General features: G+C 70.8%; 158 protein-coding genes and 1 pseudogene. 92 read left to right on the forward strand and 67 right to left on the reverse strand.

Going from position 1 to position 192,893, the window contains the following annotated elements; all coding sequences use genetic code 11:
• The 10 genes from ACTWQO_RS14710 to ACTWQO_RS14755 form a co-directional block, all read left to right on the forward strand.
• On the forward strand, positions 1-698 hold a 698-nt coding region (locus tag ACTWQO_RS14710; RefSeq protein ID WP_443237745.1), incomplete at its 5' end, for a copper chaperone PCu(A)C.
• Positions 699-848: 150 nt separating this feature from the next.
• Complete coding sequence (locus ACTWQO_RS14715) at positions 849-1,505, forward strand: hypothetical protein (protein WP_443237746.1); 657 nt, start codon at positions 849-851, stop codon at positions 1,503-1,505.
• Positions 1,506-1,658: 153 nt separating this feature from the next.
• Positions 1,659-2,327, forward strand: coding sequence for a sigma-70 family RNA polymerase sigma factor (locus ACTWQO_RS14720; protein ID WP_443237747.1), 669 nt, complete (start codon positions 1,659-1,661; stop codon positions 2,325-2,327).
• Positions 2,328-2,472: 145 nt separating this feature from the next.
• A complete protein-coding gene (locus tag ACTWQO_RS14725; protein WP_443237748.1) occupies positions 2,473-3,528 on the forward strand; it encodes an ABC transporter substrate-binding protein in 1,056 nt (351 codons plus the stop codon).
• A gap of 2 nt (positions 3,529-3,530) precedes the next feature.
• Positions 3,531-4,601, forward strand: coding sequence for a FecCD family ABC transporter permease (locus tag ACTWQO_RS14730; RefSeq protein WP_443237749.1), 1,071 nt, complete (start codon positions 3,531-3,533; stop codon positions 4,599-4,601).
• 37 nt (positions 4,602-4,638) lie between these two features.
• On the forward strand, positions 4,639-5,448 hold the full coding sequence (locus tag ACTWQO_RS14735; RefSeq protein ID WP_443237750.1) for an ABC transporter ATP-binding protein: 810 nt from the start codon (positions 4,639-4,641) through the stop codon (positions 5,446-5,448).
• Positions 5,449-5,526: 78 nt separating this feature from the next.
• The gene (locus tag ACTWQO_RS14740; RefSeq protein WP_443237751.1) at positions 5,527-6,879 is read left to right on the forward strand and encodes an MFS transporter; all 1,353 of its coding nucleotides are present in this window, start codon (positions 5,527-5,529) and stop codon (positions 6,877-6,879) included.
• A gap of 5 nt (positions 6,880-6,884) precedes the next feature.
• A complete protein-coding gene (gene asnB, locus ACTWQO_RS14745) occupies positions 6,885-8,705 on the forward strand; it encodes an asparagine synthase (glutamine-hydrolyzing) (RefSeq protein WP_443237752.1) in 1,821 nt (606 codons plus the stop codon).
• Positions 8,706-8,725: 20 nt separating this feature from the next.
• Positions 8,726-9,964: a cytochrome P450 family protein gene (locus ACTWQO_RS14750; RefSeq protein ID WP_443237753.1), complete on the forward strand. Its 1,239-nt coding sequence runs from the start codon at positions 8,726-8,728 to the stop codon at positions 9,962-9,964.
• 26 nt (positions 9,965-9,990) lie between these two features.
• The gene (locus tag ACTWQO_RS14755; RefSeq protein WP_443237754.1) at positions 9,991-10,923 is read left to right on the forward strand and encodes an L-tyrosine/L-tryptophan isonitrile synthase family protein; all 933 of its coding nucleotides are present in this window, start codon (positions 9,991-9,993) and stop codon (positions 10,921-10,923) included.
• A 26-nt stretch (positions 10,924-10,949) separates the two neighbouring features.
• Here the strand turns inward: ACTWQO_RS14755 and ACTWQO_RS14760 are convergent, their stop codons facing one another.
• Positions 10,950-13,925, reverse strand: coding sequence for an FAD-binding and (Fe-S)-binding domain-containing protein (locus ACTWQO_RS14760; protein ID WP_443237755.1), 2,976 nt, complete (start codon positions 13,923-13,925; stop codon positions 10,950-10,952).
• Positions 13,926-13,988: 63 nt separating this feature from the next.
• On the reverse strand, positions 13,989-14,492 hold the full coding sequence (locus tag ACTWQO_RS14765; RefSeq protein WP_443237756.1) for a MarR family winged helix-turn-helix transcriptional regulator: 504 nt from the start codon (positions 14,490-14,492) through the stop codon (positions 13,989-13,991).
• A gap of 124 nt (positions 14,493-14,616) precedes the next feature.
• Here ACTWQO_RS14765 and ACTWQO_RS14770 point away from each other — a divergent pair, with 124 nt between their 5' ends.
• On the forward strand, positions 14,617-15,132 hold the full coding sequence (locus tag ACTWQO_RS14770; protein ID WP_443237757.1) for a YceI family protein: 516 nt from the start codon (positions 14,617-14,619) through the stop codon (positions 15,130-15,132).
• Positions 15,133-15,139: 7 nt separating this feature from the next.
• Here ACTWQO_RS14770 and ACTWQO_RS14775 read toward each other — a convergent pair whose 3' ends face one another.
• On the reverse strand, positions 15,140-16,834 hold the full coding sequence (locus tag ACTWQO_RS14775; RefSeq protein ID WP_443237894.1) for a hypothetical protein: 1,695 nt from the start codon (positions 16,832-16,834) through the stop codon (positions 15,140-15,142).
• A 211-nt stretch (positions 16,835-17,045) separates the two neighbouring features.
• On the opposite strand from ACTWQO_RS14775, the gene ACTWQO_RS14780 reads away from it, so the two are divergent.
• From ACTWQO_RS14780 to ACTWQO_RS14800, 5 genes are all read left to right on the forward strand, one after another.
• On the forward strand, positions 17,046-17,429 hold the full coding sequence (locus ACTWQO_RS14780; protein ID WP_443237758.1) for a cell division protein SepF: 384 nt from the start codon (positions 17,046-17,048) through the stop codon (positions 17,427-17,429).
• Positions 17,430-17,507: 78 nt separating this feature from the next.
• A complete protein-coding gene (locus ACTWQO_RS14785) occupies positions 17,508-18,713 on the forward strand; it encodes an ATP-binding protein (RefSeq protein ID WP_443237759.1) in 1,206 nt (401 codons plus the stop codon).
• A complete protein-coding gene (locus ACTWQO_RS14790) occupies positions 18,710-19,051 on the forward strand; it encodes a nucleotide pyrophosphohydrolase (protein ID WP_443237760.1) in 342 nt (113 codons plus the stop codon). The genes ACTWQO_RS14785 and ACTWQO_RS14790 overlap by 4 nt, the downstream gene beginning before the upstream one ends.
• 189 nt (positions 19,052-19,240) lie before the next feature.
• Positions 19,241-19,717 (forward strand): DUF6099 family protein, encoded by a 477-nt coding sequence (locus ACTWQO_RS14795; RefSeq protein WP_443237761.1) that lies wholly within the window; start codon positions 19,241-19,243, stop codon positions 19,715-19,717.
• Positions 19,718-19,798: 81 nt separating this feature from the next.
• Positions 19,799-20,722 (forward strand): LLM class F420-dependent oxidoreductase, encoded by a 924-nt coding sequence (locus ACTWQO_RS14800; RefSeq protein WP_443237762.1) that lies wholly within the window; start codon positions 19,799-19,801, stop codon positions 20,720-20,722.
• A gap of 156 nt (positions 20,723-20,878) precedes the next feature.
• On the opposite strand, the gene ACTWQO_RS14805 is transcribed toward ACTWQO_RS14800, so the two are convergent.
• Positions 20,879-21,457, reverse strand: coding sequence for a TetR/AcrR family transcriptional regulator (locus ACTWQO_RS14805; protein WP_443237763.1), 579 nt, complete (start codon positions 21,455-21,457; stop codon positions 20,879-20,881).
• Between the two features lie 91 nt (positions 21,458-21,548).
• Between ACTWQO_RS14805 and ACTWQO_RS14810 the strand changes: the two genes are divergently transcribed.
• From ACTWQO_RS14810 to ACTWQO_RS14820, 3 genes are all read left to right on the forward strand, one after another.
• Positions 21,549-21,995 (forward strand): anthrone oxygenase family protein, encoded by a 447-nt coding sequence (locus tag ACTWQO_RS14810; RefSeq protein ID WP_443237764.1) that lies wholly within the window; start codon positions 21,549-21,551, stop codon positions 21,993-21,995.
• Between the two features lie 102 nt (positions 21,996-22,097).
• The gene (locus ACTWQO_RS14815; protein ID WP_443237765.1) at positions 22,098-23,579 is read left to right on the forward strand and encodes a 3' terminal RNA ribose 2'-O-methyltransferase Hen1; all 1,482 of its coding nucleotides are present in this window, start codon (positions 22,098-22,100) and stop codon (positions 23,577-23,579) included.
• Positions 23,576-26,116: a polynucleotide kinase-phosphatase gene (locus ACTWQO_RS14820; protein ID WP_443237766.1), complete on the forward strand. Its 2,541-nt coding sequence runs from the start codon at positions 23,576-23,578 to the stop codon at positions 26,114-26,116. The genes ACTWQO_RS14815 and ACTWQO_RS14820 overlap by 4 nt, the downstream gene beginning before the upstream one ends.
• 11 nt (positions 26,117-26,127) lie before the next feature.
• On the opposite strand, the gene ACTWQO_RS14825 is transcribed toward ACTWQO_RS14820, so the two are convergent.
• Together ACTWQO_RS14825 and ACTWQO_RS14830 are read right to left on the reverse strand one after the other, a co-directional pair.
• On the reverse strand, positions 26,128-27,021 hold the full coding sequence (locus tag ACTWQO_RS14825) for a hypothetical protein (RefSeq protein WP_443237767.1): 894 nt from the start codon (positions 27,019-27,021) through the stop codon (positions 26,128-26,130).
• Positions 27,018-28,055, reverse strand: a complete 1,038-nt coding sequence (locus tag ACTWQO_RS14830) for an SPFH domain-containing protein (RefSeq protein ID WP_443237768.1) — start codon at positions 28,053-28,055, stop codon at positions 27,018-27,020. The genes ACTWQO_RS14825 and ACTWQO_RS14830 overlap by 4 nt, the downstream gene beginning before the upstream one ends.
• Before the next feature lie 120 nt (positions 28,056-28,175).
• Here ACTWQO_RS14830 and ACTWQO_RS14835 point away from each other — a divergent pair, with 120 nt between their 5' ends.
• A complete protein-coding gene (locus ACTWQO_RS14835) occupies positions 28,176-29,399 on the forward strand; it encodes an arginine deiminase (protein WP_443237769.1) in 1,224 nt (407 codons plus the stop codon).
• Between the two features lie 60 nt (positions 29,400-29,459).
• Positions 29,460-30,467 (forward strand): ornithine carbamoyltransferase, encoded by a 1,008-nt coding sequence (gene argF / locus ACTWQO_RS14840; RefSeq protein ID WP_443237770.1) that lies wholly within the window; start codon positions 29,460-29,462, stop codon positions 30,465-30,467.
• Between the two features lie 8 nt (positions 30,468-30,475).
• Here argF and ACTWQO_RS14845 read toward each other — a convergent pair whose 3' ends face one another.
• On the reverse strand, positions 30,476-30,928 hold the full coding sequence (locus tag ACTWQO_RS14845; protein ID WP_443237771.1) for an ATP-binding protein: 453 nt from the start codon (positions 30,926-30,928) through the stop codon (positions 30,476-30,478).
• A gap of 321 nt (positions 30,929-31,249) precedes the next feature.
• Between ACTWQO_RS14845 and ACTWQO_RS14850 the strand changes: the two genes are divergently transcribed.
• Positions 31,250-32,077, forward strand: coding sequence for an enoyl-CoA hydratase family protein (locus ACTWQO_RS14850; protein WP_443237772.1), 828 nt, complete (start codon positions 31,250-31,252; stop codon positions 32,075-32,077).
• Positions 32,078-32,079: 2 nt separating this feature from the next.
• Positions 32,080-34,473 (forward strand): bifunctional salicylyl-CoA 5-hydroxylase/oxidoreductase, encoded by a 2,394-nt coding sequence (locus tag ACTWQO_RS14855; RefSeq protein ID WP_443237773.1) that lies wholly within the window; start codon positions 32,080-32,082, stop codon positions 34,471-34,473.
• 21 nt (positions 34,474-34,494) lie between these two features.
• On the opposite strand, the gene ACTWQO_RS14860 is transcribed toward ACTWQO_RS14855, so the two are convergent.
• The 5 genes from ACTWQO_RS14860 to ACTWQO_RS14880 all read right to left on the reverse strand — a co-directional run bounded on the left by ACTWQO_RS14860 (position 34,495) and on the right by ACTWQO_RS14880 (position 39,773).
• Positions 34,495-35,700: a sulfate adenylyltransferase subunit 1 gene (locus ACTWQO_RS14860; RefSeq protein ID WP_443237774.1), complete on the reverse strand. Its 1,206-nt coding sequence runs from the start codon at positions 35,698-35,700 to the stop codon at positions 34,495-34,497.
• Positions 35,701-35,702: 2 nt separating this feature from the next.
• Positions 35,703-36,605: a sulfate adenylyltransferase subunit CysD gene (cysD, locus tag ACTWQO_RS14865; RefSeq protein ID WP_443237775.1), complete on the reverse strand. Its 903-nt coding sequence runs from the start codon at positions 36,603-36,605 to the stop codon at positions 35,703-35,705.
• Positions 36,602-37,153 (reverse strand): adenylyl-sulfate kinase, encoded by a 552-nt coding sequence (cysC, locus tag ACTWQO_RS14870; protein ID WP_443237776.1) that lies wholly within the window; start codon positions 37,151-37,153, stop codon positions 36,602-36,604. The genes cysD and cysC overlap by 4 nt, the downstream gene beginning before the upstream one ends.
• Before the next feature lie 136 nt (positions 37,154-37,289).
• On the reverse strand, positions 37,290-38,102 hold the full coding sequence (locus ACTWQO_RS14875; protein ID WP_443237777.1) for a PaaX family transcriptional regulator: 813 nt from the start codon (positions 38,100-38,102) through the stop codon (positions 37,290-37,292).
• 15 nt (positions 38,103-38,117) lie between these two features.
• Complete coding sequence (locus tag ACTWQO_RS14880) at positions 38,118-39,773, reverse strand: AMP-binding protein (protein ID WP_443237778.1); 1,656 nt, start codon at positions 39,771-39,773, stop codon at positions 38,118-38,120.
• A 136-nt stretch (positions 39,774-39,909) separates the two neighbouring features.
• On the opposite strand from ACTWQO_RS14880, the gene ACTWQO_RS14885 reads away from it, so the two are divergent.
• Positions 39,910-41,055, forward strand: a complete 1,146-nt coding sequence (locus ACTWQO_RS14885) for an acyl-CoA dehydrogenase family protein (protein ID WP_443237779.1) — start codon at positions 39,910-39,912, stop codon at positions 41,053-41,055.
• Positions 41,052-41,450 (forward strand): RidA family protein, encoded by a 399-nt coding sequence (locus tag ACTWQO_RS14890; protein WP_443237780.1) that lies wholly within the window; start codon positions 41,052-41,054, stop codon positions 41,448-41,450. Before ACTWQO_RS14885 ends, ACTWQO_RS14890 begins: the two co-directional genes overlap by 4 nt.
• 7 nt (positions 41,451-41,457) lie before the next feature.
• On the opposite strand, the gene ACTWQO_RS14895 is transcribed toward ACTWQO_RS14890, so the two are convergent.
• Complete coding sequence (locus ACTWQO_RS14895; protein WP_443237781.1) at positions 41,458-41,652, reverse strand: DUF5999 family protein; 195 nt, start codon at positions 41,650-41,652, stop codon at positions 41,458-41,460.
• 237 nt (positions 41,653-41,889) lie between these two features.
• Between ACTWQO_RS14895 and ACTWQO_RS14900 the strand changes: the two genes are divergently transcribed.
• The 4 genes from ACTWQO_RS14900 to ACTWQO_RS14915 all read left to right on the forward strand — a co-directional run bounded on the left by ACTWQO_RS14900 (position 41,890) and on the right by ACTWQO_RS14915 (position 46,683).
• Positions 41,890-42,366, forward strand: a complete 477-nt coding sequence (locus ACTWQO_RS14900; RefSeq protein ID WP_443237782.1) for a DUF6299 family protein — start codon at positions 41,890-41,892, stop codon at positions 42,364-42,366.
• A 138-nt stretch (positions 42,367-42,504) separates the two neighbouring features.
• Positions 42,505-44,025, forward strand: a complete 1,521-nt coding sequence (locus ACTWQO_RS14905; RefSeq protein ID WP_443237783.1) for an ABC transporter substrate-binding protein — start codon at positions 42,505-42,507, stop codon at positions 44,023-44,025.
• Between the two features lie 6 nt (positions 44,026-44,031).
• On the forward strand, positions 44,032-45,795 hold the full coding sequence (locus tag ACTWQO_RS14910) for an ABC transporter permease subunit (protein WP_443237784.1): 1,764 nt from the start codon (positions 44,032-44,034) through the stop codon (positions 45,793-45,795).
• 87 nt (positions 45,796-45,882) lie between these two features.
• Positions 45,883-46,683, forward strand: coding sequence for a VOC family protein (locus ACTWQO_RS14915; protein ID WP_443237785.1), 801 nt, complete (start codon positions 45,883-45,885; stop codon positions 46,681-46,683).
• A gap of 81 nt (positions 46,684-46,764) precedes the next feature.
• Here ACTWQO_RS14915 and ACTWQO_RS14920 read toward each other — a convergent pair whose 3' ends face one another.
• Positions 46,765-47,499: a TioE family transcriptional regulator gene (locus ACTWQO_RS14920; RefSeq protein ID WP_443237786.1), complete on the reverse strand. Its 735-nt coding sequence runs from the start codon at positions 47,497-47,499 to the stop codon at positions 46,765-46,767.
• A gap of 79 nt (positions 47,500-47,578) precedes the next feature.
• On the opposite strand from ACTWQO_RS14920, the gene ACTWQO_RS14925 reads away from it, so the two are divergent.
• Complete coding sequence (locus tag ACTWQO_RS14925) at positions 47,579-49,960, forward strand: ATP-binding cassette domain-containing protein (RefSeq protein WP_443237787.1); 2,382 nt, start codon at positions 47,579-47,581, stop codon at positions 49,958-49,960.
• A 125-nt stretch (positions 49,961-50,085) separates the two neighbouring features.
• Here the strand turns inward: ACTWQO_RS14925 and ACTWQO_RS14930 are convergent, their stop codons facing one another.
• The 3 genes from ACTWQO_RS14930 to ACTWQO_RS14940 form a co-directional block, all read right to left on the reverse strand.
• Entirely contained in the window at positions 50,086-51,279 is a 1,194-nt protein-coding gene (locus ACTWQO_RS14930; protein WP_443237788.1) for a cytochrome P450, read from the reverse strand.
• Positions 51,276-51,989 (reverse strand): tRNA-dependent cyclodipeptide synthase, encoded by a 714-nt coding sequence (locus tag ACTWQO_RS14935; RefSeq protein ID WP_443237789.1) that lies wholly within the window; start codon positions 51,987-51,989, stop codon positions 51,276-51,278. Before ACTWQO_RS14935 ends, ACTWQO_RS14930 begins: the two co-directional genes overlap by 4 nt.
• Positions 51,990-52,172: 183 nt before the next feature.
• Complete coding sequence (locus ACTWQO_RS14940; RefSeq protein ID WP_443237790.1) at positions 52,173-53,882, reverse strand: PucR family transcriptional regulator; 1,710 nt, start codon at positions 53,880-53,882, stop codon at positions 52,173-52,175.
• A gap of 256 nt (positions 53,883-54,138) precedes the next feature.
• Between ACTWQO_RS14940 and ACTWQO_RS14945 the strand changes: the two genes are divergently transcribed.
• The 3 genes from ACTWQO_RS14945 to ACTWQO_RS14955 are packed head-to-tail and all read left to right on the forward strand — an operon-like array spanning position 54,139 to position 59,716.
• Positions 54,139-55,407 carry an aspartate aminotransferase family protein gene (locus ACTWQO_RS14945; RefSeq protein ID WP_443237791.1) on the forward strand — a complete coding sequence of 423 codons (1,269 nt, stop codon included), beginning with the start codon at positions 54,139-54,141 and terminating at the stop codon, positions 55,405-55,407.
• Positions 55,404-58,280 carry an FAD-binding and (Fe-S)-binding domain-containing protein gene (locus tag ACTWQO_RS14950; RefSeq protein WP_443237792.1) on the forward strand — a complete coding sequence of 959 codons (2,877 nt, stop codon included), beginning with the start codon at positions 55,404-55,406 and terminating at the stop codon, positions 58,278-58,280. The genes ACTWQO_RS14945 and ACTWQO_RS14950 overlap by 4 nt, the downstream gene beginning before the upstream one ends.
• Positions 58,277-59,716, forward strand: coding sequence for an NAD-dependent succinate-semialdehyde dehydrogenase (locus tag ACTWQO_RS14955; protein WP_443237793.1), 1,440 nt, complete (start codon positions 58,277-58,279; stop codon positions 59,714-59,716). Before ACTWQO_RS14950 ends, ACTWQO_RS14955 begins: the two co-directional genes overlap by 4 nt.
• A gap of 18 nt (positions 59,717-59,734) precedes the next feature.
• On the opposite strand, the gene ACTWQO_RS14960 is transcribed toward ACTWQO_RS14955, so the two are convergent.
• Together ACTWQO_RS14960 and ACTWQO_RS14965 are read right to left on the reverse strand one after the other, a co-directional pair.
• Positions 59,735-60,478, reverse strand: a complete 744-nt coding sequence (locus ACTWQO_RS14960; RefSeq protein WP_443237794.1) for an IclR family transcriptional regulator — start codon at positions 60,476-60,478, stop codon at positions 59,735-59,737.
• A gap of 220 nt (positions 60,479-60,698) precedes the next feature.
• Positions 60,699-61,445 carry an IclR family transcriptional regulator gene (locus ACTWQO_RS14965; RefSeq protein ID WP_443237795.1) on the reverse strand — a complete coding sequence of 249 codons (747 nt, stop codon included), beginning with the start codon at positions 61,443-61,445 and terminating at the stop codon, positions 60,699-60,701.
• Positions 61,446-61,728: 283 nt separating this feature from the next.
• Between ACTWQO_RS14965 and solA the strand changes: the two genes are divergently transcribed.
• The 12 genes from solA to ACTWQO_RS15025 all read left to right on the forward strand — a co-directional run bounded on the left by solA (position 61,729) and on the right by ACTWQO_RS15025 (position 74,909).
• Positions 61,729-62,868 carry an N-methyl-L-tryptophan oxidase gene (gene solA / locus ACTWQO_RS14970; RefSeq protein WP_443237796.1) on the forward strand — a complete coding sequence of 380 codons (1,140 nt, stop codon included), beginning with the start codon at positions 61,729-61,731 and terminating at the stop codon, positions 62,866-62,868.
• A 2-nt stretch (positions 62,869-62,870) separates the two neighbouring features.
• Positions 62,871-63,932, forward strand: a complete 1,062-nt coding sequence (locus ACTWQO_RS14975) for a succinylglutamate desuccinylase/aspartoacylase family protein (RefSeq protein WP_443237797.1) — start codon at positions 62,871-62,873, stop codon at positions 63,930-63,932.
• 103 nt (positions 63,933-64,035) lie between these two features.
• Complete coding sequence (locus ACTWQO_RS14980) at positions 64,036-65,166, forward strand: extracellular solute-binding protein (RefSeq protein WP_443237798.1); 1,131 nt, start codon at positions 64,036-64,038, stop codon at positions 65,164-65,166.
• A complete protein-coding gene (locus ACTWQO_RS14985; RefSeq protein WP_443237799.1) occupies positions 65,159-66,316 on the forward strand; it encodes an ABC transporter ATP-binding protein in 1,158 nt (385 codons plus the stop codon). The genes ACTWQO_RS14980 and ACTWQO_RS14985 overlap by 8 nt, the downstream gene beginning before the upstream one ends.
• Before the next feature lie 2 nt (positions 66,317-66,318).
• A complete protein-coding gene (locus ACTWQO_RS14990) occupies positions 66,319-67,251 on the forward strand; it encodes an ABC transporter permease (protein WP_443237800.1) in 933 nt (310 codons plus the stop codon).
• Entirely contained in the window at positions 67,248-68,114 is an 867-nt protein-coding gene (locus tag ACTWQO_RS14995) for an ABC transporter permease (protein WP_443237801.1), read from the forward strand. The genes ACTWQO_RS14990 and ACTWQO_RS14995 overlap by 4 nt, the downstream gene beginning before the upstream one ends.
• Positions 68,111-69,502, forward strand: coding sequence for an aminotransferase class III-fold pyridoxal phosphate-dependent enzyme (locus tag ACTWQO_RS15000; protein ID WP_443237802.1), 1,392 nt, complete (start codon positions 68,111-68,113; stop codon positions 69,500-69,502). The genes ACTWQO_RS14995 and ACTWQO_RS15000 overlap by 4 nt, the downstream gene beginning before the upstream one ends.
• A 23-nt stretch (positions 69,503-69,525) precedes the next feature.
• The gene (locus ACTWQO_RS15005) at positions 69,526-70,479 is read left to right on the forward strand and encodes a succinylglutamate desuccinylase/aspartoacylase family protein (RefSeq protein WP_443237803.1); all 954 of its coding nucleotides are present in this window, start codon (positions 69,526-69,528) and stop codon (positions 70,477-70,479) included.
• On the forward strand, positions 70,476-71,936 hold the full coding sequence (locus ACTWQO_RS15010) for an aldehyde dehydrogenase family protein (protein ID WP_443237804.1): 1,461 nt from the start codon (positions 70,476-70,478) through the stop codon (positions 71,934-71,936). The genes ACTWQO_RS15005 and ACTWQO_RS15010 overlap by 4 nt, the downstream gene beginning before the upstream one ends.
• Positions 71,933-72,871: an aldo/keto reductase gene (locus ACTWQO_RS15015; protein WP_443237805.1), complete on the forward strand. Its 939-nt coding sequence runs from the start codon at positions 71,933-71,935 to the stop codon at positions 72,869-72,871. The genes ACTWQO_RS15010 and ACTWQO_RS15015 overlap by 4 nt, the downstream gene beginning before the upstream one ends.
• Positions 72,872-72,930: 59 nt before the next feature.
• Positions 72,931-73,596 (forward strand): haloacid dehalogenase type II, encoded by a 666-nt coding sequence (locus ACTWQO_RS15020; RefSeq protein WP_443237806.1) that lies wholly within the window; start codon positions 72,931-72,933, stop codon positions 73,594-73,596.
• Between the two features lie 29 nt (positions 73,597-73,625).
• Positions 73,626-74,909 carry an NAD(P)/FAD-dependent oxidoreductase gene (locus tag ACTWQO_RS15025; RefSeq protein ID WP_443237807.1) on the forward strand — a complete coding sequence of 428 codons (1,284 nt, stop codon included), beginning with the start codon at positions 73,626-73,628 and terminating at the stop codon, positions 74,907-74,909.
• Between the two features lie 9 nt (positions 74,910-74,918).
• Here the strand turns inward: ACTWQO_RS15025 and ACTWQO_RS15030 are convergent, their stop codons facing one another.
• Together ACTWQO_RS15030 and ACTWQO_RS15035 are read right to left on the reverse strand one after the other, a co-directional pair.
• Positions 74,919-76,448: a helix-turn-helix domain-containing protein gene (locus ACTWQO_RS15030; RefSeq protein WP_210580948.1), complete on the reverse strand. Its 1,530-nt coding sequence runs from the start codon at positions 76,446-76,448 to the stop codon at positions 74,919-74,921.
• A gap of 64 nt (positions 76,449-76,512) precedes the next feature.
• Positions 76,513-76,710, reverse strand: coding sequence for a DUF4236 domain-containing protein (locus tag ACTWQO_RS15035; protein WP_443237808.1), 198 nt, complete (start codon positions 76,708-76,710; stop codon positions 76,513-76,515).
• A 260-nt stretch (positions 76,711-76,970) separates the two neighbouring features.
• On the opposite strand from ACTWQO_RS15035, the gene acnA reads away from it, so the two are divergent.
• On the forward strand, positions 76,971-79,688 hold the full coding sequence (acnA, locus tag ACTWQO_RS15040) for an aconitate hydratase AcnA (RefSeq protein WP_443237809.1): 2,718 nt from the start codon (positions 76,971-76,973) through the stop codon (positions 79,686-79,688).
• Between the two features lie 70 nt (positions 79,689-79,758).
• On the opposite strand, the gene ACTWQO_RS15045 is transcribed toward acnA, so the two are convergent.
• The 5 genes from ACTWQO_RS15045 to ACTWQO_RS15065 form a co-directional block, all read right to left on the reverse strand.
• Positions 79,759-80,778 carry a helix-turn-helix transcriptional regulator gene (locus tag ACTWQO_RS15045; protein ID WP_443237810.1) on the reverse strand — a complete coding sequence of 340 codons (1,020 nt, stop codon included), beginning with the start codon at positions 80,776-80,778 and terminating at the stop codon, positions 79,759-79,761.
• A 57-nt stretch (positions 80,779-80,835) separates the two neighbouring features.
• Positions 80,836-84,534, reverse strand: coding sequence for a S8 family peptidase (locus ACTWQO_RS15050; RefSeq protein ID WP_443237811.1), 3,699 nt, complete (start codon positions 84,532-84,534; stop codon positions 80,836-80,838).
• Between the two features lie 177 nt (positions 84,535-84,711).
• Positions 84,712-85,629 (reverse strand): NAD-dependent epimerase/dehydratase family protein, encoded by a 918-nt coding sequence (locus tag ACTWQO_RS15055; RefSeq protein WP_443237812.1) that lies wholly within the window; start codon positions 85,627-85,629, stop codon positions 84,712-84,714.
• A gap of 142 nt (positions 85,630-85,771) precedes the next feature.
• Entirely contained in the window at positions 85,772-86,866 is a 1,095-nt protein-coding gene (locus ACTWQO_RS15060) for a lytic polysaccharide monooxygenase auxiliary activity family 9 protein (protein ID WP_443237813.1), read from the reverse strand.
• Positions 86,867-87,038: 172 nt separating this feature from the next.
• Positions 87,039-88,025: an acetylxylan esterase gene (locus ACTWQO_RS15065; RefSeq protein ID WP_443237814.1), complete on the reverse strand. Its 987-nt coding sequence runs from the start codon at positions 88,023-88,025 to the stop codon at positions 87,039-87,041.
• Positions 88,026-88,253: 228 nt separating this feature from the next.
• Between ACTWQO_RS15065 and ACTWQO_RS15070 the strand changes: the two genes are divergently transcribed.
• The 6 genes and pseudogenes from ACTWQO_RS15070 to ACTWQO_RS15095 form a co-directional block, all read left to right on the forward strand.
• Entirely contained in the window at positions 88,254-89,246 is a 993-nt protein-coding gene (locus tag ACTWQO_RS15070) for an ABC transporter permease (RefSeq protein WP_443237815.1), read from the forward strand.
• Positions 89,240-90,112, forward strand: coding sequence for a carbohydrate ABC transporter permease (locus ACTWQO_RS15075; RefSeq protein WP_443237816.1), 873 nt, complete (start codon positions 89,240-89,242; stop codon positions 90,110-90,112). The genes ACTWQO_RS15070 and ACTWQO_RS15075 overlap by 7 nt, the downstream gene beginning before the upstream one ends.
• Positions 90,113-90,134: 22 nt before the next feature.
• Positions 90,135-91,790: an ABC transporter substrate-binding protein gene (locus ACTWQO_RS15080; RefSeq protein ID WP_443237895.1), complete on the forward strand. Its 1,656-nt coding sequence runs from the start codon at positions 90,135-90,137 to the stop codon at positions 91,788-91,790.
• Complete coding sequence (locus tag ACTWQO_RS15085) at positions 91,787-92,476, forward strand: hypothetical protein (RefSeq protein ID WP_443237817.1); 690 nt, start codon at positions 91,787-91,789, stop codon at positions 92,474-92,476. Before ACTWQO_RS15080 ends, ACTWQO_RS15085 begins: the two co-directional genes overlap by 4 nt.
• Positions 92,473-92,667: a hypothetical protein gene (locus ACTWQO_RS15090; protein WP_443237818.1), complete on the forward strand. Its 195-nt coding sequence runs from the start codon at positions 92,473-92,475 to the stop codon at positions 92,665-92,667. Before ACTWQO_RS15085 ends, ACTWQO_RS15090 begins: the two co-directional genes overlap by 4 nt.
• A gap of 67 nt (positions 92,668-92,734) precedes the next feature.
• A pseudogene (locus ACTWQO_RS15095) lies at positions 92,735-93,394 on the forward strand (transposase); the annotation flags it as partial.
• Here the strand turns inward: ACTWQO_RS15095 and ACTWQO_RS15100 are convergent.
• Together ACTWQO_RS15100 and ACTWQO_RS15105 are read right to left on the reverse strand one after the other, a co-directional pair.
• Positions 93,395-95,383, reverse strand: coding sequence for an alpha-glucuronidase (locus tag ACTWQO_RS15100; RefSeq protein WP_443237819.1), 1,989 nt, complete (start codon positions 95,381-95,383; stop codon positions 93,395-93,397).
• Positions 95,384-95,402: 19 nt separating this feature from the next.
• Positions 95,403-99,209, reverse strand: coding sequence for a GH92 family glycosyl hydrolase (locus ACTWQO_RS15105; RefSeq protein WP_443237820.1), 3,807 nt, complete (start codon positions 99,207-99,209; stop codon positions 95,403-95,405).
• A gap of 392 nt (positions 99,210-99,601) precedes the next feature.
• Here ACTWQO_RS15105 and ngcE point away from each other — a divergent pair, with 392 nt between their 5' ends.
• The 10 genes from ngcE (at position 99,602) to ACTWQO_RS15155 (ending at position 112,180) form a co-directional block, all read left to right on the forward strand.
• Positions 99,602-101,074 (forward strand): N-acetylglucosamine/diacetylchitobiose ABC transporter substrate-binding protein, encoded by a 1,473-nt coding sequence (ngcE, locus tag ACTWQO_RS15110; protein ID WP_443237821.1) that lies wholly within the window; start codon positions 99,602-99,604, stop codon positions 101,072-101,074.
• Positions 101,075-101,144: 70 nt separating this feature from the next.
• Positions 101,145-102,074 carry a carbohydrate ABC transporter permease gene (locus tag ACTWQO_RS15115; protein WP_443237822.1) on the forward strand — a complete coding sequence of 310 codons (930 nt, stop codon included), beginning with the start codon at positions 101,145-101,147 and terminating at the stop codon, positions 102,072-102,074.
• A 15-nt stretch (positions 102,075-102,089) separates the two neighbouring features.
• A complete protein-coding gene (locus tag ACTWQO_RS15120; protein WP_443237823.1) occupies positions 102,090-103,025 on the forward strand; it encodes a carbohydrate ABC transporter permease in 936 nt (311 codons plus the stop codon).
• Positions 103,026-103,207: 182 nt separating this feature from the next.
• Positions 103,208-104,407, forward strand: a complete 1,200-nt coding sequence (locus ACTWQO_RS15125) for an ROK family transcriptional regulator (protein WP_443237824.1) — start codon at positions 103,208-103,210, stop codon at positions 104,405-104,407.
• Between the two features lie 133 nt (positions 104,408-104,540).
• Entirely contained in the window at positions 104,541-105,638 is a 1,098-nt protein-coding gene (locus tag ACTWQO_RS15130; RefSeq protein WP_443237896.1) for a sugar ABC transporter substrate-binding protein, read from the forward strand.
• A gap of 193 nt (positions 105,639-105,831) precedes the next feature.
• Positions 105,832-106,617 (forward strand): ATP-binding cassette domain-containing protein, encoded by a 786-nt coding sequence (locus ACTWQO_RS15135; RefSeq protein ID WP_443237825.1) that lies wholly within the window; start codon positions 105,832-105,834, stop codon positions 106,615-106,617.
• A 2-nt stretch (positions 106,618-106,619) separates the two neighbouring features.
• On the forward strand, positions 106,620-107,915 hold the full coding sequence (locus tag ACTWQO_RS15140) for a sugar ABC transporter permease (protein ID WP_443237826.1): 1,296 nt from the start codon (positions 106,620-106,622) through the stop codon (positions 107,913-107,915).
• Between the two features lie 263 nt (positions 107,916-108,178).
• A complete protein-coding gene (gene dxs / locus ACTWQO_RS15145) occupies positions 108,179-110,098 on the forward strand; it encodes a 1-deoxy-D-xylulose-5-phosphate synthase (RefSeq protein WP_443237827.1) in 1,920 nt (639 codons plus the stop codon).
• A 148-nt stretch (positions 110,099-110,246) separates the two neighbouring features.
• Positions 110,247-111,773 carry an amino acid permease gene (locus ACTWQO_RS15150; RefSeq protein ID WP_443237828.1) on the forward strand — a complete coding sequence of 509 codons (1,527 nt, stop codon included), beginning with the start codon at positions 110,247-110,249 and terminating at the stop codon, positions 111,771-111,773.
• A 122-nt stretch (positions 111,774-111,895) separates the two neighbouring features.
• Positions 111,896-112,180 carry a hypothetical protein gene (locus ACTWQO_RS15155; protein ID WP_443237829.1) on the forward strand — a complete coding sequence of 95 codons (285 nt, stop codon included), beginning with the start codon at positions 111,896-111,898 and terminating at the stop codon, positions 112,178-112,180.
• On the opposite strand, the gene ACTWQO_RS15160 is transcribed toward ACTWQO_RS15155, so the two are convergent.
• Both ACTWQO_RS15160 and ACTWQO_RS15165 read right to left on the reverse strand, forming a co-directional pair.
• Positions 112,149-112,523 (reverse strand): NTP pyrophosphohydrolase, encoded by a 375-nt coding sequence (locus ACTWQO_RS15160; RefSeq protein WP_443237830.1) that lies wholly within the window; start codon positions 112,521-112,523, stop codon positions 112,149-112,151. The two genes, ACTWQO_RS15155 and ACTWQO_RS15160, sit on opposite strands and share 32 nt — an antisense overlap.
• Before the next feature lie 311 nt (positions 112,524-112,834).
• Positions 112,835-113,725, reverse strand: a complete 891-nt coding sequence (locus ACTWQO_RS15165; RefSeq protein WP_443237831.1) for an NAD(P)-dependent oxidoreductase — start codon at positions 113,723-113,725, stop codon at positions 112,835-112,837.
• Positions 113,726-113,921: 196 nt separating this feature from the next.
• Between ACTWQO_RS15165 and ACTWQO_RS15170 the strand changes: the two genes are divergently transcribed.
• Complete coding sequence (locus ACTWQO_RS15170) at positions 113,922-114,938, forward strand: hypothetical protein (RefSeq protein ID WP_443237832.1); 1,017 nt, start codon at positions 113,922-113,924, stop codon at positions 114,936-114,938.
• A 66-nt stretch (positions 114,939-115,004) separates the two neighbouring features.
• Here the strand turns inward: ACTWQO_RS15170 and ACTWQO_RS15175 are convergent, their stop codons facing one another.
• From ACTWQO_RS15175 to ACTWQO_RS15195, 5 genes are all read right to left on the reverse strand, one after another.
• The gene (locus tag ACTWQO_RS15175; RefSeq protein ID WP_443237833.1) at positions 115,005-117,131 is read right to left on the reverse strand and encodes a 3-hydroxyacyl-CoA dehydrogenase NAD-binding domain-containing protein; all 2,127 of its coding nucleotides are present in this window, start codon (positions 117,129-117,131) and stop codon (positions 115,005-115,007) included.
• Positions 117,128-118,354, reverse strand: coding sequence for a thiolase family protein (locus ACTWQO_RS15180; protein ID WP_443237834.1), 1,227 nt, complete (start codon positions 118,352-118,354; stop codon positions 117,128-117,130). Before ACTWQO_RS15180 ends, ACTWQO_RS15175 begins: the two co-directional genes overlap by 4 nt.
• Positions 118,355-118,600: 246 nt before the next feature.
• Positions 118,601-119,902, reverse strand: a complete 1,302-nt coding sequence (locus ACTWQO_RS15185; RefSeq protein ID WP_443237835.1) for a ribonuclease D — start codon at positions 119,900-119,902, stop codon at positions 118,601-118,603.
• A 187-nt stretch (positions 119,903-120,089) separates the two neighbouring features.
• A complete protein-coding gene (locus tag ACTWQO_RS15190; protein WP_155059374.1) occupies positions 120,090-120,752 on the reverse strand; it encodes a response regulator transcription factor in 663 nt (220 codons plus the stop codon).
• A 224-nt stretch (positions 120,753-120,976) separates the two neighbouring features.
• Positions 120,977-121,642 carry a DUF3000 domain-containing protein gene (locus tag ACTWQO_RS15195; RefSeq protein WP_443237836.1) on the reverse strand — a complete coding sequence of 222 codons (666 nt, stop codon included), beginning with the start codon at positions 121,640-121,642 and terminating at the stop codon, positions 120,977-120,979.
• Between the two features lie 198 nt (positions 121,643-121,840).
• Between ACTWQO_RS15195 and hemE the strand changes: the two genes are divergently transcribed.
• Positions 121,841-122,908 (forward strand): uroporphyrinogen decarboxylase, encoded by a 1,068-nt coding sequence (hemE, locus tag ACTWQO_RS15200; RefSeq protein WP_443237837.1) that lies wholly within the window; start codon positions 121,841-121,843, stop codon positions 122,906-122,908.
• 1 nt (position 122,909) lies between these two features.
• On the opposite strand, the gene ACTWQO_RS15205 is transcribed toward hemE, so the two are convergent.
• Positions 122,910-123,734: a rhomboid family intramembrane serine protease gene (locus tag ACTWQO_RS15205; protein ID WP_443237838.1), complete on the reverse strand. Its 825-nt coding sequence runs from the start codon at positions 123,732-123,734 to the stop codon at positions 122,910-122,912.
• A gap of 119 nt (positions 123,735-123,853) precedes the next feature.
• On the opposite strand from ACTWQO_RS15205, the gene ACTWQO_RS15210 reads away from it, so the two are divergent.
• Positions 123,854-124,171 carry a hypothetical protein gene (locus ACTWQO_RS15210; protein WP_362952240.1) on the forward strand — a complete coding sequence of 106 codons (318 nt, stop codon included), beginning with the start codon at positions 123,854-123,856 and terminating at the stop codon, positions 124,169-124,171.
• Positions 124,172-124,253: 82 nt separating this feature from the next.
• Here ACTWQO_RS15210 and ACTWQO_RS15215 read toward each other — a convergent pair whose 3' ends face one another.
• Positions 124,254-125,651 carry an FAD-dependent oxidoreductase gene (locus ACTWQO_RS15215; RefSeq protein WP_443237839.1) on the reverse strand — a complete coding sequence of 466 codons (1,398 nt, stop codon included), beginning with the start codon at positions 125,649-125,651 and terminating at the stop codon, positions 124,254-124,256.
• Positions 125,652-125,692: 41 nt separating this feature from the next.
• Complete coding sequence (locus tag ACTWQO_RS15220; protein ID WP_443237840.1) at positions 125,693-126,664, reverse strand: DUF4349 domain-containing protein; 972 nt, start codon at positions 126,662-126,664, stop codon at positions 125,693-125,695.
• Between the two features lie 162 nt (positions 126,665-126,826).
• Here ACTWQO_RS15220 and hemG point away from each other — a divergent pair, with 162 nt between their 5' ends.
• Both hemG and hemQ read left to right on the forward strand, forming a co-directional pair.
• Entirely contained in the window at positions 126,827-128,287 is a 1,461-nt protein-coding gene (gene hemG, locus ACTWQO_RS15225) for a protoporphyrinogen oxidase (protein WP_443237841.1), read from the forward strand.
• Positions 128,288-128,292: 5 nt separating this feature from the next.
• Positions 128,293-129,024, forward strand: coding sequence for a hydrogen peroxide-dependent heme synthase (gene hemQ / locus ACTWQO_RS15230; protein WP_443237842.1), 732 nt, complete (start codon positions 128,293-128,295; stop codon positions 129,022-129,024).
• 37 nt (positions 129,025-129,061) lie between these two features.
• Here hemQ and ACTWQO_RS15235 read toward each other — a convergent pair whose 3' ends face one another.
• From ACTWQO_RS15235 to ACTWQO_RS15265, 7 genes are all read right to left on the reverse strand, one after another.
• Positions 129,062-130,714 (reverse strand): alpha/beta hydrolase, encoded by a 1,653-nt coding sequence (locus tag ACTWQO_RS15235; protein ID WP_443237843.1) that lies wholly within the window; start codon positions 130,712-130,714, stop codon positions 129,062-129,064.
• A 116-nt stretch (positions 130,715-130,830) separates the two neighbouring features.
• On the reverse strand, positions 130,831-131,610 hold the full coding sequence (locus tag ACTWQO_RS15240) for a TIGR04222 domain-containing membrane protein (protein WP_443237844.1): 780 nt from the start codon (positions 131,608-131,610) through the stop codon (positions 130,831-130,833).
• 9 nt (positions 131,611-131,619) lie between these two features.
• Positions 131,620-132,483 (reverse strand): DUF4142 domain-containing protein, encoded by an 864-nt coding sequence (locus ACTWQO_RS15245; protein ID WP_443237845.1) that lies wholly within the window; start codon positions 132,481-132,483, stop codon positions 131,620-131,622.
• A 390-nt stretch (positions 132,484-132,873) separates the two neighbouring features.
• Positions 132,874-134,250 carry a DUF692 domain-containing protein gene (locus tag ACTWQO_RS15250; RefSeq protein WP_443237846.1) on the reverse strand — a complete coding sequence of 459 codons (1,377 nt, stop codon included), beginning with the start codon at positions 134,248-134,250 and terminating at the stop codon, positions 132,874-132,876.
• A 241-nt stretch (positions 134,251-134,491) separates the two neighbouring features.
• Entirely contained in the window at positions 134,492-135,286 is a 795-nt protein-coding gene (locus tag ACTWQO_RS15255; RefSeq protein WP_443237847.1) for an SAM-dependent methyltransferase, read from the reverse strand.
• A gap of 100 nt (positions 135,287-135,386) precedes the next feature.
• Positions 135,387-136,478: a fatty acid desaturase family protein gene (locus tag ACTWQO_RS15260; RefSeq protein WP_443237848.1), complete on the reverse strand. Its 1,092-nt coding sequence runs from the start codon at positions 136,476-136,478 to the stop codon at positions 135,387-135,389.
• Between the two features lie 337 nt (positions 136,479-136,815).
• Complete coding sequence (locus ACTWQO_RS15265) at positions 136,816-137,553, reverse strand: peptidyl-tRNA hydrolase (protein WP_443237897.1); 738 nt, start codon at positions 137,551-137,553, stop codon at positions 136,816-136,818.
• 92 nt (positions 137,554-137,645) lie between these two features.
• Between ACTWQO_RS15265 and ACTWQO_RS15270 the strand changes: the two genes are divergently transcribed.
• Together ACTWQO_RS15270 and ACTWQO_RS15275 are read left to right on the forward strand one after the other, a co-directional pair.
• On the forward strand, positions 137,646-138,500 hold the full coding sequence (locus ACTWQO_RS15270; RefSeq protein WP_443237849.1) for an ABC transporter ATP-binding protein: 855 nt from the start codon (positions 137,646-137,648) through the stop codon (positions 138,498-138,500).
• Complete coding sequence (locus ACTWQO_RS15275; RefSeq protein WP_443237850.1) at positions 138,497-139,168, forward strand: ABC transporter; 672 nt, start codon at positions 138,497-138,499, stop codon at positions 139,166-139,168. The genes ACTWQO_RS15270 and ACTWQO_RS15275 overlap by 4 nt, the downstream gene beginning before the upstream one ends.
• Here the strand turns inward: ACTWQO_RS15275 and ACTWQO_RS15280 are convergent.
• The 3 genes from ACTWQO_RS15280 to ACTWQO_RS15290 form a co-directional block, all read right to left on the reverse strand.
• Complete coding sequence (locus ACTWQO_RS15280; protein WP_443237851.1) at positions 139,160-139,339, reverse strand: hypothetical protein; 180 nt, start codon at positions 139,337-139,339, stop codon at positions 139,160-139,162. The genes ACTWQO_RS15275 and ACTWQO_RS15280 overlap by 9 nt on opposite strands.
• 18 nt (positions 139,340-139,357) lie before the next feature.
• A complete protein-coding gene (locus ACTWQO_RS15285) occupies positions 139,358-140,218 on the reverse strand; it encodes a polysaccharide deacetylase family protein (RefSeq protein ID WP_443237852.1) in 861 nt (286 codons plus the stop codon).
• A gap of 90 nt (positions 140,219-140,308) precedes the next feature.
• The gene (locus ACTWQO_RS15290) at positions 140,309-140,917 is read right to left on the reverse strand and encodes a hypothetical protein (RefSeq protein WP_443237853.1); all 609 of its coding nucleotides are present in this window, start codon (positions 140,915-140,917) and stop codon (positions 140,309-140,311) included.
• A 186-nt stretch (positions 140,918-141,103) separates the two neighbouring features.
• On the opposite strand from ACTWQO_RS15290, the gene ACTWQO_RS15295 reads away from it, so the two are divergent.
• Both ACTWQO_RS15295 and ACTWQO_RS15300 read left to right on the forward strand, forming a co-directional pair.
• Positions 141,104-142,300 (forward strand): sensor histidine kinase, encoded by a 1,197-nt coding sequence (locus ACTWQO_RS15295; RefSeq protein ID WP_443237854.1) that lies wholly within the window; start codon positions 141,104-141,106, stop codon positions 142,298-142,300.
• Positions 142,297-142,899: a response regulator transcription factor gene (locus tag ACTWQO_RS15300; RefSeq protein WP_443237855.1), complete on the forward strand. Its 603-nt coding sequence runs from the start codon at positions 142,297-142,299 to the stop codon at positions 142,897-142,899. Before ACTWQO_RS15295 ends, ACTWQO_RS15300 begins: the two co-directional genes overlap by 4 nt.
• A gap of 97 nt (positions 142,900-142,996) precedes the next feature.
• Here the strand turns inward: ACTWQO_RS15300 and ACTWQO_RS15305 are convergent, their stop codons facing one another.
• The 5 genes from ACTWQO_RS15305 to zapE form a co-directional block, all read right to left on the reverse strand.
• On the reverse strand, positions 142,997-144,370 hold the full coding sequence (locus ACTWQO_RS15305) for an alkaline phosphatase PhoX (protein WP_443237856.1): 1,374 nt from the start codon (positions 144,368-144,370) through the stop codon (positions 142,997-142,999).
• A gap of 89 nt (positions 144,371-144,459) precedes the next feature.
• Positions 144,460-145,422 (reverse strand): slipin family protein, encoded by a 963-nt coding sequence (locus ACTWQO_RS15310; protein WP_443237857.1) that lies wholly within the window; start codon positions 145,420-145,422, stop codon positions 144,460-144,462.
• Between the two features lie 145 nt (positions 145,423-145,567).
• Positions 145,568-147,061: a SulP family inorganic anion transporter gene (locus ACTWQO_RS15315; RefSeq protein ID WP_443237858.1), complete on the reverse strand. Its 1,494-nt coding sequence runs from the start codon at positions 147,059-147,061 to the stop codon at positions 145,568-145,570.
• Positions 147,062-147,069: 8 nt separating this feature from the next.
• The gene (locus ACTWQO_RS15320; RefSeq protein ID WP_443237859.1) at positions 147,070-147,648 is read right to left on the reverse strand and encodes a carbonic anhydrase; all 579 of its coding nucleotides are present in this window, start codon (positions 147,646-147,648) and stop codon (positions 147,070-147,072) included.
• A gap of 656 nt (positions 147,649-148,304) precedes the next feature.
• The gene (gene zapE / locus ACTWQO_RS15325) at positions 148,305-149,411 is read right to left on the reverse strand and encodes a cell division protein ZapE (RefSeq protein WP_443237860.1); all 1,107 of its coding nucleotides are present in this window, start codon (positions 149,409-149,411) and stop codon (positions 148,305-148,307) included.
• Positions 149,412-149,552: 141 nt separating this feature from the next.
• Here zapE and ACTWQO_RS15330 point away from each other — a divergent pair, with 141 nt between their 5' ends.
• The 10 genes from ACTWQO_RS15330 to ACTWQO_RS15375 all read left to right on the forward strand — a co-directional run bounded on the left by ACTWQO_RS15330 (position 149,553) and on the right by ACTWQO_RS15375 (position 168,403).
• Positions 149,553-150,326 carry a pyrimidine reductase family protein gene (locus tag ACTWQO_RS15330; RefSeq protein ID WP_443237861.1) on the forward strand — a complete coding sequence of 258 codons (774 nt, stop codon included), beginning with the start codon at positions 149,553-149,555 and terminating at the stop codon, positions 150,324-150,326.
• 146 nt (positions 150,327-150,472) lie between these two features.
• Positions 150,473-150,946, forward strand: a complete 474-nt coding sequence (locus tag ACTWQO_RS15335; RefSeq protein ID WP_443237862.1) for an indole-3-glycerol phosphate synthase — start codon at positions 150,473-150,475, stop codon at positions 150,944-150,946.
• Positions 150,947-150,990: 44 nt separating this feature from the next.
• Positions 150,991-152,376, forward strand: coding sequence for a UDP-N-acetylmuramate--L-alanine ligase (gene murC, locus ACTWQO_RS15340; protein ID WP_443237863.1), 1,386 nt, complete (start codon positions 150,991-150,993; stop codon positions 152,374-152,376).
• A 13-nt stretch (positions 152,377-152,389) separates the two neighbouring features.
• The gene (gene msrB / locus ACTWQO_RS15345; protein ID WP_443237864.1) at positions 152,390-152,797 is read left to right on the forward strand and encodes a peptide-methionine (R)-S-oxide reductase MsrB; all 408 of its coding nucleotides are present in this window, start codon (positions 152,390-152,392) and stop codon (positions 152,795-152,797) included.
• A 465-nt stretch (positions 152,798-153,262) separates the two neighbouring features.
• Positions 153,263-160,216 (forward strand): SDR family NAD(P)-dependent oxidoreductase, encoded by a 6,954-nt coding sequence (locus ACTWQO_RS15350; protein WP_443237865.1) that lies wholly within the window; start codon positions 153,263-153,265, stop codon positions 160,214-160,216.
• A 1-nt stretch (position 160,217) separates the two neighbouring features.
• The gene (locus tag ACTWQO_RS15355; RefSeq protein ID WP_443237866.1) at positions 160,218-164,969 is read left to right on the forward strand and encodes a beta-ketoacyl synthase N-terminal-like domain-containing protein; all 4,752 of its coding nucleotides are present in this window, start codon (positions 160,218-160,220) and stop codon (positions 164,967-164,969) included.
• A complete protein-coding gene (locus ACTWQO_RS15360) occupies positions 164,969-165,304 on the forward strand; it encodes an acyl carrier protein (protein WP_443237867.1) in 336 nt (111 codons plus the stop codon). Before ACTWQO_RS15355 ends, ACTWQO_RS15360 begins: the two co-directional genes overlap by 1 nt.
• Before the next feature lie 2 nt (positions 165,305-165,306).
• A complete protein-coding gene (locus tag ACTWQO_RS15365) occupies positions 165,307-166,113 on the forward strand; it encodes an alpha/beta fold hydrolase (RefSeq protein WP_443237868.1) in 807 nt (268 codons plus the stop codon).
• 5 nt (positions 166,114-166,118) lie between these two features.
• Positions 166,119-167,309 (forward strand): glycosyltransferase, encoded by a 1,191-nt coding sequence (locus ACTWQO_RS15370; protein WP_443237869.1) that lies wholly within the window; start codon positions 166,119-166,121, stop codon positions 167,307-167,309.
• Positions 167,306-168,403: a class I SAM-dependent methyltransferase gene (locus ACTWQO_RS15375; protein WP_443237870.1), complete on the forward strand. Its 1,098-nt coding sequence runs from the start codon at positions 167,306-167,308 to the stop codon at positions 168,401-168,403. The genes ACTWQO_RS15370 and ACTWQO_RS15375 overlap by 4 nt, the downstream gene beginning before the upstream one ends.
• Positions 168,404-168,582: 179 nt before the next feature.
• Here the strand turns inward: ACTWQO_RS15375 and ACTWQO_RS15380 are convergent, their stop codons facing one another.
• Complete coding sequence (locus ACTWQO_RS15380) at positions 168,583-169,629, reverse strand: lysylphosphatidylglycerol synthase transmembrane domain-containing protein (RefSeq protein ID WP_443237871.1); 1,047 nt, start codon at positions 169,627-169,629, stop codon at positions 168,583-168,585.
• A gap of 169 nt (positions 169,630-169,798) precedes the next feature.
• Positions 169,799-171,163, reverse strand: coding sequence for a hypothetical protein (locus ACTWQO_RS15385; RefSeq protein ID WP_443237872.1), 1,365 nt, complete (start codon positions 171,161-171,163; stop codon positions 169,799-169,801).
• Positions 171,164-171,276: 113 nt separating this feature from the next.
• On the opposite strand from ACTWQO_RS15385, the gene ACTWQO_RS15390 reads away from it, so the two are divergent.
• Both ACTWQO_RS15390 and ACTWQO_RS15395 read left to right on the forward strand, forming a co-directional pair.
• Positions 171,277-172,506: a molybdopterin-dependent oxidoreductase gene (locus ACTWQO_RS15390; RefSeq protein WP_443237873.1), complete on the forward strand. Its 1,230-nt coding sequence runs from the start codon at positions 171,277-171,279 to the stop codon at positions 172,504-172,506.
• Positions 172,506-172,964, forward strand: coding sequence for a hypothetical protein (locus tag ACTWQO_RS15395; RefSeq protein WP_443237874.1), 459 nt, complete (start codon positions 172,506-172,508; stop codon positions 172,962-172,964). The genes ACTWQO_RS15390 and ACTWQO_RS15395 overlap by 1 nt, the downstream gene beginning before the upstream one ends.
• Here the strand turns inward: ACTWQO_RS15395 and ACTWQO_RS15400 are convergent.
• Genes ACTWQO_RS15400 through ACTWQO_RS15410 form a run of 3 tightly spaced genes read right to left on the reverse strand, consistent with a single transcriptional unit; the run spans position 172,853 to position 174,935 of the window.
• Positions 172,853-173,575, reverse strand: a complete 723-nt coding sequence (locus ACTWQO_RS15400) for a class I SAM-dependent methyltransferase (protein WP_443237875.1) — start codon at positions 173,573-173,575, stop codon at positions 172,853-172,855. The two genes, ACTWQO_RS15395 and ACTWQO_RS15400, sit on opposite strands and share 112 nt — an antisense overlap.
• A 32-nt stretch (positions 173,576-173,607) precedes the next feature.
• Positions 173,608-174,216 (reverse strand): TIGR04282 family arsenosugar biosynthesis glycosyltransferase, encoded by a 609-nt coding sequence (locus ACTWQO_RS15405; protein ID WP_443237876.1) that lies wholly within the window; start codon positions 174,214-174,216, stop codon positions 173,608-173,610.
• Positions 174,213-174,935, reverse strand: coding sequence for a glycosyltransferase family 2 protein (locus ACTWQO_RS15410; protein WP_443237877.1), 723 nt, complete (start codon positions 174,933-174,935; stop codon positions 174,213-174,215). Before ACTWQO_RS15410 ends, ACTWQO_RS15405 begins: the two co-directional genes overlap by 4 nt.
• A 103-nt stretch (positions 174,936-175,038) precedes the next feature.
• Between ACTWQO_RS15410 and ACTWQO_RS15415 the strand changes: the two genes are divergently transcribed.
• Together ACTWQO_RS15415 and ACTWQO_RS15420 are read left to right on the forward strand one after the other, a co-directional pair.
• On the forward strand, positions 175,039-175,758 hold the full coding sequence (locus ACTWQO_RS15415) for a response regulator transcription factor (protein ID WP_443237878.1): 720 nt from the start codon (positions 175,039-175,041) through the stop codon (positions 175,756-175,758).
• A 2-nt stretch (positions 175,759-175,760) separates the two neighbouring features.
• Positions 175,761-176,873, forward strand: coding sequence for a sensor histidine kinase (locus tag ACTWQO_RS15420; RefSeq protein WP_443237879.1), 1,113 nt, complete (start codon positions 175,761-175,763; stop codon positions 176,871-176,873).
• An 83-nt stretch (positions 176,874-176,956) separates the two neighbouring features.
• Here the strand turns inward: ACTWQO_RS15420 and ACTWQO_RS15425 are convergent, their stop codons facing one another.
• From ACTWQO_RS15425 to ACTWQO_RS15435, 3 genes are read right to left on the reverse strand one after another with little or no spacing between them, the layout of a single operon-like run.
• On the reverse strand, positions 176,957-177,940 hold the full coding sequence (locus ACTWQO_RS15425; RefSeq protein WP_443237880.1) for an NAD-dependent epimerase/dehydratase family protein: 984 nt from the start codon (positions 177,938-177,940) through the stop codon (positions 176,957-176,959).
• A 53-nt stretch (positions 177,941-177,993) separates the two neighbouring features.
• Positions 177,994-179,445 (reverse strand): ATP-binding protein, encoded by a 1,452-nt coding sequence (locus tag ACTWQO_RS15430; protein ID WP_443237881.1) that lies wholly within the window; start codon positions 179,443-179,445, stop codon positions 177,994-177,996.
• A complete protein-coding gene (locus tag ACTWQO_RS15435) occupies positions 179,442-180,140 on the reverse strand; it encodes a response regulator transcription factor (protein ID WP_443237882.1) in 699 nt (232 codons plus the stop codon). Before ACTWQO_RS15435 ends, ACTWQO_RS15430 begins: the two co-directional genes overlap by 4 nt.
• Positions 180,141-180,306: 166 nt before the next feature.
• On the opposite strand from ACTWQO_RS15435, the gene ACTWQO_RS15440 reads away from it, so the two are divergent.
• The 6 genes from ACTWQO_RS15440 (at position 180,307) to ACTWQO_RS15465 (ending at position 185,377) form a co-directional block, all read left to right on the forward strand.
• A complete protein-coding gene (locus ACTWQO_RS15440) occupies positions 180,307-181,644 on the forward strand; it encodes a ferredoxin reductase family protein (protein ID WP_443237883.1) in 1,338 nt (445 codons plus the stop codon).
• A 10-nt stretch (positions 181,645-181,654) separates the two neighbouring features.
• Complete coding sequence (locus ACTWQO_RS15445; protein WP_443237884.1) at positions 181,655-182,050, forward strand: FMN-binding protein; 396 nt, start codon at positions 181,655-181,657, stop codon at positions 182,048-182,050.
• Position 182,051: 1 nt separating this feature from the next.
• A complete protein-coding gene (locus ACTWQO_RS15450; RefSeq protein WP_443237885.1) occupies positions 182,052-182,771 on the forward strand; it encodes an FAD:protein FMN transferase in 720 nt (239 codons plus the stop codon).
• A gap of 100 nt (positions 182,772-182,871) precedes the next feature.
• Positions 182,872-184,035, forward strand: coding sequence for an ABC transporter ATP-binding protein (locus tag ACTWQO_RS15455; protein WP_443237886.1), 1,164 nt, complete (start codon positions 182,872-182,874; stop codon positions 184,033-184,035).
• Complete coding sequence (locus ACTWQO_RS15460; protein ID WP_443237887.1) at positions 184,032-184,715, forward strand: ABC transporter permease; 684 nt, start codon at positions 184,032-184,034, stop codon at positions 184,713-184,715. Before ACTWQO_RS15455 ends, ACTWQO_RS15460 begins: the two co-directional genes overlap by 4 nt.
• Positions 184,712-185,377, forward strand: coding sequence for an ABC transporter permease (locus ACTWQO_RS15465; protein WP_443237888.1), 666 nt, complete (start codon positions 184,712-184,714; stop codon positions 185,375-185,377). The genes ACTWQO_RS15460 and ACTWQO_RS15465 overlap by 4 nt, the downstream gene beginning before the upstream one ends.
• Before the next feature lie 128 nt (positions 185,378-185,505).
• Here the strand turns inward: ACTWQO_RS15465 and ACTWQO_RS15470 are convergent, their stop codons facing one another.
• From ACTWQO_RS15470 to ACTWQO_RS15485, 4 genes are read right to left on the reverse strand one after another with little or no spacing between them, the layout of a single operon-like run.
• On the reverse strand, positions 185,506-186,105 hold the full coding sequence (locus tag ACTWQO_RS15470) for a GTP-binding protein (protein WP_443237889.1): 600 nt from the start codon (positions 186,103-186,105) through the stop codon (positions 185,506-185,508).
• Entirely contained in the window at positions 186,092-186,526 is a 435-nt protein-coding gene (locus ACTWQO_RS15475) for a DUF742 domain-containing protein (RefSeq protein ID WP_128376930.1), read from the reverse strand. The genes ACTWQO_RS15470 and ACTWQO_RS15475 overlap by 14 nt, the downstream gene beginning before the upstream one ends.
• A 40-nt stretch (positions 186,527-186,566) precedes the next feature.
• A complete protein-coding gene (locus tag ACTWQO_RS15480; RefSeq protein WP_362937133.1) occupies positions 186,567-187,043 on the reverse strand; it encodes a roadblock/LC7 domain-containing protein in 477 nt (158 codons plus the stop codon).
• Entirely contained in the window at positions 187,040-189,397 is a 2,358-nt protein-coding gene (locus ACTWQO_RS15485) for an ATP-binding protein (protein WP_443237890.1), read from the reverse strand. The genes ACTWQO_RS15480 and ACTWQO_RS15485 overlap by 4 nt, the downstream gene beginning before the upstream one ends.
• Positions 189,398-189,768: 371 nt before the next feature.
• On the opposite strand from ACTWQO_RS15485, the gene ACTWQO_RS15490 reads away from it, so the two are divergent.
• On the forward strand, positions 189,769-190,695 hold the full coding sequence (locus ACTWQO_RS15490; protein WP_443237891.1) for an ABC transporter substrate-binding protein: 927 nt from the start codon (positions 189,769-189,771) through the stop codon (positions 190,693-190,695).
• Positions 190,696-190,754: 59 nt separating this feature from the next.
• Here the strand turns inward: ACTWQO_RS15490 and ACTWQO_RS15495 are convergent, their stop codons facing one another.
• Entirely contained in the window at positions 190,755-191,660 is a 906-nt protein-coding gene (locus ACTWQO_RS15495) for an ROK family protein (protein ID WP_443237892.1), read from the reverse strand.
• Positions 191,657-192,893, reverse strand: a 1,237-nt coding sequence (locus tag ACTWQO_RS15500) for an ATP-binding cassette domain-containing protein (RefSeq protein ID WP_443237893.1), incomplete at its 5' end; no start/stop codon positions are given. The genes ACTWQO_RS15500 and ACTWQO_RS15495, both read right to left, overlap by 4 nt.

A 192,893-nucleotide genomic window follows, 5' to 3' on the forward strand; every position in this document is an offset into this window, starting at 1 on the left:
TCGCCGCGTGCAGCGTCGCGCTGGCCGGCCTGACGGCCTGGGTGAGTGCCGGAAAGGCGGGGGCCCCGCCCCGCGTCAGCGTCTCGAACGCGCGCGTGTTCCTGCCGTACGGCGACACCACGGACACTGGGGAACAGCCTGCGGCTGCGGGCCTGGCAGCCGACGCGAGCGGGGGGCCGTACGCGATGACGACTACCCATGTCTGGCGCCCCACCCGCCGCCGCCTCACCGACACCCTGCTCGCCGCCCTCGTCCCGGTCGCCGCGTGCAGCGTCGCGCTGGCCGGCCTGACGGCCTGGGTGAGTGCCGGAAAGGCGGGGGCCCCGCCCCGCGTCAGCGTCTCGAACGCGCGCGTGTTCCTGCCGTACGGCGACACCACGGACACCGCGGCCTTCTTCGACATCGCCAACTCCGGCGGCGCCGACGACCGGCTGGTCCGGATCACCTCGACCGACGTCCGCGGTGAGATCACGCTCAGCCGCCACCGTATGACCGGCAGCGGGGCCGCCTACGCCGAGGAGGTGGAGTCCGCCGCCGTGCCCGCGGGCGGCGAGCTGTCCATGTCGCCGCAGAGCGTCGACGCGACCCTGCGAGCGGGCGCCGACTGGCGGACCGGCGACCTCGTGGCGTTCACACTGCACTTCCGGCACAGCGATCCGGTGCACGTCCCCGCGGTCGTGGTACGGCCAGGTTCGTGACCTGCCCGCCCTGCAGACGTCGGCCCCGAAACCCGGTAGGTTCCCGAGAGTTGTCGTGGCGTGGATCACACGCCTCGGGGCGAGTGGGGGAACGGGTCATATCCGTACCCAGGCGTGACGGTGGACGTCAGGATGCGAGGATGAGACGCCATGACAGCAGGGTGGTGTTCTCGCACAGTACGGGCCGCGGTGTTCGCGGCCGTCTGTGTGCTGCTCGCCGCCCTGGGCCACGTCCTGATGTCCGGCGCCCACGTGCCCGCCTGGACGCTGGCCGCGGGCGTGGCCGGGACCGGCGTCGTCGGCTGGGGCCTGGCGGGCCGTGAACGCGGGCTCGCCCTCGTCGTGACCGTCGTGGTCGTCGCCCAGACCGCGCTGCACCAGGCGTTCTCGTACGCGCAGTCGGTGAGCGGCTCGACCTCCATGAACTCGGACATGGATATGGGCATGGCCCATATGGATATGAGCCACATGGATCACATGGGGCATACGGCTTCGCACTCCATGTCCTCCATGTCGTCCCTGTTCATGGGTGGCTCGTCGTCCATCGGCATGCTCGCCGCCCACCTGCTCGCCGCGCTGCTCAGCGGCCTGTGGCTGGCATACGGCGAACAGGCCGCCTTCCGCATCCTGCGCGCCGTCGCCGGATGGCTGGCCGCGCCCCTGCGGCTGCTGCTCGCGCTGCCGACCCCGCCGCACCGCCCACGCCTCGTCGTGCGCCGTCGGCGCTCCGAGCGGGCGCCGCGGCTTCTCCTCCTCGTCCACGCGATCACCTCTCGGGGTCCGCCCCTGGGGACCGCTGTCATCTGAAGACAGCCGGTAACCCGAGGCCGCCCGTGTGCGCCTCGGGCCTCGGTCGTACGTCCGCGAAGGCGTCGTACGGCCGTATCCCCACTGACCGGACCGCCGCACCCACATACGTGCGCCGTCGGTCCGATTCTGGATGACCGAGAAGGACACCAGGTGATCACTCCTGCCCTGCCTCCCTCGTGCGACAAGAACGGCAGAAGGGAAGTAATTGGCCAGACGGAAGTCATTGACCAGGCAACCCTCGACGACTCGATAACCGCCTGGGCGCTCGCCGCCCGCGGCGGAGACCCCGACGCCGTCGAGCAGTTCGTCCGCGCGCTGCACCGCGACGTCCTGCGGTACGTCGCCCATCTCTGCGCCGATCCCCAGGCGGTCGACGACCTGGCGCAGGACACGTTCCTGCGGGCGCTCGGCAGCCTGCACCGCTTCGAGGGCCGTTCCTCGGCCCGCTCCTGGCTGCTGTCCATCGCCCGGCGCGCGGTGATCGACCGCTACCGGTACGCCGCCGCCCGGCCCCGCCTGTCCGACGTACCGGACTGGCAGCTGGCGATCGAGCTGGCCCAGCCGCTGGACCTGCCCGGGTTCGACGACGGCATCGCGCTGCTCGACCTGCTGGCGGGGCTGCCGGACGAGCGCCGGGAGGCGTTCGTCCTCACCCAGCTGCTCGGACTGCCGTACGCGGAGGCGGCCGAGGTGAGCGACTGTCCCGTGGGGACGGTGCGCTCGCGGGTCGCTCGCGCGCGGGCGACGCTGATGGATCTGCTGGCGGAGGCGGAGGAGCCGTTGCCGCGGGCGGAGCACGCCGCGTTGGTGGCGGCGTAGGCCCCGGGAACGGGGCGGCACGGGGGCCGGTGGCGAGGTCTCGCCGTCGGCCCCCGGGAACTCATCCGCCCCCGACCCCGACTACTGCACCGGGTGACGGACAGTCGCCCGCGTATCAAGTGGATCGTGGATCGGGAGAAGTTCGATGCGTTCTCGTGTGAAGTGCGGTACGGCCGCCGCCGTGCTCGGCGGTCTGCTCCTGGCAGGCTGCGGTGATACGGAGACGGACTCGGCCGGCGGGAGCGCGGCGGGTGCCGAGCCCGTGACCGTCACCGACTGCATGGGCGCGAAGACCACGTTCTCCGCCGCCCCGGAGAAGATCGTCACCAGCAACGCCTCCAGCCTGGAACTGCTGCTCCGGCTCGGCGCCGGCGACAAAGTGATCGGAACCGGTTTCCCGCCCGGCAAGGGCACGCTGCCCGCCGCGCTCGACACGCAGGCGCAGAAGGTGCCGGTGCTCAGCGACACCGTCATCCCGAAGGAGAAGCTGCTCGGCTCCGGCGCGGACGTCTACCTCGACACCTTCGCGTCCATGGACGCCATGGGCGGCGGTATGGGCGACGCGCCGACGGAGGAGGAGTTCAAGGCGGCCGGGATCCAGCACATCTACCTCAAGTCCACCGCCTGCGCCGCGATGGGCAAGAAGCCGGTCACCGACCTCACCGCCGTCGAGGACGACATCACCACGCTGGGCGAGGTCACCGGCACGAGCGCCGAGGCGAAGAAACTCGTCGCCGGGATGCGGGAGAAGGTGGACGCCGTTCAGCAGGCGGTCGGTGACACGCCCGGGGGTGAGCGTCCGACGTACTTCTTCTTCGACTACGACGCCGGTACCAAGCAGCCCGTCGTCGTGTGCAACCGCCAGGTCGCCAACGCGGTGATCACGCTCGCCGGTGCCCGCAACGCCTTCGGCGACTGCGACGGCGACTTCAAGCAGGTCGGCTGGGAGGACGTCATCGCGAAGAACCCGGACTGGATCCAGCTGGGGGTCCGCGACCGGGGCAGCGCCGACGCCAACGAGAACGCTTTCGACGAGGCCGAGAAGTGGCTCAAGGGAAACTCGGCCACCAAGGGCCTGACAGCCGTCAAGGAAGACCACTTCCTGCGCATCGGCTCCGAGCGGACCACCATCGCCGGGGTGGACAACGCCGACACGGTGGAGCGGATCGCCAAGGCCGTCCACCCCGGCAAGGTCGACTAGCCGTGTCGTCCGTGCTGTCGCGCCGGACCGCGGAACCCGGGACACGGGGCCGCGTTCCGGCCGGACCGCTGGCCGCCGCGCTGGGTGTCACCCTGCTCCTCGCGCTCACGGTGGCCGTGTCCTGGGGCTCGACCTCCATCCCGCCCGCCGAAGTGTGGGCGGTCGTGGGGCGGCGGCTGTCCGGTGAGGCACCCCGCCCGGGCACCGACGACCTGATCGTGTGGCAACTGCGCGTTCCGCGCGCCCTGTTGGCCGCGCTCGTCGGTGCCGGGCTCGGCATCGTCGGTACGGCGGTCCAGGCGCTCGTACGCAATCCACTGGCCGACCCCTATCTGCTGGGCATCTCCAACGGAGCCTCGCTCGGAGCCGTCGCCGCGATCGTGCTCGGCGTCAGCGCCGGCGGAGCGCTCGGACTCGGGCTGTCCGGCGCGGCCTTCGTCGGCGCCCTTGCCACCTTCGCCCTGGTGTGGACGGTGGCCCGGCGCGGCGGGGGATTCGCGCCGCTGCGGCTGGTGCTGGCCGGGGTGGCGATCGGGCAGTTCCTGTCCGGCTTCACCAGCTACCTCGTCCTCCAGGCCGGGGACGAGCAGCAGACCCACAGCGTGCTGTTCTGGCTCATGGGCAGCCTCGGCGGGGCGAGTTGGCAACTGCTCGCGGTGCCCGCCGTCGCGGTACCGGTGGCGCTGGTGTGCCTTCAGGGGCGAGCCCGTGGCCTGAACGCGCTGCTGATGGGCGACGAGACGGCGGCCGGACTCGGCGTCGACGTCACTCGCCTGCGCCGCGAGCTGTTCACCGTGACCAGCGTCCTGACCGGTGTCCTCGTCGCCGTCTCCGGCGCGATCGCCTTCGTCGCCCTGATGGTGCCGCACGCCTGCCGCCTCCTCGTCGGCGGCGACCACCGCCGGCTCCTCCCGGTCTCCGCGCTGTTCGGCGCGCTGCTCCTCGTGGTGGTCGACCTCGTGTGCCGGGTCGCGATGGACACACAGGAGCTGCCGGTCGGCGTGGTCACGTCGCTGCTCGGCGCGCCGGCCCTCTTGTACCTGCTCGACCGACGGCTGGGGAGCGGAAGTTGAGGACGAACATGATGGAACGGCAGCGGGGGAGCGGCAGTTGAGGATCGACATCGAAGACCTGCACGTCGCCTACGCCGGCCGAACGGTCGTCTCCGGCGCCCATCTCGTCGCCGCCGAGGGCGAGATCACCGGCCTCGTCGGCCCGAACGGCAGCGGCAAGTCCACGCTCCTGCGCACCGTCTACCGCCATCTGAAGCCCACCGCCGGCCGGGTCCTGCTCGACGGCACCGACCTGCGCACACTCTCCCCGATCCGGTCGGCCCAGCATGTCGCCGCCCTCCCGCAGGAACGCGGCGGCGACTTCGAGCTGACAGTCCGCGAGGTCGTCGCCATGGGCCGCACCCCCTACAAGCGGGCGTTCGCGGGCGAGGACGCCACTGACCGGGACATCGTGGCGCAGGCGCTGTCCGACGTCGGCATGGCGGACGCGGACGAGCGCCGGTTCACCGCTCTCTCCGGCGGCGAACGCCAACGCGTCCTGCTCGCCCGCGCGTTCGCGCAGAACCCTGACGTCCTGGTCCTGGACGAGCCGACCAACCATCTCGACATCCGTCACCAGGTCGAACTCCTCACCCTGCTGCGCGAGCGCCGCCGTACGACCCTGGTGTCCCTGCACGACCTCAACGCCGCCGCCTCCGTCTGCGACCGCCTGCACGTCCTGCACGCCGGGGAAGTGGTCGCCTCCGGCCCGCCCCGTGACGTTCTCACGCCCGCCCTCATGGCGGAGGTGTTCGGCGTACGGGCGGCCGTGGTCGACCACCCCCTCACCGGCGACCCGCTGATCGCCTTCGACCATCGGGCGTCGGAGGACAGCACGGCGAGAGTTTTGGACATGTACGGGAACTAACCGCCGTTTCCTCCCGACTTGTGGGACGAGGGTGCCGAACCGAACGGCAGCCCGCCCACGAGAAGAGGGACGGAAACGGTGTCTGACCCACAGCCCGGTCGCATACGCGAGGACCGGTGGCCCCTGGTCGCCGTCGCGGGCCTGTTGTCCTTCGTGGCGATGCTCGACATGAACATCGTCAACGTGGCACTGGCGGACATCGCCGACGGTCTGCACGTGTCGGCGGCGACCGCGCAGTGGGCGGTACTGGGTTATCAACTCCCCGTGGTGGCATTGCTGTTGCCGGTCGGACGGTGGCTGGACGGCATGGGCCTCAGGCCCGCCCTGCTCACCGCGACCACCGGCTTCGCCCTGTGCAGCGCCTTCTCGGCCGCCGCGCCCTCCGCGGGCTGGCTCATCGCCGCCCGGCTCGTCCAAGGCGCGTGCGCGGCGGTGTTGTTCGTGCTGATGCCGGTGCTGGCGATCCGTTCCGTACGGCCGCACCTGCGCGGCCGGGCGATGAGCGTGCCCGCGACCCTCGGCCCCCTCGGGGCGGTGACGGGTCCGGCGGTGGGCGGACTGCTCCTCGATCACTGGGGCTGGCAGGCGATCTTTCTGGTCAAGATCCCGTTCTGCGTACTGGCGTTGGCGGTGGCGTGGGGTGCGATGCCACGGGACGGCGGGCTCACGAAACCCGACCGGCGGTCCCTTGCGGACGCCGGGCTGGTGGCGAGCGGCGTAACGCTTCTGCTGCTGTCGCTGACCCTGGGCGCCTGGTGGCTCGCGCTCGCCGCCGTACCACCCTTGTGGCGGTGGCTGCGAGGACCGGGCGCCCGTCCACTCACCGGCCTACTGCACGTCCCGGGACTGCTCCGGGCACACAGCGCGGTGCTCGCGCTCGCCGCCGGATTCGCCGCCATGCACTACGTCGTCGCCCTGCACCTCCAACGCGAGGACGGCGTCAGCGCCACGACGACCGGCCTGACCGTACTCGCCTTCCCACTCGGTATGGGTCTGGCCGGACCCGTGGGCGGACGCCTCGCCGACCGGTATGGCGCACGCCCGGTCGCCGCCGGCGGCGCCGCGCTCACCGCCGCCGGTCTCCTGCTGCTCATCCCGCTCGGCGACGGCTGGTCGCCGCCCGACGTCGCCTGGCGGCTGGCGCTCGCGGGGATCGGCATGGGCCTGAACGGCGGCCCGACCCAGGCCCTCGTCATGGGCGCCGCCCCGCCGGACCGCGCGGCCACCGCCGGTTCCGCCGTTCAACTCGCCCGCAGCCTCGGCTTCACGCTCGGCCCGGCACTGGCCACGGCGGCCTGGGGACTTGCGGGTCCCGGAGGCGACGGCGCCCGGGCGGGCCTCGCGCTCGCCGCGACCGCCGCCTGTCTCGCCGTACCCCTGCTCGCGCGACCGCCGCAGCGGACCGCCGCCACACCCCTCACCCAGGAGTAGCCCCCATGTGCGGAATCACCGGATGGGCGTCCTTCCACACCGACGCCCGCACCCAGGCCCCGGTCATCGAGGCCATGACCGCCACCCTCGCCCCGCGCGGCCCGGACGCGGGCGGCGTCTGGCTCGGTGAGCGCGCCGCGGTCGGCCACCGTCGGCTCGCCGTCATCGACATCGAAGGCGGCCGCCAGCCGATGCCCGACCGTGCCAACGAGCCAACAGCCGTGCTCAGTTACAGCGGCGAGGTCTACAACCACCACGAACTCCGGGACCAGCTCCGGACGTTGGGCCACGAGTTCCGCACCCGCAGCGACACCGAGGTCGTCCTGCGTGCCTACGCCGAGTGGGGCGAGGGCGTCGCCGAGCACCTGGACGGCATGTTCGCCTTCGCCGTCTGGGACGAACGGGCGCAGCGGCTGCTGCTGGTGCGTGACCGACTCGGCGTCAAACCGCTGTTCTGGGCGCGCATAGAGGGCGGACTGGCGTTCGCCTCCGAGCCCAAGGCACTGTTCGCGCACCCGGAGATCCGCCCGAGGGTGGACACGGACGGGCTGCGGGAGGCGTACAGCCTGCTGTTCACCACGGGGCCGACCATCTGGTCCGGCGTCCGGGAGGTCGAGCCCGGCGGGGTGCTGGTCCTGGACCGGGACGGCGTACGGGAGCGCCGCTACTGGCAGTTGGCGGCCGGGTACCACGACGACGGCCGGGACGAGACCGTCGCCCGCGTCCACGACCTGGTGAGCACCGCGGCGCGCGCCCAGCTCGAAGCCGACGTCCCCCTGTGCTCGCTCCTCTCCGGCGGTATCGACTCCACCGTCCTGACCGCCCTGCTCGCCGACGAACTCCGGCTGCGCGAAGGCCCGGACGCCCGGATCCGGTCGTACGCCGTCGACTACAGCGACCAGGCCGAGCAGTTCACGGGCGATGTGCTCAGAACCGGTTACGACACCCCGTACGCCACCGAGGCGGGCGCCTTCATCGGCACCGACCACTCCACCGTCGTGCTGGACCCGCACGCCCTGCTCGATCCCGAGCACCGGAAGGCGGTCGTCGTGGCCCGTGACTCGCCCATCGGGGTGGGCGACATGGACACCTCGCTGTATCTGCTGTTCGGGGAGATACGGCGGCACTCGACCGTCGCACTGTCCGGCGAGGCGGCGGACGAGGTGTTCGGCGGCTACCCCTGGTTCCACAACCCCAAGGCGCTGGCCGCGCCCACCTTCCCCTGGCTGCTGGTCACCGGCGACGACGCCGCCATGCCGCTCAACCCCGAACTCGGCTTGAACATGGGCGAGTTCCGCGCCGACACCTACCGCGACGCGCTCGCCGCCGTACCGCACATCGAGGGCGAGACGGAGACCGAGCACCGGCAGCGCGAGATGCAGCATCTGTCCCTGACCCGCTGGCTGCGCCAACTCCTGCACCGCAAGGACCGGTTGAGCATGGCGCAGGGGCTGGAGGTGCGGGTGCCCTACTGCGATCACCGGCTCGTCGAGTACGCCTACTCCGTCCCGTGGGCGCTGAAGAGCTTCGACGGCCGGGAGAAGAGCCTGCTGCGAGCCGCGGGGGCGGGCCTGGCGCCCGACTCCGTACTCCTCCGGCCCAAGAACCACTACCCGGCCACCCACCACCCCGACTACAACCGCGGCCTCCAGGACATGGCCCGCGAGGTCCTGCCGTCGGTCCGCGAGCTGGCCGACGAGACCCGCATCAAGCCCTGCCTCGACACCCCGCCCGACCGCCTGGAGTGGGGCCACCGCCTCCGTCTCGAACGCGTCGTCGACCTGGCCCTGTGGCTGGACCACTACCGCCCCGAACTCGCCCTCTGAGGACCTTGAGGAACCCCCTGATGACAGTCCAGGAACCGCTGTCCGAGCCCGTCCCGCTCATGGGCTGCCCCTACAAGAGCAACCCGTATCCGCTCTACGAGCGTCTGCGCGAGGACGGCCCGGTGCACCCGGTGCTCTTCCCCAGCGGCGTCCAGGCCTGGCTCGTCACCGGTTACGACGCCGCACACGCCGCCCTCAACGACGACCGGCTCGGCAAGAACCACGACCGCGGCAACGACCGCTGGCGGGCCCGCGCCTCGATCATGCCGGAGCCGCAGCACTCCCAGCTCCAGGTGCACCTCCTGCACCAGGACCCGCCGAAGCACACCCGGATGCGGCGCCATGTCACGGAAGCGTTCACCCCGCGCCGCGTCGATCAACTGCGCCCGCGCTTCCAGGAGTTGGCGGACGCTCTGATCGACCGCCTGCCGGAGACCGGCCCCGCCGACCTCGTCACCGGATTCGCCGCCCACCTCCCCTTCCAGGTCCTCGCCGAGGTCATCGGCCTCCCCGCGGAGCTGGCGGAACGCTTCGACCGGGACTGGGGCAAGGTCGTCCAGCCGGTCGGTCCGGCCGATCCGGGGCGGGCGGTGTACGAGGCCCGGCTGCACGGGCTGCAGAGCTATATCGCCGAGATCGTCGCCCACAAGCGCGCACACGGGAACGACGATCTGCTCAGCCGTCTGGTCGTGGCCCGCGACCGCCGCGAGCTGTCCCAGGAAGAGCTGGACTCCATGATCTTCCAGCTGTTGGTGGCGGGGCAGGAACCGGTCACGAACCAGATCACCACCGCCCTGATCGCCCTGTGCCGCCACCCCGCTCAACTCGCCCGCCTCCGCGACGACCCGGCCCTGCTCCCGCGCGCCGTCGAGGAACTTCTGCGGTACGACAGCGCTTTCGAGCTGACCACCTGGCGTTTCTTCGCCGAGGACAGCGATCTGCACGGCACCCGCATCCCGGCCGGCGACTCCGTGATCGTCTCCCTGTGCGCCGCCAACCGCGACCCGCGCCGCTTCGAGGCCCCCGACACCCTCGACCTGGACCGCTCGCCCAACCCGCATCTGGCCTTCGGCCACGGCATCCACTTCTGCCCCGGCGCGGCCCTCGCCCGCACCGAACTCCAGGTCGCCCTGGGCACCTTGCTCGCCCGGCTGCCGGGTCTGCACCTCGCCGTCCCGGACGACGAGATCGAGTGGATCCCGGCGGTCCTCGGTCGCGGCGCCAACCACCTGCCCGTGGGCTACGACCGACGTGTCTGACGACCTCCCGAGGAGACCCCACCCCCATGCCGTCGACGACCGCGCCGGACACGCTCACCACGAGCGCGTCGATCCTGCGCCTGCTGCTCCCGCACCACCGCACGACGGACGCCACCGGCGCCGCCTCCGCCGAGGCGTTCCCCCACCAACTGCGTGGGATCGCCGCCTTCGTACGAGCCGGCACACCCGTCCGCTTCACCCTCCCCGGCTTCCCCTGCAAATCCCCCAACCCCGCCAAGGTCCTCGGCCACCTCCCCGACCAGGGCGAACGCCTCTCCCTCCGCTTCCTGGACGCCCTCTGCGAGGAGGTGGAGCGCGTCTACCCGCCCGGCGCCCGCGTCACCATCTGCTCCGACGGCCATGTCTTCGGCGACCTGATCCGCGTCCCGGACGAGCACATCGACGCGTACGCTGACGAACTCCGGCTCCTCATAGACCAGTTGGGCCTGGAGAGACTGTCGGTGTTCGACCTCCGCGATGTCCTCGGCGACCGGCCGAACGACACGAAGCGCGCCCACGTCCACGAGCGCTACGCCCCCACGGTGGACGCCCTGCGCGCCGAGGTCCGTTCCGACGACCACGCCCTGTCCCTGTACCGGGGCATCACCCGGTTCCTCGTCGAGGACACGGCCGACTTCTCCGGCACCCGTTCCGCCCTCCAGCGTGAATGCCGACGGCGTGCCTACGGCGTCATCCAGCGCAGCCGCGCCTGGGGCGACCTGATCGCCGAGCACCACCCCGGCGCCGTACGCCTGTCCATCCACCCCCAGCCGACCGGCGCCGCCAAGTTCGGCATCCGGCTGCTCGACGCGCCGGATGCCTGGACGACGCCCTGGCACTCGGCCGCGCTGCTCCGGGCCGACGGCACGTGGACTCTTGTGCCGCGCGCTCGCGCCGCGCGGGAGGGGCGCCTTGTGCAGTGGGATGGCCGGCCGAGCCACTTCGAGCAGAGCCTCTGAGGTGGTGCTATGTCACATGTCACGCGTCACATATGAGGCAGCCCCGACGCCAGCAACTCCGCCAAGTGCACCCCCTCATGCCCCCCACTGTCCAGCTCATGAATCTGCGTACGGCAACTGAACCCATCCGCCAGAACAGCCACACCCGCATCCGTCTCCCGCAACCGCGGCAACAACACCCGCTCCGCGCACGCCTTGCTCACCTCCAAGTGCCCCCGCTCGAACCCGAAGTTGCCGGCCAGTCCGCAGCACCCGGACTCCAGCCGCTCGGCTTCGACCCCTGCCCGGCCGAGCAACTCCCGGTCGGCGTCCCACCCCAGCACCGCGTGCTGATGGCAGTGCACCTGGACCAGCGCCTCCCGGCCGGGCAGTCGCGGGGGCTCGTAGCCGGGGGAGTGCTCGGTGAGCAGTTCGGCCAGGGTCACGGTCTGCTCGCGCAACCTCCGTACGTCCCGGTCACCGGGGAACAGCTCTGCCGCGTCCGACCGGAACACAGCCGTACAACTCGGTTCCAGACCGACGACGAGACCGCCGTCGCGGACGTGCCCGGCGAGGCGGCGGACGGTCCGCCCGAGGACGCGTTCGGCGACGCCGAGTTGCCCGGTGGAGATCCATGTCAGCCCGCAGCACATGGGCTCGCCGGGCAGCTCGACCCGCCAGCCCGCGTGCTCCAGCAGCCGGACGGCGGCCTGACCGACGTGCGGGTGGAAGAAGTTGGTGAAGGTGTCCGGCCACAGCAGGACCGTCCCGCGCGCCCCGTGGCCGTACGCCCCGCGCCGCCGGGCGAACCACTGCTGCAGTGTGCGACCGGCGAACCGTGGCAGCTCCCGCTCCTCGACCCCCGCGAGCGCCACGGCCGCCTTCGACAGCGGTGGCAGGTGCGTGAAGGCGTTGACCACCGGCCCCAGCCGCGCGCGGCCCACCGCCTGCGCGACGACCGGCAGCCAGCCCATGGTCAGGTCGGAGCGTGGCCTGCGCCATGGCCGGCGTGCGTAGTGGTGGGCGAGGAACTCCGCCTTGTACGTGGCCATGTCGACGTCGGCGGGACAGTCACTCTTGCATCCCTTGCACGCCAGACACAGATCGAGGGCGTCCCTCACCGCCTCCGACCGCCAGCCGTCCCGGATCGCGCCGTCCCCGTGCCCGTCGAGCATCTCGAACAGCAGCCGGGCCCGTCCGCGCGTGGAGTGCTCCTCCTCCAGGGTGACTTGGTAGGAGGGGCACATCACCGCGCCGCCCTTGTTGGTGAGTTGGCGGCACTTGCCGACGCCCACGCACCGATTCGCGGCCTCGGCGAACGACCCGCCGTCGTCCGGGAAACGGAAGTGCAGATCGCGCGGGTCGTACGGCGCCCAGTCGCCGCCCAGCCGCAGATTCTCGTCGAGCCCGTACGGCGCCACGACCTTGCCGGGGTTCATCCGGTCCCGCGGATCGAACACGGCCTTGAGCCGGCCGAACGCCTCGACCAGCTCCTCCCCGAACATCCGCGCCAGCAGCTCGCCCCGGCTCTGCCCGTCCCCGTGCTCACCGGAGAAGGACCCGCCGAACTCGGCGACCAGATCGGCCGCCCGTTCCATGAAGCGCCGGTAGGCGGCCACACCGTCGGCGGTGTACAGGTCGAAGGAGATCCGGGTGTGCACACAGCCCTGCCCGAAGTGGCCGTAGAGGCTGGGGCCGGTGTCGCTGCGGTAGCCGAACTCCTCGAACAGGTCCTGCAGCCGGCGCAGATAGTCACCGAGGCGTTCGGGCGGTACGGCGGAGTCCTCCCAGCCCTCGAAGGTGTCGGGCCGGTGCGGGACGTGCGCGGTGGCGCCGAGCCCGGCCTCGCGGACCTGCCACAGCTCCTCCTCGCGGTCCGGGTCGTCCACGAACGCGACCTCGGGGTCGTGCTCGCTCTCGTCCAGCGCTTCCAGCATGCGATGCGCCCGCCGGTCCGACTCCTTGAGCGTCTCGCCGCCGAACTCGACCATCAAGTAGGCCTTGCCTTGGGGCAGTTCGGAGATCGCCTGCGGATTGAGGTGCTTGAGCTGCTCGTCGCGGATGAGCTTGGAGTCGACGCCCTCCAGTGCCATCGGCTCGTACGGCAGGATATCCGGCACCGAGTCGGCGGCGCGCTCGACGCTCGTGAACCCGAGCACGACCAGCGTCCGTTCCTTCACCACGGGTACCAGCTTCAACTCCGCACGCACCACGGTGACGAGCGTGGACTCGCTGCCGACCAGCAGTCCGGCGACGTCGAAACCGTGTTCCGGCAGCAGTGAGTCGAGGTTGTAGCCGGAGACGCGGCGGGGGATGTCGGGGAAACGGTGCCGGATCTCGTCGGCGTAGGTGTCGCGCAGGGCGCGCAACCGCCGGTAGACCGCCGAGCGGAGGTCACCGTGCCGCTCGATCTCGGCGTACTCCTCGTCGTCGGTCGGGCCGCACCAGAAGCGCGTGCCGTCGTAGAGGAGCACTTCCAGGCGGGCGACGTTGTCGACCACCTTGCCGGTGGCCTGGGCGGTGGCGCCGCAGGAGTTGTTGCCGATCATGCCGCCGATCGTGCAGTTCATGTGGGTGGCGGGTTCGGGTCCGAAGCGCAGCCCGGTGCCCGCGAGTTGCCGGTTGAGGTCGTCCAGCACGATGCCGGGCTGGACGACGCAGGTGCGGGCGTCGGTGTCCACGGACTCCAGCCGGTTGCAGTACTTCGACCAGTCGATCACCACCGCCGTGTTGGTGCACTGTCCGGCCAGGCTCGTCCCGCCGCCCCGGGACAGCACGGGTGCGTCGTACTCGCGCGCGACGGCAACGGCTTCCACGGCCGCTTCGGGGGTACGGGGGACGACCACACCGATCGGGGTCTGCCGGAAGTTGGAGGCGTCGGTCGAGTACGCGGCCCGGCTCCCGGCGTCGAACCGCACCTCGCCGTCGACGCGTGCGCGCAGCGCCTCCTGAAGGCCACCGCCGTCGAGCGGCGGCGCGGTCCCTCGGCGGGTGACGGGTGCGGGCAGGTCGGACACGGCCATGGAGCGCTCCTTCGGCTGCGGTCGGCAGCCGGGTACCCCGGGCTCCTCGGGACAACCGGGGCGTCAGTGGCCTTCAGGCTCCTGGGCGAGGTCGGGCACCAGGCCGCACATGGCTTCCCGCTGGTCGGCCCCCATGAACTGGGCGAGGGCCTCCTTGACCGTGTCGGCGAGGCCGCCGGAGGCCTCCGACAGCAGGCGGCGGGCCTTGTCCGTGAGGGTCACCTCGATGCCGCGCTTGTCGCCGCAGACCGACCTGCGGGAGACCAGGCCGGCGTGCTGGAGGCAGGCGATCTGGTAGGTGAGCCGGGTCTTGGGGCGGCCCAGGAGTTCGGCGATCCGGGTCATGCGCAGACCCGTCTCGGGCTGCTCGGCCAGCAGGCACAGGACCAGGAACTCGTCGTGCGAGACGTCCAGGCGCTCCTTGACCACGGCCCGCAGTCGCTGCTCGACGGCGCCTGTCGCCGCCAGCAGCACCATCCAGGCGCGCAGCTCCGCGGGCAGCAGTCCGCCACCCTGCGCGGAAGGGCATTCGGGCAGGTCGGCGGGGTGTGCGTCGGAGTCGGCCATGAATTCGAGTCTACCTGTTGTCCATTTTTGGACCGACGGGGTTGTTCAGATTTGGATAGTCGGCTAGCGTGAGGTCATCCAAATTTGAATCACCAGGCAGTTGTCAGGAAAGCAGGGAACGATCATGACCGTCGCCGTGGAAACCGGACTGTGGCAGCTCGACACCACCGCGTCCACCGTCGCCCTCCGGCACAAGACGATGTGGGGCATGGTCACGGTGAAGGGCACCTTCGGCGCCGTCACCGGCCAGGGCGAGGTGCGGTCCGACGGGTCCGCCGTCGGCACCGTGACCCTGGACGCCACCACCCTGGACACCGGCAACGCCAAGCGCGACACGCACCTGCGGTCCGCCGACTTCTTCGACGCCGACCACCACCCCGAGATCACCTTCGCGGTCCGCAGCGCCGAACTCCGCGACGGCGACCAGGTCCACGTCGTCGGTCAGCTGACCGCACGCGGCATCAGCCGCCCCCAGTCCTTCACCGCCCGCCTGATCGGCTCGGACGCCGACTCACTCACCCTGGACGCGGAGTTCTCCGTGAACCGCGACCAGTTCGGCATGGGCTGGAACCAGCTGGGCATGATCCGTGGCCTCACGACGGTCGCCGCCACCCTCCGCTTCGTCCGCACCGCCGCCTGACGGTACGTCAACCCTCCGCCCGCAGACGCACATCCGTACTCGACAGCGTCTGCGGTACGGCGGTGAAGGCACGCAGCCGGATCCGTACCCGCGGCCCGGGGAGCGGGAACTCCCCTCCGGGAGGCTGGAGTTCGTACGACGCGGTGGCATGGGCGGGCAGGGTCGCCGGGCCCCGCACGATCGACCAGTACGGGTGCGTGCCCTGACCTGTGGTGAGCATGAAGTGCGGCGACAGTGCGCTGCCGCCCGCGTTGGTGACGCGGAGGGCAAGCAGGGAGACCGTGTCGGCCGAGGCCCGCCGCACCGAGGTCACCTGCATCCGCAGCGGCGGCGTCCCCGTCGCCGCCCAGACCGCGCTCCCGAACGCCGGGGCGAGCAGCAGCACCGTCGCCGCGATCCGCGCCGAACGGCGTCCGGCACCGGACAGCGCACGCGGCTGCCACGCCCCGGCGAACTCCGGCGCCGGTGCGGTCACCGCCGCCGCCAGCCACAGCGGCGTCATCATCAGGTAGTAGCCGTCCTGCGAACGCGTCGCCAGATAGAAGGCACACCACGGCAGCACGGCCGCCGCCGGACCCAACCGCCGTACGAACAGCACGAACAGCGCCAGCTGTCCCGCCGCCAGCAGCAGGCTCGCGTGGGAGTACCAGTCGAGCCGGTCGCTGCCGTCCGTGAAGTACAGGGAGACGTCCACCAGCCCCTGCCCGTGCAGCACCGCCCCCTGCGTCAACGGCAGCGCGATGCCCCGGACCCAGTCACCCGGCTCGCTCACCACGAAGTACGTGTTGATCAGCAGCCATACGGTGACGGCGACCCCGACGACCTTGAGCAGCATCAGCGTCGCCGCCCGCGACCCCAGCTCCCCGCGTCGTACGGCATATATCCCTGCCAGCAGGAACGGCGCCAGGAACCACGGCAGTTGCTGCGCCGCGCACGCCGCCCCCAGACACGCGGCCCGCGCCACCCCGGCCGCCCCGAGCCGCCCGCCCCGCCCGATCCGCGGCCAGCGCACCACCACCGGGATCAGCAGGGCCAGCGCCACGATCGCCGGGTAGCCGAGCCGGCCGTACGACGGCAGCAGCCCGAAACCGAGGCACACCATGGTCGCCGCCGACCGCCACGGCACGGGCAGCATCCACCACAGCACCACGGCGCCGACGATCAGCGCGCCGGTGCTCACGAGGGTGGCCGCGAGGGCGCCGTGCCCGACCCACAGCAGGGGCGCGGTCAGCAGCGGGGCCAGTGGGGGATAGCCGTACGTGAGGTCGTAGCCACCGGTGACGGTCGGGGTGAGGGCGACGCCGTGGCGGAAGAGCCATGGCCAGGGCTGCCCGTAGACGGGGTGTCCCGCGACAAGGTCCTTCGCGGCCTGGGTGGTCAGGAGCGCCTCGTCCGAGCCGCCGTGCGCCACGGCATACGCGCTCAGCGTCAGCGTCACGGCCGTGACCAGCACACACGCGTCCACCCGGGCGAGGGACCGGGCCCGCCGGACCACCAGTGCCAGCACTCCACAGGCGAGGATCGAGACGTAGCAGACGGAGATCACCGCCGCCACGAGCAGCCGGTGATCGGCCGCCGTCGTCCAAACGGCGCGCGTCCCGATGAGCAGGCTGATGTCGGCCAGCAGGGTCAGGACGCGGTGCCACTGGGCCGGGGACTCGGACACGGACACCGTGGACGGTGCCTGCCGAGGGGGAGCCATACGTTCTGCCACGTACACGGCACCGGACTGTAGGCGGGCCCGGTGAGTGGGGTGCTGATGGTGATGAAGAGTCGGGTGTGAGCGCTGTAAGAGAGGGGTGACGCTCGTCATGTGCGGGGCGCGGGACCGTGTCGCGTTGGGCCGAACGGGTGGTGTGGCGTAAGAATTGGCTGGTGCAGGCATTGAAGGCGAGTCAGTTCGGGGGGAACCGGTGAACGGTCATGACGTCACCGATGAACAGTGGGAAGGGCTCGCCCAGGTCGTACCGCTGCGTGGTCGCGATGCCTGGCCGTCCGCGGTGGGCCACCGTGCGCTTCCGGACGCGGACACCGAACCGCGGCGCCGGTTCGTCGTCCTGAGGGTGAGTGTCTTCGGCGACGCCCGCGAGGTCGCCGAGACGCTGATGGCGGGCGTCCCGGTGCTGCTCGACCTGACCGGAGCGGAGACCGAAGTCGCCAAGCGCGTCCTGGACTTCAGCACCGGCGTCGTCTTCGGCCTGGCGAGCGGGATGCATCGCGTCGACCGCAATGTGTTCCTGCTGACGCCGCCGGGCACCGAGGTGAGCGGGCTGATGGAAGGCGTGGCCGGACCGTGAGGCCGCCGGTCCCCCGATCGTAGGAAGCCGGACGGGGCGGAACGGTTCGGCTGACGGACGGAGCCCTACGGTCCGGATATGCCCGCGTCATCCGTGTCGCCGGGGACTCCCAGGTCTTCGGCGTCCTCTTCGTCCTCGTCTTCTTGCGCGCCCGCGTCCGTCGGGAACCGACCCGACCGGCCCTGTGTCACGGAGTTGCGGCTGTCGGCGTTCGCCGGGCACCGGCGGGCCGGGTTTCCGCTCGGGCCGCTCACCCTGTTCGCAGGTCGGAGCGGCTGCGGGAAGACAAGTGCGCTCAGGGCGTACGAGGCGCTGGCGCGGCTCGGGGGAGGGGCCGAGCTCGGTGAGGTGTTCCCGGATCCGGTCGCCTGCGTTCCCGAACGGGCCCGGCCCGACGCGCAGCGCCGCCGCGGCTTCCGGATCGGCTGCACGGTAGACGGTCCCCAGGGCCCGGTCCGGCTCGATGTCGCCGTCCAGGCCGAGCCCGAACTGCGCATCGTGGGCGAGCGGTTGAGCGCCGAGGGGCTGGTCCTCCTGGAGACCGCCCTGCGCGACCCCGGGCGCCGTGCCGTACAGGCCGCCTGGCACACGGCCGGATCGGCGCCCGTCACCCGCGCCCCGCTGCCGGACGACCGGCTCGGCACCGCGCTGCTGCCGCTGCGGGTGGCCGGCAAGACGGACGGGCAGCGGCGCGTCCTCGCCGCCGCCGAGCAGATGGTCGTCGCCCTGCGCTCCGTCTTCGCCTGCGACCCACGGCCCGACCGTATGCGCAGGCCCGTGCCGCTCGGCTCCGGCCGGCTCCTCGGCGGCTGCGACAACCTCGCCGACGTCCTGTGGCGCACCCGCACCGAGTGCGGCAGGCGGCACGCGCAACTCGTGGCGGCGGTGCGGGCCGGATGCGCGGGACCCGTCGCGGACGTCCTCGCCGAACCCCTCGGCGACGGCACGGTCCGCGCCGTACTCGACCGGGGCGACGGCCCGCGCACCGCCCTCGAACGGCTCGGCGACGGCGAGTTGAGGCATCTCGCGCTGACGCTGGTCCTGCTCACCGGGCCGGGCGTTCTCGAAGTCGACCCGGCCGGGGAGGTGCCCGCTGCCATGCAGACGCTCACCGTCCTCGCCGACGGCCTCGACCACTGCCTGGACCCACGGCAGCGCGACGGACTGCTGCGGCTGGCGGCGCGGATGTGCGAGCGCGGGCACATCCGCCTCGTCGGCGCGGTGAGCGACGCATCCTGGGCCGCGGGGACGGACGGCGTCACGGTGGTACACCTTGACGCGTGACTGACGACCTGGACCTGGCGAAACTGCAGCGCAGGCTGGCCGAGTTCGCCGCCGCGCGGAACTGGCAGCCGTACCACACCCCCAAGAACCTCGTCGCCGCGCTCAGCGTGGAGGCCTCCGAACTCGTGGAGATCTTCCAGTGGTTGACCCCGGAGGAGTCGGCCGCCGTCATGGACGACCCCGACACCGCGCACCGAGTCACCGATGAGGTCGCCGATGTGCTCGCCTATCTGCTGCAGCTCTGCGAGGTCCTCGGCATCGACCCGCTGGCCGCGCTGGACGCGAAGATCGACCGGAACGAGCGGAGGTTTCCGGCGGCGGGGGAGCGGGACGAGTAGGGCACCCGAGGGGGAGTTGACGGCTCCATTTTCACTCTCCGCAGTCAAAAACCCGCCCGAATCCGATTCGTTGTCCGAAGATTTCCGTCTTCCTCTGGCTTTTCGTCCCGTCGGACCTCACTCTGGGTAGTGGACAGCGGAGTTCGGGCGAACGCGCGACGAGCGCGTCGGGACAGACTGGGGCAGCGCATGGACGCGGTGCGGCTCATCGTGACGAGCAGGCGCGCGCTCGCGGGGAGCGGCGAGGCGCCACAGACCATGGCGGAAGCGTGGCAGGCACAGGCCCTCGCGCAGGCGATAGGCAGCCGCCTCGCGGTCTCCGGCCCACCCGAACTACGGGGCGAGGCACTGGGGTTGACCGAACTCGCGGGCAGAGGCTGCGGTGTCCTGGACCGCCCGGACGTCCCCGACACCGACCTGCGCGCGGCCCAGCTCAGCGAACTGGGCGACGCCCGGCAGGCCCTGATGTACCTCGGCGGTCTGCTCGGCGAGGTGGGTATCGCCCTGGTCGGCATCGCCTCCTCCGCTGACGACGAGGCGACGTACTGGCAATGCATGGAGGCGATCGACGCGGCGGACGAATCCCGGGACCGCGTGCTGGAGATGCTGCGGCGGCTGACGGACCGGGATCTGGGGGAGGCCTTACCGGAGAGGGAGGCGGGGTAGACGCAGCCCCGCCTCCCTTCGGCGCGCTGGGGCCAGGGGGACCGGTGGGGCTGACCGGGCCGGAGCGTGCAGGATGGGTGTATGGATCTGCGTATCTTCACCGAGCCCCAGCAGGGCGCCACCTATGACACCCTCCTCGCGGTCGCCAAGGCCACGGAGGATCTTGGATTCGATGCCTTCTTCCGCTCCGACCATTACCTCAAGATGGGCTCCGGCGACGGGCTCCCGGGCCCCACGGACGCCTGGATCACCCTCGCCGGCCTGGCCCGGGAGACGCGGCGCATCCGGCTCGGCACGTTGATGACCGCCGGTACCTTCCGGCTGCCCGGCGTCCTCGCCATCCAGGTCGCGCAGGTCGACCAGATGTCGGGTGGCCGTGTCGAACTGGGCCTGGGCGCGGGCTGGTTCGAGGAGGAGCACAAGGCGTACGGCATCCCGTTCCCGAAGGAGAAGTTCGGCCGCCTCGAAGAGCAGTTGGAGATCGTCACCGGGCTGTGGGCCACGGAGGCCGGCCGGACCTTCGACTTCCACGGCGAGTACTACGACCTCACCGACTCGCCCGCCCTGCCCAAGCCCGCCCAGCCGAAGATCCCCGTGCTCATCGGCGGCCACGGCGCCACCCGCACGCCCCGCCTCGCCGCGCAGTACGCCGACGAGTTCAACATGCCGTTCGCCTCCGTCGAGGACAGCGAGCGCCAGTTCGGCCGGGTCCGTGCCGCCGCCGAGCAGGCCGGGCGCAAGGCCGACGACATCATCTACTCCAATGCCCTCGTCGCCTGTGTCGGCAAGGACGACCGGGAGGTCGCCCGCCGTGCCGCCGCGATCGGCCGCGAGGTCGACGAGCTGAAGACGAACGGCCTCGCCGGTTCCCCCGCCGAGGTCGTCGACAAGATCGGCCGCTACGCCAAGACCGGCTCGCGGCGCTTCTATCTCCAGATCCTCGACCTCGGCGATCTGGACCACCTGGACCTGATCGCCTCCGAGGTCCAGTCGCAGCTGCCGTAGCACCTCCCGGATGAGGGACGGGCGCCCCGGAACTCTTCCGGGGCGCCTCGGCGCGGGTCGTGCCGTCAGGCGCGCGCTGCAGGCACCTCACAGAGCTGACAGGCCGCAGGCAGCTGGGCCCGAGGACCCCGGCCGTGTGCCATCCGGGCCGGTGCGTCAGAGCATGGCGAGCCGGTCCACCAGCAGCTCCGTCCTGCGCTCGGTGTCCTCCGGCGGGAGCCGTCCCGCTCGGGTCAGGGTGGCCAGTCCGTGCAGGGACGCCCAGAACGTCTCGGTGAACAGCTCCGGGCGCATGCCGTCCCCGGCGACCTCGCTGAGGCACTCCAGCAGCGCGGCGAAGGCGTCCTTCAACGGTTCGGGGGTGTCCTCCTGCGCGTACGCCAGGCCACCGTCGAGCTGGAACAGGGCGTCGTAGACCGCCGGATGGCGTTCCGCGAAGGCGAGGTAGGCACGGGCCAGCGCGGTGACCCGGGCGCGGGGGCCGTCGGCGGCGGCGGTCGCGGCCCGCATCGCCACGGCCATCTCGGAAGCGCCCTGCAGAGCGACGGCGCCGATGATCTCGCGCTTGCCGCGGAAGTGGCTGTAGAGGACGGGCTGGCTGTATTCGATGCGTTCGGCGAGCCGCCGGGTGGTGACCGCGTCCCAGCCCTGCTGCTCGGCGAGTTCGCGGGCCGTCGCCAAGATGAGGCGCTCGCGGTCCGCCCGTTCGCGTCGTTTGCGTTCCTGTACCGACATGATTCGATCCTAGCATCGCTAGACAATCGAGCGGCAGTAGAGATAGCGTTGCCTCATTACCTAGCAGTGCTAGATCTCAGGAGGAGTCATCATGCTCAATGCACTCGAGGTCGTCACCATCGTGGTCGTCGGCGTGATGGTGGGGGTGGAGTTCTCCGTCCCCTTCTTCAGTAACCCGATCCTCAACGCACTCCCCGGCGACAACGGCCTGCGCGGCCGCGTCCACGGGGCCCGACTGGGCGGCGCCGTGATGCCGTTCTGGTACATCGGCTCGCTCGTCCTCGTCGGGGTCTGGGCCGTCGCCGGATGGGACGACGATGGCACCGGCCTCGTCGTGACCGCCGCCGCGCTGCTGATCGTCAGCGTGCTCATGTCGATCCTGGTGCTCGTCCCGATCAACAACCGGGTCAAGACGTGGACCGCTGGCAGCCGGCCGGCCGACTGGAAGGAGCAGATGAAGCGCTGGGACCGCTGGCACTACGTCCGCGTCGCCGTCATCATCGCCGCCTTCGCCTGCCTGGTGGCCGCCCTCACCTGAGCCCGAAAACCCTGAGGGTGTCCGGGAGCATCCGCTGTAGGTTGTGGGGGCACGTCGATAGCGAGAATCCACAGTTCAGACGGCCCTTCGAGGTTACCCACCGTGTTCCTGACGATCAGCACCACCGGCACTGAAGAACGCCCCGCCACCGACCTCGGCTTCCTGCTGCACAAGCATCCCGAGAAAGCGCAGGCGTTCTCCACGTCCTACGGCACGGCGCACGTCCTCTACCCCGAGGCGGACGCCGAGCGCTGCACGGCGGCGCTGTTGCTGGAGGTCGACGCGGTGGCGCTGGTCCGGCGCGGCAAGGGCAAGGGGCGGGGCGGCGCGCCCGACGCGGCGCTCGCGCAGTATGTGAACGACCGCCCGTACGCGGCCTCCTCACTGCTCGCGGTGGCCCTCAGCGGCGTGTTCTCCAGCGCGATGAAGGGCACCTGCACCGCACGGCCCGAACTCCCGCAGCAGACACGCCCGTTGCGCATCGAGGTGCCCGCGCTGCCCGCCCGCGGCGGCCCCGGCCTCGTACGAGGTCTCTTCGAGCCGCTCGGGTGGACGGTCACCGTCGAACCCGTGGCGCTGGACGCGCAGTTCCCCGAGTGGGGCGACTCGCGCTACGTCCGTCTCGTGCTGGAGTCGGAGTCGCTCACCCTCGCCGAGGCCCTGCGCCACCTGTACGTCCTGCTGCCCGTCCTCGACGACGCCAAGCACTACTGGGTGTCCCCCGACGAGGTCGACAAGCTGCTGCGGGCGGGTGAGGGCTGGCTGCCCGCGCACCCGGAGCAGAAGCTGATCACCAGCCGGTATCTGTCGCGGCGCTGGTCGCTGACCCGGCAGGCGATGGAGCGGCTGGAGCTGGTGCGGCTGGCCGAGGCGGACGACACCGAGGTCGAGGAGATCGACAACGCGGTGGCGGCGGAGACCGAGTCGGAGGAGCGGCCGACCCCGCTCGCCGAGCAGCGCCGGGACGCCATCATCGCGGCGCTCGGCACGTCCGGCGCCGCCCGCGTGCTCGATCTCGGCTGCGGGCAGGGCCAGTTGGTGCAGGCGCTGCTCAAGGACCCGCGGTTCGCCGAGATCGTGGGCGTCGACGTGTCCATGCGGGCGCTCACCATCGCCTCCCGGCGGCTCAAGCTGGACCGCATGGGCGAGCGCCAGGCCTCCCGCGTCAAGCTCTTCCAGGGCTCGCTGGCCTACACCGACAACCGCCTCAAGGGCTACGACGCCGCCGTGCTCAGCGAGGTCATCGAGCACCTCGACCTGCCGCGGCTACCCGCCCTGGAGTACGCGGTGTTCGGCTCCGCCCGCCCCCGGACGGTCCTCGTGACCACCCCGAACGTCGAGTACAACGTCCGCTGGGAGTCCCTCCCGGCCGGCCACGTCCGGCACGGCGACCACCGCTTCGAGTGGACGCGCGAGGAGTTCCGGACCTGGGCCGGCGCCGTCGCCGAACGACACGGGTACGGCGTGGAGTTCGTGCCGGTAGGACCCGACGACCCCGAGGTGGGACCGCCCACGCAGATGGCTATTTTTTCAATGAGCACAGCCGGCATGACCGTGACCGAGAAGGAGGCGAAGGCCGCATGACCGAGACCCGCACGGGACGCACCCTGCCCGTCACCGATCTCTCCCTCGTGGTGCTCATCGGCGCCTCCGGCTCCGGCAAGTCCACCTTCGCCCGCCAGAACTTCAAGCCCACCGAGGTCATCTCCTCCGACTTCTGCCGCGGCCTGGTCTCCGACGACGAGAACGACCAGTCCGCCACCCGCGACGCCTTCGACGTCCTGCACTACATCGCGGGCAAGCGCCTCGCCGCGGGCCGTCGTACGGTCGTCGACGCGACGAGCGTGCAGTCGGACTCCCGGCGCCAGCTGATCGAGCTGGCCCGGCAGTACGACGTGCTGCCCATAGCCATCGTGCTCGACGTGCCCGAGGACGTGTGCGCCGAGCGCAACGCCGCCCGCAGCGACCGCGCCGACATGCCGCGCCGGGTCATCCAGCGCCACACCCGCGAACTGCGCCGCTCCCTACGGCACTTGGAGCGCGAGGGCTTCCGCAAGGTGCACATCCTCCGGGGCGTCGAGGAGGTCGAGCACGCGTCGATCGTCACCGAGAAGCGGTTCAACGACCTGACCCACCTCACCGGCCCCTTCGACATCGTCGGCGACATCCACGGCTGCGCCTCCGAACTGGAGTCCCTGCTCGGCAAGTTGGGCTACGTCGACGGCGTCCACCCCGACGGCCGTACGGCCGTCTTCGTCGGCGACCTGGTCGACCGCGGCCCGGACAGCCCGGGCGTGCTGCGCCGAGTGATGTCGATGGTCGGCTCCGGGAACGCACTGTGCGTGCCGGGCAACCACGAGAACAAGTACGGCCGCTACCTCAAGGGCCGCAAGGTCCAGCACACCCACGGACTGGCGGAGACCATCGAGCAGATGGCGGGTCAGTCGGACGAATTCCTCGCCGAGGTACGGGAGTTCATCGACGGACTGGTCAGCCACTACGTCCTCGACGGCGGCCGACTCGTCGTCTGCCACGCCGGACTGCCGGAGAAGTACCACGGCCGTACGTCCGGGCGGGTGCGCTCGCACGCGCTGTACGGCGACACCACCGGCGAGACGGACGAGTTCGGGCTGCCGGTGCGCTACCCGTGGGCCGAGGACTACCGGGGCCGGGCGGCGGTGGTCTACGGCCACACTCCCGTGCCCGAGGCCACCTGGCTCAACAACACCATCTGCCTCGACACCGGCGCCGTCTTCGGCGGCAAGCTGACCGCGCTGCGCTGGCCGGAGCGGGAGTTGGTCGACGTACCGGCCGAGCAGGTCTGGTACGAGCCGACCAAGCCGCTGCGGACCGAGGCGCCCGGCGGACACGACGGCCGGCCGCTCGACCTCGCCGACGTGCAGGGGCGCAGGGTGGTCGAGACCCGGCACCAGGGCCGTGTCTCGGTCCGCGAGGAGAACGCGGCCGCGGCCCTGGAGGTCATGAGCCGCTTCGCCGTCGACCCGCGGCTGCTGCCGTACCTGCCGCCGACCATGGCCCCGACGGCCACCTCGCACGTCGACGGCTACTTGGAGCACCCGGCGGAGGCTTTCGCGCAGTACCGGGAGGACGGGGTCGCGCGGGTCGTGTGCGAGGAGAAGCACATGGGTTCGCGTGCGGTGGCGCTGGTGTGCCGGGACGCGGAGGCGGCGCGGAAGAGGTTCGGCGTGGACGGGCCCACGGGGTCCCTCTACACCCGCACGGGACGGCCGTTCTTCGACGACGGTTCGGTGACGGAGTCGGTTCTGGACCGGGTCCGGGCCGCCGTGACTCAGGCCGGCCTGTGGGACGAGCTGGAGACGGACTGGCTGCTGCTCGACGCCGAGTTGATGCCGTGGTCGCTGAAGGCGTCCGGGCTGCTGCGGTCGCAGTACGCGGCCGTGGGCGCGGCGTCCGGGGCGGTGTTCCCGGGCGCCCTTGCCGCGCTGGAGGGTGCGGCGGCGCGGGGCGTGGAGGTGACGGACCTGCTGGCGCGGCAGCGCGAACGGGCCGCGGACGCCGCCGCGTTCACGGAGTCGTACCGCCGCTACTGCTGGACCACGGACGGCCTCGCCGGCGTCCGCCTGGCCCCGTTCCAGATCCTCGCCGTGCAGGGCCGCAGCCTCGCGGGCCTGCCGCATGACGAGCAGCTCACCCTGCTCGACCGCCTCGTGGAACACGACAGCACCGGCCTGCTTCAGACCACCCGTCGGCTGTACGTCGACACCGCCGACCCCGAGTCGGTGCGGGCGGGCGTCGACTGGTGGCTGGAGATGACCGGACGCGGCGGCGAGGGCATGGTGGTCAAGCCGGTCGGGGCGGTTGTGCGCAGTGACCAGGGCCGCCTGGTGCAGCCCGGCATCAAGTGCCGCGGCCGTGAGTACCTGCGGATCATCTACGGTCCCGAGTACACCCGCCCCGAGAACCTCGCCCGCCTCCGCTCCCGCTTCCTCAACCACAAGCGCTCCCTCGCGATCCGCGAGTACGCGCTGGGCCTGGAGGCCCTGGACCGGCTGGCCGAGGGCGAGCCGCTGTGGCGGGTGCACGAGGCGGTGTTCGGGGTGCTGGCGCTGGAGTCGGAGCCGGTGGATCCGCGGCTGTGACCGGGCTCGCCCTAACCCGCGAGCAGCAGCCGGTCCCCGCACACTCCCACCTGCACCGACTGCCCCCATGTCAGCTCCACCGCGTCGGTCTCCATCCCGTCCCCGAAGGCGATCAGCCGCTCGGACTCGACGGTGACACGGAGGCGGCCGGGGCCTGAGAGCTCGCCCGCCACCAGGGACGTCCCGGTGGCGGGCGACGGCCAGGCCTCCCGGACGAACCAGAGCAGCCGTTCCTCGGAGGGGGTGGGCAACCGCAGCTGCCCGCCTCGCTCCTGCCACACCGAGCGGAGCCATCCGGTCGCCCCCGTGCCGGTGCCGACGATCACGCCGGAGGAGGCCTGGGCCTCGACGACACCCCCGTCGTCGTCGAGGCCCAGGCGGTAGCGGGCGGTCTGGTGTCCGGCGGCGCCCAGATAGATCTCGTTCAGCGCGACGAGGCGTTGGGTGTCGTCGGCGACCGCCTCGACCATGGTGAGTTCGTCCGTGCCGGCCGTGGCCGCGGACGGCAGCAGCTTCGCCGCGTCCGCGGGACGGTGGCGGACCAGGACGCCCGGGTTGCGCCCGGGGTCCGAGTCGAACCCCAACACCGGCTGTCCGGACAGGTACTTGGCCACGTTCGCCACCAGGCCGTCCTGACCGACCACGACCACCACGTCCTCCGGTGCGAACAGGAAGCGGTCCAAGTCGGCCCGCTCCACCCGTGCCTGACGCCATGTCAGAGGGATCGCGGAGGTCACCTCGGCCAGGGCTCCGCGGGTGCGGCGATGGCGGTCCGCGATCTCCTCGATGTCCCGGCCGCGGGAGCGGAGGAAGAAGGCGGCCTGGCCGTGCGTGCCGTGCCGGGCCACCAACTCCTCGTACTCCGTGGTGCGATGGACGAGTACGGCCCGCGGGGCGAGGCTCACGCCCGCTCCCCGTCGCCGAGCCGGGCGAGCAGCCCGGTGAGCACGTCCGGCGAGATGGTCACGCTGTCGATCTGCGGCAGGTTCTCCGCGAGACGCGTGCCGGTCAGGGCGTGCAGGGTCGCCACGTCGACCTCCGCGTGCACGCGCAGCCAGGCCGCCTGTGCGTCGGCCCGCGCCGCACCCACTTCGCGCGCGCCCTCGGCCTCGGCGCGGGCCAGCCGTACGGAACGGGCCGCCTCCGCCTCCGCCAGCTTCACCGTGCGTGCCGCCTCGGCCTGCGCCCGTACCGCGTCGGCCGCTGCCTGCTCCTCCGCCTCGCGGCGGGCGTTCGTGCCGCGCTGGTCGACCAACTGCTCCTCGCGGCGGGCGAGTTCGATGCGGCTGTCCAGCTCGTTCTCGGCGATCGCCCGCTCCCGCTCGACGGCCACGGCACGCCGTTCGTACGTCGCCCGGTCGGCGTCCTGCTGGATCTGCTCGCGGGCGGGGGTGCGCAGGGCCCGCTCCACCTCCGGCTCCGGACGCAGGGCGACCACGCGTACGGCGACCACCTCGATGCCCGTGGCCGGCAGCCGGGGTTCCGCCGCCAGGCCCGCCGCGACGCGTTCGCGCACCGCTGTGACGCCGTCCACGAGCGCCGACGACAGCGACGTACGGGCGAGGACGTCCAGCGCGTGCTGCTGGGCCGTCTCCGTCAGCAGGGTGCCCAGCTGCTCCAGGGGAGCGCCGCGCCAGGCGCCGGTGTCCGGGTCGATGGAGAAGTCGAGGCGGGCGGCGGTGAGGGCGGGGTCGGCGATCCGGTAGGTGACGGTCGCCTGGACCGCGACGTCCTGGAAGTCGGACGTACGGGCATGGAAGGTCATCGCCAGTTCGCGGTCGTCGCCCGGCACCTCGGAGAGCGCGGCGGTCAGGGAGCGGAACCAGAAGCTCAGTCCCGGGCCGTCGTGCACGAGCTTGCCGGAGCGGTGGTGGCGGATGTGTGCCGTCGGAGCGCCCCGCAGATGGCGCCAGCCCAGGCGCCGGGTGATGTCGGCCATGAGATCCCCTCGTTTTCGTCATACAGACGATAAACCTGAGGCCCGATTGTCGTCAAGAGGACGAAAAGGGAAACGGTCAAGCAGGGGGTGAACCCGGTCGTCGATGGTCAGGATGGAGTCATGGGATTCCATGTCGACTCCGAGGCCGGGCGGCTGCGCCGCGTCATCCTGCACCGGCCGGATCTCGAGCTCAAAAGGCTCACCCCCAGCAACAAGGACGCGCTCCTCTTCGACGATGTGCTCTGGGTACGCCGGGCGCGCGCCGAGCACGACGGGTTCGCCGATGTGCTGCGCGACCGCGGTGTCGCCGTGCACCTCTTCGGCGATCTGCTCACCGAGGCCCTGGCGATCCCGGCCGCCCGTGGGCTCGTCCTGGACCGCGTCTTCGACGAGAAGGAGTACGGGGTACTCGCCACCGACCACCTCCGGGCCGCCTTCGAGTCACTGCCGGCCGCCGAGCTCGCCGAGCTGCTCGTCGGCGGCATGACCAAGCGCGAGTTCCTCGACGCCCACCCGGAGCCGATCTCCGTCCGCTTCCATGTCATGGACCTCGACGACTTCCTCCTCGCCCCCCTGCCCAATCACCTCTTCACCCGCGACACCTCCGCCTGGATCTACGACGGCGTCTCCGTCAACGCGATGAGATGGCCCGCCCGGCAGCGCGAGACCGTGCACTTCGAGGCGATCTATCGGCACCATCCGCTGTTCCGTGACGAAACGTTCCACGTCTGGTCCGAGGGGCAGGCCGACTATCCGTCCACCATCGAGGGCGGCGACGTCCTGGTGATCGGCAACGGCGCCGTCCTCATCGGGATGAGCGAGCGGACCACCCCCCAGGCCGTCGAGATGCTCGCCCACAAGCTGTTCGCCGCGGGCTCCGCCGAGACGATCGTGGCCCTCGACATGCCCAAGCGGCGGGCCTTCATGCACCTCGACACGGTGATGACGATGGTCGACGGCGACACCTTCACCCAGTACGCGGGGCTCGGCATGCTCCGCTCGTACACCATCGAACCGGGCGTCGCCGACAAGGAGCTGAAGGTCACCGACCATCCGCCGGAGCACATGCACCGCGCGATCGCCGCGGCGCTGGGCCTCAGCGAGATCCGCGTCCTGACCGCGACCCAGGACGTCCACGCGGCCGAGCGCGAGCAGTGGGACGACGGCTGCAACGTCCTCGCCGTCGAGCCGGGCGTCGTCGTCGCCTACGAGCGCAACGCCACCACCAACACGCATCTGCGCAAGCAGGGCATCGAGGTGATCGAGATCCCGGGCAGCGAGCTGGGGCGGGGGAGGGGTGGGCCGCGGTGCATGAGCTGTCCGGTCGAGCGGGCGGCCGTATAGAAATGTCATTGGTCGTATAGACTTCCAAAGGTCTTGTTCTCGCACCTCTGGAGCGCCCCCATGGCGACAGTCCCGACCGCCCTCGCCGGCCGCCACTTCCTCAAGGAGCTGGACCTCGGCCAGGAGGAGTTCCTTGCCCTGATCGCGCTGTCCGCCGAGTTGAAGGCCGCCAAGAAGGCCGGGGTCGAGACGCGGTACCTGAGGGGGAAGAACATCGCGCTGATCTTCGAGAAGACCTCGACGCGCACGCGCTGCGCGTTCGAGGTCGCGGCGGCCGACCAGGGTGCTTCGACGACGTACCTCGACCCGTCGGGCTCACAGATGGGCCACAAGGAGTCGGTGAAGGACACCGCGCGGGTTCTCGGCCGGATGTTCGACGCGATCGAGTACCGGGGCGACAGCCAGGCCGCCGTCGAGGAGCTCGCGGCGCATGCGGGCGTGCCCGTCTACAACGGGCTCACCGATGACTGGCACCCCACGCAGATGCTGGCCGACGTGCTCACCATGACCGAGCACTGCGGCAAGCCGGTCCATGAGATCGCCTACGCCTACCTCGGCGACGCCCGCTTCAACATGGGCAACTCCTACCTGGTGACCGGAGCCCTGCTCGGCATGGACGTACGGATCGTCGCGCCCCGGTCCTACTGGCCCGCCGACGAGATCGTCGGCCACGCCCGCAAGCTGGCCGAGACCAGCGGTGCGCGGATCACGCTCACCGAGTCCGTGGACGAGGGCGTCCTGGGGGCCGACTTCGTCGCCACCGACGTCTGGGTGTCCATGGGGGAGCCCAAGGAGGTCTGGGACGAGCGGATCGCCGCGCTGGCGGCGTACGCCGTGACCATGGACGTGCTGCGCGCCACCGGCAACCCGGATGTCAAGTTCCTGCACTGCCTGCCCGCGTTCCACGACCTCGGTACGGAGGTCGGCCGCGAGATCCATGAGCGGCACGGACTGGAATCGCTGGAGGTCACGGACGAGGTCTTCGAGTCGGCGCACTCGGTCGTCTTCGACGAGGCGGAGAATCGGTTGCACACGATCAAGGCGGTCATGGTCGCCACGCTTGTGTGACGCGTTGATCAGACGGGACGTCGTTGAGGCGGGACCGTCGGGAGTCTGAACCACACCGCCTTGCCGGAGTCCGTCGGGCGGTGGCCGCAGGATGAGCTGAGGGCTCGGATGAGGAGCAGGCCGCGGCCGTGTTCCTGCCAGGGGTCGGGCTCGCCGTTGGCGGGACGGGTGAGGTTTCCCGGCGGTGCCGGGTCCGGGTCGTGCACCTCGACCTGGCAGCCGCTCGGCAGCAGCTCCACGACAAGCTCTATCGGACCGCTCCCGGCAGTGTGCTCGACGGCGTTGGCGACCAGCTCGGCGGTGAGCAGTTCCGCGGTGTCGCAGTCGGCCCCGTGCTCCAGCTCGGCCAGCGCCGTACGGACCAGTGCGCGGGCCACGGGCACCGCCGCGGCGGTGTGCGGCAGCGCGATGCGCCAGGAGGCGGAGGCGGAGGGGCGTTCGTGCAAGGCGGTTCCGTTCATGAGCAGGCTGTCCTGCTTTCAACCATATGAATGGTACGGCGCCCTCCGGCAGAGTCGCTCGACGGGCGCCGTACGGGACCTTCGGCCCCGGTATCGAGCGGCTTACCCTTCCCAACGGTCCGCCCACCGCGGCTGCTCCCGCCGTTACCGCGCTGTCGTCGATCCGTGCTGTCCCGTGACGGATGTGACAGAGGCCGGTTACCCGTAACAACTACGGTGCCGACCCCCTCTATCGCGCCCTCATGACGACAGTCACATATGGGTGATAACTTCGAAGGGCAGAGCCCCGTGAGGCAACGTCGCCCGAGGAGGCCCCACGTCATGAGTCCCTTCACCGGCTCGGCCGCCCGCACCTCCGACTGGCAGCACCTGCGGGTCGAGCTCACCGACGGTGTCGCCACCGTCACCCTCGCCCGCCCCGAGAAACTCAACGCCCTCACCTTCGGCGCCTACGCCGACCTGCGCGACCTCCTCGCCGAGCTGTCCCGGGAGCGGGCGGTCCGCGCGCTGGTGCTGGCCGGCGAGGGACGCGGCTTCTGCTCCGGCGGCGACGTCGACGAGATCATCGGCGCCACCCTCGCCATGGACACCGCCCAGCTCCTCGACTTCAACCGGATGACCGGGCAGGTGGTCCGTGCCGTACGCGAGTGCCCGTTCCCGGTGATCGCGGCCGTGCACGGCGTGGCCGCCGGCGCGGGCGCGGTCCTCGCCCTGGCCGCCGACTTCCGCGTCGCCGACCCCAGCGCCCGCTTCGCCTTCCTCTTCACCCGCGTCGGCCTGTCCGGCGGCGACATGGGCGCGGCCTACCTCCTGCCCCGAGTGATCGGCCTGGGCCACGCGACCCGCCTACTGATGCTGGGCGAGCCGGTCAGGGCCCCCGAGGCCGAGCGCATCGGCCTGATCAGCGAACTGACGGACGAGGGCCAAGCAGACGAGGCGGCCCAGGCCCTGGCCCGCCGCCTGGCGGAGGGCCCGGCCCTGGCATACGCCCAGACGAAGGCCCTGCTGACAGCGGAACTGGACATGCCCCTGGCCGCCTCGATCGAGCTGGACGCCTCGACACAGGCCCTGCTGATGAACGGCGACGACTACGCGGAGTTCCACGCAGCATTCAAGGAAAAGCGCCCCCCGAAATGGCAGGGGAGGTAGCTATGTTCTCGACCGAGGGGACTGTGCCGACCCCAGGGGCGCGGGGCTGTACTGAATTTGCGGCTACCGCCGCGTGGGCGCGACCAGCCACCGACAACCCGCAGCCGCCACACACGACAGGCCACCCCCTACGCGTGGCGATCGTCGGCGGAGGCCCCGGCGGCCTCTACGCCGCGGCGTTGCTCAAACGCCTCGACCCCTCCCGCGAAGTCACCGTCTGGGAACGCAACGCCCCCAACGACACCTTCGGCTTCGGAGTAGTCCTCTCCGACGAAACCCTCGGCGGCATCGAACACGCCGACCCAGTCGTCTACGAGGCCCTCCAAAAACACTTCATCCGCTGGGACGACATCGACATCGTCCACCGAAGCACCCGCCACACCTCCGGAGGACACGGCTTCGCCGCCCTAGGCAGAAAACGGCTCCTGGAAGTCCTGCACGAGCGCTGCCGCACCCTCGGCATCGACCTCCGCTTCCGCGCGGAAGCCCCCTACCCGGCCTGGCTGGCGGAGACATACGACCTCGTCATCGCCGCCGACGGTGTGCACAGCACCACCCGCGAGGCCTACTCCCATGTGTTCCGCCCCCATGTGGCCACCCACCACTGCCGCTACATCTGGCTGGCGGCCGACTTCGCCTTCGACGCCTTCCGATTCGAGATCGCCGAAACCGAACACGGCGTGATGCAGCTCCACGGCTACCCCTACGCGACCGACGCCTCCACCGTGATCATCGAAATGCGTGAAGAGGTCTGGCAGGCAGCGGGCTTCGCGGACGTCGACGACCAGGAGTCCGTCGAACGTTGCGCCAAGATCTTCGCGGAAGCGCTCGGCGGTCGCCCGTTGAGGTCCAACAAATCGGCGTGGACCACGTTCCGCACGGTGGTCAACGAGCGCTGGTCGCACGGGAACGTGGTGCTGCTGGGCGACGCCGCCCACACCGCCCACTTCTCCATCGGCTCCGGCACCAAGCTCGCCGTCGAGGACGCCCTGGCACTGGCGGCCTGCCTGGAGGAACAGCCCACGCTGGAGCGCTCGTTGGAGGCCTACGAGGAGGAGCGGCGCCCCGTCGTCGCCTCCACCCAGCGTGCCGCCCGCGCCAGCCTGGAGTGGTTCGAGAACATCGCCCGCTACCTCGATCAGCCGCCCCGCCAGTTCGCCTTCAACCTGCTCACCCGCAGCCGCCGTGTCACCCATGACAACCTGCGGCTGCGCGACGCCCACTTCACCGAGTCCGTGGAGCGCGAGTTCGGCTGCCCGCCCGGCACGCCGCCGATGTTCACGCCGTTCCGGCTGCGCGGCCTGACGCTGCGCAACCGCGTCGTGGTGTCCCCGATGGACATGTACTCGGCCGTCGACGGCGTCCCCGGCGACTTCCACCTCGTCCACCTGGGCGCACGGGCGCTCGGCGGCGCCGCTCTCGTGATGACCGAGATGGTGTGCGTGAGCGCCGACGGCCGGATCACCCCGGGCTGCGCCGGCCTCTACACCGGCAAGCAGGCCGAGTCCTGGAAACGGATCACGGAGTTCGTGCACGCCCAGGCACCCGGCACCGCGATCGGCGTCCAGCTCGGGCACTCCGGACGCAAGGGCTCGACCAAGCTGATGTGGGAAGGCATGGACGAGCCCCTGGAGGACGGCAACTGGCCGCTCGTGGCCGCGTCCCCGATGCCGTACAAACCGGAGAGCCAGACCCCCCGCGAGCTGACCCGTGCCCAACTCACCGACATTCGCGAACAGTTCACGGCGGCCGCCTGGCGCGCCGCCCGCGCCGGCTTCGACCTCCTCGAACTGCACTGCGCCCACGGCTACTTGCTCTCCGGCTTCCTCTCCCCGCTGACCAACCACCGCACCGACGCCTACGGCGGCACGCTCGCGCAACGGCTCCGCTTCCCGCTGGAAGTCTTCGACGCCGTACGGGGAGTGTGGCCCGAGGAACGGCCGATGACCGTCCGGATCTCGGCCACCGACTGGGCCGAGGGCGGCACCAGCGGCGAGGAGGCCGTGGCGATCGCCCGCGCCTTCGCCGCGCACGGCGCCGACGCGATCGACGTGTCGACCGGACAGGTGGTCGCCGAGGAACGGCCGGAGTTCGGGCGGTCGTACCAGACGCCGTACGCCGACCGCATCCGCCACGAGACCGGCGTCCCGGTGATCGCCGTCGGCGCGATCTCCTCCTGGGACGACGTCAACTCGCTGATCCTCGCCGGGCGCACGGACCTGTGCGCGCTCGCCCGCCCCCACCTCTACGACCCGCACTGGACGCTGCACGCGGCGGCCGAGCAGGGCTACGACGGTCCCGGCGTCGTCTGGCCGGCACCGTACCGGGCGGGCAGCCGCCGTCCGCAGACCGGCCGCACGGACGCCCCCAAGCCCAGGCTGACGCTGGGGACTTGAGGGCGCGTAGGTGACCGTTGGCTACAGCTCGGCCATCCCCGCGGTCAGCGTCGCGCCGTCCGCCGGGTCGATCAGGATGAACGCGCCGGTCCGCCGCGACACGGCGTAGTCGTCGAGCGCGAGCGGCTCGGCGGTGCGCAGGGTGATACGGCCCAGGTCGTTGGCGCTCAACTCGCCCGCCCTACCGAGGTTCTTGACGATCGCCTGCACGGTCCGGGTCGTGTGCCGGACCAGGACCCGGTCGCCGACCCGCAGCGGTCGGTCGGCCAGATGGCACACGGCCGCCCGGACGTCCTTCGTGAGCGCCGGGACATCGACCCCGGCGGTGATCATGTCGCCGCGCGAGACGTCCCGCTGGTCGGCCAGGCGGATGCTGATCGACTGCGGCGCGCGGGCCGTGTCGTGAGCGACTCCGAGTACGTCGATGCCGGTGATCTCCGAGATCTCGCCGGAAGGGTGGACCGTGACTCGGTCGCCGACCCGCAGCGAGCCCGACATCAACTGCCCTGCGTAGTACCGGACTTCACCGCCTCGGATGACGTACTGGACGGGGAAGCGGGCCGGTGCGTCGGCGGCGTCGGTGCCGACGGGCACGTGCTCCAGGAACTCCAGCAGAGCCGGACCCCGGTACCAGTCCATGTGCGCCGAGCGGTCCACCACGTTGTCGCCGACGAGCGCAGAGACCGGGATCGGCGTGAACCCGCGCAGGCCCAGCTCGGCGGCATGGCCCGCGAAGTCCTCGACGATGCGCTCGAACTCCTTTTCCTCGTACCCGACGAGGTCCATCTTGTTGACGGCGAGCACCACGTGGGGGACCCGCAGCAGCGCGGCCACGGCGGCGTGGCGGCGGGTCTGCTCGACGACGCCGTTGCGCGCGTCGATCAGGACGATCGCCAGCTCGGCGGTGGAGGCGCCGGTGACCATGTTGCGGGTGTACTGCACATGGCCGGGGGTGTCGGCGAGGATGAACCGGCGCTTGGGGGTGGCGAAGTAGCGGTAGGCCACGTCGATGGTGATGCCCTGCTCGCGCTCGGCGCGCAGACCGTCCGTGAGCAGCGCCAGGTCCGGGGCGTCCTGGCCGCGATTGCGGGAGGCGTGCTCGACGGCCTCCAGCTGATCCGTGAGGATCGACTTGGAGTCGTGCAGCAGCCGTCCGACGAGCGTGGACTTGCCGTCGTCGACCGAACCCGCCGTCGCGAAACGCAGGGTGTCGATGGTGGTGCTCATGCTCAGAAGTACCCCTCGCGCTTACGGTCTTCCATCGCGGCCTCGGAGAGCTTGTCGTCGGCGCGGGTGGCGCCGCGCTCGGTGAGCCGGGACGCGGCGATCTCGGCGATGACCTTCTCGATGGTGTCGGCGTCGGAGTCGACGGCGCCGGTGCAGGACATGTCGCCGACGGTGCGGTAGCGGACCCGCCGCTTCTCCACCGTCTCGGTCGCCTTCGGCCCGCCCCACTCGCCGGCGGTCAGCCACATGCCGGCCCGCTGGAACACCTCACGCTCGTGCGCGAAGTAGATCTCCGGCAGCTCGATGCCTTCGCGGGCGATGTACTGCCACACGTCCAGCTCGGTCCAGTTGGACAGCGGGAAGACGCGCACGTGCTCGCCGGGCGCGTGCCGCCCGTTGTAGAGGTTCCACAGCTCGGGCCGCTGGCGGCGCGGGTCCCACTGGGAGAACTCGTCCCGCAGCGAGAACACCCGCTCCTTGGCACGGGCCTTCTCCTCGTCCCGCCGCCCGCCGCCGAAGACGGCATCGAACTTCTCCGCCTGGATCTTCTCCGTCAGCGGCAGCGTCTGCAGCGGATTCCGCGTCCCGTCGGGACGTTCGCGCAGCACACCCCGGTCGATGTAGTCCTGTACGGAGGCCACATGGAGGCGCAGCCCATGTGCGGCCACCACACGGTCCCGGTAGTCGAGCACCTCGGGGAAGTTGTGCCCGGTGTCCACATGCAGCAGCGAGAACGGGATCGCCGCGGGGGCGAACGCCTTCAGCGCCAGACGCAGCATGACGATGGAGTCCTTGCCGCCGGAGAACAGGATCACCGGCCGCTCGAACTCGCCCGCCACCTCACGGAAGATGTGCACGCCCTCGGACTCCAGGGCGTCGAGGTGAGAGAGGCTGAACCCGGTCACACCAGCCCCCGCTCCGCCAGCACCGCGTACACCGCGTCCGCGGACTCCTGGGGCGTCTGGTGCTGCGTCGGCAGCACCAGCGCTGCGTCCGTGGGCGGCTCGTACGGATCGTCGACGCCGGTCAGCCCGGTCAGCTCGCCCGCGGCCTGCCTGGCGTACAGGCCCTTCACGTCCCGCTCGCTGCACACCTCGACGGGGGTGGCGACATGCACCTCGATGTACGGGGTGTCACTCGCGTCGTGCCGCTTGCGGACCGCCTCGCGGCTGTCGGCGTACGGCGCGATCACCGGGACGACCGAGAGCACGCCGTTGCGGGCGAGGACCTCGGAGACCAGGCCGATGCGTTGCACGTTCGTGTTGCGGTCCTCGCGGGAGAAGCCCAGGCCGGCGGAGAGGAAACGCCTTATCTCGTCGCCGTCGAGGACTTCCACGCGATGTCCCTCGGCCTTCAGTCGCTCACCGAGATGCCGGGCGATCGTCGTCTTGCCCGCACTCGGCAGCCCGGTGAGCCAGACGGTGGCACCCTGAGCCCTTGCCGTGGTGGTCATGCGTCAGCATCCTCTTTCCTTACCCGGCGTGCTGAGGGGACGCTAGGTAAGAACTTTGAGAAGAGCGATAGAACAACCTAAGGGTTCCATTAGTGACGCATGATGTGGGTGGGATCACACAATTCCGTGGGTGAGGTCACACGCCCGCGAAGCCGGCCCCCGCGTCCCGCAGCCGCTCGTGCAGCCCTCGGAACACCCCCGCGGAGCCGGCGCCCGGCCAGTCGGCGGGCAGCAGATGCGCGGGCAGTCCCGGGTCGGCGTAGGGGAGATGGCGCCAGGAGTCCAGGGCGAGCAGATAGTCGCGGTAGGCGTCCTCGGGCGGGGTGTCCGCCCGTTGCTCCCAGGCGTGCAGCACGCGCGCGTGGCGGTCGAGGAACGCCTCGTGCTGCTTGGCGATCGCGGCCAGGTCCCACCAGCGGGCGACCGCCTCCGCGGTCGGCGCGTAGCCGAGGTGGTCGCCGCGGAAGAAGTCGACGTACGGGTCGAGCCGCAGCCGCTGGAGGGTGTGCCGGGCCTCCTCGTACAGCCGGGCCGGGGCGATCCACACCCCCGGGGCCGCGGTGCCGAAGCCGAGACCGGCCAGCCGCGAGCGCAGCACATGCCGCTTCTGCCGCTCCGACTCCGGCACCGAGAACACGGCGAGCACCCAGCCCGTGTCCTCGGGCGCCGTGGTGGCGTAGATGCGCCGGTCGCCGTCGTCGAGCAACTGGCGGGCGTCCGGCGACAGTTCGTACCCGGCCGCGCCCCGCGCCGTACGGGCCGGCACCAGCAGCCCGCGCCGTTTGAGCCGTGACACCGACGAGCGTACGGAGGGCGCGTCCACGCCCACCGCGGCGAGCAACCGGATCAGCTCGGCGACGGGTACCGGGCCGGGCATATAGCGGCCGTACGCGCCGTAGAGCGTGACGATCAGGGACCGTGGAGCATGCTGGTCGGACACGTTGATCATCTTAGGTCGTCGATATCACCGCTGGTCACCTTCGGTGCGCCGCCCCAACTCCCGGTCACCTTCGGCGCGCAGCCGGAAGCGCTGGAGTTTGCCGGTCGCCGTGCGCGGCAGCGCGTCCAGGAAGACGACCTCGCGTGGGCACTTGTAGGGCGCGAGTTCCGCCTTCACGAAGTCGCGCAGCGCCTCGGCGTCCCGCCGCGCGCCCTCCCTGAGCACGGCGTACGCCACCACGACCTCTCCGCGCGCCTCGTCGGACCGCCCCACGACGGCGGCCTCCAGCACATCCGGGTGACGCAGCAACGCGTCCTCCACCTCGGGTCCCGCGATGTTGTAACCGGCCGAGATGATCATGTCGTCGGCGCGGGCCACATAGCGGAAGTAGCCGTCAACCTCGCGGACGTAGGTGTCACCCGTGATGTTCCAGCCGCCGCGCACATACTCCCGCTGCCGCGGGTCGGCGAGATACCGGCAGCCGACCGGCCCGCGCACCGCGAGCAGTCCCGGCTCGCCGTCGGGCAGCTCCGCACCGTTCTCGTCGACCACGCGCGCGTGCCACCCCGGTACGGGAACTCCCGTCGTGCCTGGCCGGATGTGCTCGTCGGCCGCCGAGATGAAGATGTGCAGCAGCTCGGTGGCGCCGATGCCGTTGATGATGCGCAGCCCGGTGTGCTCGTGCCAGGCCCGCCAGGTGGTGGCGGGCAGGTTCTCGCCGACGGAGACACAGCGGCGCAGCGAGGAGATGTCGTACGAGTCGAGCTCGTCGAGCATCACGCGGTACGCCGTCGGCGCGGTGAACAGCACCGAGACACGGTGCTCGGCGATCGCGGGCAACAGCTGCTTGGGGCCCGCCTGTTCGAGCAGCAGCGCGCTCGCGCCGGCCCGCATCGGGAAGATCACCAGACCGCCGAGCCCGAAGGTGAAGCCGAGCGGGGGACTGCCGGCGAAGACATCGCCCACATGTGGGCGCAGCACATGCTTCGAGAAGGTGTCCGCTATCGCGAGCACATCCCGGTGGAAGTGCATACACCCCTTGGGGCGCCCGGTGGTGCCGGAGGTGAAGGCGATCAGCGCCACGTCGTCGGCGGCGGTGTCCACAGCCGTGTACGGAGTGTCGGGCGCCGTGCGGTGCAGCAGGTCGTCCGGGGCGTCACCGCCGTACGTCGTGATCCGCAGCCCCGGTACCTCGGCCTTGGCGAGGTCGTCCACGGCCCGGATGTCGCACAGCGCGTGCCGCACCTCGGCGATCTCGCACATGGTCTTCAGCTCGTGCGGACGCTGCTGGGCCAGCACGGTCACCGCGACCGCGCCCGCCTTCAGCACCGCCAGCCAGCAGGCGGCCAGCCAGGGAGTGGTGGGGCCGCGCAACAGGACACGATTGCCGGGCGCGACGCCCAGGTCACCGGTGAGCAGATGCGCGAGCCGGTCGACGCGGGCGCGCAGTGTGCCGTACGACCATGTGTCGCCGTTCGGCGTGTGGAACACCGGCCGGTCGTCGTCCGGCCCGGCGAGCAGTTCGGCGGCGCAGTTCAGCCGATCGGGGTAACGCAGCTCCGGCAGATCGAAGCGAAGCTCGGGCCACTGGTCGGGCGGCGGCAGGTGCTCGCGTGCGAAGGAGTCGACGTGGGCCGAGGTCGTCGGCCGTGCGATGGCGTCGGCTTCCGGGTTGTCCATGGCGGTTCGCCCCCTTGCCGTGGTGGGCGTGGTGGTGGGCCAAGGCCTGCTCTGCGCAACGAGCGTATCGTGTTGGTGACGGCAGTCAACGGTGCGCGATACCGTCGGTGGAGACGAACGGGAGAGGGGACCGGCGATGTCCGCATTCTCACTCGAACCGCAACAGATCGCCTGGTGTGCCGAGCTGCGCACGCTGGCCGCCGAACGGCTGCGTCCGCTCGCGGAGAAGGGCGAGCCGGGCCGGGTCAACCGCGCGCTCGTGGCGGAGCTGGGCCGACTCGGCCTGCTGGAGCGGCTGTTCACCTCCGGCGCGGTCGACCTCTGTCTGATGCGCGAGTCCCTCGCGTACGCCTGCACCGAGGCCGAGACCGCCCTCGCCCTCCAGGGCCTCGGCGCCCACCCCGTCCACGCCTACGGCACCCCGGCCCAGCGCGCCCACTGGCTGCCCCGGGTCAGCGAGGGCACGGCGGTCGCCGCCTTCGCGCTGAGCGAGCCGGGGGCGGGGTCGGACGCGGGGGCACTGGCGCTGCGGGCGGACGTGGAGACCGCTCGTGCCGACGGCCCCTCCCGCTGGCGGCTCACCGGCGAGAAGTGCTGGATCTCCAACGCCCCCGAGGCCGACTGCTACACCGTCTTCGCGCGCACCACCCCCGGCACCGGCGCCCGCGGTGTCACCGCCTTCCTCGTGCCCGCCGACCGTCCCGGCCTCACCGGCGCCGCCCTGGAGATGCTCTCCCCGCACCCCATCGGCAGCATGGTCTTCGACGCCGTGCCGGTCACCGCGGACGACGTGCTCGGTGAGGTCGACCGCGGCTTCCGCGTGGCCATGGGCACCCTGAACCTCTTCCGGCCCAGCGTCGGCGCCTTCGCGGTCGGCATGGCGCAGGCCGCCCTGGACGCCACCCTTACCCACACGGCCGGACGGGACGCCTTCGACGGCAAGTTGAGGGATCTGCAGACCGTCGCCCACCAGGTCGCGGAGATGGCGCTGCGCACGGAGGCGGCCCGGCTTATGGTGTACGCGGCGGCGACGGCGTACGACGAAGGCGCCCCGGACGTCCCGAAGCGCGCGGCGATGGCGAAGCTGCTGGCCACCGAGACCGCGCAGTACGTCGTGGACACGGCCGTCCAGCTGCACGGCGCCCGCGCCCTGCACCGTGGTCATATGCTCGAACACCTCTATCGCGAGGTGCGCGCCCCACGTATCTACGAGGGCGCGAGCGAGGTCCAACGGGGCATCATCGCCAAGGAGTTGTACGCGTCGACAGGAGAGGCCCCGTGACCGCCGAGCGAGTCAATCCGCCCGAGCTCTCCCCGCCCACCGGCTTCTCGCACGCGGTCGTCGCCACCGGCTCCCGCCTCGTCTTCCTGGCCGGCCAGACCGCCCTCGACGCCGACGGCAAGGTCACCGGTTCCACCCTCCCGGTCCAGTTCGAGCAGGCCCTCACCAACCTGCTCACCGCCCTGCATGCCGCGGGCGGCACCCCGGCCGACCTGGCCCGCGTCACCGTCTACGCCACGGATGTCGCCGAGTACCGCGCCCTCGCCGCCGAACTGGGCGGCATCTGGCGCCGGTTGGCCGGGCGGGACTATCCGGCGATGGCGGTCGTGGAGGTCGTACGCCTGTGGGACGTACAGGCGCTGATCGAGCTCGACGGGTTCGCCGTACTGCCGTAGGAACCGGTCAGGCGGCGACGGCCCGGCGCTCCACCGGCACCCGGTGCGGGGCCACGACGCGGCCGTCGGGGAGCAGTTCACCGGTGTCGTCGAAGGCGATCGCGCCGTCGCACAGCAGGTTCCAGCCCTGCTCGGGGTGGGCGGCGACGATGTGCGGGGCGTTGCCGTCGGCCGAGGGGCACGAAGGCTGGTGAGAACACATGGTGTACCTCCACATCAGTCGGGCCGTCCTTGGACGATCCCTATGGACAGACCATGCTCCGGCTGTGAAGTGAGCGGAACAGCCCGCCGCCAAGCGTGACAACACCCGGACAACACCCGGACGGTTCCACGACGGTCGGCGCGGACTCGCCACCGAAGGGGTGAGGTCACGCCCGAGGGCGTACCGGTGGAATTAGATGTGGAAACCCGCATTCCGTTTCATTCGGGAGTTCCTGCCATGCCCGTACGTCCTGTTCCCGCCGTCCTCGCCTCAGCAGGCGCCGCGCTGCTCCTGCTGGCCGCCGCTCCGTCCGCCCCCGCCGCCCCGCCCGCTCCCGCCGACACCAAGGAAATGGTGACGGTCGACAAGACCGCGCGGATCGCCGCCGACGGGACCGTCAAGATCTCCGGCACCTACCGCTGCCGCAACAACGTCGGCCCGGTCTTCGTCAGCTCCAACGTCGGCCAGGGCACCAGCTCCTCCGACAGCCTCGGATCCGTGACGGTCCGCCACGCCATCGGCGGCACCCACGCCGTGTGCGACGGCGCCAAGCACCGCTGGGAGAACACCGGCAAGCCCGCGCCGCGCTCACTCAAGGCCGGCAAGGCCAAGGTCGAGATCACGCTGATGGAGCTGCGCCCCTGGGGCGGACTGCCCCTGATGCCGCACTTCCACGCCCAGTTGCAGCAGGACGTCACCCTGGCCAAGGGCTGACGCGCCAGGGCGACGTCACGCTGTCGCGCCTCCTCCCGTCCGGGGGGAGGCGCGATCGTGTTTCGGAACGATCTCAGTAGTTGAGAATTCACCAACCTGGGCGAATGTTGGTAAGCCTTGCCTTATATGGTGCTCCCCATGCGCACCACCGCCCCCCGCAGTCTTATCGCGGCACTCGCTCTCACCCCGTTGCTGGCCGGCTGTTTCGCCGCGAGCGAGGGAGGTTCGGACGCCAAGGGCGCGTCGGACGCCCGGCTGCGGGTCGCCCTCGCCGTGCCGCCGGCGCAGGCCCTGTCGCCGTACAGCAACGACGCCACCGTGCTGAGCAAGCTCTCCGTGGCCGAAGGCCTCACCGCGCTGGGCAAGGACGGCACCGCCGCGCCCGCGCTCGCCACGTCCTGGAAGCAGGTCAACGACACCACCTGGACCTTCGATCTGCGCAAGGCCACCTTCCAGGACGGCACCGACGTCACCGCCGCATCGGTCGTCAGCGCGCTCGACCACGCGAACGAGGCCGAGACCAAGCCCCGTGTCCTCAGCGATGTGACCCTGACCGCGAAGGCCCAGGACGCCGACACGGTCACCCTCACCACCAAGACCCCCGACCCCGTGCTCCCGCTGCGGCTCGCCAGCCCCGCGCTGGGCATTCTCTCGGCGAAGGCGTACGCGAAGGACGGCACCGCCAGCCCGATCGGCACCGGAACCGGCCCCTTCAAGATCACCAAGCTGACCGGCAAGACCAAGGCCACACTCGACCGCTACGACGGCTACTGGGGCGGCAAGGCCAAGGCGTCCGGCATCGACGTGAGCTGGATCGCCGACGGCACCGCCCGCGCCAACGCCCTGCGCGGCGGCGATGTCGACATCGCCGAGTGGATTCCCACCTCCCAGGCGAAGCTCATCGACGAGAACACCCGCCACGAGGTGCCCTCGGTACGGACCGACAGCCTGATTCTCAACACCGGCAGCGGCCTGTTCACCGACGCGACGCTGCGTGCCGCCGCCCGCGAGGCCGTGGACGGCGGCGCCCTCGTCGACTCGGTCTTCAGCGGCTACGCCAACCCCGCCGAGGGCCTGTTCGGGCCCGCCGTCCCCTGGGCGGCCGACGACCGGGTGGCGGTGACCGGCCGTGCCAAGGCCGCGACCACCGCCCAGGTTCAGTCGAAGGCCAAGGGCAAGACCGTGCGCCTGGCCGCCATTACCAACCGCGCCGAACTCCCCGAGGCGGCGAGCGTCCTCCAGCAGCAGCTGGAGAAGGCCGGGTTCACGGTCAAGCAGGACGTACGCGAGTACACGCAGATGGAGGCCGACCTCCTCGCGGGCAAGTACGACGCGCTCGTCTTCTCCCGGGTGACCCTGCTCGACACCGGTGACGCGGTCGCCTACCTCGCGAGCGACTACATGAGTGACGGTGTCTACAACATCGCCCGGCTGAAGGACTCCAAGGTCGACCAAGCCGTCAAGGCCGCGGCCGAGGAAGCCGACACGGACCGGAGGCGGCAGAAGATCATGCGGGCCGAGGCGGAGATCCTGCGCACCGACGCCGTCGTGCCGCTCGTCCACGAGAAGGTCGTCCAGGGCATCGCCGCCGATGTGGAGGGTGTGCTGCTCGACCCGTACGAGCGTTCACTCGTCGACATCGACACCCGGCTGAAGTAGCGGCCGATGAGCGTCACCTCGGTCCGTGCCGGGGTCGGCCGGGCTGTCGCCGGGACGGCGCTGCTGGCGGCGGTCTCGCTGCTGCCCTGGCTGTCCGGGACCGACCCCGCGCTGACCGTCCTGCGGGCCCGCTCCGCCGACCAGGATCCGACCTCGGCGCAGCTGACCGCCGTACGCGAGCAACTCGGCCTGGACGAGGGGCCGCTCGCGCATCTCGTGCACTGGCTGGGCGGGCTGCCGCGCGGGGACGCGGGTGTCTCCTGGGTGTCGGGCGAACCGGTGCTGCCCGAGGTGTCGGCCGCCTTCGGGGTGTCCGTCACGCTGATGCTGGGCGCGTTCGTGGTCACCGTCGCGGTCGCCGGGCTGGTCTGCGCCCGCACCCTGTATCTCGGGTCGCGGCGACGGCTGCGGCAGGGGCGGGTGGGCGCCGGGGCAGCCGTTCTCGCCGCGCTGCCCAAGTTCCTGCTGGCCTCGCTGCTCGCCACGGTGTGCGGGGTGTGGCTGGGCTGGTTGCCTTCCAGCGGCTGGGAAGGGCCTGCGTCGATGATGCTGCCCGCGCTCGCGCTCGGCGTGCCGTCCGGGGCGATGATCGGCGGGATGCTCGCCCCGGCGCTGCCCGCCGCCTTCCACGAACCCTGGGCGCGGACCTGGCACGCCTCCGGATTCCCGCCCGGACTCATCGCCCGCAATGCCCTGCGCCGCACGCTGTCCGGGGTGCTCCCGCAGCTGCTGCCGACGGTCGTCGCCCTCGTCGGCGGTGCGGTCGCGGTGGAGAAGATCTTCAACATCCCGGGGCTCGGGCGGCTCGCCCTGGACGCCGCCATGGCCCAGGACCTGCCGCCACTGCAGACCGCGACGCTGGCCCTCGTCCTGCTCGGCGTCGCCGCCGGTCTGCTCATCCAGGCCCTGCGCCGCGCTCTCCTCGGCCCCGCCCTGCGCGACGGCGCCCTGCCCGCACTGCACGCGCCGACCCTCCCGCGCCCACGTTCCCTGCACTGGATCACGGGACTGTGCGCCCTCGCCCTGCTCACCCTGGTGGTGGCGGGACTGCTGCGTGATCCGCTGCACGTGGACACGGCGGCCCGGCTGCTGCCGCCCTCGGCCGCGCATCCGCTGGGCACCGACTCCCTCGGCCGCGACCTGCTCGCCCGGCTGGGCCACGGAGCGCTGCGCACGGCGGGCATCGCCCTCGCGGTCACGGCCGTCAGCATCGTCGTCGGGCTGCTGCTCGGCACGGTGGCAGGGGTGAGCGCGGGCCTGACCGAAGTGATGTCGACGCTGCCCGCCGTCCTCGCCGGACTGCTGACGACGGCGGTGACCGGACCGTCCGTATGGGGTGCGGCACTTGCGGTATGCCTGGTCGGCTGGACGCCGTACGCCGCCCAGACCGCCGCGCTGGCCGAGGAGGAACGCGCGAGCGGCCATTGGCTCGCCTCGGTCTCGCTCGGCGCCGCGCCCCGGTATCTGCTGCGCCGTCATCTGCTGCCCGCGGTGCTGCCCGCTGTCCTGCGCAATGCCCTGCTACGGCTGCCCACCGCCGTCCTCGTCCTGGCCTCCCTCGGCTTCCTCGGCCTGGGCGAACAGCCGCCCACCCCGGAGTGGGGCCGCCTGCTGTCCGAGAACCAGCCCTACGCCGAACTGGCTCCCTGGACCGTCCTCGCCCCGGCCGGCGCGCTCGTCCTGCTCGCCGTGATCGCCGTGTCCGCCACGGAGTCGGGACGGACGACCGGAGCCCGACGCCGCCGCACAACGCCTGCCGACGCGCCCTGAGCCCCTTTTGGGTTGCCCGGCCGAGGGGCGAGTGTCTGTGACGGATGTCACGCTGGGGTCACACAGGTTCTGCGAAAGGGAATCACCGTGATCACCACAGATTTCGTCCCAGGCTCACCCTGTTGGCTCGACCTCGGTGCCCCCGATGTCCCGGCCGCCGCGGCCTTCTACAGCGCCGTGCTCGGCTGGGACTACGAGTCCATGGGGGAAGGCGAGGACATGGAAGGCGGGATGTTCCGGAAGGACGGCAAGATCGTCGCCGGACTCGGCAAGCTCACCGAGGAGGGCGCGCGCTCGGCCTGGATGATCTACCACAGCGTCGCCGACGCGGACGCCACCACCCAGGCCGTGCAGAGCGCGGGCGGCACGGTGCGGGTCGCGCCCATGGACCTCGACGAGTGGGGCCGGATGGCGCAGTACAGCGATCCGCTGGGCGGCCAGTTCGCCGTCTGGCAGCCGGGCACGAACAAGGGCGTCGAGCTGGTGGACGAGCCGGGCTCGCTGTCCTGGACCGAGCTGTACACGAGCGACGCCGCGGCGGCGAAGGAGTTCTACGGCGGTGTCTTCGGCTGGCAGTTCAGTGACATGGAACTGCCGGGCGGCGGAGGCACGTACTCCCTCATCACCCCCGCGGGGCTGCCCGAGGAGCGTATGCACGGCGGCGTCATGGAACTTCCCAAGGAGAACCTCGCCCTGGCGGACGGACGGCCGTACTGGCACCCGGTGTTCGCCGTCGCCGACTGTGACGCCGCGGTCGCCAAGGTCACCGAGAACGGCGGCAGCGTGCAGATGGGTCCGGAGGACGCGGAGGGCGTCGGCCGGCTGGCGGTCTGCCTCGACCCGGCGAACGCGGACTTCGTGGTTCTCACGCCGGTCAGCCCGAGCTGAGCGCTCCGCTACGAGTGCCGCGATGTGCAGTCTTTCGTCTGCGGCGCCGTCGTGGCTGGTCGCGCAGTTCCCCGCGCCCCTTCAGGGCGCTGCCGAACCGCCCGATTTGCTGAGGAGCGCCATGTACTGAGCGAGTCGAGCGGCGGCGTCGAGCATCGCGAGTCCCCGGGCGGTGAGTCTGCGCCGCCAGTCGTCGAGGGCGGCGGACAGGGCCTGGGTGCCGCCGGCGGTGCGGATCTGCTGGACCACGGTGGAGATGTGGTCCAGCGGATAGCCGCCCCGCCTGAGGAGGTGGGCGAGCTCGGCGTCGCGGATGTCGGCGGCGCCGTAGGCGCGGTATCCGGTGACGGGCTCGCGGTCGGGGGCGAGGATGCCCGCGACTTCCCAGTTGCGGAGGGTCGCCGCGGTGACGCCCAGGCGGTGCGCCAGCTCGCCGACGCTGAGGGGTTCGGTGGCCACGGGGGTGTGCGAGGCGGTGTCCGGGCCGGTGGTCAGGTGCTCCACGGCCCGGGCGACCGCGTCCAGGGTTTCCCGGTCGCGCAGCAGTTGGGCGTGACTGCGGTCCACTGCCGTCAGCGCGGCGTCGAGTTCGCCCGCGTTGAGTGACCTCATGATCTGCCCGCTCACGGCGTAACCGTGCGCCGTGACGAGCGCGAGGTAGGCGCGGAGGGCCGCCGCATGCGCCTCGGTGTAGGTCCGGTAGCCGGACGGGGTGCGCTCGGCGAGCGGGATGCAGCCGTCGCGCTCGTAGTTGCGGACCGCCTGGGTCGAGATGCCGTGCTCGCGGGCGAGGTCGACGGGGCGCAGACGATCCACGGTTGAGACTTTAGCGCACGCGTCCTTGGGGTCTTCGGGGAAAGTCCCAATGGGTGTTGCAGATATACGATTAAGGGGCATGACCAGGGAAGTTCAGGAACTCAGCACCACGTCATCGCACATCGCCGACAGCCACGACCTGATCCGCGTGCACGGCGCGCGCGAGAACAACCTCAAGAACGTCGACATCGAGATCCCCAAGCGGCGGCTGACGGTGTTCACCGGTGTCTCCGGCTCGGGCAAGAGCTCGCTGGTGTTCGACACGATCGCCGCGGAGTCGCAGCGGCTGATCAACGAGACGTACAGCGCTTTCGTACAGGGCTTCATGCCCGTACTGGGGCGGCCCGACGTCGACGTCCTCGACGGACTGACGACCGCGATCATCGTCGACCAGCAGCCGATGGGCGCGCATATCCGCTCCACGGTCGGCACCGCCACCGACGCGGGCGCGTTGCTGCGCATCCTGTTCAGCCGGCTCGCCCAGCCGTACATCGGCTCGCAGCAGGCGTTCTCCTTCAACATCGCCTCGGCCGAGGCGTCGGGCACGATGGTGGTGAACGGGAAACGGATCGAGAAGGCCATCAGCGTGGTCGGCGGGATGTGTCCGCGCTGCGAGGGCACGGGAACCGTTTCCGACGTCGATCCCGCCCGGCTCTACGACGCCTCCCAGTCGCTCGCCGGCGGAGCGATCACCGTTCCGGGGTGGAAGACGGAGAGCTGGGTGGTGCAGTCGTTCACCGAATCCGGTTTCCTCGACCCGCACAAGCCGATCCGCGACTACACCGGCGAAGAGCTGCACGACTTCCTGCACCGGGACCCGGTCAAGGTGAAGGTGAAGGGGCTCAACACCACATACGAGGGCCTGATCGCGCGGGTCCGGAAGGCGTTCCTGTCCAAGGACAGGGAGACACTGCAGCCGCACATCCGTGCTTTCGTGGACCGGGCGGTGACGTTCTCCGTCTGTCCCGCGTGCCACGGCACCCGGCTCAGCGAAACCACCCGCTCCGCGAAGATCGACGGGATCAGCATCGCCGACGCCTGTGCGATGCAGATCAGCGATCTGGCCGCATGGGTCCGTGGCCTCGACGAGCCTTCGGCGGCGACGCTGCTCAAGGCGCTCGGCGAGACCCTCGACTCGTTCGTCGCGATCGGGCTCGGCTATCTCTCGCTCGACCGGGCGTCGGGCACGCTCTCGGGCGGCGAGGCCCAGCGCACCAAGATGATCCGCCACCTCGGCTCCGCGCTCACCGACGTCACCTATGTCTTCGACGAACCCACCGTCGGCCTGCACCCACACGACATCCAGCGCATGAACAACCTGCTGCTCCAACTGCGCGACAAGGGCAACACCGTGCTGGTCGTGGAACACAAGCCTGAGGTGATCGCGATCGCCGACCATGTCGTCGACCTCGGTCCGACGGCCGGTGCGGCCGGCGGCGAGGTGGTCTTCGAGGGCACGGTGGAAGGGCTGCGGGCCGGCGGCACGCTCACCGGACGGCACCTGGACGATCGCGCCTCGGTGAAGCCGTCGGTGCGCAGGCCGTCCGGTGTGCTGGAGGTGCGCGGCGCGACGGCCCACAACCTGCGCGACGTCGACGTGGACATCCCGCTCGGCGTGCTCACCGTGGTCACCGGGGTCGCCGGCTCGGGCAAGAGTTCGCTGATCCATGGCTCGGTGGCCGGACGGGACGGGGTGGTGACGGTGGACCAGGGGGCCATCCGGGGTTCCCGGCGCAGCAACCCGGCGACGTACACCGGACTGCTCGACCCGGTCCGCAAGGCGTTCGCGAAGGCCAACGGCGTGAAGCCGGCGCTGTTCAGCCCCAACTCCGAGGGCGCCTGCCCCCATTGCAAGGGCGCCGGCGTGATCTACACCGACCTGGCGATCATGGCCGGTACCGCCACGACCTGCGAGGAGTGCGAGGGGAAGCGGTTCCAGGCGTCGGTCCTTGAGCACCGGCTCGGCGGGTGGGACATCAGTGAGGTGCTGGCGATGCCGGTGACCGAGGCCGAGGAGTTCTTCCGCAGCGGCGCGGCACGCACCCCGGCCGCGCACACCGTCCTCCACCGGCTCGCCGACGTCGGGCTCGGCTACCTCACGCTCGGCCAGCCGCTCACCACCCTGTCCGGCGGCGAACGGCAACGCCTCAAGCTGGCCGCCCAGATGGCGGGGACGGACAGCGTCTACATCCTCGACGAGCCGACCAGCGGCCTCCACCTCGCCGACGTCGAGCAGTTGCTCGGCCTGCTGGACCGGCTCGTCGACTCCGGCAAGTCCGTCATCGTCGTAGAGCACCACCAGGCCGTCATGGCGCACGCCGACTGGATCATCGACCTCGGCCCGGGCGCTGGGCACGATGGCGGCCGGATCGTCTTCGAGGGCACGCCGGCTGACCTCGTCGCCGCGCGGTCCACGCTTACCGGCGAGCACTTGGCGGACTACGTCGGCAGTCGTCTTTAGTGTGCGGCGCCGTCGTGGCTGGTCGCGCAGTTCCCCGCGCCCCTTCGGGGCGCTGCTGATCCGGACGTGTGAAGCCCCCACCGGCGCTAGGCCGGTGGAGGCTTCACGTTCCCGGTTGCCGACGGTTACCAGGCGACGGGCAGCCGTTCGGGCAGGCGCTTCATGAAGTTGGTGCGCCATACGAGCTGTTCGGCCGGTACGGCGAGCCGTAGGCCCGGAAGCCGTTCCAGCAGTGTGTGCAGTGCGATTTCCGCGTGTTTCTTTCCGAGGGCCGTGGCGGGGCAGTAGTGCGCTCCGCCGCCGAAGGAGAGGTGATCGGCGGCGCCTTCCCGGCCGGGTCGGAACCGGTGCGGATCGGGGAAATGCGCGGGGTCGTGATTCGCGCCCTCGACGAGGACCAGGACCAGCTCCCCCTTCTTCACCTCCACATCGCCCAACCGGACGTCTTCCAGGGCGAGTCGGGGCAGGCCGTCGCCGATGGACAGGTTGATCCGCAGGAGTTCGTCCATCGCGTCCGCCACCGGGACGCCGCTGGTGGTGAGTGCGTGGCGGACGTCGTCGCGGGTCAGCAGCGAGACGAGGGCCATGGTGAGGAATCCCGAGGTGGAGATGACGCCCGCGCCGAAGAGGGTGACGCCGACCGTGGCGAACATCTCGTCCGTGACATGGGCGTATTCCTCGGTGCCCCGCAGTTTCGCGAGATCGCCCATCAGGCCCGTCGTGGCCGGGTCGTCGAGGCGGCCGGTCATGTAGGCGATGTCGCGGTCCCAGTTGAGCTTCGCGGCCTCTATCTCCCGGGGCGAGTTCATGAACGCCACGTCCAGGCTGCGCAGCAGCAACGCCGCATCCTCCCGCGGAACACCGAGGATGTGGCAGTGCATCCCGGCGGAGTACGGGTCGGCGAAACCGCCGCGCAGTTCAGCCGGTGCCCCCTCGGTGAGGAGCCCGTCCACCAGCCGGCCGGCCTCGCGCCGCATCCACTCCTCAAGGCCGGGGGCCTTGGGGTTGATGGCCTTCATCACCGCCTTGCGCAGCCCGGCGCCGGTGATGTTGCCCATGTTGTTCACCACCTCGGGCGGGATCGTCAGGGCGTACTGACGGGGAGCGCCCGGCGCGGAGGTGTCCTTGAGGGAGAACCGGTCGTCTTCCAGCACCTGCTTGCACAGCCGATACGAGGAGACCAGCCACGCCTCGGCACCGGCGATCGTGCGGACCTTCGTCACGGGCGTGGCGCGCAGGGCCTCGACGTCCTCGGGCAGGCGGGTGCCGTTCCAGTCGAAGGGGAACGCGGGGAGCGTCTCGGTCGTGGCGGTGATCAACGTGCTTCTCCTTCGGCGGGCTTGAGGATGCCGTGGCCCTGGTTGCGGGAGGCGCGCAGGCCGTATCCCCGTGCGTAGAGCAGGTCGGCGAGCGGCAGGGCCTGGTGGTAGCAGTTCAGCGACGACGGGACACCGAGGATGGCGGGGGTGTCGATGAACAGGGGGACTTCGGCGCACACGTAGTCCCGGCACACCTGCCGCTGCTCGTCGGTGGGTTGTCCGTCGGGGCCGAGTTTCCCGGCGAGAAAGAGGCCGGCCAGGGCGTCGCAGGTCTCGCGTACGGCCGGGTCGTTCTCCACGGCCTGGACGACCTCGTGGTGGAGGCGCCGATAGGCGGCGTTGCCCTGGAAGGCCGACATGGGGTGCCACGTCAGGCGGCTGCCCCCGGGGTCCGCGTCCGCGCAGGCGGTGGAGACCTTGGCGCGCACGCCCCGTACGTTCTTCACCGCCTTCTGCCGGGCGTGTTCGGGCGTGTGTCCGAGGGCCTGGTACATGTCGGCCACGTGGACGTCGGTATAGACGAAGTCCGCGTGGTCGAACCGGGCCGCAGCCCAGCGCGCCAGGTCATGGAGGCGCCGGGCCGAGAAGTAGCTGTTGCCGGGGGAGACCCCGATGATCGCGTGCGCGCCCTCTTCGGCGATGACGCGGCACTGGTCGGTATAGGGCTGGAGCTGGAAGGTCTCGGCTGGGGCGACAGTCGCCTGAGTCAAGATCGAATCCTCATCGCGCCGCGATTCTTCAGGACCTGGCGCCCTGCGTGCGGCGGCAGCGACGACCCCACGCTACCGAGCCGACGCAGTGAGTAAACCCCTACCCGTGGGTATCAATGGAAAATGCATTCCAGAATTCGGAATCTAGCCGATGGTCTGGTCACCGGCCTGCGCAGATGCCCTTCATGCGTCCCCGACCCGTAGGACATCGAGCGCTGTGAGTGCCACGTGGAGTTCGGTGCGCTGTTCGCCCGACTCGAGGTCGCAGTCGAGGATCCGCTCGATGGTGCGCAGCCGTTGGTAGACGGTCTCGCGGGACAGGCCGCCGGAGCGGGCGGCCACCGTCTTGTTGCCTGCCGCGTCCAGGTAGTGGCGCAGGGTGGTGAGCAGGTCGGTGCCGTGGCGGGCGTCGTGGTCGGCGAGTCGGCCGAGCCGGCGTTCGGCGTAGTCCTGGATCCGGGGGTCTTCGCGGAGGGCGAAGAGGAGGCGGCGCAGGCCGATGTCGGATCGCTCGTGGTAGGAGCGTCCCAGCGGGAGCGGCCGGCCGGGCTCGGTGGCTTCGGCGACGCGGGTCGCCTCGCGGAAGGAGCGGGCGACGGCGGGGAGGCCGGTCGCCTCGCTGCCCACGCTCACCGTTGTCCCCGGCACCAGTTCGAGTGCGGTGCGGCCGAGGTGTTCGACGACGGGTCGCCACGGCTGGTCGGGACGCAGGGACAGCAGGATGCCGAGGCGGGTCGGTCCGAGGAGGCCGACGAGGGCCTGTGTTCCCTTCTTCCTCAGCTCCTCGGAGAGGAGTTCCTCGGCCTTCGCCGTGTCGTCCTCGGGGCGGACGTCCGCGAGCACCGCGACGAAGCGGGAGTCCCTGGTGGGCAGGCCCAGCGCGGCGACCTGGGCCTCGGCGTCGGCGGGCGAGCGGTGGCGCTGTTCGACGAGGTCGCGCAGAACGCCTCGGTGCGCGGTGCGTTCCCAGGGTGTGGGGTGGGTGAGGCGGGCGATGGTGAGGGCCATCGCGGTTCTCTCCAGGACGGTGACGTCTTCGGGGCCGAACGGGCCGAGGGCTGACGGAGAGGCCGGGCCGAGCGGGGTCGGGGTCGGGGACATGGCGTGGCTCGGGAGCATGGCGACCCGCCCCCAGCGTTCGCCCTGGTACTCCACGGGCGCCACGAGCCAGCCCTCGGGGCCGGAGACGGTGGTGTGGTCGGCGGGCGGTGTCGCCCGGGAGCGCTGTTCCCAGTCGGTGAGCGCTGCCTCGACCGTGGCGCCGGAGGGCTCGCAGACGAGTGCCTGGTGCACCAGGTTCTCCAGCACGACGGTGTGGCCGCTCATCTCGGCGGCGGCGCGTACGACGTCCTCGGGTCCGGCGCCGCGCAGAGTGAGGGCGGTGAACGCCTCGTGGACGCGCTGGGTCCGCCGCATCACCTCGGCCTGGTTGCCGAGGATGAACGCGTGGACGACCTGGGTGACCTCCAGGAAGTTGACGTCCTTGGCCAGGGTGACAAGGGGCAGACCGCGCGCCCGGCAGGCGTGGACCAGGGCGTCGGGCGGGCGGTGGTAGCGGCGGACCAGTTCGATGACCAGGGCCGCCGCGCCGACGTCGGCGAGTTCGTCGACGTAGCGGCGTACGCCGGCCGGCTCCTCGGGCAGGGGCATGCCGGTCGTCAGGACGAGTTCACCGCCCTTGAGGAAGGAGGCGGGGTCGGTCAGCTCGGTGATGTGGACCCAGCGGACGGGCCGGTCGAGCCGTGCCAGGCCGGTGACGACCTGGGGCTGTCCGGCCGCCAGGACGGGCAGGGCCAGCACGTCGGCCACGGTGAGCGGGCGGCCGATGGCATCCATGTGCGGTCCCGGAACGGAGGTGTCGGGCCCTGGAGCCGCGTGGTGGTTCTCGCTCACGGTGCCTCCATGGGGTCCCTGCTCGCGACCCCGAGAGCTCGGGACGTGCCCTGTCACTCTGACAAGCACCGCTGACCTGCGCAAGGGCCCGCAGACGGCGGCGACGGGACCTGCGCGCGGGGTACAGGGCCCGGTATGCCTGACACAACGTCCGGATACCGCGTCCCGGCCGGACAGATCGCGCGTTGGCCCCGCCCCGGTCCACGGAGATGCTCAGAAAGACCGGAGCAGACCGCCGACCCGCCGGGAGACGAACATGACCGCACTGTCGCCGCACCTTCGCCAGGCCACCCCCGTGACGGCGGTCCGGGGCGAGGGCGTCCACCTCTACGGCGAGGACGGCCACCGCTACCTGGACTTCACCGCCGGCATCGGCGTGACCAGCACCGGGCACTGCCACCCCAAGGTCGTGGCGGCGGCCCAGGAACAGGTCGGCACGCTCATCCACGGCCAGTACACGACGGTCATGCACCAGCCCCTCCGCCGACTGGTCGAGAAGCTCGGCGAGGTACTGCCGACCGGCCTGGACAGCCTGTTCTTCACCAACTCCGGCAGCGAGGCGGTCGAGGCCGCACTCCGGCTGGCCCGCCAGGCCACCGGCCGCCCCAATGTCGTCGTCTGCCACGGCGGCTTCCACGGCCGTACGGTCGCCGCCGCCGCCATGACCACGTCCGGCACCCGCTTCCGCTCCGGCTTCTCCCCGCTGATGAGCGGCGTGGTCGTCACCCCCTTCCCGACGGCCTACCGCTACGGCTGGGACGAGGACACCGCGACCCGCTTCGCCCTGAAGGAGCTCGACTACACCCTCCAGACGATCTCCTCGCCCGCCGACACAGCCGCGATCATCGTCGAGCCGGTGCTCGGAGAGGGCGGATACGTCCCCGCGAACCGCGCCTTCATGGAGGGCCTGCGGGAGCGCGCCGACCGCCACGGCTTCCTCCTCATCCTCGACGAGGTGCAGACCGGCGTCGGCCGCACCGGCCGCTTCTGGGGCCACGACCACTTCGGCGTCACCCCGGACATCCTCGTCACCGCCAAGGGCCTGGCCAGCGGCTTCCCGCTGTCCGGCATCGCCGCCTCCGAGGAACTGATGACCAAGGCGTGGCCCGGCTCGCAGGGCGGTACGTACGGCGCCAACGCCGTCGCCTGCGCCGCTGCCTGCGCCACTCTCGACGTCGTACGCGACGAGAAGCTCGTCGAGAACGCCGACGCGATGGGCGCGCGGCTGCGCGCCGGTCTGGAGGCGGTTGCCGACCGGACTCCGGGCGTCGGCGACGTGCGGGGTCTCGGGCTGATGCTGGCCACCGAGTTCGTCACCGAGGACGGCGGCCCCGACCCCGACACCGCCGCCCGCGTGCAGCGCGCCGCCGTCGACGAGGGCCTGCTCCTGCTGCTGTGCGGGGCCTGGAACCAGGTCGTCCGCATGATCCCGGCGCTCGTCATCGACGAGGCGGCGGTGGACGAGGGCCTCCGGGCATGGGCGACCGCGGTGGAAGTCGGTACCTCGGGACCAGCGGCACGATGAGCGACACCCTCGCGCGGCTGACCGCCCGGCTCACCGAGACGGCTCCCGGCCTGCGGGTGGAGACCGGCCCCGGCGCCACCGGCCTCTACGCCTACGACGCCTCCAACTACCGGGTCCCGCCACGGGCCGTGGTCTTCCCCCGCAGCGCCGAGGACGTGGTCGCGGTGGCGCGGGCCTGCCGGGAGACGGGCGTCCCGGTCACCGCGCGCGGTGGCGGTACGAGCATGGCGGGCAACGCGGTCGGACCGGGCGTGGTCCTGGACTTCTCCCGGTACATGAACCGCATCCTGGACATCGACCCGGTGGCGCGCACCGCACGTGTCGAGGCCGGAGTGATCCTGGACGCGCTCCGCGACGCGACCGCCCCGCACGGGTTCACCTTCGGCCCCGACCCCTCCTCCCACAGCCGCTGCACCCTCGGCGGCATGATCGGCAACGACGCGTGCGGCAACCGGTCGGTGCGGCACGGGCGTACCAGCACGCACATCGAGGCACTGGAGATCGTGACGGCCGAGGGCGTGCGAGCCGTCGCCGACCGCACGGGCCTGCGTCCGGTGGACCCCGCGGACGCAGACCGGGTCGCCCGCCTCGAAGCGGACGTACACCGCCTGATCGACGCCAACCTGGCGCCCATCCGCACCGAGTTGGGCCGCATCCCGCGCCAGGTCTCCGGCTACCAACTGCACCGCCTGCTGCCCGAGCACGGCTTCGACATGGCCCGCGCCCTGGTCGGCACCGAGGGCTCCTGCGCGGTCGTCACCGCCGCGACGGTCCGCCTGGTGGCGACCGCACCGGCGTCGGCACTGCTCACCCTCGGCTACGACGATGTCGTCGACGCCGCCGAGGACGTACCGGAGATCCTGCGCTGGAACCCCACCGCGGTGGAGGGCATGGACGAGGCGATCGTCGCCACCATGCGCGCCCGGCGCGGACCGGACTCCGTCACCGGGCTCCCCGAGGGGCGCGCCTGGCTGTACGTCGAGCTCGACGGCGACGACCAGGCGGCGGTCGACGCCCGCGCCGCCGAACTGCTGGACGTGCTCAAGGCGCAGGGCCGGATGACCGGCGGACGGGTCGTGGAGAGCGCCGCCGAGCGGCGTTCGCTGTGGCGGGTCCGCGAGGACGGAGCCGGGCTCGCCGCCCGCCTGGTGGACGGGGGCGAATCGTGGCCCGGCTGGGAGGACGCGGCGGTCGCGCCCGAGAACCTGGCCGCCTACCTGCGGGACTTCCGCAAACTACTGGCCTCCCACGACCTGACCGGCGTGCTGTACGGCCACTTCGGCGCGGGCTGCGTCCACGTACGCATCGACTTCGACCTGGCCACGGACACCGGCCGGGCCGCCACCCGCCGCTTCCTCTCCGAAGCCGCCGCCCTGGTCGTCGAGCACGGCGGCACGCTGTCCGGCGAACACGGCGACGGGCGGGCGCGCGGTGAGCTGCTGGAGATCATGTACAGCCACCGCATGATCCGGACGTTCGCCGCCTTCAAGGAGATCTTCGACCCGGAGGGGCTGCTCAACCCCGGCGTCATCGTGGCCCCGGCCCCGCTCGACGCCGACCTGGCACTGCGCCAACTCCCGCTCCTGGAAACGACGTTCACCTTCCCGCACGACGAGGAGGGCTTCGTCGGCGCCGTACGCCGCTGCGTCGGCGTCGGCCGCTGCCGCAGCGACGCGGGCGGCGTGATGTGTCCCAGCTACCGGGCCACGGGCGAGGAGAACGACTCCACCCGGGGCCGGGCCCGCCTCCTCCAGGAGATGGTGCGCGGCGGAACGGTCCAGGACGGCTGGCGCTCGACGGAGGTGCGCGACGCCCTCGACCTGTGCCTGTCCTGCAAGGCGTGTTCCAGCGACTGCCCGGTCGGCGTCGACATGGCCACGTACAAGGCGGAGTTCCTGCACCAGCACTACAAGGGCAGGCTCCGGCCCCGCTCCCACTACTCGCTGGGCTGGCTGCCGCTGACCTCGGCCCTCGCCGGATACGCCGCCCGCCCCCTCAACGCGCTGCTGCGCGGACCGGTCGGCAAGCTGCTCGCCCGGCTCGGCGGCGTGACCACGAAGCGCCGGATTCCGGCCTTCGCCTCCCGGCGCGCACGGCGCGAGGTCCTGCGGGCTGCGAAGACGGACGTACCGACGAAGGCCCTGCTCTTCGTCGACAGCTTCACCCGCGCCTTCCGCCCCGAGGTCGCGGGCGCCGCGAGTCGCGTGCTCGCCGACGCCGGCATCCCCTGCACGGCCCAGGGCGGCCTGTGCTGCGGCCTGACCTGGGTCAGCACCGGGCAACTGTCCACCGCCCGCCGCATCATGGCCCGTACGGTCGCCCACCTCGACAACGGCGACGACCGGCCCATCGTCGTCGCCGAACCCAGCTGCGCCGCCGCCCTCAAGCGTGACGTCCCCGAACTGCTCGGCACCGAAGCCGCCCAGCGCGTCGCGGCCCGCGTCCACACCCTCACCGGCGCCCTGACCGACCTCGCCGCGCCGGACTGGACCCCACCGGAACTGCCGGACAGCGTCGTCCTGCAGACCCACTGCCACGAGTACGCCACCTTCCAGGGCCGCCACCCCCGCGACCTGCTCGGCCGTCTCGGCGTACGGAAGGTCGACGAGGCCGAGGGCTGCTGCGGACTCGCCGGGAACTTCGGTTTCGAGGAGCAGCACTACGACACCTCGATGGCCGTCGCCGACCTGGCCCTGAAGCCACGCCTCGACGCCATCGACCAGGACGGGCAGACCGTGGTCGTGGCCGACGGCTTCAGCTGTGCCACCCAGATCGACCACCTCGCCGGTGACCGGGGCATCCGCGCCCTGCACCTGGCGGAACTGCTCGACCCCGCCGCCGATCAAGCCGCTCGACCAGGAGGAACCCCATGACCGACACACCCACGCAGCTGTTCATCGGCGGGGCCTGGGTGGACGCCGCGGACGGCGCCACCATGCCCGTCGACGACCCGGCGACCGGTGAGATCCTCTGCCATGTCGCCGACGCGGGCGCCAAGGACGCCAGGCTCGCCGAGGACGCGGCCGTCCAGGCTCAGGAGGAGTGGGCCCGTACGGCGCCTCGGGCCCGTAGCGAGATCCTGCGCCGGGCGTACGAGATCATCCTCGACCGCACCGACGAACTCGCCCACTTGATGACGTCCGAGATGGGCAAGCCGCTGGCCGAGGCCAGGGGAGAGGTGGCGTACGCGGCCGAGTTCTTCCGCTGGTTCTCCGAGGAGGCCGTCCGTGTCGAGGGCGGCAACGGCGTCCTGCCCGACGGCCGCAACCGCATGCTGCTCTCGCGCCGCCCGGTCGGCCCCTGTCTGCTGATCACCCCGTGGAACTTCCCCCTCGCCATGGGGACGCGCAAGATCGGCCCGGCGATCGCCGCCGGCTGCACGATGATCCTCAAGCCGGCCCCGCAGACCCCGCTGTCCAGCCTGGCTCTCGCCGCGATCCTCAAGGAGGCCGGGCTGCCGGACGGCGTGCTCAACGTCGTCACCACCTCCCGTGCGGGGGAGGTGTGCGAACCGCTCCTGCGCGGCGGGCGGATTCGCAAGCTCTCCTTCACCGGCTCGACTCAAGTCGGGCGGCTGCTGCTCGCGCAGAGCGCGGAGGCGGTCGTACGGACCTCGATGGAGCTGGGCGGGAACGCGCCGTTCATCGTCTTCGAGGACGCCGACCTGGACAAGGCGGTCGACGGCGCGATGGTCGCCAAGATGCGCAACATGGGCGAGGCGTGCACGGCTGCCAACCGCTTCTTCGTCCACAGCTCCGTGGCGGAGGAGTTCGGTCGGCGGCTGGCCGAGCGCATGGGCGCGCTGGTCGTGGGCCCCGGCACCCGGGACGGTGTCGACGTCGGCCCGCTGATCGACCGGGTCGGACGGGCCAAGGTCGAGGAACTGGTGGCCGATGCGGTGGAGCGCGGCGCCCGGGTGCTCGTCGGCGGCCGTACACCCGAAGGGGCGGGCTGCTTCTACCCGCCGACCGTGCTCATGGACGTCGCCTCCGACAGCCGCCTGATGGACACGGAGATCTTCGGCCCGGTCGCGGCGATCCTCACCTTCGACGACGAGGACGAGGTGATCCGCCGGGCCAACGACACCCCCTGGGGTCTTGTCGGCTACGTCTTCACCGAGGGCCTGGACCGCGCCCTCAGCGTCAGCGAACGCTTGGAGGTCGGCATGGTCGGCCTCAACACCGGCCTCGTCTCCAACCCGGCCGCGCCCTTCGGGGGCGTCAAGCAGTCCGGGCTGGGCCGTGAGGGGGGCAGGGTCGGGATCGACGAGTTCCTGGAGTACCAGTACCTGGCGGTGCCCGTGCGGTGACGGCGGCAGCCGGCGCCCTCAGTGCAGGTGGCGAGCGGTGATCTCCGCAGCGGTCCCGGTCACCAGCCGTCCCAGCTCGGCGAGGCGGCCGGGCTCGAAGCGGGAGTCGGGCATGGAGACGGCCACGGCGGCCAGCGGCACGCCGTCACCGTCCAGGACGGGTGCCGCGATGGCACAGACGCCCTGGAGGTACTGGTTGTGGTTGACGGCGTATCCACGGTCCCTGACGCGGCGCAACTCCGCGCGCAGCTCCACGGGATCGGTGATGGTCTCCTCGCCGTACCCCTCGAACGCGCCCGTCGCGAATTCGTCGACCTCGGACTTCGGCAGATGGGCGAGGACCGTGTGCCCGGTTGCCGTGGCGTGCAGCGGCGAGGTGTCGCCGATGGCGTGGAAGGTCCGTACGGCGTGGTCGCAGTCGATGCGGTCGACGACGACCATGCTGTGCAGCGCGTCGGGCACGGAGAGATGGATGGTCTCGTTCAGCGTGTCCCGGAGCCGGAGCATGGGTTCGCGGGCGGCGGCGAAGAGGCTGGAGCCCTGGAGGGCGGCGGGCCGTACGGCCAGCACCCGGGCGCCGACCTCCCAGCGGGTGGTGTCCTTGCGGTTGGCGCGGAGCCAGCCCGCCTCGTTGAGCGTGACCAGGGTGCGCTGCACGGTGGACTTCGGGAGTCCGAAGAGCTTCGTCAGCTCGCCGACGGTCACGGGCTGGTGCTGGGCGACCGCTTCCAGGATGCGCAGCGACCTCGTGACGCTCTTCATTTCCATCCGGTGCCCCCGTCAGTTGTGCGGCCTCTTGGTGCTCACCTCGTGACTCCCTTCCGGAGGAGTCGACGGCATGATCGTGCCGGATTCTAGCATGGCGTTCCACAATACGGCATGAGCGGCATGAGTAAAGAGGTGGATCGGCGCAGCAGTAAGGGCCGGCTCCCACGGCGACGCGTGCGAGCCGGCCCTCGCCGGTGTGGAGCCTCTCGGGCCTTCAGGCGCCCAGCAGACGCCCGGAGATCTCCGTGGCCGTGTCGGTGACGAGGCCGCCCCACTCGGGCGCCCGGTCCTCGTCGTACCGGGAATCGGGCATCGAGATGGCCACGGCGGCCAGCGGTGTTCCGCTCTCGTCGAGCACGGGTGCGGCGAGGGCGCAGACGCCCGGCCGGTACTGGTTCCGGTTGATCGCGTAGCCGTCGGTGCGGATCCGGTCCAGCTCGGTGCGCAGCTCGTCGGGGTCGGCGGGGGTCGTGTCGCTGAAGCGCTCGAGTCCCTGCGTGATGAGTTCCTCGACGTCCTGTTTCGGGAGGTGGGCGAGGATGCTGCGCCCGACGGCGGTGGCGTGCAGCGGCGAGGTGTCGCCGATGGTGTGGAAGGTCCGCACGGGGTGGTCACAGTCGACGCGGTCCACCACGACCACGCACTGCAGCGCGTCGGGCACCGACAGGTGGATGGTCTCGTTCACCGCGTCGCGCAGGCGGATCATGGGTTCGCGGGCGGCGGCGAACAGGCTGGAGCCCTGGAGGGCGGCGGGTCGTACGGCGAGTACGCGGGCGCCGATCTCCCAGCGGGTGGTGTCCTTGCGGTTGGCCCGCAGCCACCCCGCCTCGGCCAGCGTGACCAGCGTGCGCTGCACCGTCGACTTCGGGAGTCCGAAGAGCTTCGTCAACTCCCCGACGGTGACCGGCTGATGCTGGGCGACCGCTTCCAGGATGCGCAGCGACCTCGTGACGCTCTTCATTTCCATCCGGTTTCCCCCCGTTAATCCTCGAAATCTCTGCTGGACACCCTATTGACTCCCCTCTGGGTCGCTGTCATTCTCGTGCCAGATTCTAGCACAGCGTTCCACAATGTGGCACGGCTCGATCGGAAAGATCCCGACGAAGTGGGCCGGCACCGCGAGACACGGCGGCTGTGAGCCGTAGGCCCGAAGAAAGGCCCGGCCCCCGTCCAAACCGCCTCGAATCGATCAGCCTCACGTCGGGCGCTCAGCATGCGCCCCGGCGTTACGAAAGGAAAGTCCTGTGTCAGCTGCCAGGAAGCGCGTCGCCGTGGTCGGCGTCGGAACGATGGGCAGCCAGGCCGCCTGGCGGCTGGCGGCCCGTGGCGCCGAGGTCGTCGGATACGACCGGTTCGCCCCCGGCCACGACCGCGGTGCCGCCGGCGGTGAGACCCGGATCTTCCGCAGCGCGCACTTCGAGGACTCCCGCTATGTCCCTCTCCTCAAGCACGCCGACGTCCTGTGGGAGCAGCTCCAGCAGGAGACCGGCCGTGAGCTGCGCCGGCTGACCGGATGCCTGCTGATGGGGCCGACCGACCACCACCAGATGGACACGGTCCTGCAGTCCATCGCGGAGCACGACCTCGACCACGAGGTGCTCGATGCCGAGCTGCTGGCCAAACGTTTCCCCCAGTACCGCATCGAGAGTGGCGACGCGGCCGTGCTCGACCGCCGCGCAGGTTTCATCCGCCCCGAGCTGACCATCCAGACCGCCGCCCGCCGCGCCGAGCAGCTGGGCGCGGTGATCCACCGCTACAGCACGGTCCGCGAGATCGTCCCCGTCGCGGCCGGCGTCGAGATCCGCACCGACGCCGGCAGCGAGCACTTCGACACGGCCGTCGTCACCCCGGGCCCCTGGGTCAACGACCTGCTGCCCGACCTGCCCTGGGAGGTGGACGTACGCCGCGTGGTCAGCGCCTGGTACGTGCCCACCACCCCCGACGCCTGGTTCGGCGAGGAGCGCCCCGCCTTCATCCGTACGGCACCCACCCACTGCTACGGGCTACCCTCCCCGGACGGCATCTCCGTCAAGCTCGGCCTCTCCCGCGCCCTGCACCGCCCCGTCGGCGACCCGAACCAGCTGGACCGGACGGTGCGGCCCGAGGAGCTGGAGATCTTCAGCGAGCTGATCGGCCGCTACCTGCCCGACCTGCACCCGGACCCGACCCGGCTCTCCGTCTACATGGAGGGCTACACCGAGAGCAGCCGCCCCCTGGTCGGCCCCCTGCCCGGCGCCGAGAACGTGATCCTGCTCGCCGGTTTCTCCGGCCACGGCTTCAAGCTCTCGCCCGCCTTCGGCGACATCGCCGCAGACCTGGCGCTGGACGGCACCTCGCCCCAGTCCATCGACTTCCTCTCCACCGTCGGCCGTACGGAGGCATGAGCATGAACGACGCGACGCTCGCCGTCGGCGCCCTGGAGGCCCGGCCCGGCACCAAGGCCCGCGGCACGGTCCAGGCCGACCTCGGCACCCTCACCGTCGACATTCCGCTGACCCTGGTCAACGGCGCCCGCCCCGGCCCCCGGGTCGTCATCACCGCCGGCGTGCACGGCGGCGAGTTCACGCCCATCGACGCCGTCGTACGCCTGGCGGACCGGCTGGAACCCGGCGAGGTGCACGGGCAGGTGATCATCTGCCCCGTCGCCAACCCGCCCGCCGTCTACCAGGGCCGGCTCAACATCTCCCCGGTCGACGGCGTGAACCTCAACCGCGTCTTTCCCGGCGACCCGGCCGGCGGCCCCACCGAGCGGCTGGCCGCCTGGCTCTTCACCCACCTGCTCGACGGCGCCGACGTCTACGCCGACCTCCACTGCGGCGGCATCGACCAGGTGCTGCGGGACTTCGTCGGCTACCGCCTCACCGGTGATCCGGACCTCGACAAGGCGACGGCCGAGCTGGCAGGCTCCTTCGGCATCGAGGACGTCCTCCTCGGACTGACCGCAGACGGCGGCAACAGCCACGCGGCCGCCGCCCGCCGGGGCATCTCGGCGGTCCTCGTCGAGGTGGGACAGCTCGGCCAGCGGGACGAGGCCACTGCCCTCCGCCGCGTCGACGGCCTGCTGAAGGCACTGCGCCATTTGGGCGTCCTCGACCAGGACGGCTCCGCCCCGGCGCCGATCCGGCAATGGGTCTGGTCGGCCGGTGTCACCGCCGAGGCCACCGGCCTGTGGTACCCGGAGTTCTCCTTCGACGCCGACGTCATCGGCGAAGTCGCCGAGGGCGACCTCCTCGGTCGCATCGTCGACCCGACCGACGGCACGGAGCACACCGTCCACGCCCCGGCCGACGGGCGGATCTTCTACGGCATGCACGGTCTCACCGTCGCCCCCGGCGCCGAACTCGCCGCCCTCGCCGTCCCGTGGGACCCCGACACGGCCGCGCGGGCCGACACCCTCCGCACCCCTGGCGCGGGACGCGGATCCGACGAGACGGCCCCCCGCACATAGCGCCCTCACCGTCCCCGCACGCAGCGCCCTCACCGCCCTCACCCCCCGCACGCAGCGCCCCCCGTCCCCCCTTCCCCAGCAGTCCCACCCCAGGAGGCACCCGATGACGAACCGAAATGCGGCTCCGCCGCGTGGCGCCCGGATAGACCGCCGGCTCTTCCTGCGCGGAGTCGGCGGAGTCACGGCGGGTCTCGCCACCGCGTCCGCCCTCAGCGCCTGCGGCACCGGCACCAGCCGGTCCGTCGGCGGCGGCGATGGCAAGAACTCAAAGACGCTCGTCGTCCGCAACAGCGGTGGCACCTACGGCGACGCCAACCAGAAGGCGGTCTACGACGCGTTCACCAAGGAGACCGGCATCCAGATCAAGGTGGTGAACATCGCGTACGCCCAGCTGCTCGCCCAGATCCAGCAGGGCCGCCCGCAGTTCGACCTGATCGACACCTCGATGGCCGACGTGGTGCGCTTCAAGGACGAGGACGCCACCGAGGCGCTCGACTACGACCGGCTGAAGAACGCCAAGAACGCGGGCATCGCCGACTCCCTGTTGATGACCCACGGCGTCGGCAAGAACTACTGGGCCAGCGTCATGGCGTACCGCACGGATTCCTTCGACGGGAAGAAGCCCGCGAGCTGGGCGGACTTCTGGGACGCCAAGGCCTTCCCCGGCAGCCGCGCCCTCCAGGCCCGCGACGCCGACCTGCCCGAGCTGGAGTTCGCGCTCCTCGCCGACGGAGTGCCCCTGGACAAGCTGTATCCGCTCGACGTGGAGCGCGCCTTCAAGTCCCTCGACAACGTCAAGGGATCCGTCCGCAAGTACTGGGACACCGGTGCCCTCCCCGGCCTGCTGCTGGGCCGCAAGGAGGTCGTCGCCACCAGTGTCTGGCACGGCCGGCTCGACGCTCTGATCAAGGGCGGCTCGCCGATGGCGTACCAGTGGAACGGCGCCCGCCGGCAGAGCAACGGCTTCTGCGTCCCCAAGGGCGCGGCCAACCCCGACGCCGCCTACCAGCTGATCGACTTCGCGCTGCGGCCCGACATCCAGGCCGCCTACGCCGAGCTCTACCCGATGGCGCCGGTCGTGCCCGCCGCCTACAAGAAGCTCTCCCCGGCCGCCGCCGGCAACCTGGCCAGCTCGCCCGAGCACCTGAAGTCCGGGTTCGACCTGGACGTCGAGTGGTGGATCAAGAACGAGGCCGCCGTGTCCAAGCGCTGGCAGGAGTGGGTCAATGCCTGAGCTGCACGTGAAGTCCCAGCCCCAGTCGTCCCCGGCGCTCTCCACGCCGTCGGGCACCGGCACCGGAAAGCCCCTCTCCGTCACCGATCTGCGCAAGACCTACGGCGGCGTGACCGCTGTCGACACCGTCTCCATGGAGATAGCGGGCGGCGAGTTCGTCACCTTCCTGGGGGCCTCCGGCTCCGGCAAGACCACCACCCTGATGATGATCGCCGGGTTCTGCGAACCGGACTCCGGCAGCATCGTCGCCGGCGGCCGTGACGTGACCCGGCTGGCCCCGCAGAAGCGCGGTCTCGGCTTCGTCTTCCAGCAGTACCTGCTCTTCCCGCACATGACGGTGTGGGAGAACGTCGCCTTCCCGCTGCAACTGCGCGACGTCCCCAAGGCGGAGCTGCGCCGCCGGGTCGGCGAGACCCTGGAGATGGCCGGACTCTCCGCGATGGCCCGCCGCCGGCCGCGCGAACTGTCCGGCGGCCAGCAGCAGCGCGTCGCGCTGTGCCGGGCCCTGGTCTACCGGCCCCCGGTCATCCTCATGGACGAGCCGCTCGGCGCCCTCGACAAGAAGCTGCGCGACCAGCTCCAGACCGAGATCAAGCGCATCCAGCAGGAACTCGGCCTGACCGTCATCTATGTGACGCACGATCAGGAGGAGGCGCTGGTCCTGTCCGACCGGATCGCGGTGATGCGGGACGGGCGGATCGACCAGTTCGACACCCCGCGTGAACTCTTCGAGCGCCCCGGCACCCCGTTCGTCGCCGACTTCCTCGGCGCTGCCAACTTCCTCCCCGGCACGGTCAAGCAGCAGACGTCCGAGCAGACCCTCGTACGGCTCGACACCGGAGGCCTGCTCAAGGCCCGCCCGCAGTCGGGAGCGGAGGGAGCGCGGGTACGCGCCGCGGTCCAGCCCGGCCGGCTCGGACTGTGTACGCCCGGCGACGGGTTCTGTACCGGGACCGTGGAGACGGTCACCTACGTCGGCACCCTAGTCCGCGTCACGGTCCGCCCGGCGGGCGACGCCGACACCGGCGCCGACACCGGTGTCGTACGGCTGGAACTCCCGGCCGGAAAGGCCCCGGTCCTCGGCGAGCAGGTCAGCCTGACCGCCCACCCCGACGACGTCAGCGTCTTCGCGGTCGAAGGAGGCGGATGAGCATGGCCGGAACCGTCCTCGCCCCCGTACCCCCGGCCCCGGGCCCCGCGACCCCCACCCCCCGCAAGGGACGGCTGCGCCGCGCCCTGTCCGAGCGCCGCACCCGCTTCGGGCTGCTCAACGCCGCCCCCGTCGTCATCTATCTGCTGGTGCTGTTCGTCTTCCCGATCTTCAGCACCCTGCTCCTCAGCTTCAAGGGCGAGGACGGCGGCTGGACGCTGCACTGGTACACGGACGCACTCCAGGGCTCCAACCTGGAGGTCCTCCTCACCACGCTGCGGATCTCCGCCGAGACCTCGCTGCTGAGCCTGGTCATCGGGTTCCTGCTGGCCGCCGCCGTCTCCCGGCTCAAGCCGCTGTGGGCGGGCCTGGTGATGGTCATCGTCATCGTGCCGCACTTCATCAGCGCGCTGGTGCGGACCTACGGCTGGATCATCCTGCTCGGTGAACACGGCGTCATCAACAACGCCCTGACGGACCTGGACGTCCCCGGCGCCCCGTTCCAGATGCTCTACAACGAGCTGGGCGTGGTCATCGGCACCACCTCGGTGATGCTGCCGTACACCGTGCTGCTGCTGTACGCGGTCATGAAGGGCATCGACCGCAGACTGCCCGCCGCCGCGGCCAGCATGGGCGCCGGACGACTGACGATCTTCCGCCGGGTCTACCTGCCCATGGTCGCCCCCGGCCTGGTCAACGCGGGCATCCTGTGCTTCATCCTCTGCCTCGGCTACTACCTGACCCCCGCCCTCATGGGCGGCCCGAAGCAGACCATGGTCGCCTCGCTCATCAGCGAACAGGTCATGAAGCAGAGCCAGTGGAACGGCGCCGCCGCGCTCGGCATCATCCTGCTGCTCCTCACCTTCGCGGGTCTGCTCCTGCTGCGGCTCATCAAGGTCCTGACCGAGGCCGCGAAGAATCGAGGTATCTCATGATCGCGCTGCGCTCGACCCTGACCGGGCGGATCTGCCTGACCGTCGCCTCCACGCTGATCCTGCTGTTCCTCGCCCTGCCGATCGTCCTCATCGTCGTCACCTCCTTCGGCAGCGACGCGTTCGGCTCCTTCCCGCCGGACTCCTGGACGCTCGGCTGGTACAAGTCACTGTTCGCCGACGGCAGCAAGTGGCCGGCCGCGCTCTCCCTGAGCGCCTTGGTCGCCTCCCTGACCACCGTGTTCTCGCTCGTCCTGGGCATCACGGCGGCGACCGCGCTGGTCCGCAGCGACCTGCCGCTGCGCTCGGCGGTCTACGGCCTCGTCCTCGCCCCGCTGGTGATCCCCCAAGTCGTCATCGCCCTCGGCCTGTTCCTGCTCTTCGAGCCGGCCGCGATGCTCGGCAGCCCGATCGCCATCGCCCTCGGCCACACCGTGCTCGCCGCACCGATCGCCGTGATGATCCTCATGGCCACGCTGAAGGGCATCGACGAACGGCTGGAGGACGCGGCGGCCAGCATGGGCGCGAGCCGCCTCACGGTCGCCCGGCGCATCACGTTCCCGCTGGCCATGCCCGGCATGATCGCCGCCGCGATCTTCTCCTTCATCACCAGCTTCGACGAGTTCTTCATCTCCATGTTCCTGTCCTCGGTGGACACCGTGACCCTGCCCGTCCAGGTCTTCAACGTCCTTCAGTTCGACGTCGACCCGTCGGTGACGGCCATCAGCGCGGTGCTCATCGCGGTCGCCGTCCAGGCCCTCGCCCTGGTCGCCGCCGTACGCCGGCTCGGCGGCTCCGGCAAGCAGGACGGTCTGCTGCCGACGGAGCCCGCCATGCGCCTGCCCACCGGGAGTGACCCCGAATGACCACCGGCACCCGCACCCCGGCCGGTGAACTGTCCGCCACCGCGGCCAGACACCTGCTGCTCAACATGACCCCCAACGGCTCGCTCGGCCCCGAGGGCGAGAACCTGCTCGTCGTCCGGCGGGGAGAGGGCCCGTACGTCGACGACGCGGACGGCAGGCGCTACATCGACGGCCTGTCAGGGTTGTACTGCTGCCAACTCGGCTACTCCTACGGCCCCGAGTTCGCCGAGGCCGCCGAACGGCAACTGCGCGAGCTCTGCTACAGCCCACTGTGGACTTCCTCCGCGCACCCCACGGCGATCGAACTCGCCGAACGGCTCTCCCGGATCGCCCCCGTCGACATCGAGCACACCTTCTTCTCGAGCGGCGGCGCCGAAGCCGTCGAGACCGCCTGGAAGATCGCCCGCCGCTACCACGCCCTGCGCGGGGAGCCGGGCCGGGTGAAGGCCATCGCCCGGCGCGGTGCCTACCACGGGCTGACCATCGGCACGCTGTCCCTCACCGACGACCCCGGTCTGACGGAGCCGTACGGCCCGCCCGCGATCGACACCCGGTTCGTGTCGAACACCAACCGCTCCGGCCTCGCCCCGGAGTTCGCGGACGACGGCGTGTACACGGCCCGGCTGCTCGCCGAGCTGGAGGCCGAGATCCTCGCCGAGGGCCCGGAGACGATCGCGATGCTGATCGCCGAGCCGGTACAGAACCGCGGAGGCTGCATCACCCCACCGACCGGTTACTGGCAGGGACTTCGCGCCCTGGCCGACCGGTACGGCTTCCTCCTCGTCGCCGACGAGGTGATCACCGCCTTCGGCCGGCTGGGGGAGTGGTTCGGCGGTGACCGCTACGGCGCCCGCCCGGACCTCGTCACCGTCGCCAAGGGCATCACGGCCGGATACGCCCCCATGGGGGCAACTCTGGTCAGTGGTCGTGTAGTTGAGGTCATCAATCAGCCCGGCGCCGTCCTCAACCACGGCTACACCTTCGCCGGACACCCGCTCAGCGCGGCCATCGCCCTGCGCAACCTGGAGATCATGGAGCGGGACCGGATCCTGGAGAACGTCCGCGGCCTCCAGGACCATCTCGCGGCGCGCATGAACACGCTCGTGGACCTGCCGATCGTCGGCGACGTCCGGGGCACCGGGTTCTTCTACTCCTGCGAGCTCGTCGGCGACCTCGACGGCGGCGGCTTCAGCGACACCGCCCGCGCCGATCTGATCGCCGACCTGATCCCGCGCCGGCTGCGCGAGGCCGGCCTCCTCGCCCGCGTCTACAACCGGTCCGCGCCACTGGTCCAGATCGCGCCCCCGCTGATCAGCGACCGCGCCCTTCTCGATGCGATCGCCGACATCCTCGCGCAGACCCTCGCCGAGGCGTCCGCCCGCATCTGATCCACGTTTCGGAAAGGAACGACATGTACTCCATCGGTCCACTGACCGTCGCCCCCGGCGAGCGAGCCCAGGGCCTCATCCCGGTCGGTACCAGCAGCTACGGCGTGGAGCTGGGCATCCCGCTGATCGTCGTCAACGGCGTCCAGGACGGCCCGGTCCTGTGCGTGGACGCGGGCGTGCACGGCGACGAGTACGACGGCCAGGAAGCCATCCGGCGAGCCTTGGCCGAGATCGACCCGGCCACCCTGCGCGGCACCGTCGTCGGTATCCCCTGCATGAACACCCCTGCCTTCGAGGCGGCCGCCCGCGCCAGCGGCATCGACCACCTCAACCTCAACCGCATCTTCCCAGGCGACGCCGAGGGCTCGTACTCGCAGCGTCTGGCCGCCACCTTCGTCGAGCAGGTCGTCCCCGCCGTCGACGCCGTGGTCGACCTGCACACCGGTGGCGCCTACGGCGAGATCGCCCCGCTGGTCATCCTCCAGGGCGGCTACGAGGACCTGGCGACGGACCTCGCCCTCGCCGCCGGGCACGAGCTGGTGTGGAAGGGCGGCAAGTGGGGCGGCACGGTCCGCCACCCCGTCCTCGCGGCCGGCAAGCCGGCCATCACCATCGAGTGCGGTGGCGCCACCTACCGCGAGACCAACGTCGAGCACCACATGAACTCGATCCGCAACATCCTGCGCAGCCTCGGCATGACCGACGGCGAGGCGGAGTTCCGGGACACCTACACCACCGTCTCCGGCACCTTCGCCCGCTCCGCCTCCGGCGGCTTCTTCGTCGCCCGCGCCGACCCGGGGGAGACCTGCAAGGAAGGCGACCTGATCGCCACCATCACCGACCACTACGGCAACATCCTGGAGGAGGTGACGGCCCCGCAGGAGGGCATCGTGCTCTGGGTCCGCCGGATCCGTACGGTCCGCCCGGGCGACGAGGTCGTCATCTTCGGTGAGGTCCTGGGGGAGATGCGGCCATGACCGGCGAACTGCGACTGACCGAGCTGCTGATCGACGGCAAGCAGGTGCCTGCCGCCGACGGTCGCTCCTTCGCGGTCCTCGACCCGTCCGACGGGACGACCATCGCCCAGGTGGCGCTGGCGGGCAAGGCGGACGTGGACCAGGCGGTGGCGGCGGCGCGCTCGGCCCTCACCTCCCCCGAGTGGGCCCGCATGCGGGCCGCCGACCGGGGACGGATCCTCTACCGGATCGCCGAGGCCATCCGCTACCAGGGCGAACGGCTGGCCCGCCTGGAGAGCCAGGACGTCGGCAAACCGCTCCGCCAGGCCAAGGCCGATGTCGAGGCGGCGGCACGCTACTTCGAGTTCTACGCGGGCATCGCCGACAAGCTCGGCGGCACGACGATCCCTCTCGGCCCCGGCCTGATCGACTACACGGTCCGTGAGCCGATCGGCGTCTCCGGCCAGATCATCCCGTTCAACTACCCGCTCCAGAACACCGCGAGGGGCTCCGCCCCGGCACTGGCCGCAGGCTGCACGGTGGTGCTCAAGCCGTCGCCCGAAGCGCCGCTCACTCCGCTGGAGATCGGCAGGATCGCCCTGGAGTGCGGTCTTCCGCCGGGCGTCCTGAACGTCGTCCCCGGCGACGGCGAGACGGGTGCGGCCTTGGCCGGACACCCGGACATCAACCAGGTCACCTTCACCGGCTCGGTGCCGACCGGCATCAAGGTCGCCCAGGCCGCCGCGGCCAACGTGGTGCCCTCCGTCACCGAGCTGGGCGGCAAGTCCCCGGTCGTCGTCTTCGCCGACGCCGACTTCGACCTGGCGCTGACCGCCGTCGCGGCCTCGGCCTTCGGCAACGCCGGCCAGACCTGCTCGGCCGGCACCCGGCTGCTGCTCCAGCGCGGCGCCGAGGAGTTCCTCGACAAGCTGGTGGCGTACGCCGCCGATCTGCGCGTCGGCCCGGGGCTCACCGACCCGGACATCGGCCCGCTGGTCGCCGCCCGGCAGCGCGACCGGGTCCTCGGCTATCTGGACCTGGCCCGCGAGGAGGGTGCCGTGGCACGGGCCGGCGGAGGCGCTCCCTCGGACCCCGAGCTGGCCGACGGCTACTTCGTGGAGCCGACGGTCCTGACCGGACTGGACAACCAGGCCCGGTGCGCCCGCGAGGAGATCTTCGGCCCCGTCATCACCGTCATCGAGTTCGACGACGCCGACGAGGCCCTGGACATCGCCAACGACAGCCCGTACGGCCTCGCTTCGTATGTCTGGACGCGCGACATCGACAAGGCGATGCGCCTGGCCGAGGGCATCCGGGCCGGCCAGGTCTACGTCAACGCCACCGGCGTCGGCACCGGCGTGGAACTCCCCTTCGGCGGCTACAAGCACAGCGGCTGGGGCCGCGAGAAGGGCCTTGCGGCACTCGACAGCTACACGCAGACCAAGAACGTCTGCATCGGCTTCGGGAACCGGTCATGAGATACCGCACGCTCGGTGAACGCGGCCCGGCCGTCTCCGTGGTGGGGGTGGGCGGCAACAACTTCGGCAGCCGCCTCGACGAGGACGGCACCAAGGCCGTCGTCCACGCCGCCCTCGACGCCGGGATCACCCTCTTCGACACCGCCGACATGTACGGCGGGGTCGGGGAGAGCGGCACCGGGCGTGGCGACGGCGAACGACTGCTCGGCGCCGCCCTCAAGGGGCGCCGCGACGAGGTCGTGCTGGCCACCAAGTTCGGTATGGAGATGGGCCGGGACGCGGACCTGTACGGGCCGCGCGGCGCACGCGCCTACCTCCGATACACCGTCGAGGCATCGCTGCGCCGCCTGGGCACCGACCGGATCGACCTGTACCAGTACCACGAGCCGGACGGCGTCACCCCGCTGGAGGAGACGGTCGCCGCGCTCCGAGAGCTGGTCGACGAGGGCAAGATCCGGTACATCGGCTGCTCCAACCTCCCCGCCGAGGACCTCACCGCCGCCTTCGTCTCCACCCAGGCCCGCTACCACCTGCTCGACCGCGGCGTGGAGCAGGACCTGATCCCGGCCTGCCTGCGCCACGGCGTCGGCCTGCTGCCGTACTACCCGCTGGCCAACGGCCTGCTCAGCGGCAAGTACCGGCGCGGCGAACAGCCCCCGCCCGGCAGCCGCCTGTCCTGGCGGCAGGGCTGGCTCACCGACGCGGCCCTCGACAAGGCCGAGGCGCTCACCGCGTACGGCGCCGAACGCGGCCTGACCCTCCTCCAGGTCGCCGTCGGCGCACTGGCCGCCCTCCCCGCCGTCGGCTCCGTCATCTGCGGCGCCATGACCCCCGAGCAGGTCACCGCCAACGCGGCGGCGGCCGACTGGATCCCCGACCCGGCCGACCTGGCCGCACTGGACGCGATCGTCGCCCCCGGCGAGCGCGTCGTCTGAAGCCCCCACCCCGTCCCACCCCCTGGAAATCCGGAAACCGCGAGACTGAGGCGAACACCATGCGAGAGATCGTCACCTTCGACGCCTATGCGACCTTGATCAACTTCGAGCTCGCCCCCACGACCTTGAAGGCCATCGAGGACCGGCTGGACCTGGACAACCTGGACGTCGACGAGTTCCTCGACGACTTCCGCGTCATGCGGTTCCAGGCCGTCCTGGAGGCCTACCGCCCGTACCACGAGATCCTGCACTCCAGCCTGCGCAACGCCATGCGCCTGCACGGCCTGGAGTACCGCGAGTCCGACGGTGACGCACTCGTCGAGGCCGTCCCCACCTTCGGTCCCTGGCCGGAGGTCCCGGACGCGCTGCGCCGGCTGAAGACGAAGTACGAGATCGCCATCATCTCCAACACCGACGACAACCTGATCGCGCGGAACGTCGAGAACATCGGCGTCGAGTTCGACTACGTCATCACCGCCCAGCAAGCCGGCGCCTACAAGCCGGACCGCCAGACCTTCGAGTACGCCTTCAAGACCATGGGCGTCGAGCCGTCCCAGGTCATCCACACCGCCCAGGGCTGGGAGTACGACCACATCCCGACCCGCGACCTCGGCCTGAAGCGCCGGGTGTGGATCAACCGCTACGGCCGCCTGGGCAGCTCCGACTACCAGCCGTACGACGAGCTGCCCGACCTGTCCGGTCTGCCGAAGCTCCTCGGCTGCTGAACCTTCGTACGGATGTGAGGACGCACGCCATGAAGCAGATCCCCTACTGGCTGGACACAGCCCCCGCCCTGCCCGACCGCTCCGGCAAGGACCTGCCCGACGAGGCGGACGTGGTGGTGATCGGCGGCGGTCTCACCGGGCTGTCCACCGCCTACCACGCCGCCCGCAAGGGGGCCAGGGTCGTCCTCGTCGAGAAGGACAAGGTCGGCTCAGGGGCCTCCGGGCGCAACGGCAGCATGTGCACCCAGGGCATCACCATCGCCCCCGCGGAGGCCCGCAAGCGCTACGGCCAGGAGCGCGCCCGTGAGTTGTACAACGCCTTCCGCGAGGCGGTCGACGTAGTCGAGGAGCTCACTCGAACGGAGCGCATCGACTGCGACTTCAACCGCTCCGGGCGCCTGGGCGCGGTCTGCAAGCCCGGGCACTTCGAGGGCCTGCGGGCCAAGCAGCGCGACCTGGCCGACAACTTCGGCCACGAGACGGTCGTCCTGAGCAAGAGCGAACTGCGGGCCGAGCTCGGCACGGACTACTACCACGGCGCCCTGCTCGACCCGCTCAGCGCGGGCCTGCACGTGGGCAAGTTCGTCGGCGGCCTGGCGGACGCCGCCGAGCGTGCCGGCGCCGAGATCCACGAGCGCAACGCCGCCACCGGCCTCACCCGCCTCCCCGGCGGCGGCTTCGTGGTGGAGACCCTGCACGGCACCATCCGCGCCAAGCAGGTCATGGCGGCGACGGACGCCTACACCGACAAGTCGATGCCGTGGTTCCGCAAGCGGCTGATCAACGTCGGCAGCTTCATCATCGTCACCGAGCCGCTGGGGGAGGCGCGCGCCAAGGAGCTCATCCCGAACGGCCGTCTGCTGGTCGCCCACAAGAACGTCGGCCACTACGTCCGCCTCACCCCGGACAACCGCCTCGCCTTCGGCGGCCGGGCCCGCTTCGCCCCCTCCAACCCGGCCTCCGACGTCAAGAGCGGTGACATCCTCAAGCGGGAGATGACGGAGATCTTCCCGCAGCTGGCCGGGGTGCGGATCGACTACGTGTGGGGCGGCACGGTCGGCTTCTCCTGGGACCGCATCCCGCACGCGGGCGACATCAACGGCCTGTACTACTCCATGGGTTACTGCGGCCACGGCGTCCAGATGGCCACCTACATGGGCCGCGCAATCGCCGAGATGATGGACGGGAAGCCCGAGGCCAACCCCCTGCGCGGCCTCGGCTTCCCCAAGGTCCCCGTCCCCTTCTACAACGGCACCCCCTGGTTCCTGCCGTTCGGCGGCGCCTACTACAAGGCGAAGGACAAGCTGCTCTGATCCGTCCGGTCAGATGTCCCGGAAGATCTCGATCTGCGCCCCCACGGAGTTGAGCCGCTCGGCCAGATCCTCGTAGCCCCGGTTGATGACGTACACGTTGCGCAGCACGGACGTGCCCTCCGCCGCCATCATCGCCAGCAGGACGACGACGGCGGGGCGCAGGGCCGGCGGGCACATCATCTCGGCGGCGCGCCAGCGGGTGGGGCCCTCGACCAGGACGCGGTGCGGGTCGAGCAACTGCAGCCTGCCGCCGAGGCGGTTGAGGTCCGTGAGATAGATGGCCCGGTTGTCGTAGACCCAGTCGTGGATGAGGGTCTTACCCTGCGCGACGGCGGCGATGGCCGCGAAGAACGGGACGTTGTCGATGTTCAGGCCCGGGAACGGCATCGGGTGGATCTTGTCGATCGGCGCCTCCAGCTTGGAGGGCCGGACGGTGAGGTCCACCAGCCGGGTACGGCCGTTGTCGGCGACGTACTCCGCCGACCGGTCGTGGTCGAGGCCCATCTCCTCCAGCACCGCGAGCTCGATCTCCAGGAACTCGATCGGCACGCGACGCACGGTCAGTTCCGACTCCGTCACCACGGCGGCGGCCAGCAGGCTCATCGCCTCGACCGGGTCCTCGGAGGGGGAGTAGTCCACGTCGACGTCGATGGTCGGCATGCCGTGCACGGTGAGCGTGGTGGTGCCGATGCCCTCGACCTTGACGCCGAGCGCCTCCAGGAAGAAGCAGAGGTCCTGGACCATGTAGTTGGAGGACGCGTTGCGGATGACGGTGACGCCGTCGTGCCGCGCGGCGGCCAGCAGCGCGTTCTCGGTTACCGTGTCCCCGCGTTCGGTCAGCACGATCGGCCGCACCGGGGAGACGGACCGGTCCACCTGGGCGTGGTACAGCCCCTCGGTGGCGGCGATGTCGAGACCGAAGCGCCGCAGGGCGATCATGTGCGGCTCGATGGTCCGGGTGCCCAGGTCGCAACCGCCCGCGTACGGCAGCTTGAAGCGGTCCATACGGTGCAGCAGCGGACCGAGGAACATGATGATCGAGCGGGTACGGCGGGCCGCCTCGGCGTCGATCGCCTCCAGCTCCAGCTCGGCCGGCGGCACGATCTCCAGGTCGACCCCGTCGTTGATCCAGCGGGTGCGGACCCCGATCGAGCCCAGCACCTCCAGCAGGCGGTACACCTCCTCGATGCGCGCCACCCGACGCAGCACCGTGCGCCCGCTGTTGAGCAGCGAGGCGCACAGCAGTGCCACACACGCGTTCTTGCTGGTCTTCACGTCGATGGAGCCGGACAGCCGACGGCCACCGACCACCCGCAGATGCATCGGGCCCGCGTAACCCAGAGAGACGATTTCGCTGTCCAGCGCCTCACCGATGCGGGCAATCATCTCAAGGCTGATGTTCTGGTTGCCCCGTTCGATGCGGTTCACCGCACTCTGACTGGTGCCGAGCGCCTCGGCGAGTTGTGACTGCGTCCAGCCCCGGTGTTGCCGGGCGTCACGGATGAGCTTGCCGATGCGTACGAGGTAGTCGTCTGCCATGAGGTTGAGGTTATCTCAGATATGAGATGGCGCCCGTTGAGGGGGCCATTCGGGTGACGGACCGTCAACGCCGCCTGGTGGTACGGGTACGACGCCACCCGAAGGGTCCGGGCAAATCCACTGATGTCGTACGACGTCCTGTGCTGCTGCGGGTGTGTCGCGGACCGTGCCTGCCGCCGGTGGTGAGGGACCAGGAGCGCCGGTTGATGTTCAGTCGCACCCCCGGCAGGATCCGGAAACTCTTGCGGAACGTGAGGGGCATCCGTGCCTCCTTTCGTTCCGTATCGGATACCCGGAACGTGTGCGGGCATGGCAGATCGCGGCGGGCCGGGCATGACCATCCCGCCCACATGTACTAGAGTTATCTCGACATCGAGATATCTGCCGAGGCGTACCGCAGCCGCACGCCCTCATCGGTCTGGCACTAAGGGTTACCTAACTTAGCCTTACCTTAGCGGATCGGCCAAGACGTCGTGGCGGCAGGATGCGGTGGGAACGCGCACATCAAAGAAGGAGACTGTCGTGTCGGCGAACAGCTTCGACGCCCGCAGCACGCTGCAGGTGGGCGACGAGTCGTACGAGATCTTCCGGCTGGACAAGGTGGAAGGCTCGGCCCGCCTTCCGTACAGCCTGAAGGTGCTGCTGGAGAACCTGCTCCGCACCGAGGACGGCGCGAACATCACCGCCGACCACATCCGCGCCCTCGGCGGGTGGGACTCGCAGGGCCAGCCGTCGCAGGAGATCCAGTTCACGCCGGCCCGCGTGATCATGCAGGACTTCACCGGCGTGCCCTGTGTCGTGGACCTCGCCACCATGCGTGAGGCCGTGAAGGAGCTCGGCGGCGACCCCGCGAAGGTCAACCCGCTCTCCCCGGCCGAGCTGGTCATCGACCACTCCGTCATCGCCGACAAGTTCGGCACCAACGAGGCCTTCGCGCAGAACGTCGAGCTGGAGTACGGCCGCAACCGCGAGCGCTACCAGTTCCTGCGCTGGGGCCAGACCGCCTTCGACGACTTCAAGGTCGTCCCGCCCGGCACCGGCATCGTCCACCAGGTGAACATCGAGCACCTGGCGCGCACGGTCATGGTCCGTAACGGCCAGGCCTACCCCGACACCCTCGTCGGCACCGACTCGCACACCACCATGGTCAACGGCCTCGGTGTGCTGGGCTGGGGCGTCGGCGGCATCGAGGCCGAGGCCGCGATGCTCGGTCAGCCGGTCTCGATGCTCATCCCGCGCGTCGTCGGCTTCAAGCTCACCGGTGAGCTCACCCCCGGCACCACCGCCACCGACCTCGTGCTGACCATCACCGAGATGCTCCGCAAGCATGGCGTCGTCGGCAAGTTCGTCGAGTTCTACGGAGAGGGCGTCGCCGCCACCTCCCTCGCCAACCGCGCCACCATCGGCAACATGTCGCCGGAGTTCGGCTCCACCGCCGCGATCTTCCCGATCGACGGCGAGACCATCAAGTACCTGAAGCTGACCGGCCGTTCGGAGCAGCAGCTGGCGCTGGTCGAGGCGTACGCCAAGGAGCAGGGCCTCTGGCTGGACCCGAAGGCCGAGCCGGACTTCTCCGAGAAGCTGGAGCTCGACCTCTCCACGGTCGTCCCCTCCATCGCCGGCCCGAAGCGTCCGCAGGACCGCATCGTCCTCGCCAACGCCGCCGAGCAGTTCAAGCAGGACGTCCGCAACTACGTCGACAGCGTGGACGAGGCGGGCCAGGAGTCCTTCCCGGCCTCCGACGCCCCGGCCGTCGCCCCGAACGGTGCTCCGTCCAACCCGGTCACCGTCACCGCCCCCGACGGTTCGACGTACGAGATCGACCACGGTGCCGTGACGGTCGCCGCGATCACCTCCTGCACCAACACCTCCAACCCGTACGTCATGGTCGCCGCCGCGCTGGTGGCCAAGAAGGCGGTCGAGAAGGGCCTGACCCGCAAGCCGTGGGTCAAGACCACCCTCGCCCCGGGCTCGAAGGTCGTCACCGACTACTTCGACAAGGCGGGCCTCACCCCGTACCTCGACAAGGTCGGCTTCAACCTCGTCGGCTACGGCTGCACCACCTGCATCGGCAACTCCGGCCCGCTGCCGGAGGAGGTCTCCAAGGCCGTCAACGACCACGACCTCGCGGTCACCTCGGTCCTCTCCGGCAACCGGAACTTCGAGGGCCGGATCAACCCCGACGTCAAGATGAACTACCTGGCCTCCCCGCCGCTGGTCGTCGCGTACGCCCTCGCGGGCTCCATGAAGGTGGACATCACGCGTGACGCCCTGGGCATCGACCAGGACGGCAACCCGGTCTTCCTGAAGGACATCTGGCCCTCCGAGGCCGAGGTCAACGACGTCGTGGCCAACGCCATCGGCGAGGACATGTTCAACAAGTCCTACCAGGACGTCTTCGCGGGCGACGCCCAGTGGCAGGCGCTGCCGATCCCGACCGGCAACACCTTCGAGTGGGACGCGCAGTCGACCTACGTCCGCAAGCCCCCGTACTTCGAGGGCATGACGATGGAGACCACCCCGGTCACCGACTTCACCGGCGCCCGCGTCCTCGCCAAGCTGGGCGACTCGGTCACCACCGACCACATCTCCCCGGCCGGTGCCATCAAGGCCGACACCCCGGCCGGCAAGTACCTCACCGAGCACGGTGTGGAGCGTCGTGACTTCAACTCCTACGGCTCCCGCCGAGGCAACCACGAGGTCATGATCCGCGGCACGTTCGCCAACATCCGCCTGCGCAACCAGATCGCGCCGGGCACCGAGGGCGGCTACACCCGCGACTTCACCGTCGAGGGCGCGCCGGTGTCGTTCATCTACGACGCCTCCCGCAACTACATCGAGCAGGGCATCCCGCTGGTCGTCCTGGCCGGCAAGGAGTACGGTTCCGGCTCGTCCCGCGACTGGGCCGCCAAGGGCACCGCGCTGCTCGGCGTCAAGGCCGTCATCGCCGAGTCGTACGAGCGCATCCACCGCTCCAACCTCATCGGCATGGGCGTCCTCCCGCTGCAGTTCCCGGAGGGCGCGTCCGCCGAGTCCCTCGGTCTGACCGGCGAGGAGACCTTCGACTTCACCGGCGTCGAGGAGCTCAACAACGGCACCACCCCGCGCACGGTCAAGGTCACCACCGACACCGGTGTCGAGTTCGACGCGGTCGTCCGCATCGACACCCCCGGCGAGGCCGACTACTACCGCAACGGCGGCATCATGCAGTACGTGCTGCGCAGCCTGATCCGTAAGTAGGCTGCCCGGTACGACAGTTGAGGGGCCGCACCCCTGGATGGACAGGGGTGCGGCCCCTCGCGTCATACCGTCACACCCAGCCGCGTTGCGCCGCCCGTACCCCCAACTGGAAGCGGCTCGCCGCGCCCAGCCGCTCCTGCAGTTCGCTCACCCGCCGACGCAGCGTCCGCAGGCTCACCCCCAGGTGCCGCGCCACCGCCTCGTCCTTCATGCCCGCGGCGAGAAGCCTCGTCAACGCCCGCTCGCCCTCGGTGAGTTCACCGTCGGCGACCGGCTGACCGAGCGGCGTCGCCTGCTGCCAGGCCAGTTCGAAGAGCTTCTGCAGTGCTTCGGTCATCGCCGAGTGCCGTACGACGACGGCGCAGTAGCCGCCCGCGGCCGAGGCGGTCAGCGGCAGCATCGCCCGGCGGCCGTCGACCACCAGCAGTTTGACCGGCACGGTGGGCAACACCCGGGCCTGCTCGCCGAGTTCCACCATCTTCCAGGCGTGGTACAGCACGTCCGGGTCCTCCAGGGCGGTGGCCGCGTACACCGTGCGGTAGACGATGCCGCGGCTGAGCAGATCCGCCTGGAGGTCCAACTGCGGGGTGCGCGGGGCGAGATACGGAGGAGTGTCGAAGACGCACACCTCGTGCTCGGCGCGCGCGTACATCTCCTCCAGGCGTGCGGCGTTGGCGCTCTCGCCCGACACGACGTCGACGAGGCGCGACGGTTCCTCACGCAGCAGCCCCGCCTCGTACGCCGTCGCCATCTCGTCGGCGGTTGCGGCGAGCAGCTCGGACTCGGTCTCGCGCCGCCGGATCAGGGCGCGGATCGCCACGCGCGGATCGACGGCCCGTAACCCACCCGTGGAATCCGGCGGTTGGAGCAGACCGAGCGTGAGCAGCCGGTCGCAGGCCTCGCCCACCTGGGCCGGGGACACGCCGGCGAGCCGCGCCCAGCCGGCCGCGCCCGCATCCGGCTGATGGAGAATCGCCTGGTACAGCAGCTCGTCGAAGGCGGAGACCCCCACCGCGGCCCAGGGGCTCGCGGCAGGGGTCTGTCTGAGTGCCGTTTGTCTGAGTGCCGAGTCGTATGCCGTGTTCACCATGGCCCGGCACGGTAGAGGATCTTTGTTAAAGCTGTCGCACCGCTTTTGGCGGCGCTCCTACTTCAGGCCATACGCCCGCAGCACGGTCTGATCGACCTGGTTTCCGGCACCGTCGGAGGCCTGCGCGCGCAGCGACACGAACTTCGCGCCCTTGGGGTGCTTGATCTCGGCCTTGCCCTTCCGGACCTTCGTCTCCTTCCAGGACGCGCCGTCGTCGTACGAGACCCAGGCCTTCAGGGCCTTGGCCTTGACGCTCCCCTCCTGATCCCGGACGGAGAGCCCGAGCTCCAACTCCCGCTTGGACTCAGCACGGTTGAGGAGGTCCAGCCCGTCCAGGTCATAGCCGACGGAGAGCAGGGGCAACGCCGCCGCCTCGTCGGTGTGTGCCGAGGCGAAGGACCACTCGGTGTGGGTGCTCGTCGAGTACGGCGTCCAGGCGGCCTTGCGCTGGGTGTCGAGCACGAAGCGGTACGAGGCCTTCGCCGCCGGGACGTCGAAGACGCCGTACCCGCCGATGGTCGAGTCGCCGACCAGCTGACCGTCCGCGTAGAGCTTGCCCTGCGCGGTGTCGTTGACGTCTCTGACGTACCCGTAGTGACCGGGCGTCGCGTCGCTCAACTCCGGCACCTGGAGGGTGAGTTTGTCGCCGGTGCGCTCCGAGAGGCCGTACTCGGTGCTCGTCGCGGGGCGTACCACCTGGCGCAGCCAGTCCTCGCTCGGCTGGGTGCCCGCCTTGCCGTAGGTCCGCAGGGTGTTCCACTGGCCCCCGTTCGACTCCCAGGACGGGTAGACGGTGTGCCAGACGCGGGTGTCGGGGCTCACGTTGAAGTACTCGGTGCGTTCCCGGCCGAGTTGCATGTAGTCGCTGGTCTCGACCGCGACCAGCTGCCAGGGGCGGAAGGTGTACACCGTGTCCGCCCCCAACTCGCCCTTCCTGCCCGCGTGGTAACGGCTCGTCACCTTCGCCGTGGTGGAGCGGTCCAGAGTGTACGTCTGGTCCGGTGAGATCGCTCCGGACTGCGGGAGGGTCACGTTGTAGACGTACGGGCTGACCTCTGTCCCGCCCAGCTTGAGCGTGACTTTCTTGCCGCTCTTCAGCAGGGTGGTGAGCTTCTCGCCGTCCTCGCCGGTGGCGATCATCACCGGCATCGTCGCCTTGTCCACGGCCGTGAGCCAGTGGCCGGCCTTCTTGCGGTACGCGATCAGATAACTGGCGCCCGCCTCAGCCGCGTTGGCCATCGCCTCGTCCGGCCCCCACGTGTCGGCGGGGACCCCGACCACCACCGCCTTGCCCTTGACGTCCAGTCCCTTGAAGTCGGCCGCCGTGCCGGCGCCCGCGTACACCGCTCGCACCTTCCGGTCACCGGTGATCTTCACCGGGAAGTCGTTGTACGTGTTCGCGTATTCGAGCGGCAGCGCGTACTTCTCGGGACTGGTGACGCTCGCCGTCAACTCCTTCGCGTACAGACGGAACTTGGCGTAGAACTCGAGGGTTCCCTCGGTGACCTTCTCGGTCGGCGCCACATAGAGGCGCTCGGTCCAGGGGCCTTGGCTGTACGTCAACCCCCAGGAGCTGCCGGGCCCTTCGCGATGCCAGGAGGTGCTGAAGCCCTGGTGCTCGGCGTCCTCCTTGGTCTTCGGCTTGATCTCCACCGCCTTGCGGGCGTCCAGCGTGACCTCGGTGTCCCCGTCGACCTTGATCTCGGGATTGCCGACGACCGACGTGCCGACGGCCACACCGCCCGCGTCCGGGTCGGCGATCCAGGTGGCGATGGAGTACGTACCGGACGGGACCTCCCAGGTGCCGGTGGCGCCCAGGAAGCCGTAGGTGTTGGCGTAGGCGCCGTTGAGCTCCTGCAACGTGTAGAGCGACGCACCGGTGGTCGGCTTGCCGTCGCGGCCCACGAGGGAGACCTTCAGGGCGTACGTCTTCGGCGCCTTCTCGAAGCCGACGCCCGTCGTGACCAGGATGCCGTCGGCGGTCGCGGTGATGTGGCCCGTGTACCGGCCCTGGGCCGCCTGCGCCGGATCGACGCTGACCGGGACCGTTGCGGTGCCCTTCGCGGGCACGGTCACGGTGCCGGCCCCCAGGGTGACGTCGGCGAGGGACGACGAGAGCTTCAACTCCACCGGCGCGTCAGTGGTGTTGGTGTACGTGATGTCCTTGCTGTCGACCTCGGTGTCACCGTCCTCGTACTTGCCGAAGCTCAGCGCCGAGGTGGCGAAGACGTTCTGCTTGACCGCCCGCACGGCGTCGACGCGGCCGTCTCCCTGCTCGAACACGGAGTTGGCGGCGTTCGTCTTCGCGGTACTGGCCAGGGCCTGCTTGATCTGCTCGCCCGTCCAGTCCGGATGGGCCTGCGCGACCAGCGCCGCCGCGCCCGCCACGTGCGGGGTCGCCATCGAAGTTCCGTTGGCCGCCGTGTAGTTGTCGTCGAGCGGCGTGCCCATGGAGGTACCGGAGGCGCGGGCCGCCGTGATGCCCACGCCGGGCGCGGTGATCTCCGGCTTGACCGCGAAGTCACCGAGACGGGGGCCACGACTCGAGAACGAGGCGAGCTTGTCGGACTTGTCGACCGCGCCGACCGTGAGCGCCGAGTCGGCGATGCCCGGCGTACCGACGGTCTGCGCCCGCGGGCCCGAGTTGCCCGAGGCGATCACGAAGAGGGTGCCCGTCGACGCGGAGAGCTCGTCGACCGTCTCGCTCAGCGGGTCCGAGGGGCCGGAGGCCGTGCCGCCGAGGGACATGGAGACGATGTCGGCGCCGGAGTTGGCCGCCCACTCCATGCCGGCGATGATCCACGACGACTGGCCGGAGCCCGCGTTGTTGAGGACCTTGCCGACCATCAGCTCCGCGCCCGGTGCCACGCCCTTGCGCTTGCCGTCGGAGGCAGCGCCGGAACCGGCGATCGTGGACGCGACATGGGTGCCGTGGCCGTGGCCGTCCTGCACCTCCTGATCGGGCACAAAGGTCTTCGATTCCGTGATCTTGCCCGCGAGGTCCGGGTGTCCGGTGTCCGCGCCCGTGTCCAGGACGGCGATCTTGACGCCCTTGCCGTCGTAGCCCGCCTGCCACACCTCGGGGGCGCCGATCTGCGGGACGCTGACGTCGAGGGAGGCCTTGACCTTGGCGTCCAGCCAGAGCTTGTCGAGGCCGCCGTCGAGCTGCCTTGCCGCCTTGGCCGTGGGCTCGGCGGCCGTCTTCTCGGCGTCGGGGGCGACGTCCGCCCAGAACTTCTCGGCGGTGGACTTCTTCGCGGTGAGCGCGGCACCGTCGATGCCGGGCAGGGACAGCGTCCTGCGCGCGCCCTCGGGGGTCGTGTTCCCCTGGCGATAGGTGGCGATCAGCGGGATGGCGCCGGTCTTCGAGTCCGCGTACCCCTGCTTGACGAGCTGGGTGACGTTGAACAGGGCCGGGTCGATACGGCCCGCCTGGAGCAGCGGGATCGCGTCGTTCGGTACGACACTGACCTCGCCCTCCTGCTCGCTCGACAGGAAGGTGGCGAACTCGCGGCCCTTGCCGCGGCGGACGTCGACGGCGGACTTGCCGTCGGCGGCGGTGGTGAGGGTGACCGTGTCGCCGGTGATGAGGGTGACGGTCTGGGTGCTGGTGGTGCCTGGCGCGGTGGCGCTCGGCACGGGCGTGGCACCCGGCTCGGTGACCGGGGACTCGGGGTCGGCCGTCGCGGGCGCGATGGCCCCCGCGAGCAGTCCGGCCGCTCCTGCCACGGCCCAGAGGGCGTGGAGTCTTCGCATGTGTGGACTTCCTCCCCTGAACACTGAAGTCGCTTCCGGCCTGGTGAGTCAGCGGAAGCCAGTGATCAGGGTGAGCGCCGTGGGGACTGCGGCTCAAGGGATTCCTGTGGCCGGGGCGTGCCAATGCACCCTTCGGCCATGGCTGTTGACGGTCGGCGTGATCAACGCTCGGCCCGGTTACGCCAACTCCTCCTTGAACCCCAGCCGCCACGACGGGTAGCGCAGCTCCCAGCCGAGTTCCCGCCTGGCCCTGGCGTTGGAGAAACCGTGGCTCTCGGTCATCATCGCCACCGCGAACTCGCCGGCCAGCAGCTTGGCCAGCCACTTGGGAACCCGCATCGGCCGCTTCGCCCCCGCGCACGCGGCCAGGTACGGCAGCCACTCGCGGACCTGGGCGGGCTCGTCGTCGACGATGTTGAACACGCCCCTCGCCCGCTGCTCCATGGCCAGGACGGTGGCGCTCGCCGCGTCGTCGAGGTGCACCCAGGAGGTCCAGCCGCTGCCGTCCCCCACGAGCGGGAACTTCCGCTTGCGCACCATCTCGACCACGTCGTCGCTCGCACCCGGCCCGTAGAACCCGCCGTAGCGCAGGACCGTGCCGCCGGCCTTGGGCACCACGTCCTGGATGTGCAGGACACCCGCCGAAAGCCTGCGCACGATCGCCACCGTGCCCGGGTCGATCGGGTCCTCCTCGGCCAGCAGCCCCTCACTGGGCCCGTAACTCTGCGCGAAGCTCTGCACGAGCACATGGGGCACGCCGGTCGCCTCGGCGGCGGCCAGCAGATGATCCGTTCCCTCGATGCGCAGCCGGTTGGTCGGGGCGAAGAACCGGTCCGGGTGCCGCATGTCGGGCTTGCCGGTGCCGAGCCCGGTCATCTGGTGCACGATCGCGTCCGGCTGGGCCTGAGCCACCGCTTCCCGGACCGACACCCCGTCCAGCCCGTCCATCACGACGCCCTGAGCGCCCAGCTCCGCCAGCAAGCCCAGCTTGGCCGCGCTCGTCGTCGTAGCCGTCACCTGGTGGCCCCGGGCCACCAGCTGCGGCACCAGCCGCCGCCCCAGGGCTCCGCTTCCGCCCGCCACGAACACCCGCATGATCGTCACCTTCCCGCTGCAAGGTCTGTCTCTACGGGGGACGAGCCGGCCGGAGCGTTTTGTGACATCGGCGGAAGGGCCTCCCGCGTGGACAACGCGGGAGGCCCTTTTCTGCGTTTGTACGGACGACGCGAACGGCCGCTCAGCCGACCCGGCAGGGCAAGCTCGTCGCCGTATCACCGCCGGAACCGTTGACGACGTAGCCGAACGTCGTGCTCTCGCCCGGATCCAGTGATCCGTTCCAGCCGGCGTTGTGGACCATCACGTTCTGTCCGTTGTACGTCGGGCTGCCGCTCCACAGACTGTCGACCTTCTGGCCGCCCGGCAGCGTCCAGTCGACCATCCAGCCGAGCATCGGGACGTCGCCGGAGTTGGTGACGGTCACCTCGGACTGGTAGCCACCGCTCCAGCTGCCGGTCGTCTTCCGGGTGGCCGTGCAGGTGCCCGGCACCGGATCGGTCGGGTCGCCGGGCTGCTTGATGCCGGTCACCTCGCCGTTTCCGCCGTCGAAGACGACGTCGGAGCAGGAGTAGAAGGTCTCCGCGCTGTCCGAGCGCTGCCACACCATGTAGATGATGTGCCGCCCCGACTTGCCCTCGGGGAGCTGCCCGGACCAGGAGTAGTTGGCCTCGACCGTGCCCGGCGAACCGTTCAGCGGCGGGTGGTCGACGCTCAGGAACGGCCGCTCCTCCATGTCGTCCCAGGTGAGCGTCGTGGTCGGATCGAAGCCGTCCTTGGTGATGTAGACGTGGAACCAACCCGGGTGCGCGGCCCAGGCGTTGTACGAGAAGTCGACGGTCGCGCCCGAGGTCAGATGGGTCAACGGCCAGTCGGCACTGGGAGTGTTGAAACCGGTGAAGTTGGTGTTTCCGCCGCTGCACAGCTCGCCGTCCGGCACAAATCCGCGGGTGCGGCCGGCGCCGTCCGAGCGCAGCACGGAGAACCAGTTGTAGAACGGCGTGGTGCCGCTCACCTGCTGGGCCGTCTTGCAGGCCGGGTTCACGGGCTTGATCTCACCGGTGTCGGTCAGCCCGTCCTGCCAGCACAGGAAGGTGCGGCTGCCGGGCTTCATGGGGGTGCCGTGGGCCTCCGCCTCGCCGCCGGCCGTGAGGATCAGGCCGAGGGCCGGGATCGTCGTGAGCAGGGACAGCAGGACGAGGAGAAGGGCTCCGCGACGGGTCGGGAGCGGTAATCGGGGTCTGGGGCGGGGAGTTGAAGGTGATGTTGTCACGAGCATGACAGTCCTACGTCCCTTCGCTCGGCGGTCGTGAGGAACGTGCGCACATGGATGCGGAGGATGGGAGCAGTCCTGGGCGGGTTCCGGTCCACCGATTGTGGGAGCGCTCCCATCCGCCGCTGTGGGGAAAGTAGCGCTGTGTTGCCCACTTGTAAACGCTTGACGCAAGTGGTCAGCCCAACAGGTCCCGGAGCCAGGCCAGCTGGCCGCGAACGTGAAACGCGTCGCCGCCCTCGTGGCCGTTGAACGGGTAGGCGTGGATCTCCTTGCGGGGGTCCGCGCCGCTCAGCTCCGCATAACGGTTCCAGGCGGCGTACGTACCGCTCGGCGGGCACACCGTGTCGCGCAGGCCGACCCCGAAGTGTGTCGGGGCGTGAGCGCGGCGGGCGAAGGAGATGCCTTCCAGGTACGAGAGCGTGCGGTACGCGGCCTGTTCGGCGCCGCGGTGGACGGTGAGGTACGCGACGATCTCGCCGTACGGGCCCGTGTCCGCGAGGTCCAGTGCGCGCTGGATGCCGCACAGGAGTGGTGCGGTGACCAGGGCCGCCGTCAGGTCCGGGACGAGTCCGGCGACGGCGAGAGCGAGGCCGCCGCCCTGACTGTTGCCGACGGCCGTGATCCGTGAGCGGTCCACGCCGGGCAGGGCACGGACGGCGGCGACGGCACGTACGGCGTCGGTGATGAGACGCCGGTAGTGGTGGTCGTGCGGGTCGAGCAGGCCGCGCACCGCAGGGCCGGGGCCGCCCGGTGCGGTGGCGTGCGGGTCGGGGGTGTCGCCGCCGTTGCCGTACTGGTCGCCCTGGCCCCTGTTGTCCATGAGTAGATGCGCGTAACCGGCGTTCACCCAGGTCAGCCGCTCGTGCGGGAGGCCGCGTCCGCGCCCGTATCCCGCGAACTCGACGACAGCGGGAAGTGGTTCGGGCGTCCCGGCGGGCCTGCTGAACCAGGCACGCACCGGTTCGCCCGCGAAGCCCCGGAAGGTCACGTCCCAGGTCTGGGTCAGCCGCAGTCCGGTCTCCACCGGATTGACCGACACCAGGGGTTCGGCCTGCCCGGCCTCCTTCAGGGTGTCCCGCCAGAACGCGTCGAAGTCGGCCGGCTCGTCGAGGTCCGGGCGGTGGTGCTCCAGTTCCGGCAGGGGCAGGTCGAACGCTGGCACGTCGGCACCTCGCAGGAGTCGGTTGGAATTCGGAAACTTGCGGTGCGAGTCATGGCTGGGCCTCTGTGACCTACCCGCTCGGCGGCGCGTTCCAACGCTGCCCTCTGTCCCCAACCGACCGATGCGGCACCCATTGACAGCGCTTTCTGAGGGCTTTAAGTTGCCGCGAGTTACCGGTAAGCGCTCGAAAGTTTCGGTTCCGTGCAGCCGCCTTCGGGAGGACCGAGCATGAGCACCCCCACGAGATCGACGCCATCGCCCGGCACCCAGGAGACGCCGACGCCGAAACCCCGGACCTCCGCCAAGTCCCGTCCCGCGCACAACGGTTGGCGACGGGCGCTGCGCAGGGACTGGCAGCTGTACTCGCTGGTCGTACTGCCGCTGCTGTTCTTCCTGGTCTTCCGCTATCTGCCGATGATCGGCAACGTGATCGCCTTCCGGCGCTTCGAGCCGGGCGGGTCGATCTTCGGCGAGGAGTGGGTGGGCCTGCGCTATGTGCGGATGTTTCTCTCCGACCCCACCTTCTGGCAGGTGTTCCGCAACACTTTGTGGCTCGGCGGGCTCACGCTCGTGTTCTGCTTCCCGATTCCGATCGTGTTGGCGCTTCTGCTGAACGAGGTGCGCCGGCGGGCGCTGAAGCGGTTCGTGCAGTCGGTTTCGTACCTGCCGCACTTCCTGTCGATCGTCATCGTCGCGGGCATCACCATGCAGATGCTCGCCACGGACGGCCCGGTCAACCACGTCCTCGGCTGGTTCGGCCACGACCCGATCCGGTTCATGCAGGAACCCGAGTGGTTCCGCACGGTCTACGTCGGCTCCGAGATCTGGCAGACCGCGGGCTGGGGCACGATCCTCTACCTCGCCGCGCTCACCACCATCGACGAGGACCTCTACGAGGCCGCGCGCATCGACGGGGCCAATCGCTGGCAGCAGATCTGGCACGTCACCCTGCCCGGCATCCGGCCCACCATGATCACGCTGCTGATCCTCAACATCGGCACGTTCATGGCGGTCGGCTTCGAGAAGGTCCTGCTGCTGTACAACCCGCTGACCTATCCGACCGCCGACGTGATTTCGACGTACCTCTACCGGACCGGTGTCGAGTCCAACAGCTTCAGCTACGCCGCCGCCATCGGCCTGTTCGAGGCGATCATCGGCCTGGTCCTCATCACGTCCGCCAACCAGCTCTCGCGCCGCACAGTGGGGACCAGCCTGTGGTGAAGCCGAGCCGTTCCTATCGGGTCTTCCAGGGCGCCAACGGCGTGATCCTGACGCTGGTCGTGGCCGTGACCCTGTACCCGTTCGTCAACATCATCGCCCGCTCGTTCAGCGGGGAGCGCCAGATCCGCGCCGGTGAAGTGACGCTGTGGCCCAAGGGGTTCAACCTCACCACGTACAAGATCGTGTTCCAGGACTCGATGTTCTGGCGGAACTACGGCAACACCGTGCTCTACACGGTCGTATCCACCACTGTTGCCATGGTTCTGACGACCTGTTACGCGTACGTCCTGTCGAAGAAGCGCCTCAAGGGGCGCACGGCGCTCGTCGGTGTCGCCGTGTTCACCATGTTCTTCACCGGCGGCCTCATCCCCAACTATGTCCTGATCACCAGCCTCGGCCTGAAGAACAGCGTCTGGGCGATCGCGCTGCCCAACGCCATCAGCGTCTTCAACCTCCTGGTGATGAAGGCCTTCTTCGAGAGCCTGCCGAGCGACCTGGAGGAGGCCGCGCAGATCGACGGCCTGAGCACGTACGGCATTCTGCTGCGGATCGTGCTGCCGCTGTCGAAGGCGGTCGTCGCGACGATGGTGCTGTTCTACTCGGTGTCCTTCTGGAACTCCTGGTTCAGCGCCTTTCTCTACCTGGACAAGTCCGAGCTCATGCCGGTCACCGTCTATCTGCGCAACCTCATCTCGGGCGCCACCACGGGCGGCAACGCCGGTGCCGCCGACGCACAGCTCAGCCAGGTGGGGGTGAACATCCAAGCAGTCACGATCGTGCTGACCTCGCTGCCCATCCTCTGTGTCTATCCGTTCGTCCAGCGCTACTTCGTCTCGGGCGTGATGCTCGGCGCGGTCAAGGGCTAACAAAGGAGTGCCCATGCCATCCGTGAACAACGCAGGACAGCTGTCGCGGCGTCAGATACTCGCTGCCGCGGGATTCATCGGCCTCGCCACCCTCACCGGCTGCGGCAGCGGCGACGACGGAGGGGACTCCAAGGACCTGTCGAAAAAGCAGAACGGCGCGATGAAGGAACACCGCGTCGGCCAGCAGTTCAAGGCGACCAAGCCGCTGTCGTTCTCCATCCTGCACAACAACAACCCGGTCTACCCGATGAAGGACAGCTGGCTGTTCTGGAAGGAGCTCACCAAGCGCACCGGCGTCACATTCGATCCTGTCGCCGTCCCCCTGGTCGACTACGAGAAGAAGCGCAGCGTCCTCATCGGCTCGGGCGACGCCCCCTTCCTGATCCCCAAGACGTACCACCCCTCGGAGGTCGCGTTCGTGTCGTCCGGCGCGATCCTGCCGGTCAGCGACTACCTGCACCTGCTGCCGAACTTCCGGGACAAGGTCAGGCGCTGGAAGCTGGAGCCGGAGATCGACTCCTACCGGCAGGCCGACGGCAAGCTGTATCTGCTGCCCGGCCTGCACGAGAAGGCCAGGTCCGGCTACTCGCTGGCGCTGCGCACGGACGTCCTCGACCGGCTCGGGCTGAGCCTGCCAAGTACCTGGGACGAGGTGTACGAGGTCTTCAAAGCGATCAAGGAGGAGTACCCGGACCGCTACCCGTTCTCCGACCGCTGGAGCAAGAACACGCCCTACCCGGCCGCCGCCCTGTTCAGCTACCTCGGCCAGGCGTACGGCGTCCGGGCGGGCTGGACGTACGACAACATCAGCTGGGACGCGAACGCGCAGAAGTACGTCTTCACCGGAGCGACGGACGCCTTCCGGCAGATGATCGAGTACGTGCGCAAGCTGGTCACCGAGAAGCTGGTGGATCCGGAGAGCTTCACCCAGACCGACGACGAGGCCGCGCAGAAACTCCTGGGCGAGAAGTGCTTCGCGATCAGCGCCAACCCGCAGGTACTGGTGCAGGAATACCGGTTCAACCTGCAAAAGCAGGTCAAGGGCGCGGAGATCGAGATGATTCCGGTGCCGCTCGGCCCCGCCGGCCCGATCGTGCTGGGCGGCGTCCGGCTGGAGAACGGCGTCATGATCTCCAGCAAGGCGCTCAAGAGCGACCGCTTCGTCGCGATGATGCAGTTCGTGGACTGGCTGTGGTACTCGGACGAGGGCCAGCGGTTCGCGCGGTGGGGCGTCGAGGGCGTCACGTACACCCGCTCCGGCGGCCAGTACAAGGTCAAGGACGGCATCAGCCTCATGGGCTCCGACCCGGACGCCCCGAAGGACATGCAGAAGGACTACGGCTTCTACAACGGCGTCTTCGCCTATGGCGGCAGCTGGGAACTCGTCTCCTCCATGTTCAGCCCCGACGAGAAGAAGTTCCAGGACGCCATGTCCCAGCGCGAACAGACGCCCATCGGCCCCGCCCACCCGCTGCAGTCCTTCGAGCAGGAACAGGCCTCCCTGTGGGAGACGCCGCTCAGGGACCACGTCACCCAGAACACCCTCCAGTTCGTCCTCGGCAAGCGCTCGCTGTCCGAATGGGACGCCTATGTGGCCGAGTTGAAGGCGAAGAACATGCAGCAGTTCGTCGACCTGCACAACAAGGCGTACGAACGCTTCAAGAAGGAGAACGGGTGAGCGGCGTCGGCGTACGCGCGGACGGCTTCGGCACCGGCGTCCTCTCCCGCGCCGCCGCACTGATCCACACCCTCGTCACCGTCGAGGCGCTGCTGCTTCTCGTCGCCTCACCGGGCCCGGCCGGGCTGCTGTTCCTCGGCGCCGATCCCTCGAACCTGCCCCTCGTCGCCGTATGCCTGCTGCCTCTCGGCCCGGCCCTCTCCGCGGCCCTGTACGCCCTGCACCACCGAGACCGCGACCTCATCGACCTCCACCCGGCCCGCACGTACGGGCGCGGCCTCAGGCTCAACACCGCGCCGGTCCTCAAGCTCTGGGCGCCCCTGCTCGCCTGGCTGACCGTCATCGCCTTCACGCTGACCCACTTCTACGCGACCGGACTGCCCGGCTGGTGGGCGGTGTTGCTCGGCGCGATCGGCGCCGGCTCGCTGCTGTGGGGAGCGCACGCGCTGGTCCTCACTTCGCTGTTCGCCTTCCGCACCCGCGACACAGTCCGCCTCGCGGCGTACTTCCTCTTCCGGCACGCCCGCGCCACCCTCGCCGCCGCCTCACTGCTGGTGCTGACGGCTGTGTCGACCGCCCTGCTGACCGAGGCCCTGCCCGCCCTGCTGGCCGCCCCGCTGCTGCTGTCCCTGCTGCACAGCAGCCGCCCGGTGATCGCCGAGACCGAGGAGGACTTCACCGGATGAGCGCGCCCCGCACCCCGAAGATCCCCTTCGGCGGCGACTACAACCCGGAACAGTGGCCGGAGGAGGTGTGGGACGAGGACCATCGCGTTCACGACTCCGTTGGCGCCGACATACAACCGTGCGCGTCCCTCGTTCAGGTGATCGACTTCGAACGTGCGGTGCCGTTTCGCGCAGGTGTGTACGTTCGGTGATCGTGAAGCTGGTGGTGCAGGTCAAGCTGCTGCCGACGAGGTCAAGCCCCGCTGGAGCCTGGGTGCGCAGGGCGCGCAGCCCTACGACGACCGCATGCTGTCCTGGCAGATCCCCGGCCGCACGGTGTCGATCTGGACCACCGGGGGGCGGGTCAAAAACGTGGCGTTCACCGCCTCACCGGAGCAGTTGGCCACCCTGGCCCTGTACCGCAAGGGCGAGTCCGACCTGCTGGAGCGGGACGGCATGTGGTTCCTGAACGCCACCTGCGAAGTCCCCGAAGCGCCGCTGAACACCGAGCCGGTGGACTTCCTCGGCATCGACCTGGGCATCGTCAACATCGCCACCACCTCGGACGGCGAGATCACGGCCGGACGCACACTCAACCGCATCCGGATCCGCGAGCGGACACTCCGTACCAAGCTGCAGAAGAAGAACACCCCGTCCGCCAAGCGCCGGCTCAAGAAGCGGCGGCGCAAGGAGGCCCGTAGGGCCAAGGACATCAACCACAAGATCGCGAAGCATGTGGTGGCCGAGGCAGAACGCAGCGCCGCGTGCGGCCACATCGACAAGGCGAACCGGGTGAGCCAGGCCTGGTTCGCGTGCCGGTCCTGCGGATTCGTTGATCACGCAGACCGCAACAGCTCCCGCAACATCCGCGCGAGAGCGTGGGAGTTGTGGCGACGCGGGGCCCAGTCAACGGCCAGCGCCTTAGCGCCGGGTAGTTGACTAGATCCGGCGCCCATGTGCGTCGGCCACACCGGACTTGCGGAAGAAGTAGCTGTTCACCTGATCCCGCCACTCCCGGGCGGAGCGCACCTGCTCCTCGTACCGCTCGGCGACCCGCGCATGGCGTGCCGGATCGACCAGGTCCACGAGCGAGGCCCAGGTCTCCCGGGCCTCCTCCACCTCGGCCACGCCTTCGAAATGGGTGTCGTAGATGTGCTGGATCACCGTCTTGCCGCTGTGCAGCGTGTGCCCGTACGACATGTGGTGGAAGAACAGCAGCAGCTCGTCGGGGCAGGTGTCCGGCGACTCGTACACCTCGGACCACGGCTTGGCGTACTGCGCCGCATACCCGGTGCCGGTCGCCGCGCTGCGGTCCACGCCGATGCCGTCCCGGTCGGCGAAGTGATAGGTGCCCCACGGGCTGTACTCGTAGCCGTCCACGCTGGGCCCGTAGTGATGCCCGGGCTGCACCATGAAGCCCACGCCGAGCGGCGCGGTGTACTTCTCGTACGTCCGCCAGGAGCCCCTGAGTACCGTGTGCAGCCCGGCGACCAGCCGCGGGGGAGCGGCAGGGAACGTCAGCGCGATCCACTCGTCCAGCAGCCGGTGCGGGTCCGCGTCGGGCTGCCAGGCGAGCCTGCCGACCGTGTAGAGGTTCGCCTGGGCCAGCGGATGCCCGGTCCAGAAGGGGTCGTCACCGACGTTGGACACCGCGACCAGACCGCCGGCCAGTTCCCCCACGCTTGTCTCACTCGCTCCGCCCTCCGGCCGGAACCGCAGCACCCCGCTCCACATCGGCCCCAGCCAGCACACATGCCGCTGCTGACCGGTGTACTCCTGCGTCGCCTGCACCTCCAGCGCCAGCCGCGTCCGTGGCATCGCACCCAGCACCGGTGACACCGGCTCCCGCACCTGGAAGTCCATCGGCCCGTGCTTCACCTGGAGCACCGCGTTGTCCGCGAACTCCCCGTCCAGGGGCACGAAATGGTCGTACGCCGCCCGCGCCCGGTCCGTCGTACGGTCCCGCCAGTCCTGGCGGTGGTTGTAGACGAACGCCCGCCAGTGCACCGTGCCGTCGTGCGGAGCCAGCGCGGCGGCCAGCATGTTCGCGCCGTCCGCGTGACTGCGGCCGTACGCGAACGGGCCCGGCTGTCCCTCCGAGTCGGCCTTCACCACGTACCCGCCGAAGTCCGGTATCGCCGCGTACACATCGGCAGTCGCCCGCGCCCACCACTCCCGTACCCGCGCGTCCAGCGGATCGGCCGTCTCCAGCCCCCCGAGCACGATCGGCGCGGCGAAGGTCACCGACAGATGCGTTCTGATCCCGTACGGCCGCAACGCGTCGGCCAGAGCGGCGACTTCACCGATCCGGTCGGTCAGCAGACGTGCCTCGGTCCTGTGCACATTGACGTTGTTCACGGCCACGGCGTTGATCCCGCAGGCCGCGAGCAGCCTGCCGTACGCCCGAACGCGCTCCAGTTCTCCGCGCGGCCGCCCGTCCGCCCAGAACAGCGAACCGCCGGAGTAGCCGCGTTCCACCTGGCCCATCACCGGGTGCACGGCCACGTTGTCCCAGTGGTCCAGCATGCGCAGCGCGAGGGCCGGGCGGTGCACTTCGCGGGCGCGGTCGCCGCTGAAGGCGTCCTCGCCGAGCCGTACGACGTGGAAGAGGCCGTACAGCAGCCCGGCCTGCCCGGACGCGGAAACGGTCGTGCAGCCGTTCTCGCGCCCGCAGGCGAACTCCTCGTCCCCGAGCCCCGGCCGCAACTCGAAGACGAGGTCGTACGACACGCCCCCGCCCGGCCCGGGATCGCGGTCCACGCGACCTCCGAACCGGGCGCAGGCGTCCGCCACTTCACCGTGCACCGTCTCCACCAGGAGACCCGATCCGCGGATCAGGGTCCGCCGGGTGCCGAGCGGCCGGAAGGCGGTCGGTGGCAGCCAGGCCGGGTCGACACCCTCGGCGAGGACGGGCACGCGAAGCGGCACGAGACCTCAACTCCTCGACTCAGGCGAGGAGTTCGACCTCCGAGACGGTCGCCTCGCCGTTCAGGACCAGGCGGTACTTCTCGTACGTACCCGGCCGCCCCACGGAGAACGCGCGCGTCTGCTTGTCCCAGGTGAAGGACTCACCCGACCGCTGGTCGAGCGTCCGCCATTTCGTCCCGTCCGAGGAGCCCTGGAGCGTCCAGCCGGTGGGCGCCTTCGTGCGGTCCGAGGAGGTCAGCGTGTACTGGACGGCCTTCGCGCCCGCGGAGACCGGCAGGTCCACAGAGGTCACCGTCGCCTGGGTCGCCGACGTGTTGTCGAACAGCGCGCCCTCACCCATCAGCACGTCCGCACGCGGCGTCGGTACCTCGTCGTCCTGGGTGATCGACGGGGGCGCCGCGTTCTTCCCGGTACCCCACGCCGACGGCCTCGGCCCCATGTCGAACTCCAGGACACCACCCTTGGCGATCAGCGAGTGCGGCAGCGAAGTCGACGTCCAGGTACGCCCGTTGACCTTCAGCCCCTGCACGTACACGTTCTTCGCGCTGTTCTTCGGCGCCTTGACGACCAGGTCCCGGCCGTTCTCCAGGTGGACCGTCGCCTTGGTGAACAGCGGTGAGCCGATGGCGTACTCGCCGCTGCCCATCACCAGCGGATAGAAGCCGAGGGCGGAGAAGAGGTACCAGGCCGACTGCTCGCCGTTGTCCTCGTCGCCGTGGTAGCCCTGGCCGATCTCGCTGCCGGTGTACAGCCTCGACAGCACCTCCCGGACGTTCTTCTGGGTCTTCCAGGGCTGACCGGCCGCGTCGTACATGTAGTTCACGTGGTGGGCCACCTGGTTGGAGTGCCCGTACATGCCCATCCGTACGTCACGCGCCTCGGTCATCTCATGGATGACGCCGTTGTACGAGCCCTTGAACTCGGGCGAGGCGGTCTCCGGGGTCGCGAAGTACGCGTCGAGCTTCTCGGCGAGCCCCGGCCGGCCGCCGTACAGGTTCGCGAGGCCGCGCGAGTCCTGGGGCGCGGTGAAGGCGTAACCCCAGCCGTTCGTCTCTGTGTAGTCGTAACCCCACACGCGCGGGTCGTACTTGGACGACTCGACCCGCCAGTCGCCCTTCTCGTCGCGGCCCTGGAAGAAGCCGGCCTTCGAGTCGAAGAGGTTGACGTAGTCCTGAGCCCGGTCGAGGAAGTACTCGGACTCCTCCTTGTAGCGTTTCTCGCCCGTCTTCTTGTAGAGGGCCTGGCCCATCTTCGCGATGCCGTAGTCGTTGAGGTAGCCCTCCAGCGCCCACGACAGCCCCTCGTGCGTCTCGGTGCTCGTGTAGCCGAGGAACGGCGAGGTGGTCATGCCCTTGCGGCCGACGCCCGACGAGGGCGGTACGACCGTGGCGTTCTTCACGGCCGCGTCGTACGCGGACTTCGCGTCGAAGCCGACGCCCTTGACGTACGCGTCCGCGAAGGCCACGTCCGATGAGGTGCCGGTCATCAGGTCCGCGTACCCGGGCGAGGACCAGCGGGAGGTCCAGCCGCCGTCCTTGTACTGCTGCACGAACCCGTCGACCATCTCACCCGCCTGACCGGGCGTCAGGAAGGAGTACGCCGGCCAGGTCGTCCGATACGTGTCCCAGAAGCCGTTGTTGACGTACACCTTGCCGTCCACGATCTTCGCGCCGGTGTGCGTCGGGGTGTCCGGGCCGGGCATCGGCGAGAACGGGGAGGCGTACTGGTACTTCGAACCGACCTTCTCGAAGCCGGAGTTGGGGTAGAGGTACAGCCGGTACAGGCTGGAGTACAGCGTGGTCAGCTGGTCCGGCGTGGCGCCCTCGACCTCGACCTTGCCGAGGATCTTGTCCCACTGCCGCTGCGCCTTCGTCTTCACGGCGTCGAAGGACGTGCCGTCCGGGATCTCCTGGCGCAGGTTGTCCTTCGCCTGGTCGACGCTGATCAGGGAGGTGGCGATCCGCAGGGTCACGGTCCGGTCGTCGCCGGGCTGGAACCGCAGATAGCCCTTGACCCCGCTCGACGTCCCCTCCGTCACCGGCGCGTCGAACACCCCGTAGACGAACAGCCGGGTCGCGCCCGTCGACAGGTCCGACTTCACGTCGGAGTAACCGGTGAAGGTACCGCTTTCCTTGTCGAGCGTCAGGCCCGCCTGATCGGTGACGTTGTCGAACAGGACGCTCGCGTCGTCGCCGGGATAGGTGAAGCGCATGACCGCCGCATGGTCGGTCGGCGCCATCTCCGTCTTGAGACCGTTCTCGAAACGCACCCCGTAGTAGTACGGCCGCGCCGTCTCGTTCTCGTGCCGGAAGGCCAGCTCCCGCGCCTCACGGCCGTTGTCGGGAGTGCCGGACGCGGCGGACGGCATCACCTGGAAGGTCTGCCGGTCGCCCATCCAGGGGCTGGGCTCATGGCTCGCGCTGAACGCCTGGACCGTCGGCAGGTTGTCGTCGTTGTTCCCGCGCGCATAGTCGTAGAGCCAGCTCAGCGAACCCGCGTTGGTCACCGGCGTCCAGAAGTTGAACCCGTGCGGCACGGCCGCCGCGGGGAAGTTGTTGCCGCGTGAGAAGCCACCGCTGGAGTTCGTGCCGCGGGTCGTCACCGCGTAGTCCGACAGGTGAGCCTTCGGCTTCTCCCGCGGTACCGCTTTCAGCGCCACGTCATCGAGCCAGCCCCGGAACTTCGCCGGCCCCTTGGGGGAGTCGTACGCCACCAGGATCCGGTCGACGGTCTTCCCGGCCGCGACGGACCCGATCCGCGAGGCCACGTTGTTCCACTGGTTCACGTAGAGGATCTTGGCCGCGCCCTGCCCCCGCGGCGTCAGCGCGAACCCGTGCTGGTCGGTCGCCTTGAGACCGCTCAGATACGTGCCGTCCGTGAAGGCGAGATCGACGGAGACGTTGGTCGCGTCGTAGTCCCGGTCGCCGTCCGCCATGGACGGGAAGATCCGGTACGACAGTTGCGTATCGCGCCCGACGGCCACATTGACGTCGAAGACCTTGTTGTACGAGTAGGCCTGCCCGTCGGCGGTGTGCCGCCCGGCGTAGCGCAGCGCCCGCTTGCCGGTGAAGCCCGCGCCCGACTTCGCCGTCGGCGAGCCGCTCGGGCCGCGGTCGACCAGCGAGAGCATGTCCTGCGGGATCGGGTCGCCGCTGCCGCCCTTGGAGAACTGCACGTCGGCGAGTTGCAGGGCGTCGGAGGCGCCGTTGTTCTTGGTCACGTCGAGCCGGAAGTGCCGGTACTCGGCGACAGTGGCTGCCGGGATGTCGTACGTCTTCGTCTGGAACGGCTCGGAGAAGGTCTCGCCGGTGCGGGTGTCCAGGGTCGTCCAGTTCGTGCCGTCCGTGGAGCCCTTCAGGGTCCAGTCCCGCGGGTTGCGTTCGGCGTGGTCGTTGGCCGACGTCAGCGCGTAGGTGACCACCTTGACCGGCGCGTCCAGATCGAACTCCACCCACCCGGTGGGCGCGAAGGTCAGCCACTTGCTGCTCGGCTCGACGTCGACCAGGTTCTCCTTCACCTCGCCGGCGCCGGTGTTCTCACCGCTGGCCCGGACGTCCGTGACCTGGTTGGTCACGTTGCCCGGAATGCCGCTGCTGTACCCGCCGTCGACGCCGGAGGCACGCTTGCTGCCGTCCGGTGCGGTGTCGACGGTGTTCAGCCAGTCGGGCGCCGGTTCGTCCGCCTCGAACGACGAGGCGAACTCCCGGTCGGCGGCGGCCACCTCCCCGGGCAGCGCGACCGCCACCCCCTGCGAGCCCACCGCCAAAGCAAAGGCGGTCGCCATCACGACCGCCGAACCCCATCTGTGCCGACTTCTGCGCTGCATGAGCAAGCACCCTCCCTGCACCCTGGACAACGTTGTCAATCTCGGTGTGCAAGGACCAGTAGTGGCTCAAGTGGCCAAGCCTGTCAAGGGTGTTGGGTGGGGCATTCGGGGGCAATCCCGGGGATTTATCCGGCAAGGAGTGCACAGGCCGCTCATATTTCCGCGAGGTCTCAACTCGGAAAAGACCGACAGCCAACCTTGCATTCGATCTTGCTCCGTTGGCGGGAAGTGGACTATACCTGTCGGCAATTCACTCGATCCGAAGGTACAGATCCGCACGTCCGATCCGCACGATCGATTCGCACGTCCTGCACGACCCTGCTTGACCTGACCGCGGTGCCGGGGAGGATCCGGTTCACCGCCTGAGTCCTGGAGAAGGCGAGGACTTGAGCATGGGATCCACTTCCGCCGAGAACACCGACAAGACGGCGAACACCGCGAACACCGGTTCCGCAGGCGTGGGCCGTCGTGATCTGATCAAGCGGTCCGCCGCGCTCGGTTTGATCTCCGTACCCACCATGAGTTTCCTGTCCGCCTGCGCGAGCGGCGGCGGAGGGGACGACTCCGACAATGACACCCAGGGCAAGACGTCCAAGGAGAACCCCTTCGGTGTGAAGGAGGGGTCCAAGCTCGACGTCGTGATCTTCAAGGGCGGTTACGGCGACGACTACGCCAAGGCCTGGGAGGCGAGCTTCAAGAAGAAGTGGGGTGTCACCTCCACTCACACCGGCACCCAGGAGATCACCGGCAAGCTCCAGCCCCGCTTCAACGCGGGCAACCCGCCGGACATCGTGGACGATTCGGGCGCCCAGCAGATCCCGATCGACGTCCTGTACAAGAACGGCCAGCTCCTCGATCTCGCCGAGGTCCTGGACTCCCCGTCGATCGACGACCCCGGCAAGAAGGTCCGCGACACTCTCATCCCCGGCACGATCGACGCGGGTCTGCAGGGCGGCAAGATCGTCGCCCTCAACTACATCTACACGGTGTGGGGCCTGTGGTACTCCGGCAAGCTCTTCAAGGAGAAGGGCTGGGAGGTGCCCAAGACCTGGGACGACTTCCTCGCCATCTGCAAGGACGCCAAGTCCCAGGGCATCGGCGGACTCGCGCATCAGGGCAAGTACCCGTACTACATCAACGTCGCCATCATGGACCTGATCGCCAAGACGGGCGGTCTGGACGCCATGAAGGCGATCGACAACCTCGACCCCAAGGCGTTCGTCGGCTCCGACGTCGCGAAGGCGGCCGTCGAGGCGATCTACGAGGTCGTCGAGAAGGGCTACTTGATGCCCGGTACGAATGGCCTGACCCACACCGAGTCCCAGACCCGCTGGAACCAGTACAAGGCCGTGTTCATCACCAGCGGTTCCTGGCTGGAGAACGAGCAGCTCAAGCAGACTCCGGACGACTTCGACATGCAGTTCATGCCGATGCCGCTGCTGCCGGACAGCGCGCTGCCCTTCGAGGCGATCCGGGCCGGCTCCGGTGAACCCTTCATCATCCCGTCCAAGGCCAAGAACCTCGCCGGCGCCAAGGAGTTCATGCGGATGATGCTCTCCAAGGAGTGGTCGACGCTGTTCGCCAAGGAGGCGAACTCGCTGACCATCCTCAAGGACGGCGTCGACACGGGCGTCCAGCTGCGTCCGGGCACGCAGTCCACGGTGGAGGCGTCCGACGCGGCCGGGGACAACACCTTCCGCTACCTGTACACCGAGTGGTACAGCGAGATGGGCACCGCCCTCGAGAACGCGTCAAACGAGCTGATGGCCAAGCGCATTCAGCCCGCGGAATGGCTCAAGCGGTGCCAGGCGGCGGTCGACAAGCAGGCCAAGGACCCGGAGTCCAAGAAGAACCGCCGCGACTGATCTCGCTCGACCGACCGGATTCCGGGCCGGGAATTCCCGGCCCGGGACGGACACCAGGGGCAGGAACGCCATGCGCAAAGGGCAGTACCGGTTCGTCGCGGGGTTTCTCTTCGTTCCCGTGGCGCTCTATCTGATCTTCGTCATCTGGCCGTACATCCAGACGTTCGGCTATTCGCTGACCGACTGGAAGGGTCAGTCGCAGACCTTCAGTTTCGTCGGACTGGACAACTACAAAGCGCTGTTCCAGGACGACATCTTCATGGGGGCCATCTGGCACAACATCCTGTTCCTGGTGTTCATCCCGGTGATCACCATTCTCCTCGCCCTGTTCTTCGCCTTCATGCTGAACGCGGGCGGGCGCAGCCGGGCCGGCGGTGTCTCGGGAGTCGCCGGCTCCAAGTTCTACCGAGTCGTCTACTTCTTCCCGCAAGTGCTGTCGCTCGCGATCCTCGCGGTGCTCTTCGGCGCCGTGTACCGCAGCGACGGCGGCGGCATGCTCAACGGCTTCCTGGTCAAACTGGGGCTCGTCGACGCCAACAGCCCCGTCGAATGGCTGAACGAGCCGAATTTCGTGCTGTGGGCGCTGATAGCGGTCGTCGTCTGGCACGGCGTCGGCTTCTATCTCGTGCTGTTCTCCGCCGCCATGCAGTCCATCCCCAGGGACATCTACGAGGCCGCGCTCATCGACGGCGCCGGCCGCGCCCAGTCCTTCTTCCGCATCACGCTGCCGCTGCTGTGGGACTCCGTGCAGACCGCGTGGGTCTATCTCGGCATCGCGGCGATGGACATGTTCATCCTCGTCGCCACCATGACGTCCGGTGACTACGGCGGTGGCCCCGACCACCACAGCGAGGTCATGGCGACCGTGATGATGCGGAACTTCCTGCTGTACGGCAAGAGCGGCTACGCCTGTGCGATGGGCGTCGTCATGCTGGTCCTCACCCTGATCGTGTCCGCCGTCATGCTGCGCGCCACCCGCCGCGACCGCATCGAGTTCTGAGCCGGAGAGACGACGATGAGCGCACCCCTCAAGGAGACCGCCGCCACCGGCGGCTCCGCCCCGGCCCAGCCCCCGGTCGGCAAGGCCCCGGCCCGCCCGGGGGACGAGCGCGGCGAAGGCGTCGTACTGAACGTCTTCTCGCACGGCTTCCTCGCCCTGTGGGCGCTGCTGATCGTGCTGCCGTTGCTGTGGCTGGTGCTGAGTTCCTTCAAGACCGACGCGCAGATCGGCGGTTCGGCGTTCGGCTGGCCGGAGAGCTGGTCGTTCGAGGTCTTCTCCCGCGCCTGGGACAAGGGCATCGGCGACTACTTCGTCAACACGGTCATCGTGCTGGTGTTCTCGGTGCCGCTGACGATGCTGTTCGGCTCGATGGCGGCGTACGTGCTGGCCCGCTACCAGTTCTGGGGGAACCGCTTCCTCTACTACTTCTTCGTCGCGGGCGCGATGTTCCCCGTGTTCCTGGCGCTGGTCCCGCTGTTCTTCATGGTCAAGCGGCTGGACATGCTGAACACGTACCAGGGACTGATCCTGGTCTACGTCGCCTACTCGATGCCGTTCACGGTGTTCTTCATGCACGCCTTCTTCCGGACCCTGCCGACGGCGGTCTTCGAGGCGGCCGTCCTGGACGGGGCCTCGCACACCCGGACCTTCTTCCAGGTGATGCTGCCGATGGCGAAAGCGGGCCTGCTCAGCGTCGGCATCTTCAATACGCTCGGGCAGTGGAACCAGTTCATCCTGCCGACGGTCCTGATGCAGCCGCAAAGCGGTGACGACCCCGAGCGCTATGTCCTCACTCAGGGCCTCATCCAGCTGCAACAGCAGCAGGGGTACGCCTCCGACCTCCCCGTGCTGTTCGCGGGTGTGACCATTGCGATGATCCCGATGCTGGTCGTGTACCTGTCCTTCCAGCGTCAGGTGCAGGCGGGTCTGACCTCGGCGACCCTGAAGTAACACTCCGCGACGGTCCGTGCGTGCGCCGCTCCCGCGTCGGGGCGGCGCCCACGGGCATGGGCAAGCGCCCCGATCCGGTTCAACCTCTTGACGGGAGGCGACCCGAACGGCTCAGCTTAGAGTTCACTAGTTGGACATAGACGGGGCCTCATCGAAGCGGTCCCCGCGCGCAGGAGGTCGTCGTGGAGACTCCGGGGTCGCAGTCGTCGCTGCACCGAGCCAACCTGGAGCGGGTCGTCCGGGCCGTACGGCTGGCGGGCTCGCTCACCCAGGCGGAGATCGCGAGGACGACCGGCCTGTCCGCGGCGACGGTCTCCAACATCGTCCGGGAGCTCAAGGACGGCGGAACGGTCGAGGTCACGCCCACGTCGGCGGGCGGCCGCAGGGCCCGCAGCGTCTCCCTGAGCGGGGACGCCGGGATCGTGATCGGCGTGGACTTCGGGCATACGCATTTGCGCGTCGCGGTCGGGAATCTCGCCCATCAGGTGCTGGCCGAGGAGGCCGAGCCGCTCGATGTGGACGCCTCCGCCACGCAGAGCTTCGACCGGGCGGAAGAGCTGGTCAACCGGCTGATCGCGGCGACCGGAGTGGACCGCTCCAAGGTCGCGGGCGTGGGCCTGGGCGTGCCGGGGCCGATCGACGTCGAGTCGGGCACCCTGGGCTCCACCGCGATCCTGCCGGGCTGGACCGGCACCAAGCCCGCCGAGGAGCTGGGCGGGCGGCTCGGCGTCCCGGTGCAGGTCGACAACGACGCCAACCTGGCCGCCCTCGGCGAGATGGTCTGGGGCAGCGGCCGGGGTGCGAAGGACCTGGCGTACATCAAGGTCGCCAGTGGTGTCGGCGCCGGCCTGGTCATCAACGGCAAGATCTACCGCGGCCCGGGTGGCACGGCGGGAGAAATCGGGCATATTACTCTTGATGAGTCCGGCCCCGTCTGCCGCTGCGGTAACCGGGGCTGCCTGGAGACCTTCACGGCCGCGCGCTATGTGCTCCCGCTCCTCCAGTCCAGCCACGGCACCGACCTGACCATGGAAGGCGTCGTACGACTGGCGCGGGACGGAGACCCGGGCTGCCGTCGGGTGATCGCCGACGTCGGCCGTCACATCGGCAGTGGAGTGGCCAATCTCTGCAATTTGCTCAACCCGAGCAGAGTGGTCCTCGGCGGTGATCTCGCCGAGGCCGGTGAGCTGGTGCTCGGGCCCATCAGGGAGTCGGTCGGCCGGTATGCGATCCCCAGTGCCGCACGTCAGCTCTCGGTGTTGCCAGGGGCACTTGGCGGCCGCGCGGAGGTCCTCGGGGCCCTCGCGCTGGCGCTCAGTGAGATGGGTGATTCGACCCTTTTGGATGGGTCGTTGACTGCCATTGCTCCTGCCTTCACTTAGAGAACGTATGGCACCGTTGCCAACCCGTTAAGGATTTACTTCTTGACGTCGCACGTGCGGCCGAGTTGACTTCCAGCCACCTCGGCCGCAACGACGCGGCCTCGTCAGGGAGGTTTCTGAAGTGAACACGCGTATGCGTCGTGCCGCCGTTGCCATTGCCGCAGGTGCGATGGCCGTTTCCCTCGCCGCCTGTGGCAGCGCTGAGGAGGCCGACGGTGGCAGTGAGACCGCGGGTACCGCCGCCAAGGGTGACAACATCAAGGTCGGTCTCCTGCTCCCGGAGAACCAGACCGCGCGGTACGAGAAGTTCGACCGCCCCTTGATCGAGAAGAAGATCGGGGAGCTGACGAACAACAAGGCTGAGATCCAGTACAACAACGCCAAGCAGGACGCCAACCTGCAGGCGCAGCAGGTCGACACGATGATCACCAACAAGGTGGACGTGCTGATCCTGGACGCCGTGGACGCCAAGGCGATCAAGAACTCCGTGCAGAAGGCCGTCGACGCCGGCATCAAGGTCGTCGCCTACGACCGCCTGGCCGAGGGCCCGATCAGCGCCTACACCTCGTTCGACAACGTGTCGGTCGGCAAGACCCAGGGCGAGGCCCTGCTCACGGCGCTGGGCGACAAGGCCAAGGACGGCCAGGTCGTCATGATGAACGGCTCCGTCACCGACCCGAACGCCGCCCAGTTCAAGGAGGGCGCGCACTCCGTCCTCGACGGCAAGGTGAACATCGGCAAGGAGTTCGACACCAAGGAGTGGAAGCCGGAGAACGCCAACGCCAACATGGAGTCGGCGATCTCGGCGCTCGGCAAGGACAAGATCATCGGCGTCTACTCCGCCAACGACGGCATGGCGGGCGGCATCATCACCGCCCTGAAGTCGGCCGGCATCGACGTCCCGGTCACCGGCCAGGACGCCGAACTCGCCGCCGTCCAGCGCATCGTCACCGGCGACCAGTTCATGAGCGTCTACAAGCCGTACGCCCCCGAGGCCGACGCCGCCGCCGAGATGGCCGTAGCGCTCGCCAAGGGCGAGTCCCTGGACTCCATCGCCAAGGACAAGGTCGACAGCGGCAGCGCCAAGGACGTTCCGTCCGTTCTGGTCCCCGTCACCTCGATGACCAAGGACAACATCAACGACACCGTCATCAAGGACGGCGTCTACACGATCGACGAGATCTGCACGGCCAAGTACAAGTCGGCCTGCGACAAGATCGGTCTGAAGTAAACAGCCGCAAGTCCCTGTGAAAGTACGGGAATTCGGGAATCCTTATCCGAACTCCCGTACCGGGACTGCCGCTCTCCAGGCTCCTCCGGCGCCCCGCATACACATAGCCCCGCAAGCTCGTTGCGGGGCGCCGGACGGAACATCCCCCTCATTCTTTCTGCACAACCTCCCGCCGGGTCAGGCGGCGAAGGAGATGGTTCACGTGTCCGCTACGCCCGTGCTGGCGTTGCGCGGGGTCTCCAAGCGGTTCGGTGCCGTTCAGGCGCTCACCGACGTAGAGCTTGAGGTCCACGCCGGTGAGGTGGTCGCCCTGGTGGGCGACAACGGCGCCGGAAAGTCCACGCTGGTCAAGACGATCGCCGGCGTCCACCCCATCGATGAGGGCGTCATCGAATGGGACAGCAAGGCCGTTTCGATCAACCGGCCGCACGACGCCCAGAACCTGGGCATCGCGACGGTCTACCAGGACCTCGCGCTGTGCGACAACATCGACGTCGTAGGCAACCTGTTCCTCGGCCGTGAGCTGAGGAAGTGGGGCGTCCTCGACGAGGTCGAGATGGAGCGCCGCTCCCAGGAACTGCTGCAGACGCTGTCGATCCGCATCCCCAGCGTCCGCATCCCGATCGCCTCGCTCTCGGGCGGTCAGCGCCAGACCGTGGCCATCGCCCGGTCCATGCTCGGCGAGCCCAAGCTGGTCATCCTCGACGAGCCCACCGCGGCCCTCGGTGTCGAGCAGACCGCCCAGGTCCTCGACCTGGTCGAGCGGCTGCGCGAGCGCGGCCACGCGGTGATCCTCGTCAGCCACAACATGGCCGATGTGAAGGCCGTGGCCGACAAGGTCGCGGTGCTTCGCCTGGGCCGGAACAACGGCGTCTTCGAGGTCAAGACGACCTCGCAGGAGGAGATCATCTCCGCCATCACCGGCGCCACCGACAACGCCGTGACCCGCCGTGCGGCGCGCACGACCGGGGAGGTTTAACAGTGAGCATCGACAAGACCTCCACGTCCCCGCAGGACGAGCACGCCGTCGAGAACCCCGAGGCCGCCGCGGCCGCGGTGACCGCGGTCGACCCGCGGCTCCTGGTGCGCGAGCGGGGCCTGGCCGGCTATTTCGGCGAGTTCAAGCGGAAGATGAAGGCGGGCGAGCTGGGCTCCCTGCCGGTCATCGTCGGCCTGGTCGTCATCTGCGTCGTCTTCCAGTCCCTCAACTCGGCGTTCCTGTCCGCACAGAACATCAGTGACATCACCGTCACGATGGTCGGCACGGGCATGATCTCCGTCGGCATCGTCTTCGTGCTGCTGCTCGGCGAGATCGACCTGTCGGTCGGCTCGGTCAGCGGCGCGGCCAGCGCCATCGCGGCCGTCCTCGCCGTCAACCAGGGCTGGCCCGAGTGGATGGCGGTGCTCTTCGCCGTCGCCGCCGGTGCGGCCATCGGCGCGGCACACGGCTTCTTCTTCGCGGTGCTCGGCGCTCCCGCCTTCGCCGTGACCCTGGCGGGTCTGCTGTTCTGGCTGGGCTTCATGCTCCAGACGCTGGGTGAGAACGGCACGATCAACCTCGACAGCGACGGCTTCATCGGCAATCTGACCACGTACTTCTTCAGCGACGTGGCCGCCGCCTACGGCCTCGCGGTCGTGATGGTCGCCGTCTTCTTCATCACGTCCTTCCTGGGCAACCGGCGCCGGGAGGCAGCGGGCGTCCCGTCCCGGCCGCTCAGCGACACGGTCATGCGGACGGTGCTGCTGGCCATCGTCTCCTTCGCCGCGGCGGCCATGTACAACCAGTACAAGGGTCTGCCGCTGGCCACGGTGATCTTCCTGGGCTTCCTGTTCCTGACCGACTTCGTGCTGCGCCGCACCTCGTACGGCCGCAAGATCTTCGCCCTCGGTGGCAGCGTGGAGGCATCCCGCCGTGCGGGCATCAACGTCACCGCGGTTCGGATCTCGGTGTTCGCGATCTCAGGTGGGTTCGCGGCGATCGGCGGTCTGTTCCTGGCGTCGAAGATCGCGTCCGCCAACCAGAGCGCCGGAACCGGTGACCTGCTGATGAACGCGATCGCCGCGGCGGTCATCGGTGGTACGTCGCTGTTCGGTGGGCGTGGGCGTACGTGGAACGCGCTGCTGGGTGTGCTGGTGATCGTGTCGATCCAGTACGGGCTGCAGTTGGAGTCCATCGCCGAGCCGGTGAAGTACATGATCACCGCGGGTGTTCTGCTGACGACGGTGGTCATTGACTCGATCACCCGTCGGACGCAGAAGACCGCGGGTCGAGCGTAGGACTCGCCGCAGGGGTGCGGGTGATCTGCTGGGTGCCGGTCCGTTGTGGCTGGTCGCGCAGTTCCCCGCGCCCCTGACGGGGCGCTTCAAGTGCCCGGCACCTGTGAGGTGCCGGGCACAGTCATGTCGTAGGAACGCCACAACTTGGGTACAGCCGATCGCGTGACGTATGACGCACCGCCCGGGCATCGGCCGCTCAGGCGGAACATTAGACTCGACAGGCCCGGCAACAGCTCGATCAGCTCTACTGCAAGGAGGCACGGGTGCCGCTGCTGACCCGCATCAGGGGACCGCGTGATCTGGACCGGCTCAGCCTGGAGCAGCTGGACCAGCTGGCCGAGGAGATCCGGAACTTCCTCGTCGACGCCGTCTCCAAGACCGGCGGCCACCTCGGCCCGAACCTCGGTGTGGTCGAGCTCACCATCGCGCTGCACCGGGTCTTCGACTCGCCCAAGGACAAGGTGCTCTGGGACACCGGCCACCAGTCCTATGTGCACAAGCTGCTCACCGGCCGCCAGGACTTCAGCAGGCTGAAGATGAAGGGCGGTCTGTCGGGCTACCCCTCGCAGGCCGAGTCCGAGCACGACGTCATCGAGAACTCGCACGCCTCCACGGTCCTCGGCTGGGCCGACGGCCTCGCGAAGGCGAACGAGATCCGCAAACGCGACGACCACGTGGTCGCCGTGATCGGTGACGGCGCCCTGACCGGCGGCATGGCCTGGGAAGCCCTCAACAACATCGCCGAGGCCAAGGACCGCCCGCTCGTCATCGTGGTCAACGACAACGAGCGGTCGTACGCGCCCACCATCGGCGGTCTCGCCAACCACCTGGCCACGCTGCGGACGACCGACGGGTACGAGCGCTTCCTCACCCGGACGAAGGAAATCCTCGACCGCACGCCCGTCGTCGGCAGGCCGCTCTACGAGACTCTCCACGGCGCCAAGAAGGGCCTGAAGGACTTCATCGCGCCCCAGGGCATGTTCGAGGACCTCGGCCTGAAGTACGTCGGCCCGATCGACGGCCACGACATCGAGGCCCTGGAGTCGGCGCTGGCCCGTGCCAAGCGCTTCGGCGGCCCGGTCATCGTGCACTGCCTCACCGAGAAGGGCCGCGGCTACCAGCCCGCCCTCCAGGACGAGGCCGACCGCTTCCACGCCGTCGGCAAGATCCACCCCGACACCGGTCTGCCGATCGCCTCCTCCGGCGCCGACTGGACCTCCGTCTTCGGCGAGGAGATGGTCAAGCTCGGCAAGGAGCGCGAGGACATCGTCGCCATCACCGCGGCCATGCTCCAGCCGGTCGGCCTCGACAAGTTCGCCAAGACCTTCCCGGAGCGGGTCTACGACGTCGGGATCGCCGAGCAGCACGGCGCCGTCTCCGCGGCGGGCCTGGCCACGGGCGGTCTGCATCCGGTGTTCGCGGTGTACGCCACATTCCTCAACCGGGCCTTCGACCAGGTCCTGATGGATGTCGCCCTCCACAAGTGCGGTGTGACGTTCGTACTGGACCGGGCCGGTGTCACCGGCACCGACGGCGCCTCCCACAACGGCATGTGGGACATGTCGATCCTCCAGGTCGTCCCCGGGCTGCGGCTGGCCGCCCCGCGCGACGCCGACCAGGTCCGCGCCCAGCTGCGCGAGGCCGTCGACGTGACCGACGCGCCGACCGTGGTCCGCTTCTCGAAGGGCGCCGTAGGCCCCGCCGTACCCGCCGTGGGTCGCGTCGGCGGCATGGACGTACTGCGCGAGCCGGGGACGGAGACGCCGGACGTGCTCCTCGTCTCGGTGGGCGCCCTGGCGCCGATGTGCCTGGAGATCGCCTCCCTGCTCGACAAGCAGGGCATCTCCACGACCGTCGTCGACCCGCGCTGGGTCAAGCCGGTCGACGAAGCCATGGCCCCCCTCGCGGAGCGGCACCGTGTGGTCGTCACCGTCGAGGACAACTCCCGCGTCGGCGGTGTCGGTTCGACGATCGCCCAGGCCCTGCGCGACGCCGGCGTCGACGTCCCGCTGCGTGACTTCGGCATCCCGCCGCGCTTCCTCGACCACGCCTCCCGCAAGGAGGTCATGGCCGAGATCGGGCTGACCGCACCCGACATCGCCCGCCAGGTCACCGGACTGGTCTCCAAGCTGGACGGCCGTTTCGACCGCCCGGAGGCCACCGTCGAGCCCGCGCGCGACTAGCACCTCACCCCGCGTCCGGATGGGCCGGTTTCACCACCGCGAAGGGTGGTGAAACCGGCCCATCCGTGTGAAACGAACCGCGCCGGGGCATACGCACCACGCCCCCTCTCGATCATGTCGAGGACGACACAGCGTGGGAGGTACGCCCGTGAGCAGCACCCTCTTCAGGACGAAGAAGGTCGAGCAGTCCATCCTCGATACCGAGGAACCCGAGCACGCGCTCAAGAAATCCTTGTCCGCGCTCGATCTGACGGTGTTCGGCGTCGGCGTCATCATCGGCACCGGCATCTTCGTTCTCACCGGCACGGTCGCCAAGAACAACGCCGGTCCCGCCGTCGCGCTGGCCTTCGTCGCGGCCGGCGTCGTCTGCGCGCTCGCCGCGCTCTGCTACGCCGAGTTCGCCTCCACGGTCCCGGTGGCGGGCTCGGCGTACACGTTCTCGTACGCCTCCCTCGGTGAACTGCCCGCCTGGATCATCGGCTGGGACCTGGTCCTGGAGTTCGCGCTCGGCACGGCGGTGGTGGCCGTCGGCTGGTCCGGCTATGTCGCCTCGCTGATGGACAACGCGGGCTGGCAGCTGCCCGAGGCGCTCGGCACCAGAGACGGCGCCGACGGTTTCGGCTTCGACATCCTCGCCGCCGCGCTCGTCCTGCTGCTCACCGCCATCCTCGTGGTCGGCACCAAGCTCTCCGCGCGGGTCACCTCGCTCGTCGTCGCCATCAAGGTGACCGTCGTGCTGACCGTGATCATCGCGGGCGCCTTCTTCATCGACGGCGACAACTACGACCCGTTCATCCCGAAGGCGCAGGCCGTGGAGGCGGGAGAGAACCTGCAAGCCCCGCTCATCCAGCTGATGTTCGGCTGGGCGCCCTCCAACTTCGGCGTGATGGGCATCTTCACCGCCGCCTCCGTCGTCTTCTTCGCCTTCATCGGCTTCGACGTCGTCGCCACGGCCGCCGAGGAGACCAAGAACCCACAGCGCGACATGCCCCGCGGCATCCTCGGCTCGCTCGTCATCTGCACGGCCCTGTATGTCGCCGTGTCGATCGTCGTGACCGGCATGCAGCACTACACCGACCTGTCCATCACCGCCCCGCTCGCCGACGCCTTCAAGGCCACCGGGCATCCCTGGTTCGCGGGCTTCATCAGCTTCGGCGCCGCGGTCGGCCTGACGACGGTCTGCATGATCCTGCTGCTCGGCCAGACCCGGGTCTTCTTCGCGATGAGCCGTGACGGACTGCTGCCGCGCTTCTTCTCCCACGTCCATCCAAAGTTCAAGACCCCGCACCGGCCGACCATCCTGCTCGGCGTGCTCATCGCGATCCTCGCCGGCTTCACCCCCCTCAGCGAACTCGCGGAGCTGGTGAACATCGGCACGCTGTTCGCCTTCGTGGTCGTCGCGATCGGCGTGATCATCCTGCGGCGCAGCCGCCCCGACCTGCACCGGGCCTTCCGCACCCCGTGGGTGCCGTTCATCCCGATCCTGTCCGTGTGCGCCTCGCTGTGGCTGATGCTCAACCTGCCCGCCGAGACCTGGGTCCGCTTCGCCGTCTGGATGGCCGTCGGCTTCGTCGTGTACTTCGTCTACGGCCGCTCCCACAGCCGTCTCGGACGGCACGAGGAGACGAAGGTCAGCGACGTGCTGAAGCCGCCGAAGCCCGGAGACGCCCAGTAGCCGACCGAGCCACCGAACCGACCCCGCAGGCCCGCTCCGGCGGAGACCGCGGGGTCGGTAGGCTCGCCGGACACGTACCCGACCGGAACGGCGAGCCAGCAGTGATCCGAGACCTGTACAACGTGCGATACACGGGAGGCGAGGGGCCCACCCCGCTCACCGAGGAGGAGGAACAGCGCACCAGGTCCGCCCTGTTCCACGAACTCGGCCACCAGATCGCCGAACGCGGCTGGACCCGCTTCCCCGCCTACACCCCGCAGGAGCGCCGCCGTCTGGTCGACGTGGCCCAGCGCCTCACCGCCCACTGGGGGCAGCGGGTGACGGTGGAGGCCGAGGACCAGTGCGGGATGCGGCTGTCGCTCGCCGGGTACGGGATCACCGGCGGCGGATCGACCGGGGGCCGGTGACCTCCGCTCCCAACTCCGTCACCCGGCGCCGCAGTTCACGGTCGGCCGTGACGACGAGACAGTCCCGACCGCCCGCCCGAGCGACCAGCTCGACCATATGGTCGTCCCCGCTCCCGCTCGCCCCCTCGACCCGCACGCCGGGCACGGACTCGACCCCCCGAGCGGCCCCCTCGACCACGAGCACGATCTCCACGGGCCCGGAATGCCCCGGCACCCCATCGGCAGCCAGCACATCCCGCAACCGCTCCGCGGCCCCCCGCCGATCCCGCCACCACCCATCAGGAACCGACCCGACGACATTGGCGGCATCGACGATGAGAAGCAGCGACGGTTCGTCATCCATGGGGCCAGGGTCGCACGCGGGACAACACTGAAGCTGCGGGCAGGCGTCCCGCCAAGCTGCGGGCATGCGTGCCCCGTAGGGCGGCGCCTCCCGCCCCAAGCTGCGGGCAGTCGTGCCGCCTGGGACGGCGCCCACCCGGCAGGCGGCGTGCAGGCTCCGCCAAGCTGCGGGCATTCGTGCCGAGTGGAGCGGCGCCCCCCGCCCCAAGCTGCGGGCATGCGTGCCGCCTGGGGCGGCACGGGTGGGCGCAGGCGGCACCCCGTCAGCGCCGGGCTGCGCGACCTACCCCCGCCCAGCCCCCACCCCGGCGCTCAGTCCTCCGACTTCTCGTCAAAGCTGGCGAAATACGCGGCCACCATGTCCTCGCCCCCATGCCCCTGCACAACCGCCCGCTCCAACCGCTCCGCACCGGCCGCCGCGACATCCAGCCGCACCCCCCGCCGCTCACCCGCCTCGACAATCAGCCGCGCATCCTTCGCCGCGGTCGCCACCGCGAACTGCGGGGGCGTCAGCCGCCCCTCGAGCACGAGCCCGGCCTTCGCCCGCAGATACCCCATGTCGAGCGGCCCACCCGCGATGAGGTCGAAGAACCCCTGCGGATCCACCTCAAGCGCCTTGGCCAGCGCCAGCACCTCACCGGTGGCGTTGGTCGCGGCGATCACCCAGCTGTTGGCCACCAGCTTCAGCCGCGTCGCGGTACCCGCCGCCCCGTCCTCCCCGGTCCACACGGTGCGCGCACCGACCGCGTCGAACACCGGCGTCACGGTCTCCCGCCCCCGCTCCGGCCCGGCAGCGAGCACGGTGAGCTGCCCGGCCTCGGCGGGCTGCCGGGTGCCCAGCACGGGCGCGTCGTAGAACACCAGGTCGTGTCCCTGGGCGAAAGCGGCCAGATCGGCGATCGAGTCGAGACCGGCGGTGGTGGACTGCATCCAGACGGCACCGGGACGCAGGCCGGGCGCCGCCTCGTCCATGACGTCCAGCGCGGCGGGACCGTCGTACAGCATGGTCAGTACGACATCGGCGCCCCGGACTGCGTCGGCGGGCGTGTCGGCGATGTACGCACCGTCGGCGGCGAGGGGCTCCGCCTTGGCGCGGGTGCGGTTCCAGGCCCGCACGGCGAGCGAGGACTTCGCGAGGTTACGGGCCATCGCGGCCCCCATGATCCCGGTGCCCAGGACGCTCACGGTCAGCTGGTCGGTCATCTGCGTCAACTTTCTGTGTCGCGGGTGTGCGGGAGTGCCACGTCTGTACAACGTAGGGGAATGCCTGCCCGGTTGCGGCGCCGGAAGACGCGGACGACGCCGTCCGGCCGCGCAGGAGAAGTGCCGGCCCCGCACGGCTGTGACCAGGCGGGGGGCCGATCCCCGGTACGCGGTTCGCCCCGAATAGAGTGAGGCGGTGAACGGCGACTGGTTCATCCGCGGCCGCGACGGCCGCCTCGGCGTCTACTGGCCGTCGGACGACGCCGTCCTGTGCCGGGCGGAAGGCGTCCCCGGCGGCCCGTGGGACGCCCCGCGCCGCGTGGGCGGCGAGCAGAGTGTGCAGGCGGGCTTCGCGGTCGGCCAGGGCGCCGACGGCTACGCCCATCTGGTCGCCTGGCGGCCCACTGTGCAGGGCGAGTCGGGCCTGGTGCACTCCACACACTTCCGGCCCCTGCTCGCGCCCCTGGACTGGAACCCGATCGGCCACCCCACCAAGAAGGGCGAGCGGACCGGTACGCCGGCCGTCGCGGTCGACGCCGAGGGACGGGCGTACCTCTTCGTCCGCAATCACGGCAAGGGCGTCCACACCATCAACCAGAAGGAACGCGGCGGCTGGAACGGCTGGCACAACCTCAGGGGCTCCAGGGTGCACGAGGAACTCGTCGCCGTCACCGGGGAGTCGGGCCTCGTCGAGGTGTACGCCACCAACCCCGACGGGATCCTGAGCTGGCATCAGCCGGAACCCGGCGCCCGTCCGGTCGCGGCCGATCCCCTGCCCGTGCGCATCGAGCCGGGCACGCTGAGCGCGCTGCCGACGTCGAAGGAGCACACGACGCTGTTCTTCGCGGACCCCGAGGGCATGCTGTACGCGTGGCGGCCGGGCGGCGACCCGGTCGCGCTCATCGCCGCCGTGGGCCCCGGCCCGGTGGCCACCCTCCGCTGTGTCCTGGACGGCCACGACTGCACCCTGCTCGCGCAGCGCTCGGCCTCCGGCCGGGTGGCCTTCGCCGCCTACCCGACCGAACAGGAGTCGGCGGGCCTGTGGTGGACGGAGTCCGGCCCGCAGCTCCCGGCGGGCACCCAGGTCGCCCTGGCGGAGGACGCCGAGGGACGCGTCGTGGCCGCCAGCATGACCCCGGACGGCGTCCTGCGCCTCGCCCGGCAGAAGGACGAGCCCGGCCTCGCGCTCGCCGCCTGGCAGGAAGACCTCTAGCCACGACAACGCCGGTGCCCCGCACACCGGTTGGCGTGCGGGGCACCGACGTACATCACCAGCGGTTTATACGGGGACGCTGGCCGCGCCCGCTTCCAGGAACCGCTTCCCGTTCACGCGCTCCGACACGCCCTCACGGTCCAGGTACGGCGTGATGCCGCCCAGGTGGAAGGGCCAGCCGGCGCCTGTGATCAGGCAGAGGTCGATGTCCTGGGCCTCGGCGACGACACCCTCGTCGAGCATGAGCCCGATCTCCTGCGCCACCGCGTCCAGGACGCGCGCCCGCACCTGCTCCTCGGTCAGGACGACATCGCCCTGCTTGAGCAGCGCGGCGACCTCGGGGTCGAGCTCGGGCTTGCCGCTGTCGTAGACGTAGAAGCCGCGCTTGCCCGCCTTGACGACGGCCGTGAGGTTCGGAGAGACCGTGAAGCGGTCCGGGAAGGCCCGGTTGAGGGTCTCGGACACGTGCAGACCGATCGCGGGACCGACCAGCTCAAGGAGCACCAGCGGGGACATCGGCAGACCGAGCGGCTCGACGGCCTTCTCGGCGACCTCGACCGACGTGCCCTCGTCGATGACGTTCTGGATCTCGCCCATGAAGCGGGTGAGGATGCGGTTCACGACGAACGCCGGGGCGTCCTTCACCAGAACCGCCGTCTTCTTCAGCTTCTTGGCGACGGCGAACGCCGTGGCCAGCGAGGCGTCGTCGGTCTGCTCGCCGCGGACGATCTCAAGGAGCGGCAGCACCGCGACCGGGTTGAAGAAGTGGAAACCGACGACCCGCTCGGGGTTCTTCAGCTTCGACGCCATCTCGCTCACCGAGAGGGACGAGGTGTTGGTGGCGAGGATCGCGTGCGCCGGGGCGACCGCCTCGACCTCCGCGAACACCTGCTGCTTGACGCCGATCTCCTCGAAGACCGCCTCGATGATGAAGTCCGCGTCCGCGAAGCCCTCGGCCTTGTCCAGGACACCGGTGACCAGCGTCTTCAGGCGGTTGGCCTTGTCCTGGTTGATACGGCCCTTGCCGAGCAGCTTCTCGATCTCGGCGTGGACGTAGCCCACACCCTTGTCGACGCGCTCCTGGTCGATGTCGGTCAGCACGACCGGCACCTCCAGGCGGCGCAGGAACAGCAGCGCGAGCTGAGAGGCCATCAGACCGGCGCCCACGACACCGACCTTGGTGACCGGACGCGCCAGGTTCTTGTCCGGGGCGCCGGCCGGGCGCTTGCCGCGCTTCTGCACCAGGTTGAACGCGTAGATACCGGCACGCAGTTCGCCACCCATGATGAGGTCGGCGAGTGCCTTGTCCTCGGCGTCGTAACCCTGCTGGAGGTCGCCGTTCTTGGCGGCGGCGATGATGTCGAGGGCGCGGTAGGCGGCCGGAGCGGCCCCGTGCACCTTGCCGTCCGCGATGAAACGGCCCTTGGCGACAGCCTGGTCCCAGGCCTCACCGCGGTCGATCACCGGACGCTCGACCTCGACGTCGCCCTTCAGCACCTGGGCGGTCCAGATCAGCGACTGCTCCAGGAAGTCGGCGCCCTCGAAGATGGCGTCGGCAATACCTAGGTCGAAGACCTGCTGGCCCTTGAGCTGCTTGTTCTGGTTGAGGCTGTTCTCGATGATCACCGAGACGGCCTTGTCGGCGCCGATCAGGTTCGGCAGCAGCGTGCAGCCGCCCCAGCCGGGGACCAGGCCGAGGAAGACCTCGGGGAGCGAGAAGGCGGGCAGCGCCTTGGAGACGGTCCGGTACTCGCAGTGCAGACCGACCTCGACGCCACCGCCCATGGCCGCGCCGTTGTAGTACGCGAAGGTCGGCACCGCGAGGCCCGCGAGACGCTTGAAGACCTCGTGGCCGCCCTTGCCGATGGCCAGCGCGTCGTCGTGCTTCTTCAGCAGCTCGACGCCCTTGAGGTCGGCGCCGACCGCGAAGATGAACGGCTTGCCGGTGACACCGACACCGACGATCTCGCCGGCCGCGGCCTCCTGCTCGACCTGGTCGATGGCGGTGTTGAGGTTCGCCAGCGAGGCCGGGCCGAAGGTGGTCGGCTTGGTGTGGTCGAAACCGTTGTCGAGCGTGATCAGCGCGAAGCGCCCGGCGCCGTACGGCAGGTCGAGGTGGCGTACGTGCGCCTGGGTGACGACCTCGTCCGGGAAGAGCTCGGCCGCGCCCTTCAGGAGTTCAGCGGTGCTCACTTGTTGCCTCCGGCGTCCTTGTGGTGCGGGTTCTCCCAGATCACCGTGGCGCCCATGCCGAAGCCGACGCACATGGTGGTGAGGCCGTAACGGACCTCCGGCTGCTCCTCGAACTGGCGGGCCAGCTGCGTCATCAGGCGGACGCCGGAGGAGGCGAGCGGGTGACCGTAGGCGATGGCGCCGCCGTACTGGTTGACGCGCGCGTCGTCGTCGGCGATGCCGTAGTGCTCGAGGAAGGCCAGGACCTGGACGGCGAAGGCCTCGTTGATCTCGAAGAGGTTGATGTCCTCGATCGACAGACCGGCCTGGGCCAGCGCCTTCTCGGTCGCCGGGATCGGGCCGTAGCCCATGACCTCCGGCTCGACGCCCGCGAACGCGTACGAGACAAGGCGCATCTTGACCGGCAGGTTGTGCTCGCGGGCGAAGTCCTCGCTCGCGATGATCGACGCGGTGGCGCCGTCGTTCAGACCGGCCGCGTTACCGGCGGTGACCCGGCCGTGGACACGGAACGGGGTCTTCAGGCCGGCCAGGTTCTCCAGCGTCGTACCCGGGCGCATCGGCTCGTCGGCGGTGACCAGGCCCCAGCCCGTCTCACCGGCCTCCGGGGTGGTCCGGCGCACCGAGATCGGCACCAGGTCCTGCTGGATCTTGCCGTTGGCGTACGCCTTCGCGGCCTTCTCCTGCGAGCGCACGGCGTATTCGTCGGCGCGCTGCTTGGTGATGGTCGGGTAGCGGTCGTGCAGGTTCTCGGCGGTCATGCCCATGAACAGGGCGGACTCGTCGACCAGCTTCTCGCTGACGAACCGCGGGTTCGGGTCCACGCCCTCGCCCATCGGGTGGCGGCCCATGTGCTCGACACCACCGGCGATGACGGCGTCGTACGCACCGAAGGCGATGGAGCCCGCGGTGGTGGTGACCGCGGTCAGCGCACCGGCGCACATGCGGTCGATCGAGTAGCCGGGCACCGACTGCGGCAGACCGGCGAGAATGCCCGCCGTACGGCCGAGGGTCAGGCCCTGGTCGCCGATCTGCGTGGTCGCGGCGATGGCGACCTCGTCGATCTTCTTCGGGTCGAGACCGGGGTTGCGGCGCAGCAGCTCCCGGATCGCCTTCACGACAAGGTCGTCGGCACGGGTCTCGTGGTAGATGCCCTTCGGGCCCGCCTTGCCGAACGGGGTGCGGACGCCGTCGACGAAGACGACGTCCCTGACGGTACGAGGCACGATGGCTCTCCTCCAGAGGTGCGGGATCTGCACTGCTGCGTCGCGCAAGCGCTGAGCGCGCGCTCAGGCCCATGCTACTTGTGGGTAACGTAGCTGCACACCCCTGGCAGGGGGAGCGGCGAAGGTCACATTGAAGTCGGCAGTGCTGAAGCGCCCCACAGGGGCGCGGGGCTGTATCGATTTGCGGCTCCGCCGCGTGGGCGCGACCAGCCACAGACAACCCGCAGCCGCCCACAACACAGCCGCCTACGGCGCCTTCGCGGACAAAGCCTCCACAAGCACCGGAGTCACCAGCTCAACCTGCCAGGCCCGAGCCCCGAACCCGGCCAGAGCCGCCCCCACCGCCCCGGCGTCAGCCGGAACCGGCGGCTCCCAGCAAACCCTCCGCACCGTGTCCGGCGTGATCAAGTTCTCCTGCGGCATGTTCAGTTCCTCGGCCAACGCCGAAACCCCGGCCCGGGCCGCGGACAACCGAGCGGCCGCGGCCGGATCCTTGTCGGCCCAGGCCCGCGGCGGCGGAGGCCCGGTGACGGGCTGCCCCGGCTGCGGCAACTGCGCGTCGGTCAGCGCCTTCGCGCGATCCACCGCCGCCTGCCACTGCTCCAGCTGTCGCCGCCCCATCCGGTGCCCGAACCCGTTCAGAGCGGCCAGCGCGTGCACATTGGCCGGAAGAGCGAGCGCGGCCTCCACGATGGCCGCGTCACTCAGCACCTTGCCGGGTGACACATCCCGGCGCTGCGCGATCCGGTCCCGCGTCTGCCACAGCTCGCGCACGACGCCCAGCTGCCGACGCCGCCGCACCTTGTGCATCCCGGACGTACGACGCCAGGGATCCTTGCGCGGCTCGGCGGGCGGCGCCGCCGCGATCGCCGCGAACTCCTGGTGGGCCCACTCCAGCTTGCCCTGCCGGTCCAGCTCCTTCTCCAGCGCGTCCCGCAGGTCGACGAGGAGTTCCACATCCAGCGCGGCGTACCGCAGCCACGGCTCGGGCAGCGGGCGGGTGGACCAGTCGACGGCCGAGTGCCCCTTCTCCAGGACGAAGCCGAGAACGCCCTCGACCATCGCGCCGAGCCCGACCCGCGGGAACCCGGCCAGCCGCCCGGCCAGTTCGGTGTCGAACAGCCGCGTCGGCACCATGCCTATTTCCCTGAGGCAGGGCAGATCCTGTGTGGCGGCGTGCAGCACCCACTCCACGCCGGACAGCGCCTCGCCGAGGCCGGAGAGGTCGGGGCAGTCCACCGGATCGATCAGCGCGGTGCCCGCGCCCTCGCGGCGCAACTGGACGAGATAGGCACGCTGTCCGTAGCGGTAGCCGGAGGCGCGCTCGGCGTCGACGGCGACGGGGCCGGAGCCGGCCGCGAAGGCGGCGATCACCTCGGCGAGCGCGGCGTCGTCGGCGACGACCGGCGGAATACCGTCACGCGGTTCGAGCAAAGGGATCGGTTCAGGGTTCGGCGCCCCCGTAACAGAAGATCCGCCGTCGTCCGGAGGGGCGCCTCCGGTGGTTCGCAGTGAGCTGTCTGCTGCGGTCTCTTGGGCGTCGGTCACATGTCAAGGGTATCTGTGTATGGACAGCGCCCGTCGACGGAACGTTCCGTCGACGGGCGCTTGAGGGTCGTAAACCAGTCAGGTCGGTGAAAGATCCGGTTCACGACGCATGGGGTTGGTGAGGCGGGACCAGCGGCCGATCCCGTTCATGGGTTCACGGAGGTGAATACGGCGGCTCGGTTCGGGCTCAGTGGATGATTCCGGTGCGCAGGGCCACCGCGACCATGCCGGCGCGGTCGCCCGTGCCGAGCTTGCGGGCGATACGGGCGAGGTGGCTCTTGACGGTCAGGGCGGACAGGCCCATCGAGACGCCGATCGCCTTGTTCGACTGGCCCTCCGCCACCAGTCGCAGCACCTCGACCTCACGGCCGGACAGCTCTCGGTAGCCGCCCGGGTGGCTCGGGGCACCCGGGGGGCGGCGGTGCATACGGGCGGCGGCGGCGCCGATGGGGGCGGCGCCCGGTCGGGTGGGGAGCCCGACGGTCGTACGGGTGCCGGTGACGACGTAGCCCTTGACGCCACCGGCGAGGGCATTGCGTACGGCGCCGATGTCGTCGGCGGCGGAGAGGGCGAGGCCGTTGGGCCAGCCCGCGGCGCGGGTCTCCGACAGGAGGGTGAGGCCGGAGCCGTCGGGCAGGTGGACGTCGGCGACACAGATGTCGCGGGGGTTGCCGATGCGGGGACGAGCCTCCGCGATGGACGAGGCCTCGATGACGTCGCGCACACCGAGCGCCCACAAGTGGCGGGTGACGGTGGAGCGGACGCGGGGATCGGCCACGACCACCATGGCGGTCGGCTTGTTCGGGCGGTAGGCGACCAGGCTTGCGGGCTGCTCGAGGAGAACGGACACCAGGCCTCCTGGGGTGCGGGGACGACTTCTAGGTCACAGTCGTCTTCGGCACCAAACCTCTGTTTCTTTAGAGAAAGATCACGATCTAGTGAGTAACAATCAGGGCAATTCGGACAGGCTGTCGATCGCTCGATGAGCGAATCGGTTCGTTCGAGGGCTCGTTCATGACTGAAAGTGGCCGTATCGACAAAGTGAGGAAGCGGCATCGGCCGTTGGGGTGGCCGTCAGCGTGACTGCGGTCCCCGTCGCTGCGGCAGCGTCACCACGGAAGCGTCGCCCGGACCGGCCGGCGGCAGGCCCGCGACCTGGGCGAGCAGATCGCACCAGGACGCCAGGTGAGCCGCCGCGTCCGGGACGCCGCCCAGGCCCTCACGCGGCGTCCAGGAGGCGCGGATCTCGATCTGCGAGGCCGACGGGCGCTCGGCAAGGCCGCCGAAGTAGTGCGAGCTCGCGCGCGTGACGGTGCCGCTCGGCTCGCCGTACGTCAGTCCGCGCGCCTGCAGCGCACCGGTCAGCCACGACCAGCACACCTCGGGCAGCAGCGGGTCGGCGGCCATCTCCTGTTCCAGTTCCGCGCGCACCAGCGTCACCAGCCGGAACGTGCCCCGCCAGGCGTCGTGTCCGGCCGGGTCGTGCAGCAGCACCAGGCGGCCGTCGGCCAGATCCTGGTCGCCGTCGACGACCGTGGCTTCCAGTGCGTGGGCGAAGGGGGCCAGGCGCTGGGGCGCGCGCGTCGGCTCGACCTCGACCTGCGGCCGCAGCCGGGCGGTGCGCAGCGCGTCGACGGCGGCGCGGAAGGGGGGCGGAGCGGTGTTGTCATGCCCAGCGTCCTCCTTCGCGTCGTCCATTCCGTCAGTGCCGTCCGACAGTTGTCCCTGAGCCGCAGCCATGCGGTGCAGATTAAGCGGAACGGGGGCTGGGTGCAGGGTAGACACCCTTGCCTGGGGTGGTTTGGTCGCCTACGGGGAGGGGTGGTTGCTGTTGTGGGGCGGGTGCGGGCGGTCTGGGGCTGGTCGCGCAGTTCCCCGCGCCCCTGGGTTGGCTGCCCTCGGACTGGGTTGTCAGGCGGGCGTGCGAGACTCTTCGTCGTGAGCGTCAATGACAGCCCTGCGGGCAAGCAGCCGACGGTGACGTATGACTCCGCCTTCATGAAGGCGTGCAGGCGGGAGAGCGTGCCGCATACGCCGGTGTGGTTCATGCGGCAGGCCGGGCGCTCGCTGCCGGAGTACCGCAAGGTGCGCGAGGGCATCCCGATGCTCGAGTCCTGCATGCGGCCCGAGCTGGTCACCGAGATCACCCTCCAGCCGGTGCGCCGGCACAACGTGGACGCGGCGATCTACTTCAGCGACATCGTCGTCCCGCTCAAGGCGATCGGCCTCGACCTCGACATCAAGCCCGGCGTCGGCCCGGTCGTCGAGCAGCCGATCCGCACCCGCGCCGACCTGGCCCGACTGCGCGACCTCACCCCCGAGGACGTCAGCTACGTCACCGAGGCCATCGGCCTGCTCACCCGCGAGCTCGGCCAGACCCCGCTCATCGGTTTCGCGGGCGCGCCGTTCACCCTCGCGAGCTACCTCGTCGAGGGCGGCCCGTCCCGGACGTACGAGAACGCCAAGGCGATGATGTACGGCGACCCCGAGCTGTGGGCCGACCTGCTCGACCGACTCGCGGACATCACGGCCGCCTTCCTGGAGGTCCAGATCGAGGCGGGCGCCTCGGCGGTCCAGCTGTTCGACTCCTGGGTCGGCGCGCTCGCCCCCGCCGACTACCGGCGCTCGGTCATGCCCGCCTCGGCGAAGGTGTTCGAGGCGGTCGCCGGGTACGGCGTCCCACGCATCCACTTCGGTGTCGGCACCGGCGAGCTGCTGAAGCTCATGGGCGAGGCCGGCGCGGACGTCGTGGGCGTCGACTGGCGCGTCCCGCTGGACGAGGCCGTCCGCCGTGTCGGCCCCGGCAAGGCGCTCCAGGGCAACCTCGACCCGACCGTCCTGTTCGCCTCCACGGAAGCCGTCGAGACCAAGACCCGCGAGGTCCTCGACGCGGCGGCCGGCCTGGAGGGGCATGTCTTCAACCTCGGCCACGGCGTCATGCCGAACACCGACCCGGACGCCCTGACCCGCCTCGTGGAGTACGTCCACACGCACACCGCGCGCTGACTCACCACGTGTGCCGGGGCCGTGCCCGCCTGCCGAACAGCAGGCCGCGCGGCTCCGGTGGCGGTGGGGTGCCCTGCTTGAGCGGCCAGGCGAGCAGCATGCCGGCGAGGAAGCCGACGATGTGCGCCGCGTACGCCACCGTGCCCGCGTCGGAGATGCCCTCGCCGGACGAGTAGACGGCCTGGAGCACGAACCAGAAGCCCAGCACCAGCCAGGCGGGCAGCCTGAGCGGCAGGAAGATCAGGAAGGGCACGAGGACCCAGACGCGGGCCTTCGGATACAGCACCAGATAGGCGCCCAGCACCCCGGCGATCGCCCCGGACGCGCCGATCAGCGGTTCGCCGGAGTCGGCGTTGAGGAGTGCGAAGCCGTACGACGCCGCGTAGCCGCAGACGCCGTAGAAGAGCGTGAACCGCACATGGCCCATGCGGTCCTCGATGTTGTTGCCGAAGATCAGCAGGAAGAGCATGTTGCCGAGCAGGTGCAGCCAGCCGCCGTGCAGGAACATCGCCGTGAGCACGCTCAGTTCCGCCGACTTGTCGTAGGACGGCGGGCCGACCACGCAGCCGGGTCCCTGCCGGCCGACGGCGACGTCACCGGTGGGCACCAACTGGGGCATCTGATGGTGGATCAACTCCCTTGGCACCGCCGCGTAGTGGTCCAGGAAAGCCTGGAGGTTGCAGAGCTGGGCCAGGCTGCTGTCTCCCGCCACGGAGCCGGCTATGCCCGGCATGGACAGGAAGACGACCACGTTCGTGGCGATCAGCGCGTACGTCACCCAAGGAGTGCGGCGCGTCGGATTCACGTCATGGACGGGGATGACCACAAGGAAGTAGTGCCCCCGATGAGGGCGGTGAATCGGTGAACGTCGCCGGGGGAGTGTGCGTATGTCTCTTCAACCGCCCGCGGAATGGCGCTTCGCGGGGATGACGTGAGGAACAGGCGATGAACGACCGAGTGACTCCTCCCATTCATGCCTTGCCCGACGGTGAGGCCGAAGTTTCCCTGGTGCTGCATCTGCCCTGGGAGGACATTGCCCGGCTCGGCCAGGAGGCGGGGCGGCTGGCGGCGCAGATGCAGCGGCCGGTGACGTTGGATGAGGCCGTCAGCCATCGGTTGCGGTCCGCGCGGAATGCCGCGCATGCGAGGCCCTCCGGGGAGCAGCCGGCCGCGGTTGCCACGGGGTCCGTTTCTTCCTTGCCGGCGAGGCCTCCGGCGGAGCAGGCGCGTCAGGCTATTGACCGGATCAACGGGACTGGCTGACTTTCGGGGTGCGCCGTAGGGGTGTGGGTTGGATGCGGGCTGCAGGTTCGTTGTGGCTTGTCGCGCAGTTCCCCGCGCCCCTTCAGGCCTGCTGTTCTACTGCCTTTGATGCCTTTCTGGCTGCCACCAGTACCGGGTCCCAGACTGGGGAGAAGGGTGGGGCGTAGCCGAGGTCCAGGGCTGTCATTTGCTCTACCGTCATGCGTGCTGTGAGGGCTACCGCAGCGATGTCGACCCTCTTGCCCGCGCCCTCTCTGCCTACGATCTGGACGCCCAGGAGGCGGCCGGTGCGGCGTTCGGCGAGCATTTTCACTGTCATGGGGTTGGAGTCGGGGTAGTAGCCGGCGCGGCTGGTGGATTCGATGGTTGCTGAGGTGAACTGGAGGCCTGCTCGACGGGCGTCCTTTTCGCGGAGGCCGGTTCGGGCGATTTCCAGGTCGCAGACCTTGCTGACGGCCGTGCCCACGACGCCGGGGAACGTGGCGTAGCCGCCGCCGATGTTGGTGCCGATGATCTGGCCGTGTTTGTTGGCGTGGGTGCCCAGGGCGATGTGGCGTTGCCGGCCGGAGACCAGGTCGAGGACTTCGACGCAGTCGCCGCCGGACCAGATGTCGGCGTGGCCGCGTACGCGCATCGAGAGGTCGGTCAGCAGGCCTCCGTACGCGCCGAGGGGGAGGCCTGCCTGGGCGGCGAGGGTGGTCTCCGGGCGGACGCCGATGCCCAGGACGACCACGTCCGCCGGGTATTCGGCCGCCTCCGTGGCCACCGCGCGTACGCGGCCGTCCTCGCCGGTGAGGATCTTGGTGACCTCCGCGTCGTTGACCATGGTGATGCCGAGGCCCTCCATGGCCTCGTGCACCAGACGGCCCATGTCCGGGTCGAGGGTGGACATGGGTTCGCTGCCACGGTTGACGACCGTCACCTCGTAGCCGCGGTTGATGAGGGCCTCGGCCATCTCGACGCCGATGTAGCCCGCGCCGACGACCACGGCGCGCCGGCCACGCGTGCGTGCCAGGGTGTCGATCAGGGCCTGGCCGTCGTCGAGGGTCTGGACTCCGTGGACGCCGGGGGCGTCGACGCCCGGCATGTCGGGGCGGATCGGGCGGGCGCCGGTGGCGATCACGAGTTTGTCGTACGACGTCCAGGACTCGGCGCCGGAATCGACGTCACGCGCGCGTACCCGCTGTCGGTCGACGTCGATCTCCGTGACCTCGGTGCGCAGGCGCAGGTCGATGCCGCGGGCGCGGTGCTCCTCGGGGGTGCGGGCGATCAACTGGTCCCGGTCGGGGACGTCGCCGCCGATCCAGTAGGGGATGCCGCACGCCGAGTACGACGTGAAGTGGCCGCGTTCGAAGGCCACGATCTCCAGCTCGTCCGGGCCTTTGAGGCGGCGGGCCTGCGACGCCGCGGACATTCCCGCGGCGTCGCCGCCGATCACGACCAGTCGTTCCCGTGCACTCCGTGCAGCGCTCATGCTCATGCGAACACGCTACGGGGGCCGGGCATTTCAAGCCCGTACCCTCAGTCCTCGTCTTCTCCGCGGGGGCGCTCCGGTGCCGGGTGCGCCGTCGGGATCGGGCCCAGCGCGCTCATCGCGGGCGCGGGGGCCGGGCGGCGCGGCAGCCGGGGGCGGATCAGGCGCAGCCAGAGCAGGACGAGCAGCGCCGCCACCGCGGCGAACGGCAGCACCGCGGCGATCGCCATGCCGATCCAGCGCAGCACCGTCACGAACGCGTCCCAGCCGCCCGTGAGCGCGTCCACGAACCCGGGGTCGTCGTCCTCGACGGCCTTCTTCACGGGCGTCTCCGAGAGGGAAAGCGTGATGGTGGCCAGGGTCGTACGGTCTTTCAGGGACGTCTGCTGGGCGAGCAGGGACTCCAGGTCGGCCTGGCGGGTGCTCAACTCGCCCTCCAGGGTGACCACATCACTGAGCCTGGTCGCCTGGTCCATCAGCTCGCGGATCCGGGCGACGCTGGCGCGCTGCGTCTTGATGCGGCTCTCCACGTCGACGACCTGCTCGGTGACGTCCTGCGCCTTCGCCGTGCGGTCGAGGAGCTTGCCCGCGCCCTCCAGGTCGGTGAGGACCTCCTCGTACCGGTCGACGGGCACGCGCAGGATCACGCGGGTGCGCTCGTTGCCCTTCTCGTCGCGGTTGGTCGTCTCGTTGCCGACGTAGCCACCCGCGTTCTCGGCGGTCGTACGGGCCTCGTCCAGGGCCTTCGGGACGTCCTTGACCTGCACGGTCAGCGAGGCCGTGCGGATGATGTGGCTCGCGGACAGTTTGGGCGGGGCGTCGGCCTTGGCGCCGCTCGCGTCGCTTTCGCTGCCCGCGGCGCCCTCCTGGCGCCCCTCCGGTGCCGCGGCGGCCGCGTCGCCCCCGCTGCCACTGTCGGAGCTGTCGTTCGCGCCGGTGCAGCCGGTGAGCGCGAGGGCGGCGGCCAGCAGGATCCCGGCCAGCGCCTGAATCGGTCGTACGGAACGTCGTGTGCGCATGTGCGGCTACCCCCCGAGGGTCGGTGACGACTGACATCACTTCGACGCCGGGGAGGGCCCGGACGTTGGCCGCGAACGGTCCCGAAGAGGTCACGGTCGGGACTCGTGCCGGACACCCCGGGGCGGGGACGGGCTGTCAGTGGGTTCTGAGAGGCTGGGGACATGCGCGAAACGGAGACTCGTACGGGTGCGGGGCAGGTCGTCGTCATCGGGGGCGGCGTCGCCGGGCTGGCCGCCGCCCACCGGCTGGTGCGGCGTGGGGTGCGCGTGACCGTCCTGGAGGCGTCGGACCGGGTCGGCGGCAAGCTGCTGCCCGGCGATATCGCGGGCGCGCGGGTCGACTTCGGCGCCGAGTCGATGCTCGCGCGCCGCCCCGAGGCGGTGGCCCTCGCCCGTGAGGTGGGGCTCGCCGACCGCCTTCAGCCGCCCGCCACCGCGTCCGCCGCGATCTGGACCCGCGGCGCCCTGCGCCCGATGCCCAAGGGTCACGTCATGGGCGTCCCCGGCACCGCCTCCGCCCTGACCGGCGTCCTCTCCGAGGAGGGCCTGCGCCGTATCGAGCGCGACGCCGACCTGCCGCGGACCGAGGTGGGGGAGGACGTGGCCGTCGGGGCGTATGTGGCGGAGCGGCTGGGCCGTGAGGTCGTCGACCGCCTGGTGGAACCCCTGCTGGGCGGCGTCTACGCGGGCGACGCCTACCGCATCTCGATGCGCTCGGCGGTCCCCCAGCTCTTCCAGGCGGCCCGGACGCACCAGTCGCTCACCGAGGGGGTCCGCGAGATCCAGGCGAAGGCGGCCGCCGCCCAGCAGACCGGGCCCGTCTTCATGGGCATCGAGGGCGGAGTGGGCAGCCTGCCGCTCGCGGTGGCGGAGTCGGTGCGGGAGCGGGGCGGCGAGATCGTCACCGGGGCGGCCGTCACGGAGCTGCGCCGGGAGTCCTCCGGGAGGTGGCGGGTCGCCACCGGCGACCGCGTCCTGCACGCCGACGCGGTGGTCGTCGCCGTACCGGCCCCGGCCGCCGCCGGCCTTCTGCGCGCCGAGGCCCCCGCCGCCGCGGCCGAGCTCTCCGCCGTCGAGTACGCCTCCATGGCGCTGGTCACCCTCGCCTACCGCCGCGCCGAGACCGCACTCCCCGAAGGCAGCGGGTTCCTCGTGCCGCCGGTCGACGGGCGCACCATCAAGGCGTCCACCTTCGCCTCGCAGAAGTGGGGCTGGATCGCCGACCGGAACCCGGACCTCGTCGTGCTGCGCACCTCCGTCGGGCGGTACGGAGAGACCGAGATCCTTCAGCGCGCGGACGACGAGCTGGTGGACGTATCCCGGCACGACCTCAAGGCGGCGACCGGCCTCGACGCGACCCCCGTCGAGACCCGGGTCACCCGGTGGGACGACGGCCTGCCCCAGTACCCAGTCGGCCACCACGCGCGCGTGGCCCGCATCCGCGAGCACGTGGCCAAGCTGCCGGGCCTCGCGGTGTGCGGCGCGCAGTACGACGGCGTCGGCATCCCGGCGTGCATCGCGAGCGCGTATGCGGCGGTGGACCAGATCCACGGTGACCTGCGCGCTGTGCAGGACCTCACCGCCCACCCGGTGCAGAGTCCGCACGGCGGAGCGGGAGAATGAGGGACATGAGTGACGACGCCCCCACCACCGAGTCCGCCAGGATCCCGAACAAGGGCAAGCTGGCCAAGGACCTCAACGAGGTCATCCGCTACACGCTGTGGTCCGTCTTCAAGCTGAAGGACGTCCTCCCCGAGGACCGCGCGGGCTACGCCGACGAGGTCCAGGAGCTGTTCGACCAGCTCGCCGCCAAGGACGTGACGATCCGCGGCACGTACGACGTGTCCGGGCTGCGCGCCGACGCCGACCTCATGATCTGGTGGCACGCGGAGACCAGCGACCAGCTCCAGGAGGCGTACAACCTCTTCCGCCGCACCAAGCTGGGCCGCGCGCTCGAGCCGGTCTGGTCGAACATGGCGCTGCACCGCCCCGCCGAGTTCAACCGCTCGCACATCCCGGCGTTCCTCGCCGACGAGACGCCGCGCAACTACATCAGCGTCTACCCCTTCGTGCGCTCCTACGACTGGTACCTGCTGCCCGACGAGGACCGCCGCCGCATGCTCGCCGACCACGGCAAGATGGCCCGCGGCTACCCGGACGTGCGCGCCAACACGGTCGCCTCGTTCTCCCTCGGCGACTACGAGTGGATCCTCGCCTTCGAGGCCGACGAGCTGTACCGCATCGTCGACCTCATGCGTCACCTCCGCGCCTCGGAGGCCCGGATGCACGTCCGCGAGGAAGTGCCGTTCTACACGGGCCGCCGCAAGGAGATCGGTGAGCTGATCGCAGGGCTCGCCTGATCAGCCATCCGCCGGGCTGATCAGGGCCTGCTCGGCCTCAGCCCTTGTGCCGGGCGGCTGTCGCCTTGTCGGCGCGGTCGCCCGTCCGGGCCGGCTCGGCGGACTTCGTCTCCGGCCTGGGCTCTGGGTGTGCCTTGCACGCCGCGCGCCACAGCGGCAGGCGGCCCTCCAGCAGATACGCGTCCAGGTGCCCGTTGATGCAGGTGTTCGGCCCGCCCGCGATGCCGTGGGTGCCGGAGTCCCGCTCGGTCACCAGCACCGAGCCCGACAGCCGGCGCTGCAACTCGCGGGCGCCGTCATACGGCGTCGCCGCGTCCCGCTCGGCCGCCAGGATCAGCGTCGGCGGCAGCTCGCCCAGCGCCGTGCGCACGTCGAGGGGCTCCTGCCGGGGCGCCGGCCAGTAGGCGCACGGCAGGTTGAGCCACACGTTGTCCCAGGTCTCGAAGGGCGCCACGCGCGCGAGCCGGGTGTTGTCCCGGTCCCACACCGCCCAGTCCGTCGGCCAGGGCCCGTCGTTGCACTCGACGGCCGTGTAGACGGCGCCCGAGTTCTCCTCCTCGGCCGCCGCCTCGGTCTGCGGCCCGGCGATGTCGATCAGCGGCTGCGGATCGCCCTTCAGATACGCCGACAGGGCCTGCGCGCGACCCGGCCAGTAGTCGTCGTAGTACCCGGCCGTGAGAAACACGTCCTGCAACTGGCCCGGCCCCACCGTGCCGCCCGCCGGCTTGTCGGCCAGCCGCGCCCGCGCCTTCTCGTAGTTGCGCAGCACCTGCTGCGGGGTGTCGCCGAGGCCGTACACGCCGTCGTGCTTGGCGATCCACTTCCGCAGGTCCGCCCAGCGGCCCTCGAACGCGGCCGACTGGGCGAGGTTGTTGCCGTACCAGATCTGTTTCGGGTCCGGGTTCACCGGCCCGTCGAGCACCATCCGCCGCACATGCGTGGGGAACAGCGTCGCGTACAGCGCCCCGAAGTAGGTCCCGTACGAGGCGCCCATGAACGTCAGCTTCTCCTCGCCCAGCGCGGCCCGCAGGACGTCCAGGTCACGGGCGTTGTTGAGGGAGTGGTAGTGCTTCAGGGCGCTGCCCGACCGCTCGGCACAGCCGCGCGCATACGCCTTGGCCTGCGCGATGCGCTCCTTCTTGTACGCCTCAGAGGGGTACGTCGGCGACTGCGAGGGCGCCTTGAAGAACTGCTTGGGGTCCTGGCAGGACAGCGGCGCGGACCGGCCGACCCCGCGCGGGGCGTAGCCGACGAGGTCGTACGCCCCGGCGATGCCCTTCCACTCCGGGAGCAGGCCGACCAGCGGGAAGAGCATGCCCGAGGCGCCCGGCCCGCCCGGGTTGTAGACCAGGGCGCCCTGCCGGGGCACCTCGCGCTTGCTGTTGTGCGGGTCCTTGTGGGTCGCCCGCACGCGGCTGACGGTGAGCTTGATCTGCTTGCCGTTCGGCTGCGCGTAGTCGAGGGGGACGGTCACCGTGCCGCACTGCATGCGGCCCGGCATGTCCTGTCCCAGGGCGCACTTGCCGAAGTCGATCCCGGCCGCTTCGGCGCGCGCGGCGGCGACCGCGGTGCCGTGCAGCTCGGGCATGCCCGCGGCGCCCTCGGCGCCGCCGGCCGACGGGGCGGTGACACCGGCGAGGGCTGTCAGGAGCAAGGACCCGGCGGCCGAGTAGAGGGCGGGGGCTCTCATCAGGTATCCCTTCGGTGCACGGCAGCGACAGAAGGGATGTTTCGGTCGGCCGTTGGCGAAGGCAAGCACCGCCCGCCGGTGTCGGCGCCATTGCGCCCTATGCGCCCCCTGACGTGTCAGTGACGCCAGTACGGATCACGGCGCCCGAAGGCCGCGCGCAGGTCCGGTTCGCCGATCGCGCGCACCCCGCGGACGGCGACGGAGGTGAGGTACGTACGGTCGTCAGCGGAGCCGGCGTGCAGGGCCAGGGCGCCCAGCAGGCGCTGCCCGGCCGGGGAGGCCCAGTGCGAGTACGGGTGCACTTCGATCCGCGCGATCGCCAGGCAGCTCAGGGTGAGGGTGAGGGGGAGCGCGAACCAGAGGGCCACCAGATTGGGCGGCAGCTCCGACGGGGCGGGCGTCAGCAGCGCGGCGGCGCCCAGCGCGAGGACGGCCACCGCGGCGAGCCGTACCTGGCGGACCGCGGCCCCGACGGACGTACGGGAGCCGAGGGGCACGGCGAGACCCGCGCTGACCAGCCGGTCGGCGAGGCTGCCGACCGCGTCGGCGGCAGCGGCGGCGTCCCGCACCGGAGCGATCGGCGACTGCCCCTCCGGTCCGATGGCCCCGATCACCGAGCGCTCCATCTCGTCCCGCCCGCGCGGGTCGACGACCGTCGCCCAGCCCGTGTGTGCGAGGAGCAGCCGGTGCTGGCGGGCCATCGACACCAGCGTCAGATCGGCGACCCGGCGGGGGCCGCCGGACAGGAACGCCGCCTCGTACAGCGTCAGGTCGTGTCTGCGGCCCGCGGCGGCATCGGCGTCGGCGGCGGCCGTGCGTACGGCGGCCAGGCACAACCGGGTGCACGACGTTCCGGCGGCCGCCCAGGCCAGCAGCAGGAGCAGAACCCAGAACATGACGGTGTTCTATGCGAGGGACATGGGAAGCGCCATGCCCTTTTCGCCATCTGGACGGAGTGTTGTGGGTATGTGACGTTCCGTTTGGGGGCGGTGCGGTGGGGGTGGGCTGGTGGCCGCCGGCGGGAGCGAGTACGTCGGGGATGCCGGCGGCGTGAGCGGGACGACCGGGCCCGGGTCGGTGGTGGGGCCGGGTGGGGCCGGGGAGGGGGTGAGCGGGGGAGCGCTGGCGGCGGCCATGTCGCGGGCCAGAGCGTCGAAGTCGACGTAGCCCGTGGCCTCCAGGACCTTGATGTGGTCCAGCACGGTGGTGTTCGCGTCGTCGGCGAGCGCGCGGACCAGGGAGTTGCGGGTGCTTGCGCGGACCTGGGCGACTACGGAGAAGACCTTGCCGTGCGCCAGGCGCAGGATGTTCGCGAACTCGCGGTCGTACGTCACTCCCTGCGCGGCGTTGAGCGTGGCGAGCCATTCCTGCTGCTGGCCGGTGGGCTCGTTGGGCAGGGCGAGGCCGAGCCGGGACGCCACGTCGCGGACCCGTTCGTCCAGGAAGGCGTGGCCCTCGATCAGGTGCCGGCCCGCTGTGCGTACGGCCGGGGTGGTGCCCTTCTGCTGGGCCTGTCGGCCCGCGGGCAGCTCCCACAGGCCCGCGAGCCGGACCTTCGTGACGAAGTCGCGGTCCAGTGCCGACAGCGGTCCGAACCTCGTCGACACCGTCTCGGCGTTGAGTACGTCAACGCCGGTTCCTGATCGGTCGGTGTACGACCAGATCGGGAAGATCAGCGCGGCGAGGGTCGCTGCCAGGCAGGTGATGATCAGGCCGGTGCCGGTGAAGATGCCTCGGCCCTTGATCGGGGGGCGGGGTCGGGGTCGCATGGTGCCTCCTGCTTGCGGCACCGCACGTTAGTGCGCTTTTGGTGCGGCGTTGGCATATTACTTCGCGGTCTACGCCAACTTCGGTACTGGGAGGCAGGGTTGGGGTGGGGGTGATGGGGGTCGTATGGGGGATTTGGGTGGCTGGCATATGGGGGCAAAGGGGGCAATGGTGCGGTTCTGTGGGTGGGGTGGGCGTGGGGTGTTATGTCCAGCACATTTGTGGAGTGCCCTGCGTCTAGGGGGCCGGGGGTGGGACGCGCGGCCCGGCGCGCTTGCGGGGTGCCGCCTGCGCCCACCCGTGCCGCCCCAGGCGGCACGCATGCCCGCAGCTGGGCGGGACGGGTGCCGGCGGCTTGGTGGGGCGGGTGCGCGCGGCTTCAGGGGGCGTGCTCAGCGGCGTAGCAATACCTTGCGGGTTGCGCGGGCCAGGCGGGTGGTGGGGCGGCGGTGGGACGGTGGGGTTGGGGCTGAGCGGTCCAGGTGCCAGGTGTGGAGGTGGCGTCGGGCTGTCGGGTTCTGGGGGTGGCCCGTGGACAGGAGGTGGCCTGCGAAGTCCAGTGCGTCCTGGCGGTAGCCGCCGGTCATCGGGTGGCGCTGGGCGTAGGCGAGGAAAGCGGGGCGGTAGCCCTGGCCCAGGATGTGCGGGAGTTCGGGGGCGACCTTGGCCACGACGTCCGCCCGCTTGCCGGCCAGGGCACGGGCCTGTACGCCCAGCCGGACCCGGTCGAAGCCTTCGGGTACGGGCGTGCCGGCCACCAGGGCGGAGAGGAGTGCCGTCTGCGCGAGGGCGAGGCGCTGGCGGGCGGCGGTCGTGTCGGCGGGAGGCTCGACGGTGGTCGAGCTCTGCGGCGCCTCGGAGCCGTCCGGTGTTGTGGAGTCCTGCGGTGCCGCGGAGCCCTGCGGTGCCGTCGCAGGGCGCTCTGTCGATGACTCTCGCGTCGCCCGGCCCTTCTCCAGCGCCCCTCGGATCGCGCCCAACTCCCGCTCCAGCTCGGCCGGTTCCGGGAAGTTCTCGTCCCGTTCCAGCAGGACTCCGGGTGGCGAGACCCGGGAGGCGAGGTCGGTGAGGATGTCGAGGACCGCGTCGGGGACCGGGTGGGCGTGGCTGTCGTGCCAGACGCCGTCGCGTTCGAAGCCGCCGGCGACATGGACGTAGGCGATGGCCTCGAGAGGGACTTCGGCGAGGGCCTTGGCCGGGTCCTCGGCGCGGTTGACGTGGTTGGTGTGCAGGTTGGCCACGTCGATCAGGAGCCGTACGCCGGTGCGGTCGGCGAGGTCGTACAGGAACTGGCCCTCGGTCATCTCCTCGCCGGGCCACGCGATGAGCGCCGCTATGTTCTCCACGGCGAGCGGCACGGGCAGGGCGTCCTGGGCGATGCGGATGTTCTCGCACAGGACGTCGAGGGCGTCCCTTGTGCGGGGGACCGGCAGCAGGTGGCCCGCTTCCAGGCGAGGGGATGCCGTCAGGGGGCCGCCCGCCCGTACGAACGCGATGTGCTCGGTGACCAGCGGGGAGCCCAGCGCCTCGGCCCGCTCCGCGAGTGCCGTGAGGCGGGTCTCGTCGGGGCGGTCGGCGCCGCCGAGGCCGAGGGATACGCCGTGCGGGATCACGGTGACGCCGCGCTCGCGCAGCCGCAGCAGCGACTCGGGGAGATGACCGGGGCACACGTTCTCCGCGACGGCCTCGACCCAGTCGATACCCGGCATCCGCTCCACGGCGTCCGCGATCTCCGGCCGCCACCCGATTCCCGTCCCCAGTCGCTCCATCGTCCCCTCCTCCGCCCGGTGTCACCTGGCTGTGCCGCGTCGTCTCCTTCGACGTTCCGCCGCTGTGTGACGGGGGTATGGCCCCGGCGCGCCGACCCGAACCGCGCTCCGGGCGCCTTCAGAGCAACATTTGAGGTTCGGGGGAGGAAGCGGACGTGGACGGGAGGTCGCCGACATCGGGGGATACGCGCGGGAGGCGGCCCGTGTTCAATGCCCGTGTTCAATGGCGGGGACTGACCGGTCAGCGCTTGACGGCCACGCCTCCGAAACTGTCCACGTCCCGCCGCTCGTCCGTGCCGGCCGGGCCGGAGCGCCACTCGGCGACCGGGACCAGACCGGGTTCCAGCAGGTCGAAGCCGTCGAAGAAGCGGGCCAGCTGCTCGGGGGCCCGGTTGATCCGCGGGTTGTCGCTCGCCTCGTTCCAGCGCTGGACCATCGCCCGCATCTCGTCCGCGTGGAACACCTCGGTGCTGTCGCAGAACACCAGGTGGCTCCCGGCGGGGAGGGCGTCCTTGAGCTGCTGCACGATCGGGTGGGCGGTGTCGTCCGGGACGTGCGCGACGATGCCGAGCAGCATGAGCGCGACGGGCCGGCTGAAGTCGAGCGTGCGCTCGGCGCCCCGCAGGATCGAGTCCGGGTCGCGCAGATCGGCGTCGATGTAGTCGGTGGCGCCTTCGGGGGTGCTGGTGAGCAGGGCATGGGCGTGGGTCAGCACGACGGGGTCGTGATCGACGTACACGATCCGTGCCTCGGGGGCGATGCCCTGGGCGACCTCGTGGGTGTTGTCGAGGGTGGGCAGGCCGGTGCCGACGTCGAGGAACTGCCGGATTCCGGCCTCCGTGGCCAGATACGTGACCGCGCGCTTCAGGAACCCTCGCTGGGCGCGCGCGATGTCGACGATCTCGGGGTTGAGCTCACGCATCTGGTCCCCGACCTGCCGGTCGATCTCGTAGCAGTCCTTGCCGCCCAGCCAGTAGTTCCAGATGCGAGCGGAGTGCGGCACCTTGCTGTTGATCAGCGGACGGTCGACTGACATGACAACTCCCGGACCTTCCCTCGGCGTTGCGCCCTCCCAGCGGCGCGGGTCTCACGGTAGCCGGGTGATCTGTGCGGGGCGACCAGCGCCCCGCTCCGGATCAGTACTCCAGTTCGGGGCGCAGGGGCCCGCCGACCGCGTGCAGGTGCCGCAGGACCTGGGCGTAGGAGTTGAAGAGCCCGGTCTCGTGGTAGGCGATGCCGTGCCGGGCGCAGAACGCGCGTACCAGTTCCTGGGCATGGCGCAGGCCGGGCCGCGGCATGGAGGGGAACAGGTGGTGTTCGATCTGGTAGTTCAGCCCGCCGAGCGCGAAGTCGGTGAACCGGCTGCCACGGATGTTGCGTGAGGTCAGTACCTGCCGGCGCAGGAAGTCGATCTTGTCATCCTTGCCGAAAATGGGCATGCCCTTGTGGTTGGGGGCGAACGAGCAGCCCATGTACAGCCCGAAGAGCCCCTGGTGCACGGCGAGGAAGGCCACGGCCTGGAGGGGGGTCAGGACCAGGAACAGGGCGGTGACATAGCCGACGAGATGCGCGGTCAGCAGTCCCGCCCCGGCCAGCTTGGCCGCCCGTGAGCCCGCGGTGCCGTCGCGCTCGAACTGCGCCCGTACGCCGGCCACGTGCAGGGCGAGCCCTTCCAGAAGCAGCATCGGGAAGAACAGCCAGGCCTGGTGGCGGGCCAGCCAGGCGTAGGGGCCGCGGCGGACCCGGGCGTGGTCCTCGGTGAAGGCGATCGCACCGTCGGCGATGTCGGGGTCGCGGTCGACGTGGTTGGGGTGGGAGTGGTGCCGGTTGTGCTTGGCGATCCACCAGCCGTAGCTGAGGCCGATCAGCAGGTCGGCGTGCACGCGACCGAGCAGGTTGTTGACGCGCTTGGAGCGGGCGATCTGCTGGTGTCCTGCGTCGTGCCCGATGAACCCGGTCTGGGTGAACATCACCGCGAGGAAGGCGGCGGTCACCATCTGCCACCACGACTGCCCGATCAGGGCGAACGCGGTCCAGCCGGCGGCCAGCAGAAGCAGGTTCGCCCCGACCTTGACGGAGTAGTAGCCCGGCCGCCGCTTCAGCAGCCCGCTCTGTTTCACCTCGCGGGACAGTGCGGCGTAGTCGCTGCCTCGGCCGGCGGGCGGGGGTTTCGTCGTCCCGGCGTGATCCGGCGGCACGGTGCCCCGGTTGATGATCTCAGTGGTCACGTTTTTCCTTTCGGGGTGGGTGCGGGCCGGCTTTCGACGGCGCGGGGGCAGGGCGCCGGATGCGGAAAGGCCCGTGGGAAAGCAGCGCTAGGCAGGCCCGCGGCGCGGGCCTGCCTCGGAACGGGTGTCCTCAGAGTGAGGTCTCCTTCGAGATGGCGAATAGATGCGGAGAGCGCGCGTTCGCGCGTCCCCGGGCTGCTGGTCGCCAGCCGTCGAAGAAAACCCCCGAAACGACAAAGCGCCCGCTGTCAGAACTCCGCGGGCGCTTCCACGTCGCAAACTTCAACTACAACCACTCACTGAACGTCCCGAGTGCCGGGAAGGTTCCCGTGCCGCCCTACCTGCCCAAGGTCATGAGCGGGCAGTAGCGGCTGCCGCCTTCGACGGCGACGGTTTTGCCTGGTGCGATCTCCGTGAAGCCCGCGTCGCGGACCACCGGCAGACCGCTGGTGGTGAGGTCGGGCCAGCGGTCGGCGGGGGCGGTGCGGACGGCCAGGGGGAATCCGGCGTCGCGCCAGGCGGCGCGGTCCTCGTCCGACAGCTCCCACCAGGCGAGTTGGGTACCATGGCCGACCTGCGCCATCGCCTTGCCGGCCGTCATGTCCAGGTCGGGGCTGAGCCACAGCACCGGCACGCCCGGGTCGGCCTCGGCCGGCGGCTCCGGGTCGTCGAGGTCGGTGCCGGAGACCTGGAGCCGGGCGAGGTCCTTGGGCCAGCCGTCCAGCGGGACGGGCGGGAAGACCCGTACCTCCGCTGACTTGCCCGTGACCGTGATGCCGGGCAGTGCCTCGGCCCGCCGCCACTCGGCGCCCCGCGCCCGCCGCACCACCTTGCGGATCCGCGCGTCCTGCCAGTCCCGCACGGCCTGTGCCCACTCGCCGTCCCCCAGCGCCCGCTCGTCGCTGAGCAGCACCAGCACCGCGCGGGCCGCGGTCTCCAGCGCGTCCGTACGGGCCGGGGGAGCCGCCCGCTCGATCCGTACGACCAGCGGCAGCACGAACTGCGGCGCCTCGTCGCGCACGGAGGACTCGGAACGGAATGGGCTGTCGCCGGGCACGCCGGGCACGCCGGGCACGCCGGGATCGCCGGGAACGGAGGGATCACTGGTCACGTCCTCCAGTCTGCCAGGCGGAAGATCGGTTCCTCCGGGCGCGAGAGGATGACCGCATGCAACGCGAATTACGGCTGGAGCGCGTCGGCCGCCGCTACGGCCTGCGCGGACCCTGGGTGCTGCGCGGGATCGACCTGGCCGTGACCCCCGGCACTCTCTTGCGCATCGAGGGCGCGAACGGCACCGGCAAGTCCACCCTCCTCCGGCTGCTCGCCGGAATCGACGCCCCGACGGAGGGCCGGATCAGCGGCCGGCCGCGCACGGCCTACGTCCCCGAGCGCTTCCCGTCGGCGCTGCCCTTCACCCCGTCCGGCTATCTCACCCACCTCGGCGCGGTGCACGGCCTGTCCCGTACGGCGGCGGCCCGCGCCGCCGACCAGTGGCTGGAGCGCTTCGGCGCCGCCGCCCATGCCCGTACGCCGATGTCGCAGCTGTCGAAGGGCAGCAGCCAGAAGGTCGCGGTCGCCCAGGCCCTGGTCGCCGAGCCGGACCTGCTCGTCCTCGACGAGGCCTGGACCGGCCTGGACGAGTCAGCCCGCGCCGAGCTGGAACGAGCGGTCGCGGAACGGACTGTGGCGGGCGGGGCGGTGGTCTTCGTCGACCATGACCCGAGTCGCCTGGCGGGGGCGCCCGACGCGACGTACACCGTCCGCGACGGCGGCCTCAACCACCGTACGGAACAAGGCACTTGGCCCTCCGGACCGTACGCCGTCATCGTGGTCCAGGGCCCACCCGGTGGACCACTGCCCGCCACCCCGAAGCTCACCTCCGCCGAGGAGACCGCGCCCGGCACCCACCGGCTCACCGTCCCCGCGTCCCACTCGGACGTCGTCCTGCGCTCCCTGCTGACGGCCCGCCCGCCGTGGCATGTGGTGAGCGTCGCCCATGAGGACGTCGAGGAGGTCCGATGACCGCGCTCCTGCGCTATCAAGCCGCCCTGCTGGTGCGCTCGCAGCGCTGGCTGCCGCCGTTCATCCTGTACGCCGTGTTCCTGGGCGTCGGTGTGCAGGGCGGGCAGCCCGTGCTCGACTCGCTGGGTTATGCAGCCGCGGCGCTGCTGCCCGTCGCCGCCTGGCTGGTGCGGATCTGCGTCGGCAACGAGCCGCCCGCCGCGCGCGCCCCGGTGGCCGCCGCGGCCGGACCCGGACGGGCGCACCTGTCCTGTCTGCTGGTCGCGCTGGCGTCGTCCGCGGCGCTCGGCACCGTGGCGACCCTCGTCGTGACGCTGATCAGCGATCCGGTGACCTCCGACCACCAGACCCGGGTGGCGCCGCTCCCGGCGGGCGCGGCCGGGCTGCTCGCCGCGCTGGCCTGCGCCCTGCTCGGCACGGCCGTCGGCGCGCTCACCTCCTGGCCGCTGCTGCGCTCGCCCGGCCGGGCGGTCCCGGCGATGCTGCTCGCGGCCCTGCTGTCCGTGGTCGTCACGGGCTCCCCGGCGCAGGCGGCGGTCAGCGGACTGGTGACGGGGTCGCAGTCGGGCGAGGTCCAGCTCCCCCTGCTCCCGCTCGGCGCCGCCACCCTCCTGACCGCGGCGGCGATCGCCGTGGCCTGCGCGCTCACCTCTCGCCGGTCACCCTGAGCAGGCCGTGCGCTGGGCCTCCTGCCACTCGCAGACGGGGCAGAGCGTGATGCCCTTGTACGACTCCGGGTACTCCGTCGGCTCCCGGCACAGCACGCACTCCGCGTACGGCGGCCCGTCGGCCTCGGGCGGCCTGGTCGCGTCGATCAGGCAGTAGTCGTCGTCGCTCATACATCCAGCGTAAGAGGGTCAGCCGTCTGTCGTACGAGCCTCAGCGCGCCCGCCCGCGGCCCCGATCAGCTCGGACACCTTCACAAAGCGGAAGCCCTTGCGGCGCAGCTCGGGGACGATCGTACGGAGGGCGCGTTCGGTCGTCGGGGCGGCGCTGGTCGTGCAGTGCAGCACGACCACCGAGCCCGGCCGTACGCCGTCCAGCACCTGCCGGGCCACCGCGTCCGCGTCGGTGGCGAAGGCGTCCCCGCCGACCACATCCCACTGCACGGCGGTGACGCCGGTCGCGCTCAGCGCCTTCAGGGCCCGGCCGTCGTAACAGCCGCCCGGGAAGCGGAAGTACGGCATCGGCTCCCGCACCCCGGCCTTGCGGAAGGCCGCGTACGCCTGCTCCACGTCCGTCCGCATCCGGTCCTCGGAGACGGTCGGCAGGCCGTAGCAGTCGTCGGTGAAGGCGTAGTGGCTGTACGAGTGGTTCGCGACCTCGAAGAGCGGGTCCCGGCCGATGGCGCGGGCCTGGATGGGGTACTCCTCGGCCCAGCGGCCCGTCATGAACACGGTGGCCGGCACCTTCAGCGCCCGGAGTGCCGCGATGAGCCGGGGATTGTCGAACCGCTCCCCGGCCGCCGCCCGCGGCCCCTGGTCGGCGGTCATGTCGGCGTCGAAGGTGAGGGCGACGGTCTTGGCCCCGGTCCGCGGGCCGTTCTCGAAGACAGGGGTCAGGCCCGCGGGGCCGGGGGCGAGGGTCGGGGGCCGCGACGGGGCGACGGTCCGTTTCGAGGGGGCGGGAGGGCGGTGTGGTTCCTCGGCCGTCCCGCAGGAGGCGAGGGTGGCGCTCAGGGCGCAGGCGATGGCTACTCGGCGTACAAGTGTGATCACCGCATGAACGTAACTATGTGTGGAATGCGTCTTTTGTCTTTGGCGGCTGCTTACTGGATGTCTCTTGCCGAATTCACCCGCCCGCCGGGATCACAGCAGGAACGCCAGCTCGATGCCGATGCACACGTCGATCACGCCGCACCACTCGGCGAAGGTGCGGGAGACGATGCCTTCGAGGCGGTTGAGCATCAGGTGCGCGAAGTCCCAGACCCCGTGGAAGAACCAGCCCGCGGCGACCAGGTAGCGGCCCAGATCGGGGTCCACGGCCAGGCCCACCAGAGCGAGCGCGCAGAAGACGAACGCCCCGGCGGCCTGGATCCGGAAGGTCGCCGGGCCGTGCGGAGTGCCCCGGACGGCCCCCAGTACCAGGACGAACAGGGCGACGACGGTCAGGGGCACGGACGGGGACACCAGGTCCAGCGCCCGAAGGGCGACGATCGACGCCAGACCCGCCCCGACGACGGGCCAGGTCAGCCGAGGCTTCCCCAGCTGATGGACGATCAGGTACAGCAACGGCAGCAGAGGCAGCGCCTCGCCGTACGTCTCGACCGAGTCGGCCGCCCTGTCGCCGCCCGAGCCGCCGGTGACCATGCCGGGAACCGAGAGCAGGAGGGCCAGGGCGGCGGGCCAGCGGCGGAGCAGGGCCTGGAACGGGCGGCGGCTTTCCGGAGCCGATGGCGCGGGTGTGGCAGCGGACATGGCGTACCTCCATACGGGGGCGGGGTATCTCGTACGCCTTCAGACTGCTGAGAGGAGGAGATCGCCAGTAGTGCCGAAACGGCATGCGTGCCCGTGGAGTTGTCACCGGCCGGGATGACATCTGTCATGCGGGAAGCGGCCGTTCGGCACTCCGCCAGGGCGGGCCGCCGCTGCGACAATGGCCGGATGGGCGACGGGCCGGGTGAGCGCGGGGCGGCGGGGCTGACCGGCTTCCGTCGCTACACGTGGTGGGCCGTGCCGGGCTCCTCCGCGTTCCTTCTGGTGCTGCTGATCGGTGACTGGGTCCTGGACGACGACTGGCCGGTCTGGATCCGGGCAGTGGGCGCGCCCGTCCTGGTGGTGGAGACGCTGGCGAGTGTGGTGCTGCTCGGTCGGCGACTGGAGCCTCGGCCGGCGAACGCGAACCCCCGTCGCTTGCCGGTGAGTTGGCTACTCGCCGCGGGTGCGGCGGCGCTTGTGCTCGCGGTGCTGCCGCTGACGCGGCGGGAGTACGGGGTGTGGGCGGTGGCGCCCGCGGTGACGGTCGCGATCGCCGCGACCCATCTCGCGCCACGCCGCAGAAGGCAGTTGATCGCCGGGGCGGTGGTGGTGGCCTTGCTGCCGGGCGGTGTTCTCAGCCTGGTCTCCGGGGACGGCGAGCTGACGTATGCGGCGCTGTTCCCGGCCGGGCTGGTCGCCTTCACCGTGTGGGTGACCCTCGGTCCGCTGTGGGCCTGGGACCTCGCTGGGCGGCTGGACCGGGCCCGGCGGCTGGAGGCGGAGCTGGCGGTCAAGGACGAGCGGCTCCGGTTCGCCGCGGACCTGCACGACATTCAGGGGCACCATCTGCAAGTCATCGCGCTGAAGAGCGAGTTGGCCGCACGGCTCGTCGAGTCCGACCCGGTGCGCGCCGCCGGTGAGATGAAGGAGATACGACAGCTGTCCTACGACGCGTTGCGCGACACCCGCGCCGTGGTGCAGGGCTACCGCCGTACGACACTGGACGACGAGATCGCCAGCGCCACGCGGGTGCTGGCGGCGGCGGACATCGACGCCGGGATGCGCCTCGACACCCCCACGGACGGGCTCGCCGACTCGGCCCGGCACCTCCTCGGACTGGTGATGCGGGAGGCCACCACCAATGTGCTGCGGCACAGCCGGGCGCGGCACGCGGCCATCGCGTACCGCGTCACCGGCGGTGTCGCCTCGCTGCGGATCAGCAACGACGGTGCCGAGGAAGGCCGTTCGGACACCGGGGGAACCGGGTTGCGGTCGCTCGCCGAGCGATTGCGGGCTGCCGGAGGCGAGTTGACGTGGGAACGTGACGGCGAGCGGTTCGTCGTACGGGCCGCGCTGCCCGTGGACTCCCGTGAGGTGACATGATCCGGCTGCTGCTCGCCGACGACGAGGACCTGCTCCGCAGCGCCCTGGCCGCGCTGCTCGGACTGGAGGACGATCTGACGGTCGTCGCCGAGGCGGCCACCTCCACGGACGCCGTACGGCTGGCTCGCGAGCACCGCCCCGACATCGCCGTGCTCGACCTGGAGATGCCGCCCACCGACGGACTGCGGGCCGCCGAGGAGATCCGGGCCGAACTCGGCACCCAGATCGTCCTCGTCACCCGGCACGCCCGCCCCGCGGTGCTCCGCCGCGCCCTGTCCGCAGGCGTCCGCGGCTTCGTCCCCAAGACGACCCCGGCGGCCCGGCTGGCGGAGATCATCCGCGACATCGCCGCCGGCCGCCGCTATGTGGACCCGGACATCGCCGCCTCCGCCCTGACCGAGGACGACTGCCCGCTCACCGACCGGGAGCTGCAGATCCTGCGCGCGGCCCGCACGGGCGCCTCAGTAGCCGAGATCGCCACCGCGGTCCACCTCGCGCCCGGAACGGTCCGCAACTACCTCTCCGCAGCCATGTCGAAACTGGGCACGCCGACACGACATGCCGCCGCCCATCGCGCGTGGGAGCAGGGCTGGATCTGACCGGAACGGTTCTTCGCTTGCTGCGGGCCGGTGGGGGCTGGTCGCGCAGTTCCCCGCGCCCCTTACGGGGCGCTCAACCGCACCTACCCCGGATCGCTCAACACCCCGTCACCGCGAACGTCGTCCCCGGCGAGTAGCAGTTGACGTACATCGTCCCGCCGTCGGGCGAAAAGGTGACGCCAGCGAACTCACCCCACTCCGGCTCCTCGGCCGTGCCGATGTTCTGTCGGTTGCGGGCCACCGCGTACACCTCCCCCCGCCGCGTGACCCCGAACACGTGCTGCGCGCCGCCGCCGTCCTCGCACACCATGAGCCCGCCGCTCGGTGCGAGGCAGATGTTGTCCGGTGACTCGCCGGGCAGCTGGACGTCCGTGTCCGGGCCGAAGACGACCACCAGGGTGAGGCTGCGCGCCGACGGGTCGTACCGCCAGACCTGCCCGTAGTGGTCGGCCGCCGAGCCCTCGGCACTGCGCGCGTACGACGACACGAAGTACACGGACCGCCCGCCCCAGTAGCAGCCCTCCAGCTTCTGCGCGTGCGTGATGCCCCGCGAGCCGAAGTCCTGCAGACGGACGGGGGTTCCGGCCGCGAGCGGGTCCGGTACGTCGGCCCACTCGACGCCGTCGAAGCGGGCGCCGGTCTCCTGGACCGAGGAGAGGTCGGGGACGCCGGGCACGCGCATCGCCTGGAGGCGACCGCCCGCGCGGAGCGAACCGGGGCCGCCGAGCGGCTTGTCGGGCAGGAAGCGGTAGAACAGGCCGAAGGGCCGCTCGAAGGCGTCCTCGGTCTCGTAGACGATGCCGCGACGAGGGTCGACGGCGACCGCCTCGTGCTGGAAGCGGCCCATCGCGGTGAGTGGTACGGCCCCGCTGCGGCGGGGGTCGGCCGGGTCTACCTCGAAGACGAAGCCATGGTCCTTGGCGTAGCCGCCGGTGCTTGCCCGGTCCTCGGTCTCCTCGCAGGTCAGCCAGGTGCCCCAAGGAGTGGGCCCGCCCGCGCAGTTGACGGCCGTACCGGCGATCGCGACCCGTTCGGCGAGGACCCGGCCGTCGCTGTCCAGCGTCAGGGCCGTACAGCCGCCCTTGCCCGCTGGATCGTAGGTGAGGCCCTCGACCGGCGGGACGGGGATGTCGGCGTCGGCCCTGTTCTCGTGGTTGCGGACCAGGTGGACGCGACCGTGCCGGCCCGCGAAGGCCGCCATGCCGTCCGGATGGGAGGGCACTTCGCCCTCGCCGGAGCGCAGCGGGGCGCCCTCGCGGGACAGGACGCGGTAGCGGAAGCCCTTCGGCAGATCGAGCAGGCCCTTCGGGTCGGGGACGAGCGGGCCGTAACCGGTGTGGCCCAGGTTCACTTGCGCGGACGCGGTGCCCGCGAAGAGTTCGGTGAGATTTCCGGCGAAGGCGATCGCGGCGACCGACGCGCCGGTGCGGGCGAGTACCTGACGGCGTGTCGTACGGCCGTTCTCGGACATGGGGCAACCTTCCTGCTGGCGGACAGGACTGTGACGCCGCCGTGTCTATCACTTGGTCAAGGCCACGTGAACCACGCGCGTAGAACCCGTCATGGCTCCAGCGAGCGGTCGGGCGAGGGCTGCCGACTGGAAGGGGCGGGTGGGATCTCGCCGGGATGCTCAGGAGGGAGCTGGTCGAGGCTGTCGGGCGGGAACTCGTCAGAGGGGTCGGGAGAGAGCTGGTCGTAGGGGGTGGGCGGCGGGATCTGGCCGGAACTGTCTGGCGCGGGGCGGCCGTGGTGTTCCGGGTGCGCCCCCGCCCCCTTCTCCAGGAACCGCAACAGCTCCACCGGGATGGGCAGCACCAGCGTGGAGTTCTTCTCCGCCGCCACGGCCATCACCGTCTGGAGCAGCCGCAACTGGAGCGCGGACGGCGTGTCGGCCATCTGCTGTGCGGCCTCGGCGAGCTTCTTGGAGGCCTGGAGTTCGGCGTCGGCGTTGATGACCCGGGCCCGACGCTCGCGGTCCGCCTCGGCCTGCCGGGCCATGGAGCGCTTCATGGTGTCCGGCAGGGACACGTCCTTGATCTCGACGCGGTCGATCTGCACGCCCCAGCCGATGGCCGGGCTGTCGATCATCAGCTCCAGGCCCTGGTTGAGCTTCTCGCGGTTGGAGAGCAGGTCGTCCAGGTCGCTCTTGCCGATGATCGAGCGCAGCGAGGTCTGTGCCATCTGGGAGACCGCGAAGCGGTAGTCCTCGACATTGATGATCGCCGCCGCCGCGTCCACGACCTTGAAGTAGACGACCGCGTCGACCCGCACGGTCACGTTGTCGCGTGTGATGCCCTCCTGGGCCGGCACCGGCATCGTCACGATCTGCAGGTTCACTTTGTACAGCCGGTCCACGGCGGGGATGATCAGGGTGAAGCCCGGTGGCCGCACGGCGCCCCGCAGGCGCCCGAGCCGGAGGACCACCCCGCGCTCGTACTGCTTGACGACCCGCGCCGCCGCGGCGAGATACACCACCCCGGCGGTCCCGGTGGCGATGGCCGCGGTCAGCAACTCTTCCAGCATGATGACGACCCCTGTTCAGCCGTCCCTGCACCTAAAAGCGGGATTGGCAACCTCTTCCAACGATATGCCCGAATAGGGCAACGGTAAGCCCGGCTGAAGCCCCGGTTCGGAGCTTCAGCCGGGCTTCGCCGGGCGTCAGGGAGTGCTACCGCCGGGCCTCAGGTGCTGCCACGGCACCGTCGAGCCGTACCGGATCGGTGCCGGCCGCGCTGTGCCGCTCGGCCCAGTTCTCCAGCGCCGTACGGCAGGCGTGGTCCAGGTGGTGCAGCCCGGACAGGTTCAGCTCGACGGGACGGTCCTGGGGCAGGGACTCCAGGCTGTCGAGTATCTTCGGCAGCCGCAGGAAGGTCGCGTTGCCCGACAGATACGCCTGGACGGGCCCGGCTCCCTTGTCTATGACCTCCAGCTTGATGTGCGAGGCCTCCCAGGCGGTCTTGGCGATGGCCAGCGCGAGGCCGATGAGGACGCCCTCGAACATGCTGACCGCGACGATCGACACCGCCGTGACCATCAGGATCAGCGCCTCACCGCGATGGTCGCGCCACAGGGACACGATCTCCCGCACGGGGATGAGCTTGGCGCCGGCGTGCACCAGGATGCCCGCCAGGGCCGGGATCGGGATGTAGGCGAGAACGGCCGGCAGCAGGGCCGCGAACAGCAGCAGCCATACGCCGTGCAGCACCCGGGACGCCTTCGTCCGCGCGCCCGCCTGGACGTTCGCCGCGCTGCGTACGATCACCGCGGTCATCGGCAGGGCGCCCAGCGCACCGCAGACGGTGTTGCCCGCGCCCTGGGCGAGCAGTTCCTTGTCGTACTCGGTACGCGGACCGTCGTGCAGCCGGTCCACCGCCGCCGCGCTGAACAGCGACTCGGCGGACGCGATCAGCGTGAAGGCGGCCACGGTGGCGAGCACGCCGACATCGGCGAGCTCACCGAAGGCGTCCAGGGACGGCGGCTGGATGGAGCCCAGCAGCCCCTGCACCTCGACGGTGGCCACCGGCAGGCCGAAGACCACGGCGACCAGCGTCGCCAGGCCCACCGCGGCCAGCGGGCCGGGCACCGTGCGCACCTGGCGCGGCATCCGCTTCCACAGCACCAGCACGGCGATCGTGCCCGCGCCGAGACCCAGCGAGGCCAGCGCCCCGGTGTCCTGGACGGCGTCCGTGAGCGCCCCGGGAAGCCCCGCGATCTTCGCGAGTCCGGAGGCGGGGGCCTCGGCGTCCGCGACCGAGTACAGCTGCCCGGCGATCAGGACGAGCCCGATACCGGCCAGCATGCCCTCGACCACGGCGACCGAGATGGCCCGGAACCAGCGCCCCAGCTTCAGGGCGCCCATCAGCAGCTGGAGCAGGCCGGTGAGGAGCACGATCACGCCGAGTACCGGCAGCCCGAACTCGCGCACCGCCTCGAAGACCAGCACGGTCAGCCCGGCGGCCGGGCCGGACACCTGAAGGCTGCTGCCGCGCATCAGCCCGGTGACGATGCCGCCCACGATGCCGGTGACGAGCCCGAGCTCGGCCGGCACACCGGAGGCGACGGCCACGCCCACGCACAGCGGGAGCGCGACCAGGAAGACGACGAGGGACGCGGCGAAGTCCTGCCGCAGATGAGGGAACTTGGTGAGGGTGGAGGGGTTCATGGCGGTGCTCACAGGGCCTTGAAGGTGTCGGTCTGCGGGCTGTGCGCCTGTACGGCGCCGGTGTGGACCTCGTAGTACCAGGCGTGCAGGGCGAGTTGGCCCTGGGCCTGCTTCTGGGCGATACAGGGGTAGGAGCGCAGCCGCAGCAGCTGCGCCAGGACATGGCTCTGCACTCCCTCGGCCACGGTCGGATCGCCGGCCGCTCCCTGCGGACGCGGCGTCGCGGCGGCGAGCCAGTCGCGGACGGCGGGTACGGCGTCCAGATCGTCACCGCGCACCAGGGCGCCGACCGCTCCGCAGTGGGAGTGGCCGCAGACGACTATGTCGCGGACGCCGAGTACCTCGACCGCGTACTCGATGGTGGCCGCCTCGCTGGTGGGGTGCTCGGAGGCGTACGGCGGGACGATGTTGCCCGCGGTGCGCAGCTCGAAGAGCTGGCCGGGGCGGGCGCCGGTGATCAGGGCCGGTACGACCCGGGAGTCGGAACAGGTGATGAACAGGACCTCGGGGGACTGGCCTTCGGCGAGTCTGGCGAACTCCTCAGGGCGCTGTCCGAACGTGCGGGCGTTGTCGATGAGGGGCTGCATGATGTGGTGACTCCTCCTGGCGCGCGAAAGGCGCGTCGGACGTGCAAGACAGAGTGGTGATGACTGCTCTGCTCTCTCTCAGCAGCGGAAGACCTGAAGTGCCGCCGGAGAGTGGGTTGTCGAGGATCTCGCCGTGCGACATTGCGCGGCGCGCGCCACCGTCAGGTGTGCTGCTGTCGTTCCTGGGGCCACGAGCGGGCGCTCCTGCGCCCCGGGCCAGACGACGGAGGAGCGGTTCCGCTCCCGTGTGTGCTGGGGACCGGTCGGGTCCCCGGAGCAGCTCTTGTCACGGATCGTGATGATCCCGTCGCGCAGTGGCTTGGGTGACAGCTTGGATCCGGGCTGAGCCTTGGCCTCGACATGACCAACCGTGTGCGCGGATGCGAACGACGTGGAGGGAGCGAAGAACTGCAGGACGAGCAGGACGGCGGCGAGGGCCGAGACTACGGTCCTGGTCGTCGTACCTCGCAACATCCGCCTCCCTCCAGGCAGTTCACGACTTATGCACACGCCAACACTTGGTCAATGGCTGGTCAAGAAACACGTTAACCCTGCAAAGTTGTTTGCAGGGTTAACTTAACGTTTCAGGCTGAAGAGAGCCTGAAAGTCGTGGTCACTTGGCCTGAAATGCCTCTTGACCTGGGGGAGTTGTCCGACTAGTCGGCCTCGACGAGCCCCTTGGCGTCCCGGGCCAGCGCGGTGAGCCGGGAGATCGCCCGGAAGTACTTCTTGCGGTAGCCGCCGTTCAGCATTTCCTCGCTGAACAGCTGGTCGAAGGGGAGTCCCGAGGCGAGCACGGGCACCTCGCGGTCGTACAGCCGGTCCGCGAGGACGACGAGCCGCAGCGCGGTCGACTGGTCCGGGATCGGCTGGACGTCGGTGAGGCACACCGCCCGGATTCCGTCGGTCAGCGCGCCGTACCGGCTGGGGTGGACGCGGGCGAGGTGCTCCAGCAGATGCGGGAAGTCGTCGAGTGAGGCGCCCTGCGTGGCGTACGCGGCCTTGGTGACCTGCTCGTCGGAGAACGGCGCCGGCGCCTCGGGCAGCCCGCGGTGGCGGTAGTCCTCGCCGTCGATGCGCAGCGGGCGGAAGTGCGCGGACAGGCCCTGGATCTCGCGCAGGAAGTCGGCCGCCGCGAACCGGCCCTCACCGAGCTTGCCGGGCAGCGTGTTCGAGGTGGCGGCGAGCGCGACGCCCGCGTCCACCAGCTTGCCGAGCAGCGTCGAGACGAGGACGGTGTCGCCGGGGTCGTCCAGCTCGAACTCGTCGATGCACAGCAGGCGGTGCTCGGACAGGGTCTGGACGGTCTTCTGGAAGCCGAGGGCGCCGACCAGGTTCGTCAGCTCCACGAACGTGCCGAACGCCTTGAGCGCGGGCTCGGCCGGGGTGGCGTGCCAGAGGGAGGCGAGCAGGTGGGTCTTGCCGACGCCGTAGCCGCCGTCGAGGTAGACGCCGCGGGGGCCGGCCGGGGTCTTCGGTGCCTTCGCCCTGCCGAAGCCGAAGAAGCCGCGCTTGGCGGTGGCCGTCGGGTGCGCACCGCCGAGTCCGCCCGCGAAGGCCTCCAGGACCCGGACGGCCTCGGTCTGGCTGGGCTGGTTCGGGTCCGGGATGTACGTGCTGAAGCGGACCGAGTCGAAGCGGGGTGGTGGCACCATCTCGCCGACGAGGCGCTCCGCGGGGACGTGGGGCTCGCGGGTGCACAGAGAGACGGGGCTCACGTCGGATATCTGACCGAGCCCGGAGTCGGCGGTGGAGTTACGCACGTTTCCCAACTCTAAGTGCAACCGCCGGCAGGCCGGTACTTCGCCTGCTGGTCCGTTGTGGCTGGTCGCGCAGTTCCCCGCGCCCCTTCGGGGGCGCCTGACCTCCCCGGACCTGCTTGGCACCGTGCCAGACTTCACAGCATGCGACGTCTGTTCCCTGTGACCTACGAAACAGCCCCGGACGCCCGTGAATGGAGCCTCGACGAGCTGGCCGGCGCGTACGCCTACCCCGAGCGCGGTCCCGGTGGGCGGGAGCCGTGGCTGCGGGCCAACATGGTGGGGACGCTCGACGGTGCCGCCCAGCACGGTGGCCGCTCGCAGCCGATTTCCAGCGCGGCGGACATGCGGATCTTCGGGACGCTGCGGGCGCTGGCGGATGTGGTAGTGGTCGGCGCGGAAACGGTACGCCAGGAGGGGTACCGTCCGGCACGCGCGCGAGAGGAGTTCGCTCGGCGGCGTACGGAGGCCGGACAGGCGCCCGCGCCGGCGATCGCGGTGGTCACCGCGAGCATGGACCTGGACTTCTCGCTGCCGCTGTTCACCTCGCCCACGGTGCCGACCCTGATCCTGACGGGCGCCGCCGCGGCTCCCGACCGGATCGCGACCGCGGAGAAGGCGGGCGCCCAGGTGGTGATCGCCGGGGACGGGATCGGAGTCGACCCGGCCCGCGCCGTACGGGCACTCGGCGACCTCGGGCACACCCGGCTGCTGACCGAGGGCGGCCCGCGTCTGCTCGGCCAGCTGGTGGCGGCCGAGGTGCTGGACGAACTGTGTCTGACCGTGTCCCCGATGCTCACCGCGGGAGACGCGCAGCGCATCGCGGGCGGCCCGGCGGTCGCGGTGCCGCGCCGATTCGCACTGGTGTCCCTGTTGGAGGAGGACGGGTTCCTCTTCGGCAGGTATCGGCGGGCTTGAGTGCGCTGGTCAGGTAATCGACGGAATCCACCGTTCCGTTTAGCTTCCGACGGGCACACTAAAACTCGCAGTCCCCGTGCGATCGCGGGGCAGGATGGTTTCCGCAGGGGCCCGGCCAAGGCCCACGGAGGAGAAGGACGCCTGTCGTGTTCACAAGCGTATTGATGATCGAGAAGGCCCTGACATCCGCCGACGTGGAGTTCGTCACCACCTTGCACGGGGACGAGGCGGTCTCCTTCCACGTCCTGCTCCAGCCGCGCGGTGACCAGGCAGACCGGCTGCTGCGGGCCATCGACGACATCGCACTCGGCGAGATCGACGAGGCGGCTCGCGAGCTGGAGACCCCGGAGGGCAAGGACGCCGCCGCCCTCGGCGAGCAGGCCCTGGAGGTGTCCCTCACGGCTCTGCGCGGCTCCGGCAGCGAGGCGGAGGGCCGCCTCATCGAGGACCACCCGTTGGACGCGCTCAGGGCCCTGGTCGAGGAGACCGGGGCGGACGAGGTCATCGTGCTGACCGACCCCCACTACGTGGAGGAGTTCTTCCACCGGGACTGGGCCTCGCGGGCCCGGCACAAGGTGGGGGTGCCGGTGCTGAAGCTGTTCTCCCACAGCAAGGCATAGGCTGACCCCTCGATACGTGTCGCATCACTTGGGGAGAAGCACTCATGGCACCCGGCCTTCCTACCGCCATGGACCGACCGCACTTCATCGGCATCGGCGGGGCCGGAATGTCGGGGATCGCGAAGATCCTCGCGCAGCGGGGCGCGAAGGTGGCGGGCAGTGATGCGAAGGAGTCCGCCACCGCCGAGGCGCTGCGCGCGCTGGGCGTGACCGTGCACATCGGGCACGCCACGGAGCACCTCGCCGACGGCGCCAGCTGTGTCGTGGTGTCGTCGGCGATCCGCAAGGACAACCCGGAGCTGGCCCGCGCGGCCGAGCTGGGCATCCCGGTGGTGCACCGCTCCGACGCCCTCGCGGCCCTGATGGAGGGCCTGCGTCCGATCGCGGTCGCGGGCACCCACGGCAAGACCACGACCACGTCGATGCTGGCCGTCTCGCTGTCCGAGCTGGACCTTGAGCCCTCGTACGCCATCGGCGGCGACCTGGACGCCCCCGGCTCCAACGCCCTGCACGGCGAGGGGGAGATCTTCGTCGCGGAGGCGGACGAAAGCGACCGCAGCTTCCACAAGTACGCGCCCGAGGTCGCCATCGTCCTCAACGTGGAGCTCGACCACCACGCCAACTACGCGTCGATGGACGAGATCTACGAGTCCTTCGAGACCTTCGCGGGCAGGATCGTGCCCGGCGGCACGCTGGTGATCGCCGCGGACCAGGACGGCGCGCGCGAGCTGGCCCGGCGGATCGAGGGCGTCCGCGTGGTGACGTACGGCGAGTCCCCGGACGCGGACGTACGGATCCTGTCGGTGCGGGCCCAGGGGCTGAAGAGCGAGGTGACGGTCCTGCTGGACGGCGCGGAGATCACCTTCACGGTGTCCGTCCCCGGCCGGCACTACGCACACAACGCGGTCGCCGCGCTCGCCGCCGGCGTGGCGCTGGGCGTCCCCGCGGCTGAGCTGGCGCCCGCGCTGGCCGCGTACACCGGCGTCAAGCGCCGCCTGCAGCTCAAGGGCGAGGCGGCGGGCGTGCAGGTCATCGACTCCTACGCGCACCACCCGACGGAGATGACGGCCGACCTGGAGGCGATGCGCTCGGCGGCCGGTGACGCGCGGATCCTGGTGGTCTTCCAGCCGCACCTGTTCTCCCGCACCCAGGAACTGGGCAAGGAGATGGGCCAGTCCCTGTCCCTCGCGGACGCCTCCGTCGTCCTGGACATCTACCCGGCCCGCGAGGACCCGATCCCGGGCGTCACCAGCGAGCTGATCATCGAGGCCGCGCGGGCGGCGGGTGCGGACGTCACCGCGGTCCACGACAAGGCCGAGGTGCCGTCGGTGATCGCGGGAATGACCAAGGCGGGCGATCTCGTTCTCACCATGGGCGCGGGCGATGTGACCGACCTGGGCCCGCTGATCCTGGACCGTCTGTCGCAGTGAGGGGCTGACACCCATGTCGTACGACGTCGAGAAGCCGGACGAGCAGTGGCGCGCGGAGCTGACGCCGGGCGAGTACGCGGTGCTGCGCCAGGCCGCCACGGAGCCCGCCTTCACCGGTGAGTACACCGACACCAAGACGCAGGGCATCTACTCCTGCCGCGCCTGCAGCGCCGACCTCTTCACCTCGGACGCGAAGTTCGAGTCCCACTGCGGCTGGCCGAGCTTCTTCGACGCCCGCGACTCCGATGCGGTGGAGCTGATCGAGGACCGTTCGCACGGGATGGTGCGGACGGAGGTGCGGTGCGCCCGGTGCGGTTCGCACCTTGGGCATCTGTTCGAGGGCGAGGGCTACGCGACGCCCACCGACCAGCGGTACTGCATCAACAGCATCGCGGTGCGGCTGACGCCCGACGAGGGCTGAACCGCGTTTCAGTGTTTCCGTTTGCCGAATTTCCCGTGAACCGATCGGGCGCCCTCATGGGGGCGCCCGAATTGTCTTCGCGTTCTCTCCGCGCGCTCTCCACCCGGCCTGTTCCAGCCGGGATGAGGTGGACATGCAAAGTTTACAAAGCGCTGAGGAACGGTCGAGCGTGTTTCGAGAGCATGAGACGTGAGTGAACTGGTCAGCGCTCTGTCGGGTTCCCGGCGCCGGCCTGGGTTTCCGTCCCCCGGCCCGCGGCGCGGCTGAATGGGATTAGCCCGATTTTTCGGCTCTTGGGGTCATCGGTCGGCGCTGGCCGAATGTGATACGGCGATATGCCGAAAACCGCGCCCTTGTTGACCGGCCGGTAATTTCTGGTGTTGGCTTCCGCATGGTTTTTGACGACCGGTTCCGTCGGCATTCCCACCCCCCACCGTGCAGTCTCACCGATTATTCGGGAGCATCATGACGTCTGCTGTGCGCGCCGAGGACATGATCATCGGAGTCACCCCGTTCGGTGAACCCGACACCCGTCTGGCCGCGGCGGTCAGCCGCGCCGGCGGGCTGGGGATCCTGGATCTGGGTGCCGGCGACCGAAGAACAAGAGCGGCGCTGGCGCGAATACGACACCTCAGGCCCGGTCCGTACGGAGTCCGGATCGGCGCGCGATGCCGGCTCCGGCCCGAGGACGTCCTGGACGACGGTCCCGGCACCGTCGTCCTCGCCGTGGACGCGGCCTGGCGGATCGGCGAAGTCCCCTCCGGCGTCCGGGTGTTGGCCGAGGTCACCGATCTGGAGCAGGCGCGGGAGGCGATGCGCGCCGGTGCGCACGGGCTGATCGCCCGCGGTTCCGAAAGCAGCGGCCGGACGGGGGAGTTGAGTACCTTCGTGCTCCTCCAGCAGCTGCTGTCCGGCGTCGGCCTTCCCGTGTGGGCCTGTGGCGGCATCGGCCCCCGGACCGCCGCTGCCGCCGTCGTGGGCGGCGCCGCCGGAGTCGTACTGGACAGCCAACTGGCCCTGCTGGCCGAGTCGGAGCTGCCGGAGCCGGCCGCTGCCGCGCTGCGGTCGATGGACGGCTCCGAGACGGTCGTGGTCGGCGGTCACCGCGTGCTGCGGCGCCGCGGACCGGACGCCCCGGACATGCCGGACGACGACACGGTGGCGGATCTGCTCGGCGCGCAGGATCTGCGCAGGCAGGTGCTGCCGGTGGGGCAGGACGGGTTCCTGGCCGCACGGTTCGCCGAACGGTGGGGTGACGCGGGGCAGGTCGTGCGCGCGCTCGCCGACGCCGTACGGGAGGCGGTGCGCGACGACACGGCCGTGCGGGCGCTGCGGGACGGGTCACCGATGGGCCGGGCCCTCGGTACCCGGTTGCCGGTCGCGCAGGGGCCGATGACCCGGGTGAGCGACCGGGCGCGGTTCGCGGCGGCCGTGGCCGGGGACGGTGCCCTGCCGTTCATCGCGCTCGCCCTCGCGAACGGGGAGCAGACCCGGGCGATGCTGGAGGAGACCAGGGAGGCCGTGACCGGGCGGCCCTGGGGTGTCGGCGTGCTCGGGTTCGCGCCGGAGGAGACACGGAACGCCCAGCTGGAGATCGTACGAGAGCTGCGGCCGACGCACGCGATCATCGCGGGCGGGCGGCCCTCGCAGGCCGAGGCGCTGGAGCGGGAGGGCATCAGCACCTTCCTGCATGTGCCCTCGCCGGGGCTGCTGCGGCAGTTCCTCCAGGCCGGGGCGCGCAGATTCGTCTTCGAGGGGTCCGAATGCGGCGGCCATGTCGGGCCGCGGGCGAGCTTTCCGCTGTGGGAAGCCCAACTCGCCGTCATCGAGGACCACTTGGCGGACACCGAGGACGGCTCCGACATCGAGGTGTTCTTCGCGGGCGGCGTCCACGACGAGCGGTCGGCCGCGATGGTCGCCGCGCTCGCCGCGCCACTGACCGCGCGCGGGGCCGCCGTTGGCGTCCTGATGGGCACCGCCTATCTGTTCACCGAGGAGGCCGTCGACTGCGGGGCCATCCAGCCGCTCTTCCAGCGGCAGGTCGTCGCCGCGACCGGCACCGCCCTGCTGGAGACGGCGCCCGGCCACGCCACCCGCTGCGTGCCGAGCCCGTTCAGCGACGACTACCGCGAACGCGAGGCCGAGCTGCGTGCCGAGGGCGTGCCCGACCGGCGGATCTGGGAGGAGCTGGAGCGGCTGAACGTCGGACGGCTGCGGATCGCCAGCAAGGGCGTCGACCGGGACACCGCCGGCGAGTTGACGGCCGTCGACGAGCAACGGCAGCTCGCTGACGGGATGTTCATGGCCGGGGAAGTGGCGGTGCTGCGGTCGGCCACCACCACGATCGGCGCCCTGCACCGGTCGGTGGCCGAAGGCGCGGCCGGCTTCCTCGACGAACGGGCGCGAGCGCTGCGTGCGCAGTTGAGCGTCGAGGCCGTGGAGCCCGCTGCCCCCGCGCCGCTCGACATCGCTGTCGTCGGCATGGCCTGCATGTTCCCCGACGCCCCCGACCTCGCCGCCTTCTGGGCGAACATCCTCGGCGGGCGCGACGCCGTCACGGAGGTCCCGCCCGAGCGCTGGGACCCGGCCGTGCACTACGGTCCCGACGGCGAGGGCGCCAGCACATCCAAATGGGGCGGCTTCCTGCCGCGCATCCCCTTCGACCCCCTGCGCTACGGCATCCCGCCCACGTCCCTCGGTGCTGTCGAGCCCGTGCAGCTGCTGGCCCTGGAGGCCGCCCGGCGGGCGTTGGAGGACGCCGGATACGGCGAGCGCGGGCGGGCGTTCGAGCGGGCGCGCACCTCCGTCGTGTTCGGCGCGGAGGCGGGCAGCGACCTGTCCAACGCGACCACGCTGAGGGCCGTACTCCCGTCGTACTACGGCACGATCCCCGACGGCATCGAGCAGCAGCTCCCGCAGCTCACCGAGGACTCCTTCCCCGGCATGCTGGCCAACGTCATCTCCGGCCGCATCGCCAACCGGCTCGACCTCGGCGGCGCCAACTACACCGTCGACGCGGCCTGCGCGTCCTCGCTGGCCGCCCTCGACGTCGCCTGCAAGGAACTCGTCGGCGGGACCAGCGACGTGGTGCTGTGCGGCGGCGCCGATCTGCACAACGGCGTCAACGACTACGTCCTCTTCTCGTCCGTGCACGCCCTGTCCCCGACGGGCCGGTCCCGGGCCTTCGACAGCTCGGCGGACGGCATCGCGCTCGGGGAGGGCGTCGCCTGCGTGGTGCTGAAGCGGCTCGCGGACGCCGAGCGGGACGGGGACCGGATCTACGGCGTGATCAAGGGAGTGGGGAGTTCCAGCGACGGTCGTTCGCTGGGGCTCACCGCACCGCGCCCCGAGGGGCAGCGCGCCGCCCTCCAGCGGGCCTACCGCAACGCCGGGGTCTCGCCCGCCGACGTCGGTCTGGTCGAGGCGCACGGCACCGGTACGGTCGTCGGCGACCGTACCGAACTCACCATCCTCAGCGAGGTGTTCAGCGAGGCCGGGGCGGAAGCGGGTGGGTGTGCGCTCGGGTCGGTCAAGTCGCAGATCGGGCACACGAAGTGCGCCGCGGGTCTCGCCGGGCTGATCAAGACGGTGCTGGCACTGCACCACGGCGTCAAGCCGCCGACGCTGCACGTCCAGCGGCCCAACTCCGGGTGGCGCGAGGACAGCAGCCCGTTCGTGTTCCACGCGGAGGCGCGGCCCTGGGCGGCCCCGGCGGAGGAACGCCTCGCGGGAGTCAGCGCGTTCGGGTTCGGCGGGACCAACTTCCATGCGGTGGTGGGGGCTTACGGCGATTCCGTTCCGTCGGCGCAGGGGCTGGACGCGTGGCCCGCGGAGCTGTTCACGTTCCGGGGGAAGGACCTCGCGGGGGCGCGGCGGGCCGTCGAGGACGTGCTCAAGGTCGCCGAGTCCGTGACGGCGGAGAGCGGGTGGCCGTGGCGGCTGCGCGATCTGGCGCTGAGCGTCGCGCGGCGGTCCGACGCCGGGCACGATCCGGTGCAGATCGCGGTCGTCGCGACGGATGTGGCTGGTCTGGCCGGGCAGCTGCGCAGGGCGCTGGCCGGGGAGCACGATCCGGCGGCGGGAATCCATCTGGCCGACCAGGGCTCAGAGGGTGCAGCCGGCGCGGGCGCGGAGCGCACCGCTGACCACAGCCCCGAGGACCGAGCCAACGCAGGCCCTGACGCTCCAGCCGGCCAAAGCTCCCGCGGCAAAGTCGCCTTCCTCTTCCCCGGCCAGGGCAGCCAGCGCCCCGGGATGCTCGCCGACGTCTTCATCGCGTTCCCCGAACTCCAGCACCACCTCGAACTCGGCCGCCCATACGCCGACTTGCTGTACCCGCCCACCGCCTTCGACGACACCGAGCGAGAGCGTCAGCGCGCCCGCCTCACCGACACCCGCGTCGCCCAGCCCGCCCTCGGCATCGTCGGGCTCGCCGCCCACGAGCTGCTCACCAAGGCCGGGATACGGCCCGACATGGCGGCCGGACACAGCTACGGCGAACTGGTCGCCCTGTGCGCGGCAGGCGCCCTCGACCCGGAGACGCTGCTGACGCTGAGCGCCGAGCGGGCGGAGGCGATCCTCGACGCGGCCGGGGCCGACCCCGGGACGATGGCGGCGGTGGCGGCCGGCGCCGAGGACATCGAGGGGGTGCTCGGCGCATCGGCCGGGGTCGTCGTCGCCAACCACAACTCACCCGGCCAGACGGTGATTTCGGGACCCACGGCGGCGGTCGAGGAGGCCGTACGACAGCTGCGCGCGGCCGGTGTCGGCGCCAAGCGCATCCCCGTGGCCTGCGCCTTCCACAGCCCACTGGTGGCGGGCGCCGGTGAGCGGTTCGCCGGGGTCCTGGCCCAGCACACCGTGCGCGCACCCGAGTTCCCGGTGTGGGCCAACCGCACCGGCCGCCCGTACGGCGACGACGCAGCCGCCGTACGGACCGAACTGGCCGCCCAGATCGGCGCACCCGTCGCCTTCGTCACGCAGATCGAGGCGATGTACGAGGCAGGCGCACGCGTCTTCGTCGAGGCGGGCCCGGGGTCCGTGCTCACCCGGCTGGTCGGGCAGATCCTCGGCGACCGCCCGCACCGCACCGTCGCCTGCGAGCCCCGCGCCGGCAGCGGACTGCCCGGCTGGCTCGACGCACTCGCCCAACTCGCCGTCGCCGGGCAGCCGGTACGCACCGCATGGCTGCTGCGAGGCCGGGACGCCGTCGACGCCGTCCGCACCCCGGCGCCGAAGCGGCCCGGCTGGACGGTCGACGGCCAGCTGGTCCGCACCGCCGCCGGAGAACTCCTCCCCGGTGCCCTCGCACCGGCCCGACGCGTCGTGGAGACGACTGTGACGACCAACCACACGAACGGCACCCCGGCCCACTCGGACAAGGACGCGCTGATCTCCGAGTTCCTGCGCACCAGCCGCGAGATGGTGGCGGCCCAGCGGGACGTGCTGCTGACGTACTTCGGCGGGGCCGCGGCGGCAGGGCAGTGGGTTCCGGCACAGCAGCCGGTGCAGCTGCCTGTGGAGCAACCAGTTCAACTGGCCGTGGAACAACCGGCCTTGCAGCAGGCGCCGCAGCCTGAAGCCACCTCCGAAGAAACAACCGAGGAATCAACCGAAGAAACCGATGTCCTCTCCGTCGTGCTCGAGATCATCAGCGAGCGCACCGGCTACCCCATGGACATGATCGAGCCCGACCTCGACCTGGAGGCCGACCTCAGCATCGACTCCATCAAGCGCGCCGAGATCGCCGGTGAACTGGCCAAGCGCCTCGGCACAGGCGGCGGCGCCGACCTCGCCGCGCTCGACGACGCCGAGCTGGAGGAGCTGGCGAAGGCGCGTACGGCGGCGTCGGTCACGGAGTGGCTCGCGGCGCGGCTGTCCCCGGCGGAGCAGCAGCCCGAGCCGGTCGTGGTGACGGAGCCCGGCCCCGGCCCCGAGCCGGTGACCGGTGAGGCACCGAAGCGGTTCGTGTTGCGGCCCGTCCTCCTGGAGTCGGCCGCCGCGGACCCGGCCGCCGAACTCACCGGGCAGCGGTTCATGCTCCTCGGCGAGGACGAGACCGCCGATGCCGCCCGGGAGATCGCCGCCCGGCTCACCTCGCACGGTGCCGAGACCGTGACCCTCGGCCGGGAGCACCTGCTCTCCGAGGCCGACGGCCGGGTGGACGGCGTGCTGTACCTCGACGCCCTCGACACCGCCGCCCCGCCCGTGCTGCCGGACGCCTTCCCCGTCCTGAAGGCCGCCCTGAGCCGCGCCCCGCGCCACCTGATCGCCGTACGCCCCGCCGCCCCGAGCGCGCGGTCGGCCGGTCTGCACGGCCTCTTCCGCACCATCGCCCGCGAGTACCCGCAGACCGTCGCACGGGTCGTCGACCTGGACGACACCGCGCCCACCGCCGTCGCCGACGCGCTGCTCGCCGAACTGCTGGCGCCGGAACCGGCCGCCCCGGTCGTCCTGCGCACCGCATCCGGCCGCCATGGGCTGGAGTTGGCGGAGACACCGCTCGGCACCCTCGGTACGACCGGTGCCGGACCCGCCGGTGACGGGGCCGCCGAGGCCGCCGCGCTCGGTCTCGACCGTGACTCGGTCGTGCTGCTGGTGGGCGGCGCCCGCGGGATCACCGCCAAGTTCGCCGTCTCGCTCGCCGCCGCCTCCCGCTGTCGTATCGAAATGCTCGGCCGGACCCCCGCACCGGACGGACCCGAGGACCCGGCGACCGCCGCCGCCTCCGACCGGGCCGCCCTGCGCGCGGCGCTCGCCGCCCGGGGCGGTCTGACGCCCGCCGAGATCAACCGCGAGACCGAACTCCTGCTCGCCCAGCGGGAGATCGCCGCCACGCTCGACGAACTCGCCGCGCTCGGCAGCCGGGCCCGCTACCACTCCGTCGACTTCCGGGAGCCGGACGCCGCACTCCAGGCGGTGAAGGAGATCCACGCCGAGCACGGCAGGCTCGACGGGGTCGTCTACGCGGCCGGGGTGATCGAGGACAAGGTGATCGCCGAGAAGACCACCGAGTCGTTCGAGCGGGTCTACGGCACCAAGACCGTGGGCGCCGAGACGCTGCTGACGGCGCTGGAGGAACTGCCGGGCGGGCCCGCCTTCGCGGTGCTGTTCGGGAGCATCTCCGCCGTCCTCGGCAACCGGGGCCAGTCGGACTACGCGGCAGCCAACGACGCCCTGGAGAGCCTGGGTTCGGCGTGGGCCGCGCGCACCGGCCGCCGGGCGCTGACCGTGCACTGGGGGCCGTGGGCGCCGACCGGGACGCACACCGGCATGGTCAGTCCGGAGCTGGGCCGCGAGTACGCCCGCCGCGGGATCAAGCTGATCGACCCCGAGGAGGGGACCGCGGCGCTGCTGCGTGAACTGGCCTGGGGCGACGAGTCGGCCCGCGCGGTCGTCTACACCTCGTCGGGCTGGTGACATGACGGACCGTCAAGTACAGCCCCCCATAGCCATCGTGGGGATGTCGGTGCTGCTGCCCGGCGCCGCCGACCTCGACTCGTACTGGCGGAACCTGGTGGCCGGCACGGACGCCATCACCGACGTACCCGAAGGGCGGTGGGACTCCGACTACTACCGTCCGGGTTCCGCCGCCGGGCGTGCGGTCGCCGACCAGGTGTACTGCCGGCGCGGCGGGTTCGTCGACTCGCTCGCCGAGGTGGAGGTCACCCGGTTCGGGATCATGCCGAAGTCGGTGTCCGGCACCGAGCCCGACCAGCTCATCGCCCTGCACGTGGCCGCCGCGGCGCTCGCGGACGCGGGCGGTGAGGAGCGGTTGCCGGACCGGCAGCGGATCGGGGTCGTCCTTGGCCGGGGCGGGTACCTCACGCCCGGTCTGGTCCGGCTCGACCAGCGGGTGCGTACGGCGGGTCAACTCGTCCGCACACTGGGGGAGTTGCTGCCCGATCTCGACGACGGGCAACTGGACCGCATACGGGCGGCGTTCACCGAGCGGCTCGGGCCCGACAGCCCCGAGTCCGCGATCGGCCTCGTCCCCAACCTCGCGGCCTCCCGTGTCGCCAACCGGCTCGACCTGCGCGGGCCCGCGTACACCGTGGACGCCGCCTGTGCGTCCTCGCTGGTCGCCGTCGACCAGGCGGTGGGCGAACTGGCCGCCGGGCGCTGCGACCTGATGCTCGCCGGGGGAGTGCACCACTGCCACGACATCACCCTGTGGTCAGTCTTCTCCCAGCTCCGCGCGCTCTCCCCGAGCCAGCGCATCCGCCCCTTCCACCGCGACGCCGACGGCATCCTGATCGGCGAGGGCACCGGCGTCGTCGTCCTCAAGCGCCTCGCCGACGCCGAGCGCGACGGGGACCGCGTCTACGCCGTCATCCGCGGCACGGGCGTCGCGAGCGACGGGCGCGCCGCCGGTCTCGTCAATCCCGACCCCGGCGGCCAGGCCCGTGCGGTACGTCAGGCGTGGCGGGCGGCGGGGCTCGATCCGGCGGCGGGCGGGTCGATCGGACTGCTGGAGGCGCACGGTACGGCTACCCCTGCGGGGGACGCGGCCGAACTCTCCACGCTGGCCGAGGTGTTCGGACCGGGTGCGGCCGGCGACCGTGCGGTGATCGGCTCGGTGAAGTCGATGATCGGTCACACGATGCCGGCCGCGGGTGTGGCGGGGCTGGTGAAGGCGGCGCTCGCGGTCCATCACGGGGTGCTGTTGCCGACGCTGCACTGCGACGATCCGAATCCGGGGCTGGCCGAGACGCGTTTCCGTCCGCTGGAGAAGGCGGAGCCGTGGGAGACAGGTGCGGTACGGCGGGCGGCGGTGAACGCGTTCGGGTTCGGCGGAATCAATGCGCACGTGGTACTGGAGGAGACGCCGGTGCGGCAGCGCCCCGTAGGGGCGCGGGGAACTGCGCGACCAGCCACGACGCAGCCGCACCCGACCGACGGCACATCGCGCGTGCTGCTCCTCGCCGCCGACACCCCTGAGGGCCTTGCTGCACAGTTGGACGCCGACGACGCGGACGTACGCGCGGCCGGTCTCGACGCTGGAATGCCGGAGGCGTACGCCGGCCCCGCCCGGCTCGGCATCGTCGACCCCACCGCCAAGCGGCTAGCGCTGGCCCGACGCGCGATTGCCCGCGGACGCGCCTGGCACGGTCGTAACGACGTCTGGTTCTCACCTGCCCCGCTGGGCGGAAAACTCGCGTTCATCTTCCCCGGCCTCGAAGGGGACTTCGCACCCCAAGTGGACGACGTAGCAGCCCACTTCGGCCTGTCGGGGCCGGTATCGGGAGCCGCCCAGGTCGGGGACATCGGCCGGCACGGGTTCGGGGTCGTCGCCGTCGGGCGGCTGCTCGACGGGGCGTTGCGGCGGATGGGGATCGTGCCGGACGCGGTCGCCGGGCACAGTGTCGGCGAGTGGACGGCGATGGTGGCGGCCGGGCTGTACTCCGGGGACGAGGTGGACGACTTCATGGCGTCCTTCGACCCGGACGCGCTGACCGTGCCGGGGCTGGCGTTCGGGGCGCTCGGGGCGTCGGCCGAGCGCGTGCTGGAGGCCCTGGCGGCGGACTGGCCGGACGCCGGGATCGTGCTGTCCCACGACAACGCGCCCGCCCAGTCGATGGTGTGCGGTCCGGACACGGCCGTGACGGAGTTCGTACGGGCCTTCCGCGCGCAGGGTGTGATCAGCCAGGTGCTGCCGTTCCGGTCCGGCTTCCACACGCCGATGCTTCTGCCTTACCTCGGACCCATCAAGGACGCGGCGAGCCGCTTCCGGCTGCATCCGCCGACTGTGCCGGTGTGGTCCGGGACCACGGCGGCGCCGTTCCCGTCCGGGGAGTCGGCGGTCCGTGAGCTGTTCGTCCGGCACTTGCTGGAGCCGGTTCGCTTCCGGCAGCTCGTCGAGGCGATGTACGCGGCCGGACATCGCACGTTCGTCCAGGTCGGCCCCGGCCAGCTCGGCTCCCTCGTCGGCGACACCCTGTCCGGCCGCGATCACCTCGTCGTGTCCGCCAACTCTCCCCACCGCACGGGTCTCGCCCAGCTGCAGAGGGTGGCGACGGCGCTGTGGGCGACCGGCGCGGAGCGCTCCGCTGGAAGGGCCGAGGTGGGTCGTCGGTTGTCTGCGGGTCGGTGGGGGCTGGTCGCGCCCCGCGGCGGAGCCGCATATCGACACAGCCCCGCGCCCCCTCGGGGTGCTGCCGGAGCCGCTCCCCACTCGGCTCCCGCGCGAGGGGACCGGCCTCCGGTCCGACTCGACCTGGGCGGCGCGCTCGTCTCGCTCGACGGGCCGATTCTGGCGGAGTTGCGTGCGCAGTTGCAGGTCGGTTCTGCGGCCGACCGTGGTGTGGCTCCGGGTGCGGCTGTCTCGCGTGTCCCGCTGGACGCGGTCGCCGTGCACTCCCGGGCCGCCGCGGAACTGAGCGCACTCCTGCGGGAAACCGCCGATACGGCAGCCGAGTTGATCGCGGCGGCCGACCATCGCTCGGCTCCGGTGACGGGACGTCATCCAACACCGGCGGTGACTTCCGCGACGGTCGCGCGCACACCCTCCGTCGCAGCGGTGGAAGTCGCGCGGCCCGCGGTCTCACCCCCGCCGGCGAACTCGGCCCCACCGCTGCCCCCACCCCTGCGCACCGATCACCGACGCGCCCACCGCACCACCGTCCACGTCTCCCCGGACACCATGCCCCACCTCCTCGACCACTGCTTCTTCCCCCAACGACCCGGCTGGCCCGACGTCTCCGACCGCTGGCCGGTTGTACCGGCCACGACGATCGTGCAGCACATGATGGTGGCGGCGGAGCAGGCCGTACCCGGCACGCGGGCGGTCGCCGTGCATGGGGCGCGTTTCGACAAGTGGCTCACCGCCACCCCGCCCGTCGACGTCGAGGTGACCGTCACTCCCGTCCCCGACGCCCCCGCCCGGCGCGCCGTCTCCTTCGGGCCCCGGGCACGCTCGGTCGTCGAGCTGTCCGACCGCTACCCGGCGACATCCCCCGCCCCCTGGCACCCCGACCCCGCCACCGAACGCACCCCGGACCACACGGCCGCCCAGCTCTACGCCGAGCGCTGGATGTTCCACGGCCCGGCGTTCCAGGGCGTCAGCGAGCTCACCGCGGTCGGCGAGGCGCACGTGCGGGGGGTGATCACGACGCCGCCTGCGCCCGGGTCGCTGCTCGACAACGTCGGTCAGATCCTCGGTTACTGGATCATGGCGACCCGCACCGAGCGGACCGTCGTCTTCCCGGTACACATGCGGCAGATGCGGTTCTACGGGCCGCAGCCGCTCCCCGGCACGGACGTCGGCTGCTTCGTACGGATCACGTCCCTCACCGAAACCGTTCTCGAAGCGGACGTCCAGCTGACCGTCGACGGCGAGGTCTGGGCCGAGCTGACCGGCTGGCAGGACCGCCGCTTCGACAACGACCCGCAGACCCGGCCGGTCGAGCGGTTCCCCGAGCGCAACACCCTCTCCGAGGCCCGGCCGGACGGCTGGGTGCTGCTGCACGAGCGGTGGCCGGACCTGGCCTCGCGGGACCTCATCATGCGCAACTCGCTGAGCAGCGTGGAGCGTTCGGAGTACGAGGCGCATGCGCCCCGCGGTCGCAGACAGTGGCTGCTCGGGAGGATCGCCGCCAAGGACGCCGTACGGCGGTGGTTGTGGGACCACGGTGAGGGGCCCGTCTTTCCGGCCGAGATCCGCGTCCTGAACGACGACTCGGGGCGACCGTACGTCACCGGCATGCACGGCCGGAGCCTCCCCCCGCTGGATCTCTCGCTCGCCCATCGCGCGGAGGCCGGCGTCGCGATCGTACGGCCGCACACCCCGGGCCCCGGGCCCGGCATCGACATCGAGGAAGTCGTCGAACGGGACCGGGAGACGCTCGCCGCCGCCCTCGGTCCGGACGAACTCGCCTTGCTGCGGGCGCGGTGCGCGGCCACCGCGGAGTCCGAGGCGCTGTGGTTCACCCGGTTCTGGGCGGCCAAGGAGGCCGTCGCGAAGGCGGAGGGTACCGGTTTCGGCGGGCGGCCCCGCGACTTCGCCGTGCTGGCGGCCGACGCGGACCGCCTGGTCGTCTCGGGGCGGCTGGAACGCGCGCGTTACCGCGTGCGCTGCGAACGGACCGGCAACCCGCCCGGGTTGCCGAGCAGGGAGTACGTCGTGGCCTGGACGACGGGACCGACGCGACAGGACGACGAGGAGAGGGACTGATGCAGCCCAACCCGCAGGCCAACCCGCAGCCCAACCCGCAGGCCATCGACGAGGAAACCGTGCTCGCCGACATCACCGGCATGCTCGCGGCACTCCTCGACGAATACGGCCTCGACGACGTCGAGATCGGCATGCAGACCACGTTCAACCGCGATCTGGAGCTGGAGAGCATCGACCTCGTCACGCTCGCCGGGCTGCTGGAGGAGCGGTACGGCGGACGGGTCAACTTCGCCGAGTTCCTGGCCGGGATGGAGTTCGACGAGATCATCGAACTCACCGTCGGCCGGCTCGTCGAGCACATCGTGCAGAGCCTCAAAGCGGCGGAGGCGGTCTGAGCATGGCCTACGTCGACACGGGCGACATCCGGCTGCACGTCCAGAGAATGGGCCCCAGGGACGACCGACCCGCCACGGCCACCGCGGTGCTGGTGCACGGCCTGCTCACCGACAGCCTCGCCAGCTACTACTTCACCGTGGCACCGGTGTTCGCGCTGGCCGGCATCGACGTCGTCATGTACGACCTGCGCGGCCACGGCCGCAGCGAACGCCCCGAAACCGGTTACCACCTCGACGACAGCATCGACGACCTCGAGGCGCTGCTCGACCGGCTGGCGGTCACCGGGCCGGTCCACCTGGTCGGCAACTCGTACGGCGGCACGGTCGCCTTCGGCTACGCCGCCCGCCACCCGGAGAGCGCCGCGAGCCTCACCCTCATCGAGTCGGAACCGGCGACCGAGGCCTGGGCGGTGAAAATCGGCGGCATCCTGCACCGCGTGCTCACCCAGCTCGCGCTCAACGAGGACGACGCCCTCGCCTGGATCACCGCGAACCGCAGCCACAACACCGCCCGTCTCGCCAAGGGCGCGGCCCGCCTGGCCCGTACCACCAGCCTCCCGCACGACATCCCGGCCAGCCGGGTGCTGACGGACGACGAGATCCGGTCCGTGTCGTGTCCCGTCCTCGCCCTGTACGGCGGTGACTCCGACCTCGCTGAACTCGCTCCCTGGCTGGAGGCGTTGTTGCCCGACTGCCGGACCGTGGTGGTGCCGGGGCACGAGCACTCCGTGCTGGTCGAGGCCGCCGGTGTGGTCGGCGAGCACATCCTTGAGCTGATCCGGCAGGCGCAGTTGGCTGAGGTGCGGTGAGTGCGGTGAGCAGGTTCCTGTTCGTCGTGCCGCCGCTCGTGGGTCATATCAACCCGGCCGTCGGGGTCGCCGCGGAACTGACCGCCCGGGGACACCGGGTGGCCTGGGCGTGCGCCGATCCCGGACTGGTGCTGCGGCATGCGGGCGGGAAGGCTGTCGTGTTCTCCTGCGACGGGCCCCAGCTGCACGTGCCGGGGACGGGGGACGGCGTACGACCGCCCGACATCCGCGGACCCGAGGCGCTGAAATTCCTGTGGGAACGGTTTCTCGCACCGCTCGCCGAGGCGATGGCGCCCGGAGTGACCGCCGCGGTACGGGAGTTCGGCCCCGATGTGGTCGTCGCCGACCAGCAGGCGTTCGCCGGCGGGCTGGTCGCCGAACGGCTGGGCGTGCCGTGGGCGACGTCGGCCACCACCTCCGCCGAGTTCACCGACGTCCTGGCGGGCACGCCGAAGGTCGCCGACTGGATCGACGGAGTCCTGAGCGGGCTGCGGGCCCGGATCGGGGACCCGTCCGGTACCGCCGATCCCCGCTTCTCGCCCCATCTCGTACTCGCCTTCAGCATCCGCGAGTTCGTCGGACCGGACGCCAGGACGGGCGAACAGATCCGCTACGTCGGCCCGTCCATCACCGAGCGGCCCGCCCCGGCCGACTTCCCCTGGGACTGGCTGGACCCGTCCCGCGCGACCGTCCTCGTCACGCTCGGCACCGCCAACACCGATGTGGGGCCGCGGTTTCTCGCCGAGTGCCATCAGGCCGTACGGTCCCGTGCCGACCGGATGCAGGCGGTGATCGTGGATCCGGCGGGAGCGCTCGCGGGCGCCGACGACAAGGACGTACTGATCGTGCGGGCGGTCCCTCAACTCCCGCTGCTGGAAAGGGTCGACGCCGTCGTCTGTCACGCCGGGCACAACACCGTCTGCGAAGCGCTCTGGCACGGTGTGCCCCTCGTCGTGGCGCCCATCCGGGACGACCAGCCGGTCGTCGCCGGGCAGGTGGTGCAGGCCGGGGTGGGGATCAGGGTCCGGTTCGGGCGGGTCACCGCCGTGAAGCTGGGCGAGGCACTCGACGCCGTTCTGCACGAACCCGGTTACCGTGCCGCGGCCGGGCGCATGCGCAGCGGATTCCGGGCCGCCGGGGGTGCGACCGCGGCGGCCTCCCGTCTCGAAGAACTGGTCGCCGAGGAGGTGTCATGAGCGAGGAGGGCGTCATGAACGAGGAACAACGGAAAGCGCCGAGCCGTGCCGAGCAGGTCGCCGCTCTCCGTCCCGGCTACCTGGCCGATCTGGCCGACGGCCTGGCCCGGTTCTTCGAACCCCGGCGCACCACCTGCCCCTGGTGCGGTGCGCTGGACCTGAAGACCCGGCTGCGCACGACCGATCTGCTCCAGCACAAGCCCGGCCGGTTCGTCCTCGACCAGTGCCAGGCGTGCCGGCACACCTTCCAGAACCCCCGACTGAGCGCCGAGGGGCTGGAGTTCTACTACCGGGACTTCTACGACGGCCTGGGCGAGAAGCAGCTGGGCAACACCTTCGCGGGCCGGACGAAGATGTACGAGCAGCGGGCCGCGTCCCTGCTGCCGTACGCCGCCGAACCGAAGAGCTGGCTCGACGTCGGTACCGGGCACGGTCACTTCTGTGAGGCCGCTCGCATCGTTCACCCCGGTACGACGTTCGACGGGCTCGACTTCACCGACGGGGCGGAGCTCGCCGAGCGGGCGGGGCGGGTGGAGCGGGGTTACCGGGGGAGCTTCCCGGAGCTGGCGCCGGGGTTCGGAGGGCAGTACGACGTGGTCAGCATGTTCCATTACCTGGAGCACAGCACCGAGCCTGACCGGGAACTGAGGGCCGCGCACGAGGCGTTGAGGCCCGGCGGGCATCTGCTGATCGAGGTGCCCGACCCCGACAGCCGGTACGCCCGGCTCCTCTGCCGGTGGTGGCTGCCGTGGCTCCAGCCGCAGCATCTGCACTTCGTGCCCGTCGGCAACCTGCGGCAACGGCTGACCGACCTCGGCTTCACGGTCGTGGCGGAGCAGCACGCCGAGCCGCATGATCCCGTCGATCTGCTGGCGGGAGCGTGGCTGGCGTTGGACGCGGTGGCTCCGCGCGACAATCTGCCGTGGCTGCGGCAACCTCCGAACGCCCTGCGCCGTACCCTGCGCGGTGCGCTGCTTCTCGCCGGTGTCCCGGCCCTGGTCGCGGGCACGTTGCTGGACCGGTTCGTGATCCGGCCGGTGTCGCATCGGCTCGGAGTGTCCAACGCATACCGGCTGGTGGCTCGAAGGGACTGAGCGCTCGGCTGGATGCGCTGGTTGGTTGTCTGCGGGTCGGTGGGGGCTGATCGCGCAGTTCCCCGCGCCCCTTCGGGGCACTGCAAGCCCGGTGAGTGAGGCGCCCCGTCAGGGGCGCGGGGAACTGCGCGACCAGCAACAACGGACCCGTAGCCAAGGCACCAACCACAGCGCCCCGCTCACAACATCTTCCGCCGCACCATCCACGACAACACCAACGCCCCCGGAAACAAAGGCAACCACACCGTGATCACCCGAAAACCAATCACCGTGCCGGTCGCAAGGACCATCGGGGCGCCGAAGACGACCAGGGTGAACACCAGCGCCGCATCAACGGGGCCGATGCCGCCCGGCGCCGGCACCGCCCCCACCGCGGCGCTGGCCGCGAGGTACGCGAAGATCACATGCACCCAGGGCAGCTGCAGCCCGAGCGACGACCCCACCGAGGCCAGCACACTGGCCTGCAACAGCGGAAACGCCGCCGCCCCGCCCCACAGCTGAAGCACCCGGACCGGACGGGTGTGCAACAGCCGCGCGTCGGTCAGGGCGGAGTTCAGACAGCCGAGCAGCGGTCGCCGCAGCGGCCGTACGGCCGTCACGAGCAAGGTCGCCGCGCCGAGCGCACAGGCGATGCCGATGCCGGCCACGGTCAGCGTCTGGGCGTCCGGGACGAGCTGGCCGATGCGCAGCGTGCCGGGGAAGGCGGCGAGGAATGCCAGGATCAGCAGTGTCTTCGCGATCGGCTTGACCAGCGAGTACAGCGCCAGGGACGCCGTCGCCCGGGGGATGGATATGCCCTGGTTCTGCAGAAACCGCAGGGTCACGGCGTGCGCGCCAAGCCCGGCCGGCAGCACATGATTCGCGGCGCCCGCGGCGAACTGCGAGGCCAGCAGCGGACCCGGCGGCAGCCGTTCCGGCAGGGCGCCCTGCCGGGTCACGGACGCGGCCACCCAGCACAGGATGTTGAACACGGTTCCGGCCAGCAGCCACCAGGGGTCGGCACCGGCCAGCCGGACGGCGCTGTCATGGACGGTGGGCCAGTCGAACGCCGCGTACCCGCCGATCAGCAGGAGCGGAAGCAGGCTCAGCGCCCAGCGGAGCCGGCGCTGACGCGTCGTGGTCGGCGGGGGGCCGGTCGGTGTGGGGGCACTGACCGAGGCGGGAGCGGGGATGGGGACGGGGGTGAGCGACGGCTTGGGGAGCTCGTCGAGCTGGAGCGGGGACACGGCGCACGTCGTCCTTCCGCGTCGTGCCCGCCGCTGTGGCGGGACTGACGGGTACGAGGAGGCGAGCAAAGGGGGACGCGGGGAGCGTTCCCTTTCTGCGTGACGGGACGGTGGCCGGGAACCGACGAGGTGAGGGCGGACGGGCAACGTGGTCACGGTGTGACCGGAGTCACCAGCCCGTCAGCAAGAGATGGTTGACGAGAAGCGCGACGATCCCCTGCGCCGCCAGCCACCCCCGCACGCCCCTCAGAAGCGCACACGCCGGCAGCAGCCACAGCGCGAACGGCAGCCAGATCCGTTCCGTCTCCGCCTTGCTCATCCCGGACAGATCGGCGACGACCAGCGCGACGAGGGCGGCCAGCACCAGCACACCGAGGCGTACGGCGGCCCCGTCGTCCCGGCGGAGCAGGGCCACCCCGGTCCGCCGCAGCCCGGCCGCTGTCGCGAGGCCCACCACCAGCACCGTGCACGCGAAGTTGGCCCACACCCAGTAGCCGTACGGCCGGACGCCGCCCGCGCCCTCGTAGTAGCGGGTGACCAGCAGGTCGTACGCGTCCCACCAGTAGAAGCCCAGCGCGGTGAACACAACGGGGACGACGGTGAACCCGGCGAGGACGAAGGGGAGCGGTCTGATGCGGTGGGTACCCAGCAAGAGGACGGCCCCGGCGATCAGCGCGAAGAGTGTGAGGCCGTACGACAGGTAGGCCGTCAGGCCGAACAGGAGGCCGGAGGCCAGGCCGGTCCAGGCCGGCCGGTGGCCTGTGACCGCCAGTGCCAGGAACGCGATCGCCCAGGCGGCGACCGCCGCGAAGTAGGCGTCGGCGGAGGTGCCCATCCACACCGCGCCCGGTGCCAGGACCAGGAAGGGTGCGGCGCGGCGGGCGAGGTGCTCGTCGGTGAGGAGGCGGACGCTGACGAGGATGCCGAGCGCGGCGGTGGTGCCGACGGTGATGCACCAGGCCCCGGCCCAGGCGCCGCCGCCGAGGCCGATGCGGTCCAGGTAGACGAAGGTGAGGGTGGCCGCGGGGGGATGCCCGGCGACATGCGCGGGCCAGTTGTCGGGCGAGTGGATCAGGATGTGCTGGGTGAAGTCCCGCAGGGTGGCCGGGATGTCCCCGAAACTGTCGATGACCTGAAGGTATTCGTTGCGCGTCGTCAGCCGCCGGGCGACGCCGCGGTGCCAGCCGTCGATGAGCGCCAGCGACCATGTCCAGGCCATGCCTGACCCCCAGACCGTGAGCAGCAGGGAGCGCCAGGGGAGGCGTGCGGCCAGGACGGGGCCGTACGCGATGACCGCGATCGCGACGGTGAGCGCGGCCGGGGTGCCGGGGCCGATGTGCGGGTCCCAGTGCGCCAGCAGCGGGGGCCAGCGGACGAAGAGCGTGTCGTCGCGGCGCTCGATCGCGCTGCCGACCAGCGCGGCGGTCACGACGAGCAGGGCTGCGGCCGTCGCCGTGTACAGGTCGCGGCGGAGGTCCCGTCGGGCGTCGGGAAGCGCGTCGGGGCGGGTGCCTGGCAGAAGATCGCGGGTCACGTCTGAACGCTAGGACGCCCGGCGTGCGCCGGACGCGTGACGGGCGCGGACGTCAGAGATTCGTCATGGTTCGCGGACCCTGTCCTGGGGTGATCCAGGCCTACGGTCGGGGCATGCGACGCACATTTCCCACTCCGTTCTCGCCCGGATTCTGGCGCAGCCCGCTGCGCGGGCCCTGGCTCACCTCGGTGCTCGGCGTCGTGCTGCTCGGCGGGATCACGGTGCTCTTCCTGACAGGGCTGGTGTCGTACGCCGCCTACAACCCGGACCTGGATCCGGTGAACGACAAGACCCCGGACAAGGGAATCCTCGGCTTCTACCTCTTCTCATGGCCCACCGACCCGCACTGGCTGTACCGGCTCAACCAGGGCATCCACGTCACGCTGGGGATCGCCCTCATCCCCGTGCTGCTGGCCAAGCTGTGGTCGGTCGTGCCCAGGCTGTTCACGCTGCCACCGGCCCGCTCGCTCGCGCACGCGGCGGAGCGGATCTCACTGCTCCTGCTGGTCGGCGGGGCCCTCTTCGAGTTCGTCACCGGTGTGCTGAACGTCCAGCTGGACTACATCTTCCCCGGCTCGTTCTACGCCCTGCACTTCTACGGGGCATGGGTGTTCTTCGCCGCGTTCGTCGCCCATGCCGCGCTGAAGACGCCGAAGGCGCTGCGCAATCTGCGGCAACTGCGGGAGGAGAAGGACGACTTGGTCGCCCCGGAGCCCGCCGAGCCGACCGTGTCCCGGCGCGGTGCCCTGTGGTTCGTCGGGGGCGGCTCGCTGCTGCTCTTCGCCACGACCGTCGGGCAGAACTTCGACGGCTTCCTGCGCCGTACCGCTCTGCTCGCCCCGCACGGCGGGGGCGAACCGGGCTCGGGACCGAACGGCTTCCAGATCAACAAGACGGCCGCGAAGGTGGGCATCACTCCGGCGGAGACCGGCGCGGAGGCCTGGCGGCTGGTCGTCACCGGCCGCACCGGAACCGTCCGCCTCAGCCGCGCCGACCTGCTTCAACTCCCCTTGTACTCCGCCTCGTTGCCCATCGCCTGCGTCGAGGGCTGGTCGACCTCCGACCAGTGGTGGCGCGGCGTACGGCTGCGGGATCTGGCCGCGCTCGTCGGCTACGACGATCCGCCCGACGTCTTCGTGGAGTCGCTGCAACGCGCCGGCGCCTTCCGTCGCGCCGCCCTGCGGGCGAATCAAGTCGCGGACGAACGCTCCCTGCTCGCCCTGACCGTCAACGGCGAGGACCTGTCCCCCGACCACGGCTACCCGGCCCGGGTCATCGTGCCCGCGGCGCCCGGCGTGCTCAACACCAAGTGGGTGGCCCGGATGACGTTCGGAGATCTGTGATGCGTGCGCGTCTCGCCGTCGGCAGCCCGTTCCAACTGCTCCTGCTCGCCGCATCGTTCGCGCTCGCAGGATACGCGGGCGTGCGGCTGCTCGACGGTGACTGGTTCGAGGTCGCGCTGTGGTTCGTGGGCGCCGCCGTCGTCCACGACATGGTCCTGGTGCCGCTGTACGCGGCGGCCGACCGCGCGCTGGTGGCGGCCTGCGGCGCGGCCGGGCGGCGATGGGCGGCCGGCTACGTCCGTGTGCCGGCCGCCCTGTCGCTGTTGCTGCTGCTCGTGTGGTTCCCGCTGATCAGCGGGCGGGTGGCGGACCGCTACGCCGCCTCCACCGGCCTGTCCGCGGACACCTACCTCGCCCGCTGGCTGCTGATCACCGCCGCACTGTTCGCGGGCTCCGCGATCGTCTTCGTACGGCGGCTGCGCAGGGCGGCGAAGGAACGGCCGCCGGAGGTCCACTGATCGACGGCACTCCAGCCCGCCCTGTGGGCGTGTCGCAGCAGGGCGGGAGTGCCGAGGCGGGCCCACGGGAAGGGGGTGCCGACCGCGCCCCGGCCGTCGGTGACGTGCACATGGACGCGTTCGTCCACGTCGACCGGGGCCGTCTCGGCGACCAACAGCCCGCCGGGAGTGAGGAGTTGGGTCAGCCGGTCGAGCAGGGTCACGGGGTCGCCGCCGATGCCGACATTGCCGTCGGCGAGCAGGACGGTGCCCCAGCGGCCCTCTCCCGGCACCGGCTCGAACACCGAGCGGTGCAGCGCCGGTCCGCCGAGCCGCACGGTGTGCGCGACGGCCGCCTCGCTGACGTCGATGCCGAGCGCGCGCCGGCCCCGGGCCGCGAGTTCGGCGACCAGTCGGCCGGGACCGCAGCCCACGTCCAGCACCGCGCCCTCGCACCGGGCCAGCACCTCCAGGTCCACCGCGTCGGCCCGCGCACACCAGCGCTCCACGTCCAGCGGCAGCAGCCAGCCGTCCGTACGGCGCAGGAAGAGCGGCCCGCGCCCGGTGCGCAGGGCGTCGCTGTAGAGGTCGACGGTCCAGGGGCGGGCGTCGGGGGCCGGCTGCCGAACCATCGGTATCAACTGCTGGGTGCTCCGCACCGCACTCACCGCGCCTCTGTCGTCAGCCGCTCCAGCGCCGCCGCGAAACGCCCGCCCGGCGCTGCCTTGGCGACGACCTCCGCGTCGTACGCCGTGTCGACGTCGCGCAGCCGCGGCAGGTCCCGCACCCGCAGTCCCGCGAGACGGTCGCGTTGTACGGCGCCGGTGTGCGGGGTCGACATCGGGACGCCGCGCAGGAGTGTGGGGTCCGGTGCGGCCAGGCCCAGCGCCCAGAAACCGCCGTCCTCGGCCGGACCGAAGTACGCGTCGCAGTCGGCGAAGTCCACCGTCAGCAGCTCCGGCGTCACCTGCGGGGTGTCCATGCCGATGAGCAGGGCCGGGCCGGTGCAGGCCGCGAAGGCGGCGGCGAGACGTTCGTCGAGGCCGCCCGCGCCCTGCGGTACGACCTCGAAGCCGGGCGGCAGCCAGCGCCCCGGTCTGCCGTCGAGGACCAGGACCCGGCGCGCGGCCGGTGTCCGCACCACCACGTCCAGGGTGTCCGCGAGCGAGGCCTCGGCCAGGGCCGCCGCCTCCTCGGGTGTGAACGGCGGCGTCAGCCGGGTCTTGACCCGGCCCGGCCGGGGCTCCTTGGCGATGACGAGCAGTGTGGTCACGGGCGGGCTCCCTGCTCGGCGGCGGTCTCGGTCAGTACGCGGCTCATGTCGCGTACCGCCTGCCAGGTCCCGCGCCAGGTGCCGGTGACCTTGGAGGCGCCGGTGCGCGGGAAGTACGGAACGTCGTGCTCGCTGATGCGCCAGCCCGCGTCGGCGGCGCGCACCACCATCTGCAGCGGATAGCCGCTGCGCCGGTCGCTGAGCCCGAGGGCGAGCAGCGGCTCGCGCCGGGCGGCCCGCAGCGGGCCCAGGTCGTGCAGGCGCAGCCCGGTACGGCGGCGCAGCATCCGGGCCAGCGCCAGATTGCCTACGCGGGCATGCGCGGGCCAGGCACCCCGGCTCTGCGGGCGCCGCCTGCCGAGCACCAGGTCGGCCGCGCCGCCCGTCACTTCCCGTACGAAGGGCAGGAGGTCGGCCGGGTCCAGGGAGGCGTCGCAGTCGCAGAAGCACACGATGTCGGCGGTGGCGGCCGTCAGGCCCGCATGGCAGGCGGCGCCGAAGCCGCGCCGCTCCTCGCGTACGACGGTCGCCCCGAGGGCGCGGGCGATGTCGGCGGAGCCGTCGGTGGACCCGTTGTCCACGACGAGCGCCCGCCAGCCGGGCGGGATGCGCTCCAGGACCCAGGGCAGCGCCTCGGCCTCGTTGAGACAGGGGAGGACCACGTCGACTTCCTGGTCCGTTCTGTGGTCCGTCGGAGAAGAGGTCGTCACGGCTTTCACCCTACGAGCGCGAAACGGGCATATCGGACTACGGCTCCTTACGAAACAAGGACGTCAGCGGGGGTGAGCGCCATCGGTGGGCGGGTGGTGCGACGCTGGCGGCATGGAACAGCAGCAGCATGCGGGGGCCGGGGCCCGGGTCCTCGTCGTGGACGACGATCCGACGGTCGCCGAGGTGGTGTCCGGATACCTCGACCGGGCCGGATACGTCGTCGACCGGGCCGGGGACGGGCCCGACGCGCTGGAGCGGGCCGCCGCGCACTGGCCGGACCTCGTCGTGCTGGACCTGATGCTGCCCGGCATGGACGGCCTGGAGGTGTGCCGGCGGATGCGGGTGCGCGGGCCCGTGCCGGTCATCATGCTCACCGCGCGCGGCGACGAGGACGACCGGATCCTGGGCCTGGAGGTCGGCGCCGACGACTACGTCACGAAACCCTTCAGCCCCCGCGAACTCGTCCTGCGCGTCGAGTCCGTGCTGCGCCGCGCCCGGCCCGCCCAGCCGTCCGCCAGCCTGCACGCGGCCGGGCTCACCGTCGACCCGGCGGCCCGGCGCGCCGCCAAGAACGGCGCCGAACTCGCCCTCACTGTCCGCGAGTTCGACCTTCTCGCGTTCTTCCTCCGGCACCCCGGCCGGGTGTTCAGCCGGGAGGACCTGATGCGTGAGGTGTGGGGCTGGGACTTCGGCGACCTGTCGACCGTCACCGTCCATGTGCGCAGGCTGCGCGGCAAGGTCGAGGACGATCCGGCGCGGCCGAGGCTGATCCAGACGGTGTGGGGAGTCGGCTATCGCTTCGACACCGGTTTCGGCACCGGGGAGGCGTGATCATGCGCGACATGCTCCTCATCGCGCTCTTCGCCTTCCTCGGCGCCGCCGCGGCCGGCGTGCTCGGCGCGGGCGTCCTGCGGCTCATCCGGCGCCGCTCGCTCGCCGTGCACCTCGCCGTGGTCGCCGCCGTCGGGGTCACCGCGATGCTCGCGGGCACCCTCGCGGTCGCGCGGGCGATGTTCCTGTCCGAGCACGATCTGAAGGTCGTCACGCTGGTCGTCGCGATGGCCGCCGTGGTCTCCCTCGTCACCGCGACTCTGCTCGGCCGCTGGGTCGTCGCCCGCAGCCGGGCCCTCGCGCTGGCCGCCCGCTCCTTCGGTGACGGCGGGGACTTCACCTCGCCCGACGGTCCCGCGACCGCCGAACTCGCCGCGCTGAGCCGGGAGTTGGAGGCGACCAGCGTCAAACTCGCCGAGTCCCGGACCCGTGAGCGGGCGCTGGAGTCCTCGCGGCGTGAACTCGTCGCCTGGATCTCGCACGACCTGCGTACCCCGCTTGCCGGGCTGCGTGCCATGGCCGAAGCCCTGGAGGACGGTGTCGCTGCGGACCCGGACCGCTATCTCCGTCAGATCCGCACCGAGGTGGAACGCCTCAACGACATGGTGAGTGACCTCTTCGAACTGTCCCGCATCCATGCGGGGACGCTGGCGCTGAGCCCTAGCCGGATCTCGCTGTACGACCTTGTCGGGGATGCCCTCGCGGGGGCGGATCCGCTGGCGCGGGAGCATGGCGTGCGGCTTGTGGGTGATCGGGTGGAACCGGTGCCGGTGGAGGTGGACGGTAAGGAGATGAGCCGGGTTCTTGGCAATCTGCTCGTCAATGCGATTCGGCGTACGCCGACGGACGGGACGGTCGCCGTGGCCGCCGAACGCTCGGCCGATGGTGTGGTGTTGTCCGTCACGGACGGGTGTGGGGGGATTCCTGAGGAGGATCTGCCGCGGGTGTTCGACACGGGGTGGCGGGGGAACGATGCGCGGACGCCTCCGGCGGGGGCGGGGCTGGGGCTGGCGATTGTGCGGGGGATTGTGGAGGCTCATCAGGGGCGGGCGGCTGTTCACAATGTGCCTGGGGGCTGTCGGTTCGAGGTGACGTTGCCTATGGCTGGGGTGTGACAAGCGGGTTTCGCCCCCTCCGCCCCTACCCGTCCCATCCCTGGGGCTCCGCCCCAGACCCCGCTCCTCAAACGCCGGAGGGGCTATTGCGCGAACTCCCGCATCCCCTCCTCGAAGCCCACCTCCGCCTTCCACCCCAACTCCGCCCGCAGTCGCGACGAGTCGGCTGTGATGTGGCGTACGTCCCCCAGGCGGAACTCGCCGGTGACCACCGGCTCCGGGCCGCCGCACGCCGCGGCGAGGGCGTGGGCCATCTCGCCGACCGTGTGCGGTTCGCCGCTGCCGGTGTTGTACGTGGTGAGGGCGCCCGGCGCGGGATTCGCCTCCAGCGCCGCCACGTTGGCCGAGGCCACGTCGCGTACGTGGACGAAGTCGCGGCGCTGGTGGCCGTCTTCGTAGACGCGGGGGGATTCGCCGCGGGCGAGGGCGGAGCGGAAGAAGGAGGCGACGCCTGCGTAGGGGGTGTCGCGGGGCATGTTGGGGCCGTAGACGTTGTGGTAGCGCAGTGAGATCGCCGAGCCGTCGGTCGACCGTGCCCAGGCCGCGGCCAGGTGCTCCTGGGCGAGCTTGGTCGTCGCGTACACGTTGCGTGGGTCGACGGGGGCGTCCTCGCCGACCAGGCCGGGGGAGAGGTCCTCGCCGCAGACGGGGCAGAGCGGTTCGAAGCGGCCCGACTCCAGGTCGGCGACCGAACGGGGGCCCGGTCGCACCACGCCGTGCCATTCGCACGAGTACCGTCCCTCGCCGTACACCACCATCGACCCGGCCAGCACCAGCCGTCGTACGCCCGTCTCCGCCATGGCGGTGAGCAGCACCGCGGTGCCCAGGTCGTTGTGGGAGACGTAGTCGGCCGCGTCCGAGAAGTCGACGCCGAGGCCGACCATCGCCGCCTGGTGGCAGACCGCGTCCATGCCCGTCAGGGCGGTTCGGACGGCTTCGGGGTTCCGTACGTCCGACGCCGGGTCGTCGCGGATGTCGTAGACGACGGGCTCGTGGCCGTGGGCCCGCAGGGCCTCGACGACATGGGATCCGATGAATCCGGCACCGCCGGTGACCAGTACGCGCATGCCCTCAACGTAGGCCTGCGACCAGCCCTTACGGGCGGGCCGCGCCCGTCATGTCACCGGTCCGTAAGACCTTTCGGGAGGGGCAGCGAGACCGTGAACACCGTGGCGCCCGGTTCGCTGGTGACGTCGATCGTGCCGGCGTGCGCGCACACCAGCGAGTGCGCCACCGCAAGGCCGAGTCCGCTGCCGCCGCGATCGCGGCTGCGGGCCTTGTCGACGCGGTAGAAGCGGTCGAAGATCCGTTTCCGGTCGGCGGGCGGGATGCCGGGGCCCGCGTCGGCGACCCGTACGACGGCCCGGCCGTCCGTGACCGACACCGACAGGGACACCTCCGTGCCCTCCGGGGTGTGCACGGCCGCGTTGGTGAGGAGGTTGTCCAGGACCTGCCGGACGCGTTGCGGATCCAGCCGCATCGTCAGCCGGGAGGGGCCGGTGGCCACCGTGAGCGGGTGGTCCGTGTGGGCCGCGCGGAAGGCGTCCGCGGCGTGCTCGACCAGCTCCACCAGGTCCGCGTCCTTGATCCGCAGCGGCGCCTCGACCTCGGCGGCGTCAAGACGGGCGAGCAGCAGCAGGTCGTCCAGGAGGAATCCCATCCGGGCGGCCTCGGCACGCAGCCGGGCCAGATGCTTGTCGCGTTCCTCGGGGGCGTTGGCGGCGGCGTACTGGAAGAGGTCGGCGTAGCCACGTACCGACATCAGCGGTGTGCGCAGCTCGTGCGAGGCGTCCGCGACGAACCTGCGCAGCCGCTGCTCGGCCTCCGCACGGACCGCGAGGGAGTCGTCGATGTGCTCCAGCATCGTGTTGAACGCGGTGCGCAGCTCCTCGACCTCGGGGCCGCCGCTGCGCCCGTCGTGCCGTACCGGCAGCCGCGCCGAGTCCGTCAGGTCGTGCGAGGTGATGCCGCGCGCCGTGTGCGCCATGTCGCTCAGCGGCTTCAGACCGCGCCGCAGCATCCCCCGGCCGGCGACCACCAGGGCGAGCAGCGCGAGCCCGAACGTGACGGCCTGGATCGTGATCAGCTGGCCCACGGTGTCGTCGATGCCGGCCATGGGCGCGGCGCTGACCAGGATCAGACCGGGCTCGACCTCGCAGGCGCGCAACCGGAACTCGCCCTTGCCCTTGAGGTGGTCGGTGCGCAGGACTTCCGTGTCCGCGGTGGTCTGCGCCCGCGCCACGGCGGTGAAGGCGTCGACGTCCTTGGGCAGGTCGGCGGGGTCCTCGGGCTTGCGGAGCACGGGCGTGCCGTCCCGCACGTCGTACACGGCGTAGTACCAGCTGTAGTACTTCTTCCCGGAGAGCGTGCCGTAGTCCGCGATGGACTTGGACTGGGCGATCTGGCCCTGCGCCAGCTGTTCGTCGAGCTGCTTCGACAGGTAGTCCCGCATGTACGTCGTCAGCGCCGTGCCGACGACCGCGAAGACGACGAGGGACAGCACGCCGAGGCCCAGGGCGAGCCGGGTGCCGAGGCGCAGTCTGCGGTAGGTCTGCCTGAGCCGCCGGATCACTCGGCGGCCTGCCGGATCACGTATCCGAAGCCCCGGACGGTGTGGATCAGCGGAGCCGTGCCCTCGTCGGTCTCGTCGAGCTTGCGGCGCAGCCGGCTGACGACCAGCTCGACGACGTTCGAGCGGCCGCCGAAGCCGTACTCCCACACATGGTCGAGGATCTGCGCCTTGGTGAGCACGGTCGGCGACTTGCGCATCAGGTAGCGCAGCACCTCGTACTCGGTCGGGGTGAGCGTGAGCATGCGGTCGCCGCGCCGCACCTCACGGGTGTCCTCGTCCATCGTGAGGTCGGCGACCTGGAGGACGGACCGCTGGAAGCCGGGCCCGGCGCTGCGCCGCAGCACCGTGCGCAGCCGGGCCATCAGCTCCTCCACCGCGAACGGCTTGACCAGGTAGTCGTCGCCGCCACGGGTCAGCCCCGCCACTCGGTCGGCGACCGCGTCCCGCGCGGTGAGGAACACCACCGGCACCATCGTCCCGGAGCGGCGCAGCCGGTCGAGCACGCCGAAGCCGTCCAGGTCCGGCAGCATCAGGTCGAGCACCACGATGTCCGGGTGGAACTCGGCGGCGGCGCGCAGCGCCTCCTCACCGGAGTTCGCCGTGACCGCGTCCCAGCCTTCGTAACGGGCGACCGTCGCGACGAGGTCGGCGATCGGCGGGTCGTCGTCCACGACGAGCAGTCGTACTTTTTCCACCCCCACATAGTGCGGCACGCGCCCGTGGTCGCCATGGGCCCGGTCGGGGCCGGGACCACATCGATAACCACTTGAAAGAACAACGACAGGTGTTCGACAGCTCCCGCCAGCCAAGCTCGGTGTCCAAGACCCGACGTCCCAGAACCCGACCAAGGAGCTGCCGCCCGTGACAACCGTCCAATCGCCCCCTGCGCCCCCCACGGCGATACGCCCCAGGGTGGCCGCCCGCACGGGCCTGTACGCCGTGCTGGCCGTGAACGTTGCCGTGGTGGCCTACTTCTTCGTCCAGGCCGGGTTCGCCTCCAACACCCTGATCGTGCTGGGCCGGCTGTGCGGCCTGCTCGCCGGGCTCCTGATGGCGTTCCAGCTGCTGCTGGTGGCCCGGCTGCCCTGGTTCGACCGCCGGATCGGCATGGACCGGATGACCCTCTGGCACCGCTGGATCGGCTTCTCGCTGCTGTGGACGCTGGTCGGCCACGTGGTCTTCATCACCTTCGGCTACGGCGAGTCCTCCGGCCTGGACCCGGTCAACCAGCTGGTCGACCTCGCCGAGACCACCGAGGGCGTGCTGCGCGCGCTCGTCGCCTGGGTGCTGATCATCTTCATCGGCGCCGTCTCGGCCCGCTGGGCCCGGCGCCGGCTGGCCTACGAGACCTGGCACTTCATCCACCTGTACACCTACGCCGCCGTGGTCCTGGCGTTCACGCACGAAGTCGCGGTCGGCACGACGTTCGTCGCGTCGTCCCTGGCCACCGCCTACTGGTGGACCCTGTGGGGCTTCGCACTCGGCGCCGTGGTCCTGGGCCGGGCCGTGCTGCCGCTGTGGCGGAACTGGCGCCACCAGCTGCGCGTCTCGGCCGTCGTCCCCGAGTCGCACAACGTCGTCTCCGTCTACATCACCGGCCGCGACCTGGACCGGATGGGCGCGCGGGCCGGCCAGTTCTTCCTGTGGCGCTTCCTCACCCGGGACCGCTGGTGGCAGGCCAACCCCTTCTCGCTGTCCGCCGCCCCCGACGGCCGCAGCCTCCGGCTCACCGCCAAGGCGGCCGGTGACGGCAGCGCGGCCCTGCGGCACGTGAAGGTCGGCACGCGCGTCTTCGCCGAGGGCCCCTATGGCGCGTTCACCGCGATGCACCGCACCCGGCCCGAGTCACTCCTCATCGCCGGCGGCGTCGGCGTCACCCCGATCCGCGCCCTGCTGGAGGAGCTGGAGGGCCACGCCGTCGTCATCTACCGCGTGAGCAGCGACCGGGACGCCGTCCTCTACGACGAGCTGCGCGACCTCGCCGCCACGAAGGGCGCCGAGCTGCACCTGGTGACCGGGTCGCCCGTCCCGGACCGGCTCGCGGCGCCGGAACTCAGCCGGCTCGTGCCGGACATCGCCGACCGGGACGTCTTCCTGTGCGGGCCGCCGCCCATGATGAACGCGGTGCTCGGCACCTTGCGCGAGCTGGGCGTGCCCAAGCCGCAGATCCACTTCGAGCGTTTCAGCCTGGCTGGATGAGAGGGACACCGTGAAGCGAGTCATACCCGCCCTTGTCCTGTCGGCCGCCGGCCTGGTCACCGTCTGGCGCTACGAACCGTCCGTCGACACCGCCGCGTCCACGGAAGCGGCGGCGCCCGCGTCCACGCCGTCGGCGTCCGCCGGCTCCACCGTGGTCACGGGCTCGACCATCCAGACCGAGAAAGGTCCGGTCCAGGTCGAGGTCACCTTCGACGGCGACAAGATCACCGCCGTGCGGATGCTCCAGCAGCCGAACCACCCGCAGACCACGGCCGCCGTGCCGAAGCTGATCGCGTCGACCCTGGAGGCGCAGAGCGCGGACGTCGACACCGTGTCCGGCGCCACGATCACCACCGAGGGCTACAAGGAGTCCCTCCAGGCCGCCATCGACGCGAAGGGCGCCTGACATGCACCGGGTCGAGCACGTCATGGGCTTCCCCGTCTCCCTGCGCATCGACGACGAGGACGTCCCCGCCGCGCTCGCGGACGAGGTCTTCACCTGGCTGCGCGAGGTCGACGAACGGTTCAGCCCGTTCAAGCCCGACAGCGAGGTGTCCCGGCTCGACCGCGGTGACATCGCCCTCGGCGAGGTCAGCGCCGACCTCGCCGAGGTGCTCGACCTGTGCGAGCAGTACCGCCTCGCCACCGGCGGCGCCTTCGACGCCCGCCGGCCCGGCGAGGGCCTCGACCCGTGCGCGGTCGTCAAGGGCTGGTCGGTGCAGCGGGCGGCGGACCTGCTGACCGCCGCCGGGGTGCGCAGGTTCTACCTCAACGCCGGCGGCGATGTCGTCGCGGCCGGCGGTCCCTGGCGTGTGGGTGTACGGCACCCCGAACACGCCGATCAGCTGTGCACCGTGCTGGAGATCACCGACGGAGCGGTCGCGACGTCCGGGCGCTATGAGCGCGGCGACCACATCGTCGACGGGCGTACTGGACGTCCGGCGACCGGTCTTCTCTCGGTCACCGTCGTGGCGTCCACGCTCACGGAGGCGGACACCGCGGCGACGGCGGCGTTCGCGATGGGCGCGGAGGGTGTCGCCTGGGCGGCTGGGCGGGAGGGGTGCGAGGTGTTCGCCGTCGACGCCGAGCGGCGGGTATTGCGCACGGAGAAGGTGCCGGTCGCCTGAGAGTTAGGTTGCAACACAGGCCGTCTAGACTCTCCCCGCAACGGCCCGCGCCATGGCCGAAGCGGGCAACTTCTGCCAGACCCGAAGGGTATTCGGCGTTTTGATACGGATAGATTCAGTCACGAAGCGGTACCCGGACGGCACGGTGGCGGTCGACCGGCTCTCCTTGGACATACCCGACCGCTCGATCACCGTCCTCGTCGGCCCCTCGGGCTGCGGTAAGACGACGACCCTGCGCATGATCAACCGGATGGTGGAGCCGAGCGAGGGGACGATCACCCTCGACGGCGTCGACATCATGAAGCAGCCGGTCAACACGCTGCGCCGGTCCATGGGTTACGTCATCCAGAACGCCGGACTCTTCCAGCACCGCACGATCGTCGACAACATCGCCACCGTGCCCCGCATGCTGGGCTGGGGGAAGGACAAGGCGCGGGCGCGGGCCAGGGAGCTGATGGAGCGGGTCGGGCTCGACGCCGCGCTCGCCAAGCGGTACCCCTACCAGCTGTCCGGCGGTCAGCAGCAGCGCGTCGGCGTGGCGCGGGCGCTCGCCGCGGACCCGCCGGTGCTGCTGATGGACGAGCCGTTCTCGGCCGTCGACCCGATCGTCCGCAAGGGGCTTCAGGACGAACTCCTGCGTATCCAGGCGGAGTTGGGCAAGACGATCGTCTTCGTCACCCACGACATCGACGAGGCCGTCAAGCTCGGCACCATGGTCGCCGTGATGCGCACCGGCGGCCATCTCGCCCAGTTCGCGCCGCCCGCCGAGCTGCTCACCGACCCCGCGGACGCCTTCGTGGAGGACTTCCTCGGCGCCGACCGCGGCATCCGCCGGCTGTCGTTCTTCCCGTCCGCGCAGCTTGAACTGCTGACCGCGCCGATCATCGCCGTCGACGCGACCGCCGAGCAGATCGCCGCCCGCGACACCACGGACGCGCCCTACCTCCTCGTAACGGATCTGGACGGCAAGCCGCTCGGCTGGGCCGAACCGGGGGAGTTGACCGCGGGGGAGATCCGGCAGGACCAACTCCTCTCCTACGGACGGCCGTTCACCGCCGGTACGGACTCGCTGCGGGCCGCGCTGGACTGTGCCGTGCTCTCACCCACCGGGTGGGCCGTCGCCGTGGACGGCGAGGGCCGGGCCGCCGGAGTCGTCTCCCAGCAGACCATCGGCGAGGCGATCCGCGGTGCCCACGCGGAGCGGCGCGCGGACGGCAAGGCGGGCACCAAGGCTGACGGCAAGACGGAGAAGGCCGCGCGATGAGCGAACTCTTCGACCTGCCCAGCGACCTCCAGCACAGCTACTTCGGCCTGGTCATGCTGCATCTGCGCGAGGCGCTGCTGCCGGTGCTGTTCGGGCTGCTGGTGGCGCTGCCCCTCGCCCAGCTGTGCGTACGGGTGCGCTGGCTGTACCCGCCGGTGCTGTGGGTGACGACCGTGCTCTACGCGATCCCGTCGCTCGCCTTCTTCGTCATCCTCATCGACTACACCGGGCTGAGCGAGCTCACGGTGATGATCCCGCTGGCCGTCTACAGCCTGGTCGTGCTGGTCCCGGCGATCGTCGACGGTGTGCGATCGGTGCCGCAGGAGACCCTCGCCGCGGCCACAGCGATGGGCTTCGGGCCCGTACGACGCTATGTCCAGGTGCAGTTGCCGATCGCCGCGCCCGCGATCATCGCCGGGCTGCGGGTGGCGTCCGTCTCCAGCGTCTCCCTCGTCAGCGTCGGCATGCTGATCGGCAACCAGGGAGCCCTCGGCAACCTGCTCAACAGCGGCATGATCTACAACCAGCCGCGGCTGATCTGGCTCTCCGTGGTGGGCACGGCCGTCCTCGCCATCCTCGTGGACGCCGCCCTGATCGGCGTCCGTATCCTCCTCACGCCCTGGATGCCGCGCGGCACCCGCAAGAACACCCGTACGCTCGCGAAGGCGGCCGCCCGGTGAACGTCCTGAACTACATCGACGCCTTCTTCAGCGACAGCGCCCACTGGCAGGGCTACGACGGCATCCCGACCCGTGTCGCCGAGCACGTCCAGTACACGCTGGAGGCACTCGCCATCGCCGCGGCCGTCGGGCTGCCGGTCGGCCTGCTCACCGGCCACACCGGACGCGGCGGCAACACGCTCGCCCTCATCGCCACCGCGGGGCGCGCGCTGCCCAGCTTCGGCCTGATGGTGCTGATGTTCGTGCTGCTGGGCCTCGGGCTGGCCCCCGTCATGATCCCGCTGGTCGTGCTCGCGATCCCGCCCATCCTCGTCACCACCTACGAGGCGATGCGCTCCGTCGACCCCGCGCCGGTGGACGCCGCCCGCGGCATGGGCATGGCCGAGACCGAGATCCTCTTCAGGGTCGAAGTGCCGGTCGCGCTCCCGCTGATCTTCAGCGGACTGCGCTCCGCGGCCATCCAGATCGTCTCCACGGCCACCATCGCCGCGTACGTCAGCTTCGGCGGCCTCGGGCGTTACATCGTCGACGGTCTCTACCAGCGCGACTACGAGAAGGTCGTCGGCGGCGCCACGCTGGTCGCCGCGCTCGCCCTGGTCACGCTCGGGGTGTTCTGGGCGGCGGGCCGCTTCTCGGTGTCACGCGGAGTGCGCCGGGCGTAAGCCCTCAGCCGCGGCGCCGTCGTGGCTGGTCGCGCAGTTCCCCGCGCCCCTTCGGGGCGCTTTCGTCAGGGGCGCGGGGAACTGCGCGACCAGCCCCCACCGGCCCGCAGCCACCCACGAAACCCTGCTCACCCCTCGCTACGGGCCAGCGCCAGTTCCAGTACAACCAGCAGAGCGTCCCGCACAGAGCCCCGCTCCCGCGCGTCGAAGACGACGAGCGGGACGTGCTCGGCGACGTCGAGGGCCCAGCGGACCTCGTCCAGCTCGTGCTCGACCTTGCCGTCGAAGGCGTTGACGGCGACCGCGAACGGGATCCGCTTGTGCTCGAAGTAGTCGACCGCGGCGTAGCAGTCGTCGAGGCGGCGGGTGTCGACGATGACCAGCCCACCGACCGCGCCCTCGACGATGTCGTCCCACATGAACCCGAACCGGTCCTGCCCGGGCGTGCCGAACAGATACAGCTTCAGGGTCGGGTCGATGGTGATGCACCCGAAGTCCATGGCGACCGTGGTCGTGGTCTTGCGGGGGGTGTGGGAGAGGTCGTCCACCCCCGCGGCGACCTCGGTGATCGCGGCCTCGGTGGTCAGCGGCTCGATCTCGGAGATCGAGCCGACCGCGGTGGTCTTGCCCACGCCGAATCCGCCCGCGATCACCATCTTCACCGGCAGCGGCGGTCGTACGGCGGTCTGCGCAGCTGCGCCGCCGGCGACCGGTTCAGTCGGTGTCACGGAGAACCCCCCGGGAGTCGGGGATGGCACGGAGGCCATCGATAACCCTGCGCAGGACGGATGAGTCGTGGGTGGCGTCGGTGTTGGGCACGTACACCGTCAACTGCCCCGCCGCCCGCAGGTCCTCGGAGAGGATACGGACCACGTTGAGGTGCAGCCGCAGCCGGGCCGCGATCTCCGCGATGGACTGCGGCTGCCGGCAGGCGGCGATGATGTCGTGCTGTTCGAAGGAGAGCCGGTCGAGCGCGTCGAGGCCCTCGGCGGTGGCCACCACCTGGGTCTCGACGGGCATCGTCCGCCCGGACGAGGTCGGCGCCACCCGGCCGGCGGTGACCAGGAACGGCCGTACCGCGGGGGCGGGGCCCACCCGGTCCGGGGAGCCGCCCTCGTCGGCACCGTTCGGCGTACGGCCGTCCGCCATGGGTCTGTGTCCTCTTGTTCCTCGGCCGGGCGGTGCCCGGTCAACCCGACGACGGAACGCCGACGGTGTTCTTCAGTTCCAGTACGAGCTGAGGGCTGAGCGCGCCACCGGCACGGTTGGCGAACAGCGTCATCTCGTACGCGATGTTGCCCAGCTTGGCCTCCTTGTCGGCGACCACGCCGAGCACGGCGCCGCTGCCGATCGCGGAGACCAGGACATGGCCGCCCTCCAGGTCGATGATGACCTTGTTCAGGGCGCCCAGGCCGTAGTTGCCGGAGGCGCCGGCGGCCAGGCTGGTGAGGCCGGAGACGATCGCGGCCAGCCGCTCGGAGTGCGCCCGCTCCCGTAGTTGTGCCACCGCGATCAGCAGACCGTCGGAGGACACCGCAATGGCGTCGACGACACCCGCGGTCTCGGTGGCGAAACGGTTGAGCAGCCAGGTGAAGTCGGCTGCTGCGGCCCGCAGTTCGTCGGGCGTGGCCCCTCCCGTGGGAGTGTCACCTGTCGACGTGCTCACTGCTCCGCTCCTTCCGGGAGGTGGTTCTGGTCCTGCGAAGTCTTCGGGTCCGGTCCGCTCGCGCTGTCCCGGTTGGCCTGCTCCACGGCCGCCTCGAACTCCTCCAGCGCGCTGCGGACGGCGTCCGCGTCGGCCGGGGGTGTGGCAGGACGCGCGGTCTCACCGGTGGTCTCGCCGACCGTCGTACGGAGCGTCGCTCCGCGGACGCGGCGGCGGAGCGGGCGGGAGGCCAGGGCGTCGTCGGACGCGTCCTCGCCGCGTGGCTTGGGGATCACGGGCTTGTCGTCCTCGGTACCGGCCGCCTCCCGCTTGGGCACCCGGCGGGGGAGCGGGGCGGCGTCGCCCGGTGCCGCCGCGACGGACGGGCGCGGGCCGGACGCCGCCTCCACGGCGGGCGTCGCGGGCGCCGGAGCCACCGCGCTCATCGAGAGCAGCAGCGACGCCGGGATGGCCACTTCGGCGGTCACTCCGCCGCCCGGCGTCCGGGTCAGCGTGATGCCGACCGACCAGCGGCGCGCCAGCGTACCCACCACGAACAGGCCGAGCACCTTCGTCGGCACGAGGTCGAGCCGCTCACGGCGGATCAGCCGGGCGTTCTCCTCGGCCAGCCGCTCGGCGCTCATGCCCAGGCCGTGGTCGGCGATCACGATCGACGCGCCGCCGTCGTCGCCGGTGTGCAGGGTCACCTCGACCGGGCTGCCCGCCGGCGAGAACGACACGGCGTTCTCCAGGAGTTCGGCCACCATCAGCGTGAGGTCGCCGATGATGTCGGGCTCCACCATCACATCGGTGTGCGCGTCGAGCCGTACCCGCTGGAAGCCCTCGATCTGGCCGAGCGCGGCCCGTACGACGGTGGTGAGCGTGGTGGGGCCCGCGTCCAGGACGGTCTCGCGGATGCCGGCCAGCAGCATCAGGCTGTCCGCGTTGCGGCGCAGCCGGACCGCGATGTGGTCGATGGAGTAGAGGCGTTCGAGCAGCGCCGGGTCGGTCTCGCCGCGCTCGACGGCGTCGATGAGCGCCAGCTGGCGGGTGGTGAGGTTGCTGACCCGGCGGCCCACGTTGCCGAACATCTCGGCGGTGTTGCGGCGGCTGAGCACCTGGCGCTCCAGCAGCGCGGCGGCGGTGGTCTGTACGTGGTTGAAGGCCTCGGCGAGGTCGCCGATCTCGTCGCGTGCGGTGACCGGGATGTCCCGCAGCAGCGGCGGGCCGTCGTCCTCGGTGTCGTCGTCGGCGACCCGGGCGAGTTCGCGCCCGGCGACCTCGGCGACCTCCTGCGCGGCGCCGGTGAGGGCCTGCACCGGGCGGACCACCGAGCGGCGCACCGCCACGGACAGGGCCAGCCAGAGCGCGAAGCCGAGCAGCGCGAGGCCCAGCAGCCAGGCGGCGTTCCACCAGGCGTCGTTGGAGGCGTTGTCGGCGCGGTCGGCGATCTGCCCGATGAGCGAGGAGGTGATCTTCAGCCGGGTCTGGGACTGCGCGCGGTAGTCGGGGTAGCCGTCGAGGGCCTCGGTGAACGCGGCGCGGATCTCCGACGGCGAACTGGCCTGCAGTCCGCTGGGGTCGATCTGCAGCTCGGCGTAGTGCCGGATGATCTCGGCCTGGGCGGTGTTGTGCTCGATACCGCTCAGCTCGTCGGCCTGCGCGTCGGTGGCGAACCGGGCGAAGCGCTCGGCCTGGTGCGTGTACAGCTCGTAGTTGCCGACCGCCGCGATGAACTCGATGAGCGCGTTGGAGTCACCGGTCCGCGCCGAGAACACGCTGGTCTCGAAGGCGCTGTGGGCGGCGTCGGCGCGCAGCAGGGAGTCCAGCAGATTGCCGGTGAAGGTGGCGGCGAGGGACGGGTTGCGGTCGAGTCCGAGGCCGTCGATCACGGCCTTGGCGGCGTTGGTGTAGGCGGGGTCGATGTTGTCGGCGGGCAGATAGCCCTGCTCGATCGTCGTCCGCAGGCTGGACAGGCCGTTGATCTCCTTCAGAGCCTGCGCCTCGGTGTCCGGCAGCCGGTCGCCGAAGGTGTCGCGTACCGTCTCGACCTGCTGGTCCACCGCGGCCTGCGCCTTGCGGTAGGCGGTGATGCCGGGCCGGGCGCCGGACTCGGTGGCCTCGAACCGCACGGACAGCAGGATCGCTTGCTGGTGCTCGGCGTTCACCCGGTCGGCCAGCTCCGCGACCTGGGCGCTGTCCCGCACCAGCCGGGCCGCGGCGGCGGCGTCCCGGGCCTGGCCCACCTGGTCGGTGAAGAGATACGCCAGCAGCACGGCGACCACGGCGAGCGGTACGCCGACCAGCACGTTGAGCTTGCGCCGGAACGGCCAGCGGTCGGCGAAGCGCCTTAGGCCCACCTCGTTCGTGGACACCAGGCCTCCTTCGTGGGGTGTCGCACGGCGCGGGAACGCACGTGACCGTCTCTGATCGACTCTGGCTGGTTTGAGATGTGAGTGGAGCGGCGCCTGCACATCACTGCGCTTCGCCAACTCCGGCGAGACTACAGGCTCTTCGGAAGCGGTTGCTCCGCACCCTGAGTCAAGAATCCGTTACAACCTGAGTGCGGCTCCCTGCCGGTTCCTCCCCGGTATCTTCACGATCGGGTACGCATCGAAGCCAATTGGTGACCCGGCTGCCCTTGACTGACCAAGAAGCGGCTGGATTGGATCAGAAGAAGGTCATCCAATCTCTGAGCCCCGGAACGGGAATCGTGACTTCTACCGTGAAGAGCAGCTGGTCCAGCATGCGACACCCCCGCGCGGCCGCGGTCGCCCTCGCAGCAGTGGCGGCGCTCGTTGCCGGATGCGGCTCCGACTCCGCCGACGAGTCCAACCCGCTGACGGAAGACAAGGCGGACGGCAACACGGTCGTCGTCGGGTCGAACAACTTCGCCGAGAGCATCCTGCTCGCCGACATCTACGGCGAGGCGCTCAAGGCCAAGGGCATCAAGGTCGAGTACAAGCCGAACATCGGCAGCCGTGAGACGACCTACGGCCTGCTCAAGAACGGCTCCATCACCGTCCTGCCCGAGTACAACGGCTCGCTGCTGGCGTACCTGGACCCGAAGGCGGAGCAGAAGTCCATCGAGGCCGTCGGCTCCGCGGTGAAGGCCAAGCTCGACTCCAAGCTGACGCTTCTCGACCCCTCGCCCGCCGAGGACAAGGACTCCGTGTCGGTGAACGCGGAGACCGCCAAGAAGTACAACCTCACCGCGGCGTCCACCCTTGAGGACATCAAGGACGTCGCTCCCGAGATGGTCATCGGCGGCTCGCCCGAGTTCCAGACCCGCCAGCAGGGCCTGCTCGGCCTGAAGGACGTATACGGCCTGGAGTTCAAGTCCTTCAAGGCGCTCGACGCCGGCGGCCCGCTGACCACGGCGGCGCTGAAGAAGAACACCGTGCAGGCCGCGGACATCTTCACCACCGACCCGAACATCACCAAGGAGAAGTTCGTCGTCCTCCAGGACCCGAAGAACCTCTTCGGCTTCGCCAACGTGACGCCGCTCGTATACAAGTCCGGCCTCTCCCAGGAGGGCGTCGCCGCCCTCAACGCGGTCTCCGCCAAGCTGGACACCAAGACCCTGCTGGAGCTGGACTCCCAGGTCCAGCTCGAGAACAAGGACCCGTTGGACGTCGCCAAGACCTGGCTGAAGACGGCCGGCCTGAGCTGACCCCCGGCTCCATCGCGGCGATGCGGTGGGCCCGACGCCGACGTGCTCGTGCCCACCGCCTACACCGGCGTCCCCACCCCGAGTTCCGCTCCAGCCCGGGCCGCCGCGCCGATCGCCACCGCGTCCTCGCCCAGGCGGGCGGGCAGGACGTGGAGTGGGTGACCGCTGACGGGCGGTTCGGCGGCGAGGGCGGTGCGGATCGGCGGGTCGAGGAGGGGCCAGGTGCGGGCGACTCCGCCGCCGATCACGCAGGTGGTGATGTCCAGCAGGCCCGCGGTGATCAACAGCGCCCGGGCCACCGCCGTACCCGCCGTCTCGTACGCGGCGAGCGCGTCGGGGTCGCCCCGGTGGGCGGCCTGAGCCACCTCGCGGGCCGTGCGGGCGCCGTACCGCGCGGCGATCGCCCGGCCCGAGGCCACGGTCTCCAGGTGGCCCCGGCCACCGCAGGTGCACGGCAGGTCGCCGAAGCCGGGAACGTGGCCGATCTCGCCGGCCGCGCCGCGCGGGCCGTCGTACAGCGCACCGTCCAGCCACAGCGCCCCACCGACCCCGGTGCCGAGGGTCATCCCCAGGACATGGGTCCCGCCGACGGCCGCGCCCTTCGCGACCTCCCCGCGCAGGAAAGCGTTGACGTCGTTGTCGAGGAACGCCGGGACACCCAGCGCCCGCTCGACCGCCGCCGTCACCGCGAACCCCGCCCAGCCCCGGAAGGAGTCGCTCGCGACGAGGATCCGCCCGGCCCGCGCGTCCACGACACCCGCGGCGCCGACCCCGACGCCGAGCAACCTCGCGGGCGTACGGTCGAGCAGCAGCCGTAGCGCGTCGAGCGCGGCGCCGATCATCGCCGTACCGCCCTCGGCCGCGGGCGTCGGTACCCCGAGACGGTCGAGGACGCCGAGGTCCGGTGCGCACAGCACCACTTGGGTGGTCGTCCCGCCGATGTCGATGCCGGCGACCGCCGTCACGCGCCGGCTCCGAGTGCGGCCCTGCGCTGCCGTTGCAGCACCGGATCCGGCACGGGGACGGCCGCGATGAGCCGGCGCGTGTAATCGGTCTCCGGACGCAGCAGCGTCGACATGGTCGGCCCCTGCTCCTCCACCCGTCCCGCCCGCATCACCACGACCCGCCCCGCGAACTCCTGCACCACCGCCAGATCGTGTGACACGAACAGACACGCGAACCCCAACTCCGCCTGCAACTCGGCGATCACCTCGAGCACCGTCCGCTGCACGCTCACATCGAGCGCGCTCGTCGGCTCGTCCGCCACCAGCAGCCGCGGCTGAAGCACCAGGGCCCGGGCGAGACTCACCCGCTGCCGCTGCCCACCGGACAGCTCACGCGGACCCCGCTGCATCAACTCCCTTGGCAGCCGGACGAGTTCGAGTACATCCGAGACACGGGCCCGCCGTTCGGCGGCCGTCATACCCCGGCGATGCACCCTCAGCGGCTCGGCCACGCACTCCGCGACACTCATCCTGGCGTCCAGCGAGGCCACGGGATCCTGGAGCACCAGGCCGATCCCGGACAACAAGGCCCGGCGCGCCCGCCCCTTCGTCCTGCCCAGGTCGGTGCCGAACAGGGCGACCGAACCGGAGGTCGGCGCGACCAGGCCGAGCGCCACCCGGGCGGCCGTCGACTTCCCGGACCCCGACTCGCCGACCAGCCCCACCGTCTCGCCCGCCCCGACCGTGACCGACATGTCCTGAAGCGCCCGTACGCCACCACGTCCGCGGCCGAAGTCGACGGTCACGTCCCGGAGTTCGACCACCGCCGTGCCCGCCTCCACCGGAGCCTTCACCTCATCGGGCTCGGTCACCGCCAGCCTCGGCACTGCCGCCAGCAGCTGCCGTGTGTACGCGTGCGCCGGCCGCAGCAGTACGTCCTCCACCGGCCCCGTCTCCACGATCTCGCCCCGCAGCATCACGGCGACCCGGTCGGCGAAGTCGGCGACCACGCCCATGTTGTGCGTGACCAGCAGCACGCCGGTACCCGAGTCGGCCGCCAACTCCCGTAGCAGATCGAGGATCTCGGCCTGCACGGTGACGTCCAGCGCGGTGGTCGGCTCATCCGCGATCAGCAGGTCCGGCGCGTTGGCGATCGCCATGGCGATGACCACCCGCTGCCGCTGCCCGCCCGACAACTGGAACGGAAACGCCGACGCCCGCCGCTCCGGCTCGGGAATGCCGACCCGACGCAGC

The sequence above is a fragment of the Streptomyces sp. 4N124 genome, from assembly GCF_052245395.1.
Taxonomy (GTDB): domain Bacteria; phylum Actinomycetota; class Actinomycetes; order Streptomycetales; family Streptomycetaceae; genus Streptomyces.

Excerpts from the sequence above, each read along its gene's own strand:
- ACTWQO_RS14715 (WP_443237746.1), top strand. The coding sequence starts at position 849 with ATGACAGCAGGGTGGTGTTCTCGCACAGTACGGGCCGCGGTGTTCGCG.
- ACTWQO_RS14725 (WP_443237748.1), top strand. The coding sequence starts at position 2,473 with ATGCGTTCTCGTGTGAAGTGCGGTACGGCCGCCGCCGTGCTCGGCGGT.
- asnB (WP_443237752.1), top strand. The coding sequence starts at position 6,885 with ATGTGCGGAATCACCGGATGGGCGTCCTTCCACACCGACGCCCGCACC.
- ACTWQO_RS14750 (WP_443237753.1), top strand. The coding sequence starts at position 8,726 with ATGACAGTCCAGGAACCGCTGTCCGAGCCCGTCCCGCTCATGGGCTGC.
- ACTWQO_RS14755 (WP_443237754.1), top strand. The coding sequence starts at position 9,991 with ATGCCGTCGACGACCGCGCCGGACACGCTCACCACGAGCGCGTCGATC.
- ACTWQO_RS14760 (WP_443237755.1), bottom strand. The coding sequence starts at position 13,925 with ATGGCCGTGTCCGACCTGCCCGCACCCGTCACCCGCCGAGGGACCGCG.
- ACTWQO_RS14765 (WP_443237756.1), bottom strand. The coding sequence starts at position 14,492 with ATGGCCGACTCCGACGCACACCCCGCCGACCTGCCCGAATGCCCTTCC.
- ACTWQO_RS14770 (WP_443237757.1), top strand. The coding sequence starts at position 14,617 with ATGACCGTCGCCGTGGAAACCGGACTGTGGCAGCTCGACACCACCGCG.
- ACTWQO_RS14775 (WP_443237894.1), bottom strand. The coding sequence starts at position 16,834 with ATGGCTCCCCCTCGGCAGGCACCGTCCACGGTGTCCGTGTCCGAGTCC.
- ACTWQO_RS14785 (WP_443237759.1), top strand. The coding sequence starts at position 17,508 with ATGCCCGCGTCATCCGTGTCGCCGGGGACTCCCAGGTCTTCGGCGTCC.
- ACTWQO_RS14795 (WP_443237761.1), top strand. The coding sequence starts at position 19,241 with ATGGACGCGGTGCGGCTCATCGTGACGAGCAGGCGCGCGCTCGCGGGG.
- ACTWQO_RS14800 (WP_443237762.1), top strand. The coding sequence starts at position 19,799 with ATGGATCTGCGTATCTTCACCGAGCCCCAGCAGGGCGCCACCTATGAC.
- ACTWQO_RS14805 (WP_443237763.1), bottom strand. The coding sequence starts at position 21,457 with ATGTCGGTACAGGAACGCAAACGACGCGAACGGGCGGACCGCGAGCGC.
- ACTWQO_RS14810 (WP_443237764.1), top strand. The coding sequence starts at position 21,549 with ATGCTCAATGCACTCGAGGTCGTCACCATCGTGGTCGTCGGCGTGATG.
- ACTWQO_RS14820 (WP_443237766.1), top strand. The coding sequence starts at position 23,576 with ATGACCGAGACCCGCACGGGACGCACCCTGCCCGTCACCGATCTCTCC.
- ACTWQO_RS14830 (WP_443237768.1), bottom strand. The coding sequence starts at position 28,055 with ATGGCCGACATCACCCGGCGCCTGGGCTGGCGCCATCTGCGGGGCGCT.
- ACTWQO_RS14835 (WP_443237769.1), top strand. The coding sequence starts at position 28,176 with ATGGGATTCCATGTCGACTCCGAGGCCGGGCGGCTGCGCCGCGTCATC.
- argF (WP_443237770.1), top strand. The coding sequence starts at position 29,460 with ATGGCGACAGTCCCGACCGCCCTCGCCGGCCGCCACTTCCTCAAGGAG.
- ACTWQO_RS14845 (WP_443237771.1), bottom strand. The coding sequence starts at position 30,928 with ATGAACGGAACCGCCTTGCACGAACGCCCCTCCGCCTCCGCCTCCTGG.
- ACTWQO_RS14850 (WP_443237772.1), top strand. The coding sequence starts at position 31,250 with ATGAGTCCCTTCACCGGCTCGGCCGCCCGCACCTCCGACTGGCAGCAC.
- ACTWQO_RS14855 (WP_443237773.1), top strand. The coding sequence starts at position 32,080 with ATGTTCTCGACCGAGGGGACTGTGCCGACCCCAGGGGCGCGGGGCTGT.
- ACTWQO_RS14860 (WP_443237774.1), bottom strand. The coding sequence starts at position 35,700 with ATGAGCACCACCATCGACACCCTGCGTTTCGCGACGGCGGGTTCGGTC.
- cysC (WP_443237776.1), bottom strand. The coding sequence starts at position 37,153 with ATGACCACCACGGCAAGGGCTCAGGGTGCCACCGTCTGGCTCACCGGG.
- ACTWQO_RS14875 (WP_443237777.1), bottom strand. The coding sequence starts at position 38,102 with ATGATCAACGTGTCCGACCAGCATGCTCCACGGTCCCTGATCGTCACG.
- ACTWQO_RS14880 (WP_443237778.1), bottom strand. The coding sequence starts at position 39,773 with ATGGACAACCCGGAAGCCGACGCCATCGCACGGCCGACGACCTCGGCC.
- ACTWQO_RS14885 (WP_443237779.1), top strand. The coding sequence starts at position 39,910 with ATGTCCGCATTCTCACTCGAACCGCAACAGATCGCCTGGTGTGCCGAG.
- ACTWQO_RS14895 (WP_443237781.1), bottom strand. The coding sequence starts at position 41,652 with ATGTGTTCTCACCAGCCTTCGTGCCCCTCGGCCGACGGCAACGCCCCG.
- ACTWQO_RS14900 (WP_443237782.1), top strand. The coding sequence starts at position 41,890 with ATGCCCGTACGTCCTGTTCCCGCCGTCCTCGCCTCAGCAGGCGCCGCG.
- ACTWQO_RS14905 (WP_443237783.1), top strand. The coding sequence starts at position 42,505 with ATGCGCACCACCGCCCCCCGCAGTCTTATCGCGGCACTCGCTCTCACC.
- ACTWQO_RS14910 (WP_443237784.1), top strand. The coding sequence starts at position 44,032 with ATGAGCGTCACCTCGGTCCGTGCCGGGGTCGGCCGGGCTGTCGCCGGG.
- ACTWQO_RS14925 (WP_443237787.1), top strand. The coding sequence starts at position 47,579 with ATGACCAGGGAAGTTCAGGAACTCAGCACCACGTCATCGCACATCGCC.
- ACTWQO_RS14945 (WP_443237791.1), top strand. The coding sequence starts at position 54,139 with ATGACCGCACTGTCGCCGCACCTTCGCCAGGCCACCCCCGTGACGGCG.
- ACTWQO_RS14950 (WP_443237792.1), top strand. The coding sequence starts at position 55,404 with ATGAGCGACACCCTCGCGCGGCTGACCGCCCGGCTCACCGAGACGGCT.
- ACTWQO_RS14955 (WP_443237793.1), top strand. The coding sequence starts at position 58,277 with ATGACCGACACACCCACGCAGCTGTTCATCGGCGGGGCCTGGGTGGAC.
- ACTWQO_RS14960 (WP_443237794.1), bottom strand. The coding sequence starts at position 60,478 with ATGAAGAGCGTCACGAGGTCGCTGCGCATCCTGGAAGCGGTCGCCCAG.
- ACTWQO_RS14965 (WP_443237795.1), bottom strand. The coding sequence starts at position 61,445 with ATGAAGAGCGTCACGAGGTCGCTGCGCATCCTGGAAGCGGTCGCCCAG.
- ACTWQO_RS14975 (WP_443237797.1), top strand. The coding sequence starts at position 62,871 with ATGAACGACGCGACGCTCGCCGTCGGCGCCCTGGAGGCCCGGCCCGGC.
- ACTWQO_RS14980 (WP_443237798.1), top strand. The coding sequence starts at position 64,036 with ATGACGAACCGAAATGCGGCTCCGCCGCGTGGCGCCCGGATAGACCGC.
- ACTWQO_RS14985 (WP_443237799.1), top strand. The coding sequence starts at position 65,159 with ATGCCTGAGCTGCACGTGAAGTCCCAGCCCCAGTCGTCCCCGGCGCTC.
- ACTWQO_RS14990 (WP_443237800.1), top strand. The coding sequence starts at position 66,319 with ATGGCCGGAACCGTCCTCGCCCCCGTACCCCCGGCCCCGGGCCCCGCG.
- ACTWQO_RS14995 (WP_443237801.1), top strand. The coding sequence starts at position 67,248 with ATGATCGCGCTGCGCTCGACCCTGACCGGGCGGATCTGCCTGACCGTC.
- ACTWQO_RS15000 (WP_443237802.1), top strand. The coding sequence starts at position 68,111 with ATGACCACCGGCACCCGCACCCCGGCCGGTGAACTGTCCGCCACCGCG.
- ACTWQO_RS15005 (WP_443237803.1), top strand. The coding sequence starts at position 69,526 with ATGTACTCCATCGGTCCACTGACCGTCGCCCCCGGCGAGCGAGCCCAG.
- ACTWQO_RS15010 (WP_443237804.1), top strand. The coding sequence starts at position 70,476 with ATGACCGGCGAACTGCGACTGACCGAGCTGCTGATCGACGGCAAGCAG.
- ACTWQO_RS15015 (WP_443237805.1), top strand. The coding sequence starts at position 71,933 with ATGAGATACCGCACGCTCGGTGAACGCGGCCCGGCCGTCTCCGTGGTG.
- ACTWQO_RS15020 (WP_443237806.1), top strand. The coding sequence starts at position 72,931 with ATGCGAGAGATCGTCACCTTCGACGCCTATGCGACCTTGATCAACTTC.
- ACTWQO_RS15025 (WP_443237807.1), top strand. The coding sequence starts at position 73,626 with ATGAAGCAGATCCCCTACTGGCTGGACACAGCCCCCGCCCTGCCCGAC.
- ACTWQO_RS15030 (WP_210580948.1), bottom strand. The coding sequence starts at position 76,448 with ATGGCAGACGACTACCTCGTACGCATCGGCAAGCTCATCCGTGACGCC.
- ACTWQO_RS15035 (WP_443237808.1), bottom strand. The coding sequence starts at position 76,710 with ATGCCCCTCACGTTCCGCAAGAGTTTCCGGATCCTGCCGGGGGTGCGA.
- ACTWQO_RS15045 (WP_443237810.1), bottom strand. The coding sequence starts at position 80,778 with ATGGTGAACACGGCATACGACTCGGCACTCAGACAAACGGCACTCAGA.
- ACTWQO_RS15050 (WP_443237811.1), bottom strand. The coding sequence starts at position 84,534 with ATGCGAAGACTCCACGCCCTCTGGGCCGTGGCAGGAGCGGCCGGACTG.
- ACTWQO_RS15055 (WP_443237812.1), bottom strand. The coding sequence starts at position 85,629 with ATGCGGGTGTTCGTGGCGGGCGGAAGCGGAGCCCTGGGGCGGCGGCTG.
- ACTWQO_RS15060 (WP_443237813.1), bottom strand. The coding sequence starts at position 86,866 with ATGCTCGTGACAACATCACCTTCAACTCCCCGCCCCAGACCCCGATTA.
- ACTWQO_RS15070 (WP_443237815.1), top strand. The coding sequence starts at position 88,254 with ATGAGCACCCCCACGAGATCGACGCCATCGCCCGGCACCCAGGAGACG.
- ACTWQO_RS15090 (WP_443237818.1), top strand. The coding sequence starts at position 92,473 with ATGAGCGCGCCCCGCACCCCGAAGATCCCCTTCGGCGGCGACTACAAC.
- ACTWQO_RS15105 (WP_443237820.1), bottom strand. The coding sequence starts at position 99,209 with ATGCAGCGCAGAAGTCGGCACAGATGGGGTTCGGCGGTCGTGATGGCG.
- ngcE (WP_443237821.1), top strand. The coding sequence starts at position 99,602 with ATGGGATCCACTTCCGCCGAGAACACCGACAAGACGGCGAACACCGCG.
- ACTWQO_RS15115 (WP_443237822.1), top strand. The coding sequence starts at position 101,145 with ATGCGCAAAGGGCAGTACCGGTTCGTCGCGGGGTTTCTCTTCGTTCCC.
- ACTWQO_RS15120 (WP_443237823.1), top strand. The coding sequence starts at position 102,090 with ATGAGCGCACCCCTCAAGGAGACCGCCGCCACCGGCGGCTCCGCCCCG.
- ACTWQO_RS15130 (WP_443237896.1), top strand. The coding sequence starts at position 104,541 with ATGCGTCGTGCCGCCGTTGCCATTGCCGCAGGTGCGATGGCCGTTTCC.
- ACTWQO_RS15135 (WP_443237825.1), top strand. The coding sequence starts at position 105,832 with ATGGTTCACGTGTCCGCTACGCCCGTGCTGGCGTTGCGCGGGGTCTCC.
- ACTWQO_RS15160 (WP_443237830.1), bottom strand. The coding sequence starts at position 112,523 with ATGGATGACGAACCGTCGCTGCTTCTCATCGTCGATGCCGCCAATGTC.
- ACTWQO_RS15165 (WP_443237831.1), bottom strand. The coding sequence starts at position 113,725 with ATGACCGACCAGCTGACCGTGAGCGTCCTGGGCACCGGGATCATGGGG.
- ACTWQO_RS15195 (WP_443237836.1), bottom strand. The coding sequence starts at position 121,642 with ATGGCTGCGGCTCAGGGACAACTGTCGGACGGCACTGACGGAATGGAC.
- ACTWQO_RS15210 (WP_362952240.1), top strand. The coding sequence starts at position 123,854 with ATGAACGACCGAGTGACTCCTCCCATTCATGCCTTGCCCGACGGTGAG.
- ACTWQO_RS15215 (WP_443237839.1), bottom strand. The coding sequence starts at position 125,651 with ATGAGCATGAGCGCTGCACGGAGTGCACGGGAACGACTGGTCGTGATC.
- ACTWQO_RS15220 (WP_443237840.1), bottom strand. The coding sequence starts at position 126,664 with ATGCGCACACGACGTTCCGTACGACCGATTCAGGCGCTGGCCGGGATC.
- hemG (WP_443237841.1), top strand. The coding sequence starts at position 126,827 with ATGCGCGAAACGGAGACTCGTACGGGTGCGGGGCAGGTCGTCGTCATC.
- hemQ (WP_443237842.1), top strand. The coding sequence starts at position 128,293 with ATGAGTGACGACGCCCCCACCACCGAGTCCGCCAGGATCCCGAACAAG.
- ACTWQO_RS15235 (WP_443237843.1), bottom strand. The coding sequence starts at position 130,714 with ATGAGAGCCCCCGCCCTCTACTCGGCCGCCGGGTCCTTGCTCCTGACA.
- ACTWQO_RS15240 (WP_443237844.1), bottom strand. The coding sequence starts at position 131,610 with ATGTTCTGGGTTCTGCTCCTGCTGCTGGCCTGGGCGGCCGCCGGAACG.
- ACTWQO_RS15245 (WP_443237845.1), bottom strand. The coding sequence starts at position 132,483 with ATGCGACCCCGACCCCGCCCCCCGATCAAGGGCCGAGGCATCTTCACC.
- ACTWQO_RS15250 (WP_443237846.1), bottom strand. The coding sequence starts at position 134,250 with ATGGAGCGACTGGGGACGGGAATCGGGTGGCGGCCGGAGATCGCGGAC.
- ACTWQO_RS15255 (WP_443237847.1), bottom strand. The coding sequence starts at position 135,286 with ATGTCAGTCGACCGTCCGCTGATCAACAGCAAGGTGCCGCACTCCGCT.
- ACTWQO_RS15270 (WP_443237849.1), top strand. The coding sequence starts at position 137,646 with ATGCAACGCGAATTACGGCTGGAGCGCGTCGGCCGCCGCTACGGCCTG.
- ACTWQO_RS15275 (WP_443237850.1), top strand. The coding sequence starts at position 138,497 with ATGACCGCGCTCCTGCGCTATCAAGCCGCCCTGCTGGTGCGCTCGCAG.
- ACTWQO_RS15280 (WP_443237851.1), bottom strand. The coding sequence starts at position 139,339 with ATGAGCGACGACGACTACTGCCTGATCGACGCGACCAGGCCGCCCGAG.
- ACTWQO_RS15290 (WP_443237853.1), bottom strand. The coding sequence starts at position 140,917 with ATGTCCGCTGCCACACCCGCGCCATCGGCTCCGGAAAGCCGCCGCCCG.
- ACTWQO_RS15295 (WP_443237854.1), top strand. The coding sequence starts at position 141,104 with ATGGGCGACGGGCCGGGTGAGCGCGGGGCGGCGGGGCTGACCGGCTTC.
- ACTWQO_RS15300 (WP_443237855.1), top strand. The coding sequence starts at position 142,297 with ATGATCCGGCTGCTGCTCGCCGACGACGAGGACCTGCTCCGCAGCGCC.
- ACTWQO_RS15305 (WP_443237856.1), bottom strand. The coding sequence starts at position 144,370 with ATGTCCGAGAACGGCCGTACGACACGCCGTCAGGTACTCGCCCGCACC.
- ACTWQO_RS15310 (WP_443237857.1), bottom strand. The coding sequence starts at position 145,422 with ATGCTGGAAGAGTTGCTGACCGCGGCCATCGCCACCGGGACCGCCGGG.
- ACTWQO_RS15315 (WP_443237858.1), bottom strand. The coding sequence starts at position 147,061 with ATGAACCCCTCCACCCTCACCAAGTTCCCTCATCTGCGGCAGGACTTC.
- ACTWQO_RS15320 (WP_443237859.1), bottom strand. The coding sequence starts at position 147,648 with ATGCAGCCCCTCATCGACAACGCCCGCACGTTCGGACAGCGCCCTGAG.
- ACTWQO_RS15330 (WP_443237861.1), top strand. The coding sequence starts at position 149,553 with ATGCGACGTCTGTTCCCTGTGACCTACGAAACAGCCCCGGACGCCCGT.
- murC (WP_443237863.1), top strand. The coding sequence starts at position 150,991 with ATGGCACCCGGCCTTCCTACCGCCATGGACCGACCGCACTTCATCGGC.
- msrB (WP_443237864.1), top strand. The coding sequence starts at position 152,390 with ATGTCGTACGACGTCGAGAAGCCGGACGAGCAGTGGCGCGCGGAGCTG.
- ACTWQO_RS15350 (WP_443237865.1), top strand. The coding sequence starts at position 153,263 with ATGACGTCTGCTGTGCGCGCCGAGGACATGATCATCGGAGTCACCCCG.
- ACTWQO_RS15355 (WP_443237866.1), top strand. The coding sequence starts at position 160,218 with ATGACGGACCGTCAAGTACAGCCCCCCATAGCCATCGTGGGGATGTCG.
- ACTWQO_RS15360 (WP_443237867.1), top strand. The coding sequence starts at position 164,969 with ATGCAGCCCAACCCGCAGGCCAACCCGCAGCCCAACCCGCAGGCCATC.
- ACTWQO_RS15365 (WP_443237868.1), top strand. The coding sequence starts at position 165,307 with ATGGCCTACGTCGACACGGGCGACATCCGGCTGCACGTCCAGAGAATG.
- ACTWQO_RS15375 (WP_443237870.1), top strand. The coding sequence starts at position 167,306 with ATGAGCGAGGAGGGCGTCATGAACGAGGAACAACGGAAAGCGCCGAGC.
- ACTWQO_RS15390 (WP_443237873.1), top strand. The coding sequence starts at position 171,277 with ATGCGACGCACATTTCCCACTCCGTTCTCGCCCGGATTCTGGCGCAGC.
- ACTWQO_RS15395 (WP_443237874.1), top strand. The coding sequence starts at position 172,506 with ATGCGTGCGCGTCTCGCCGTCGGCAGCCCGTTCCAACTGCTCCTGCTC.
- ACTWQO_RS15400 (WP_443237875.1), bottom strand. The coding sequence starts at position 173,575 with ATGGTTCGGCAGCCGGCCCCCGACGCCCGCCCCTGGACCGTCGACCTC.
- ACTWQO_RS15415 (WP_443237878.1), top strand. The coding sequence starts at position 175,039 with ATGGAACAGCAGCAGCATGCGGGGGCCGGGGCCCGGGTCCTCGTCGTG.
- ACTWQO_RS15420 (WP_443237879.1), top strand. The coding sequence starts at position 175,761 with ATGCGCGACATGCTCCTCATCGCGCTCTTCGCCTTCCTCGGCGCCGCC.
- ACTWQO_RS15425 (WP_443237880.1), bottom strand. The coding sequence starts at position 177,940 with ATGCGCGTACTGGTCACCGGCGGTGCCGGATTCATCGGATCCCATGTC.
- ACTWQO_RS15450 (WP_443237885.1), top strand. The coding sequence starts at position 182,052 with ATGCACCGGGTCGAGCACGTCATGGGCTTCCCCGTCTCCCTGCGCATC.
- ACTWQO_RS15460 (WP_443237887.1), top strand. The coding sequence starts at position 184,032 with ATGAGCGAACTCTTCGACCTGCCCAGCGACCTCCAGCACAGCTACTTC.
- ACTWQO_RS15475 (WP_128376930.1), bottom strand. The coding sequence starts at position 186,526 with ATGGCGGACGGCCGTACGCCGAACGGTGCCGACGAGGGCGGCTCCCCG.
- ACTWQO_RS15490 (WP_443237891.1), top strand. The coding sequence starts at position 189,769 with ATGCGACACCCCCGCGCGGCCGCGGTCGCCCTCGCAGCAGTGGCGGCG.